The organism is Bacillus sp. JZ105, assembly GCF_053903125.1.
The window spans coordinates 2819281-3049966 of record NZ_CP096387.1; the positions used below are offsets into that span (position 1 = coordinate 2819281).

At 41.6% G+C, this 230686-nt stretch carries 240 protein-coding genes, 22 tRNA genes, 3 rRNA genes, 4 pseudogenes and 2 riboswitches (1 of these 271 cut by a window edge); of the genes and pseudogenes, 67 read left to right on the forward strand and 202 right to left on the reverse strand.

What is annotated here, in order from left to right; genetic code table 11:
• Positions 1-354: 354 nt before the first annotated feature.
• The 3 genes from M1D81_RS14460 to M1D81_RS14470 all read left to right on the forward strand — a co-directional run bounded on the left by M1D81_RS14460 (position 355) and on the right by M1D81_RS14470 (position 2709).
• Complete coding sequence (locus tag M1D81_RS14460; protein ID WP_456266535.1) at positions 355-1293, forward strand: 1,4-dihydroxy-2-naphthoate polyprenyltransferase; 939 nt, start codon at positions 355-357, stop codon at positions 1291-1293.
• A 118-nt stretch (positions 1294-1411) separates the two neighbouring features.
• Complete coding sequence (locus M1D81_RS14465; RefSeq protein ID WP_456266534.1) at positions 1412-2146, forward strand: TraR/DksA C4-type zinc finger protein; 735 nt, start codon at positions 1412-1414, stop codon at positions 2144-2146.
• An 86-nt stretch (positions 2147-2232) separates the two neighbouring features.
• Entirely contained in the window at positions 2233-2709 is a 477-nt protein-coding gene (locus tag M1D81_RS14470) for a TspO/MBR family protein (RefSeq protein ID WP_456266533.1), read from the forward strand.
• 76 nt (positions 2710-2785) lie between these two features.
• Here the strand turns inward: M1D81_RS14470 and M1D81_RS14475 are convergent.
• The 24 genes from M1D81_RS14475 to M1D81_RS14590 form a co-directional block, all read right to left on the reverse strand.
• Positions 2786-2857, reverse strand: a tRNA-Glu gene (locus M1D81_RS14475).
• A gap of 7 nt (positions 2858-2864) precedes the next feature.
• Positions 2865-2955, reverse strand: a tRNA-Ser gene (locus tag M1D81_RS14480).
• Positions 2956-2958: 3 nt separating this feature from the next.
• Positions 2959-3033: transfer RNA gene (locus M1D81_RS14485), tRNA-Asn, on the reverse strand.
• 6 nt (positions 3034-3039) lie between these two features.
• Positions 3040-3116: transfer RNA gene (locus tag M1D81_RS14490), tRNA-Ile, on the reverse strand.
• A gap of 17 nt (positions 3117-3133) precedes the next feature.
• Positions 3134-3207 (reverse strand) — tRNA-Gly (locus M1D81_RS14495).
• Between the two features lie 11 nt (positions 3208-3218).
• Positions 3219-3294: transfer RNA gene (locus M1D81_RS14500), tRNA-His, on the reverse strand.
• A 25-nt stretch (positions 3295-3319) separates the two neighbouring features.
• Positions 3320-3392, reverse strand: a tRNA-Phe gene (locus M1D81_RS14505).
• Positions 3393-3410: 18 nt separating this feature from the next.
• Positions 3411-3487: transfer RNA gene (locus tag M1D81_RS14510), tRNA-Asp, on the reverse strand.
• 4 nt (positions 3488-3491) lie between these two features.
• Positions 3492-3568 (reverse strand) — tRNA-Met (locus M1D81_RS14515).
• Positions 3569-3591: 23 nt separating this feature from the next.
• Positions 3592-3684, reverse strand: a tRNA-Ser gene (locus tag M1D81_RS14520).
• Between the two features lie 7 nt (positions 3685-3691).
• Positions 3692-3768, reverse strand: a tRNA-Ile gene (locus M1D81_RS14525).
• Positions 3769-3772: 4 nt separating this feature from the next.
• A tRNA-Met gene (locus M1D81_RS14530) sits at positions 3773-3846 on the reverse strand.
• A 22-nt stretch (positions 3847-3868) separates the two neighbouring features.
• A tRNA-Ala gene (locus M1D81_RS14535) sits at positions 3869-3941 on the reverse strand.
• 8 nt (positions 3942-3949) lie between these two features.
• Positions 3950-4026, reverse strand: a tRNA-Pro gene (locus M1D81_RS14540).
• Between the two features lie 7 nt (positions 4027-4033).
• A tRNA-Arg gene (locus tag M1D81_RS14545) sits at positions 4034-4110 on the reverse strand.
• An 11-nt stretch (positions 4111-4121) separates the two neighbouring features.
• A tRNA-Leu gene (locus M1D81_RS14550) sits at positions 4122-4207 on the reverse strand.
• A 12-nt stretch (positions 4208-4219) separates the two neighbouring features.
• A tRNA-Gly gene (locus M1D81_RS14555) sits at positions 4220-4291 on the reverse strand.
• Between the two features lie 30 nt (positions 4292-4321).
• Positions 4322-4404: transfer RNA gene (locus M1D81_RS14560), tRNA-Leu, on the reverse strand.
• 8 nt (positions 4405-4412) lie between these two features.
• Positions 4413-4488, reverse strand: a tRNA-Lys gene (locus M1D81_RS14565).
• A 37-nt stretch (positions 4489-4525) separates the two neighbouring features.
• Positions 4526-4601: transfer RNA gene (locus tag M1D81_RS14570), tRNA-Thr, on the reverse strand.
• 33 nt (positions 4602-4634) lie between these two features.
• Positions 4635-4710, reverse strand: a tRNA-Val gene (locus M1D81_RS14575).
• Between the two features lie 859 nt (positions 4711-5569).
• A 5S ribosomal RNA gene (gene rrf, locus M1D81_RS14580) occupies positions 5570-5685 on the reverse strand.
• Between the two features lie 61 nt (positions 5686-5746).
• A 23S ribosomal RNA gene (locus M1D81_RS14585) occupies positions 5747-8677 on the reverse strand.
• Positions 8678-8859: 182 nt separating this feature from the next.
• A 16S ribosomal RNA gene (locus M1D81_RS14590) occupies positions 8860-10408 on the reverse strand.
• Together the 16S, 23S and 5S rRNA genes form the textbook arrangement of a ribosomal RNA operon.
• A gap of 434 nt (positions 10409-10842) precedes the next feature.
• A riboswitch (TPP riboswitch) is annotated at positions 10843-10944 on the forward strand.
• A gap of 98 nt (positions 10945-11042) precedes the next feature.
• On the opposite strand from M1D81_RS14590, the gene thiT reads away from it, so the two are divergent.
• The gene (gene thiT / locus M1D81_RS14595; protein ID WP_056765981.1) at positions 11043-11618 is read left to right on the forward strand and encodes an energy-coupled thiamine transporter ThiT; all 576 of its coding nucleotides are present in this window, start codon (positions 11043-11045) and stop codon (positions 11616-11618) included.
• 240 nt (positions 11619-11858) lie between these two features.
• On the opposite strand, the gene M1D81_RS14600 is transcribed toward thiT, so the two are convergent.
• Positions 11859-12413 carry an N-acetyltransferase family protein gene (locus tag M1D81_RS14600; RefSeq protein ID WP_456266532.1) on the reverse strand — a complete coding sequence of 185 codons (555 nt, stop codon included), beginning with the start codon at positions 12411-12413 and terminating at the stop codon, positions 11859-11861.
• 171 nt (positions 12414-12584) lie between these two features.
• On the opposite strand from M1D81_RS14600, the gene M1D81_RS14605 reads away from it, so the two are divergent.
• From M1D81_RS14605 to ftsW, 3 genes are read left to right on the forward strand one after another with little or no spacing between them, the layout of a single operon-like run.
• The gene (locus M1D81_RS14605; protein WP_456266531.1) at positions 12585-13223 is read left to right on the forward strand and encodes a DUF1232 domain-containing protein; all 639 of its coding nucleotides are present in this window, start codon (positions 12585-12587) and stop codon (positions 13221-13223) included.
• Positions 13224-13237: 14 nt separating this feature from the next.
• The gene (rodA, locus tag M1D81_RS14610; protein ID WP_456266530.1) at positions 13238-14392 is read left to right on the forward strand and encodes a rod shape-determining protein RodA; all 1155 of its coding nucleotides are present in this window, start codon (positions 13238-13240) and stop codon (positions 14390-14392) included.
• Between the two features lie 5 nt (positions 14393-14397).
• Positions 14398-15531, forward strand: a complete 1134-nt coding sequence (ftsW, locus tag M1D81_RS14615) for a putative lipid II flippase FtsW (protein WP_456267107.1) — start codon at positions 14398-14400, stop codon at positions 15529-15531.
• A 30-nt stretch (positions 15532-15561) separates the two neighbouring features.
• Here the strand turns inward: ftsW and M1D81_RS14620 are convergent, their stop codons facing one another.
• On the reverse strand, positions 15562-17109 hold the full coding sequence (locus M1D81_RS14620; protein WP_456266529.1) for an SPFH domain-containing protein: 1548 nt from the start codon (positions 17107-17109) through the stop codon (positions 15562-15564).
• 11 nt (positions 17110-17120) lie between these two features.
• The gene (locus M1D81_RS14625) at positions 17121-17651 is read right to left on the reverse strand and encodes a hypothetical protein (protein WP_456266528.1); all 531 of its coding nucleotides are present in this window, start codon (positions 17649-17651) and stop codon (positions 17121-17123) included.
• A 207-nt stretch (positions 17652-17858) separates the two neighbouring features.
• Between M1D81_RS14625 and M1D81_RS14630 the strand changes: the two genes are divergently transcribed.
• A complete protein-coding gene (locus tag M1D81_RS14630; protein ID WP_024423236.1) occupies positions 17859-18338 on the forward strand; it encodes a DinB family protein in 480 nt (159 codons plus the stop codon).
• Positions 18339-18573: 235 nt separating this feature from the next.
• Here M1D81_RS14630 and M1D81_RS14635 read toward each other — a convergent pair whose 3' ends face one another.
• Together M1D81_RS14635 and betB are read right to left on the reverse strand one after the other, a co-directional pair.
• Positions 18574-19782, reverse strand: coding sequence for an iron-containing alcohol dehydrogenase (locus tag M1D81_RS14635; protein WP_456266527.1), 1209 nt, complete (start codon positions 19780-19782; stop codon positions 18574-18576).
• 27 nt (positions 19783-19809) lie between these two features.
• Positions 19810-21279 (reverse strand): betaine-aldehyde dehydrogenase, encoded by a 1470-nt coding sequence (gene betB / locus M1D81_RS14640; RefSeq protein WP_456266526.1) that lies wholly within the window; start codon positions 21277-21279, stop codon positions 19810-19812.
• 206 nt (positions 21280-21485) lie between these two features.
• Between betB and cudC the strand changes: the two genes are divergently transcribed.
• Together cudC and M1D81_RS14650 are read left to right on the forward strand one after the other, a co-directional pair.
• A complete protein-coding gene (gene cudC, locus M1D81_RS14645; RefSeq protein ID WP_456266525.1) occupies positions 21486-22043 on the forward strand; it encodes a choline uptake/conversion transcriptional regulator CudC in 558 nt (185 codons plus the stop codon).
• 72 nt (positions 22044-22115) lie between these two features.
• Positions 22116-22188 (forward strand) — tRNA-Ala (locus M1D81_RS14650).
• A 346-nt stretch (positions 22189-22534) separates the two neighbouring features.
• Here M1D81_RS14650 and M1D81_RS14655 read toward each other — a convergent pair.
• From M1D81_RS14655 to M1D81_RS14745, 19 genes are all read right to left on the reverse strand, one after another.
• Entirely contained in the window at positions 22535-23338 is an 804-nt protein-coding gene (locus M1D81_RS14655) for a peptidoglycan recognition protein family protein (RefSeq protein ID WP_087978564.1), read from the reverse strand.
• 19 nt (positions 23339-23357) lie between these two features.
• Positions 23358-23621: a phage holin gene (locus M1D81_RS14660; RefSeq protein ID WP_034624525.1), complete on the reverse strand. Its 264-nt coding sequence runs from the start codon at positions 23619-23621 to the stop codon at positions 23358-23360.
• 11 nt (positions 23622-23632) lie between these two features.
• On the reverse strand, positions 23633-23845 hold the full coding sequence (locus M1D81_RS14665) for a BhlA/UviB family holin-like peptide (protein WP_008344062.1): 213 nt from the start codon (positions 23843-23845) through the stop codon (positions 23633-23635).
• A gap of 58 nt (positions 23846-23903) precedes the next feature.
• Positions 23904-24050 carry an XkdX family protein gene (locus M1D81_RS14670; RefSeq protein WP_075621941.1) on the reverse strand — a complete coding sequence of 49 codons (147 nt, stop codon included), beginning with the start codon at positions 24048-24050 and terminating at the stop codon, positions 23904-23906.
• Positions 24034-24393 carry a hypothetical protein gene (locus tag M1D81_RS14675; protein WP_456266524.1) on the reverse strand — a complete coding sequence of 120 codons (360 nt, stop codon included), beginning with the start codon at positions 24391-24393 and terminating at the stop codon, positions 24034-24036. The genes M1D81_RS14670 and M1D81_RS14675 overlap by 17 nt, the downstream gene beginning before the upstream one ends.
• Before the next feature lie 2 nt (positions 24394-24395).
• Complete coding sequence (locus M1D81_RS14680) at positions 24396-25808, reverse strand: pyocin knob domain-containing protein (RefSeq protein WP_456266523.1); 1413 nt, start codon at positions 25806-25808, stop codon at positions 24396-24398.
• A gap of 123 nt (positions 25809-25931) precedes the next feature.
• The gene (locus M1D81_RS14685) at positions 25932-26075 is read right to left on the reverse strand and encodes an XkdX family protein (RefSeq protein WP_034624530.1); all 144 of its coding nucleotides are present in this window, start codon (positions 26073-26075) and stop codon (positions 25932-25934) included.
• Positions 26072-26371: a hypothetical protein gene (locus M1D81_RS14690; protein ID WP_456266522.1), complete on the reverse strand. Its 300-nt coding sequence runs from the start codon at positions 26369-26371 to the stop codon at positions 26072-26074. The genes M1D81_RS14685 and M1D81_RS14690 overlap by 4 nt, the downstream gene beginning before the upstream one ends.
• Before the next feature lie 17 nt (positions 26372-26388).
• Complete coding sequence (locus M1D81_RS14695) at positions 26389-27531, reverse strand: hypothetical protein (protein ID WP_087978560.1); 1143 nt, start codon at positions 27529-27531, stop codon at positions 26389-26391.
• Positions 27532-27544: 13 nt separating this feature from the next.
• Positions 27545-27928, reverse strand: coding sequence for a phage tail-collar fiber domain-containing protein (locus M1D81_RS14700; RefSeq protein ID WP_024423249.1), 384 nt, complete (start codon positions 27926-27928; stop codon positions 27545-27547).
• A gap of 11 nt (positions 27929-27939) precedes the next feature.
• Positions 27940-28863: a YmfQ family protein gene (locus M1D81_RS14705; RefSeq protein WP_456266521.1), complete on the reverse strand. Its 924-nt coding sequence runs from the start codon at positions 28861-28863 to the stop codon at positions 27940-27942.
• Positions 28847-29896: a baseplate J/gp47 family protein gene (locus M1D81_RS14710; protein WP_025094224.1), complete on the reverse strand. Its 1050-nt coding sequence runs from the start codon at positions 29894-29896 to the stop codon at positions 28847-28849. The genes M1D81_RS14705 and M1D81_RS14710 overlap by 17 nt, the downstream gene beginning before the upstream one ends.
• Positions 29889-30311 (reverse strand): DUF2634 domain-containing protein, encoded by a 423-nt coding sequence (locus M1D81_RS14715; protein WP_456266520.1) that lies wholly within the window; start codon positions 30309-30311, stop codon positions 29889-29891. Before M1D81_RS14715 ends, M1D81_RS14710 begins: the two co-directional genes overlap by 8 nt.
• A 14-nt stretch (positions 30312-30325) precedes the next feature.
• Positions 30326-30592, reverse strand: coding sequence for a DUF2577 family protein (locus M1D81_RS14720; protein WP_456266519.1), 267 nt, complete (start codon positions 30590-30592; stop codon positions 30326-30328).
• Positions 30589-31599 (reverse strand): XkdQ/YqbQ family protein, encoded by a 1011-nt coding sequence (locus M1D81_RS14725; RefSeq protein ID WP_456266518.1) that lies wholly within the window; start codon positions 31597-31599, stop codon positions 30589-30591. Before M1D81_RS14725 ends, M1D81_RS14720 begins: the two co-directional genes overlap by 4 nt.
• Positions 31600-31610: 11 nt before the next feature.
• On the reverse strand, positions 31611-32279 hold the full coding sequence (locus M1D81_RS14730) for a LysM peptidoglycan-binding domain-containing protein (protein ID WP_034282467.1): 669 nt from the start codon (positions 32277-32279) through the stop codon (positions 31611-31613).
• Positions 32272-36363: a transglycosylase SLT domain-containing protein gene (locus M1D81_RS14735; protein ID WP_456266517.1), complete on the reverse strand. Its 4092-nt coding sequence runs from the start codon at positions 36361-36363 to the stop codon at positions 32272-32274. Before M1D81_RS14735 ends, M1D81_RS14730 begins: the two co-directional genes overlap by 8 nt.
• Entirely contained in the window at positions 36364-36501 is a 138-nt protein-coding gene (locus M1D81_RS14740) for a hypothetical protein (protein ID WP_456267106.1), read from the reverse strand.
• Between the two features lie 41 nt (positions 36502-36542).
• Positions 36543-36983: a phage tail assembly chaperone gene (locus M1D81_RS14745; RefSeq protein ID WP_012011040.1), complete on the reverse strand. Its 441-nt coding sequence runs from the start codon at positions 36981-36983 to the stop codon at positions 36543-36545.
• 184 nt (positions 36984-37167) lie between these two features.
• Between M1D81_RS14745 and M1D81_RS14750 the strand changes: the two genes are divergently transcribed.
• Positions 37168-37224, forward strand: a complete 57-nt coding sequence (locus M1D81_RS14750) for a putative holin-like toxin (RefSeq protein WP_350223447.1) — start codon at positions 37168-37170, stop codon at positions 37222-37224.
• A 282-nt stretch (positions 37225-37506) separates the two neighbouring features.
• On the opposite strand, the gene M1D81_RS14755 is transcribed toward M1D81_RS14750, so the two are convergent.
• The 18 genes from M1D81_RS14755 to M1D81_RS14840 form a co-directional block, all read right to left on the reverse strand.
• Positions 37507-37950: a phage tail tube protein gene (locus M1D81_RS14755; RefSeq protein ID WP_024423257.1), complete on the reverse strand. Its 444-nt coding sequence runs from the start codon at positions 37948-37950 to the stop codon at positions 37507-37509.
• A gap of 1 nt (position 37951) precedes the next feature.
• Positions 37952-39298 (reverse strand): phage tail sheath family protein, encoded by a 1347-nt coding sequence (locus M1D81_RS14760; RefSeq protein WP_044332541.1) that lies wholly within the window; start codon positions 39296-39298, stop codon positions 37952-37954.
• A 3-nt stretch (positions 39299-39301) separates the two neighbouring features.
• Complete coding sequence (locus M1D81_RS14765) at positions 39302-39514, reverse strand: hypothetical protein (RefSeq protein WP_456266515.1); 213 nt, start codon at positions 39512-39514, stop codon at positions 39302-39304.
• On the reverse strand, positions 39501-39956 hold the full coding sequence (locus M1D81_RS14770; RefSeq protein WP_456266514.1) for a phage tail terminator family protein: 456 nt from the start codon (positions 39954-39956) through the stop codon (positions 39501-39503). Before M1D81_RS14770 ends, M1D81_RS14765 begins: the two co-directional genes overlap by 14 nt.
• Positions 39957-39960: 4 nt before the next feature.
• Positions 39961-40458, reverse strand: coding sequence for an HK97 gp10 family phage protein (locus tag M1D81_RS14775; protein WP_456266513.1), 498 nt, complete (start codon positions 40456-40458; stop codon positions 39961-39963).
• Entirely contained in the window at positions 40455-40811 is a 357-nt protein-coding gene (locus M1D81_RS14780; protein WP_456266512.1) for a YqbH/XkdH family protein, read from the reverse strand. Before M1D81_RS14780 ends, M1D81_RS14775 begins: the two co-directional genes overlap by 4 nt.
• Positions 40808-41191: a protein YqbG gene (gene yqbG, locus M1D81_RS14785; protein ID WP_456266511.1), complete on the reverse strand. Its 384-nt coding sequence runs from the start codon at positions 41189-41191 to the stop codon at positions 40808-40810. Before yqbG ends, M1D81_RS14780 begins: the two co-directional genes overlap by 4 nt.
• A gap of 13 nt (positions 41192-41204) precedes the next feature.
• The gene (locus tag M1D81_RS14790) at positions 41205-42128 is read right to left on the reverse strand and encodes a phage major capsid protein (protein WP_024425904.1); all 924 of its coding nucleotides are present in this window, start codon (positions 42126-42128) and stop codon (positions 41205-41207) included.
• A gap of 22 nt (positions 42129-42150) precedes the next feature.
• Positions 42151-43239 (reverse strand): XkdF-like putative serine protease domain-containing protein, encoded by a 1089-nt coding sequence (locus M1D81_RS14795; protein WP_024423263.1) that lies wholly within the window; start codon positions 43237-43239, stop codon positions 42151-42153.
• A 38-nt stretch (positions 43240-43277) separates the two neighbouring features.
• Positions 43278-44735, reverse strand: coding sequence for a phage portal protein (locus M1D81_RS14800; RefSeq protein WP_456266510.1), 1458 nt, complete (start codon positions 44733-44735; stop codon positions 43278-43280).
• Positions 44732-46033 carry a PBSX family phage terminase large subunit gene (locus M1D81_RS14805; protein WP_162253746.1) on the reverse strand — a complete coding sequence of 434 codons (1302 nt, stop codon included), beginning with the start codon at positions 46031-46033 and terminating at the stop codon, positions 44732-44734. Before M1D81_RS14805 ends, M1D81_RS14800 begins: the two co-directional genes overlap by 4 nt.
• 8 nt (positions 46034-46041) lie before the next feature.
• Positions 46042-46686, reverse strand: coding sequence for a phage terminase small subunit (terS, locus tag M1D81_RS14810; protein ID WP_456266509.1), 645 nt, complete (start codon positions 46684-46686; stop codon positions 46042-46044).
• A gap of 152 nt (positions 46687-46838) precedes the next feature.
• On the reverse strand, positions 46839-47357 hold the full coding sequence (locus M1D81_RS14815) for a sigma-70 family RNA polymerase sigma factor (protein WP_456266508.1): 519 nt from the start codon (positions 47355-47357) through the stop codon (positions 46839-46841).
• Between the two features lie 127 nt (positions 47358-47484).
• The gene (locus M1D81_RS14820; RefSeq protein ID WP_024423268.1) at positions 47485-47691 is read right to left on the reverse strand and encodes an XtrA/YqaO family protein; all 207 of its coding nucleotides are present in this window, start codon (positions 47689-47691) and stop codon (positions 47485-47487) included.
• Positions 47688-48089: a holliday junction resolvase gene (locus M1D81_RS14825; RefSeq protein ID WP_456266507.1), complete on the reverse strand. Its 402-nt coding sequence runs from the start codon at positions 48087-48089 to the stop codon at positions 47688-47690. The genes M1D81_RS14820 and M1D81_RS14825 overlap by 4 nt, the downstream gene beginning before the upstream one ends.
• A 50-nt stretch (positions 48090-48139) precedes the next feature.
• Positions 48140-48382: a hypothetical protein gene (locus M1D81_RS14830; RefSeq protein ID WP_456266506.1), complete on the reverse strand. Its 243-nt coding sequence runs from the start codon at positions 48380-48382 to the stop codon at positions 48140-48142.
• Positions 48360-48512 (reverse strand): hypothetical protein, encoded by a 153-nt coding sequence (locus M1D81_RS14835; protein ID WP_162860191.1) that lies wholly within the window; start codon positions 48510-48512, stop codon positions 48360-48362. The genes M1D81_RS14830 and M1D81_RS14835 overlap by 23 nt, the downstream gene beginning before the upstream one ends.
• Positions 48509-48772, reverse strand: a complete 264-nt coding sequence (locus M1D81_RS14840) for a helix-turn-helix transcriptional regulator (RefSeq protein ID WP_456266505.1) — start codon at positions 48770-48772, stop codon at positions 48509-48511. The genes M1D81_RS14835 and M1D81_RS14840 overlap by 4 nt, the downstream gene beginning before the upstream one ends.
• A 159-nt stretch (positions 48773-48931) precedes the next feature.
• Here M1D81_RS14840 and M1D81_RS14845 point away from each other — a divergent pair, with 159 nt between their 5' ends.
• The 3 genes from M1D81_RS14845 (at position 48932) to bioB (ending at position 51031) form a co-directional block, all read left to right on the forward strand.
• Positions 48932-49309, forward strand: coding sequence for a helix-turn-helix domain-containing protein (locus tag M1D81_RS14845; RefSeq protein WP_024425910.1), 378 nt, complete (start codon positions 48932-48934; stop codon positions 49307-49309).
• Between the two features lie 215 nt (positions 49310-49524).
• Positions 49525-49878 (forward strand): hypothetical protein, encoded by a 354-nt coding sequence (locus tag M1D81_RS14850; protein WP_456266504.1) that lies wholly within the window; start codon positions 49525-49527, stop codon positions 49876-49878.
• 157 nt (positions 49879-50035) lie between these two features.
• Positions 50036-51031, forward strand: a complete 996-nt coding sequence (bioB, locus tag M1D81_RS14855; protein ID WP_456266503.1) for a biotin synthase BioB — start codon at positions 50036-50038, stop codon at positions 51029-51031.
• A 35-nt stretch (positions 51032-51066) separates the two neighbouring features.
• Here the strand turns inward: bioB and M1D81_RS14860 are convergent, their stop codons facing one another.
• The 4 genes from M1D81_RS14860 to M1D81_RS14875 form a co-directional block, all read right to left on the reverse strand.
• Positions 51067-51540, reverse strand: coding sequence for a stress protein (locus tag M1D81_RS14860; RefSeq protein WP_456266502.1), 474 nt, complete (start codon positions 51538-51540; stop codon positions 51067-51069).
• Between the two features lie 373 nt (positions 51541-51913).
• Positions 51914-52747, reverse strand: a complete 834-nt coding sequence (locus tag M1D81_RS14865) for an undecaprenyl-diphosphate phosphatase (RefSeq protein ID WP_025094210.1) — start codon at positions 52745-52747, stop codon at positions 51914-51916.
• Positions 52748-52874: 127 nt separating this feature from the next.
• A complete protein-coding gene (locus M1D81_RS14870) occupies positions 52875-54017 on the reverse strand; it encodes an AI-2E family transporter (RefSeq protein ID WP_456266501.1) in 1143 nt (380 codons plus the stop codon).
• Positions 54018-54154: 137 nt separating this feature from the next.
• Positions 54155-54472 carry a MauE/DoxX family redox-associated membrane protein gene (locus tag M1D81_RS14875; RefSeq protein ID WP_456266500.1) on the reverse strand — a complete coding sequence of 106 codons (318 nt, stop codon included), beginning with the start codon at positions 54470-54472 and terminating at the stop codon, positions 54155-54157.
• Positions 54473-54669: 197 nt separating this feature from the next.
• Between M1D81_RS14875 and M1D81_RS14880 the strand changes: the two genes are divergently transcribed.
• Entirely contained in the window at positions 54670-55662 is a 993-nt protein-coding gene (locus tag M1D81_RS14880) for a Gfo/Idh/MocA family protein (RefSeq protein ID WP_456266499.1), read from the forward strand.
• Positions 55663-55736: 74 nt separating this feature from the next.
• On the opposite strand, the gene M1D81_RS14885 is transcribed toward M1D81_RS14880, so the two are convergent.
• The 8 genes and pseudogenes from M1D81_RS14885 to M1D81_RS14920 all read right to left on the reverse strand — a co-directional run.
• Complete coding sequence (locus tag M1D81_RS14885; RefSeq protein WP_024423278.1) at positions 55737-56261, reverse strand: type 1 glutamine amidotransferase domain-containing protein; 525 nt, start codon at positions 56259-56261, stop codon at positions 55737-55739.
• A 90-nt stretch (positions 56262-56351) separates the two neighbouring features.
• Positions 56352-58343: a methyl-accepting chemotaxis protein TlpB gene (tlpB, locus tag M1D81_RS14890; RefSeq protein WP_456266498.1), complete on the reverse strand. Its 1992-nt coding sequence runs from the start codon at positions 58341-58343 to the stop codon at positions 56352-56354.
• Between the two features lie 164 nt (positions 58344-58507).
• Positions 58508-59455 (reverse strand): methyl-accepting chemotaxis protein, encoded by a 948-nt coding sequence (locus M1D81_RS14895; protein WP_456270904.1) that lies wholly within the window; start codon positions 59453-59455, stop codon positions 58508-58510.
• Positions 59447-60484: pseudogene (locus M1D81_RS14900) on the reverse strand (HAMP domain-containing protein); the annotation flags it as partial. The pseudogene M1D81_RS14900 and the gene M1D81_RS14895, both read right to left, overlap by 9 nt.
• A gap of 173 nt (positions 60485-60657) precedes the next feature.
• Positions 60658-61608 carry a methyl-accepting chemotaxis protein gene (locus M1D81_RS14905; protein ID WP_390892037.1) on the reverse strand — a complete coding sequence of 317 codons (951 nt, stop codon included), beginning with the start codon at positions 61606-61608 and terminating at the stop codon, positions 60658-60660.
• Positions 61603-62649 (reverse strand): annotated as a pseudogene (locus M1D81_RS14910) (HAMP domain-containing protein); the annotation flags it as partial. The gene M1D81_RS14905 and the pseudogene M1D81_RS14910, both read right to left, overlap by 6 nt.
• Before the next feature lie 125 nt (positions 62650-62774).
• Entirely contained in the window at positions 62775-63725 is a 951-nt protein-coding gene (locus M1D81_RS14915; protein WP_456270905.1) for a methyl-accepting chemotaxis protein, read from the reverse strand.
• Positions 63717-64766: pseudogene (locus tag M1D81_RS14920) on the reverse strand (cache domain-containing protein); the annotation flags it as partial. The pseudogene M1D81_RS14920 and the gene M1D81_RS14915, both read right to left, overlap by 9 nt.
• 156 nt (positions 64767-64922) lie before the next feature.
• Between M1D81_RS14920 and M1D81_RS14925 the strand changes: the two are divergent.
• The gene (locus tag M1D81_RS14925) at positions 64923-65663 is read left to right on the forward strand and encodes a protein-glutamine gamma-glutamyltransferase (protein ID WP_456266496.1); all 741 of its coding nucleotides are present in this window, start codon (positions 64923-64925) and stop codon (positions 65661-65663) included.
• Between the two features lie 21 nt (positions 65664-65684).
• Here the strand turns inward: M1D81_RS14925 and M1D81_RS14930 are convergent, their stop codons facing one another.
• The 6 genes from M1D81_RS14930 to M1D81_RS14955 all read right to left on the reverse strand — a co-directional run bounded on the left by M1D81_RS14930 (position 65685) and on the right by M1D81_RS14955 (position 69836).
• Complete coding sequence (locus tag M1D81_RS14930; RefSeq protein WP_044332487.1) at positions 65685-65933, reverse strand: hypothetical protein; 249 nt, start codon at positions 65931-65933, stop codon at positions 65685-65687.
• A gap of 23 nt (positions 65934-65956) precedes the next feature.
• Positions 65957-66985 carry an NAD(P)H-dependent flavin oxidoreductase gene (locus M1D81_RS14935; RefSeq protein WP_456266495.1) on the reverse strand — a complete coding sequence of 343 codons (1029 nt, stop codon included), beginning with the start codon at positions 66983-66985 and terminating at the stop codon, positions 65957-65959.
• Between the two features lie 16 nt (positions 66986-67001).
• Complete coding sequence (locus M1D81_RS14940) at positions 67002-67403, reverse strand: secondary thiamine-phosphate synthase enzyme YjbQ (protein ID WP_456266494.1); 402 nt, start codon at positions 67401-67403, stop codon at positions 67002-67004.
• Positions 67404-67515: 112 nt separating this feature from the next.
• Positions 67516-68808 (reverse strand): hemolysin family protein, encoded by a 1293-nt coding sequence (locus M1D81_RS14945; protein ID WP_456266493.1) that lies wholly within the window; start codon positions 68806-68808, stop codon positions 67516-67518.
• Between the two features lie 48 nt (positions 68809-68856).
• Entirely contained in the window at positions 68857-69531 is a 675-nt protein-coding gene (locus M1D81_RS14950) for a zinc metallopeptidase (RefSeq protein ID WP_251216286.1), read from the reverse strand.
• Between the two features lie 80 nt (positions 69532-69611).
• Positions 69612-69836, reverse strand: coding sequence for a hypothetical protein (locus tag M1D81_RS14955; protein ID WP_456266492.1), 225 nt, complete (start codon positions 69834-69836; stop codon positions 69612-69614).
• Positions 69837-69962: 126 nt separating this feature from the next.
• Here M1D81_RS14955 and M1D81_RS14960 point away from each other — a divergent pair, with 126 nt between their 5' ends.
• On the forward strand, positions 69963-70949 hold the full coding sequence (locus M1D81_RS14960) for a potassium channel family protein (protein WP_456266491.1): 987 nt from the start codon (positions 69963-69965) through the stop codon (positions 70947-70949).
• Here M1D81_RS14960 and M1D81_RS14965 read toward each other — a convergent pair.
• From M1D81_RS14965 to M1D81_RS14985, 5 genes are all read right to left on the reverse strand, one after another.
• A complete protein-coding gene (locus M1D81_RS14965) occupies positions 70946-71347 on the reverse strand; it encodes a YugN-like family protein (protein ID WP_024423291.1) in 402 nt (133 codons plus the stop codon). The genes M1D81_RS14960 and M1D81_RS14965 overlap by 4 nt on opposite strands.
• Before the next feature lie 43 nt (positions 71348-71390).
• Complete coding sequence (locus M1D81_RS14970; protein WP_456266490.1) at positions 71391-71597, reverse strand: spore germination protein; 207 nt, start codon at positions 71595-71597, stop codon at positions 71391-71393.
• 312 nt (positions 71598-71909) lie between these two features.
• Positions 71910-73265, reverse strand: coding sequence for a glucose-6-phosphate isomerase (locus M1D81_RS14975; protein WP_024423293.1), 1356 nt, complete (start codon positions 73263-73265; stop codon positions 71910-71912).
• Between the two features lie 126 nt (positions 73266-73391).
• A complete protein-coding gene (locus M1D81_RS14980) occupies positions 73392-74564 on the reverse strand; it encodes an iron-containing alcohol dehydrogenase (protein ID WP_456266489.1) in 1173 nt (390 codons plus the stop codon).
• Positions 74565-74684: 120 nt separating this feature from the next.
• Entirely contained in the window at positions 74685-75848 is a 1164-nt protein-coding gene (locus M1D81_RS14985) for an iron-containing alcohol dehydrogenase (RefSeq protein WP_456266488.1), read from the reverse strand.
• A gap of 144 nt (positions 75849-75992) precedes the next feature.
• Between M1D81_RS14985 and M1D81_RS14990 the strand changes: the two genes are divergently transcribed.
• The gene (locus M1D81_RS14990) at positions 75993-76229 is read left to right on the forward strand and encodes a DUF378 domain-containing protein (protein WP_003212952.1); all 237 of its coding nucleotides are present in this window, start codon (positions 75993-75995) and stop codon (positions 76227-76229) included.
• A 243-nt stretch (positions 76230-76472) separates the two neighbouring features.
• On the opposite strand, the gene yugI is transcribed toward M1D81_RS14990, so the two are convergent.
• The 3 genes from yugI to M1D81_RS15005 all read right to left on the reverse strand — a co-directional run bounded on the left by yugI (position 76473) and on the right by M1D81_RS15005 (position 78758).
• Positions 76473-76865, reverse strand: coding sequence for a S1 domain-containing post-transcriptional regulator GSP13 (gene yugI, locus M1D81_RS14995; protein WP_008345795.1), 393 nt, complete (start codon positions 76863-76865; stop codon positions 76473-76475).
• A 198-nt stretch (positions 76866-77063) separates the two neighbouring features.
• Positions 77064-78257 (reverse strand): aminotransferase, encoded by a 1194-nt coding sequence (locus M1D81_RS15000; protein ID WP_456266487.1) that lies wholly within the window; start codon positions 78255-78257, stop codon positions 77064-77066.
• Positions 78258-78758: an Lrp/AsnC family transcriptional regulator gene (locus M1D81_RS15005; RefSeq protein WP_099727112.1), complete on the reverse strand. Its 501-nt coding sequence runs from the start codon at positions 78756-78758 to the stop codon at positions 78258-78260.
• Between the two features lie 175 nt (positions 78759-78933).
• On the opposite strand from M1D81_RS15005, the gene M1D81_RS15010 reads away from it, so the two are divergent.
• On the forward strand, positions 78934-79758 hold the full coding sequence (locus M1D81_RS15010) for an alpha/beta fold hydrolase (RefSeq protein ID WP_456266486.1): 825 nt from the start codon (positions 78934-78936) through the stop codon (positions 79756-79758).
• Here M1D81_RS15010 and M1D81_RS15015 read toward each other — a convergent pair.
• Positions 79755-80015 carry a YugE family protein gene (locus tag M1D81_RS15015; RefSeq protein ID WP_456266485.1) on the reverse strand — a complete coding sequence of 87 codons (261 nt, stop codon included), beginning with the start codon at positions 80013-80015 and terminating at the stop codon, positions 79755-79757. The two genes, M1D81_RS15010 and M1D81_RS15015, sit on opposite strands and share 4 nt — an antisense overlap.
• 83 nt (positions 80016-80098) lie before the next feature.
• Between M1D81_RS15015 and M1D81_RS15020 the strand changes: the two genes are divergently transcribed.
• Positions 80099-81274: a MalY/PatB family protein gene (locus M1D81_RS15020; protein ID WP_456266484.1), complete on the forward strand. Its 1176-nt coding sequence runs from the start codon at positions 80099-80101 to the stop codon at positions 81272-81274.
• Positions 81275-81604: 330 nt separating this feature from the next.
• Complete coding sequence (locus M1D81_RS15025; protein WP_456266483.1) at positions 81605-82897, forward strand: ATP-binding protein; 1293 nt, start codon at positions 81605-81607, stop codon at positions 82895-82897.
• On the opposite strand, the gene M1D81_RS15030 is transcribed toward M1D81_RS15025, so the two are convergent.
• Positions 82898-83074: a hypothetical protein gene (locus M1D81_RS15030; RefSeq protein WP_456266482.1), complete on the reverse strand. Its 177-nt coding sequence runs from the start codon at positions 83072-83074 to the stop codon at positions 82898-82900.
• A gap of 91 nt (positions 83075-83165) precedes the next feature.
• On the opposite strand from M1D81_RS15030, the gene M1D81_RS15035 reads away from it, so the two are divergent.
• Complete coding sequence (locus M1D81_RS15035) at positions 83166-83558, forward strand: kinase-associated lipoprotein B (RefSeq protein ID WP_456266481.1); 393 nt, start codon at positions 83166-83168, stop codon at positions 83556-83558.
• Here the strand turns inward: M1D81_RS15035 and kapD are convergent.
• The gene (gene kapD, locus M1D81_RS15040; protein WP_087978529.1) at positions 83555-84172 is read right to left on the reverse strand and encodes a 3'-5' exonuclease KapD; all 618 of its coding nucleotides are present in this window, start codon (positions 84170-84172) and stop codon (positions 83555-83557) included. The two genes, M1D81_RS15035 and kapD, sit on opposite strands and share 4 nt — an antisense overlap.
• 218 nt (positions 84173-84390) lie before the next feature.
• On the opposite strand from kapD, the gene M1D81_RS15045 reads away from it, so the two are divergent.
• From M1D81_RS15045 to M1D81_RS15055, 3 genes are all read left to right on the forward strand, one after another.
• The gene (locus M1D81_RS15045) at positions 84391-85569 is read left to right on the forward strand and encodes an MFS transporter (protein ID WP_456267104.1); all 1179 of its coding nucleotides are present in this window, start codon (positions 84391-84393) and stop codon (positions 85567-85569) included.
• A 107-nt stretch (positions 85570-85676) separates the two neighbouring features.
• Entirely contained in the window at positions 85677-87578 is a 1902-nt protein-coding gene (locus M1D81_RS15050; protein WP_456266480.1) for a transglycosylase domain-containing protein, read from the forward strand.
• A gap of 18 nt (positions 87579-87596) precedes the next feature.
• Positions 87597-88007: a thiol-disulfide oxidoreductase DCC family protein gene (locus M1D81_RS15055; RefSeq protein WP_024425932.1), complete on the forward strand. Its 411-nt coding sequence runs from the start codon at positions 87597-87599 to the stop codon at positions 88005-88007.
• Positions 88008-88049: 42 nt separating this feature from the next.
• Here M1D81_RS15055 and M1D81_RS15060 read toward each other — a convergent pair whose 3' ends face one another.
• Positions 88050-88607, reverse strand: a complete 558-nt coding sequence (locus M1D81_RS15060) for a YufK family protein (RefSeq protein ID WP_456266479.1) — start codon at positions 88605-88607, stop codon at positions 88050-88052.
• A 184-nt stretch (positions 88608-88791) separates the two neighbouring features.
• On the opposite strand from M1D81_RS15060, the gene malK reads away from it, so the two are divergent.
• The 7 genes from malK (at position 88792) to M1D81_RS15095 (ending at position 97772) form a co-directional block, all read left to right on the forward strand.
• Positions 88792-90390: a malate sensor histidine kinase MalK gene (malK, locus tag M1D81_RS15065; protein ID WP_286098710.1), complete on the forward strand. Its 1599-nt coding sequence runs from the start codon at positions 88792-88794 to the stop codon at positions 90388-90390.
• Positions 90383-91090 carry a response regulator gene (locus M1D81_RS15070; protein ID WP_456266478.1) on the forward strand — a complete coding sequence of 236 codons (708 nt, stop codon included), beginning with the start codon at positions 90383-90385 and terminating at the stop codon, positions 91088-91090. The genes malK and M1D81_RS15070 overlap by 8 nt, the downstream gene beginning before the upstream one ends.
• Before the next feature lie 394 nt (positions 91091-91484).
• Positions 91485-92567 carry a BMP family lipoprotein gene (locus tag M1D81_RS15075; RefSeq protein ID WP_234107340.1) on the forward strand — a complete coding sequence of 361 codons (1083 nt, stop codon included), beginning with the start codon at positions 91485-91487 and terminating at the stop codon, positions 92565-92567.
• A 159-nt stretch (positions 92568-92726) separates the two neighbouring features.
• Positions 92727-94262: an ABC transporter ATP-binding protein gene (locus M1D81_RS15080; RefSeq protein WP_456266477.1), complete on the forward strand. Its 1536-nt coding sequence runs from the start codon at positions 92727-92729 to the stop codon at positions 94260-94262.
• The gene (locus tag M1D81_RS15085; RefSeq protein WP_456266476.1) at positions 94255-95301 is read left to right on the forward strand and encodes an ABC transporter permease; all 1047 of its coding nucleotides are present in this window, start codon (positions 94255-94257) and stop codon (positions 95299-95301) included. Before M1D81_RS15080 ends, M1D81_RS15085 begins: the two co-directional genes overlap by 8 nt.
• Complete coding sequence (locus M1D81_RS15090) at positions 95302-96261, forward strand: ABC transporter permease (RefSeq protein ID WP_456266475.1); 960 nt, start codon at positions 95302-95304, stop codon at positions 96259-96261.
• 173 nt (positions 96262-96434) lie between these two features.
• The gene (locus M1D81_RS15095; protein ID WP_456266474.1) at positions 96435-97772 is read left to right on the forward strand and encodes a 2-hydroxycarboxylate transporter family protein; all 1338 of its coding nucleotides are present in this window, start codon (positions 96435-96437) and stop codon (positions 97770-97772) included.
• Positions 97773-97846: 74 nt separating this feature from the next.
• Here the strand turns inward: M1D81_RS15095 and M1D81_RS15100 are convergent, their stop codons facing one another.
• A complete protein-coding gene (locus tag M1D81_RS15100) occupies positions 97847-98056 on the reverse strand; it encodes a hypothetical protein (protein WP_024423313.1) in 210 nt (69 codons plus the stop codon).
• 219 nt (positions 98057-98275) lie between these two features.
• Here M1D81_RS15100 and M1D81_RS15105 point away from each other — a divergent pair, with 219 nt between their 5' ends.
• From M1D81_RS15105 to mnhG, 7 genes are read left to right on the forward strand one after another with little or no spacing between them, the layout of a single operon-like run.
• The gene (locus M1D81_RS15105) at positions 98276-100681 is read left to right on the forward strand and encodes a Na+/H+ antiporter subunit A (protein ID WP_456266473.1); all 2406 of its coding nucleotides are present in this window, start codon (positions 98276-98278) and stop codon (positions 100679-100681) included.
• Complete coding sequence (locus M1D81_RS15110; protein ID WP_024423315.1) at positions 100678-101109, forward strand: Na(+)/H(+) antiporter subunit B; 432 nt, start codon at positions 100678-100680, stop codon at positions 101107-101109. Before M1D81_RS15105 ends, M1D81_RS15110 begins: the two co-directional genes overlap by 4 nt.
• A complete protein-coding gene (locus M1D81_RS15115; protein ID WP_024423316.1) occupies positions 101109-101450 on the forward strand; it encodes a Na(+)/H(+) antiporter subunit C in 342 nt (113 codons plus the stop codon). The genes M1D81_RS15110 and M1D81_RS15115 overlap by 1 nt, the downstream gene beginning before the upstream one ends.
• Positions 101443-102921, forward strand: a complete 1479-nt coding sequence (locus tag M1D81_RS15120; RefSeq protein WP_456266472.1) for a Na+/H+ antiporter subunit D — start codon at positions 101443-101445, stop codon at positions 102919-102921. The genes M1D81_RS15115 and M1D81_RS15120 overlap by 8 nt, the downstream gene beginning before the upstream one ends.
• Before the next feature lie 6 nt (positions 102922-102927).
• Complete coding sequence (locus tag M1D81_RS15125; protein ID WP_024425941.1) at positions 102928-103407, forward strand: Na+/H+ antiporter subunit E; 480 nt, start codon at positions 102928-102930, stop codon at positions 103405-103407.
• The gene (locus M1D81_RS15130) at positions 103407-103688 is read left to right on the forward strand and encodes a Na(+)/H(+) antiporter subunit F1 (RefSeq protein ID WP_024425942.1); all 282 of its coding nucleotides are present in this window, start codon (positions 103407-103409) and stop codon (positions 103686-103688) included. Before M1D81_RS15125 ends, M1D81_RS15130 begins: the two co-directional genes overlap by 1 nt.
• Positions 103672-104046: a monovalent cation/H(+) antiporter subunit G gene (gene mnhG, locus M1D81_RS15135; RefSeq protein WP_024423320.1), complete on the forward strand. Its 375-nt coding sequence runs from the start codon at positions 103672-103674 to the stop codon at positions 104044-104046. The genes M1D81_RS15130 and mnhG overlap by 17 nt, the downstream gene beginning before the upstream one ends.
• Positions 104047-104131: 85 nt before the next feature.
• On the opposite strand, the gene M1D81_RS15140 is transcribed toward mnhG, so the two are convergent.
• The 6 genes from M1D81_RS15140 to degQ form a co-directional block, all read right to left on the reverse strand.
• Entirely contained in the window at positions 104132-104521 is a 390-nt protein-coding gene (locus M1D81_RS15140; RefSeq protein ID WP_095409463.1) for a hotdog fold thioesterase, read from the reverse strand.
• Positions 104522-104544: 23 nt separating this feature from the next.
• Positions 104545-105186, reverse strand: coding sequence for a response regulator transcription factor (locus tag M1D81_RS15145; RefSeq protein WP_456266471.1), 642 nt, complete (start codon positions 105184-105186; stop codon positions 104545-104547).
• Positions 105187-105266: 80 nt separating this feature from the next.
• Positions 105267-107558: an ATP-binding protein gene (locus M1D81_RS15150; RefSeq protein WP_456266470.1), complete on the reverse strand. Its 2292-nt coding sequence runs from the start codon at positions 107556-107558 to the stop codon at positions 105267-105269.
• Positions 107559-107571: 13 nt separating this feature from the next.
• Positions 107572-107745, reverse strand: a complete 174-nt coding sequence (gene comX, locus M1D81_RS15155) for a competence pheromone ComX (RefSeq protein ID WP_060698182.1) — start codon at positions 107743-107745, stop codon at positions 107572-107574.
• On the reverse strand, positions 107723-108646 hold the full coding sequence (locus tag M1D81_RS15160) for a polyprenyl synthetase family protein (RefSeq protein WP_456266469.1): 924 nt from the start codon (positions 108644-108646) through the stop codon (positions 107723-107725). The genes comX and M1D81_RS15160 overlap by 23 nt, the downstream gene beginning before the upstream one ends.
• Before the next feature lie 151 nt (positions 108647-108797).
• On the reverse strand, positions 108798-108938 hold the full coding sequence (degQ, locus tag M1D81_RS15165) for a degradation enzyme regulation protein DegQ (RefSeq protein ID WP_003213123.1): 141 nt from the start codon (positions 108936-108938) through the stop codon (positions 108798-108800).
• Between the two features lie 504 nt (positions 108939-109442).
• Here degQ and M1D81_RS15170 point away from each other — a divergent pair.
• A complete protein-coding gene (locus M1D81_RS15170) occupies positions 109443-109799 on the forward strand; it encodes a hypothetical protein (RefSeq protein WP_041115816.1) in 357 nt (118 codons plus the stop codon).
• A gap of 35 nt (positions 109800-109834) precedes the next feature.
• On the opposite strand, the gene M1D81_RS15175 is transcribed toward M1D81_RS15170, so the two are convergent.
• The 9 genes from M1D81_RS15175 to M1D81_RS15215 form a co-directional block, all read right to left on the reverse strand.
• Positions 109835-111061, reverse strand: coding sequence for an EAL and HDOD domain-containing protein (locus M1D81_RS15175; RefSeq protein WP_456267103.1), 1227 nt, complete (start codon positions 111059-111061; stop codon positions 109835-109837).
• 137 nt (positions 111062-111198) lie between these two features.
• A complete protein-coding gene (locus M1D81_RS15180) occupies positions 111199-112671 on the reverse strand; it encodes a nicotinate phosphoribosyltransferase (protein WP_024423327.1) in 1473 nt (490 codons plus the stop codon).
• A gap of 17 nt (positions 112672-112688) precedes the next feature.
• Positions 112689-113240 (reverse strand): cysteine hydrolase family protein, encoded by a 552-nt coding sequence (locus tag M1D81_RS15185; RefSeq protein ID WP_456266468.1) that lies wholly within the window; start codon positions 113238-113240, stop codon positions 112689-112691.
• Between the two features lie 60 nt (positions 113241-113300).
• Positions 113301-113708 carry a YueI family protein gene (locus M1D81_RS15190; RefSeq protein ID WP_024423329.1) on the reverse strand — a complete coding sequence of 136 codons (408 nt, stop codon included), beginning with the start codon at positions 113706-113708 and terminating at the stop codon, positions 113301-113303.
• A gap of 27 nt (positions 113709-113735) precedes the next feature.
• Complete coding sequence (locus M1D81_RS15195) at positions 113736-113984, reverse strand: YueH family protein (protein WP_024423330.1); 249 nt, start codon at positions 113982-113984, stop codon at positions 113736-113738.
• A 97-nt stretch (positions 113985-114081) separates the two neighbouring features.
• Positions 114082-114303, reverse strand: a complete 222-nt coding sequence (locus M1D81_RS15200; RefSeq protein ID WP_024425952.1) for a spore germination protein — start codon at positions 114301-114303, stop codon at positions 114082-114084.
• 98 nt (positions 114304-114401) lie between these two features.
• Complete coding sequence (locus M1D81_RS15205) at positions 114402-114623, reverse strand: spore germination protein (protein ID WP_003213446.1); 222 nt, start codon at positions 114621-114623, stop codon at positions 114402-114404.
• Positions 114624-114689: 66 nt separating this feature from the next.
• Positions 114690-115793 (reverse strand): AI-2E family transporter, encoded by a 1104-nt coding sequence (locus M1D81_RS15210; protein WP_456266467.1) that lies wholly within the window; start codon positions 115791-115793, stop codon positions 114690-114692.
• Between the two features lie 183 nt (positions 115794-115976).
• The gene (locus M1D81_RS15215; RefSeq protein WP_024423334.1) at positions 115977-116213 is read right to left on the reverse strand and encodes a YuzF family protein; all 237 of its coding nucleotides are present in this window, start codon (positions 116211-116213) and stop codon (positions 115977-115979) included.
• Positions 116214-116389: 176 nt separating this feature from the next.
• On the opposite strand from M1D81_RS15215, the gene M1D81_RS15220 reads away from it, so the two are divergent.
• Positions 116390-117877, forward strand: coding sequence for an esterase/lipase family protein (locus tag M1D81_RS15220; protein WP_456266466.1), 1488 nt, complete (start codon positions 116390-116392; stop codon positions 117875-117877).
• On the opposite strand, the gene M1D81_RS15225 is transcribed toward M1D81_RS15220, so the two are convergent.
• From M1D81_RS15225 to M1D81_RS15260, 8 genes are all read right to left on the reverse strand, one after another.
• On the reverse strand, positions 117874-118407 hold the full coding sequence (locus M1D81_RS15225; RefSeq protein ID WP_024423336.1) for an HD domain-containing protein: 534 nt from the start codon (positions 118405-118407) through the stop codon (positions 117874-117876). The genes M1D81_RS15220 and M1D81_RS15225 overlap by 4 nt on opposite strands.
• A 299-nt stretch (positions 118408-118706) precedes the next feature.
• A complete protein-coding gene (locus tag M1D81_RS15230; protein ID WP_456267102.1) occupies positions 118707-119450 on the reverse strand; it encodes a (S)-benzoin forming benzil reductase in 744 nt (247 codons plus the stop codon).
• A 99-nt stretch (positions 119451-119549) separates the two neighbouring features.
• A complete protein-coding gene (essA, locus tag M1D81_RS15235; protein ID WP_456266465.1) occupies positions 119550-120035 on the reverse strand; it encodes a type VII secretion protein EssA in 486 nt (161 codons plus the stop codon).
• On the reverse strand, positions 120025-122919 hold the full coding sequence (esaA, locus tag M1D81_RS15240) for a type VII secretion protein EsaA (RefSeq protein ID WP_456266464.1): 2895 nt from the start codon (positions 122917-122919) through the stop codon (positions 120025-120027). Before esaA ends, essA begins: the two co-directional genes overlap by 11 nt.
• Positions 122916-127391, reverse strand: a complete 4476-nt coding sequence (gene essC / locus M1D81_RS15245) for a type VII secretion protein EssC (protein ID WP_456266463.1) — start codon at positions 127389-127391, stop codon at positions 122916-122918. Before essC ends, esaA begins: the two co-directional genes overlap by 4 nt.
• A 51-nt stretch (positions 127392-127442) precedes the next feature.
• Positions 127443-128756, reverse strand: a complete 1314-nt coding sequence (gene essB, locus M1D81_RS15250) for a type VII secretion protein EssB (protein ID WP_326149127.1) — start codon at positions 128754-128756, stop codon at positions 127443-127445.
• Between the two features lie 14 nt (positions 128757-128770).
• On the reverse strand, positions 128771-129010 hold the full coding sequence (locus tag M1D81_RS15255; RefSeq protein WP_003213579.1) for an EsaB/YukD family protein: 240 nt from the start codon (positions 129008-129010) through the stop codon (positions 128771-128773).
• Positions 129011-129105: 95 nt separating this feature from the next.
• Positions 129106-129399, reverse strand: a complete 294-nt coding sequence (locus M1D81_RS15260) for a WXG100 family type VII secretion target (RefSeq protein WP_003213769.1) — start codon at positions 129397-129399, stop codon at positions 129106-129108.
• Between the two features lie 406 nt (positions 129400-129805).
• On the opposite strand from M1D81_RS15260, the gene M1D81_RS15265 reads away from it, so the two are divergent.
• The 3 genes from M1D81_RS15265 (at position 129806) to M1D81_RS15275 (ending at position 132995) form a co-directional block, all read left to right on the forward strand.
• On the forward strand, positions 129806-131035 hold the full coding sequence (locus tag M1D81_RS15265) for a PucR family transcriptional regulator (RefSeq protein WP_024423341.1): 1230 nt from the start codon (positions 129806-129808) through the stop codon (positions 131033-131035).
• A 110-nt stretch (positions 131036-131145) separates the two neighbouring features.
• Positions 131146-132282 (forward strand): alanine dehydrogenase, encoded by a 1137-nt coding sequence (gene ald / locus M1D81_RS15270; protein WP_025094176.1) that lies wholly within the window; start codon positions 131146-131148, stop codon positions 132280-132282.
• Between the two features lie 116 nt (positions 132283-132398).
• Positions 132399-132995, forward strand: coding sequence for a biotin transporter BioY (locus tag M1D81_RS15275; RefSeq protein ID WP_456266462.1), 597 nt, complete (start codon positions 132399-132401; stop codon positions 132993-132995).
• Positions 132996-133034: 39 nt separating this feature from the next.
• Here the strand turns inward: M1D81_RS15275 and M1D81_RS15280 are convergent, their stop codons facing one another.
• The 3 genes from M1D81_RS15280 to M1D81_RS15290 form a co-directional block, all read right to left on the reverse strand.
• Positions 133035-133811, reverse strand: coding sequence for a sporulation protein (locus M1D81_RS15280; protein ID WP_456266461.1), 777 nt, complete (start codon positions 133809-133811; stop codon positions 133035-133037).
• Positions 133812-133970: 159 nt separating this feature from the next.
• Positions 133971-135299 (reverse strand): Na+/H+ antiporter family protein, encoded by a 1329-nt coding sequence (locus M1D81_RS15285; RefSeq protein WP_456266460.1) that lies wholly within the window; start codon positions 135297-135299, stop codon positions 133971-133973.
• Positions 135300-135439: 140 nt separating this feature from the next.
• On the reverse strand, positions 135440-136930 hold the full coding sequence (locus M1D81_RS15290; protein ID WP_456266459.1) for a leucyl aminopeptidase: 1491 nt from the start codon (positions 136928-136930) through the stop codon (positions 135440-135442).
• 323 nt (positions 136931-137253) lie between these two features.
• Here M1D81_RS15290 and M1D81_RS15295 point away from each other — a divergent pair, with 323 nt between their 5' ends.
• Complete coding sequence (locus tag M1D81_RS15295; protein WP_024423347.1) at positions 137254-137730, forward strand: divergent PAP2 family protein; 477 nt, start codon at positions 137254-137256, stop codon at positions 137728-137730.
• A gap of 40 nt (positions 137731-137770) precedes the next feature.
• On the opposite strand, the gene M1D81_RS15300 is transcribed toward M1D81_RS15295, so the two are convergent.
• The 4 genes from M1D81_RS15300 to M1D81_RS15315 all read right to left on the reverse strand — a co-directional run bounded on the left by M1D81_RS15300 (position 137771) and on the right by M1D81_RS15315 (position 140394).
• Positions 137771-138415 (reverse strand): 3D domain-containing protein, encoded by a 645-nt coding sequence (locus M1D81_RS15300; protein ID WP_456266458.1) that lies wholly within the window; start codon positions 138413-138415, stop codon positions 137771-137773.
• A 99-nt stretch (positions 138416-138514) separates the two neighbouring features.
• Positions 138515-138835, reverse strand: a complete 321-nt coding sequence (locus M1D81_RS15305; protein ID WP_024423349.1) for a YuiB family protein — start codon at positions 138833-138835, stop codon at positions 138515-138517.
• A gap of 81 nt (positions 138836-138916) precedes the next feature.
• Positions 138917-139042 (reverse strand): YuiA family protein, encoded by a 126-nt coding sequence (locus M1D81_RS15310; RefSeq protein WP_157834354.1) that lies wholly within the window; start codon positions 139040-139042, stop codon positions 138917-138919.
• A gap of 134 nt (positions 139043-139176) precedes the next feature.
• Entirely contained in the window at positions 139177-140394 is a 1218-nt protein-coding gene (locus M1D81_RS15315) for an NAD(P)/FAD-dependent oxidoreductase (RefSeq protein ID WP_024423350.1), read from the reverse strand.
• 391 nt (positions 140395-140785) lie between these two features.
• Here M1D81_RS15315 and yumC point away from each other — a divergent pair, with 391 nt between their 5' ends.
• Positions 140786-141784, forward strand: a complete 999-nt coding sequence (gene yumC / locus M1D81_RS15320; RefSeq protein ID WP_456266457.1) for a ferredoxin--NADP reductase 2 — start codon at positions 140786-140788, stop codon at positions 141782-141784.
• Positions 141785-141830: 46 nt separating this feature from the next.
• Here the strand turns inward: yumC and M1D81_RS15325 are convergent, their stop codons facing one another.
• The 6 genes from M1D81_RS15325 to M1D81_RS15350 form a co-directional block, all read right to left on the reverse strand.
• Positions 141831-142037 carry a hypothetical protein gene (locus M1D81_RS15325; RefSeq protein WP_024423352.1) on the reverse strand — a complete coding sequence of 69 codons (207 nt, stop codon included), beginning with the start codon at positions 142035-142037 and terminating at the stop codon, positions 141831-141833.
• 177 nt (positions 142038-142214) lie between these two features.
• Positions 142215-143585 carry a reverse transcriptase domain-containing protein gene (locus tag M1D81_RS15330; RefSeq protein WP_456266456.1) on the reverse strand — a complete coding sequence of 457 codons (1371 nt, stop codon included), beginning with the start codon at positions 143583-143585 and terminating at the stop codon, positions 142215-142217.
• Positions 143586-143597: 12 nt separating this feature from the next.
• Entirely contained in the window at positions 143598-144206 is a 609-nt protein-coding gene (locus M1D81_RS15335) for an SLATT domain-containing protein (protein WP_456266455.1), read from the reverse strand.
• Between the two features lie 305 nt (positions 144207-144511).
• Positions 144512-144874 carry a HesB/IscA family protein gene (locus M1D81_RS15340; RefSeq protein ID WP_024423354.1) on the reverse strand — a complete coding sequence of 121 codons (363 nt, stop codon included), beginning with the start codon at positions 144872-144874 and terminating at the stop codon, positions 144512-144514.
• 73 nt (positions 144875-144947) lie between these two features.
• Positions 144948-145802 (reverse strand): diaminopimelate epimerase, encoded by an 855-nt coding sequence (gene dapF / locus M1D81_RS15345; RefSeq protein ID WP_456266454.1) that lies wholly within the window; start codon positions 145800-145802, stop codon positions 144948-144950.
• Positions 145803-146072: 270 nt separating this feature from the next.
• A complete protein-coding gene (locus M1D81_RS15350; RefSeq protein WP_008346813.1) occupies positions 146073-146309 on the reverse strand; it encodes a YuzB family protein in 237 nt (78 codons plus the stop codon).
• 255 nt (positions 146310-146564) lie between these two features.
• Between M1D81_RS15350 and M1D81_RS15355 the strand changes: the two genes are divergently transcribed.
• Entirely contained in the window at positions 146565-147632 is a 1068-nt protein-coding gene (locus M1D81_RS15355) for an NAD(P)/FAD-dependent oxidoreductase (protein WP_024423356.1), read from the forward strand.
• Positions 147633-147682: 50 nt separating this feature from the next.
• On the opposite strand, the gene M1D81_RS15360 is transcribed toward M1D81_RS15355, so the two are convergent.
• The gene (locus M1D81_RS15360; protein WP_025094166.1) at positions 147683-147913 is read right to left on the reverse strand and encodes a WYL domain-containing protein; all 231 of its coding nucleotides are present in this window, start codon (positions 147911-147913) and stop codon (positions 147683-147685) included.
• A 101-nt stretch (positions 147914-148014) separates the two neighbouring features.
• Complete coding sequence (locus M1D81_RS15365; RefSeq protein ID WP_024423358.1) at positions 148015-148344, reverse strand: YuzD family protein; 330 nt, start codon at positions 148342-148344, stop codon at positions 148015-148017.
• Between the two features lie 121 nt (positions 148345-148465).
• Between M1D81_RS15365 and M1D81_RS15370 the strand changes: the two are divergent.
• Positions 148466-148765, forward strand: a pseudogene (locus M1D81_RS15370) (NifU family protein).
• Between the two features lie 216 nt (positions 148766-148981).
• Here the strand turns inward: M1D81_RS15370 and M1D81_RS15375 are convergent.
• From M1D81_RS15375 to yutH, 6 genes are all read right to left on the reverse strand, one after another.
• Positions 148982-150952 (reverse strand): prolyl oligopeptidase family serine peptidase, encoded by a 1971-nt coding sequence (locus M1D81_RS15375; protein WP_456266453.1) that lies wholly within the window; start codon positions 150950-150952, stop codon positions 148982-148984.
• A 102-nt stretch (positions 150953-151054) separates the two neighbouring features.
• Positions 151055-151987, reverse strand: coding sequence for a homoserine kinase (gene thrB / locus M1D81_RS15380; protein ID WP_456266452.1), 933 nt, complete (start codon positions 151985-151987; stop codon positions 151055-151057).
• Positions 151984-153045 (reverse strand): threonine synthase, encoded by a 1062-nt coding sequence (gene thrC, locus M1D81_RS15385; RefSeq protein ID WP_024423361.1) that lies wholly within the window; start codon positions 153043-153045, stop codon positions 151984-151986. The genes thrB and thrC overlap by 4 nt, the downstream gene beginning before the upstream one ends.
• Complete coding sequence (locus tag M1D81_RS15390) at positions 153045-154346, reverse strand: homoserine dehydrogenase (RefSeq protein ID WP_041107666.1); 1302 nt, start codon at positions 154344-154346, stop codon at positions 153045-153047. Before M1D81_RS15390 ends, thrC begins: the two co-directional genes overlap by 1 nt.
• A 223-nt stretch (positions 154347-154569) precedes the next feature.
• Complete coding sequence (locus M1D81_RS15395) at positions 154570-155538, reverse strand: 2-hydroxyacid dehydrogenase (protein ID WP_456266451.1); 969 nt, start codon at positions 155536-155538, stop codon at positions 154570-154572.
• A 74-nt stretch (positions 155539-155612) separates the two neighbouring features.
• Entirely contained in the window at positions 155613-156635 is a 1023-nt protein-coding gene (gene yutH, locus M1D81_RS15400; RefSeq protein WP_456266450.1) for a spore coat putative kinase YutH, read from the reverse strand.
• Between the two features lie 132 nt (positions 156636-156767).
• Between yutH and M1D81_RS15405 the strand changes: the two genes are divergently transcribed.
• Positions 156768-157268 carry a phosphatidylglycerophosphatase A family protein gene (locus M1D81_RS15405; RefSeq protein ID WP_456266449.1) on the forward strand — a complete coding sequence of 167 codons (501 nt, stop codon included), beginning with the start codon at positions 156768-156770 and terminating at the stop codon, positions 157266-157268.
• A 39-nt stretch (positions 157269-157307) separates the two neighbouring features.
• Here the strand turns inward: M1D81_RS15405 and M1D81_RS15410 are convergent, their stop codons facing one another.
• Genes M1D81_RS15410 through M1D81_RS15420 form a run of 3 tightly spaced genes read right to left on the reverse strand, consistent with a single transcriptional unit; the run spans position 157308 to position 158829 of the window.
• Positions 157308-158081, reverse strand: coding sequence for a TIGR01457 family HAD-type hydrolase (locus tag M1D81_RS15410; protein ID WP_099663641.1), 774 nt, complete (start codon positions 158079-158081; stop codon positions 157308-157310).
• Positions 158082-158099: 18 nt separating this feature from the next.
• The gene (locus tag M1D81_RS15415) at positions 158100-158534 is read right to left on the reverse strand and encodes a DUF86 domain-containing protein (RefSeq protein WP_456266448.1); all 435 of its coding nucleotides are present in this window, start codon (positions 158532-158534) and stop codon (positions 158100-158102) included.
• A gap of 19 nt (positions 158535-158553) precedes the next feature.
• Positions 158554-158829, reverse strand: a complete 276-nt coding sequence (locus M1D81_RS15420; protein ID WP_087978078.1) for a YutD family protein — start codon at positions 158827-158829, stop codon at positions 158554-158556.
• Between the two features lie 120 nt (positions 158830-158949).
• Here M1D81_RS15420 and M1D81_RS15425 point away from each other — a divergent pair, with 120 nt between their 5' ends.
• A complete protein-coding gene (locus M1D81_RS15425; protein WP_456266447.1) occupies positions 158950-159585 on the forward strand; it encodes a YhcN/YlaJ family sporulation lipoprotein in 636 nt (211 codons plus the stop codon).
• 39 nt (positions 159586-159624) lie between these two features.
• Here the strand turns inward: M1D81_RS15425 and lipA are convergent, their stop codons facing one another.
• Entirely contained in the window at positions 159625-160521 is an 897-nt protein-coding gene (gene lipA / locus M1D81_RS15430; protein ID WP_008360456.1) for a lipoyl synthase, read from the reverse strand.
• 325 nt (positions 160522-160846) lie between these two features.
• Here lipA and M1D81_RS15435 point away from each other — a divergent pair, with 325 nt between their 5' ends.
• Positions 160847-161791: a M23 family metallopeptidase gene (locus M1D81_RS15435; RefSeq protein WP_229137106.1), complete on the forward strand. Its 945-nt coding sequence runs from the start codon at positions 160847-160849 to the stop codon at positions 161789-161791.
• 26 nt (positions 161792-161817) lie between these two features.
• On the opposite strand, the gene yunB is transcribed toward M1D81_RS15435, so the two are convergent.
• From yunB to M1D81_RS15455, 4 genes are all read right to left on the reverse strand, one after another.
• Positions 161818-162582, reverse strand: coding sequence for a sporulation protein YunB (gene yunB / locus M1D81_RS15440; protein WP_456267101.1), 765 nt, complete (start codon positions 162580-162582; stop codon positions 161818-161820).
• A 75-nt stretch (positions 162583-162657) separates the two neighbouring features.
• On the reverse strand, positions 162658-162963 hold the full coding sequence (locus M1D81_RS15445) for a YunC family protein (protein WP_456266446.1): 306 nt from the start codon (positions 162961-162963) through the stop codon (positions 162658-162660).
• Positions 162964-163030: 67 nt separating this feature from the next.
• The gene (locus M1D81_RS15450; RefSeq protein WP_456266445.1) at positions 163031-164404 is read right to left on the reverse strand and encodes a bifunctional metallophosphatase/5'-nucleotidase; all 1374 of its coding nucleotides are present in this window, start codon (positions 164402-164404) and stop codon (positions 163031-163033) included.
• A gap of 66 nt (positions 164405-164470) precedes the next feature.
• On the reverse strand, positions 164471-165322 hold the full coding sequence (locus tag M1D81_RS15455) for a DUF72 domain-containing protein (RefSeq protein WP_024423374.1): 852 nt from the start codon (positions 165320-165322) through the stop codon (positions 164471-164473).
• 305 nt (positions 165323-165627) lie between these two features.
• Here M1D81_RS15455 and M1D81_RS15460 point away from each other — a divergent pair, with 305 nt between their 5' ends.
• Entirely contained in the window at positions 165628-166797 is a 1170-nt protein-coding gene (locus M1D81_RS15460) for a PucR family transcriptional regulator (protein WP_456266444.1), read from the forward strand.
• A gap of 64 nt (positions 166798-166861) precedes the next feature.
• Positions 166862-168019 carry an oxalate decarboxylase family bicupin gene (locus M1D81_RS15465; RefSeq protein WP_024425983.1) on the forward strand — a complete coding sequence of 386 codons (1158 nt, stop codon included), beginning with the start codon at positions 166862-166864 and terminating at the stop codon, positions 168017-168019.
• 54 nt (positions 168020-168073) lie between these two features.
• Here M1D81_RS15465 and M1D81_RS15470 read toward each other — a convergent pair whose 3' ends face one another.
• The gene (locus M1D81_RS15470) at positions 168074-169264 is read right to left on the reverse strand and encodes an MFS transporter (RefSeq protein WP_456266443.1); all 1191 of its coding nucleotides are present in this window, start codon (positions 169262-169264) and stop codon (positions 168074-168076) included.
• A 158-nt stretch (positions 169265-169422) separates the two neighbouring features.
• Positions 169423-170658, reverse strand: a complete 1236-nt coding sequence (locus M1D81_RS15475; protein WP_456266442.1) for a pyridoxal-phosphate-dependent aminotransferase family protein — start codon at positions 170656-170658, stop codon at positions 169423-169425.
• 171 nt (positions 170659-170829) lie between these two features.
• On the opposite strand from M1D81_RS15475, the gene M1D81_RS15480 reads away from it, so the two are divergent.
• Positions 170830-171708: an endonuclease I family protein gene (locus M1D81_RS15480; RefSeq protein ID WP_456266441.1), complete on the forward strand. Its 879-nt coding sequence runs from the start codon at positions 170830-170832 to the stop codon at positions 171706-171708.
• A gap of 13 nt (positions 171709-171721) precedes the next feature.
• Here M1D81_RS15480 and M1D81_RS15485 read toward each other — a convergent pair whose 3' ends face one another.
• From M1D81_RS15485 to M1D81_RS15525, 9 genes are all read right to left on the reverse strand, one after another.
• Positions 171722-172465, reverse strand: coding sequence for an IucA/IucC family C-terminal-domain containing protein (locus tag M1D81_RS15485; RefSeq protein WP_456266440.1), 744 nt, complete (start codon positions 172463-172465; stop codon positions 171722-171724).
• Between the two features lie 21 nt (positions 172466-172486).
• A complete protein-coding gene (locus M1D81_RS15490) occupies positions 172487-173524 on the reverse strand; it encodes a FecCD family ABC transporter permease (protein ID WP_024425988.1) in 1038 nt (345 codons plus the stop codon).
• On the reverse strand, positions 173517-174533 hold the full coding sequence (locus M1D81_RS15495) for a FecCD family ABC transporter permease (protein ID WP_024425989.1): 1017 nt from the start codon (positions 174531-174533) through the stop codon (positions 173517-173519). The genes M1D81_RS15490 and M1D81_RS15495 overlap by 8 nt, the downstream gene beginning before the upstream one ends.
• 73 nt (positions 174534-174606) lie before the next feature.
• Positions 174607-175560 (reverse strand): ABC transporter substrate-binding protein, encoded by a 954-nt coding sequence (locus tag M1D81_RS15500; RefSeq protein WP_024423382.1) that lies wholly within the window; start codon positions 175558-175560, stop codon positions 174607-174609.
• Positions 175561-175699: 139 nt separating this feature from the next.
• Positions 175700-176608 carry an alpha/beta hydrolase gene (locus tag M1D81_RS15505; protein ID WP_456266439.1) on the reverse strand — a complete coding sequence of 303 codons (909 nt, stop codon included), beginning with the start codon at positions 176606-176608 and terminating at the stop codon, positions 175700-175702.
• A gap of 460 nt (positions 176609-177068) precedes the next feature.
• Positions 177069-178952: a DUF5776 domain-containing protein gene (locus tag M1D81_RS15510; RefSeq protein ID WP_456266438.1), complete on the reverse strand. Its 1884-nt coding sequence runs from the start codon at positions 178950-178952 to the stop codon at positions 177069-177071.
• 259 nt (positions 178953-179211) lie between these two features.
• Complete coding sequence (psiE, locus tag M1D81_RS15515) at positions 179212-179640, reverse strand: phosphate-starvation-inducible protein PsiE (RefSeq protein ID WP_456266437.1); 429 nt, start codon at positions 179638-179640, stop codon at positions 179212-179214.
• Positions 179641-179677: 37 nt separating this feature from the next.
• A complete protein-coding gene (locus tag M1D81_RS15520; RefSeq protein WP_456266436.1) occupies positions 179678-180985 on the reverse strand; it encodes a HAMP domain-containing sensor histidine kinase in 1308 nt (435 codons plus the stop codon).
• Entirely contained in the window at positions 180972-181667 is a 696-nt protein-coding gene (locus M1D81_RS15525; RefSeq protein ID WP_339208224.1) for a response regulator transcription factor, read from the reverse strand. The genes M1D81_RS15520 and M1D81_RS15525 overlap by 14 nt, the downstream gene beginning before the upstream one ends.
• A 249-nt stretch (positions 181668-181916) precedes the next feature.
• On the opposite strand from M1D81_RS15525, the gene M1D81_RS15530 reads away from it, so the two are divergent.
• Positions 181917-183122 (forward strand): DUF418 domain-containing protein, encoded by a 1206-nt coding sequence (locus M1D81_RS15530; RefSeq protein WP_456266435.1) that lies wholly within the window; start codon positions 181917-181919, stop codon positions 183120-183122.
• Between the two features lie 137 nt (positions 183123-183259).
• On the opposite strand, the gene M1D81_RS15535 is transcribed toward M1D81_RS15530, so the two are convergent.
• The 25 genes from M1D81_RS15535 to M1D81_RS15655 all read right to left on the reverse strand — a co-directional run bounded on the left by M1D81_RS15535 (position 183260) and on the right by M1D81_RS15655 (position 206161).
• Positions 183260-185128 (reverse strand): alpha/beta fold hydrolase, encoded by a 1869-nt coding sequence (locus M1D81_RS15535; protein WP_456266434.1) that lies wholly within the window; start codon positions 185126-185128, stop codon positions 183260-183262.
• A 57-nt stretch (positions 185129-185185) separates the two neighbouring features.
• Positions 185186-185752, reverse strand: a complete 567-nt coding sequence (locus M1D81_RS15540) for a TetR/AcrR family transcriptional regulator (protein WP_202738631.1) — start codon at positions 185750-185752, stop codon at positions 185186-185188.
• Between the two features lie 315 nt (positions 185753-186067).
• Positions 186068-186199 (reverse strand): hypothetical protein, encoded by a 132-nt coding sequence (locus M1D81_RS15545; RefSeq protein ID WP_260861132.1) that lies wholly within the window; start codon positions 186197-186199, stop codon positions 186068-186070.
• The gene (locus M1D81_RS15550; RefSeq protein WP_456266433.1) at positions 186189-187322 is read right to left on the reverse strand and encodes a response regulator aspartate phosphatase; all 1134 of its coding nucleotides are present in this window, start codon (positions 187320-187322) and stop codon (positions 186189-186191) included. The genes M1D81_RS15545 and M1D81_RS15550 overlap by 11 nt, the downstream gene beginning before the upstream one ends.
• A 325-nt stretch (positions 187323-187647) precedes the next feature.
• The gene (locus M1D81_RS15555) at positions 187648-188370 is read right to left on the reverse strand and encodes a hypothetical protein (protein WP_377971024.1); all 723 of its coding nucleotides are present in this window, start codon (positions 188368-188370) and stop codon (positions 187648-187650) included.
• 512 nt (positions 188371-188882) lie between these two features.
• Positions 188883-189044: a hypothetical protein gene (locus tag M1D81_RS15560; protein WP_456266432.1), complete on the reverse strand. Its 162-nt coding sequence runs from the start codon at positions 189042-189044 to the stop codon at positions 188883-188885.
• Between the two features lie 180 nt (positions 189045-189224).
• Complete coding sequence (sufB, locus tag M1D81_RS15565; RefSeq protein ID WP_007500362.1) at positions 189225-190622, reverse strand: Fe-S cluster assembly protein SufB; 1398 nt, start codon at positions 190620-190622, stop codon at positions 189225-189227.
• Positions 190623-190639: 17 nt separating this feature from the next.
• Positions 190640-191086 (reverse strand): Fe-S cluster assembly sulfur transfer protein SufU, encoded by a 447-nt coding sequence (sufU, locus tag M1D81_RS15570; RefSeq protein WP_456266431.1) that lies wholly within the window; start codon positions 191084-191086, stop codon positions 190640-190642.
• Complete coding sequence (locus M1D81_RS15575) at positions 191076-192296, reverse strand: cysteine desulfurase (protein WP_251215869.1); 1221 nt, start codon at positions 192294-192296, stop codon at positions 191076-191078. Before M1D81_RS15575 ends, sufU begins: the two co-directional genes overlap by 11 nt.
• Positions 192296-193609 carry a Fe-S cluster assembly protein SufD gene (sufD, locus tag M1D81_RS15580; RefSeq protein ID WP_456266430.1) on the reverse strand — a complete coding sequence of 438 codons (1314 nt, stop codon included), beginning with the start codon at positions 193607-193609 and terminating at the stop codon, positions 192296-192298. Before sufD ends, M1D81_RS15575 begins: the two co-directional genes overlap by 1 nt.
• 18 nt (positions 193610-193627) lie before the next feature.
• On the reverse strand, positions 193628-194413 hold the full coding sequence (sufC, locus tag M1D81_RS15585) for a Fe-S cluster assembly ATPase SufC (protein WP_007500355.1): 786 nt from the start codon (positions 194411-194413) through the stop codon (positions 193628-193630).
• A gap of 213 nt (positions 194414-194626) precedes the next feature.
• The gene (locus M1D81_RS15590) at positions 194627-194761 is read right to left on the reverse strand and encodes a hypothetical protein (protein ID WP_254965641.1); all 135 of its coding nucleotides are present in this window, start codon (positions 194759-194761) and stop codon (positions 194627-194629) included.
• A 216-nt stretch (positions 194762-194977) separates the two neighbouring features.
• The gene (locus M1D81_RS15595; protein WP_342487471.1) at positions 194978-195346 is read right to left on the reverse strand and encodes a carboxymuconolactone decarboxylase family protein; all 369 of its coding nucleotides are present in this window, start codon (positions 195344-195346) and stop codon (positions 194978-194980) included.
• 103 nt (positions 195347-195449) lie between these two features.
• A complete protein-coding gene (metQ, locus tag M1D81_RS15600; RefSeq protein ID WP_024423400.1) occupies positions 195450-196271 on the reverse strand; it encodes a methionine ABC transporter substrate-binding lipoprotein MetQ in 822 nt (273 codons plus the stop codon).
• Positions 196272-196285: 14 nt separating this feature from the next.
• Positions 196286-196954, reverse strand: coding sequence for a methionine ABC transporter permease (locus M1D81_RS15605; RefSeq protein WP_024423401.1), 669 nt, complete (start codon positions 196952-196954; stop codon positions 196286-196288).
• A complete protein-coding gene (locus M1D81_RS15610; protein ID WP_024423402.1) occupies positions 196947-197972 on the reverse strand; it encodes a methionine ABC transporter ATP-binding protein in 1026 nt (341 codons plus the stop codon). Before M1D81_RS15610 ends, M1D81_RS15605 begins: the two co-directional genes overlap by 8 nt.
• A gap of 154 nt (positions 197973-198126) precedes the next feature.
• Positions 198127-198235: riboswitch (SAM riboswitch) on the reverse strand.
• A 102-nt stretch (positions 198236-198337) separates the two neighbouring features.
• Entirely contained in the window at positions 198338-198679 is a 342-nt protein-coding gene (locus tag M1D81_RS15615) for an SCP2 sterol-binding domain-containing protein (protein WP_024423403.1), read from the reverse strand.
• A 120-nt stretch (positions 198680-198799) separates the two neighbouring features.
• A complete protein-coding gene (locus tag M1D81_RS15620) occupies positions 198800-199102 on the reverse strand; it encodes a thioredoxin family protein (RefSeq protein ID WP_024426005.1) in 303 nt (100 codons plus the stop codon).
• A gap of 12 nt (positions 199103-199114) precedes the next feature.
• Positions 199115-199459, reverse strand: coding sequence for a toprim domain-containing protein (locus M1D81_RS15625; protein ID WP_024423404.1), 345 nt, complete (start codon positions 199457-199459; stop codon positions 199115-199117).
• Between the two features lie 131 nt (positions 199460-199590).
• Positions 199591-199827, reverse strand: a complete 237-nt coding sequence (locus M1D81_RS15630; protein ID WP_024423405.1) for a YusG family protein — start codon at positions 199825-199827, stop codon at positions 199591-199593.
• Between the two features lie 44 nt (positions 199828-199871).
• Complete coding sequence (gene gcvH / locus M1D81_RS15635; protein ID WP_008347039.1) at positions 199872-200255, reverse strand: glycine cleavage system protein GcvH; 384 nt, start codon at positions 200253-200255, stop codon at positions 199872-199874.
• A 66-nt stretch (positions 200256-200321) separates the two neighbouring features.
• Positions 200322-200678 (reverse strand): arsenate reductase family protein, encoded by a 357-nt coding sequence (locus M1D81_RS15640; protein ID WP_034623889.1) that lies wholly within the window; start codon positions 200676-200678, stop codon positions 200322-200324.
• Between the two features lie 111 nt (positions 200679-200789).
• A complete protein-coding gene (locus tag M1D81_RS15645) occupies positions 200790-202571 on the reverse strand; it encodes an acyl-CoA dehydrogenase family protein (protein WP_224426615.1) in 1782 nt (593 codons plus the stop codon).
• Positions 202572-202585: 14 nt separating this feature from the next.
• A complete protein-coding gene (locus M1D81_RS15650; protein ID WP_024426007.1) occupies positions 202586-203761 on the reverse strand; it encodes an acetyl-CoA C-acetyltransferase in 1176 nt (391 codons plus the stop codon).
• A gap of 12 nt (positions 203762-203773) precedes the next feature.
• Entirely contained in the window at positions 203774-206161 is a 2388-nt protein-coding gene (locus tag M1D81_RS15655) for a 3-hydroxyacyl-CoA dehydrogenase NAD-binding domain-containing protein (protein WP_456266429.1), read from the reverse strand.
• A gap of 199 nt (positions 206162-206360) precedes the next feature.
• Between M1D81_RS15655 and M1D81_RS15660 the strand changes: the two genes are divergently transcribed.
• Genes M1D81_RS15660 through M1D81_RS15670 form a run of 3 tightly spaced genes read left to right on the forward strand, consistent with a single transcriptional unit; the run spans position 206361 to position 207134 of the window.
• Entirely contained in the window at positions 206361-206498 is a 138-nt protein-coding gene (locus M1D81_RS15660; protein ID WP_212051145.1) for a YuzL family protein, read from the forward strand.
• A gap of 43 nt (positions 206499-206541) precedes the next feature.
• Complete coding sequence (locus M1D81_RS15665) at positions 206542-206775, forward strand: hypothetical protein (RefSeq protein WP_224426662.1); 234 nt, start codon at positions 206542-206544, stop codon at positions 206773-206775.
• Positions 206776-206786: 11 nt separating this feature from the next.
• The gene (locus M1D81_RS15670) at positions 206787-207134 is read left to right on the forward strand and encodes a spore coat protein (protein ID WP_024423410.1); all 348 of its coding nucleotides are present in this window, start codon (positions 206787-206789) and stop codon (positions 207132-207134) included.
• A 215-nt stretch (positions 207135-207349) separates the two neighbouring features.
• On the opposite strand, the gene M1D81_RS15675 is transcribed toward M1D81_RS15670, so the two are convergent.
• The 3 genes from M1D81_RS15675 to M1D81_RS15685 all read right to left on the reverse strand — a co-directional run bounded on the left by M1D81_RS15675 (position 207350) and on the right by M1D81_RS15685 (position 209096).
• On the reverse strand, positions 207350-207601 hold the full coding sequence (locus M1D81_RS15675; RefSeq protein ID WP_024423411.1) for a YusU family protein: 252 nt from the start codon (positions 207599-207601) through the stop codon (positions 207350-207352).
• 71 nt (positions 207602-207672) lie between these two features.
• The gene (locus M1D81_RS15680) at positions 207673-208503 is read right to left on the reverse strand and encodes an ABC transporter ATP-binding protein (protein ID WP_008347057.1); all 831 of its coding nucleotides are present in this window, start codon (positions 208501-208503) and stop codon (positions 207673-207675) included.
• Between the two features lie 146 nt (positions 208504-208649).
• Positions 208650-209096: a YusW family protein gene (locus tag M1D81_RS15685; protein ID WP_025094132.1), complete on the reverse strand. Its 447-nt coding sequence runs from the start codon at positions 209094-209096 to the stop codon at positions 208650-208652.
• Positions 209097-209209: 113 nt separating this feature from the next.
• Here M1D81_RS15685 and M1D81_RS15690 point away from each other — a divergent pair, with 113 nt between their 5' ends.
• Positions 209210-210049, forward strand: coding sequence for an oxidoreductase (locus M1D81_RS15690; protein WP_216100526.1), 840 nt, complete (start codon positions 209210-209212; stop codon positions 210047-210049).
• A 47-nt stretch (positions 210050-210096) separates the two neighbouring features.
• On the opposite strand, the gene M1D81_RS15695 is transcribed toward M1D81_RS15690, so the two are convergent.
• Complete coding sequence (locus M1D81_RS15695; protein ID WP_456266428.1) at positions 210097-211497, reverse strand: S1C family serine protease; 1401 nt, start codon at positions 211495-211497, stop codon at positions 210097-210099.
• A 326-nt stretch (positions 211498-211823) separates the two neighbouring features.
• On the opposite strand from M1D81_RS15695, the gene M1D81_RS15700 reads away from it, so the two are divergent.
• Positions 211824-212501 carry a response regulator transcription factor gene (locus M1D81_RS15700; RefSeq protein WP_024423415.1) on the forward strand — a complete coding sequence of 226 codons (678 nt, stop codon included), beginning with the start codon at positions 211824-211826 and terminating at the stop codon, positions 212499-212501.
• On the forward strand, positions 212498-213829 hold the full coding sequence (locus M1D81_RS15705; protein ID WP_268479126.1) for a HAMP domain-containing sensor histidine kinase: 1332 nt from the start codon (positions 212498-212500) through the stop codon (positions 213827-213829). Before M1D81_RS15700 ends, M1D81_RS15705 begins: the two co-directional genes overlap by 4 nt.
• A gap of 20 nt (positions 213830-213849) precedes the next feature.
• Here the strand turns inward: M1D81_RS15705 and spxO are convergent, their stop codons facing one another.
• A complete protein-coding gene (spxO, locus tag M1D81_RS15710) occupies positions 213850-214014 on the reverse strand; it encodes an anti-adapter protein SpxO (RefSeq protein WP_003212782.1) in 165 nt (54 codons plus the stop codon).
• Positions 214015-214206: 192 nt separating this feature from the next.
• On the opposite strand from spxO, the gene M1D81_RS15715 reads away from it, so the two are divergent.
• Entirely contained in the window at positions 214207-215085 is an 879-nt protein-coding gene (locus M1D81_RS15715; RefSeq protein ID WP_456266427.1) for a TetR/AcrR family transcriptional regulator, read from the forward strand.
• A 49-nt stretch (positions 215086-215134) separates the two neighbouring features.
• Here M1D81_RS15715 and fumC read toward each other — a convergent pair whose 3' ends face one another.
• Both fumC and M1D81_RS15725 read right to left on the reverse strand, forming a co-directional pair.
• Positions 215135-216529: a class II fumarate hydratase gene (gene fumC / locus M1D81_RS15720; RefSeq protein WP_024423418.1), complete on the reverse strand. Its 1395-nt coding sequence runs from the start codon at positions 216527-216529 to the stop codon at positions 215135-215137.
• Positions 216530-216618: 89 nt separating this feature from the next.
• A complete protein-coding gene (locus M1D81_RS15725; protein WP_003213147.1) occupies positions 216619-216786 on the reverse strand; it encodes a YvzF family protein in 168 nt (55 codons plus the stop codon).
• Between the two features lie 112 nt (positions 216787-216898).
• On the opposite strand from M1D81_RS15725, the gene M1D81_RS15730 reads away from it, so the two are divergent.
• From M1D81_RS15730 to M1D81_RS15745, 4 genes are read left to right on the forward strand one after another with little or no spacing between them, the layout of a single operon-like run.
• Positions 216899-218323, forward strand: a complete 1425-nt coding sequence (locus M1D81_RS15730; protein ID WP_456266426.1) for a spore germination protein — start codon at positions 216899-216901, stop codon at positions 218321-218323.
• Positions 218310-219404: a GerAB/ArcD/ProY family transporter gene (locus tag M1D81_RS15735; protein WP_456266425.1), complete on the forward strand. Its 1095-nt coding sequence runs from the start codon at positions 218310-218312 to the stop codon at positions 219402-219404. The genes M1D81_RS15730 and M1D81_RS15735 overlap by 14 nt, the downstream gene beginning before the upstream one ends.
• Positions 219401-220522, forward strand: a complete 1122-nt coding sequence (locus M1D81_RS15740; RefSeq protein WP_456266424.1) for a Ger(x)C family spore germination protein — start codon at positions 219401-219403, stop codon at positions 220520-220522. Before M1D81_RS15735 ends, M1D81_RS15740 begins: the two co-directional genes overlap by 4 nt.
• 37 nt (positions 220523-220559) lie before the next feature.
• Complete coding sequence (locus M1D81_RS15745; protein WP_041107739.1) at positions 220560-220928, forward strand: hypothetical protein; 369 nt, start codon at positions 220560-220562, stop codon at positions 220926-220928.
• 43 nt (positions 220929-220971) lie between these two features.
• Here M1D81_RS15745 and M1D81_RS15750 read toward each other — a convergent pair whose 3' ends face one another.
• The 7 genes from M1D81_RS15750 to M1D81_RS15780 form a co-directional block, all read right to left on the reverse strand.
• Entirely contained in the window at positions 220972-221607 is a 636-nt protein-coding gene (locus tag M1D81_RS15750) for a response regulator (protein ID WP_024426015.1), read from the reverse strand.
• The gene (gene liaS / locus M1D81_RS15755) at positions 221604-222668 is read right to left on the reverse strand and encodes a two-component system sensor histidine kinase LiaS (RefSeq protein ID WP_456266423.1); all 1065 of its coding nucleotides are present in this window, start codon (positions 222666-222668) and stop codon (positions 221604-221606) included. The genes M1D81_RS15750 and liaS overlap by 4 nt, the downstream gene beginning before the upstream one ends.
• Entirely contained in the window at positions 222665-223456 is a 792-nt protein-coding gene (gene liaF, locus M1D81_RS15760; protein WP_456266422.1) for a cell wall-active antibiotics response protein LiaF, read from the reverse strand. Before liaF ends, liaS begins: the two co-directional genes overlap by 4 nt.
• A 3-nt stretch (positions 223457-223459) precedes the next feature.
• Entirely contained in the window at positions 223460-224329 is an 870-nt protein-coding gene (gene liaG, locus M1D81_RS15765) for a LiaG family protein (RefSeq protein WP_456266421.1), read from the reverse strand.
• A gap of 104 nt (positions 224330-224433) precedes the next feature.
• Positions 224434-225102, reverse strand: a complete 669-nt coding sequence (liaH, locus tag M1D81_RS15770; RefSeq protein ID WP_024423427.1) for a stress responsive protein LiaH — start codon at positions 225100-225102, stop codon at positions 224434-224436.
• A gap of 15 nt (positions 225103-225117) precedes the next feature.
• A complete protein-coding gene (locus M1D81_RS15775; RefSeq protein WP_456266420.1) occupies positions 225118-225510 on the reverse strand; it encodes a hypothetical protein in 393 nt (130 codons plus the stop codon).
• Between the two features lie 164 nt (positions 225511-225674).
• Positions 225675-226244, reverse strand: a complete 570-nt coding sequence (locus tag M1D81_RS15780; protein WP_456266419.1) for a cob(I)yrinic acid a,c-diamide adenosyltransferase — start codon at positions 226242-226244, stop codon at positions 225675-225677.
• 188 nt (positions 226245-226432) lie between these two features.
• Here M1D81_RS15780 and M1D81_RS15785 point away from each other — a divergent pair, with 188 nt between their 5' ends.
• Positions 226433-227179, forward strand: coding sequence for an SDR family NAD(P)-dependent oxidoreductase (locus tag M1D81_RS15785; RefSeq protein WP_456266418.1), 747 nt, complete (start codon positions 226433-226435; stop codon positions 227177-227179).
• Positions 227180-227195: 16 nt separating this feature from the next.
• Here the strand turns inward: M1D81_RS15785 and pdxA are convergent, their stop codons facing one another.
• The 3 genes in view from pdxA to M1D81_RS15800 are tightly spaced (at most 25 nt apart) and all read right to left on the reverse strand, a layout consistent with a single transcriptional unit that may run on beyond the window.
• Complete coding sequence (pdxA, locus tag M1D81_RS15790) at positions 227196-228221, reverse strand: 4-hydroxythreonine-4-phosphate dehydrogenase PdxA (RefSeq protein ID WP_456266417.1); 1026 nt, start codon at positions 228219-228221, stop codon at positions 227196-227198.
• A complete protein-coding gene (locus M1D81_RS15795) occupies positions 228197-229540 on the reverse strand; it encodes a four-carbon acid sugar kinase family protein (RefSeq protein ID WP_456266416.1) in 1344 nt (447 codons plus the stop codon). Before M1D81_RS15795 ends, pdxA begins: the two co-directional genes overlap by 25 nt.
• A 25-nt stretch (positions 229541-229565) precedes the next feature.
• Positions 229566-230686: the 3' portion of a PrpR N-terminal domain-containing protein gene (locus M1D81_RS15800; protein WP_456266415.1), read on the reverse strand. The gene runs 661 nt beyond the window's last position; 1121 of the gene's 1782 nt are visible here — the last part of the coding sequence; the start codon falls outside the window, past its right edge — the gene reads right to left on this strand; the stop codon is at positions 229566-229568.

A 230686-nucleotide genomic window follows, 5' to 3' on the forward strand; every position in this document is an offset into this window, starting at 1 on the left:
ACATAAAAAATAAAACCATAACAAAAAAAATACATGAACATTCGAATATGTCGAATGACCTGCTTTTCTATTATAAACCTTAACAGATGAACTTAGTAAAGAAAACAGCTTTTAAAACCTCGAATCCTTATTATATCACGCTTTCAAGATTTTTTCGCTCCTGCTTATTGAAACGAGAGCATCAAAGGTAAAATGGCAGGACCTGTTTCTAAAGTCAAGCTTCCCTTCGATATGGAAACGATTAGCAAACATCTTTTTCCCAATTCATCGCATCAATATATTGACACCTTTTTGAACTTTGCTAAACTGGAATTTGGACGTGTACGTATTTTTTTATTTAAAGGAGTATATTTTATGCAGCATCAATCGATATCAGATCAGCTTTCACCAATAAAGCCTGATAAAAACTGGCGGATTTGGTGGAATTTACTACGACCGCATACACTAACAGCGGCATTTATTCCCGTTACTTTAGGAACTGTTTTAGCACTTCCAAGTGGTCAAATACATGTTGGGCTATTTTTAGCCATGCTGTTTGCATCTATGTTTATCCAAATCGCAACAAACATGTTTAATGAGTACTTTGATTATGTGCGCGGGCTGGACAACGAAAAATCTGTCGGCATCGGCGGCGCCATTGTAAGAAACGGTGTAAAACCAAAGACAGTCCTCAGCCTCGCTTATGCACTATTTGCGCTTTCTTTATTACTTGGGGTATATATTTGCATGTTGTCTAGCTGGTGGATTGCACTAATAGGACTTATTTGTATGGCAGCAGGCTATTTCTATACTGGAGGCCCTGTACCAATTGCATATACACCGTTTGGAGAACTTGTTTCAGGTGCTTTTATGGGATTAGGAATCATCCTGATTAGTTTCTATATCCAAACAGGCACACTGACGTCAAAAGCTGTTCTCATCTCACTACCAATTTCTATTTTAGTTGGTGCCATCTTACTGTCGAACAATATCCGTGATTTAGACGGGGATAAGGAGAATGGACGAAGAACACTTGCCATTCTTGCTGGACGTAAAGCTGCAGTGAACATTTTACTTTCCATGTTTTTGGTATCATATGTACTCATTTTTGTTTATATCTTCACAGATATCGTTGGTCTTTGGAGTCTTCTTGTTTTACTCAGTGTGCCAAAAGCCTACACAGCCATTAAAGAGTTTAAACAAAAAGAAAAACCGATTGAATTAATGAATGCCATGAAATCTACAGCTCAAACCAATACATTTTTTGGTTTTCTGCTGACGATCGCTTTGATCTTACAATACTATACCGCGTAACAAAGAACGCCTGCAGCCGCAGGCGTTTTTTTAATAAGGAATTGCTTCAAATTGGAACTAGTCTTACATACAAAATTGCTCATACTAACAATATGTTTGATATGAAAGGATGATCGCTTTGTTGTCTAAAGACGAATTACATCATTTGAAGCAGCGCCTTCTCGATGAAAAGAAAGAACTTGAAGCCAAAAGCCATGACGATGAACAGAAAGTATCCTTTCCTTACGATTCGATCGGTGAATTGTCTGCCTATGATAACCACCCGGGTGATCAAGGAACAGAGCTGTTCGAGCGTGGGAAAGATATTGCTTTAAACAGCTTGGAACATGAACATATGTTAGACATCAATGAAGCACTTCAAGCCATTGCAGACGGCTCTTATGGTCTGTGCAAGGTCTGTAAAGCCCCTATTCCAAAGGAACGCTTAGAAGCCTTGCCTACTGCCGTCACATGCACAGAGCATGCAAAAGAACAGACCGTTTCACAAAACCGCCCGATTGAAGAGGATTTATTAAGTCCGCCAGCGGGACAATTTGAAAATGAAGAAAGTGCTGCGTACGATGGAGAAGATGCCTACCAAGACGTAGAACGCTACGGAAACTCTGAGACCCCGTCTGATATGGAATTCCCTCCTCTGACATACGATGATGTGTATACACAATCAGAAGATGAAGATTATGTGGAGGACTACGAAGGATTCGCAGCTGCTGATATTGAAGGTAAAGCCAGCAAGGTGTATCCGAACAAAGCCCACGAAGCTTATGAAAAAGCTTTAGATGAAGAAGGTGTCATGACGGTATTTGGAGACTTGAAACCGTACGAGGAAGAACCTTATACAGAAGAAAATCATTAGTCCCCTCATATTGGGGGCTTTATGTTTATATCATGTAATTATTGGGAAATCACTTTAAGAGTGAATTTGATTGGAGGAGATTCTTGATGGCTAAAAAAAGTATCATTTGGGCGATTGTCGTCTTCTTTATTACATACGCACTATTCTCTATTGCTGGATTCTTGTTCCCCATCGACAGAGAATGGTATGACGCATTGAATAAACCAGAATGGACGCCTGGCGGCGGTGTGATTGGTGCTGTGTGGGCTGTCTTATTTGCACTCATCTCATTGTCCGCTGCGATCATTTATGGAAAATATGGATTTCAAAAAATTACTTTACCATTTTGGATTCTTTTCCTTTTAAATTATGTTTTCAATCAAGCCTTTAGCTTTTTTCAATTTACACAAAAGGATTTATTTGTAGCTACAATCGACTGCCTGCTCGTCGCACTGACAGCACTTGCAATTGTCATCGTCTCACGTAAACTAAGCACAGTCGTTCCAATTTTACTGATCCCTTATGTCTTATGGGGCTTCTTTGCGACATATTTGTCTTATACGATCTATTCCATGAATATGTAAAAAAAGACCGCCATGTTGCGGTCTTTCGTTTTGGAGAAAATAAAAAAGAGATCTTTGACAAGATCTCTTTTAAAAATGACCCGTACGGGATTCGAACCCGTGTTACCGCCGTGAAAGGGCGGTGTCTTAACCGCTTGACCAACGGGCCAGATCAATGGCGGAGAAGGAGGGATTTGAACCCTCGCGCCGCTTACGCGACCTACACCCTTAGCAGGGGCGCCTCTTCAGCCACTTGAGTACTTCTCCATTTGGCTCCGCAGGTAGGATTCGAACCTACGACCGATCGGTTAACAGCCGATAGCTCTACCACTGAGCTACTGCGGAAGATCATGGTGGGCCTGAGTGGACTCGAACCACCGACCTCACGCTTATCAGGCGTGCGCTCTAACCAGCTGAGCTACAGGCCCATGAACAGATATACAAATGGAGCGGGTGATGGGAATCGAACCCACGACATCAGCTTGGAAGGCTGAGGTTTTACCACTAAACTACACCCGCAAAAATATGTATGGGGCGATTGATGGGAATCGAACCCACGAGTGCCAGAGCCACAATCTGGTGCGTTAACCACTTCGCCACAACCGCCATACTATGAATATTTTTATAAAAGTGGCTCGGGACGGAATCGAACCGCCGACACACGGATTTTCAGTCCGTTGCTCTACCAACTGAGCTACCGAGCCAAGTATTCTTTTGAAAAATGGCGGTCCGGACGGGACTCGAACCCGCGACCTCCTGCGTGACAGGCAGGCATTCTAACCAACTGAACTACCGGACCGTTTTGGTTGCGGGGGCAGGATTTGAACCTGCGACCTTCGGGTTATGAGCCCGACGAGCTACCGAACTGCTCCACCCCGCGATGATATGGGTTTTAAAAAAATATGGCGGAGGAAGAGGGATTCGAACCCCCGCGGGCTTTGACACCCCTGTCGGTTTTCAAGACCGATCCCTTCAGCCGGACTTGGGTATTCCTCCGTATAGATGGTGGACCTTGTAGGACTCGAACCTACGACCGGACGGTTATGAGCCGTCTGCTCTAACCAACTGAGCTAAAGGTCCTTTATAGCGGCGGAGGGGATCGAACCCCCGACCTCACGGGTATGAACCGTACGCTCTAGCCAGCTGAGCTACACCGCCATGATCAACATTTTTTAAAAAGTGGAGCCTAGCGGGATCGAACCGCTGACCTCCTGCGTGCAAGGCAGGCGCTCTCCCAGCTGAGCTAAGGCCCCATAAAAGATGGTCGGGAAGACAGGATTCGAACCTGCGACCCCTTGGTCCCAAACCAAGTGCTCTACCAAGCTGAGCTACTTCCCGATCTTAATGGCGCGCCCGAGAGGAGTCGAACCCCTAACCTTTTGATCCGTAGTCAAACGCTCTATCCAATTGAGCTACGGGCGCTTATTTGATAATGCCGAGGGCCGGACTTGAACCGGCACGGTAGTCACCTACCGCAGGATTTTAAGTCCTGTGTGTCTGCCAATTCCACCACCCCGGCGTGGATGGTATAAGCGGAAGACGGGATTCGAACCCGCGACCCCCACCTTGGCAAGGTGGTGTTCTACCACTGAACTACTTCCGCATTACAGGATTTCTTTATTTTATTTGGCAATGCGGGTGAAGGGACTTGAACCCCCACGTCATAAAGACACTAGATCCTAAGTCTAGCGCGTCTGCCAATTCCGCCACACCCGCATGAAACATGGTGAGCCATGAAGGACTCGAACCTTCGACCCTCTGATTAAAAGTCAGATGCTCTACCAACTGAGCTAATGGCTCGCTTTAAAAGCGACTTGTCTATCTTACCATATGAAAGTGGTGCCGGCAAGAGGACTTGAACCCCCAACCTACTGATTACAAGTCAGTTGCTCTACCAGTTGAGCTACACCGGCTTTATCTATCCTAACATTATGTAAGAATAAATATGGTGGAGGATGACGGGCTCGAACCGCCGACCCTCTGCTTGTAAGGCAGATGCTCTCCCAGCTGAGCTAATCCTCCACTATGTAGGAATCTCTCGATCCGACAAAGATTATTATATACAGGTTTTAATCATTTGTAAAGGCTATATTAAAAAAATTTTATTTCAATTTTCATTGCGTATTTCTTTTAACAAATGATTGTCATTTCACCTATTCAAACAGCTGCTGTTCCACGTTCAGCAGCTGAACTTCTCTCTTCTATATTCTCTTTTAAAACGTTCGATTCCTTCAGAAATATTAGCAGTCCCTCATTTTTATACTTTAATGATATATGTAATCTCTTTAGCCATAAGTATTTATAAAAATCATTAGGTACTCTTACTGTTAAGACTGTAGGAAATAAAAATGGAAAAAGAACTTATACAAATTATTGGAAAGAATAGTTATAATAAGATTAAATTTGATTAGAGGTGATTCTGATGGCTTTAACAAAAGGTTGGAAAGTAACTATTTATTCTATTTTGGGGTTATTTGCTTTAGGGATGATTATAGGTTTTGCTTCATTTTTAAATATTTAAAGTATTATTCTTTGATCAAAAAGCAGGCTCCTCATGGGAAAAATGCTTGGGTGACCTCGGATAATAAGGCAGCTGTAACTGGTAACTTTTATTATAATATTGGACCTTTAAAGGATTTGTCTGTTGGTTTATAGGCTTACACATCTTTAATTTCCCTATATAAGCTGATACTCTGTCTCTCTATTGTTTTTTTATAGATATGTTTTATGCGATAGGCTCATTTTCTCTTTATATCCAAGTATTTTACACGCTGCTTGTGAACATAAAATGAAGCCACGATCTTTTATCAAACAAGTGCATAAATGTACCCTCAACTTGCACAAAAAAGATCAGTTCCAACTGGAACTGATCCTTATAGAAGCTTGGCGGCGTCCTACTCTCACAGGGGGAAACCCCCAACTACCATCGGCGCTGAAGAGCTTAACTTCCGTGTTCGGTATGGGAACGGGTGTGACCTCTTCGCTATCGCCACCAAACCTGATGGAGAGAATGTTCTCTCAAAACTAGATAACAATGTTCATGCTTCACAATAGAATATAGGTTAAGTCCTCGATCTATTAGTATCTGTCAGCTCCACGTGTCACCACGCTTCCACCTCAGACCTATCAACCTGATCATCTTTCAGGGATCTTACTTCCTTACGGAATGGGAAATCTCATCTTGAGGGGGGCTTCATGCTTAGATGCTTTCAGCACTTATCCCGTCCGCACATAGCTACCCAGCGATGCCCTTGGCAGAACAACTGGTACACCAGCGGTGCGTCCATCCCGGTCCTCTCGTACTAAGGACAGCTCCTCTCAAATTTCCTGCGCCCGCGACGGATAGGGACCGAACTGTCTCACGACGTTCTGAACCCAGCTCGCGTACCGCTTTAATGGGCGAACAGCCCAACCCTTGGGACCGACTACAGCCCCAGGATGCGATGAGCCGACATCGAGGTGCCAAACCTCCCCGTCGATGTGGACTCTTGGGGGAGATAAGCCTGTTATCCCCGGGGTAGCTTTTATCCGTTGAGCGATGGCCCTTCCATGCGGAACCACCGGATCACTAAGCCCGACTTTCGTCCCTGCTCGACTTGTAGGTCTCGCAGTCAAGCTCCCTTGTGCCTTTACACTCTGCGAATGATTTCCAACCATTCTGAGGGAACCTTTGGGCGCCTCCGTTACATTTTAGGAGGCGACCGCCCCAGTCAAACTGCCCACCTGACACTGTCTCCCTGCCCGATAAGGGCAGCGGGTTAGAAGGTCAATACAGCCAGGGTAGTATCCCACCGATGCCTCCACCGAAGCTAGCGCTCCGGTTTCCAAGGCTCCTACCTATCCTGTACAAGCTGTACCAACATTCAATATCAGGCTGCAGTAAAGCTCCACGGGGTCTTTCCGTCCTGTCGCGGGTAACCTGCATCTTCACAGGTACTATAATTTCACCGAGTCTCTCGTTGAGACAGTGCCCAGATCGTTGCGCCTTTCGTGCGGGTCGGAACTTACCCGACAAGGAATTTCGCTACCTTAGGACCGTTATAGTTACGGCCGCCGTTTACTGGGGCTTCAATTCGCACCTTCGCTTACGCTAAGCGCTCCTCTTAACCTTCCAGCACCGGGCAGGCGTCAGCCCCTATACTTCGCCTTACGGCTTCGCAGAGACCTGTGTTTTTGCTAAACAGTCGCCTGGGCCTATTCACTGCGGCTTCTCGGGGCTTTAACACCCTAAGAAGCACCCCTTCTCCCGAAGTTACGGGGTCATTTTGCCGAGTTCCTTAACGAGAGTTCTCTCGATCACCTTAGGATTCTCTCCTCGCCTACCTGTGTCGGTTTGCGGTACGGGCACCTCTCACCTCGCTAGAGGCTTTTCTTGGCAGTGTGGAATCAGGAACTTCGCTACTAAATTTCGCTCGCCATCACAGCTCAGCCTTTACGGGAAACGGATTTGCCTATTTCCCAGCCTAACTGCTTGGACGCGGATATCCAATACCGCGCTTACCCTATCCTCCTGCGTCCCCCCATTGCTCAAATGGTGAGGAGGTGGTACAGGAATATCAACCTGTTGTCCATCGCCTACGCCTTTCGGCCTCGGCTTAGGTCCCGACTAACCCTGAGCGGACGAGCCTTCCTCAGGAAACCTTAGGCATTCGGTGGACGGGATTCTCACCCGTCTTTCGCTACTCATACCGGCATTCTCACTTCTAAGCGCTCCACCAGTCCTTCCGGTCTGGCTTCACAGCCCTTAGAACGCTCTCCTACCACTGTTCGTAAGAACAGTCCGCAGCTTCGGTGATACGTTTAGCCCCGGTACATTTTCGGCGCAGAGTCACTCGACCAGTGAGCTATTACGCACTCTTTAAATGGTGGCTGCTTCTAAGCCAACATCCTGGTTGTCTAAGCAACTCCACATCCTTTTCCACTTAACGTATACTTTGGGACCTTAGCTGGCGGTCTGGGCTGTTTCCCTTTCGACTACGGATCTTATCACTCGCAGTCTGACTCCCAAGGATAAGTCATCGGCATTCGGAGTTTGACTGAATTCGGTAACCCGGTAGGGGCCCCTAGTCCAATCAGTGCTCTACCTCCGAGACTCTTACCTTGAGGCTAGCCCTAAAGCTATTTCGGAGAGAACCAGCTATCTCCAGGTTCGATTGGCATTTCACCCCTACCCACACCTCATCCCCGCACTTTTCAACGTGCGTGGGTTCGGGCCTCCATTCAGTGTTACCTGAACTTCACCCTGGACATGGGTAGATCACCTGGTTTCGGGTCTACGACCACGTACTCATGCGCCCTATTCAGACTCGCTTTCGCTGCGGCTCCGCATCTTCTGCTTAACCTTGCACGGGATCGTAACTCGCCGGTTCATTCTACAAAAGGCACGCCATCACCCGTTAACGGGCTCTGACTACTTGTAGGCACACGGTTTCAGGATCTATTTCACTCCCCTTCCGGGGTGCTTTTCACCTTTCCCTCACGGTACTGGTTCACTATCGGTCACTAGGGAGTATTTAGCCTTGGGAGATGGTCCTCCCGGATTCCGACGGAATTTCACGTGTTCCGCCGTACTCAGGATCCACTCTGGAGAGAACGACATTTCAGTTACAGGGCTGTTACCTTCTTTGGCGGGCCTTTCCAGACCTCTTCGCTTATATCATTCCTTTGTAACTCCGTATAGAGTGTCCTACAACCCCAAGAGGCAAGCCTCTTGGTTTGGGCTGTTCCCGTTTCGCTCGCCGCTACTCAGGGAATCGCATTTGCTTTCTCTTCCTCCGGGTACTTAGATGTTTCAGTTCCCCGGGTATGCCTTCTCATACTCTATGTATTCAAGTATGGATACTACTCCATTACGAGCAGTGGGTTTCCCCATTCGGAAATCTCCGGATCAAAGCTTGCTTACAGCTCCCCGAAGCATATCGGTGTTCGTCCCGTCCTTCATCGGCTCCTAGTGCCAAGGCATCCACCGTGCGCCCTTTCTAACTTAACCATTTCTTACTTTAGAAAGAATCACTATGTGTGATGAACTTTGCATTGCATTCAATGTGAATGTATTACTTATTGTTATCTAGTTTTCAAAGAACAATCCTGTCTCGCTAGAGACATGTTTTGAAGGAATGATCCTTCAAAACTAAACAAGACGAAAACGTACGCTGCTCCATATATCCTTAGAAAGGAGGTGATCCAGCCGCACCTTCCGATACGGCTACCTTGTTACGACTTCACCCCAATCATCTGCCCCACCTTCGGCGGCTGGCTCCATAAAGGTTACCTCACCGACTTCGGGTGTTGCAAACTCTCGTGGTGTGACGGGCGGTGTGTACAAGGCCCGGGAACGTATTCACCGCGGCATGCTGATCCGCGATTACTAGCGATTCCAGCTTCACGCAGTCGAGTTGCAGACTGCGATCCGAACTGAGAACAGATTTATGGGATTGGCTAAACCTTGCGGTCTTGCAGCCCTTTGTTCTGTCCATTGTAGCACGTGTGTAGCCCAGGTCATAAGGGGCATGATGATTTGACGTCATCCCCACCTTCCTCCGGTTTGTCACCGGCAGTCACCTTAGAGTGCCCAACTAAATGCTGGCAACTAAGATCAAGGGTTGCGCTCGTTGCGGGACTTAACCCAACATCTCACGACACGAGCTGACGACAACCATGCACCACCTGTCACTCTGTCCCCGAAGGGAAAGCCCTATCTCTAGGGTTGTCAGAGGATGTCAAGACCTGGTAAGGTTCTTCGCGTTGCTTCGAATTAAACCACATGCTCCACCGCTTGTGCGGGCCCCCGTCAATTCCTTTGAGTTTCAGTCTTGCGACCGTACTCCCCAGGCGGAGTGCTTAATGCGTTAGCTGCAGCACTAAGGGGCGGAAACCCCCTAACACTTAGCACTCATCGTTTACGGCGTGGACTACCAGGGTATCTAATCCTGTTCGCTCCCCACGCTTTCGCTCCTCAGCGTCAGTTACAGACCAGAGAGTCGCCTTCGCCACTGGTGTTCCTCCACATCTCTACGCATTTCACCGCTACACGTGGAATTCCACTCTCCTCTTCTGCACTCAAGTTTCCCAGTTTCCAATGACCCTCCCCGGTTGAGCCGGGGGCTTTCACATCAGACTTAAGAAACCGCCTGCGAGCCCTTTACGCCCAATAATTCCGGACAACGCTTGCCACCTACGTATTACCGCGGCTGCTGGCACGTAGTTAGCCGTGGCTTTCTGGTTAGGTACCGTCAAGGTGCGAGCAGTTACTCTCGCACTTGTTCTTCCCTAACAACAGAGCTTTACGATCCGAAAACCTTCATCACTCACGCGGCGTTGCTCCGTCAGACTTTCGTCCATTGCGGAAGATTCCCTACTGCTGCCTCCCGTAGGAGTCTGGGCCGTGTCTCAGTCCCAGTGTGGCCGATCACCCTCTCAGGTCGGCTACGCATCGTTGCCTTGGTGGGCCATTACCCCACCAACTAGCTAATGCGCCGCGGGTCCATCTGTAAGTGACAGCCGAAACCGCCTTTCATCCTTGAACCATGCGGTTCAAGGAACTATCCGGTATTAGCTCCGGTTTCCCGGAGTTATCCCAGTCTTACAGGCAGGTTACCCACGTGTTACTCACCCGTCCGCCGCTAACATCCGGGAGCAAGCTCCCTTCTGTCCGCTCGACTTGCATGTATTAGGCACGCCGCCAGCGTTCGTCCTGAGCCAGGATCAAACTCTCCGAGGTATGCAGGATGCATATCACACATGCGTTGCTACACGATGCAGTGAACTTAGCATGTGATCATTTCCTGCCTCGCCAGTTTGACTGACTACCTATAAAATATCATAGGATTTTTTATAAAAACTCGAATTAACAGGTACGTTTTGTCTTGTTTAGTTTTCAAAGATCATCTTCGCCGTCTCTCAGAGGCGACTTTATTAATATAACATTCTACCAAGATAAAGTCAACAACTTTTTTCTTAATGTTATTTATCAACCGCGCTGTTTCAGCGGCGAATACAAATATAACACCTTTTGAAAGAAGAAACAAGTATTTTTTCTAAATAATTTATTTTTCCTTATCTCTTCCTATATATTGATACAAATGCTGCTTATCTCGGGAATTGTCTATTGTTGATCCTGCAGGTCTTTAGTATATTTATAATAGAATGAAACTAAATAACCGCAGGGGGAGCTTTGTGCTGAGAGTGAACATTCGTTGTTCTGACCCTTTGAACCTGTCAGTTAATACTGAAGTAGGAATGTGGAATCACTTGAATACATATGGCGTATTCAAATCGATATGTTTTTCTATGGATAACATACTCATCCTTACATGGTCTCTCCTTGCTCAATTCATGAAAAAGGAGATTTTTTTATGCAGCAATCAAACCAATTGGTACGACTGATGGAAATCGCGATTATGACTTCACTTGCACTTGTATTAGATTACTTATCAGGTCTCTTTTTAAGAATGCCCAATGGCGGTTCTCTTGCGCTGATTATGATTCCCGTCATTCTCATGTCTATTAGATGGGGAATATCTACCGGATTTATCATCGGTGTGTTAATCGCAGGTCTTCAGCTGATGAATAGCCCGATCATCGCTACACCTGTTCAAGGATTCCTCGATTACTTCGTTGCATCTGTTGTCATTTCTTTAAGCGGTCTGTTTTCTGGACTGATCAAAAAAGCCATTCAGGATCAAAAGCGAAAACAGCAATTCTTCTATATTACCTTAGCTGTTTTTATTGCTAGTTTCTTCAGGCTGCTGACGTTCTTTATTTCTGGCGTCGTTTTCTTTTCTCAATATGCACCGAAAGGAACACCAGGATGGGTCTACTCTTTAATTTATAACAGCACATATATGGTTCCTTCATTTATTATTTGCAGTATCGTTCTTTGCATACTCATCCCAAGTGCATCTCGTTTGGTTTTTCCTCATCAAAAATAACCGGCTGATTTCAGCTGGTTATTTTTTTATGCATAATTTGCTGCTCCATGGAATCTATTAATAGTAGAAGATTTCATGCTGGAGGTACGACAATGAGCCCTTACTCCATTATGCTGTGCTGTTATATTCTCAGTCTTGCTTATTTTTTGGCAGGCTTCTATGAAGCTTTAAAAATAGCAGGCGTGAAAGGAAAAGTAGAAGCTTCACCGTTTATTTCTTACATGTTGCTTGCTGTACTCTTCACTTTTTTCTCTCATTATTACTGGAAGCTGACGATTTAATTCGCTGTACATGGTTATTCAATATAGACAGCTCCCATCCATACCCTATTTCATTATGGTTCTCGCCAGCCAGCTCGAACTGGCTGGTAACGACAAAACTAGGTTGAAGTTTTTGATAAAATTGTTTTGCCGAATTTTGTTCAAACACCCATAGCATCAACTTCTGATACCCTTTTTCTATTAAATAATCGACACCTTTAGCAATTAAGGCAATACCCGCACCTGATTTCTGTTTCTGTTGTAATAAATAGATGGCATATAGCTCTCCATCATATGTAGAATAACGTTCGTCACGTTGTTTTCCGAAAGAAGCAAAACCAAATACGCCATCCGCATCTTCTGCGACAAACGTGCCTTCAAGCGATCTTTTTCTCCAGCTCTCTTCCCGATCTTCAATGTTTAAACCATCTAAATACTCCTGCGAAATAATTCCTTGATAAGTCGTCTGCCAGCTTTTCACATGAATCTCAGCGATATTTGGAATATCCTGATGCACCGCATGTCTCACCTTCACCCGCGCCACTCCTATTCACTGTTTTTATCCTATTTAGATTATGATAAACTCTTATTTTTTAAAATTCAATCTATAAAGGATATCCGTTGACATTTTGTCAACACACCTTTATATTGGGTACGACTTCTTCTATAGAAGAGTTGATACATAATGAAAAGGATGGCGTAGGAGATGGATATGAAGACAACTGAGCTTGGGCAGATTTTAAGGGAAAAATTGCAGCAACGCTCTTTATCTTTAAGAGAGCTCAGCTCATACACAGGAATTGATAAAGCGACACTGTCCAGAATCATGAATGGAAAAAGAAAACCCACTTTGAATCATCTGCAGCGGCTTTCAGATTCTCTGAACATATCATTAGATCAACTATTGACTGCTTCAGGGTATCCAATTAAAAACAAAAAAGCGCACGATGATACGTTCATTCAAGCGGTAGAAGAGATTGAAAAAACACTGAAAGATCAAGAGGTCTACGACGGTACGTTTAGTCAGACCAAATTGGAACAAAAGTTAAACGAATACGAAGCATACAGCCAAACAGCTGAAGGTAAAGAAACGATTACGGCAAAGTTTGAAAAAAAGATGAAGACGCTAAGCGGCGTCGGACCATTTCTTGAGCAGTTGAAAAACATGTACAGTTTATTCATAAATGAACGGGGGACTCCTCGAGAATTGATGCTGATGGGGGGCGCACTCCTTTATTTCATTATGCCTGTTGATTTAATACCAGATTATATTTTTCCGATCGGCTATATTGATGACGCTGCCGCCGTGCAAGTCGTATTAAACCAACTGACAAATAGGGCATAGCAGGAAAAGAAGCCATGAAAAAACAGTACAGCATTGACTTCGCACTTTTACTCACTGTTATTTGTTTATTTGTCATCAGCCTGCTGGCTGTTTATAGCGGATCGGGACAGTATGAAACGCAAGATATGTTTTATTTCGTCAAAAGGCAAATTTTCTGGTATATCGTTGGTTTCGGTCTCATGGCAGCAGTTGCCTACTTTGATTATGAGCTGCTTGAGCGTTTATCTTTTCGGTTATTTGCAGGTGGTATTTTTCTCATTATTCTTGTGCATTTTTTCGGAACGAGTCAAAATGGTTCCCAAAGGTGGATCAGCTTCGCTTCAATCAAAATTCAGCCATCAGAGTTCATGAAAATTTTTGTGATCCTGCTGCTTGCGGCTGTCTTGAACCAATACAAGCACCAGCGATTTTCTTTTCAAGAAAGCATCATTCCTACAACTAAAGTCATTTGCTGGACTATCGTCCCTTTTTTTCTCATCCTAATTCAGCCTGATTTAGGAACAGCGCTCGTGATCTTATCCATTGCCTTTACACTGATGCTTGTATCAGGGATTTCGAGCAAGATGATGGCTGCATTAATGGCTGCTTTTCTTGCACTTCTTGCCTTTTTGATCTATCTGCACAATCATCATTTTGATCATTTTACGAAAATCATTAAGCCTCATCAGCTTGATCGCATTTATGGGTGGCTCTCTCCTGATGAATTTGATTCAACATATGGGTATCAGCTGAAACAATCGATACTCGGCATTGGATCAGGTCAATTATCAGGAAACGGTTTTACAAAGGGGCATCAAGTACAAGGTGGCAATATCCCTGAAGCTCATACGGATTTTATATTTGCCGTCATTGGTGAGGAATTTGGTTTTATTGGCGCCTCTCTTTTGATGTGTCTGTACTTAATGATGATTTACCGAATCATTCACGTGGCTATGCACGCTAATACACTCTATGGATTATACATATGTGCAGGTGTCGTTGGGCTGATCATGTTTCAAGTTTTCCAAAACGTAGGGATGACAATCGGTTTAATGCCTGTGACGGGACTTGCACTTCCTTTTATCAGCTATGGAGGCAGTGCACTTTTGACCAACATGATCGCCATTGGTCTCGTGTTTAGTGTCAATCTTAGATCATCATCCTATATGTTTGGTCGCAATTGGGGTTGAAGATGATGACATTCCTTTTTTCTCACCTCAAAAGAATCGACCGCATTCTTGTTGGTACGATTGTGTTTCTCTGCTTATTTGGTTTACTGATGGTCTACAGTGCAAGTTATCCTTTAGGAGAAGTGAAGTATGAACAGGGCAGCTATTTCTTTATCAAACAATGGCAATGGCTCTTGATGGGGGGATTCTTTTTCTTCATTGCCGCTCTTGTCCCTTATCAGATTTATCTCAAATGGATGAAGTGGCTTGTCTTGCTGTCATTGTTATGTCTCATCCTAGTCCTGCTTCCTGGAATTGGTGTTGTCAAAAATAATTCACAGCGGTGGATTCATCTAGGGTCTCTCATGCTCCAGCCTTCTGAAGCTGTGAAACTAGTGATGGTGATCTATTTTGCCTATGTGTATGCGAAAAAACAAGCGTACATTACATCTTTTAAAAAAGGTGTAATGCCGCCACTCATTCTTTTAGGGATTGTTTTTTTATTGATCTTAAAGCAGCCGGATTTAGGCACAGCTGTGTCTATTTTATTAAGCTGCGGCATTATTTTATTATGCGCTGGACTGAAAACGCGCCACCTTATTTTGCTGGGATCGACTGCCGCAGCGGGAATCACTTTTTTTGCTGTGACAGCTCCTTACCGTTTAAAACGGCTGACTTCTTTTCGTAATCCTTTTCAGTATGAAAATGGGGATGGATATCAGCTGATTCATTCGTATTACGCGATGAATTCAGGCGGGCTGACGGGAAATGGCTTAGGCGGAAGCATTCAAAAACTGGGCTTTCTTCCTGAAGCTCATACAGATTTTATCATGGCCATCATCAGCGAAGAACTGGGAATCATGGGGATTTTGCTTGTGATTGCTGCATATCTCCTCATCATGTATCGAGCCATGCGAATTGTACAAGCTTTACACGACCCATTTGGAAAACTGTTAACGATCGGGCTTACGTTTCAAATCATGCTCCAAGCAGTCTTTAATTTAGGCGCTGTCTTTGGTCTTCTTCCGATCACAGGCATTCCGCTTCCCTTTATAAGCTATGGCGGCTCCTCCTTAGTGTTTATGATGATATCGGCTGGTATTCTCGTGAATCTTTCTTCATATGTAAAAAGGAATCCATATCGGGCGCATGCCAAATAGACACCTTCTGATGGAAGGTGTCTATTGATGTTATTCTTCTTTTTGAGTATCAGCGATCTCTTTTGTTCTTGGTTGTTTGATCTCGTTTGTCAGCTCTTGAATGCTTTGCTTCACATTGCCTTTACCGGAAAAGTTCTCAATAATTTCTTTCACATCTATTCCAGAGGATGCTTTCAGGCTTTCTTGCAGACTGGACATGAGGTTTGTGGCATAGCCAGTGACTTTATTAGCACCGCTGCCTTCTCCGTTACCGCCCGTATCCACAACAGTAATTTTATCAATGTTAGAAAGTGGTGCAGATACTTGCTTCGCATATTCAGGTAGCATTTTCACAATCATATCAAGAATGGCTGCCTGACCATACTGTTCGAACGCTTCCGCAATTTTCTCTTTCGCTTCCGCTTCCGCAAGTCCTTTTAGTCTAATGACTTCTGCTTCTGTTTCCCCTTTTGCACGATCCGCTTCCGCTTTGGCAAGCCCATCAATTCGGACTTTCTCAGCTTCTGCTTTGGCCATTGCTTCAATGCTGTATTTCTTGGCATCTGCTTCTGCAAGGCGTTTTGCTTTTTCCGCCGCAGCTGACTGCTCAACCGCATAACGGTCCGCATCTGCTTTCTTTTTCACTTCAGAATCGTATTGACGTTCACGACGCTGAATCTCTTTTTCTTCTAATTCAATTTGTTTCTGACGCTCAATGATTTTGACTTGCATTTCTTGTTCAGTTACGTGCTGTCGGTTACGAGCTGTTTCTAGATCGTACGCTTGGTCAGCACTTGCTTTTGCCGTATCCTGTTCACGTCTGAATTCTGCTCTTTTCAGCTCATTAATCTTTTCTGCTTCAGCGATTTCAGTAGCACGCTCAAGCTCAGATTTCTTCGCATCTTTATCTGCTTCGGCACGTTTGATACGTGTTTCTTTATCTGCTTCAGCTGTTGCAATATCTGCATCACGTTTTACTTGGGCAATTCTTGGTTTACCTAGAGATTCTAAATAGCCATTTTTATCACGAACATCTTTAATCGTAAACGATACAATGACAAGACCCATTTTCGCTAAATCTTGAGAAGCGACACGTTGTACTTCTTGAGAAAATTTCTCTCTGTTTTTATAAATCTCTTCAACTGTCATTGATCCTAAGATGGAACGAAGGTGGCCTTCTAATACTTCTCTCGCTTCGTTTTCGCGGTCTTCTTTTGTTTTCCCTAAAAACTGCTCTGCAGCAGTCGCGATTTCTTCAATCGATCCGCCAATTTTAATGATGGCTGTTCCATCCGCCATGACCGGTACACCTTGTTCGGTATAGACTTCAGGTGTTGAAACATCTAGCTTGCTAGATAGTAAGCTGAGCGGCTCCGCTTGTTGAAAGACTGGAAGTACAAAGGTACCGCCGCCTCTCACAATCTTAATCTTGTTTCCACCTTCATCCACGTGGACATTTTTACTTCCTAGGTAACTTCCTGTGACGATTAATGCTTCATCTGGACCTGCTGTCCGGTATTTAGAAACAAATACACCAATAAGTGCAATAAGAATCACAAGCACAATTCCAATGATCACTAAAATCGTTGTTCCTGGCATAGCATTCCCTCCTAGATTTCTTCATTTGGTATAACAGATAAGACGCCTTTGTTCACTTCGACAACTAGCACACGGGTTCCATATGGAATCTCCTCTTGGTCGAAACTGACAGCTGGCTTTGAGATTTTCCCGCTATTACTGATTAACAGCACTTCTCCAAATCCGTCTTTTGGAACAGATACAATGATCTCCCCAGTTCTTCCTTTTAATTCGGCTTCCGTATAAGAGAGAGATTCTTCAGCAGAGGAAAGCGGGACTAATACAAATACATTCAAACAGGTCACAAGGATCACTGCGAGGATGGCAGATAATACTGCGCCAAGTCCACTTCCTACAATTGCTGTTTTTTCAGAGATAAACCCTCCAGCCGAGAAAAAGGTAAGAAATGCGAGGATCAATGTTGGTTGAAGGAATGGAACAGGGATCGCTTCAAATAATCCATCAAATACATCGCCGAAAAAGACGAAAACAAGTGTCAGGATTCCTGATATCATTAATATGTATAAATACAGCGTCTGAAGAGGCAGCCCGAACACATCCATCTTCCTCATCCTTTCTTCATGAAATGAACATCTTTTGTTTCATTTAGACCACACCCACCTCCAATGTATTCCTTCTAACAGGTAATACGAACCACTTTTGTAAAGGTTTCATATTTCATCACAATTCTTCAAAGGGATTTTCGGATAGCTCAAGAATGATTGTCATGTACCATTATGTTAAAATTTGATCTTGAGGTGATGAAAAAAATGAGTTTATTACATGAAGCGAGACAAGAATTGTGGCACGAGCTGCAAGGGTTGAGCGAAGAACAATTGAACCAAAAATTATCTGATGATACTTGGAGTATTCAAGAGGTAGCAGATCATTTAAAGAAAATGGACCTAGTTGCAGCAAAACATCTAGCTGCTGAGGGTAAAAAAGCACCGATTAAAGAATATGAACCAAAGCCGGTAGAAATGGCAGAGGACCGTTCGAAAAAAGCCACTGCGCCTAGTATTGTTGAGCCTGAGCGCAAGCATGTCACACCTACACATTTAAAGGATGAGCTCGATACTGCACGTGAGCAGCTTAATCAAATTCTATCAACATTTACTGAGGAAGATTTCAAACGCGTCATTGCACACCCTGTGTTTAAAGAGCTATCCCTTAAGCAATACCTTGATTTTATCGGCGCACACGAAAAACGCCATATTCATCAAATCAAAGAAATTAAAGAACAACTATAAAACATAAAAAAGACTCCCTTTAGGGAGCCTCAGATTGTTGACAAAGGGCTAAAATGATTTTGATTTTAGCCCTTTGTCTTCTTTTCAGCGTGATAGAAAACCTTTGCAGTCTAGGAAGGACGAGCACCGAAGCGGAGCGAATTTGACATTCGTGAGCATCGGCGCACAGGACTGACACCGAATGCGAGGGTTTGTCTACATGCTGGGACTCCCTTTAGGGAGCCTTTTTTCATGGTTACACCGTTTTAGGTGTTAACTCAAAGCAGCGAGCATAAATCCATTTGTACGCTTTTTCGTTTAAATCTCTTGGATTGCCAACTGTTTGCGGATCTTTCATCGCTTCTTTAGATAAACGATCAATCATATCTTTTGATACACCTTGTTCTTCTAATGAAGGAACTTCTAAATCCTCCACTAAATCATACATCCAGTTCACAGCTGCTTTGGCTGCTTCCTCTGTTGTCATTCTGCTTGTATCAATCCCAAACGCTTGCGCAATTCGAGCGAATTTTTCCGGATACCCTTTCCAGTTATACTCCATCACTGGTCCCATCATCGCTGCAACACACTGACCGTGCGCTACAGGAATAATACCTCCGAGTGTTTGACTCATCGCATGTGCAGCTCCAGCTGATTCACTTCCATAAGAAAGCCCGGCAAGCATCGCAGCTTGTGCCATTCCATATCTGGCTTCTAAGTCCTCGCCATCAGCAAAGGCACGGCGAATATAATGAGCAGCATATTCAATTGCCATGAGCGCTACCGCATCTGTAATCGGCTGAGCAAATTTCATCGTATAGCATTCAATCGCGTGAGCAAGCGCGTCAATTCCAGTCATTGCTGTCACATGAGGCGGCATGGATACATGAAGCTCTGGGTCAATGACTGTTAGATGAGCTGCAATGAGAGGACCGCCAGTATTGAATTTAAATTCTCGTTCTTCATCAGTAATGACCGCCCACTGCGTTACCTCTGAACCTGTACCAGCTGTTGTCGGAATAGTGGTTAAAGGCGGGATTCTGTTTTCTAGCGGTTTTTTTCCCTCTGCCGCTTCGTAATCAAGGACTGAGCCTTCATGAGTCGCCTCTACTCCGATTGCCTTTGCTGTATCCATTGAACTCCCGCCGCCTACTGCGACTAATCCATTACAGCCTTCTTTTTCATATAAAGCAGATCCTTCGTTCACTAGGCGGACTGGCGGATTTGGCTCTACTTTATCAAATAGAACGACATCGATTTGTGCTTCTTTTAATGAAGCAACTACTGGGTCCACCACGCCGGCTTGATAAATACCAGGGTCTGTTACAAGCAATACCTTTGAAACGCCGTACGCTTTCACTTCTTCCCCAATATGTTTCACTGCACCAATGCCGTGTTTGATAACAGTCGGAATTTCAAATGTGTGGAATTTCTGCATGCTTTCAATTTTCATATTTAGTGTCATAAAGAATCTCCTCCAAATGCTTAATTTTTATTTAAACCAATGAACCGCTTCAGGTTTTGTATTTCGATATAAATGCTTCAGCTCCGTATATTCTTCAAGTCCCGTGCGTCCTAATTCGCGCCCAATGCCTGATTGCTTGTAGCCACCCCAAGGGGCTTGAGCGAAATAAGGATGGAAGTCATTGATCCAAACCGTGCCCAATCTTAATTGTCGAGCCACTCTTTCGGCCTTGCTGATATCAGAAGACCACACAGCTCCCGCTAATCCGTAAATCGTATCATTTGCCAGCTTGATGACTTCTTCCTCTGTACGGAAGGTTTCGACTGTCAGGACAGGTCCAAAGACTTCTTCCTGCACAATCCGCATATCTGACGTGCAGCCTGAGAATATGGTCGGCAAGTAGAAGAACCCATTTTGCAACTCCTCTGCGTCAGGTCTTTTTCCGCCTGTCTCTAACTTAGCGCCTTCTTCTAAACCAATGCTGACGTATTTTTCTACTTTTTCTCGATGCTCAGCTGAGATGAGCGGCCCGCTCTGGGTGTCTTCATCAAAGCCGCTGCCTAGCTTGATTTTTTTCGTACGCTTCACCAGTTCTTCTAAAAATTCATCATGAATGGATTCTTCCACCAGCAAACGTGAACCTGCTGAACACACTTGCCCTGCATGGAAAAACACAGCATTCATTGCCTGGTCAACCGCTACGTCTAAATCAGCATCTTGAAACACAATATTCGGATTCTTTCCGCCAAGCTCAAGGGCTATTTTTTTCACATTCCCGCTGGCTCCCTGCATAATTTTCTTCCCTGTTTCAATACCGCCTGTAAATGAAATCAGATCTACTTGATCATTTACAGCAAGCTCATCCCCAACGGTTGCTCCAGGTCCAAGCACTAGGTTTGCAACGCCTGCTGGAACGCCCGCTTCTTCCATGAGTTTAAATATTTTTATTGTGGTGAGTGGTGTGATTTCACTTGGCTTTAGAACGATTGTATTTCCCGCCGCAAGTGCAGGAGCGATTTTCCAGCTTGCTTGAAGCAATGGATAGTTCCAAGGAGTGATTTGTCCGCATACACCGACAGGCTCTCTGACTAATTCACTTTTCGAGTCTGGAATTGGTGATGCAATGATTTCCCCGCCCTCTTTATCAGCCAGACCTGCGTAATATTGGAATACGTTCGCAATATCGTCCATATCTGCCTTGCTTTCCTCTAATGTTTTGCCTGTATCAAGAGATTCCAATTTGGCTAGTTCATCAAGATCACGTCTAATCAAACCAGCTATCTTAAACACAATATTTCCTCTTTCAAGTCCAGGCAGGTTTGCCCAGTCCCCTTGATCGAAGGCTTTTCTCGCTGCTTTAATGGCTAGCTGCGCGTCATTTCTAGATCCTTCGCTGACTGTCGCGATCACTTCTTGATTGAACGGATTGATGATATCCCTTGTTTCGCTACTTTTAGCGCCAACCCATTGCCCGTCTATAAATAGTGTTTGACTCATAGAAGGAACCTCCTCTGATTCTCTTTGGTAAGTTTGTTAAATAAAAATTTAACGTTTTGAACACAATTAACTTATCATGTTCAAATTTTTCTGTCAAAAGGAGATATGCTTCAATTATTTTGACATTTTGTATTCTTTCGTTAACATATAGTCCATAAAGATTTTTTTGAACGGATTGAATTTTCTTAATAGAAAGCAGGGACAAAATGAAAAAGCAGGAAAAACCGCAAGCAGAAGATCGTATTTTAGCTGCTAAAGATCTAGTCATTGATTCCATAGCTGAAACGATGGATCTCTATGGCATTACAAGAAGTGCAGGTATTCTATATGGAACGATGTATTTAAATGAGGAAATGACACTGGATGAAATGCGTGAAGAGCTGCAAATGAGTAAGCCGAGTATGAGCACGGGTGTGAAAAAGCTGCAAGACATGAATATTGTCAAAAAGACGTTTCACCGTGGCCGAAGAAAACACAGCTTTGTTGCGGAAAAAGACTTTTTTAAGTTTTTCACGAGCTTCTTTCCGCAAAAATGGGAACGTGAGGTCGAGGTCAATTTAGCGGCAATTGAAGAAGCGCAAGAGCAGCTTCAAGAGGTGGCGTGTGATGATCAGCTGGAGGAACATGTAAGAGAAGAAGCGCAGCAGCTCATTGAGCAGCTTGAAAGCTCAAAAGCCTATTATGACTGGCTGAGACGATTAGCCCATTCTGTTCATTCTGGTGAAATTTTTGACTATATTCCGATTGAACAGAAAGAAAAATAGACGATGTGTTTACGTTTTACAGCTTGAATTTCAGAGGAGGATTGATTATAATAAATTATGTCTTCATACCTCGGGGCATTAGCTCAGCTGGGAGAGCGCTACGCTGGCAGCGTAGAGGTCAGCGGTTCGATCCCGCTATGCTCCATACACAAAACCATTCTTGTAAAATCAAGGATGGTTTTTTTATGTACATATCTCTTACAGTTCTGTTTGTTCTTTGTTTTTTCTTAATACCTTTATGATGCGGTATGTGATCACAGAAAGATAAGTTAGGATGAGAATGATTGTGTACGACACAGGGAAATCGCTCGTCATTCCGTGATAAATGAAATAGATGAGCAGCACTGACAGCATGATGATCTGGAACAGTTCTTTTTTCTCTCCTCTCATAATAGTGATTTGGCCGATTATATCACAAATGAAGTCAATTTTAGTTAGCTATCAGCAAGGAAGCATTTCCTCACTTGCTGATAGCTCTTTTTACCAAATCATTACTTCTTCAGCAATTGTTCGATTTTGTTCTTCGTCTTCGGTCCGTAAATTCCGTCATCAGCTAAGCCGTTCATGAGCTGGAACCGCTTGACCGCATTTGCCGTTTTCGGTCCATAATAGCCGTCAACCCCGTTGTTTTTTGCCCCTTTGTCTGGGTAAAAATAGAGGGATGATAAGGCTTTTTGCACGGCAGTGACTTGAGAGCCTTTTGTTAAGGGCTTGGTGACTTTTAAAATGCCAGATGGCAGATTTGACGATTTCTGTTTGGAAACGGGTGTTTTGTGGCTCAAACTTTCTGCTTGAACTGGTTTTCTTGTACTTTTGCTGCCGGTATGCGTTGTGGCTATTCCAGCTTTAAACTGATCCCACCGTCCGAGAAGTTTCCTTGGACATTCTTTCCCGCTCCAATGTTTATGAGGCACTACATTTGATAAAGGAATTCCGAAATCTCCCATCAGCTTTCGAATGAGCCATTGAGCATTTTCGACTGCTTGTTCAAAATTGCCGTCTGCATTTTCACAAATTTCAATTCCAATTGATTTCATATTGCCGGTGCCTCTGCCATCCCCTGCGTGCCAGCCGTTTTCGTTTAACGGTAAATGCTGATAAATCACCTGATCATCAACGGTGTAATGCCAGCTCACCCCGGTACTTGAACGTGCAACAAATGCTGCATGACTGGCCGCATTAGCGCCTTTTGCACTGTTAGACGTATTATGCACTGTAATATAGAGCGGCTTCATCGTGTTTCCTGGTCTGTTGCGATGTTGTTTTGGAATCAATGCTTGAATGATTTTTACCATGTCGTTTCTCCTTCAAGTATTATTTTGTTAGCCCTCTTTGTTTCAGAGCATCTTTTTGTAATTGGCCTTTGTAGGTCACATAATTGTTTTTAAACCAAGCTATTACCGCTGTGACCATAGTGAAAATTGTAGAACCTGCCACATATAGTGCCTCACCTGCGGTTTGTACTTGCTCCTCACTAATCGGAAGCACCGTCTGTCCAAACATGATAAGCGTTTGATTGATCAGAGCAATAAAAAGAAGCACTGTGCGAATCACCGTGCCTTTGTCGAATGTTTTCATGAGTTTTCCTCCTATTTTAAATTTCGTTCTATTTTGTCGAGTTTGTCGATCACGACGTCATACTTTTCACTAAACTTGGCTAGCACATCATTTTGCGCCTCGATTTGCTCATTGAGTTTGTTTTCTCGTTCCTTTGTTGTGTTTAATACGTAAAACAGCACCCAACAAAACAACACCGCAAACGGTCCTTGTGTCATTAAATATTGAGTCAAATCCATTTCCACTGCACTCACCTACTCTCCCTCACTTTGCGCATCCTTAAAGGAGGCAAAATAAAAACGCCTATTCAGCGTTTGTTGGATATTCTTCTTTTGTTATTTCTTTGTATTGTTTTGGCGTAATCTTCTCGAACCGAACAAATTTTGCTACGTCTTCATTTTCATAACACTTCCATTGATAGAACAATGAAATACTACGGAACCAATCCAATTAAATGACCCCCTTTTGATTCAGCAACATGATAAGTTCTGATATTGTTTTTGATTGTTCTTCTACTCTCTTTTCTGACTCTGCCAGCTGCTGAAGCTGCATTTTGCTGTTTTAATAGATCAATTTCTGATGGTGGCAGCGGTTTTGGCTGTAAACTATCAATGTATTCTTGTGTTGCCGACTCATACCATGCCCTTTTCGCTACATTGTATTTACCTTTGTACAAACCATCTTGAGGTCTTACATCTGTATATCCTTTTGGGATGTCTGCGTCCTCTTCAATTTCTATTTCTTCTCCTGGAAGGTAATTGAATTTTTCGTCGTATTTATATATCCATTTCACTTTCATCCCTCCTGTGCAGCCATGAATTTAAAGCCGAAAGTGATAAATTCATTTGGGTTTGTTGAATTGGAGACACTTTGTATATACACATTACCATCAGTATCAATATGTGTTCTGTGTGTTTGTGGTGTTGAACCAGCACCGATACTAGATGCTACCCCTATAAAATGCATACCCTGTATAGGGCGATAACCACTTGGTAATGTAAAAGCAGGTACCTCAAAACCGATAGTACCCCCTGTAATTGAACCAATTAACTCTACCTCTCCAAATGCATTCTTATAAAATTGCACTTTTTGAGTCCCGTATTCTTTCCATCCGTTTATTATTTTTTTCGGGGACTTCCATTCTATTTGCTCTACGCTGGTTAACAAACGTTCCCATTTTGACCATACACCATTCGCTATTGTCTTACGCCACGTACGGTTTAAGTTGTCAAAGCCAATTGCCTGCCCGTACGTACTTGTGCTATTACAAGTCCAGATCCCCCTTAACGCAGTACCAGGTCCATTGACCGGTGCATTTGCAGACACAAAATGAACTAAACCTCGATACTTTGGTAATATTTCATGGAAATCGTCCGTATTACTGATATAAACCTTCCCCTGTCCATTATTATCAGTAATAGGGAATGTTTGAATAGCATTTAAATCTGTAGATGTGAGCTGCCTTTCCCATTCAGTCCATGTATAGTCAGTCTTCCTAATTCTATAAAAAGAGTTCAGACCATTGACTGCATCATATATAGCTTGCAGCAGAGTATTCCCATAACTGATCACGATCATAAATGCCCTTTTGATTTCTTTTGGACCATTAAGACCAGCATTATAAACGAGATACATTCCTGTTTCTGTCATTTCGTTATAGTCGGTGGTTTCACTTACCCCTTTATAAATAGGCCTACCATTGTTTTGAGTCAATTTATACAGCTGCCCATTGTTCCATTTATCTTTTTCAGCTGCTGTCGGAATCTGAGTCCAAGTGATAGATAAATGGCTAGAATTATAGTAGAAGTAATATGCATTGCCTGATGTATCTATCGCAAAACCTGTTCCAATGTTATTTTGTCCCACTGTCTGTATCCCTCTAATGGCAAATTGTGAAGGGCTATCCTCTATTCCACTGGGCGCATAAAATGTACATGTCCCTTTGTCTTTAATTGAGTCATAAATTTTTGAATCGACCGGAATATTTATAAGATGTACTCCGTCATCACCTGTAATTTTATACAGCTGCGACTCATTCCATTTCTTTTTTTCTACTTCTGAAGAGTGCTGTCTCGAATCATCGATATGATTAGTTAATTGTTCTGATATACCAGTGTCGTTATGAATCAGTATTTTCAACATATCGTTGAATAGATCAGCATGAGCTTTATCACTCGTTTCAAAAGAACGAGGAGTTTTTATATCCAATGTGTTCTCTCCTTTCTACAACTCCATAAATTGTTTCAATGAGATTGAGGATAATTTATGACTTAATGGTTGATTAACCTAAGCCGCCGTAATCACCTTTTTACGGTAAAAAAAATAAAGCCATTAGGCTTCGTATTTGTCTCCTGTTATGTCTTGATAGTCATCTGCCGAGATCCAGCCGATGCTTACATAAAATGCAATGTCCTCTGGGCCGTAACATTGCCAGTCCCAAAATTGTTTGATATCTGCTACAGTTGGAAACATCATTCTAAAGTCCCCCCTGTCTGCATAGCCAATAGCTGCGTTAATTGTTTAGATAATAAAGCATTTTGTTTCTTTAGTAATTCCAAATCATTTGGTGCAGGTTTCGTTTTTAAGCTATCAATATAACTTTGTGAAGCCGTCTCCTTCCACTTACGAGAACGAGGGTCATATTTTGCTATATATGATTCTACTGGCGGTGGTATCTCCGTATAATTTTCAGGAATTACATCATTCTCGTTCACGTTCAGCTCTTCACCTGGCATATAGATAAATTGATCATCATATTTATAAATCCACATATTATTACTATTACCTCCTATAACGTACTAAATTTTATTAAAAACGCAATGAATTCTGTTGGATTTGCTGTGTTAGAAGATAATTGCACACACACTCGTCCATCAGTTGTGATCAATGTTCTATGATATTGCGGTGTTCCAGAAGTTCCAAGGCTAGAGGCCACTCCAACGTAATAAACAGGTTGCTTTGGACGGTATCCTTCAGGTAAAACAAAAACAGGAATCTCCCCTAATGGACCATCTCTAACAGCTCCATTGATTTCAACTTCTCCTAAAGCGTTTTTACTAAACCGAATCGGTAAAGAACTTGTACTATATAGTTTCCATCCATTTATTATTCTAGGTGTGGTCCAAGATACTTCTTGGTCAGCTTCAGTAAGACTACGCCTCCAACCTTGCCAACCTAGATTTAAGTCAAGATAATTTGTAAACATGTTATTTTTATAGTCTATTGCAATAACCCATCCAAACGTACCTCTGTTGTTACTATCAGATGAAGTAAAATGATAAAAACCGCGAGATGCCAGTGCTGAAGGATTGTCTTGTACACCAGCTGGTGAATAGAATGTACCAAATGTTTTTCCTGTTTCAGTTAATTTATCTAATAAATTTTCTGACGCTCCCACAGATACACGTACTCCCCCAGTATCATTTGTGATTTTAATCAGCTGGCTTCCATTCCATTTGTTTAAATCCGATATATTTGGTAGAGGTGTCCACGTAATCGTAGTGTGACCAGAATTGTAGTAAAAACTATAAGCATTCCCTGCTATGTCTACTGCAAAGCCTGCCCCTATGTTATTTTGGCCTACTATTTGCATGCCTCTCAGTGATATATTTGACGATGATGGAGAATCTTCTACTCCAGAAGCTGCGTAAAATGTACATGTTCCTTTATCCTTAATTGCATCAAATATTTTTGAATCTGCTGAGACATTGATAAGCTGCATACCATTATCTGCAGTTATTTTATAGATTTGCGAGTCATTCCATTTTTTCTTTTCTTCTTCAGATGCATGTAAGTTCATATCTTGAGTGTGACTCGTAAGCTGTTCTAACAGTCCATTGTCGTTTTCAAGCAAGGTTTGGACCATTTCATTGAATAAATCAGCATGAGCTTTGTCACTAGTTTCAAATGTTTTCGGTGAATTTATTTCCATTAAAATCCCTCCATTAATAAATATCATCAATCTCAAAAACAAATTCGATGTCGCCGTCTTTTTGTTTGTCTGTCATGGTGCGGATGGCGGTGAATTTGCCGTCTTCGTCGACAAGTGCTAGTTCGTTGATCACTTCTCCTGCCAGTTCTCCCTCAGCGATCGTGCAGGTGTAGCGGATTTTTGCTGGTTCCATGAAAGTAAACGAATCAATATTTTTTTGAACTAGTTCTTTTTTGAGTTTTTGTTCAGTGCCGTCTAGTGAGATCGGTTTTCCATCCTTCGTTCCCCCATTTCCAAAGGCCATTTTGACGACTTTTGTGAGTTTTGTTCCTTCGGCTCTTGCCTTTGCCATTTGTTGACGTGCATACAGTGTTGTTACGGTTAATTGATCAGCCATTGTGATCCTCCTTATAACTCTATTTTTTTAGAAGTTGCTGCTAGCATTTTTGATCCGTCCAGTGGAACAGATCCATCGAGAATCCAGTAATGATCCTTGATCAGTAAGCTTCCACCCTGCTCAGTTTGGACATGTACTGGCAGACGGAACGTCATCTTCTTCTTTGTTTGATGCTGGAGCTGATTTTTTGTGCGTAAAGTCAGTGCCTCTTTTTGCTTCGTTTCATGTACCGCTCCAGTCATGACATAGTTCATGCGATATGCTGTGTCTGACTGATGTTGAAGAGGCATTCTCATATTTAATGAATGGCGAAAACGAACAGGTACATCCCCTCTACCTCGTGTTCCGCTGAGATAAAACGTACCATTTAAGACAAATTCACCATTGAGTAAAATGGGGATATGATCGAAAAAACCCACTCTGCTTCGCAGTGTGAGCCTCCCGTGATGATCATTTTTTTCATGTACATCAGTATGATGAAAAGCCGTAAACGTATAAGCCAAGTGTGCAGGTTTTAACGTTTCAAGTATTTCTACAATATATCTCGTGTTTTGCAGGTCATCCAGGTTCACACGTAAGGTGAAATGATAGCGATTGGTTGTGAGACGGATGACAGCACTTGGATTCTTGAGAAATCGATTCACTGATTTCTCTAATGAAAGGTACGTGATTGGGGGAATATTTGACATCATATTGAGTAAGCGTGCCCTGCGCAGTTCAATTGAATCATCTGATTCCCGCTGCACCTTCAGCATTCTTTCCCATCTATTCAATCCCCATGTCGCTGTTAAAGGAAAGAACTGATCCGTTAAGTCGAAAATAGATTCGTCCAATCCCTCAAATTCCGGTGCCTCTGTCTTGAGCAGGTGATCAACTTCATAAATCTCTGTAAAATATGGCGGCAGGTAGTTTTTCATTTCATCCTGTTTGCTCAATAACCTTCACCTGCCTAAGACGCGGAATCTCAATGTCCTGTAATACTAAGTTTTTCGACTCCCCATTCAATAACACATCTGCATAATCTGACACACTTTCTGAATGGTACAGAATATCATTTAAGGCGGACATTCGAATGGTACTCTTTTCAAATGCAATTGATTTCAACAGCGTCTTGACCTTTTCTTCTATTTCTTTCTGAGCGCCTTCAAGGGTCCAGTCCATTTGAAGTTCGACAGCCACTTCTATGTCGATATCCAGCCATTTGGCGCTTTCAACGGTTGCTTTCGAGCCTATAGGCGCTTGTCCTTCTCCTTCACCTGGCACTGGGTCGATATATTCCTGTACCCTTTTGACAAGAAGGTCTGATGCAACATCTAGATTGCCATCTGTGATGACAATTTTGACTGTCCCTTCTCCGTTCCAAAGCGGGAACACTTTCGCTCTGCCAACACCGGGCACTTCCTCAGCCCATTTTTTATAATGCGCCCTGTTGGCACTGACAGCCTCCCGCCTCGCACGTATTAAATATCGATCATATAGAGAAGCGTCATCTTCCTCCTCTTGACCTGGTATCACCAGTTCTTTCATCTTAATCGATTCAAGTCCTGGAATTGTATCAAGTGACAGCAGCGGCTGATCTGTTAATTGAACATTGCCGGCTTTACCAGGTGTCTCGCATTCTAGCGTACCATCCTTCGAATACTGGAAATAAACGTCTTCAATAAAAAAACGTGAGCCAGCTGGAATGTTGATATTGTTTGGCTGAATGACCGCTGACCAAACCGCTTTAGTGGCTGGTTTTCTTTCGATCCCTACTTCAGCAGCCCGCCGATCTAGAAACTCTCCTTGTGCTGTGTCTGCAAAGACCAGCTCAAACACTTGGTCAAGCCAAATATAAGACTGGGCCAGTTCAGCGGCAGCAGGTGCCAAGGCATTCCAAATGACGCTGTTTTCTCTTTTATCTATATCATCTGGCAGTCTGTCCAGCATTCTTTCCATTAATGCTTCGTACGTCTGTTCCTCAAACATCGCCCTCCATCACCTCCTCTATTTCTAATGTGCCCTCATCTGTGACAATCGCTAGTTTGACATGAAACGAGTCATTTTGTTTTGTGACCTCTAACTCTTCAATATGATCAATCCGTTCGTCAACGAGCAGTGCTTCCTCTAGCAGCCTTGGAATCTCCATTTCTTTGTATTCATCTGTAGCTTCTGTATCCGTCAACAGCTCCTGAATTTCAGTGCCAATGTCGTGGCTGTAGATAGGATGTGCATACCTCTCTGTCCTAAGTGTCATATAAATAAATTGCCGGATTGCCTCAATACCTGAAATGGTTTCGCCTGTCAGTCTGCCACTTTCAAAATCTATTCGATACGTCGTCGAGGTTTCGACCTCTTCGTCTTCTTCTATTTCCTCGATTTCTTCTTCTGGTGAAAGTGCCACGTTCATCACCTCCCTTACAATTTGTCGATGATGTAAAAGGACTGCCCTCCTGCCATTGCAAGCACCATAATACTATCTCCCCTTTTCAGCTCATCATCCTCACCCTTATTTAAGCGCTTCGGCCAAATCAGTAATTCTTCTGGAATGATCAGCTTATGATTTTCATTTAATCGGATGCCGAGAGGCGAAACTGCCGTGACTTCTCCGATGACAAGATCAATTGGCGCTTCTGCGTCTACTGCATTCACTGCTAATCGTTTAATCGCTTCACTTAATCTCACGCTTGATCACCCTTTGGCATGGAATTTTTCTCAACAACATCAATGGTCATGGTGTGTTTCACCCCACTGAATTCATGTTTGTCTTGATCGATCCAGTAAGTTTTTTTTACGTTGATTTCAGGAATTTTTAAATAGATTGGGAGACCGCTTTGCAGCTCAGGAATTCCTAGGGCTTGTATACTTTTGACTTCTTGTTTGACGCCTTTTTTCTCTGCCAGCCGTACTTTGGCTCTTTTTTGCAATTGCGGCTTGTTAATTTGCCCAGTGACTGTCTCAACATGCTGTAAAATACCGTATTTATTCTGACCGGCTTTATCCTGTTCAATCACCACAATCTCGGATTTACTGCCTTTTTTCTTATTCTTCCCCTGTTCATCAGCAGACGTACGCATTTTGACACGAGTGGCTGTCTCTTCGATCGAGGTGCTGTATTGATAGCTGATGAGATTGACGCCTGATTCAATGACCCAGACGTCCTCTGGATCAGGCCAGGCTCTCAGCCCCATCTTGCCTTTAGCAGAATAAATTTGATAGTTTCTTCCTGTTTGCCGCTTCGTTTCTTTCAAAGCTTTCAATATCATGTCATACAGGCTCGTATCATTTTTAAACACTAGTGATTTTATGACATGTCCTGTATTGGCGATGGAGGTCATTGGAATTTGAAAGTCAGCTCCAATCCGCCTTAAGATTTGATCTGCTCTTTGATTTGAAAAAACATAGACATCTTGGTTTTTCACCAAATATTGAAGCATATCGTATGCGGTAAAGGTCAGCTTTCCTTCAACCGGCGTCCGGGAAAAAACGATACCCCTGAACAGCTCTTTCCCTCTCCATTTAAAAAGAACCGTGTCCCCTTCTGAGACACGGTAATATGTTTGACTGCCTTGCTTTGTGATAATATTTGCCTGAATAGAGCGAGGGGCTTGATACCTTTGCCCCTGAAGTGTCACACTCTCTGTGACAAGCTCATACATGGTGCCGCTTCTGATGGCAAAAAGCTCAATCAATGCCAGCCCCCCTATTGTGGTATTTTTAACCTTTGTCCTGGGAAAATCCAATGCCCCGGCTGCTTAATATTGCGTCTGCTACGTTTAATCATCGCTAATTTATTAGCATTCCAAATACGCCGCCATTTTGTACTGTCGCCATAAAACCTGCCAGAAATGGCCCATAGTGTATCCCCTTTTTTGACGGTGTACATTTTTGGTGGTGTTTTTGAAGGCCGTTTCTTTTTCGTTTGTTTTGCTTTTTTCTTACGTTTGATTTTCCTAGGGGATGCGGTTTTATATTCCTTTAACTCGATCGTAAATTCACGATCCCCAATATCATATGATCCTTCCTTGTGTGTGAAGCTTTCAATGCTGCACGTCATATTGATTTTTGTTCCAGTTACAATTAACCGCACGGATTTCTTTGAACGCATCATTCGTTCAATTTTCGCAATCGCATTCTCTGGTGATGGAATGCTTTTATATTCAGCAATCGGCGAATATTTCTTAGGAAATAATGAGGTGAAAGATACTTGTTTCGCCGATGGTACGTCAATAAAAGTCAGTTCACCAAAAGATGCGACCTTTACTGTTTCATTTTGTACGTTGTTTGTGATTTCGAGTTCAGATGGAAGGACAGGGAATCGCAACTTGTCCTTTCCTTGGGAAATCCACAATTGATACACTGATTTACCCATCAATTACGACCCCCTTCGTTCCTGTATGAAGCTCTACTTCTAGTTCATCTACAAGCATTTGTTTAATTTTTTCGACTAGCGATTGCTGATCTTGTCCATTATGGAAGTGCTGATCTCCATTAAATTGAATCGTGATTTGTTTATTACCTGGCGATGTTGTACTGCCATTAGACTGAGCTGAGGTAACTTGCTGCATCTGTGCTTCTGGTAAAGGAGCAGATGCATTTGATGGATCATATACTTGCATCCCAAGTGCCTTGGCTGCCTGCGTCAATAAATACCTTCCGCGAATACCTCTTTCTTCAGGAATAATCCATTCGCGCTTGTTTCCTTCACCGACTCTAGCCACTTGCTCTTGAGTAATCAATCCGCCATTTGCGTAGCCTTTATAAGGGCCGCCTCTTCTCATACTTCGTAAACCCGGCGTATTGAAGACTGTTCCATATCTTCCCTTAATGTAGTTAATGGCTGCTACGGCATTATGAATTGGGTTCCAAATGTCATTCATGCCCTTTCCTTTATTGGAATTAAAAGTCGGTCCAATGGTTTGCATTAAGCCTTTAGAAGGTGTTCCCTTTTTGGCGTTGGAATCCCATAAGTTGATTGCTCTCGGATTTCCATTTGATTCATGCTGTGCGATGGTCATCAGACCTGGAAGCCAGTTCATAGATGTGCCAGTTGCCATCAGAGCTGCCATCAGCCATTGCTTAACACTAAGACCTGAAGCCCCCATCCCGCTGAAGGCACCAATTAATGAACCAGCCTGATTTTCAGCAAATTTTTTCACATCAACTGAGTCAAGCCCTTTGACGACACCGATCGATGCAAACTTCCCAAGACTCATCATGACGCGTGAAGGTGAATGAATGTCTAATTCCTCTCTAAACGCCTGCTCTACTTTCTTTGCCATTTCTTTGGCCGCTTGCGTCACTTCGCTTCCTTTGGAACGCATGCCGCTGTTAAAGGCGTCAATCATTCCTGAGCCCCAGCCTGGTGATTCTTGTTTCGCTTGCAGGAATGGTTGTTTGATGTGCTGGTCTACGTATTGGCTCGTGCCAATTGATGTGGCATTTTGGCCTGCTGCAAAACCACTCACCGTTCCAGAACCCCAAGTTGGTGATGCTGTCATCACTTGTTGGTATGGTGCTTTTACACGACTTTGCAAGAAGCTGGCTGTTCCTGTTGGTGTCATCTGCTGACCGTTTGCAAAGGAAGAAACCGTTTGCTGACCATACTTTCCTGAGTCTGATGTCAATTGACCAAAAGGCTGCTGAATATTCTTTTGTTTCCATTGATCAAGAGAGATGACTTTACGGTTTAATCCTTGTTCAAAATCCTCATTAAATCGCTCGCCGATGCCAGAGGCTTGAATGTTCGCATTCAATGAGACAGATCCGCCTCCGCTCATTGAACCTACAGAAGATGATGGAGTTGTAGGTGCTGGGGAGCTTGACACTGGATTTCCTGCCGCTCCGCTCGGTACAACAGACATTCCAAGTTGAGAAGCAGCCTGTGCAAGAAGCATCTTTCCGCGCCCTCGGTTATTTTGAGTTGGAATGACAAATTCGTTACCTGCTTCACCGACCCATGATAAGGTTGGCTGGGTGATATAGCCGCCTGTGGCTTTTTTATCAGGGGTTCCAAAGACATGTTTCAATACAAAATCAACTCCACCGCCAGCCTTATCAAAAATCTTTTTGACCCAGCCAAACGCTTTAGAAAACCCATCACCAATAGCTTCTGCTACTTTTACAATTGGCTTTTGAATGTTTTCCTCAAACCATTTGGATAATCCATCCCATATATCTGTCACAACTTTATACGCTTCTTCAAACTTTTTACCGAAACTGTCTTTAATGGTTCCTACCGTATCTACAAGTGGATTCCACACATTTTCCATAAACCATGTCGATACAACTCCAAAGATTGATTGTATCTTTTTCCATGCATTTGATAATGCTGTCCAAATTCCTGTAGCGACTGTAACAACTGTGCTGCTTAGCGGCGTCCAGACGTTCTCGATAAACCAGCCTGCTACTGCACTGAATGTTTCTTGGATCCACGTCCAGGCATTGACTAGACTTGACCAGATGGTCGTGGCTACCGTAACGACTGTACCGCTTAACGGTGTCCAGACGTTTTCGATAAACCACCCTGCTACTGTACTGAATGTTTCTTGAATCCATGTCCACGCATTGACTAGGCTTGACCAGATGGTCGTGGCTACCGTAACGACTGTACCGCTTAACGGTGTCCAGACGTTTTCGATAAACCACCCTGCTACTGTACTGAATGTTTCTTGAATCCATGTCCACGCATTGACTAGATTTGACCAGATGGATGATGCTACTGTGACAACCTTACTGCTTAATGGTGTCCAGACATTTTCTGTGAACCAAGTCGCAACTGTTGACCAAACTTCAACAATTTGGTCTTTGATTTCAATGGCTTTTTGGCCAATCTTTTCAAATCCGCCGCCATCAAACCATTTTCCGATCGTTTCACCGATAGATTCGCCGCCCATACTTCCAGCAATGCCGCCTACTAGACCACCGATGGCTGTACCTACTCCTGGCACTACGCTTCCCATAGCTGCACCTGCTGCTGCACCTGCCATCCCGCCAGCAATACCGCCTCCAGTCGTACCGATCTTTTCACCAGCATTCTCTTTTTTCATACCGATTAAATTTGTTGCGCTAAGTAAACCACCTAGAATAGGTACTTTCTTTAATAATTTACCACTCCCTTTACCGATATTTTTCACCGCATCTCCTAGTCCACTTAACCCCTTGCCACCTTTCATTAGACCCGTAAGTCCGCCAATTGAAGCTGCGATACCCGCACCTTTCTTTAGACCACTAGGGATTTTTCCAAATAATTTACCTGCATTTGATTTCAGTTTCCCTAATTTACTTGGAGGCCTTCTATTCATTTCGGTTCTTGATGTGGCATTTGGATTTGATCGTCTCGGTGAACGGCCATTTTTCGCTTTAATAGATCCTCGGCTGCTTATACCTCTTGCACAACAAGGGCAACAACTACTGCGAAACAAACCTTTTCCACCTCGCGGCTTAGGCTGCGTTTTAGGAGCCGAATTAGATGGTGTTGATGTTGGTGATGTTGTCGGTGATGCCGGAGTGGTATTGTTATTTTCACTTGATTGATCACTTGTACCAAAGAGACGATCTAATCCAGTCTTCACCAATTGATCTAGTTTTTTTTCAGGATTAAATTTAATCTTCTCTTTAATTCTTCCGATCACATCTTGTTTGTACTCTTCCATTTTATTTTCAACCCAAGGAAGTGCTTTTTCATCCCAAAACTTTCTAGGACTCAATTTTTCCTTTACTTTGTCTGCAACGTCACCTGCATATTTTTGAATTTCATTTAATCCTTTATTGGCAAAGTTTTGGAGCCAACTCTGTTTAGGTTCATCCGTTTTAACTGATGGACTAGCAGCCTCAGGCTCTTTTTTTATGGTTTTTTCTTTCACAACAGACTCTGCCTGATCTCGTTTTTTCAATTTACTTTTTGCATTGTCTTGCACAGACACTCTGATTTCGTGTTTGGACATCGTCAAGCTTTTGAGTGTCTTTTTGATTCGTTGAATTGCAGCGGTGGCTTGGTCAACCATGTTTAATCTCATATAGTACGTTCTGTTGATGAGCTGAAGGATTGATTTTTTGATCGAAGACATTTTCCCTGACAATTGATCGTTCAGTTTAAACGTCAGCATAATGGGACTTGTCCCCATTCGTTTCAAACGATCTATGCTGAATTTAATGACATCCAGTCCCTTCGTTTGAAATGATATGACCAGATGATTTGGAATCATATTTAACTGATTGTTCAATGCTTTTAGATCCCGATAGATTCCTTGATCCAGCCTCATAGAAAATACTGAAACTTTCCGCAATGATAAAGTGAGGTTTCTTAATTTCTTTTCATCCATTTCCAGACTTATTTTCACTGGTTTTCTAAATGGTTTGAGCTGCTTCTCAAACGTTTGAAATCGTTTTTGAATGCGTAATAACTTCTTCGACACCCGGTCTTCTAATTCAAATCGTGCTGTAAGTTTCGCCAATTATTGACCTCCTTTCTTTGCTTCTTTTTCTAGCATGTCTAGCTTGTAGCTGATGAGTCCGAAAAGGAATGCTTTGAACGGTCTTGGTGATTCGTATAATTCCAGGAGTTCAGATGGGGAGTAGTGAAGCTCGTGCATTGCGTAATATAAAAACACCGTTTCTTTATCCCCATCTTTTATTAGTTTTTTGCTGCTTCTTCTAAATCTTCAATTTCATCTTCGAATCCGTTGATTTCGATCGCTTTGTTTAACCAGTTCGCATATTCACCGCCGACAGACAGGACACGTTTTGCTACTTCAACTGGATCTTGTGTGCTGTAGGCTTCTCTTAATTCCTTTGAGCGGAAATCTGGATAAATCGTCGATTCAATCGCAATACGTGCGTAGAAGCGCTGGCTGTCTAAGTCTTTCACACGTCCTCTGCCTTTGACATTTTTGAAGGTTGTGTTTTCTTTTTCCAATTCATCAATACGTTCAGTTGTAATAGCTTTAAAGACAAAAGGAATGACATTTCCTTTTTTATCAACAAAACGCTTAGAAATCGGTACTTTGACTTCTTCCGCTTCTACTGTTTGTCCTGGCATAAAAAATGAAAGATCAAATGTTTGTTTTTCACTCATGTTTAAAAACTCCCTTTGTTATGTTTTTTTGAATGCAAAAAAGCACATCCATTTTTGAATGTGCTTTCCAATCTTTTCATGTATCATTTAAATTGTACAATTGAACGGCTTGCTCAAGGGCGTCTGGCTCATCCCCGATAGGAAGGGGGTGATGCATATGTCAACATTTGAAGCGATTTCCTTTATGCTTTTATTCGGGATGTTTATCTTTACTTTGTTGACGTATATAGACAAAAAATAGACTCCCCCTTGAGCTGTGGAAGGTTAAAGGGAAGTCTACCTAAAGAACTATTCGTTAAGCCAGCCCCTTGAAGGGCCTCATTGTACATTGCCGGGATGTTAGAGCATCCTGGCTTCTTTTTATTTTATGCAAATTGCTTTGCATGTAAACATATTTTAATGAATCGAATACAAGACGTTACCAGACGAAATGAAGACGGCTTCAAGACGGCTGTATTACAACTGCATTATAGCATATTCAGTTTTTATTTTGCTAATTAATAGCTGATTTTCTCCACTTTTCTTAGAAAGTATTCTTTAACTTCTCAGGAAGATCAAAGTCTTCAAACGTGAAAGGAACTTCTTCTTCAAGCGCCTCTGAATCAACATCTAATCCAGCGATTTTAGCAGAATCAAAGTTGACATCAAATAACGTCACACGCTCTGTGCCACGGCCTGATGATTTATCGTCAATGACAGCTTGAAGAGTGAAATATGGATCTTCTCCTTTTTTCACGTAATTGAGCATCAATTGAACGAAACGCGACGTCACTTTATAGAAGGTTGCTGTTCCTGTTCCGTTTGCTCCCGTTGTTTTATGGCCAGTCATTCGGCGGCCCATGACGTTCACTTCTGACTTGTTTTTCTCCACGTTTGCTTCGAAGGTTTTGATAAATGCAAGCTCCTCACCTTCTAAGAAAAGACGACCTTCTTTACCTGAAATTGTATTTTGTGCTTTAAAAGCCATCTTACTTCACCTCCACATTGAAATAGAATTTTTCTGCTGCATCTACTGGTTGAACCGCTAAATCGATGATAAATCCATCACGATCTTCATTGAGCCCGATTACGATATCTGTTTCTGAATTAAAGCCTGTAATACCGCTGCCATCTTGAAGCTGTGTGAGATACTGAGTAATCAGTGTTTTCACAAGCTGCACTCCATCATCTGATGCTGGAATGTCATTGCCATTGGCTTTGCGTAATTTAATCAGATTTTTTAATTCGAATGTTAAATCATTGTTGATCGCATCAAGCACACGAATGATTTTGTTTTTCGCCATTTGCTGGTTCTTTTCAGCTGTGAAGCTTGTCAAGGAGTTAATATCTTTTTCAACACTCACCGTGCGATCTCGCGCATCAAAGGTGAAAAGGAACTCCCCTTGTGATAATCGGTATTCTACTTGATCATTGTCAAGGCGTTCTAATGTATCGACCGCTCCTTCGTATTCAACAAAAGTCAGTGACTGATTGAAATTTGCTCCGGCACTTGCACCTGCGACCCATGCTGTTGTTTGTGCAGGTGTTAGTTCGGTTCCATCTTCGAGTACAACACCGCTTGTCACATTGATGATTCCTTCTTGGTCAGCTGCATAATTCGCCACAACCCCTTGCACCTTACGTCCTTGCTTATCACGTAAACGCTCGATAAATGAAGCGAAGGTTGCTTTTAATTGCTCACTATTATCGACTGGAAGGGCAATAACATCGAAGTATTCTGTTTCTGCTGCTTCTAGGAATGCTGTATAATCTGCAACACTTGCCACGCCGTTTTTCCCGCCGCTTAGTGCCACACCAGCTGTGATGACAGCTTCACCTTCACCAGAAAATTGAACATATTTGTTTTTCACAAGGTCTTTGACATCAGTGACAACCTGTTTATCCACAATGTCTGTTCCAAGATAAGTGATCACATCGCGTTTTGCGCTATCAAGTACATTTTCTGCGACTTGTACTGTAATTTCATTTCCTTTTTGGCCGCCATAATTTGCTGTGACGACAAAATTTTCAGCAATTTCGGCTTTGGCCGGCTCTCCTTCATTGAGGCGGTAAAGCAAGACCGTTTGCGCTTTTTTCTTTGCTTCACGGAAAAGAAGAAGTGACTTATCATCAATGTTGAGTCCAACCTTTTTATTTAAATCTTCCATATTTGAAACGGAAATAAAGGTTTTTGGTTCTCCCCAGCTCATCACAAGAGGAAGTGCCACCGTACCACGATCGCCTAAAGTAATTCGCTGCTCTGCTGTTGTTTTAAAATTAAAGTAAATGCCAGGACGCTTTTTCTCTGTACCTGGTGTAAAAGTGCCTCCGTTCATCCTTTAAACCTCCTTGGACAAAAAAGCATCAATGTGCTTTTTCGCTTCTGTTTTTGTAATTGGTTGATGTTTGATATAAAAAAGAGCACCTTCAAGGATTTCTGGTTTGACCCCAAAAAGATCCTTACTATGCTCCTTTAAGGCTTCAAATGAAAAGCCAAATTCTTTTTCTTCGCCGGCTGTTTGAGCGGGCTGTGCAAGTTTAGTCTTGCTCACGTTTGATCACCCCATCTGAAAAGTTGATATCTTCAAGGCTTGCCTGTTTGTCACGGTTGTACCAATAGCTGCTATCCCACGTCAGGACAATCGCTGCTACGCCTTGATCTATCATTCTTGTTTCCACTCTCTTTATGCGGACATAATCATCAAGCACCTCTCCGTCTTTACTCATCATCTGAATGATTTGACGATCAGCAAGCAATGCATCAACGATTGTTTCTGCCGCATCATGTGCTTTTTCTGTATCAATATGAAAGACTTTCACTTGCAGCGAATAAGATTTCATAAAGGTAGAGACCGTATCTGGACCACTGATTACTGTCACAGGCGGCACATAAACGGATGGCACTTGAAAGCGTTCTGGCAAAAGACGATCATACATTGTCACAGGAAAGTGTGTGTAGATATAATGCATGATTGCCCCGACTTCTTGATTCATTCCATCACCTCCCAAAGTGTCGATCGAACCAGCTTTGCAGCTTTCGACCCAGCGGCTGTTCGAACATTTGCTCATAAAGCATGACAGCATGATCCCAGTAGCCATTGCCATCAATCCATTGAGAGGCAAGCATCATTCCTGTACTTGCATTCGGATCATATTCAAAGCGGCTGCCAGTCCATCTGCCAGGCACCCATCTTCGCTCTCCACTTGAAGAAGTGGCATGTCCGTCATTGACATAGGAGGCATATTCAAGCTGCGTTCCCACTTCAAGTGTGAGACCGCCTTTTGAAATGAGAAAATGATTCTCCTTGCCGCCTTGTGTAAAAGATCGAAGAAGCCGGCCTGTATCAACAGCATTCTCCTTGATTATTTCATCCTGAATGATGTCTAAAAACTGCAGGCCCATGTCCTCCAGCCAATCTTGATATTCTGCCTTTAAGCCGCCATCACCCGCTGTCTGCAGCTGTGAAATCAGCCGGTCAAGCCCATCAATTTTCATAGATTTTCCTTCCTGACTGCTATCACTTCGATGTGATGATTTTTCACTTTTTTAGGCTGCTGTAATTTGAGTGACACGCCATTCCACACCATTTTGTCATGCAAGCGAATATCACTTGCTAAAGGAAAATGGACAAGATAGGATTGATAAATGACTGTATTCGGCTCTTCTTGCACAAGTGACTGGTTCTTTTCTATGACATAACAAGCTAGATCGGTCAGGCTGGGAACATCGGGATAGGAAAGTGTCATTTGTAAATCATCAGCTGGAATTCCAAATTTCCCGCGGGCGGAATCCTGCTGTTCAAGGTGAAAAAGATCACAGCGGTCTGTTAATAGAGATTGATAGCTCATAATGATCTCACCTTTAGGTTGGCACTGCCGCCAGTCAATGTTGGTTCAATGTAATCTACAAGCAGGGCATATACATAGGGTCTGCCTTTGACTTGATCAGCTGCCTTCGCATATGAATAATCGCCCATTTTCTCTGACGTAAAGCCTTTCATCATAGATTCATCATCATTCAGCATGGCAAAATATTGAGCCATTTTTAATAATGCGATTCTTGCTTTTTCAGGGAGGGGCTGATATTTTTCGCTTGAGAAATCGTGACCTACGATCTGAAATACCGCAGCTTCTGCTTCGATAATATCTGCTGTCAGTCTTTCTACAGATCGATTTTTCACACGATCAAAGACAGAATAGGCTTGCAGTTCTTCAGCAGAAATGATCATGGCCTGCCGTCACCTACTCTTTCACTTTCATCACTTTTGCTACAGCATCCTCTTCCTCAAATTTGCTGTCTAGCTTCGCTGTGAGGACAATAATAAATTTACGGCTGCGAATATCTTTTTCTACTTCAATTCGAATATTACGAGAGAAACCTACGATAATATTTTTAGGGTGTGTCAGCAAAATATCTGATACGTCTGTTCCCGCTTCGTCATATGGCTGCATATTGGCAAGACCTTTGACCGGCACACCAAATGCAGAAGAAAGTCCGCCTTGAATGGCCGCATCTCCAAGGCCTGTCTGACGGTTTGCTACTTGATCCTTCCATTCAACTTCTAAGCTTGGGGATGTGTAGAAACGGAAATCCTGAGGTACACGTAAATATTTTGATGGCATCGCTTTATAAGCCTGCTTAAACATTTGGCGGCTGATTTCCGCTCCATTAGCATCTACGATATGAGAGACCGCTTGTTTTCTCACGCCATCCATTTGAGCTAAAAATGGATCTGCTGAAGTTGTATCACCATTGACGATGAGCTCTTCAATGTCAACGGCTGCTCGTTCAGCGAGCATTTGCATAATTGTCTGCTGAATTCCGTCTTTCTCAATATTATTTTCAATACTGTCATAGGTCATATGGATCTCTGCGATGACCTCTTTCGCATTTAGCTGGACAGTGCTTGTCGCTGGGACAACACGGTCTTTCGCATCAAGCGCTTTGCCTTCTTCTGCTGGGCGCAAAATACGCTGGCCAAAGCCGATTTTTTCGATTTTTTGTGAATCACTTTCCATTGGAATGATACGTGCATCATTTAAAACGGTGGGTGTATTTTGCATCATTCTAATGAATGTGTTGGATTGGGTTGCGTTCATGAGACCGCCGGTTTTTAAGCTGGCAAGTGTCATTTCGGCCTTGCGAATCAACTCTTGATTTCTCACACTGTTTCCTCCTTATTTAGGCTTATAGTAAGCCATCCCATATGGGCTTTGTACTGTCGTTTTGTGTATCGTGGATTGTTTGTTTTGACATGCCGCGCGCTTTTTCAAGCATGTGAATCCGCTCTGAAATAGGCAAAAGCTGCTGCTGAAGCACTTGTTCAAGCGCTGCTTTTTCTCTGCTGGCTGATTTCTCTAAGGAAGAAAGCTGATGACGAATTGGTGCAACGACTTGCTCAAGCACCTTTTGGACAGGTTCTTCCTCTGTTTGATCTGTTTCCTGCTGTTCTGCCTGCTGTAAGACGTGTTCAATGGCCATTTTTGCTTTTTCAAGCTCTTGTACTTGCTCCGTCGTCAAAGCGGCATCTTGTTTTTGTACGGAGGCTGGCCTTTCACCAATCGTTTGAAGCACATCTTCTGTCTTCAAAATGTCCTGCACGATTGGCAGCAATTGCTCAAGCGCTGATCTTACACCCGCCTCATCACCATCATTTGACTGTAAGGCTTCCAGCAGATGGTCTATAACGCTCCAAAATTGTTGTGACATGTTTGCACCTTCCTCTTTCAAAAAGAAATTTTTCAGCAAAGAAAAAAGCCCTCTCTCATTTGTGCTTTGAGATAGGAGCTGATCTTGTTCTTCTATTGCTACGATGTCCGCCGTTCCAGCCATTGAATAGCCTGTAATGTGGCCTTTCTGAATTTGATCCCAAATCTCTTGGGAAGCCTTTGTTACAAGTACCCAAGATCCTTTTCGAATCAGCTCACCGCCTACCTCAAAATCAGCGGGGGCAATGTACGATTCAACAACCTCGCCCACACCATGTTGAAAATCATGCTGCTTGTCAATGTGGCGGGCATCCTTCATAAAACCATGTGCCGCTCTTTCAATTTCTTTTGCAGACATAAAGTCTTGGTGTGCATCAGGTGTATTCGGTTCATACACGACACCATACACAAGACGATGAGCATCTTCTGCCTTTGTCAGCACACTAACCTCCTTTTGAAAGTCAGGCTGGCTTTTCTTTGCCTTCATCAAAAAGAATTTCTTTTTGTTTGCGGCTCTGTCCACATAGGAAACATGCGTAATTTTTGCGTTTTTTAATTCTCTTGGCATATGTTCACCCCCTTTCAAAAAAGCGCATGCGCTTCGGTTTATTTCTTCAGCTGATTGGCCTCTCGTTGAGGCTCTTGTTCGGCTGATGTCATGCGGCTTTCTAAAGGTCTGTGATAGAGATCCTCCGGCCATTCTTCTAACGTTTTCCCAAGGATACGTCCTGCTAGATCTCGCAAATCGTTTGGTGACACTGCCCCAGCCTGAATAAACGGTGTCAGAACCTTGGCAATCTCTAATGGATCTCTAAAGTCAGGACCATTTAATAGGAAACGAACATGCCAAATATCAAGATCCGGCAGGAAAAGTGTATTGAGTTTTCCTGTGATGAGATGCCGTTCAGGCTGAAATACCTGTTCTTCTGTTGTTTTTCGCGCCGTATCGGCTGTCGCTTTGTTATAGTCTTGAGACTCACCTGTGTAAATAGGCGGCAGGCGAAAAGCAGAGCGGATTTTGTTTCTTGTTTTTTCATCGTATTCTAAAAAGAGTGCATCTTCTTGCAAGATCTCTGCTAGGGATTTGAAGTTCACTTTGACATTTGAGACATCTTCTTCTCCAGTTAATCCTTTTTCCGTCGGGAGACCTTCGACTTCAAGCAATAGAAACTTATGTGCATGATCAGAGCCTTCAATATCGTCCATATAATCCTGAAGCTGCTGATAGGAAGACTCAGACAGCATTCCATTTTCGACAATGATGGCTCCAGGTACATGCCGCCCTTGTTTAAAATAAAGGTAGTTCAGCTCTTCTGCCTTGCGTGCCCCATACATATTGACAATGTTACCAATCCAGCGGGGAACTCCATACGTTCCACTGCCGATTTTAAAATGAATCACTTCTGTTGCGCGCAGCGGCTCTGGGGTGGTGTCATCGTATTTGCCTGTTTCACAATGTAAAATGCGCGGATCACCATATTCCTTGAAGAAGACTTTCTTTTCATTGATCACCTGCACATATTTACGGAATCGTTTCTTTCGATTCATTGTTTTCAATTCGCCGTTTTCTGTATACCGGAATTCAACGTCAACTGGCTCACTAAGCTTGCAAATACGGATATGGAGCGCATCTAAATACTCGATTCCTGCCGGCTTTCCCTGACCATCTCGGAGAACCTCTAAAAAACCATTCCCCGTTTTCTCCCGGTCTTCGATGACATAGCCAAGCACCACATCAGCAGACTCATCATAGTTCATGTATTTCGTAAACTCTTCAAGTCTTGTCCATTCCTTCTCTGTTGCTTTCTTTTTTGCCGGTTTCACACCTTCTGCATTAAAGTCAAAGGCATATTCTACACCAAAACCAAAGCCTAAAATATTGGTCTTATACGCATCAATACATTGCTGAAGAATGGTTGAATATTCTGCCATGCTTTTTAATTCATTGATATTGTAAGGCGGGGGAACAATGTCATCCTTTTCGTAGGAAAATTCATCTGCATACATTTGTTTTGTATGATCAGACATGTTTGCCTTCATAATGGTTGCTTTCAATTGTTTCATTGTATGGACCTCCTCTCTCTGTTTGGACGGACACGCTCTGAGGCGGTCTGCTTCAAATCTGTCACTTCATAATCATCCAGCGCATACCAGATGGCTGATAAAGTGTGCGGATCGATTTGAAATTCATCTTCCTCTAGACGTCCATCCTTATCTGCCTTATAGGTTAGTGATTGAAGTTCATAGATGGTATATGGACAAGCATCAGAACAAATAATTTTCTTAAACCGTTTGATTTTTTTTGTATACTGCAAACGTGAGCCTTGGAACTTATGTGCCGCTACCATTTGAAAGCCGCGCTGCCGAAAATAGTGAATGGTTTTAGGTTCGGCGGCGTCGGCTTTAATCAGTTCCTTTGATTCAATGAACTCTTTCAAGTCAAGAGCTGTTTCATCATCTGTTTTCCCGCGGTCGTAATATTCCCAATAAATATATAAGTACTTTTTTTCATGATCGACAGCTAACCGAATGAGCGCATTGTATGATTCAACAAATCCAAAATCCATGCCTGCTCGTTTCAGCGGTCTGTCAATCTGCTGAATGGCTTCTAATACATCAGAATGGCTTCTCACCTCAAATTGAGGAAAAACCTTTGTGCCATTAATGCCGAAATACCCCTTCCTCGCAATACGATAGAGATCTGGGTCATACTCTTTCAGCTCATCCAGCTGCTTCACGTAGCTTTTAGGAAGGAATAGGTTATCTTCCGCCGTGGAGTGATGGTAATACGTATCCTTGATAACAACGGTTCGCTTTTTGTATAAGGTTTCGTCATCTAAAACAAATCGCTTGAGCTGTTCATCTCGAAAAAAATGTCTGTACGTCCAATTATCCTGACCAACGGGATTCGTCGATAACATCATATAAAGCGGTAAGGATGGATGCCTCAGCCTTCCAAGCAGCTCTTTAAAGCCTTCATAAGAAACCTCTGAACATTCCTCAATCCAAATGATCGAGATGTTGTTGATCGATTTCAATTTTTCAGGCTTGTCCAGTCCTTTAAATAAGATGCTGCTGCCGTTTCGAAACGTTAGTGCAAGCGGCGAACTTCGGCACTTTACCACGTGGTCGATACCGAGGTCGCTGACGATTTCTTGTAATAAAGAAAAGGTTGATTCGCGGTGCGTATCATACACTTCTCGAATGACAAGTGCTGTCCGTTTTTCTTCCAGCAGCTTTAAGACGAGCTTTAAAGCAATGTGATAGCTTTTGGAGGAGCCATAGCCTCCTACTAAAAATTGAAACTTTTGATTCCAATCGAATAGAAAGTGTTCAAAGTGAGGATTGACTTCTTTTTCAATCAATGGCGTCATGAGTCGTCCTCTTTTCGCTTGATCATGATTTGAAGATCTTCCTCTTTTTCTTCACGCACTGCTTTTTTCGTTTTTTCGATCGTCAGTTCAATTTGCTTCAGCCTTAATCTTCGTTCATCCTTCGCATGTGCGAGCTCTTCAAACTGTTTTATTAGACGCCTGAGTTCACCCATTGCACGGGATTGTGCATTTAAAAACGTCGCATGCCGATCCCATGAAAATTGAAACGAATATTCTTCTGAGGTGATGTCTAGTTCTGGCTGACTGCCTTCGCCTGTTTCTTCTAATGAAGAAGGCATGTATGCCGCCTTTTTCAGCTCTTTAATCATGTCCTCTTGATCTGCTACATACATGATTCGCTGCGCCCGAATAATGGCTGCATATTGAATTTGAATTTGGTCCCAGATTAAATCAAGCGATGTGCGTCCATCCATTTTCTCCATGATTTCAATCGTTTCATCTGAAAGGAATTGATTGAAAATCGAGTGTGCTTGCTTTGACGAAGTTTTTTGTCTTTGCCATCCGTATCGCCTTTTCCACGATTTGACGGTATGGATCGAGACATTGTAATGATCAGCAATTTGCTGGTACGTCATCCCCTTCATATAATCCTGCTTGGCCTCTATCCGTTTATCTTTCATTTACATTCACCTGCCGCCTCCTTTTAATTCGAATGATTCCCACCGAAGGAATCATTTGTGTAGGGCTAGCAAACATTCGTTTGGTCTTTCTAACTATAGGTGGCAACTGTAAGACAAGCTTTAACTGATTTATTTTTGAATAGAAAAAACACCTATTCAGCAGCTCTGAATAGGTGTACTTGTACTTTTTTGGACATCTTCGTCCGCGCTCTTTCCATATGTTTTTGGACAGTTCCTTTTTTGACACCCAGCATAACCGCAATCTCGCTAAACGATAACCCTTGTGTTGTGTGCATAAAGAATACGTCCTTTTCTCGATCTGTTAAAACAGACAAAGCGTCATCAATTCGTTTTTTGTCTCTCTCACTGACTTCTCTTTCTTTCTCTTGAATAAGAGTATATTCATGTGATAAAGCCTCTAACACTTCTGGATTTGCGAGAATGGTACGCTGATAGACTGAACGTCTGTCTAATCCTCTGCGCGCACCTGGCTCTCTTCCAATTTGAAGCCATTCTACTACATATTCCAGATCGCTTACCATACTGGCGATCATTTTTTTATCATGCTTGTCTTGAACGGACAGCTGATGTTCTTCTTTTTCTTTAAATGGTTCATATTGTTTTCTAGCATTCTTTAAAGCTCTTTTATATTCAATGAGTAAATCTTGCATATTGGCTCTCTCCCTTTTTTAAGCAAATAAAAAACGGACACCAATCAGGTCCCCTTTTAGCAGGGCCTTGATCAGTGTCCGCAGGCTTTCCGTCTTGGACATATTGTGCTTTGATGTGTTCGGTCAGTTAACTGATTTTAAAACCAATCTCGTGATCCACTCTTGCAAAATGACCTTTTGCCGTTTGAATAATGGTTTTTCCATGTTCAGGTACATCCATTTTATAAGCCGTTCCTACATTTCCATCTAATACGATGACTTGAATTTTTCCTTTTTCCATCTCACCGACAAATGTTTGGTTTTCTTGAATGAATAGTTGTTTTGGCTCGTTCATATGCTTGTCTCCTTTTTTGGTGTTGACCTCGTGCCACCACCTACCGTATTGATAATGATTTCAACTCTTGGACTCATACTATAAAACTGGGAAACTCTTAAATCGACCATCTGCAAAGGGACTTCATCGGCTATAGAATGAAGTGCTTCTTGAATATGCTGTAGACTTGGCTGAAAGATGCTGACGTGTACCGGGCGTATCAACCCTTTTTCTGCGTATGTACGCTTTTTTGGGCATTCAGCTATGTCAAACGGCATGTGATCAAATAAACGAATCTCAAGTGATAGTGCGCCTTTTAATTTTTGCGGGCATCGCCCTTTTAAAGCTGATCGTATTCTTTTCATCAATGTCTCTTTTGTTAACAAATGCTCATGTTCAATAATTAAATGGATGACCATGTTATGATCTCCCGTCATCCTTTGACCACTGGCGGATGTCTTGTTCGTTTTTACTCGCTTTGAGCAAGCATTTCAAAAATGTCATGATTTGCTTCCATCGTTTCACGCTGCCCTGATTCCTCCTTTTTTGTATTATCGACCTTAGCTTCCATGAGGGTCATATATGTTTCTTTCTCTTCTGCTGTGGCAAAAACAAACATCGGTTTCTGATGATGAAAGGCGATCCAGCCGCCAGCTTGGTCTAAACAAAGCTGCGCTTCTTTTCTAGCATCAAACGTCAGCTGATGTCTCATCTTCTTCAGCTCCCTCCAAACTGTCCTCAATTTCTGTTTGGTATCCATACCGTTTCATGTCATATAACCAATAGCTTTTTGGATAACCAAAGTCACTCATCTGAGTCACCATTGGATGTTCAATATTCATTCTGCTCGTCTCCCCTTTTCTAAGAACTGATCTTCTTCTAGAGAATTACTCTTTTCGTGTAACTTTTGACCAAAAAAAAGCTCTTGAACCCCGGTATTCAGCAGATCTGCAATATGCTTTGCTACTTCTAAGCTAGGCTTTGTTCTGCCCATTTCGATATTCGCATAGCCGCTTGTGTACTTATATCCCAATTTTTTCGCCATATAGGTTTGTGTTTTTCCTTGCAATATGCGCTCTTCTCGTAAATTTTCAAGTTTCATCTTTCCACCTCTTACTCAATATGTGTAAGTTATATTCATTATGATAATATACACAAAACGAGTAAGTCAACCGTATTTTTATTCTTTTTGTGTATTTATTTATCTTTTCCGTGTAATTCATGATAAAATTTACTCATAACATGAAAAAAGGTGTTTCTGATGGATAATTTGACTGGGAAGATTCTAACTGAATTAAGAGAAAAGCATGGATGGAGCAAGTCAACAGTTGCTAAAAAACTCGGATTAAAGGCGATGTCCACTTATGCAAACTGGGAATATGGCTTGAGAAAGCCCGACGGTGAAATGATTGTGAAAATTGCCGAGTTATATGGGGTCTCAACCGATTATCTTCTCACAGGTAAGGACAAAGGCAGGCCCGATGACGATCTTGCAGACGATCCTGATTTGCAAATTGCGTTTAAAGCAGCCTCAGATTTTTCCGAAGAAGCACGAAGACAAACCATCGATTTTATTAACTACATTAGAGAGAAAGAGAAGCAGAAAGGTCGTCAGCCAAAAAAGCGAGACGACAATTAATCATCTCTTTTCATCTGCTTTACGCTGGGACAAACCCAGCTTTTTTTATACCTCTTTTTCCCTTAAAAAAGAAATAGCTTATGAATAAAAAATCATGTCTTTTCCAACAAATATGTGACAATTTTCTCCACAATTACTCTTTTTTCATATATTTAATTGACAAATAATTCTATTATTATTAATATATGTATATACTAGAAAAAGGAGTATTACCGATGAAAAAATTCATGAAAATCTGTACATTGTCTTTAGCTGCTGTAGGTGCTCTTACGTTCTCTCAAACTGAAGGGGCTCATGCAGCTGCACAGCCAAAAGAACCAGTCGTAGCAAAAGCTCCTATTATGAATAAAGTCATTACAATCGACCGTAAAGTTAAGGTAGGATGGTCTGATGCTTTTTCAATTCCAATCAGTAAAATAAATTTGTCCGGTAGTACTGATGCTGTTGAACTGAAACAAACTGCTCCAAATTTCACTTGGATTTACTTTTTAAAACCTGGCTTTGTTAAAGTATCTTATCTAAATTCAAATGGTGAACTTGTGATTAACAACTATACAATTACCTACTAAAACTCTTTTAAATTTATTAAGCTTAAGGCGATGACATCATCATCGCCTTTCATAATGTGACAATTCTCTAAAACCAGCTAGACATTCAATTCTTGCTATAGACCAACCAATATGTTAACTTTTATTTATAATAAGTTTACATATTAAGGGGCTGATGATGATAAAACACATATCTTTGTCTTGGGAAGCAATAGCGGAGAAGTCAATGAAAAATGAACCAATCACAGCGCAAGAGGGTTTAGACATTCTTGAAGCTGACGATAGAGAATTGTTACCTATTATGCATGCAGCCTATCAAGTGCGATTTCATTTTTTTCAAAAAAAGGTGAAATTAAATATGATTTTTAACGCAAAAAGTGGATATTGCCCTGAGAACTGTGGATATTGTTCACAGTCGATGATTTCAAAAGCACCAGTTGAAAGATATACAATGCTTGATCAAAAGACCATTGTAGCTGGTGCGCGTGAAGCTCTCAAAAGAAAAGCCGGGACTTATTGTATTGTGGCAAGCGGGAGAGCGCCTTCTCATAGGGAATTAGATGAAGTGACAGCAGCAGTCAAGGAGATCACTGAAACGATGCCTTTGAAGGTGTGTGCCTGTCTTGGGTTATTAAATGAAGACAAAGCGAAGCGGCTGAAGGAAGCGGGTGTTCATCGATATAACCACAATATCAATACGCATCACGATCATCATGATCACATTACGACAACTCATACATACAATGACCGCGTGTCGACCATTGATCAGGTCAAACAGTCTGGCATGTCACCTTGCTCAGGGGTCATTATTGGAATGGGTGAAACCAATCAGCAAATCGTTGAAATGGCTTTTGCGCTCAGAGCGCTTGATGCGGATTCAATTCCAGTCAACTTTCTTCATGCCATCGAGGGAACACCGCTTGAACATCAAAAACGGACACACCCCATCAAAGCATTGAAAGTGCTGGCAATGATGAGATTTGTCAATCCAACAAAGGAAATTCGAGTATCCGGAGGCAGAGAGTTTAATTTACGGACTCTCCAGCCGCTCGCACTTTATGCAGCAAATTCCATTTTTGTTGGTGATTATTTAACAACAAAAGGCCAGCAAGTCCAAACGGATCATCACATCATTGAAGATTTAGGGTTTGAAATAGAAGATTGTGCGTTATAAAAAAAGTCTGCCGATTCACCGGCAGACTTTTAAGATTAGAATCTTTTATGAAAGTCGACAGTTCCGCTTCCATCTTCTCGGTCAAAGCTGCCAACAAACGTCCAGTTAATATACCCACCGTCACCATTGTTGACAAACGTACCATCTTCAAATACCCAAATACCAAACGTAATACCGTCATATTCAACACTATCATAGTAGACAACATTGTTCAGACCGCTAAAGTCGTGGTCTTGGCTTAAGTTTTGGACAACTACGTTGTAGTTTTGACCTGCTTCATAGAACGCACTGTATGCGGCATTTTTTACGAATCCATCACGATTTTGAGATGACTTTACTGCTTGTTCAATTTTATCGGCAATGGCTACTGGATCAATTGAGACACTTCCATCAACACCTGTTGTTGTAGCAGCTTCAGCCGTTTGACCAAAAGTCGTAAGAGATAGAGGGGCAGCAATCATTGACGTAGCAATGACAGAACCAATAAACATTTTGCTTGTTTTCCTCATTATTTCTAACTCCTCCTTTAATTGGTATGTTTATGTACTACCCCCTTTATCTGTCTCTTAAACACTAATTTATGAAAAAAATTCTTATTCTACCAATTAAGAGGGTGTTTTTACTGTTTAATTAGGCGAAATAACAAAAAAACTACTCTTATAAAAGAGTAGTTTCAGATTGTTGACAAAGGGCTAAAATGATCTTGATTTTAGCCCTTTGCCTTCTTTTCAGCGTGATAGAAAACCTTTGCAGTCTAGGAAGGACGAGCACCGGAGCGGAGCGAATTCGACATTCGTGAGCACTGGAGCGCAGACCTGACACCGAATGCGAGGGTTTGTCTACACGCTGAAATTACTCTTTATAAAAGAGTAGTTTACAGTATTACATGAACAGGATAAATAAAATCACACCTAGGATAATTCGGTATATCGCAAAAGGCACCAGTTTGATTTTATTGATCAGTTTTAGGAAGAATCGAACAACAAAGAGAGCCACAACGAACGCACTCACAAAGCCGACGATAAAGAATGGCAGCATGTCCGGTGTTAAATATTCGGCATTTTTCACAAGGGTTAACAAGCTGGCTCCCGCCATAATCGGCATCGCCATGATAAATGTAAAGTCTGCCGCAGCACGGTGATTCAAACCAAGAATAACCCCGCCTGCGATCGTCGAACCTGAGCGCGAGAAGCCTGGCCATAATGCCAAACATTGAAACAGTCCAATATAAAGCGCTTGTCTGTACGTCATGTTATCGACAGAGCTTGTTTCTGTTTTTCGTTTATTGATCCAGTCAGCGACAAGCATCAGCACTGCCCCTAAAATCAAACCGACCGCGACCGTTCTGACGTCAAATAAGTATTTATCAATATAATCTTCAAATAAGAATCCTAAAATGACGGCTGGAACAAGTCCAACAGCAATTTGGGCGATGGTCAGTTTATGCCCGCTGCGCTTTTGTTCTTCGGTGATATTTTTCTTTAAGCCTAATAAGTTTAAAATACGATCTTTAAACACGATCATGACAGCTAAAATTGAGCCTAACTGAATCACAACTTTAAATGTGTTAGCCGCTTCTGGCGTAATAATTTCCTTGGATTTTAACCAAAGATCATCGACAATGATCATGTGACCTGTAGATGAAACAGGTGCGTACTCTGTTAATCCTTCGACAATTCCTAAAACCAGTGCCACGAATAAATCCCATAGATTCATGATTTTCTTTCCTTTCAATTCTGATCTTTTGAACACGCCAAACATCTATGTCCACATAAAGACAAGCTTCCTTCATCGAAAGCTCGTCTTTATGATACTATATTTTTTTCAAAAAAAGATTATGACATCAAACCTTTTCTTCTTTATATAAATTGGACCGCATTTTAAACCAATCAAATAAGTGAGTCGTAATGACCTTCAGCACGGCATAAGTCGGAATAGCAACAATGATGCCGACCACATTGAACAATTTACCAGCTGTTAATATGACAAAAATAATCGTAATGGGATGAATATGAAGATTTTTCCCCATCACCTGAGGAGAAATGAATTTCCCTTCAACGAGCTGAACCACTGTCCAGACTATAATGAGTTTTAACAGCATTATTGGTGACGTCACAAGTGCAATCACAATCGCTGGTGTAATCGCAATTGTTGGACCAAGGTAAGGCACGATGCTTGTACATGCAGCAATGATAGCGAGCAGCAGCGCATAGTCAAGTCCAATGATCTTATAACCGATAAAAAGAAGAATACCGATACAGAAGCTGACAATGATCTGTCCGCGAATATACGAGCTCAGACGGTGGTTCATTTCGTGAAGCATGATATGTGTATGTTCCCTCATTTTATTTGGGAAAAATTTCAATAGATAGTCGGGCAGCTTTTTGCCGTCTTTTAATAGATAAAACAGAATGAATGGCACAGTCACGATCGAGATGATGACTTCTGTGAGCGCCCCTAAGAATGTTCCTACACCTGTAAAGGTGCTTTCCAAAATCTTCGTCGCTTGACTGGATGCTTTACTTACCAATTCAGACACGTTAAAGTTCATCGAGTTTTGCACTTGATTAATAAAGTTACTTCCCGTTAATTGTCTAATTTGCTCTTCTACCGTATCGACGTATTTCGGTAGATTATGAAATAGACTCATGGTTTGAGCTTGTAAAAAAGGAATAATAGACACGACGGTCACTGTAATAATCCCAATAATGACAATATATAAAAGCAAAATGGAATAGATCCGCTTGATTCTTGCTTTCTCTAATAAGTTGACAATTGGATTTAATAAGTAATACACGACCCCCGTTAAAATAATCGGTAAGGCAATGGTTTTGACGATTACAATGAGCGGTGTGAAAATAAATGATGTTTTCATGAAAACAAGGATATTCAATCCAATTAATAACAGGACGAGTAAAAAGAGAACAAACTTGTTATCAAGAAAAAATTTTCTAAATCGACTGCTCCACATTTGCATAGAGTTCATATCGTTCCTCCAAACACGGGCTATTTTATGAGTAAATTGTACACTACTTGGTCATGATATGGTGATCATTGTTTGAGCTTTTTTCCCATTTACAATAGACATCACCCATACAATGAGAATCGGCTGTCCAATAAGCCTTATCCACAGCAAGGCTTGTTCTGTATGTGCTTGACCTGGAAATGGTATTCCCTCACGAGCAGCAAATCAGTTTGCAGGGAAAATGAGTACAAATAAACAGCAATGGATTTTGCCGCTGCAATCCTGACATTTGGCAAAAGCAGCAGCACGGCCAGCAGCCATTCAAGACATGCCGTTGCATAGACCATTACATATGGAAAGGGCCAGCCTGGCATCATGCGGGCAAAGCCGCTTGGCTCTATTACATGAAAAATACCAGCCGCTATGAATAAAAGCGCAAAGATGTATGTACTTCCTATATGCAGGACGCGCTTCATGTTTCCTCCTCTCCCTTCTATCCTGAGTATTACCCGAAGAAGGAAGAAACTACCCACTTTTCGTACATTTATATCCTTTGTGTAAGACGTATCAGCCTATATAAAGGTTTCATCCGCTTTTCAATAAAAAGAATATTCTTTCATACAAACGCTTTCAAAGCATGTATAATCAGAGAAAAGCAGAAGGAGGGAATCACATGATTCGATTTGCTGTCATCGGAACGAACTGGATTACAGATCGGTTCTTACAAGCTGGTGAAGAACTAGCGGATTTTACATGTACAGCCGTCTATTCACGGTCCGCTGAAAAAGGACAGGCCTTTGCCGAAAAATATGGGATTGATACGGTTTTTACGAACTTACAACAAATGGCGGAAAGTGATACGTTTGATGCCGTGTATATTGCGAGTCCGAATGCCCTTCACAAAGAGCAAGCCATGTTGATGATGGAGCATCAAAAGCATGTTTTATGCGAAAAACCATTCGCCTCTCATCGAAAAGAAGTGGAAGAAATGATTGCCGCAGCGAAAAAACATCACGTTTGTTTGATGGAAGCGATGAAAACGACATTTCTGCCTAATTTCCTTCAAATCAAACAGCATCTTGATCAGCTTGGACCTATCAGACAAGTGGTCGCGCATTACTGTAAATATTCCTCAAGATACGATGCCTATCGAAGCGGCGAGCTTCCAAATGCCTTTAAGCCTGAGCTATCCAATGGTTCTTTAATGGATATCGGAGTGTACCTCATTTACCCAGTCATATACTTATTTGGCCTGCCGAACCAAATCACCGCAAGAGGCTATAAGCTTTCTTCTGGTGTGGATGGGAACGGTTCAGTCCTTTTACAGTATGACGGGCATCAAGCACTTCTTTTTCATTCTAAAATGTCAACGTCTCATTTATCGGCTGAAATTCAAGGTGAGGATGCCACCATGGTGATTGATCAATTCCACCGTCCTTCACAAATTACGATTCATGACCGTGACGGACATCAAACTGACATCTCTCTCAAAGATGATCAGCCAGCTATGTCTTATGAAATCAATCATTTTATTGAGTGTATTCAGCAAGGAATGGGGCAGTCTCCCGTCAATACATTTGCTCTATCTGTTCAAACTATGTCCGTCATGGACGAAGCGAGAAGACAAATGGGTGTGATGTATCCTGCGGACAGACAAAATGTATAGGACATGAAATGATGAACAAAGGGCAAATGATTGATTTGTTCGCCCTTTGTTTTTTTACGTTTCGTATCAGTCACTTATTTTGCCGCTAACACATCCGCAAATGCTTTCACATACGGCGGAAGGTCCGGCGGACGTCTGCTGGAGATGAGGTGGCCATCTGTGACGACTGCCTCATCGAACCAGTCCGCACCAGCATTTGTCATATCGTCTTTAATACCAGGTGTACTTGTCACTTGTCTGCCTTTCAGGATTCCTGCTGAAATCAGCACCCAGCCGGCATGACAAATCTGCCCGATTGGTTTTGCCTTCGCATCAAATGTACGGACGATGTCTAATACTTCTGGATAACGGCGCAGTTTATCAGGCGCCCATCCCCCAGGGACAAGCACAGCATCATAATCATCAGCTTGAATGGAATAAAAATCTGCATCGGATACCGCCGGCACACCATACTTCCCGATGTACTCATGATTTGCTTTTTCACCTACAAGATGGACTGTTGCTCCTTCTTCTCTTAAACGCAGAACCGGATACCACAGCTCTAAATCTTCAAAATCATCGCTGACAAACGCAATGACCTTCTTATCTGATAAACGCATACTATCTCTCCTCTTCTTTCGATTTCCTCTATTGTACGAGATGTCCTCTTAAAAAGAAAAGCGGTTCCCCTTGAGGAGAACCACTTAACCTTATTTGCTGATCTTGAATTTTTTAATTAAATCACGTAATTCTTCCGCCATTTGGGAAAGAGTTGTGGATGAAGAACTAATCTCTTCCATAGAAGCAAGCTGCTCTTCAGCAGATGCTGCGATATCTTGGATGCTTGCTGAACTCTCTCTTGATACATCTGCAATTTCATTCACTGCTTTAGAAATTTGCTCAGAGCCTTTCGAGAGCTCGCGCACCGTTGTATTCATTTCATTCATTCTTGCTGCGATTTCCGCTGTTTGTTCATTTATTTGTGAGAAGCTTTCTTTCGTTTGATCTGTAATTGTAAGACCATTCTTCACTTCTTCATTCACTGCTTTGAACATATTTTGAGATGTTTCAATTTCAGTGACGATTTCATTTACCAGCTTTTCAATCTCTTTTGCTGAATCCGATGATTGAACCGCTAGTTTACGCACTTCTTCGGCCACAACAGAGAAGCCTCTGCCTGACTCGCCTGCACGTGCTGCTTCAATGGCGGCATTTAGTGCAAGTAAATTCGTTTGATCCGCAATGCCGTTAATCACGCCTAGGATGTTTGTGATATCTTTTGATTTATGCTCTAGCCCGTTAATCACGCCTTCAGCTTCTTTCACTGAATGGTCAATCGTCTTCATTTGGCCAACGGTCTGTTCCACAAGCTGTCCGCCTGTTTCCGCGACGGTTTTTGATTGAACAGATGACGCTGTGATGACATCAGACGTTTCGGCAACTTCGTTCAGACCCTCATTCATTTGTTTTAAATGAGCCGCGCTTTGCTCCACCATTTCGCTTTGATTTTCGTTGCCGTTTGAGAATGTTTCAATAGATGATGTAATATGTTCGGTTGCTTTTGTTGTTTGATCTGCGCTTGCCGTCAGTTCTTCAGATGATGAAGCAACATTCTCAACAGATGTTTGTACTGCTTGAATGACATCTCTTAGGGACTCACTCATTTCATTAAAGCTTGTGCCAAGCTGTCCAATTTCATCTTTTGAGCGGACATCAATTTTTTCTGTTAAATCTCCCTGACTGATCTTCTTCGAAGAAGAGACAAGAGTGGAAAGTGGTTTTGTAATGGAACGGATGATAAAGAAGATTAGAATCCCGCCAATGATAAGCGCGCCTGTTAAAATAATAGCGGCCATGTTAAAGACTGGCTGTGCAGCTTCTTCTACTTCACTGACAAACATCGTACCGACAATCTTCCAGCCAGTCGCCTTGTTTGTGGTGAACTCCATTTGCTTTTCTTTTCCTTCAAACATATAGCTCATAGCTCCGCTATCTTGTGAATACAGTTTTTCTAACCACTCACCACCAGATATTTTTGTTCCCGCCTTTTTCTTTGGATGTGCCACATATGTGCGATCTGGACTTCCAATAAAGGCAAAGCCTTGTTTCCCAATGTTAATGCTATTGGACTCTTTTACTAGATTTGCAATGTCTAGGTTCATTGCGATGACGCCTGATCCATCCTCTAATTTTTTAGAGATGGTCACCACAAGCGTACCGGTTGAAGCCGTTGCGTATGGTGCTGAAACAGACAGCTCACCGTTTTTCGCCCAGCCGTCTTTATACCAATCCCGCTCTGTTGCGACATAGTCAGCAGGCATTTTTTTATTTGGATATCTTGAAAACACTTTGCCGTCACTTGAAGCGACAAAAATGCCTTCTGTGTCCTCATTCATACTCATAAACTGCTCAAAGCGTCCTTGAATATCAGTCGTTCCTTTTTGCTTGAGTTTTTTCTCCGTGATCCATTTGCTAAAGAAATCGGCTGCGTCTGTTTTCACTTTTACAACTTTCGTAATATTTTTATCTAGCTGCTCTACGTTTTCTTTTGCACTTTGCATAATTTGATCATTTAAAGAGGTGCTTGCCGTATGGTATGAAGAGAATGCCAATACGATGATTGGGCATAAAAGAATAAATAAGAAAGAGAATACGAGCTTTTTTGAAATAGATGGCTTTCTGAAATACTGTATGAATTTCATAAAAAAGAAAACTCCTTTTAGTAAGATAGTATATATATCGGAAGTACTACTAGGTTCTTCACTTTTTTAACTTATTAAAGTCTAAATAAGTCCAATTTACCCAGTTTATATGCATCGAATGGAAAAACACCTGACGTTTTGGCGTCAGGTGTTTCGCTACTCTCTTACATTTTAAATTGTTTAATGAGTTCCCTTAGTTCTTCTGCCATCTGAGATAAAGTGGCAGAGGATGAACTGATCTCTTCCATAGATGCAAGCTGTTCTTCTGCTGAAGCTGCGATATCTTGGAAGCCTGCTGAGCTTTCTCTTGAGAGCTCTTTGATTTGATTCACCGCATGAGAAATATCATTTGAGCCATGCGATAGCTCTTTGGCTGATCCGTTCATTTGTTTCATTTGTTCTGTCATTTCTGATGTTTTATCAGTGATTTTCTCAAAACTCACTTTTGTTTCATCTGTAATGTTTAATCCAGCTTGTACTTCACCTGCTACTTGTTTAAACATTTTCTGCGATTTTTCTATTTCTTCCACAATTTCGTTGGTCAGACTTTCAATTTCTTTTGAAGAGCTTCCTGACTGCTCTGCCAGCTTGCGGACTTCTTCTGCGACAACAGAGAAGCCTCTGCCTGCTTCACCTGCTCGTGCGGCTTCGATCGCAGCATTTAAAGCAAGGAGATTCGTTTGATCCGCAATACCGTTGATGACCCCAAGAATGTTTGTAATATCCTTTGATTTCTGCTCCAATCCTGCAATGACAAGCTCTGCTTCTTTTACTGCCTGCTCAATCGTTTGCATTTGACCTGCTGTTTTTTGAACGAGTTCTCCTCCAGCCTGAGCGGTTTTGCTCGATTCGATCGACGATTCCATCATATGAGAGGTTGTGTCGACCATATGTGATAAGCTCCGATCCATTTCGTTTAACTGGACTGAGCTTTTTTCGATCATATCATTTTGATGTTCAGTGCTGTTTGAGAACTGTTCAATAGATGATGTGATATGCTCGGTCGCTTGAGCTGTCTGTCCTGCATTTGCCGTTAACTCTTCAGACGAAGCAGCCACATTTTCAATGGAATTTTGGACGGCTTGAATGACTTGCTTCAACTTAGCTGACATGTCGTTAAAGCTTTGCGCAAGTTTACCGATTTCATCGTGCGTACGGACTTCAATATGCTGGGTCAAATCACCTTGACTGATTTTTTCAGCCGATTCAGAGAGCTCTATCAGTGGCTTTCGAATCGATTTAATAATAAAATAAATCGCGATTCCGCCAATGGCAATCGTAGCCGCAAGGATGATCATGGTTAAGTCGAACACTGGCTGTGCGGCTTCTTTTACTTCATTCACATACATCGTTCCAGCAAGCTTCCAGCCTGTTGCTTCATTTGTGTCAAAAAACATTTGCTTCGGCTGGCCATTATATTCATATTCAAAGCTGCCTGCTTTTTTATCATATAGTTTTGAGATGAAGTCACCAGTCAGCTTTGTCCCAGCCTTATCGGTTTTATGAGCCACATAACGATGATCTGATGTGGCGATAAACGCATAGCCTTCCTGCCCAATTTTGATGCTGTTTGTATCTTTTACAACCGTATTTAATCGTACATTCACCCCAATCACACCAGATCCATCCGCTAACTGTTCTGATATTGTGATGAGCAGGTCATCTGATGACTTATCAGCAAAAGGATCTGAAATGATGAGTTTCTTCTCTCCCATCGATTGCTGAAACCATGGTTCATTTTTTGCGCTCTTTGCATTACCTTTGTGAATCTCGGAATATTCGGTTAGTTTACCATTTTGATCTGCAACAAATACTTCTACTACATCGTCATCTGTTTCCGATAATTGCTCTAATTTCAGTTTGAGTAAATCTTTGTTTTTAGCAGTCAATTCACTCTTTTTGACCGATTTGGATAAGTATGAAACAATGTCAATTTTAGGCTGTATATCTTTATTAATGAGTTCATTTAATTGTTGAACACCATTTGCAGCACTAGACATAATCTCATCATTAAGAGACTTTGATGCTACTTCATAAGAAAATGCAGCCAATACGAGAATTGGCACTAGGAGAATCGCTAAGAATGCTGTAATTAATTTCTTCGACATCGTAAAGTGCTTAAAAAAGTTGATTTTTTTCATGACTCTACTCCTTTTGATTTATGATTTGTGGTCTTTCTCTTCTATTCTTAGGTAATATGAATTATTTTTCAAGGAATAATGTTCAAAAAATCCAAAAAATAAGTATAATTACCCACTTCTTTGGGTTTATCTAATAAAAAAGAGCCTCTAGCTGGAGGCTCTTTTCTTCCTGTCTATTCCACCTTAAATTTGCTAATTAAATCGCGTAATTCTTCTGCCATCGAAGAGAGTGTGGCAGAGGACGAGCTGATTTCTTCCATTGATGCCAGCTGTTCTTCTGCTGAAGCAGCAATGTCTTGAATATTTGCCGAGCTTTCACGTGATACATCTGCAATCTCACGTACAGCCTCTGACACATGTGCAGAGCCTTTTGAAAGCTGGACAACGGTTTGATTCATTGTTTGAAGCTGGTCAGAAATTTCTTTTGTCATTTCGAAAATATTGTGGAAGCTTACTTTCGTTTGTTCAGTGAAGCTTAGGCCTGATTGAACTTCTCGATTCACCGCAGTGAATACTTCCTGTGATACATCGATGTCTTGCACGATTTCTTTGATCAAATTCTCAATTTCTTTTGCCGAATTGGCAGATTGAACCGCCAGTTTTCTTACTTCTTCTGCTACAACGGAGAAACCTCTCCCAGATTCACCAGCTCTTGCTGCCTCAATTGCTGCATTTAGTGCAAGTAAATTCGTTTGATCAGCAATTCCATTGATGACACCGAGAATTTGGGTAATGTCTTTAGATTTACTTTCAAGTGCACTGATGACATTCTCTGCTTTTTTCACGGACTGATCAATGACATTCATTTGAGAAGCGGTTTTTTCAACAAGCTGTCCGCCTTCCCCTGCAATATCTGTTGATTTAATCGATGAAGCAGTAATAGATTCAGCCGATTCATTCATATGTTGAAGACCGCGGTTCATTTCCTCTAACTCAACTGAGCTCAATTCGACTTTATCATTTTGGCTTTCATTTCCGCTGGAGAATTGTTCAATAGCTAGTGTAATATGCTCTGTTGCTTTACTTGTCTGTCCTGCGCTGGCAGTCAGTTCTTCTGATGAAGATGCGACATTTTCAACTGAAGTTTGAACGGCTCCAATGAGGGATCTCAATGAATCAATCATCGTATTAAAGCCTTTACCAACTTGTCCAATTTCGTCATCTGACTGCGTCTGAAGCTTATCGCGTAAATCACCTTCGCTGACTTTTTTCGAGAATCGGGCAAGATTGGATAATCTTTTTGATATAGAGCGGACGATAAAGAAAATGAGGGTTCCTGCTACAATGAGTGTGACACTGAATACGATAATGGCAGTATTGAAAACGGGCTTTGCCGCTTCTTCTACTTCAGATACGAGCATCGTTCCACCAATTTTCCAGCCGGTTAATTCATTGGTGACATATGCAACCTTTTTATCTGTTCCTTTGAGGGTATAGCTGCCGCTTCCTTCTTTGTTTTTATAGATAATACTGGCTAGATTTTCATTGACCTGACTTCCTGACTTTTGGGTTGGATCTGCTAAAACCGTTTTATCATTTTCCATGATAAAAGCATAGCCTTTTTGCCCAATTTTGATTTCTTTTAGTTTTTGGAGCAGGCTGTCAATTTCCATATCAAGACCAATGACACCAGAACCATCTTTCGTTTTTTGGGCAATTGTGATAACCATTTTGCCTGTAGATGCTGCTACATATGGTTTTGTGATGACTTGTTTGCCGTTTTCTGCTTTCAATGCCTCTTGATACCATGGACGTTCTCTTGGATCGTAGCCATCTGGCATCTTTTGAACTGGATATTGCATAAACAATCCCTTTTCAGAGCCTGCATAGATCGCGGATACATCTTTTTCATTAATTTTTCCAAATTGCTGTAATTCTTTAATGGTCGCATTTCTATTTTTTTCTTGAAGATTAGACGCTTTGAACGAGTCTGAAAACAGTGTCACAGCATCTGATTTGTTGCCAATATTCTCATTGATTAACGTATCAAATGCATTGACCTGACTCATCGCACTGCCCATAATCTGTTTGTCCAGCTCTGTCTTTGATGTAGAAAATGCACTAATTGTCAGTGCCACAGTCGGCAGGATAAGAACTACCAAGAAGGCAATGATTAATTTCTTTGAAATGGATGGTTTTTTGAACCATTGGATCATTTTTCCCATTTTAACTTTCCCCCTTTACCTCTCTAAAGTTATTATCGGATGAAAGGTGTATTTTTAGAGGCTGGAAGGATGGTTTAAAAATAAAAAAAATACCCAGACAATTCTGGATACTTTTTCATCATTATTTAATTAATTTTAAATTGACTTGTAAGCTCTTTTAATTCCTCTGCCATGTTGGCAAGTGTCACAGAAGAAGATGTGATTTCTTCCATAGATGCTAGCTGCTCTTCTGCAGAAGCCGCAATGTCCTGAATGTTTGCTGCGCTTTCTCTCGAGACTTGGCGCATCTCCTGCATCGCTTGTGAAACAAGCTTTGAACCGCTCGATAGGTCAATGGCTGTATCGTTTAATTGCGACAGTTTTTTCGACATGCCTTCTGCCGCCTCATAAATGTGCCGGAAGCTTTCTTTTGCTTCTTCTGTCATACTGAGTCCTGCGTTTACTTCTCGATTGACTGTTTTGAACATATCTTGAGATTTAGCAATTTCTAACACAATTTCTTGGATGAGCTTCTCAATTTCTTTCGCTGAATCTGCGGATTGGACAGCTAATTTTCTCACTTCTTCTGCAACGACGGAGAAGCCGCGTCCTGATTCACCTGCCCTTGCTGCTTCAATTGCTGCATTAAGCGCAAGTAGATTTGTTTGATCCGCTATGCCATTAATGACATTTAAAATACTCGTAATATCTTTAGACTTGTATTCTAATTCTTTCATGACCTGTTCTGCTTCTTGTACAGATGTATCAATATGTTTCATTTGGCTCGCTGTGCTTTCAACAATCCGCCCGCCTTGACCAGCCGCCTCTGTTGATTGAAGTGAGACAGCAGCCACTTCAGATGAGGTTTGTGACATATCTTGTAATCCTTCGTTCATTGCCACAAGCTGATTCGTACTGGATTCGACTTTCTCGTTTTGTGCTTCATTTCCATTTGAAAATTGTTCAATCGACATCGTGATATGCTCTGTTGCTTGACTCGTTTGGCTGGCACTTGCCGTCAGCTCCTCTGAAGCCGAAGCCACATTGTCGACAGATTGCTGTACAGCGCGAATGACGTCACGAAGAGATTCACTCATCTTGCTGAAGCTTCTTGTGAGATCTCCTATTTCATCCTTCGATTTGGTTTCGAGGGTTTCTGTTAAATCGCCTTCACTCACCTTTTCTGAGAAATCAACAAGCCTTCTCAGTCCAATCGTGATCGAGCGAACGATGAAGAAGATAGCGACACCGCCAAGGATAAATGAAGAAATTAAAAGAATAATGGCAGAATCCCAAACTGGCTGTGCTGCTTCTTCTGTTTCTGATACAAACATCGTTCCAGCAATTTTCCAACCTGTTAAATCATTTGTGACAAAAACGATACGTTTTTGTTCTCCTTTATTCTCATAAGTTGATGTTCCTTCTTTGCCGCTGTAAAGGATTGATGAAATATTTCCTGTGACCTCAGATCCTGATTTTTCTTCTGGATGGGCTACAATTTGTTTGTTTTTATTCGCAATAATTGGATATCCTTCTCGTCCAATTTTTATTTCTTTGATTTTATCAACAATGTCTTGCACATCTATATCGATTCCGATCGCTCCCGACCCGTCCTTCAGGCGCTGGGCAATCGTGACCACCATACCGTTTGTCGTGGCAGAAATGTATGGATTGGTGACAACTGGCTCACCTTTTTCATCCTGCATCGCTTGCTGATACCAATCGCGTGTTGTTGGGTCATAGCCTTTTGGCATGTCTACTTTAGGAAACTGAATGAAATCACGATTTTTACTTGCTGCATAAAATCCAACCACATCATCTTCGTTGATTTTGCTGTATATTTCAAAATGCTCATACAGTTCGTCTTGGTTTTTCTTTTTAAAGTCTGCAGCAGTAGTTGTTTGAGTAAAAAGTTTCACTGCGTTTTCTTTATTCAAAAGCTTTTGCTCGATCATGTCATTCAGATCATTGACTCTTGCTTTTGCTCCGTACATGATTTCATGATCTAATTCTTCTTTGGCAATCTGATATGAAATCGTACTGAGTGTAATGATTGGCAAGACGAGAACGAGTATGAATGAAATAATCAGTCTTTTGGAAATCGATGGTTTTTTCAACCATTTTATTGCACTTTTCATGTTTTTCCTCCTTTTAAACGATATGTTTTATATCGGACATCTTCATAGTATTTTCATGTTTTTCAAATAAAAAGGATGCTATTTTGTTTATTTTCACAAATTGATTCCTTGCCCAAGCACCCTGCATACGCTAATACAAAAGGGGGCGCTTTTCATATGATTATCCTTTCAGGACAGCCAGTGACAAATGAGCAGCTGGCATCGTTTCAGCTAGAGGGACAAAAGCGGATCATTTTGATGCAGTTACAGACCTCGAATGATACGTTCCGCTATAGGCAAGCATCTGATTTGCTATTTGAGGTCACTTTAAGATCGAACATTATGAATGCTGCAAGAGATTTGCATAAAAGCGGTGCCTCATTTGCCATCTTCCAAAGATCGCGGGCAAATGATGCGTATTGGCGTGTATCGGAAGCAGGAGCACTAGAGCTGCGCTATCAAGTGGAACCATCTAGAGGCATTAAAGACATTTTTGAAAATGGTTCAAAATATGCGTTTGAATGTGCTACGGCCATTGTCATTGTGTTTTATATGGGGGTTTTGCAAACAGTAGGAGAGGAGAAGTTTAATCGAAGACTTCGGAGTTTAACATTGTATGACTGGCACTATGATACTTTGTCGATTTATACAGAGCGCGGGAATGATTTTATCTATGGGGATTGTTTATATTTCGAAAATCCAGAGTTTAGCTATCAGCAGTCGCAATGGCGCGGGGAAAATGTGATTTACTTAGGAGAAGATCAATATTACGGTCATGGGCTTGGGATTTTAACAGCGGCAGAAATTATCGACAAACTGAATAAGAGAAGACGGCCAGGTGCGGTTCAATCCGCTTACTTATTACCGCAGACTACCCGGATGGATGTGATTTATCTCAGGCAAATGTTTGGCAGCTAAAAAAAGCCTCTTGTCTCTTGGTTATGACAAGGGGCTTTTGTATGCCTTGCGTTTACGATAATTTTGGAGTGTGCCAAGCATCGTGTTCGCAAGGACCTCCATTTCTTCTAAATCTTTTCTTGTAACCGGCGAGTCGTGCCGGCTCCATTTCACGTAGCGAACAAAATAGTAATGACGAATGGGCGTAAGGACAGCAGGAGAATGAGGGAAATCATCAAACCAAAATTCAATCTGGCCTTTTTTTCGGTAGGAATATTTTAAGATGTCCATCTGTCACACCACCGGTCATGATTTTATGTCTGCGTCAGTTCGTGCATGATGTCTTCAACGCTTAAAATCGAGTGAATACGTCCAACCCCCTGTCCTGCCCACAGAGCCATTTGATCAGGGTTACCGCCGGCAGCTGCTGCTTTTCGCATCGGTGTTGTGCATACATGCTGAACTGGATAAGGAAGAACCCGATCTTCATGCAGGCTTTCATCCTCCATCCACTGATTCACAATACCTCTCGCTCTTTTCCCAGAAAAAAGCCTTGTCACCCTTGTTTCACTGCCTTCTGCCTGTAAAATAGCCTTCTTGTATACCTCTGCTGCAGCACTTTCCTGACTGGCTAAAAACCGTGTACCGATTTGAACCGCATCCGCTCCAAGTGCTAGCGCTGCTTTCACACCTGATCGGTCTGTGATGCCTCCTGCGGCAATCAAAGGCACGCGGCAGAGCGGTTTGACATCAGAGATCAGGCTGATGAGTCCCAGCAGAGCGTCTCCTTTTGTATGTAAAAATGTGCCGCGGTGCCCTCCCGCTTCACTTCCTTGCAGAACAATGGCATCCAGCCCCTTTTCCTCTAAAAGCAGTGCTTCCTCTTTTGTTGTGGCCGTTCCGATTAAAAAGATCCCCTTTTGTTTTAGGCGGTGAATTGTTTGTTCTTTTGGACAGGCGAATGTAAAGGAAACAATCGGAACGTCTTCTTCCAGAAGAATGTTGATTTTCTGTTCAAAATCATCCCACAATTCTTCTTCGCTTGGCATCCTTTGAGCTTCGGGCCATACAGGCAGTTTCCTCTCCCAAAATGCCATATCCTCTTTTTTCACATCAGGAATTGGCTCTGGTACAAACACATTGACCTGAAACAGGTGAGATGTCAGCTGTTTGACCTGTCTTATCTGCTGTCTCAAATGGTCAGGCTGCACATATCCACTCGCCAGGCTGCCAAGCCCTCCGTAATTTGAAACTGCGGCTGCCAGCTGCGGTGTCACAGCTCCTCCTGCCATTGGCGCTTGGATGATTCCATGTTCGATTTGCAACTTTTTGATATCCCCCATTTATTTCCCCCATCTCTTACTCGTTTGACGACACTTGTACATAAAAATGACGATGCCTCGGCCCGTCAAACTCACAGAAATAGATTCCCTGCCACGTGCCAAGCACAAGATCTCCATCATGAATAAGAACATACTGAGACGCCCCCATATAACTGGCTTTCATATGTGCTGCCGTATTTCCTTCCATATGGCGGTCCTTTGGATGTTCCCACGGAAAGACTTCATCAAGCCGGCGAAGCATATCCCGTTTCACATCTGGATCCGCATTTTCATTAATGGTGATCCCTGCTGTCGTATGTGGACAATAGACGATGACAGTTCCGTTTTGTATGCCTGTTTCCCTGACATATTGGATAACCTCGTGTGTGACATCGATCATGTCATCGCGTCTGTCTGTTTGTACATTGATTTTTTTCATATGAGCTGCTCCTTTTTCACGTTTCTATAAAAACCATACCCTTTTTATATGAAACAAATCTTCTTAGCTAAAGTTTACCAAGCAAAAAAACCTCGTCAAGCAATACGAGGTTTTAAGAAAAGTGAACCTTTTTGACTTCAATGGTTCGAATATGGTGGTCTTCAGCATCAATGATTGTAAATTCACAGCCTTCTGCTTCAATCGTATCTCCAATGTCAAAATCAATTTTATGCGTCATCATCCAGCCTGCAATTGTATCAACATCATCATTCTCAATAGCTAAATCCAATAAATCATTTACTTCATCAATTAATGCTTTCCCATCCATCACATAATGGAAATCACCTTTTTTAACGATGTGCGGTGTTTCATCCTGATCATATTCATCTCGAATCTCTCCGACAATTTCCTCTAATATGTCCTCTACTGTGACAAGTCCCGCTGTTCCTCCGTATTCGTCTACGAGCACTGACATATGAATCCGTTCCTTTTGCATCAAAATGAGCAATTCTTGAACAGGGGTGCTTTCAATGACTCGGATCACCGGACGCATTAAGTCTTCAATAGATACATCTTGATTTAGGAAGCTGGCCTTAAAAACATCTTTGCTATTAATAACACCAATCACATGATCTTTGTCTTCTTTAATAACAGGGTAGCGGGTGTACCTTTCGTTCAGCATATAATGGGTCACGTCTTCTAAGGTCTGTTCCATCTCTATGGCTGAAATTTCTGTACGCGGGATCATAATCTCTCTCGCCACTCGGTTATCAAATTCAAAGATTTTATTCACATATTTGTACTCAGATTGGTTAATCTCACCCTTCTCATAGCTTTCAGATAAAATGAGTCGCAATTCTTCCTCACTGATCGCCACTTCATGTTCTTTGACAGAATGAAAACCAAATAATTTCACAATGCCTCTTGCAGCCCCATTTAATGCTTTAATAAACGGGTACATGACTTTATAGAAAAAGATGAGTGGTTTTGCTGTCACGAGGCTGACCGCCTCTGCCTTTTGAATAGCAATTGTTTTAGGTGCGAGTTCTCCCACAACGACATGTAAAAATGTAATGATCACAAACGCGATGATAAACGAAAGGATGTCAGTCAATGCGGAATGAAGCCCGATTTTTTCAAACAGCGGATGCAGAAAATGCTCCACTGTCGGCTCACCCAGCCACCCTAGACCTAAAGCCGTGATGGTAATGCCAAGTTGGCACGCGGATAAATATTCGTCAAGATTTGATATCAGCTTTTGAACATGGATGGCTCTCTTATCACCGCTTTCGATCAGCTGATTGATTTTAGAGCCTCTAATTTTCACAATCGCAAATTCAGTGACAACAAAAAATGCTGTCGCAGCAATGAGTAATATGACTAAAAATACGTTTAAAATATACAAAAAAACCCTTACCTAACACTGGTAAGGGCTCACCTCCTCTGGCATCAATTAATCATTACGGCCATTTAGGAAGATCATTACAAAACGGAGCAATTCAAACAGGGAGACAAGGGCCGCTGCTACATACGTCAGAGCTGCAGCATTTAACACCTTGTTCACGCCTCTTTCTTCACTGCTTCTAATGATTCCTTCTGAAACAATGATATCTTTTGCACGAGAGCTTGCATTAAACTCAACAGGCAATGTCACAAGCTGAAAGAATACAGCTGCTGAGAACAAAATGATCCCAAGCCCGATTAAGTTAAGGTTGCTAAGCAAAATTCCACCAAGGAAAAGAAGCGGAGCAACACCAGATGCAAAGTTCACGACAGGAAAGATTTTATGTCTCAAAACAAGCGCACCATAGGATTCCTGATGCTGCAAGGCATGTCCAACCTCGTGTGATGCGACTGAAATGGCCGAAATGGAGTGGCCGTAGTACACAGGTTCAGATAAACGAACCACACGCTGCGTCGGGTCGTAATGATCAGTCAAAGTTCCTCTTACCGGTTCAACAGGCACGTCGTATAACCCGTTGCGATCTAAAATATATCGAGCGGTTTCAGCTCCTGTTTTCATACTGGATGCTTCCACCTTTGAATACTTTTCAAAATTATTCTTCACTTTAAATTGTGCCCAAAATGATAATCCCAATGCGGCAAATGTTAAAAAATAAAAAAACAGCATGCTCATCAGCTTCCTTTTATTTTATATATTTATTTACAATTTTAATGACTTTTATGTATCATGTACAGCAAAAAGCACTAGGTCTTTTTCAGGGGGATAAGCGCACCAATGAAAAAGAAGAACACCCCTAAGCAAGCTGTATAAAAAGTCACTGTACCATAAAGGTCTTGAAAAAAGTGCAGCCATGAAAAATCATTCATAAAATGATTCACAGCATTTAAATCAAACACGAGTAAGATGACAGCTGATGATAAAAAGTGCGCGCCAATAAAAAGAAGTACGGTCTTTTGAACAAACGACATTCGAATTCCCTCCTTCTTCTCCCTTATTTTAAGATATGGGTTCTATTTCAATACATGACAAAGATGAAAAAATGTGTTCCCAATCGGGCATACTGACATTAGCAGTCTCCTGAAAGGAAGAGTTCGATGAAATCAAACCGTATCTTTATTGCTTGGCTAAGGTGGCCGCTTTATCTTCGAATTGCCATCATCATCTGTTTCTTGCTTCTCTTTTTTGGACAATTAATCGTTTTACTTGAACCGAAGCAGTATCATACGATCTTTGATGGGATCTGGTGGGCGCTCATTACAGTCTCTACGGTTGGTTACGGTGATTTTGTGCCGCAAACCATGCCAGGACAGGTGGCAGGTATAGCGCTCATTTTTATCGGAGCCAGCTTTGTCACCGCTTATTTCGCCACACTTGCCGCCGCTGTGTTCAGCAAGCAGCACCATTATGTTGAGGGCAAGGTAGCCTTTAAGGGAAAAGGACACCTCGTGATCGTCGGCTGGAATGAGAAAACGAACAAACTGCTTCAGTCGTTTCAAACGATTGATCCAGCCATGCCGATTGTGCTGATTGATGACTCCTTGAAAGAGGGGCCTCTATTAGAGAATGTTCATTTTATTAAAGGACACGGGACCGAAGACGTCACACTTCGCAAAGCCAATATTACTGGTGCAGATGCACTGATGATTACCGCAGATCAGCATGAAAATGAAGTGACAGCCGATATGCAGAGTGTTTTAACCTTACTTGCAGCAAAAGGATTAAACCCTTCGCTATATTGTTTAATTGAAATCTTAACAGATCGTTACGTGAAAAATGCCGAACGTGCTGGTGCCAACCAAGTCATTCATACTTCTGATGCTGTCAATCATTTAATGGTTGAACATTTTCTGATAAAGGAACAGCTTACGACGTTTAAGAAAAAACGACATATGACGCTGCATAAACACGTCACCATCATACCTGTACCGGCTTCATTGGCTGGAGAAACATTCTTAACAGCGCTCCATCATTTTTTAGAGCATCATGTGATCATCGTCGGCGTACAAAAAAAAGAAGGACCCATGATGAATCCTCCCTTTGGCTATGAACTTCATCCAGAGGATGAACTGATCAGCCTTTAAAGCAGTGCGTCTTCTAATTCCTTGACGAGCGAAAAGCCAATCTCAGCATATGCCTTTGATACATCCCCATCTTTCTCTTTTGGTTCTTGGAATTGGTTAAAGGATGCGCCCACATTTCCAACCATCGCATGATCATCTAACTTGTCTTGATAGACATGCTTTAAGAGAAATGGATGTCCCATTTTCACCACAACACCTGGCTGATCCAGCTGGCCTTTCTCGGCTGTAAAAGGAACTCTGAGAAAGGTATAGCCATCACGGTTATCAATTTTATAATCAAAATACCCATGATCATAATCCCAGTTCCCATTAATGACATAACCGAGCGGCTTCATTGTTTCTTCTAAATGGTAAAGTGAAAAGCTTTCACCAGGCAGCCTGGATGGTACATGAATCATACGAAACCCTCCTTTTTGTATAGGGTTCGTTAAAGAGAGGAATTCATACATTTCCTCTCGCGATTTGGACATTGTTTGAAAACGCGGCATCAAATAAGCTTTGATTGGTTGATTGATTCGTCTCGTTATCACTGCCGGAACCTGCTGTTTCCTTCGTAGCACTCATAGAACAAATGCGTCCAACAACATTGCCAAAGTTCACGATTGCCTGACCAGAAATATCATGAATATAAATATGATTCGTCTTCATTTTTCACTCTCCTCCATTCATTATTCTATGTACAGAACATAGGAAAGCTTGCACAGGAACCTGAAGAAAACAAAAAAGGCACACCTTTATGGGAAGGTGTGCTCAGCGTGTAGACAAACCCTCGCATTCGTTGTCAGCTCTGCGCGCTGGTGCTCACGAATGTCAAATTCGCTCCGCTCCAGTGCTCGAGCTTCCTAGACTTCAAAGGTTTTCTTTCACGCTGAAAAGAAGACAAAGGGCTAAAATAAAGATCATTTTAGCCCTTTGTCAACAATCTGTACACACCTTTATGGGAAGGTGTGCTTTTTGTTCTTATGATTGTTTTAAACGGCTTTCAAGCTCTGCTTTTTTCTCTTCGAAGCCCGGTTTTCCTAGTAAAGCAAACATATTCACTTTATAAGCTTCTACTCCAGGCTGATCAAACGGATTGACACCTAGTAAATATCCAGACATCGCACATGCTTTCTCAAAGAAGTACACGAGGTATCCGAATGTATAAGCATCCATCTCAGGAATTGTCACGATAAGGTTCGGTACTTTTCCATCTGTATGGGCAAGCATCGTTCCTTCAAATGCTTTTTTATTGACGAAATCAACCGTTTTTCCTGCCAGATAGTTCAAGCCATCAAGGTCTTGTTCTTCTGCTTCAATCACAAGCTCATGTCGAGGCTTGTCTACATTGACGATTGTTTCGAACAAGTCTCTTCTTCCTTCTTGAACATATTGACCAAGTGAATGAAGATCTGTTGAGAAGTTAGCAGATGAAGGATAGATTCCTTTTTCATCTTTCCCTTCACTTTCACCGAATAATTGCTTCCACCATTCTGCGAAATATTGCAGGCCTGGCTCATAGTTAATCAGCATTTCAATTGTTCTGCCTTTATTGTAAAGGACATTGCGGACAACAGCATATTGGTAAGCCGCATTTTCAGAAAGCTCAGATGAAGCAAAGTCTTCGCTTGCTTTTGCCGCACCTTCCATCATCTGATCAATGTCTGCACCGCTCACAGCGATTGGCAAAAGACCGACTGCTGTTAATACAGAATAGCGTCCACCAACATCATCAGGGATGATAAATGATTCATAGCCTTCTTCAGTTGCTAATGTTTTCAGCGCACCGCGTGCCTTGTCAGTTGTCGCATAAATACGTTTTTTCGCTTCTTCAGCACCGTATTTTTCAATGAGGAGCTTTTTAAAGATGCGGAACGCAATGGCTGGCTCTGTTGTTGTACCAGATTTTGAAATCACGTTAATGGAGAAATCTGCATCTTCTAATAGATCCATTACATCTGTTAAATAAGAAGAACTGATGTTATTTCCAATAAAAATGATTTGCGGTGTCTTGCGCTTGCCTTTTGGCAAAGTGTTATAGAAAGAATGGTTCAAAAATTCAATCGCCGCACGTGCACCTAGATATGAACCGCCGATGCCGACAACGAGCAGGACGTCAGAGTCAGACTTAATTTTATCTGCACTTTTTTTAATGCGGGCAAATTCTTCGCGGTCATATTGCTTCGGCAAGTCCACCCAGCCTAAATAATCACTGCCTGCACCCGTTTGTTCATGAATATTATGATGGGCAACCTTCACAAAATCTTTTAAATATGTAAGCTCATGTTCTTGAAAGAAAGGTAACGCTTTCGAGTAGTCAAATTGAATATGTGTCATCGCTTGTAAGCCCTCCATTACGTTAGTTCTGTCCCTTTCACTTTAGCGGAACTAGCTATTGAAATCAAGTGATCGTCACTGGCATAGCAAAAAGCCGCTTTTCTGGATGAAAAGCGGCAATCTGGATTATAAAGAAGCTTTCAAAATCGCTAGAATATCATCACGGTTAAGTTTCATAAAGTTTCCAAAACCACCGTATTCCATTTCTTTTGCTGCAATGTCGGCAATTTTGTCCAGCTGATCCTCACCAATGTTATAATCAGCTAAACGGCTTGGTGCACCAAGGCTTGACCAGAACGCTGACAGTTTGTCGATTCCTTCTAATGCGATGTCACGATCTGACTTTCCTTCTGTTTCGATGTCAAACATGTTCAGCATCAGGTTTTTAAAGCGTTCTACATTATGATCAAGCGTGTGGCGCATCCAGTTTGGGAAGAGGATAGCAAGCCCGCCTGCATGCGGAATGTCATAGACAGCCGATACAGCATGCTCAATCGTATGGGACGCCCAGTCGCCAAAGTAACCCATTTGCAGCGTGCCATTTAAAGCAATCGTTCCTGCATAGAGAATGGTTTCACGATGCTCATAGTTTTGTAAGTCCTCCAGCAGTTTTGGTGCTGTCTCGATGACTGTTTGAAGAACAGCAAAACACATCCGGTCCTGTAAAGGCGTGTTTTTCACATTATGGAAGTATTGCTCAAAAACGTGGCTCATCATATCGACCATACCATACACTGTCTGGTTTTCTGGCACAGAATACGTATGCTCAGGGTCTAGAATTGAAAAAGCAGGGTGAGTGACTGAGCTGCCCCACACATATTTTTCATTCGTTTCCCAGTTTGTGATGACAGAGTCCGGGTTCATTTCTGAACCTGTTGCTGCAAGTGTCAGCACTGTGCCAAACGGCAGTGCTTTTTGAGCGGTTGTTTTCTTTGAAATAATATCCCACACATCACCGTCATACTCTGCTCCGGCTGCAATTGCTTTTGTACAGTCGATCACACTTCCGCCGCCAACGGCTAATAAGAAATCAATGTTCTCCTTTTGGCAGATATCGATTCCCTTTTTCACTGTTGTGAGGCGCGGGTTTGGTTCAACGCCAGACAGCTCAAATACTTCAGCGTCTGCTTCTTTTAACGCACTGATGACTTTGTCATAAAGACCATTTTTCTTAATGCTGCCTCCGCCATATACAAGTAACACTCGTTTTCCATAACGAGCGAGTTCGCTTTTGAGTCCTTCTAGCTGTCCTTTTCCAAACATCAATTTTGTTGGATTATAGTAAATAAAATTCTCCATCTGTTGAAACATCTCCTTACAACGAATATATCCAAAAACATGAAAGACTACTGTAACATATGTACACGATGAACTCAAAAAAGATAACTGCCCGCAAGCAGCTATCTTTTTGTTGTTCAATTATAAAGAAGCGTTCAAAATGGCTAAAACATCTTCTTTGTTCAGCTTTTTAAATTGACCAAATTCACCGCGTGCCATTGCACGGTCTGCAATTAAATCAATTTTCTCATCGTTGATGTCATAATCCGCTAAACGGCTTGGTGCACCAAGACTTGTCCAGAACGCTGACAGCTTGTCGATTCCTTCTAAGCCAACTTCTTCGTCTGTTTTGCCCGCAGGGTCTACATCGAATACACGCACCGCTAATTGTTTAAAACGGCCTGGGTTTTCTTGAATCACATGTTTCATCCAGTTCGGGAACAAGATCGCAAGTCCGCCTGCATGAGGAATATCATAGACAGCAGATACTGCATGCTCAATATTATGAGATGCCCAGTCACCACGTGCCCCCATTGAAAGCATGCCATTAAGTGCAATTGTGCCAGTGAATAAAATCGTTTCACGCAGCTCGTAGTTCTCTAGATCGTTGATCAACTTCGGTGCCGTTTCAATGACAGTACGAAGAAGTCCTTCACACATACGGTCTTGATAAGATGTATTTTCTGTGTGATGGAAATATTGTTCGAACACATGAGACATCATGTCAACCATGCCATAAATCGTGTGATTTTTAGGCACAGTGAATGTGTTGACTGGATCAAGAATAGAGAATTTCGGGAAAACGGCTGGACTTCCCCAGCCATACTTCTCATTTGTTTCCCAGTTTGTGATAACTGATCCAGAGTTCATTTCAGAGCCTGTTGCGGCAAGTGTTAACACAGTACCGAACGGAATAGCTTCCATTGGGACGTGTTTGCGTGTCACGATATCCCAAGCATCTCCATCGTACTTCGCACCAGCTGCGATTGCTTTCGTCGCATCAATAACACTGCCTCCGCCAACTGCCAAAATAAAATCAATGCCGTTCTCTTTGCAAAGCTCGATCCCTTTTCTTACTGTTGTTAAGCGCGGGTTAGGCTCTACACCAGCAAGTTCAGTGATTGCAGTTCCTGATTCTTTTAGGATGCTGACAACTTGGTCATAAAGGCCGTTTCGTTTAATACTGCCTCCACCATATACAAGTAATACGTTTTTTCCGTAGTGTTTGAGTTCATCTGAAAGGGCTGATACTTCTCCCTTTCCAAAAATTAATTTCGTTGGGTTCCAATAAGTAAATCGATCCATGTGATCTCCTCCTCGCGCTACATTATGCGCCTCATTCATTCCAAAAGTAAAGTAATTTGCTTTCATCCATTTTCTTACGCATAGTTTGGCTAAAAATCTGCAAAATATAAATGTATTGATGCTGTAGCGAAAGGAGGAATCACGATGAGTGCTATTCAACGTATTGCCCTCGTGCTCACGATTATCGGTGCTATTAACTGGGGACTAATCGGCTTTTTTCAATTTGACTTAGTAGCAGCGATCTTTGGCGGACAAGGTTCTGCATTATCACGTATTATTTATGGTCTTGTTGGAATTGCAGGTCTTGTCAACCTTGGTCTGTTGTTCAAACCAAGCGAAGAAGCTGTTCGCCGTGACGAGCCGAATCCAGAAGTTCGTTAAATAAAAGGACATAAAAAAGGCTGCCTACATGAGGCAGCCTCAGCGTGTAGACAAACCCTCGCATCCTTTGTCAGGTCTGCGCGCTGGTGCTCACGAATTCTAAATTCGCTCCGCAAGAGTAGCCGCCCTTCCTAGACTTCAAAGGTTTTCTATCACGCTGAAAAAAAGACAAAGGGCTAAAATAAAGATCATTTCAGCCCTTTGTCCACAATCTAAGGCACCGTTTGAAGCGGTGCTTTTTTATTATTTCTTGATAAGGTCTTTACGGTTTGATTGCTCAATCCACTCTTCAAGTTTATCTTTAAGCGTATTGAAACCTTGTGGTGCAGCAGCTTCTTCTTTCACTTGCTGTGGTCTTTGTTTCTTTGGTTTGCTTTCTTTTCTTTCCGGTGCTTCTTGTGTCGCACGGATAGAAAGGCTGATTTTACCTGCATTTTCATCAACAGAAAGAACTTTTACTTGTACTTCATCACCAATTGAAAGGTGCTCGTTGATGTCTTTTACAAAGCCATGTGTTACTTCAGAAATATGCACAAGTCCTTGAGTTTCTTCATCTAATGCAACAAACGCACCATACGCTTGTAATCCTGTTACTTTACCAGTGTAAACACTGCCTACTTCAAACTTTGTCGCCATGATAACAACTCCTAAATAAATGTTTTAATATTCGTTTATACGCAATTAAAAACTATATCACAGAACGGGCAGTTACGCAAAATATTTTTTAAATGGGTTTAGATGAGAACAAAAGGGGGAATACCTGAAAACAAGAATGCTTTCTAGTATTCCCCCCTAATTTGTGAGGCATGAGTCCGTTTGGATTGATGCCTTTTTTTATTTTAAGATGGCTGATGCTTCTTCCTTCACTTGTCGAGCCTGCAAAAAGCGCTGAATTCTTGAAAGTGATTCCTGAAGATGATCAAGTGACGAAGCATATGAACAGCGGATATGACCCTCACCGCTCGGTCCGAATACATTCCCAGGCACAACAGCGACTTTTTCACTTAGGAGCAGCTCCTCAGCAAATTGTTCTGAAGTCATGCCTGTGCTTTTAATCGATGGGAACGCGTAAAACGCTCCGTTTGGCTGATGGCATGTAAGTCCTAGTTCGTTTAAAGAGCCGACAAACAAATTACGGCGTCTTCTATAGCTTTTCTTCATTTTCTCTACATCTTCAAGCCCATTTTTTAATGCTTCTTCTGCCGCATATTGTGCCATCGCCGGTGCGCACATCATAGAATATTGATGTATTTTCAGCATGGCATCCCGCAGTACAGGTGGTGCTGCCACATATCCTAAACGCCAGCCCGTCATGGCAAACCCTTTAGAAAAGCCTGAAATCAAGATCGTTCTTTCCTTCATATCTTGAATAGCCGCGACGCTTGTAAAAGCTTCATCGTATGTCAGCTCTGCATAAATCTCATCCGTAATAATGAGCAGGTCATGCTCTTTCGCAAATTGAGCAATATCTTCAAGCTCTTCCTTTGAATAAACAGACCCAGTCGGATTTGATGGCGAGCAAAGCAGAATGGCTTTTGTTTTCGGCGTCAGCTTTGTGCGAAGATCTTCAGAATCCGCTTTGAAATCTTTTTCAGCGGATGTACTTAAATAGACAGGCACTCCGCCTGCAAGTGTCGTAAGAGCCCCATATGCTACGAAACAAGGCTCTGGAATGATCACTTCATCCCCGCTGTTTAAAATCGCACGAAAGGCCAAATCAAGTGCCTGGCTTCCGCCAACTGTGATAATGAGTTCTTCTTCTGGACTGTAGTCAATGTGAAACCGTTTATATAAATAGTGGCTTAGTTCTTTTCGCAAAGAAATTAAACCGGCATTCGCCGTATAAGAGGTCAGCCCTTGTTCTAATGACATAATACTTGCTTCTCTGACATTCCAAGCTGTCACGAAATCCGGCTCGCCGACACCAAGGGAGATAACCCCTTCCATTGTAGCAGCCAAATCAAAGAATTTCCGAATACCTGACGGCTGAATGCTTTGTACCGTTTCAGATAAATAAGACTTTTTCATTTAAGGAGACACCACGATTCTTTTGTCATCGTCTCCTGTTTCAAACACTTTCCCATCATGTTTATATCTTTTCAAAATAAAGTGGGTAGTTGTTGAAACAACGGAATCAAGTGTCGATAATTTTTCAGATACGAAGCGGGCAATATCAGACATAGATCTTCCGCGAATCACTACCGAAAGATCGTAAACACCTGACATGAGATAGACAGACTCCACTTCCTGAAACCGATAAATCCGTTCAGCAATTTCATCAAATCCGACGCCTCTTTTTGGTGTCACTTTTACATCAATCATTGCTGTAACGCCTTCATGACCATCCACTTTTCGCCAGTCAATCATGGTTGAATAATCAATAATGACTTTTTGATCTTCAAGTTTTTGAATGATGGCTTCGGCTTCTTCTGCTGTCACGCCTGCCATTTTTGCAATTGTATTTAAATCGGCGCGGCTGTTTTCATCTAAAATCTCTAATATTTCAGTTTCTTTTTCTGTTAGTTTCATTTGATTTCACACCTCAGATTATAAAAGCTGGTTTTAAAAAATCTTCTGAACATTATAGCACGTTTTTCCCATTATGCTAAGCAGGGAAAAGATTCTAATGATAGCTTAAAATCCACTTTTTAGGGTACAATACAGTCACCTAACAGAGAGAGTATCTAGTATCGGAGTGAAGAATGTGGACATTGTTCAGCCAGCTTATATGAAAAGTACATTCGGTTTAGATATCTATTACGAGTACTATCCAAATGAGGGCAAGAAGACATTAATCTTAATTCACGGTCTCTTCTCTTCTACCTTCAGCTATCGAAAGCTCATCCCGCTTCTGAAACAGGACTTCAATTTAATTGCGATTGATCTGCCGCCATTTGGACAGTCAGAGAAGTCGAGTACGTTTATTTACAGCTATCGCAACATGGGAAAAATTATTATAGAGCTAGCTGGTTACTTACAGATTCAGCATGCGATTCTAGTGGGTCATTCCATGGGTGGACAGATCGCCTTATACGCTGCATCTGAACGGCCGGACCTATTTGAAAAGGCGGTTCTATTGTGCAGCTCAGGATATTTGAATAAGTCAAAAAGATCACTTGTTTACAGCACATATATTCCTTATTTTTATCTGTATCTAAAAAGAAAGCTTTTAAAACAGGGCATTATGAAAAATTTAACAGCCGTTGTGCATGATCATTCCATCATTGATCAAGAGATGGTGGACGGCTATTTAAAGCCATTTTCAGATGATCAAATCTTTCGGGGGATATTTCGTTTGATTCGGCACCGGGAAGGAGATTTAACTTCGGACGTTTTAAAGAAAATGGAAACACCTGTGCTGCTCATTTGGGGCGAGGAAGATCGAATCGTTCCCATTCAAATAGGCGAAAGACTGCACAAAGATCTGCCAAATTCGACCTTGCATGCATTAAAAAAAACCGGGCACCTCATTCCTGAGGAAAATCCGGTCTTTGTGTCTGATCAAATTGGACATTTCAGCCTGTCTTAGCGTGAACAGGAGCTGCTGTCTCGTATGACAAAAAGCTGATTCGCTATATGCTGACAGCTCTCTATCGGAAGAAGCTGTTCAAATGAGTGATGGTAGATGGCTTGAATCTCGTTTGCTAAAAATAACGGGTCTTCTGCGTCGTATAATGCACTGATGACGTCAGCAGGCTCCGTTTCATAAAAATCCTCTCCATAATGAAAAGGATCCCATGCCTTAATGATTTGAATCATCTCTTCTACAGCTTGACTATCTTTCATCGGTATCACCGCTTATAATAAATTTTGTGATGTTTATTTTAGCACAACCAAGAATGGTTGAAAAACAGCTAGAGGTGGGTTTCATGAATTTCGACGAACAGATCATACGTAAAGGTTCAAAATCAGTGAAATGGGATCAAGCAGAGTCTTTGTTCCTGACAACAGATGCCCTCCCGATGTGGGTGGCTGATATGGATTTTAAAGCGCCGCAGATCGTCCTTGATGCATTGAAAGAGCGATTAGATCACGGTGTATTTGGCTATGCATTTCAAGATCAGGATACGCAGCAGGCAGTCGCTGGATGGCTCAAAAGGAGACATGGATGGACAATTCAGACAGATGCCGTCACCTTCACACCAGGAATCGTAACGGCACTTAGTTTTGCTGTTCAAGCCTTTACAGCACCGCACGACGAAGTAGTTATACAGTCACCAGTGTATACACCTTTTTATCAAATGATTGAACGAAATGGACGTACAGTCTCAACCAATCCTTTAAAAATAGAAAACGACCGCTATATGATGGATTTTGATGATTTAGAGAAAAAACTGAGCAGACCACAAGCAAAGCTCATGTTCCTATGCCATCCGCATAATCCGTCCGGAAGAGCATGGTCAAAAGAGGAATTAAAGCGAGTCGGAGACCTATGTGTAAAGCATGGAGTCACAGTCGTTTCAGATGAGATTCACTCGGATTTGATGCTTTACGGGAAGCAGCACGTGCCCTTCGCCAGCCTTTCTGACGACATTGCACATATCACGGTAACGTGTATTGCGCCGAGTAAAACCTTTAATCTAGCGGGGCTTCAGGCATCTGCTATTATCATTTCAGATGAAGAAAAAAGAACCCTTTTCACCAATGAAGTGCAAAGAAACGGACTGTCCAAACTGAATGCCTTTGCGATTCCAGCAATGGAAGCAGCATACCGCCACGGAGATGAGTGGCTCGATGCCCTTGTTCTTTATCTCGAAGGCAATATGAAGACAGCGATGGACTATATCGACGAAAATCTTCCAAATATGCGTTATATGAAACCAGATGCTTCTTATTTATTGTGGCTGGACATTCGGGATTATCAATTCAGTCAAGCGGAATTGAAACGGAATCTGTTAAAAAAGGGGAAATTGATCCTAGAGCTTGGCCACGTGTACGGACAAGAAGGAGACGGCTTTATTCGGATGAATCTCGGCTGTCCTGCTTCAACAGTGAAAGAAGGGCTGAAACGTCTTCATCAAGCGTTCACGCTATCATCTGAATAAGACCTATACGATAGAAAGAACATCCTAACGGGTGTTCTCAGCGTGTAGACAAACCCTCGCATTCTTTGTCGGTCCTGCGTGCTGGTGCTCACGAATGTCAAATTCGCTCCGCGCCAGTACTCGTCCTTCCTAGACTTCAAAGGTTTTCTATCACGCTGAAAAGAAGACAAAGGGCTAAAATCAAGATCATTTTAGCCCTTTGTCAACAATCTGAGAACATCCTAACGGGTGTTCTTTTTAAAGAAAAAAACCCTCCTTTTATCATATCTACTTTGTACATGAAATGATATAATGAGAGGAATTACAATTATTTACGAGGAGAGCATTTAAATGGAAATGTTCAAGGATTTTCTGCTCCATGTATCTTTTATTCTATTTCCAATCTTTTTATATCATGCGCTATGGTTAAGCCGGACCCCTGCTCATTTCCCAAAAACGAATAAACTGCTCATCACAGTATTCGCATCTATCTCTTCAGCACTATGTATTATGTATCCAGTTGGTTCGATTTTAGATTTGCAGACTGGGCTTCAATCCATTCCCCTTGTACTTGCTATTTTATACGGAGGATACATGGCGGGGATCGTTGCCATCTTGATAAGCATCATTGTCAAATTTGTGATGTACGGCTCTTTCTTATGGATCGGTCTCATCGTTGTCCCAATTTACTTTTTCATCCCATTCCTGTTCTACCGAAAATGGCATCAATATTCGAAGCCAAATAAGCTGTTTTACGGAGTGCTTATCGGTTTATCCAAAGGATTCTTTATTTATATTGGACTGCTTGCGGTCAGCTTAATGGCATACAGCCCAGCTTTTATTATGCAGCAAAAGCTCCTTGAGTTATTTTTCTCAACTCTTTACTACATATTCTTTCTTGTGCTCAGTATCTATTCCATTGAATTCGTTAAAGAAAATGCGGAAATGAGATCACAGCTTGTCCAGTCAGAAAAACTGACCATTGTAAGTGAACTTGCTGCAAGTGTTGCCCATGAAGTACGCAATCCGCTGACAGTTGTGAGAGGCTTTATTCAATTGCTCTTTTCGAGTGATAATACGAAAGAGCCATCTGCCAATAAAGATTATAAAAATCTCGTTCTGTCCGAGTTAGACCGGGCGCAGGACATTATCACGAGTTATCTTGACATTGCAAAACAAAACTATTATCAAATTGAATCTCTTAATCTATCTAAATTACTTGAAGAATGTGCATCACTGATGACATCCTATGCGAATTTCAAATCGGTCACGATTCATCAATCCATTGAGCCTGACCTATACATTCAAGGTGACGTAACGAAGATCAAGCAGGTCATGATTAATTTAATCAAAAATGCGATAGAAGCGGCTCCTGAACATGAAGGAAAAATTGAACTTTTTGCTTCAAAAGAAAATCATAAGATCTGCCTTTATTTCGTTGATAACGGTGTAGGTATGACAGAAAGCCAAATGAAAAAGCTTGGCGAACCCTATTACACTTTGAAAAATAAAGGGACTGGACTTGGGCTGACAGTGACTTTTTCTATTATTGAAAATCACCATGGAACGATTCGTTTCAAAAGCTCGCTGCAGTCTGGAACAACCGTCACCGTGAAATTTCCTGAAGATACAAGAAGAAAATGATTAATCGATTTTTTTTGTTCTTTTTTCATCTATGCGCTCCTGCTTCTTAGACGCTCGAACGATGAGACGAAAGCAAATAAACGCAGCTATAAAGAAAATCACCGTGGTGATAGCCGCTGGGATGTACTCCCTTTTATCTTCAGGAAAATACAGTAGAAAAAGTACGATGAATGACATCTCGCCATTCCCCCTTTTGCTCGTTTACTTCACTATATTGGCTAAAAGAAATGAAATACCTTCCTATGAGAAGGAAATGGAGGAATTTCACATGACAGACATTCAAATTGGACAAGTTGTGAAAGGTTTTTATAAAACAGGTGTATACGTTGGGGAAGTGACAGCAGTGAAACCATCGACCTATCTCGTTCAAGTAAAAGCCGTTCTGACACATCCCACTCAAGGCGACCTGCATCATCCGAAAGAAGCAGACGTGCCTTTTTTCCAAGAGAGGCGGGCTTTGGCCTATAGAGAACAGACAAATATCCCTCATCATATGGTGAAGCCTTATGATGGCGATATCCCTGATTATGAAGAGTCACTGAAAGAAGCTGTAGATAAATTGAAACAAGCACTCCGTGCGGATGATTCTAAATGGGTTGAAAAATCAAGAGCGTGCCTATCTTCTCTTGAGAAAGATTATTTTCCAGAAGACGTCCGCTAATCAGCCGAATCAAAAAAATGTGAGAAATCGATCAGCTCACCAATTTTGGTTGTTTGCGGATTTTCCACATAGGCTCTGTCTTTTTCAAAAAGGGTTAACAGCTGATAAGTCGTCATGGCATCATCGAGTGCTTTATGATGCTTACCAGCTCCTTCACTGCCGTATTCCTTTGCCGCTTTTCGAAGCCCTGTCAGTGTGCGGTCACCAAAAAAGGTTTTATATTCAAAAGCCAGGTCCCTCAGCTTCCCCTTAAAAGGAAAGGCAATGTGATTGAGCATACAATTTTGCTTCAATACCTTCATGTCCATGTTGCCCCACGTAATAATTTCACAATTCTCTCCCCCATCAAGTGACACGAGCTTCTCGATAAATTCCTCAAATGAAATTCCGCTCTCTACATCCTCCTGCGTAATTCCGAGGAAAGATTTACAGCGCTTCGTCAGCTTCGGGAACTTTTTCGGTTTGACGTAGCTAGAGAATGTGTCTATGATCGTTTCATCTGCTGCTTTCACTGCCCCAGCTTCAATAATTTCAGGAAAAAAGTTTTGCGGATGATATTTTCCATCAGGCATCGTAAATTCAAAATCGACCACAAGCACCGTCTTCTGTTCCACCAGTTTCACCTCACTTTTTCGTCAGCTTTTCATTCTCATACCATTATATTAAGACGGACCTTGAAATCACTTCATTTTCGTGAAAATAATGCAGATTCACTATGCCCAACCTATTCATCTGATGAAAGATCGTTTATTTTCCTTTATAATTATTAAGGAACACGAAATAAATAAAGAAGGTGGTCTCTATCACAAACAGGAAGAAAAACTTGTACATCATGTGGTTTGTGAACTTTTTTGTATCTGCGAGCATTACAATGATCGTCCCTTTTTTATCACTTTACATAGAATCTCTTGATAGCAGCTATTCAAATGAATTTGTTCAAAGATGGAGCGGCTATGTCTTTGGGGTCACGTTTTTAACAGCCTTCTTGATTTCTCCGATTTGGGGGCGGATTGGCGACCGGCATGGCTATAAAAAGATTTTATTAATTAACGGAATTGGCATCGCCACAAGTATTCTATTAATGGGGCTTGTGCACACCGTGTATCAGCTATTCGCACTAAGGCTCTTCATGGGGCTTGTCACAGGCTTTATCTCGACTTCAATGGCACTGATTTCTGCACAGACCGAAAAAGCAACTGCCGGTAAAACCCTTGGAACGATGCAGATGAGTAATGTCGCCGGAGGATTGTTTGGACCATTAATGGGCGGATTCATGGCAGACAGTGTCGGATTTATTTATACGTTTTTCCTGACAGCGGCTGTCATTTATGTGTCAGCTATTGTGATTATCTTCGGAGTGAAGGAACAGCCGATCCGATCAAAAGAAGCAAAGCGTGTTTCTTACTCACGGAAGGATGTACTCTTTCACATTTTCAAACAGCCTTTGCTTGTGGTCACGATGCTTTTAACGTTTATTACACAAGTAGGGAACTTTAGCATTCAGCCGCTTTTGGCTTTATACATTCATGATTTACATGGTCCTGTCAATCTCGCTTTTTATGCGGGGCTTGCATTTTCTGCAACTGGACTTGGCAATTTGCTGTTTACGCGAAAATGGGGAGATCTCGGAGATCGAATTGGTCACGACAAGGTGCTGCTTGCCCTTCTCATCCTCTCCTCTATTTTATTTATCCCGCAAGCGATGGCGGATTCTTACGTCATGTTAGTCATTTTCCGTTTCCTATACGGGATGGCACTTGGCGGGATTATTCCGTGTACGACAGCGTATATCCGGATCAAAGCACCTGCTTCTATGCAAGGGGAAGTGCTCGGATACAATGTCAGCTTCCGTTTTCTTGGGAATGTCGTCGGTCCGGTAATCGGCGGCATTGTGGCGAGTCATTACGGAATTCCAGCTGTCTTTTATGTCACTGCCGCCATTTTTCTGTTTGGCGCATTATTTTTATGGGCAGTCCGCTCGCATGCGAAAACAAAGGAAAGGAGTGTCTGATCATCTTCAGATACTCTTTTTTCTTGCGGAAAAGCCTTATTCACTAGACTTCACGCTCATTCTTTTCTAAAAATAACCTTCTCGTATCCGCAAAAGAATGGTACGATATGGCTAGAAAATTGAAGAAAGTGAGTGACCTCATGTTTCGTGCAATCATTGGTTGGTTATTACTTGCTGCCCTCATCCCATTATTTGCTCTGACTTTTTATCTATCAAAGGAAGAAGCTGCAAGTGTAAAGCCTGTTAACGAAGTGCTTGATCAAAAAATCAAGCTGGAAAAGATAGATTTTTCCCAAAACAGTTATATGTATGACCGGGATGGTTCTCTTATCTCAGAGATCGTCTCAAATGATGAGAACCGAGTGTTCGTGAAATACGATAACATTCCTGAACCTGTGAAGGAACTGTTCCTTCGTTCAGAGGACCGCAACTTTTATGACCATAAGGGAATTGACTTTATGGGGGTTGTTCGTGCCCTTGCTGCAAATGTCAAAAACCATGGCATCAGCCAAGGAGCGAGTACGATCACACAGCAGCTGTCCCGCAACTTATATTTAAGCCATGAACGTTCGTTCAGCCGAAAGTTTACAGAGCTGCTCTATTCCTATGAACTTGAGCGGAAATTCTCGAAAGATGAAATTCTCGAAAGCTATTTAAATACAATTTATTTCAGTAATGGTGTTTACGGTGTCGGTTCAGCGGCTAATTACTATTTTGATAAGCCGCTTAGTTCTTTAACACTTGCACAAATGGCATTTATCTCTGCTATTCCAAACAACCCAACACTGTATGACCCATTAAAAAAGTTCAAGCACACAAAGAAACGCCAAGAACGACTGCTTGGTATTCTGAAGAAAGATGGTGTCATCACCAAAAAGCAATACAAAAAAGCCGTTAAAGAAAAAATCAGCCTTTCTTTAAGTGAAAAGAAAAACCTATACCCTGACTATGTGACATATGCCAATGAAGAGTTTACCGATCTTGTGTCTGATCAGGAGGGCTTTACAAAACGATTGAAGAAAGCCAAAACGGCTGAAGCAAAAAAGGCGATTCAAAAAGAATTATCTGAAAAGGTCAGTGCCCTGCTCCAGGATGGTGTGAAAATTTATACGGCGCTTGACCCTTCCTTACAGCAAAGAGCCGTCTATCAGCTCAATGCTCAATTGCCTTACCAAGGTGTGGAAGGCGGATCAGCCGTCATTAATCATGAAACGCACCAAATTGTTGCACTTGCTGGCGGGAAAAACTATAAGAAATTTGATTTTAACTACGCTTATCAAGCGCAAAGACAGCCAGGTTCTGCGATTAAACCGCTTTTAGACTATGCGCCTTATATTGATCAAACCGGCGCAACGGCTTCAAGCACCATCAGTGCCGGCAAGTTTTGCAGCAGCGGATACTGTCCGCAGAACTATAATCATAAAACATATGGAACAGTCACGCTTGAAACAGCCTTTAAAAATTCTTACAATACTCCTGCGATCCGAATGCTGGATACAGTAGGTGTCAAAAAAGGCTTCAGCTATTTAGAAAAGTTCTCATTCGAGCATCTCGTAGCGGAAGATTACCGTCTTCCTTCTGCACTTGGCGGATTTACGAAAGGCTTCTCACCGCTAGAAATAACAGATGCATATACCGTCTTTGGCAACCAAGGAGCCTACACACAAAGTCATTCGATCACAAAAGTGACAGACTTAAACGGTAAGACCCTTTACAAGTGGAAAGAGTCGCCAAAACAAGTATATTCTCAGCGTACAAATGAAACGATGCGTAAGCTGCTTACCTCTGTTGTGAAAAGCGGGACAGGGAAAAAAGCGAATTTCAATGCTCCTTACATCGGTGGTAAAACAGGGACATCTAATGACTACAAAGATATCTGGTTTGTGGGACTGACAGATCAATATACAATGGGTGTCTGGGTCGGAAGAGATAGAGGAACGGTGGAATCGATTTATCATTCAAGCCCGCACTTACGTATTTGGAAAAATACGATGCAATACGCCAGATAAACAGGAGGTTTGATTGCGATGCATTCAACACATCCACCCCATTTAATTTTATTTGACGGTGTCTGCAACGTGTGCAGCGGCGCTGTTCAGTTTGTGATTAAGCGCGATCCGAATGAACGGATGATGTTCGCTTCCTTACAATCAGATACAGGACAGCGTATTTTAAAGGAAAATGGTTTGCCTTTAGATGAGTTCAATTCATTCATTTATATTGAAAAAGGGACCCTTTATACGAAATCAACAGGCATTTTAAAAGCTGCGCGGCATTTAAAAGGAATCTACAGATGGAGCTTTTTACTCCTTGCCATACCTCGCCCAATCCGTGATTGGTTTTATCAGCTGATGGCAAAAAATCGCTACAAATGGTTTGGTCAAAAAACATCTTGTATGATGCCTACACCCGATATTCAAAAGCGGTTTCTTTCATAAAAAAAGCATCCTCAATCATTGGAGGATGCTTTCTTTGTCTGCTTACGAAGGCAGACTTGCCATCACACTGTTATAAAGCTTAATAAATAAGTACAAAATACCGATCAAAAACGTCGCCCAAAACAGCAGAATAAACATCATAAACCCAATCAAATTCAGCATAGAAAGCGATTGATAAATGCGAACCACAACCCAGATAAAATAGACAAGACTTGCTAATGCAAAAAGTCCGACAAGCAGAATGAGCTGCTGCGTCAACAGAAATGCTAGCAGGCTGGCAAATAAATAAACAACGGATGCAATCCGAATTTTCTTTAAGTTCTCCCCTTCAGGGTCCTTAGCGAAAAAGAGCAGCGCCAGCTCTAATATCGTATCTGCAATCAGTTTTAAGGCAGATAAGATCATAAAATAAACAAGTGCAAATGCGGCAAAGAGAGCAAGACGAATGCCCTGTTCAGAGAAAAATTCCAGCATTCCTTTTAAAATACCTGCTTGAGTCAAGAAATCAGTCGTGATACCTACTGTGTAAATCGAAAAAGCAGAGCTGAATAGTAAAATTGAAATCAGCGGAAAATATCCAGTCAAATATGTATTTTTCATAAATAGATCCTTTCTCATAAGCTCACATTTATTATGGCTCACTTAAAACGGATTGACAAGATGCTTTCAAAGTAAACTGACAGCAAAATCAAATTTATGTTTTGCACGTACATTCCTTCACAAACTTACATTTTCCCGTTAAAGTATTACTGTTACGAAAAAATCGTACGTTAGGGGTATACTCGTGAAAAAAACTTTAAGACTGCAAACTCGGCTGACGATCTTTGTGTGCATCGTTGTCCTGATCTCCCTTTGTATCACATTCTTTACGATATGGTCGGAAACAGCCAAGAACATTCATCAGCAGGAACGTGACATTGCTCTCTCTACTGCCAAAATGGTCGCAGAGGCACCGATCACCGCACAATCATTAGAAGATCATTCATATTCCGCATTACGAAAATATACAACAAGTGTTCAGCAAATCACCAAAACCGAATTCGTTGTCGTCATGGATATGAACGGTATCCGTAAAACACACCCAAATCCGCAGAAGATTGGAAAGCGGTTTGCCGGCGGTGATGAAAAAGCAGCATTACAGGGAAAAGAACATATTAGTACGGCTTCTGGAACACTCGGCAGATCCATGCGTGCTTTTGTTCCTGTTTATGATCAAAACGGAAAACAGCTCGGGGCTGTGGCCGTAGGGATTACGTTAAAGGAAATTGACTTGATTATTCATCAAAGTTTACTTCCGCTCTACTTCGTCACATCACTCAGCCTTCTATCTGGCATCATCGGAGCACTCATTGTGGCAAGAAAAGTGAAGAAGATTATGTTTGGACTTGAGCCGGATGAGATCGCCACATTGTTAAAAGAACGAAGTGCCATGCTAGAATCAACAAAAGAAGGGATTCTTGCCGTCGATCAGCACGGTAAAATCAAACTGGCCAATGCAGAAGCCAAACGGCTCTTTCATAATATGGGCATTATGGTTGATCCTAGAGAACAAGATGTGCAAACTCTCCTCCCTTCAAGCGGTTTAAAACAGGTCATTGAAACACGCAAGCCGCTGCTTGATCGTGACGTGAGAATGAATGGACTGGAGCTCGTCTTTAACGAAGTGCCAATTACGGTAAAAGGGGAAATTGTCGGAGCCATCGCCACCTTCCGTGACAAAACAGAAGTGAAACATCTGGCTGAACAGCTTAGCGGGGTCAAAATGTATGCGAATGCGCTCCGTGCCCAGTCACATGAATTTATGAACAAGCTGCATGTCATTTTAGGATTGGTTCAGCTCAAAAACTACGATGACCTTGGCACCTATATCAAAGATATTGCGATCTATCAGCAAACGGAAACAAATGAAATCATCAACCATGTGAAAAACTCCGTTTTAGCAGGATTTTTACTAGGAAAACAAAGCTATATCAGGGAACAAGGCGCTGCCTTGGAGGTTATTTGCAGCACACAAGTGCCAAATACGGAGGACCCGGCAGTGACGCATGATCTCATTACCGTGATTGGCAACTTATTAAATAATGCACTCGATGCTGTTTCACATACTGAAACGAAAAACATCTCGATCTCCTTCAGATACGTCCATGAGCAGCTTCACATTGAAATCACGGACACAGGTGTTGGTCTCACGAAAGAAGAACAAGACATCATGTTTGATCAAGGCTTTTCAACTAAAGGAGAAGACCGAGGATTTGGACTTTACTTCGTTGACCAAAGCATCAAGAAATTGAACGGACATATGATTGTCACGAGTGAAAAAGGAGAAGGAACGACCTTTAGTCTCCGCATTCCGTATAAACAAAAGGAGGATTCACATGATTAATGTGTTAATAGTAGAAGATGATCCAATGGTTGGGGAGCTGAACAAACGCTACCTGACCCAAATCGACGGCTTTGAGTTAAAGGGGATAGCCACCTCGTTTCAGCAGGCACTTGAAGTGTTAAAAACAGAAGTCATTCACCTCGTACTGCTCGATATTTATATGCCTGGACAAAATGGACTGGCATTACTAACAGAAATTCGCCAGCAAAATCATGCCGTTGATGTCATTGTCATTTCGGCTGCAAATGAAGTCGATGTTGTACAGCAAACGATGCGAAACGGAGCAGTTGATTATTTAATTAAGCCGTTTGAGTTCGAACGATTCCAATCAGCACTGGCAGAGTATAAACGGAAACACACCCTGTATCAATCCATGAACAGCATTTCGCAAAATGATTTAGATGCGAAGCTTTTTCATAAAAAAGCAGAGGCGGAAAAAGTCCTCCTGCCAAAAGGACTGACCAAAAGCACACTGAAACTCATCTGGACAAGCATTCAATCATTTGGCCAGCAGGCTTTCACAACCGAAGACCTAGCCAATCATACAGAAATCTCTCAAGTCTCCATTAGAAAATACTTGAAATTCCTTGAGGATATCGAAGTGGTGGATGTTGAAATGGCATATGGGACAATAGGACGTCCTGTTTTCCAATATAAACTGAACACGAGCAATATGAATTTGATTCAGCAATATCTTTAAAATACGACATCTGACCTTTCACAAAGGCCAGATGTTTTTTTATGGCATACGATGTAACAAACCCCTTGATATCAGTGGTTCTGCTGTAGTGGAGCACATCACAAAAGCGGCATTATATCATATTTCAGCAGATAAAAAGACATCAAATAAAGCCATTTAACATTTTTTTTAAAATAAAACAAATTTCTATTTATTTATTCGATCGGAAATGATAAATTATGATTGATTAGTTCAACGAGATATAAGTCTGATGTCTTACATCTTCTCTCCTGCCCTCCATAAGCTTCATGAAAAAGCAGGATAAAATACCCTCTTCAGAAGGGTGAGAAGAGATAGATCGGTCTTTTTTCGCGAGACTTTTCTGAAACTTTTAAATTTTATAGGGGGTTATGTTTTGAAGAAGCGCAAAATTGGACTAGCATTGTCCTTAGTCGTAGCAGCAGGAACCATCCTTGGAGCATGCGGCAACTCTGGCTCAAACAGCGGTGAAAGCAAAAAAGATAAAGATCAATTCACTGTTGCAATGGTAACTGATGTCGGTGGTGTCGATGACAAATCGTTTAACCAATCAGCTTGGGAAGGTTTACAAGCATTTGGGAAAGACAACAATCTAAAAAAAGGTAAAAACGGCTTTGATTACTTACAATCTAAATCAGATGCTGACTATACAACAAACTTAAACACACTTGCTCGTGAGAAATTCGACCTGATTTACGGAATTGGTTTCTTAATGGAAGATGCTATTTCTGAAATTGCGGATCAACGTAAGAAAAACCACTTTGCGATCGTTGATGCAGTCGTGAAAAAAGACAACGTAGCCAGCATTGTGTTTAACGAAAACGAAGGATCATTCCTTGTGGGTGTTGCGGCTGCTCTTTCTACAAAATCAAACAAAATTGGATTCGTCGGCGGCGTTGATTCTGAATTAGTCAGAAAATTCGAAGTTGGCTTCCGCGCAGGTGTTGAAGCAGCGAACCCGAAAGCAAAAGTTGAAGTGAAATATGCCGGTGCATTCGATAAGGCTGACATCGGGAAAGCAACAGCTGAAAGCATGTACAAATCTGGCGTCGACATCATCTATCATGCTGCTGGCGGCACTGGAACTGGTGTCTTCACAGAAGCGAAAAACCTGAAAAAAGCAGATCCTAACCGTAAAGTTTGGGTTATCGGTGTAGATAAAGACCAGTATGACGAAGGAAAAGTACCTGGAACAAAACAAAGTGTCACCCTTACTTCTATGGTTAAGAAAGTAGACACAGCGGTACAAGACTTAACAACGAAAGCAAAAGAAGGCAAGTTCCCTGGCGGCGAAGTGATCACATACGGTCTGAAAGAAGGCGCTCTTGACATCTCTCCATCTAAGGAAAACCTTGATAAAGATGTATTAAAGAAAGTGGAAGAATGGAAACAAAAAATCATCAAGGGTGAAATTAAAATCCCTGCAACACGTGATGAATTAAAAGATTTTAAAGCTTAATTTGAGCATCGGGATAAGCGCGCCTTATCCCCTTGCCTCTCCTTTACCTCCTCTTTATTCGTAAAAGGTGGTAAAAGAAAAGCTGCAGCCTCGTTTTGCAGCTTTTCTTTTGCTAGTTTTTATCTTCATCAGCACCCTAAAAAAGGAGCGGTTAAACCTGTGGATTATGTCATTGAAATGTTGAATATACGCAAAGAATTCCCTGGCATTGTAGCAAACGACAACATTACGCTGCAGCTAAAAAAGGGCGAAATTCATGCGCTGCTTGGTGAAAACGGCGCTGGAAAATCGACGCTCATGAACGTGCTTTTCGGCCTGTACCAGCCTGAAAAAGGTGAAATCAAGGTACACGGAAAACCTGTGACCATCTCTAGTCCAAATGATGCTAGTGATTTAGGCATCGGAATGGTGCATCAGCACTTTATGCTTGTCGATACCTTCACTGTCGCTGAAAACATCATTTTAGGTAAAGAGCCAAAGAAGTTTGGAAAGATTGACAAAGAACAAGCCATACAGCAAGTACAAGAACTTTCTGACCGCTATGGGTTGAAAATAGATCCTGCCGCCAAAGTATCTGACATCTCTGTCGGCATGCAGCAGCGTGCAGAAATCTTAAAAACACTTTACCGCGGCGCTGACATTTTGATCTTCGACGAACCAACGGCCGTTTTAACACCTCAAGAAATCAAAGAACTCATACAAATTATGAAAAACTTAATCAATGAAGGCAAATCCATTATTTTAATCACCCATAAGCTGAAAGAAATTATGGATGCCTGTCATCGCGTGACCATTATCCGAAAAGGCCATGGCATTCGTACACTTGATGTGGAAAGCACAAATAAAGACGAACTTGCAAGCCTCATGGTTGGCCGTGAAGTGTCATTTAAAACAGATAAAAAAGCGGCTTCTCCTGGTGAGGAAGTTCTTCAAATTCAAGACCTCACAGTAAAAGACGCCAGAGGAATTGAAGCGGTCAAACAGTTGAACCTCTCAGTGAAGGCTGGCGAAATTGTCGGAATTGCTGGGGTAGACGGCAATGGTCAGTCTGAATTAATTGAAGCCATTACCGGTTTAAAAAAATCAGAATCTGGCACGATCATGCTAAACGGGAAAGCCATTCAAAATCTCCCGCCTCGTAAAGTGACCGAATCTGGGATTGGACATATTCCTCAGGATCGTCATAAACATGGACTTGTACTCGATTTCTCAATTGGAGAAAACATTTCCTTACAAACGTATTATCAGCGTCCTTATTCAAAATTCGGCTTATTGAATATGAAAAATATTTATCAAAAAGCAAAACGAATCATTGCGGAATATGACGTCAGAACACCGAGTGAATATACAGAAGCGCGCGCGCTGTCAGGCGGTAACCAGCAAAAAGCCATTATCGGCCGTGAAGTTGACCGCAATCCTGATTTGTTAATTGCCGCTCAGCCGACACGAGGACTTGATGTTGGTGCGATTGAATTTGTTCATAAACGCCTAATCGAGCAAAGAGATGCAGGCAAAGCTGTTTTGCTCATCTCCTTTGAGCTTGATGAAATTATCAATGTCAGTGATAAGATCGCTGTTATTTTCGAAGGCAGCATTGTCGCCATTGTTGATCCAAAAGAAACAACAGAGCAAGAGCTTGGTCTATTAATGGCTGGAAGTACGCAACAGGAAGTGGGGAAAGAAGCAAATGTCTAATCGCTTAACAAATCTGCTGATTCCGCTTATAGCCATTGTACTTGGTCTTTTGGTTGGGGCCATTATTATGATGGCAAGCGGTTATAGTGTCATCGAAGGCTATAGCGCCCTTTGGAATGGCGTTTTCGGTGAAACCTATTATATGGGAGAAACCATCAGGCAAGTGACACCTTATATTTTATCAGGTCTTGCTGTTGCCTTTGCATTTCGGACAGGCCTGTTTAATATCGGTGTAGAAGGTCAAATGCTTGTTGGCTGGATAGCTGCTGTATGGATTGGAACAACTGTCCATGCACCTATGTATATTCATCTGCCGCTTGCAATCATCACCGCAGCTGCTGCAGGTGCTTTATGGGGCTTTATTCCCGGTTTTCTAAAAGCTCGTTTTTATGTGCATGAGGTCATCGTTACTATCATGATGAACTACATTGCCCTTCATGTCACAAACTATTTAATCTCAAATGTCTTAACAGATCATAAAGATAAAACAGATAAAATCGATGCCACTGCGTCGCTCCGCTCTGGATTTTTTGAGCAGATCACTGATTTTTCCCGAATGCATAACGGTATTTTTATTGCCGTTATTGCTGCGGTTGTGATGTGGATCATTATTCAAAAAACGTCTAAAGGGTTTGAATTACGAGCAGTTGGGATGAACCAGCAGGCATCACATTATGCTGGTATGAACGTTCGCCGCAATATCATTTATGCGATGCTCATTTCAGGTGCTTTTGCAGGTCTTGCAGGCGCTATGGAAGGCCTTGGTACATTTGAATATGCCTCTATTAAAGGCTCGTTTACAGGCGTAGGTTTTGATGGAATTGCCGTCGCTTTATTAGGTGGAAATACGGCTGTTGGTGTTGTCCTTGCTGCATTATTGCTTGGTGGATTGAAGGTCGGTGCCTTAAATATGCCGCTTGAATCTGGCGTACCGACTGAGGTTGTTGATATTGTCATTGCGATCATCATTCTTTTCGTCGCCTCAAGCTATATTATCCGTCTTGTGATTCAACAAATGAAGAAAAAGGGGGGAAAATAAGTGGGATTTCTGCAAATACTTGAAATCATCGTCCCAGCTACACTTGTTTATGCTGCACCACTTATTTTAACCGCTCTTGGAGGCGTCTTTTCAGAAAGATCAGGTGTTGTTAATATCGGTCTTGAAGGGTTGATGGTCGTCGGAGCATTTTCCAGTATTATCTTTAACTTATTTTTTGCTGATACGTTTGGAGCCTTGACCCCGTGGCTTGGACTTCTCGTCGGAATGGCCGTTGGCGGATTGTTCTCACTGATTCATGCGGCAGCAACCATTACCTTCCGAGCTGATCAAACGGTCAGTGGTGTGGCGATTAATATGCTTGCACTTGGCGCTACTTTGTTTGTCGTCAAACTGATTTATGGAAAAGCACAAACTGATAAAATTACAGAGCCTTTCTATAAAGGAGATATCCCCCTTTTAAGTGACATTCCGATCATTGGTGATATTTTCTTTAAAGATGTTTATTATACGTCTATACTCGCCTTAGCTCTTGCAGTTGTTGCTTGGTTTGTTTTATTTAAAATGCCGTTTGGCCTTCGTCTTCGTGCAGTCGGAGAGCATCCAATGGCAGCTGATACAATGGGAATCAAAGTGTACCGGATGCGTTATATCGCTGTTTTCATTAGCGGACTGTTTGGCGGTCTTGGCGGAGCTGTTTATGCCTCAACGATCGCGCTTGATTTCTCACATGCCACCATTACTGGACAAGGCTTCATCGCACTAGCTGCGCTTGTATTCGGTAAATGGCATCCATTTGGCGCAATGGGCGCTGCTTTATTCTTTGGATTTGCTCAAAGTTTAAGCATCATTGGCTCTCTTCTGCCGCTGTTCCAAGATATACCGAATGTGTATATGCTCATAGCACCATATGTGCTCACCATTTTAGCACTTACTGGCTTCATCGGACGTGCCGATGCACCGAAAGCACTTGGTACGCCTTATCTAAAAGGAAAACGATAAATACGTATGATCAATCCCCTGAAGGACAAACTACCTTCAGGGGATTTTTGTATGATAAAAAACTTAAAAACCCCTGTTTATTTTACTTTTATTACACTTATTTTAGTTTAATAAATAGAAGAGTGTCATTGAATCTTCTACAATTGAGACAAATAGCATGTGGGGGTGTTTATGTGGCTAATGCACAACAATTGAAATCGATTACAGACGATTCTGACAATAATAAAAGCGTTTTCCGTAAGATCATGTCTTGGAAAATTGGTGTTATTGATCTACCTGTGTATTTAGTACTTGCAGCGATTATTTTAACTGCCGCTTATTTCAATAAAATTCCAGCAAATATGCTTGGTGGTTTCGCTGTTATTATGATTTTGGGGATTTTCCTTGGAGATGTAGGACAACGTATTCCAATCTTAAAAGATATTGGTGGACCGGCGATTCTTTCTTTATTCGTACCATCGTTCCTGGTCTTTTTTAATGTTCTAAATCCGAACTCATTGGAAGCGGTTACGTCTCTTATGAAAACGTCGAACTTCCTTTACTTCTATATTTCTGCTCTTGTAGTAGGTAGTATTCTTGGGATGCAGAGAACTGTTTTAGTACAAGGCCTTATTCGTATGTTTGTTCCTCTCGTTGCAGGGACAATTGCAGCTGTGAGTGCTGGTATCCTGGTTGGCCTTTTAGTTGGTTACACACCGCATCATTCATTCTTCTTTATTATTGTACCGATTATTGCCGGTGGTGTTGGAGAAGGGATTTTGCCATTATCTATTGCTTATTCACAAATTCTTGATGTATCAGCAGAGTCATTAATTTCTCAATTAATTCCTGCGGCTGTCATTGGGAACGTCATTGCCATTATCTGTGCTGGCGCATTGAAGAAGCTTGGTGAGAAACGTCCTGAACTGAACGGGAATGGCCGTCTTGTGAAATCTAAAGAAGCAAACGAAATTTTCGAGCAGCCAGATTTGGATGCAAAAATTGATTTCGGGTTAATGGGTGCTGGTGTACTCGTTGCTTGTACAACCTTCATCTTTGGCGGTTTGTTAGAAAGCTTTGTTCATATTCCAGGTCCAATCTTAATGATTGTTCTTGCCGCTTTAATCAAATACTTAAACGTGATGCCTCAGCATCTACAAAACGGCTCACAGCAGTTCTACAAGTTTGTCTCTAAAAGCTTTACATGGCCGCTGATGGTCGGTCTTGGTATTCTATACATTCCACTTGATGATGTAGCAACTGTCATCTCCATTCCATTCGTATGCGTATGTATCGCTGTTGTACTCGCAATGGTTGGTTCTGGTTACTTCGTTGGAAAACTAATGAACATGTATCCAGTAGAATCTGCTATTGTCACTGGCTGTCACAGCGGACTTGGCGGTACTGGTGACGTTGCCATTCTTTCAGCTTCTGGAAGAATGGGTCTTATGCCTTTCGCACAAGTATCTACACGACTTGGCGGAGCAGCAACAGTCATCTGTGCAACGATCTTACTCAGAATGTTTAGTTAAACATTCACACATAAAAAGCATGGGCTCTCACATGGACCCATGCTTTTTTTATATTTCTTTTCTCCTATAGGATTTTATTCATCAGCTAATACAATTCGTAAATATTCCCTGGGCTGAAAAGGATACAGCTTGGTTTCTTGATAGCTCATGTGAAGAAGATGCTCAGAAAACAGCGGCCATTCACTCCCGGCCTGCCACCTTTTTTGATCATTTCGGTCAATCAAGAATGCTCCTCCTAAAATCGTGCAGAATAGGCTTAAGCTGATGGCGATCTTTCGTTTCATTTGATCAGCTCCTTTAAGAAAAGCATGTACGAAAAACAAAACAATATACAATGAGTATCATTTTTGATAAAATTATTTTTGTGGTCAAAAGAACCTAAAACAAATACAGTTTACTTGAAATCGTTTCAAACCAATGCACTATGGCTGTATTTACGCTATAATTTTAATTACCAGTTCTTTAGAACGTGAATTTATATTGATCAAAGGAGGTTCATTTTCTTGCAGCTTATTCACTTCGCCATCCTATCACCTTTTTTACTCGCTTTTGTTGTACCTTTCCTTTACAAATATGTGAGGCGTATACATACAGGATGGTTTGTTCTCATCTTGCCGATTCTTTTATTTACCTATTTCATCCAAATGTTACACATCACTTCGAATGGACGAACGCTGTTCTCACAGGCTGAATGGATTCCATCTTTAGGGATGAATTTCACTGTGTATGTCGATGGTCTCAGCCTGTTATTTGCTTTATTAATTACAGGTATCGGCTCACTAGTGGTGCTGTACAGTATTTTCTACTTATCAAAGGAAAAAGAACAGCTTGGCTCTTTCTACACGTATTTGCTCATGTTTATGACCGCGATGCTGGGTGTCGTTCTTTCTGACAACATGGTGGTTTTATACTTGTTTTGGGAGTTAACGAGTATCTCTTCCTTCCTCTTAATTGGGTATTGGTATAAGCGGGAGCGCTCTAGGTATGGAGCAACGAAATCACTGCTTATTACTGTTTTTGGCGGATTAGCTATGCTTGGTGGCTTCATCCTCATTTACCTGATTACTGATTCATTCAGTATTCGTGAAGCAGTCAATCAGCTTCAGCTCATTATGGCATCACCTTACTTTATCCCTGCCATGATCCTAATCTTACTAGGTGCCTTTACGAAATCAGCGCAGTTTCCATTCTATATCTGGCTGCCTGATGCAATGGAAGCACCGACCCCTGTGAGCAGTTATCTGCATTCCGCTACGATGGTGAAAGCCGGTATTTATCTTGTTGCCCGCTTCAGCCCAATCTTTGCTATATCAGAGGTATGGTTCTGGACCATTTCCATCGTGGGACTTGTCACATTATTCTGGGGATCATTCCATGCCGTCCGGCAAAACGATTTGAAAGCCATTCTGGCCTATTCGACAGTGAGTCAGCTCGGCATGATTATGCTCATGCTTGGCGTCGGCGCAGCGGCGATTCATGAAAACAATCCTGCCTTTTTTGGCGCAGCCGTTCTTGCAGCTATTTTTCACCTCATTAACCATGCTACGTTTAAAGGCAGTCTCTTTATGGCAGCTGGTATTATCGATCATGAAACAGGAACTCGTGACATTCGGAAATTAGGCGGATTAATGACGATCATGCCGATTACCTTCACAATCACGTTAATCGGAACATTTTCAATGGCCGGATTACCGCCATTTAACGGTTTCTTAAGTAAAGAGCTATTTTTCACAAGTATGATACGGATTTCTGACATCAGCTTTACGGACGTTTCAACATGGGATGCAATCTTCCCAGCACTCGCTTGGCTCGCTAGTGTCTTTACGTTCATTTATAGTATGATGCTCCTCTTTAAAACTTTTAGAGGCCGTCTGAATATAGACCAATTGGAGAAAAAACCGCATGAAGCACCGATCGGCATGCTCATTCCGCCCATCATTCTAGCTGCACTTGTGGTCACCTTCTTCTTTTTCCCTAATATTCTTGCCTATTCTGTCATTGAACCCGCAATTGCGGCGATCATTCCTGAAGCGATTGAAACAGGAAGCCGTTTTTCTGTGAAAATTGAAGCATGGCATGGCTTCCAGCCAGAACTCTATATGACAATAGGTGTTGTTGTACTCGGCACAATCGGCTACTTGACGCTTTCAAAATGGCGTCCAATGTACAACATCTTTAAGGAAAAGTGGTCATTTAACGCTTTATACGACCGCTCTCTTATCGGTTTGGAAAAAGGTTCATACCGCCTGACAAATAGTTATATGACTGGTTTTCTTCGTGACTATCTTGTCTATGTGTTTGGGTTCATGATTATTGTCATTGGCGGCGTGATGTTTTATCAGCAGGCCTTTTCATTTCAAACAGATCAGGCTGCCTCAATTGGCACGTATGAGGTGATTCTTTCACTTGTGATGGTGGCGGCGACGATTGCCACAGTATTCGCAAGTTCACGATTAACAGCTATTATTGCACTAGGTGTCATGGGCTACACGCTGTCATTATTCTTCGTGATTTTCAGAGCACCTGACCTTGCGCTGACGCAGCTGATTATTGAAACGATTTCTGTCGCCCTGTTTTTGCTTTGCTTCTATCATTTGCCGAAGCTGAGCTTAAAGCAAAAAACAAGAAGATTCAAAATGACCAATTTCATCATTTCATTAGGCGTTGGGGTTGTTGTCACTTGTCTAGCTTTCGCTTCCACAAGTCAGCAGTCACTTGACACCATCTCAACTTACTTTATTGAAAACAGCTACAAACTTGCTGGCGGTGACAATATTGTCAATGTCATTCTTGTAGATTTCAGGGGCTTTGATACCCTTTTTGAAATCACCGTGCTCGCCATTGCGGCACTTGGTATTTATGGGTTATTAAAAACACAAGCAAAACGGAAGAGAGGTGTACGGCGATGAGAAAGATTGATACGAATGATATGCTTTTGCAAGTCACAACAAAAATCACAGCATTCATCATCTTGCTTTTCTCCCTTCACCTATTTCTTGCGGGACATAACAATCCTGGCGGCGGATTCATAGGCGGCCTAATGAGTGCTGCAGCTGTCGTTCTTCTGCTTTTAGCCTATGATCTGAAGACAGTAAGACGCATCTTGCCATTTGACTTTATTTATGTAACTGGAGCCGGTTTGCTCGTTGCGATCCTGACAGGTATGGGATCCTTTCTATTCGGTGCACCTTTTCTATCCCATGCATTTGATTATTTCCAATTACCGTTTTTAGGGAAAACAGAGCTGGCGACAGCCGTCCTGTTTGATATCGGTGTATATTTGGTTGTTGTCGGTGTCACCATGACCATTATTCAAATGATTGGAGAGAAGGAATAATGGAATTTCTAATGTCTATTATCGTCGGAATTATTTTTATGGCGGCGACCTATTTGATGCTGTCAAAAAGCCTTCTGCGGGTTATCGTCGGTACTGCTGTTTTGAGTCACGGCGTCCACTTGCTTCTTTTAACAATGGGCGGCTTAAAAAAGGGAGCGCCTCCAGTTTTAAAAGAGGGGCTCACCTCCTATGTGGATCCATTGCCACAAGCATTAATTTTAACAGCCATTGTCATTGCTTTTGGTGTGACATCCTTATTACTTGTCATGGCCTTCCGTGCCTTCCAAGAGCTGCGAACAGATGACATGGATCAAATGAGAGGAAATGATCAGCATGAATAATCTCGTGATCCTGCCTATTTTAATTCCATTACTAGCTGCTACACTATTGATCTTTATGAATAAAAACATCATGCTGTCAAGAGTCTTTAGTGTCTTGGCATCTCTTTCAGCCATTATATGTAATGCATATTTGGTTCAAACGATTTTCACAAAAGGGATACAAACCCTTTATTTGGGCGGCTGGAAAGCACCATTTGGGATTGCCCTTGTGGCCGATCAATTTGCTGCACTCCTTGTGCTGACCGCTTCTGTTGTCGGGCTTGTGACAGTCCTCTTCTCCTTTCAAACGATTGGGAAAGAAAGAGAGCGGCTCTTCTATTATTCTGGCGTACAGTTTTTGTTAGCTGGTGTGAGCGGAGCCTTTTTAACGGGAGATATTTTCAACCTGTTTGTATTCTTTGAATTACTGCTGATGGCTTCTTATATGCTCATTGTATTAGGCGGATCAAAGCCTCAGCTTCGTGAATCACTCAAATATATTGTGTTTAATATCATCTCGTCGGCATTATTTATCGTCGGAGTCGCCTGTTTATATGCAGTGACGGGTACGCTTAATATGGCTGATTTAAGTGTGAAAATAGCTGAATCAGGGCAAACAGGGTTAATCACTGTTATTTCCATCCTGTTCCTCATTGTATTCGGCTTAAAAGCTGGGATCTTCCCGCTTTATTTCTGGCTGCCAGGATCGTATCACGCGCCGCCAGCAGCGATTTCAGCTCTATTTGGGGCTTTGCTGACAAAGGTTGGCTTATATGCGATTGCCAGAGTCTTTACATTAATTTTTATACACGATACAGGCTTCACCCATACACTCATGGCGTGGCTTGCCGCACTGACGGTGATATTCGGTGTGATAGGCTCGATCGCCTATTCTGATGTGCAGAAGATCGTGATTTATAACATTGTCACAGCTGTTGGGGTCATTTTGTTTGGATTTGCAGCCAACACACCTGCATCACTCCAAGGTGCCATTTATTATCTCATTCACGATATGGTGATCAAAGGGGCTTTATTTATGCTGGCAGGTGCCCTCTTTGTGTATGCTGGTACAAATCAACTGAAAAAAATGGGCGGACTGATTCAATCCCAGCCTCTATTAGGATGGATGTTTTTCATATCGGCTTTATCACTTGCAGGAATTCCGCCGCTGAGTGGCTTTGTTGGAAAACTAAAAATTGTGGAAGGTGGATTTTCTGCTGGATACATGACGTTTTCTATCCTGGTCTTACTGTCCAGTCTTCTTGTCCTCTACTCTATTATGAAGATTTTTATGTCCGCATTTTGGGGCGAGGAACAGGATATGCGAAGAAGAAAACCGTCGATTAAAGGAATGGTGTACCCTGGTGTACTGCTTGTCGTCTTATCGCTTGCCATTGGGTTAGGAACAGAGTTCATTGCCCCTTATATCAATCAAGCAGCGGAAATGCTCTCTACACCAGAAAAATATATTCAAGCTGTGCTGAAGGAGTAGATGAACATGGCCTTTCAAATATTACTAAACGCTCTCCTCGCCTTTACATGGATGTTTATGAATGATACATACAGAGCCGCAGACTTTGTATCAGGTTTTGCATTAGGGATGATCGCCATTTTTATGCTGCGGCGATTTTTCCCGCAGCGTTTTTACGGTTATGCCCTTTATGCGATTTTCAAGTTGATCATCATTTTTATTCGCGAACTGCTTCTTGCCAATTTAAGTGTATTAAAGACCGTATTATCTCCAAAGCTCACGATTAAGCCCGGTATTTTCGCCTTTCGTACGGACTTGAAAACAGATTGGGAAATCACCATACTGGCAAATATGATTACATTGACACCAGGTACACTAGTGATTGATATTTCCGATGATCGGTCCATTTTATACATTCATGCGATGGATATTGAAGATGCTGAAAAAGCCATTCACGATATCCGGGTTTCATTTGAAAAAGCGATTCAGGAGGTGAGCGGTAAGTAATGGAACTCATTTTGCAAATGTCACTTGGCATTCTTGCGCTGTCTACTTTGCTTTTTGTGATACGAGTGATCAAAGGTCCCTCTATTCCTGATCGTGTAAGTGCACTTGATGCGATAGGAATCAATTTAATTGGGATGACAGCCATCGTTTCAATTTTACTGAAAACCACTGCATTCTTTGAGATTATTTTACTGCTCGGCATCCTTGCCTTTATCGGTACTGTCGCTTTTTCCAAATTCCTTGAGAAAGGGGAAGTGATTGAAAATGATCGTCATCGCTAAAGCCATCGTGATTTTCTTTATCCTGCTAGGCGCTATCCTCTGTTTGATTTCAGCCATTGGTGTCCTTCGCCTGCCGGATGTTTACACACGTATGCATGCTGCATCAAAAGCATCGACCCTTGGCGTTGTTCTGATTTTAGTAGGTGTGTTTTTTCACGAATGGTTTCTTGCAGGCGTTATTTCTGCAAAAATCCTTCTCGGCATCGTATTCATCTTCCTGACAGCACCAGTCGGCGCACACTTAATCGGAAGAGCCGCCTACAATACTGGTGTCAAGCTCGACAAACGCAGTGTCCAAGATGATTATGGCGGTTTCCGTAACTTTGTGATTAAGCGAAAAGAAGATTCTTATTTATAAAAAAAGAATGGCCTGCCATGTTGGGCCATTCTTTTTTACCTCTCAACAGCATACAAAAAAAGCTTCCGCTGCACCGGGAGCTCTTTTATATGCGATCAATGACAGCAAGTGTGCATCTTGACGTACAGATGTGCCGGTCTCGATCATCTTTTATATCGATTTGAAATACCATTGTACGCCGGCCTACATGTACAGGAACAGCTGTCGCTGTCACAACTCCATCGCGTACAGATTTTAAATGATTGGCATTGATTTCAATACCTGAGCAAACTTGCTGCGTTAAGTCTAAATGAGCCGCAGCCCCCATGCTCGCCACTGTTTCTGCTAGAGCAGCAGATGCTCCTCCGTGAAGCAGTCCAAATGGCTGTTTTGTTCTGTGATCGACTGGCATTGTTGCCACGCATCGTGACTCATTGCACTCTACAATTTCAATGCCTAGTGCCTCAAGCAGTGTATTTGATCCGCTCACATCCATTAAGGCCCTCTCCCTTCACACGTTTACAGCACACTTTCAGACTTGGCAATTAACACCGCTTCTGTACGAGATCCAACATTCAGCTTATTAAAGATGGATGTCAAACTGTACTCAATTGACCGCTTGCTCAAATGAAGCACATCAGCAATCTCCTGGTTCGTGTATCCTTTTTCCACTTCTCTAAGGATTAAACACTCCCGTTCGGTTAAGAGATCGTGATCAGTCTGCTGCGCCTGTTCTGGCTTTTCTTGCTGCTGTGAAATTAATTTCTTTAAATAGGACAGCTGAATGACAACTTCCCCTTGCAATGTGCGGTGTATGTATTCAATAATTTTGTCTTTCGTCTCTGTTTTGCTAATTGCACCGTGTAATCCAGCCCGAATAGCCTCTTCAAAATAATCATCTACTTCATACCCTGTATAAATGATAATTTTCACGTGATGGTTGGTTTCTAAAATTTGTTTCGCAATGTCCATTCCATTGATATCTCCGAGATTTAAATCCATTAAAATCACATCATAGATGGAAAAGTCATGCGTCTTTAAAAAGGCGGCTTCTGCATCAGGACTTAAACAATCGACTGATAGCTGCTGGTCTGATTCTAATATGCTTTTTGTCCCTTCCATGACAGCCGGATGATCATCAATGACCAATATCTTCTTCATGTCTTCCTCCCTTTAAATCACTCACTTCCATTTTATATAAAAGACTTGGCTGATGCCAAGTCTTAATCCTTAATAAATCGTTACAATTCCATTTCAATTTTCACCTTGAGCCCTTTTTCCGGGGCTGTGTGAATTTGAAGCTTTCCATTTAACGCTTTCACTCGTTCTCTAATTCCCGATAGCCCCATGCTCATTGTATGCTGATCAAGATGACTGGCATCAAAACCGACTCCATCATCCTCATAGTGAAGAACAACCTGATCTTTAATACAAATCAGCATCACTAACACTTGAGTGGCTTTCGAATGCTTCAGGGCATTGGATAACAGCTCCTGAACAATTCGGTAAATATTCAGCTGTGAATCAATATCAATGTCCAATTCTTTATCAAAGCGTGTCGTATTCAGCCTAATATGAAACGGCGCTTCCTCCTGAATTTGAGAAGTCAGCTTCGATATCGCCTTTACTAAACCTAAATCATACAGCAGCTGCGGGCGAAGCTCATGACACGTTTCTCTCGTCGTTTGAATGACTTTGGACATTTGATCATTCCATGAGATAAGCGAATTTTCAATAGATGTCGGGCATTGGTTGTTTTGGAAATTCGTTAAAAACATCTCCGACTGCCTTTTTAGTGATATCAAGTCCTGTAGCACGGAATCATGAAGATCTCTCGCTAAATCTGAACGCTGCTTCTCTTCCATAGCAAACATGATTTTCTTCAGCCAGGCAGGATTGGCCTCACGCTGTTTCAAATCGTCAAGATGCTCCATCAACTCTTCAATTTTGACGACATTTTCTAAACTGACACTTGTATAAAAGGCCAATGTTTTCAGCCAAGAAATCTCATCGCGCGACAATTTCGGTGTCCGTAAATTAGATAAACAGCAAATCACAAAAGAGTGACCGCCCCGCTCACCAATTTTCATCATGAATCCTTTATCAAGCGCAATGATTTTTCCAACTTCACCTAATAATTCTTGGAATTGGTCTACATACTTTTTCCATAGCTTACTGTCCTCTGTCGATTCATCAATCTCTTCAACCTGTCCATCTGCCTTCACTTCAAGCACAAAGGCTTTGTTCACAACAAGTACTTCTAAAATGGTGTATTTTAAATGATAGAACACTTGGTGAAGTGATGACGCCTCACGAATGAGCTGCGTGAATTTAAACACGCTATCTTGATAATTATGCTTCTCCGAAAAACGCTTCAATCGAAAACGGAAGTCGATGATTTCTTTAAAATAGAAGACAGTGAGCATAAGAATATACGTGATAATCGTAAATTTCATTGTATAAAAGTTAGCACTTGGCTTCTGAATGAAATCAAATATAACGACTACCGCTATAGTAGGTGTGATGGCTAAAAGACTATAATATTTGATTCTCCCCAAAAAGAAATCAACATTATATAATTTATTTGTCATAAATTGATAGACTAAGAAAAACGGAATCAATAAAGCGAACGATGCTAGGATATAAGGTGAAATAAAATATTTATGAAATAAATAAGGAATAATAAAAAATAGCATAAATGGACTGAATGATGAGATCAAGATAAGTGCAAAGGCACTAAGGACATTTCCGATTTCAGTCCCTTTCAACTTTTTAGCAGCCCTTAATGTGATAATAATCGTAATAAATGCAAGTGCAAAGAATGAAAGTAAGTTAAAAGCAGCTAAAACCATATCTTTAAACAGAATTTCTAATACAATATTTATAAAAGGGACGGCATACAAACAAAGAAGTACACGCCAACTGATAATTTCCGTTCCTAATTCCTTTAAATATTGATACATAAAATGCATATACAACGGGGGTACACAAGTCATCGTAGAAATGACGATAAAACCGCTAATATATTCCCCTTTACCAGAGCCGCCAGAGCTTACATAGGCTACAGCAACAGCTAGCAAAAAGAGAGCAAGAATATATGCAGACTCTTTTTTCCTAGCTCTATTGATTTTTAAAATCATAAATATACAGAATAGACTGATCGAATAAAAAATGATAGGTATTAAATAAATAAACAAATTTTCTTGACTTAATAAGCTTACATTCTCTATTTCTATTTCATCACCATGTCTATCAACAACTAAGCTCTTGACATTCGCTAAATAACCTCGTCTTACTTCTTTGGTTGGTTCTTTGTTACCGTTCACTTCAAGGATGATATCGCCTTTTCTCACACCAGCATAATAGCTGTCTGTAAAATCTACAACATCCTCTATTTCAAGTTGTCCGTCACTATTCACCGAAACGACTGCCCCTACAAAAATATTAAACACATTGATGTAGGAAATATAAATCACATAAATGAAGCTAAGGATCAGTAAAATAACAGTTAATTTCGAGTAAAATTTTTGCATAGAACCTCTATACTCACCCAGCATCTCTCCATTTTTTTGATCTAATGGTATCTTCTTTTTGAAAACCTTCAACAATAATGCTTGCAGTCACTTGATCAACGTGAAGTAACGATGCATTTCCATTTGCAACTTGCTTTAATGCCGAGGGATTCTCCACTAGATAACTAACTAGTTTCTGAATGTTCATCTTCTCCATCTCCAATTAAAAAAAGTATCAGCTTTTCCTTTTTAGAAGCCTCTAAATGTAGTATTTCGAATGCTTCTTTAAACTTATTTCTGAGAAGGTTTCTCATAATAAATACATATTGTTGAACGCCAGATTCTTTTAATTTATCCTTTAATTCTTCAGAGCCAATGCTCTTATCCTCTGATTGATAATAACTGAGCAAGTCAGAACTGGATGGATTAAATTCATTTTTTAAATATACTAGCGGTAATGTTTGCATTCTTTTAAAATCAATATTCTTTTTATTAAAAAGAGCCACATAGTCATTTTCAAGCTGCTCTGCCATGCCTAGATAATAAGCATATTCTTCTACATTTTTTTCAAATGAACCTGTTGCCAAGATAACCCCTAACATACAGGGTAACACAAACAGTGATCCTGCCTTTAACTTCATGATATTTAAACAATCCTGCTCATTCTCCGGCTCCAGTGTCATATCCAAATGCTGTCCTTGCATTGACTGAATGGAATAGGAGTATACACTGTTTAAAAGCTCCGTTGCATGATCAAGCTTTGAAAAGACTTCAAAGCTCAATACAAAAAGAACATTTGCTGCATTCATTGCAATTCCGCTCTGACACTTCATCCAAGGATACGAATCTTTGTCCTGATCTTCAATATCATCTAATATATCGGCTGATAAGATGAGAAGTTCAATCCCCGCTGCCAGTTTTGTAATCGCTTGCTTGTCTTGACCGCCAAATGCCTCATAATGCTGGTAAGCCAATTGTCCAAAAGGGAATTCATTCTTTATATCTGTAAATTTCAGAAGCAGCTTTTGTAAATCATTCTGCCTGACTGCATATTGAATAAAATCAGACATATTCTGCTTGATTTTTGTATTCTCTAGATAGTTTAGCATACTCGATCTTGTACCTCACCCTTTCGTCTTTTATTTTACTAAAAAGACAAGAGCAATTGTCCACTGACATCGCTATTTAACAATTATATAATAATATATCCTTTTTTTGTATGTATTTGGATAAAAAAAAGACTTGATGATTATCAAGTCTTTAAGAAATTTTCACATATTCATATTTGTCGTATTGATCAATGCTTTTGTTAATGTTATGAAGAGAAGCCGTTGTTTCTCTGATTTCGTTTTCAAGTTTCCATAATAATTGTTTAAGTTCTTCGATTTCATACTTTTCCATCGATTCCACTCTCCTTTTTTGGAAGATCAATGTATTTGTGTATGGTGATTGGGTCATAAGTATTTGATCTGTTACTAACAGTGTAAATGTAATTGAGTATTTTTTCACCGAAAAGTATGCACAAAACGTGTGCGTGATACCGCAAAATTCAATAGGTCTTTTTTCATCATTTTCTGACTTTTCAAATCATACTTTTATCTCTATTTCAAAGGAATTGCGTCATTTTTGCGACAGGAATAGGCATCATTCGTCACACATCTCTCCCGATAGAACGTACGATCCCCTCTGTATCTTCGGTTTTGCGTGTCATAGGTCAGACGACAGACGCTATTGTGGACACCGCAATTTTTTGGCGACATTCACCGAAATTGACCGCAAAAGTACCTATTTTTATGCTGGAATTACAAAGATAGAAAGATCATTTTGATTCTTTATTCTGATTTTCTACATACATTTAGAACAGATATCCGTCCAATTTCACGTCATGAGAGAAGAGGTGACCATGTGTTTTACTATGTTCCTTATCCTGCTTTGCAGGTTCCCGCAATGAGCCGCGCATACCCGCCGCGCACGCCCATGACTTTTCCTCCAGTAGATGCTCACTCATTTCAACGAGCTGCAAAAGAATCAGCCCGCCTCGTTGCTGATGCTTCACTCATCACGCAGCAAATTTCCAGCTCCCTTCCGTTTGCGCAGCGCATCATGGAGGCTGCTGAGCGCTCTGATTCGACAAGTGTGATCCGAATGCTGAAGCAAATCGGTGTGAAAAGCGGCATTGATATCCGCTTTAGTCCAGAAGGGATTCGCATCTACTTGTCTCTTGCCTCCAGCAGACTTTTTCTTCTTTTAAAGTGGGCATGACAAAGAAAAAGCCGCTCTCACGCGAGCGGCTTTTCTTAAGATTCAAACATTTTATGGCACCATTCAATGGCTTCTATATAACACCCATAGGCTTCCTGTTTCGGGAGATTTCCATCTAACATTTCATCATCCCATTCATTTCGTTCAATACGTTTGGCCACACCTAGCACAAAAGAATAATCATTTTCATAGCCAAGCAGTGCCTCGCCAACTTCATCAGAAAGCGGCAGTTCCTTCACAAGTTCTGTGATATCTGCCCTGACAAGCGTATCAATGAGAGAAAACATACCTGTCAGCATATAAGAGGCGGGGTGCTCTCGTTCAGTACGAGAAGCAATCAATTCACACGTTTTGGCACGAATGAATGACATTTTGATAATTTCTTTTTGGCTTGAGTTAGCTTGGACATTCAGTTCTTTAAATGAAAGGATAAAGATCCAGCGCCGAATTTCATTAAATCCAAGCAGGATAATTGCCTGCCGGATACTTTTAATTTGATATAGACGTCTCATGCCGCCTGAATTCAGCATTTTTAATAATTGATATGATAGCGAAAGGTCACTTTCAATAAAATGGGTCACGGTCTGAATATTCGGCTGGTCCTTGCTTAACTCATTTAAAAGCTGATGGTACGCATGGAAGCTGGTCGATAATGCTCGTCCCGATATCACATGCGGCTCACTAAAGAAATACCCTTGAAACAAGTGGAAACCCGCTTCTAGCGCCTCTTCATATTCTCTTCTCGTTTCTACCTTTTCTGCTAGGAAGCGAAGGCGATACTTTTTATACGAATTCAGAATATCTCTTCGTTCTTGCGTTGTGGTTTTCAGAAAGTCAATTTTTAAAATATCTATGCAGTAGAGGAGGTCCTCAAGCAGCTTGTCACTATAATGTGTTCCGTTTAGGAAGAAATCATCGAGTGCAATCGTATATCCCCATTTTTTTAACTGCTTACATCTCATAATAAGTGCCGGGGTAATTGGTACATTTTCTAATATCTCGATCACAAGCTGATGCGGATCAAAATAGGTGAGCAGATCAGATGAAAGCAAGCTTTCGGTGAAATTAATATAGCATCGTTTTCCTTCTGTCAGTGTTTCAATGCCGATATTTAGAAAACTGTTAATAATGAGGTCCGTTGTCGCTTGATCACCATCTTCAGCGCTATATGTATTGGTTTCACTATCTCTATAAAGCAGCTCATATGATACGACTTGTTCTTTTCTGTTAAAAATAGGCTGTCTCGCAACAAACACCCTCAACTGCTCCAATCCTCCTTTATGCCATGACAAACAAGATGTGCTTACAGTATACCAAATGATTGCGCGATTAGTTCACTTTCAATCGGTCAAAATAAAAAAAAGAGACCACCTGGCTTGATGATCTCTCTTTCTTCAAATCATTCGCTTTCATAAAGCTCTTTTTTGATTTTATTTTTCACATCATGGATAAACTGCATTTTATTATCCCAGCATTTTTGACTCAAATCGACTGGATATTCTTCTGGTTTGCTGATTCGTTTGTATTCCTCCCAGAAGAGTCCAAGACTGTCCTGCACGTAGGCTTGAATCGTTTGAATATCTGGATTGTCATAGACAAGTTTTCCTTGTTCAAAAATCGGGACGTGAAGATCTTTCGCCACAAAGTTTGTCACGAATTTACTAATAAATGTATGCACAGGATGGAACATTTTTAGTTTATCCTCACTATGAACATCTTCCTCTTCAAGCGCAATGTAGTCACCCTCAGAATGATGATTCAATTGATTGATAATGCGGTACACACGTTTACGGCCTGGTGTTGTCACTTTCTCTGGGTTGGATGAAATTTTGATGGTATCATTCATTTTGCCGTTTTCTTCAATGGACACCAGTTTATACACTGCACCGAGGGCTGGCTGATCGAATGCTGTGATCAGTTTTGTTCCAACACCCCACACATCAATTTTGGCGCCCTGTGCCTTTAAGTTCATAATGGTGTGTTCATCAAGATCGCTTGATGCAATGACTTTGGCATCATGGAATCCTGCTTCATCTAGCATTGTTCTAGCTTTTTTAGACAAGTATGCAAGGTCTCCGCTATCAAGTCTGACACCAATGAAGTTGATTTTGTCTCCAAATTCTTTCGCTACCTTAATCGCATTCGGAATACCTGATCTGACAGTATCATACGTATCGACTAAAAAGACACAGTCTGTATGTGTTTCAGCATATTTTTTAAATGCTGTATATTCATCGCGGTATGCTTGTACAAGTGCGTGGGCATGTGTTCCTGATACTGGAATGTTGAAGCGTTTCCCAGCACGAACATTACTTGTCGCCTGAAAGCCACCGATGAGTGCCGCTCTTGCTCCCCACATCGCCGCATCCATTTCATGCGCACGTCTTGTTCCAAATTCTAATGCTGTCTCATCTTCAATGATTCCTTTAATCCGAGCCGCTTTTGTTGCAATCAGCGTCTGGAAATTCACGATATTGAGCAATGCCGTTTCAATTAACTGAGCTTCAACAAGCGTTGCCTCGATGCGCATAATCGGTTCATTCGCAAAGACAATTTCCCCTTCTCGCATTGAATGAAGTGTACCTGTAAAGGACAATCCGCTTAAATAGTCAATGAAATCGCTTTTATAACCGAGTTCATCTTTTAAATACGCCAGATCGCTTTCGGTGAAGGAAAAGTCCGATAAATATTCAATCGCTTTCTCTAAGCCAGCAAATACAGCGAAGCCATTGTCAAATGGAAGCTTTCTAAAGAAGAGTTCAAAGACTGCCTTCTTCTCATGAATGCCGTCTCTCCAATACGTTTCTGCCATGTTAATTTGATAAAGATCTGTATGTAGTGATAAACTGTCGTCATTAAACCGATGCTCCAACTTCCATTCTCCTTCCCTTACTTAACCACTTTCGCACCAAGCGACTGCTCAAAGTGAGAAAGTGCCCACTCGTGCCCCGCTTCATTAAAACTCGCCACAGCATTTTGGTGAATCACAAGTTCAAAGCCTTTATGGTACGCATCAACAGCTGTATGAAGTACACAAATATCGGTACATACGCCGGCTAAGTGAAGTTCCGTGATGCCGCGCTCGCGCAGTTTCATTTCTAATTGAGTGCCTGCAAAAGCAGAGTATCTTGTTTTTTCCATATAGTAGACATGTTTTAAATGTTTTGACGTGTGAAATAGTGAACTTAGTTGTCCATAAAGTTCAATACCCTCTGTTCCGCGAATATTATGGGGCGGAAATAACTTTGTCTCTGGATGATAAGGGTCCTCTTCTTCATGATGATCGACAGCAAAGACGACAAAGTGGCCTTCATCAATAAATGAAGAAGTGATCTCTGTGATCTTAGACTCAATCGCCTGTCCAGGCTTTCCGCATGTCAGTTTTCCATCGTCTGCAACAAAATCAACTGTATAATCAATACAAATCAACGCTTTGCCCATCCGCATCTCTCCCATATGCTCTTTTGAATCATTATAGCTTATCCATTTCACTAGGGAAACCTATTCAACAGATTCATGAGAAAAAGCTTTTTGAAACAGCTCATCTTCTATATAGATATGCTCCTGATTGACCGCACCAGGCATCTCTATGACAAGACCAAAAGGAGAGTGTGCTTCGTGATGATTCACCACTTTAAAGGAACATCCAGCGGCATTTGCCATTTTCACATATTGAGAATAAGAAGCATAAGACAGTTCACCATTTAAAAGAAGGGAGGCCTGTCGATTGGCCTTCAATACTTGTTCCACCTCTTGATACGGTTTATTTCTTGATACCTGTCCCTTTGTCAGGGCGAGAAGCGCTCGTTCCCTTAATGAACCAAGAAACATCCTTCGTTCATCAGGTTTTGTTTCAGCATGTCCAAATATCCCTTGCTGCAAATAAAAGTCTACGGATTCTTCTTTCATCGCTGTTTTCACTCCTGGTTTCTAAATTTACATTTCTGTGACCCAGTGCACAATTTTGAGTGCGAGGTCACGGGCTTCGTCTGTTTCTACTCTTTCCATTAAGGATTGTTCAAGCGTATGGATGAGCTGCTCCTTTTCGTCCTCATAGGCAATGGAAATACTCCATTCAATGTCAGGTACGGCTACAAGCGTTTTATATTCTTTTTTATTTTCATGTAAATATACATTGTAGGTCTTTGGTTGTCCGCTTGTGATGTGTGCTTTTCTAATTTTCATTTGACTCAGTTCACACCTCTTTTTTTCTTCTTACATCCATATCCATTGTACCATAAAAAAAGACAGCTTCTGAAAAGGAATTCCCTTTCAAAGCTGGCTATGCATTAAAGCTCTTTTGCTGGCTGATCAGGTCTATATCCCACATAAACGTAACGTTTGGACTGCTAAAAAATTGGACAAAGTCCCCTGCATTATAGGTACCTGATCCACCGGCGGAGTGATCGACACTTTTAGGCGAAATGGCAAAAACATCACCGAAATGTGCAGAACCATTTCCAATCACACGGTCAATATGAATAGGTCCAACAATCGCTGGCATCTTTCCACCACCTTTTCTCCCCACATCATATGCCCAGCTCAAAAATACGTGTATGAAAAATAAAAAAGACAGCTGATCTGTGATCATCAGCTGTCTTTCTATGCGTTAAATGATTGAGGCTGGCCAAACAATGTAAAGTCCCAAAGCATCGTCGCATTCGGATCACTTGTAAGTGACATATAATCACCTGAATTAAAGGCTCCCGCACCGCCAGTAGAGTGGTCTACAGCCAAAGGGGCAATGGCCAGGACATCACCGAAAGTAGCTGCACCGTTTCCTCCTAACGACTCGATATGAATAGGGCCAACGATTGCAGGCATCAGAATCTCCCCCTATCTGCTTATCTCAATCATCTTATGCAAGAAGGGAAAAGGTGTGCATCTGTCCTACACGTTTAAATGCTGTTCTTTGCGAGACCGCTGACGCAGCTGCACCAATCTGACAATATTCAAGGTGATGGCTTTGAGCAGTGCATAGACAGGGACCGCAAAGATCATGCCAAGGATTCCGCCAAAGCTTCCTGCCCCAATTAATAGCAGGATAATGGTCAAAGGATGTGTGTTGAGGCGTTTCCCAATGATCAATGGAGAAATGACATTTCCGTCAATTTGCTGAACGACAAGAATGACAATAACTGTCACCACCGCTTTTCCAGGCGAATCAAGAAACGCAATAAGCACAGCTGGTGCCGCGCCAAGATATGGCCCAAGGTACGGAATCACATTTGTGACCGCAATGATAATGCCGAGAATGAGCGCATATTTCACACCGATTAATAAGTATCCGATAAAACAAGCCGCTCCAACAAATAAACAGACAACAATCTGCCCTTGTATGTAAGCCGCAAGCGTATCGTTTAATTCTTTAAAGATTTTCAATCCTTCCTTACGGTAAGGCATTGGCAAAAATTGAACAAGCTTGTCCGGAAACTTATGTCCGTCTTTCAACATATAAAACAAAATAAATGGAACTGTGATCACAGCTAAAGCAATATTGGCAATCACGCCAAACACCGCAGACATGCTTGAAGCAATATTTTCCGGCAAATCTTTTAATGTCGAAACAATTGTCTCTTCAAACTTCGAAACGGAGACATAATCTTGGTTCATCATCCAAGTAAATGTTTTAGAATGCGAGAAGTCGTTGATAAATTTCTGCATATCCGTCACATAACCAGGGAAGCTTTTGACAAGTCCACCGACCTGCGTGACAATAACCGGTCCCGCAGCATTCACAATGAACGTGATGAGTCCGATAAACAACAGATAAATGATCAGGATAGCAAGTGTCCTAGGAATTTTCTTGGACAACAATCGAACAATTGGATTAAAGATGAAAAAGAGAATTCCAGCCAGCAAGATGGGAACAAACAAGGTAGATGCAAATAAAATAATCGGCTGAAATAAAAACGAAACCTTTGTTGATACATAAACAATGAGTAAAACAAGTAATATTTGGAATGTCCAAAAATGAACTTTAGATTTTAACAAAGATGCTCCTCCTGTTACGTATTGATCTTATTAAAAAACTACTATTCAACCCACCTTCTGTCAACTGCTTCTTGTTTTAGAACCTCATTTTTTGTAAAAAAAAGAACAATTGGTATATCATGCACTTTTTCCAGATATACATTCTATAAGTATGAAAAAAGCAGACACCTTTGCGTCTGCTTGTTACACTCTTTCACTGTGATCAGGCATCACCGATACAATTTGCTGGATCCGCACATAAAAAACTGATTTTGCCCCCGCCTCAATGACAATATGATCCGGCATGACTTCCTTCAATTTTCCGCGCACTGTATCTTTCACTGTTTGAACAATTAATCTCATACCGATCACTTTCTGCAATGTTTGATAAACATATGGATCAACTAATGAAACAAGCTGCGGACTTCCTTGTTGTGCCATCCTACCTGCCCCTTTACTTGTGTATTTACCCACAGCTTATGCAATGACCCATGTGAATGTCACTCAGGGCAAACTCACAACCCAAATACCATATTTTAACATTTTATGTAATTTTACATCTTTTAGAAGTATAATAGATTGGTGCTGCCAACAACTTAAATCATTTGAAGAGGTGAATGATCTTGAAAAAACTCATCTGTCTCGCTGCTGTCATGCTCTTTTTTTCCTATGCAAGTTATGCGTATGCAGGATCCATTGGAGATGAACCTGGGACGCCTGGGAAGTGGTTTAAAGGAGAAGAGCCAGCTCAAAAAGACGAGTCAAAACCGCCACTTGTTTTTGTTCACGGCATTAACAGCTCCTCCTCCACATGGTTCGACCGAAACGACATGGCAAAGCAAGCTGTTCTGAACGGATACGAAAGCGCATTCATAGATTTGTATCCAGATCAGGATACGAAAAAGAATGGCAAACTATTAGCAGAAAAGCTAAAAGAAATCTATGATGTGTTCGGTCGAAAACTCATTGTGATTGGTCATAGTAAAGGCGGGGTGGATACACAGTCCGCACTCGTGTATCACAATGCCCATCCATATGTAGAGAAGGTCATCACACTCGGCTCCCCACATTACGGAACGCCGCTGGCAGATTTAGCGTATAGCAAGGGCGGAAGCTGGCTCGCGGAAATTCTTGGACAAAAAAGCGACGCGCTCTATTCTTTGCAAACGGGGCTCATGGCGGCTTTTCGAAGTGAAACCGACAAGCTGGAGAAGTTTCCTCATAAATACATCACGTATTCGGGATCGGAATGGGGAACATTTGGCGGGGTGCTGTACTTAGGCGGCATGTATTTAAAGAGCTTTGGTGCAAACGATGGCGCCGTCACGGTAAGCAGCACAAGACTATCATATGCAAACAATATTTTAACAGGGAAATGGGATCACAACTCAATTAAAAACGGCACAAGCATGTTCCCAGTGTTTCAGCATCAGCTGCTGGCAAATGCCGCAAGCGCTGAAAAAGAAAAGATAGAGAGCCCGAACTCTACTGAGCTGAATACAGATGTTTATGTGAAAGGCGGTGAAAGTGAAAAGGATAAAACAGAAGCGTTCTATGTAGAGGAAGGAACGAATGGCTTATCGATTCAGTGGTTAAATGAAAGGCATGAGGCGCGGCCGGAAATCATCGCCCCAAATGGAGACGTCTTAACAAATCTGAAGACATCGGAAGCATCTTTCCCATATGAAGGCGCATTTTCGCACCATGTGCAAATCAATAAACCCGTTCCTGGAAAATGGACGATGCGGTCAAATTCAGGAAAAAAGGCTCCTTATTTGCTGCTCGTATCCTTTGATTCACCATTAAATGACGAAATCAAAGCAGAGGCAGCGAAATCAGGGGATGATGCATCGACCCATTCAAGCGGTCTGATTAAACGATTAAGCAAGAAAGTAGAAACCTTTTACTTTAAGGATGCCCAAAAAGATCATCCTCTCAAAACAACTGCTTCATCAGCTGTTCAATTGAAAAAAGAAGGTGCTTATTCTGTCACGGTTCATTACACCGGACTCACTGCATCAGGTACATCTGCATTTAACCGTACCGTTATTCGCACATTGTATGTCGATCAGGATGGAAATATTCATGGAGACATTCCATACTAAACAGAACGTTTCATGGGCTGAAGTGCCTGCTGCACTTTCTGATCCAATTCCGTGATTTTTTTCATTGCAAGTGACTCGTCTATTTGTCTGTAATGGTGATGTCCGCCAGGCTCTTCATCCATTTCATCTGCTTTCTTGACGATTTGCTGAAGTGTGTCCTTATGAAGGTCGCCCTCTGGCAAATATGAATCAGTATGAAGCAGAATCGCAAGCGCAATATCTTTGGCTGCCTTTGGTTCCTCACCGAGGCGTATGAGCAGTTTGTGAGCCCGCTCTGCGCCTTTAATGGCATGAATATCATTCCGTCTATATGTCTCGTAATCCCATTCTCCGCCAGCTGTATACCATTCATAGTGGCCGATGTCGTGCAAGAGGGCTGCTTTCACAGCGAGATCTGGATTAATCCCAGCCTGCACCGCCAGTTTGAATGCGTGATAAGCACAAGCAATCGCATGGGCTTTTCCTGAACGATTTAAATATTTTTGAGCGACTGGATGGGTGTAAACATCCATTAATGTAACCTTTCTCATGGAAACCCCTCCTTATCTATATTTTTAGCATCCTAACATATTCTGAAAAGAAACTCAAATGTTCTGTTATATTTTCTATGAGTCTCAAGAATAGCTTATGTCAAATGAGCTGTTTTTGCTTGTACAATACGAAAAAAGCAGTCACTATGACTGCTTTTTTTCTCCTTTTCAGCGTGATATGAGAACCCTTGAAGTCTAGGAAAGCCGAGTACTGGCGCGGAGCGAATTTGAGATTCGTGAGCACCGGCACGCAGGCCTGACACCGAATGCGAGGGTTTGTCTTCACGCCGCAGCAGTCGTTATGACTGCTTTTTCACATACTCACGTGCATCGTAGACACATCCGCCAGCTGGTTCATCAGTTAAAAGATCAAGCAAAATACCTGCTACTTCATCTGGACTCTTCAGTGTGCCTGTTTCATATAATTGCTGAAAACGGTCTATTTGTTCAAAGTCTTGTTTTGATGACTTCCGAATTTCCCCCTGCATATCTGTATCGATCGTGCCGGGTGAAAAGGAAAACGTGTTGATCGGATGCGCCTCGTCCTGCTGTTCCTCATGGAAAGTTCTCATAAACATATCAAGTCCTGCCTTTGAACTGCAATACGCACTCCAGCCTTTGTATGGGTTTTTCGCCGCTCCAGAAGAGAGATGAACGATCGTTTTCTTTCCGTTAAATGATTGAGTCTGCTTGGCAAACACATGGCTCAGTAAAACAGGAATGACAAGATTCAATGTATAATGCTGATGAAGCGTATCCTGTCCGCCTTGTCCAACGCGCTTGATAGGTGTGACCATTCCTGCATTGTTGACAAGCAAGATGTCATCAGCATCTGCCAAAGTGTGCGGCGTGAGACTATGTTGAAGCCATTTGGCCGCTGCTTCTTCATCGGTCAGATCAACCTGGGTATGTGTAAGCTTCGGATGGGATATCGGCGATGCACTTCTTGCTGCCGTGTACACATGATCCCCGCGTGAAAGCAGCCTGTTTACAAGTGCTAGGCCAAAACCTTTTGATCCGCCTGTAACGATTGAAATTCGAATGACAATCTCCTCCCTTGATATCACTATTTTACGTAGTGAAACGGTATGACAGCAAGCAATCTGCATAAAGAAAAGCCTGCCTCTTTTAAAAGAGACAGACTATTTCTTTTCAGCCTTCACATTCACCTTTGGAATCAGGATGATCATCACGACGAGACCAAGGACTATCAAGAAACCAAAGATCATCGGAAGCAGTGCCGATGTCTGCTTCTCATGATCATCCTCAGAAGGTGCTGATACAGCCGAATCACTAAAAGAGATATTCATCTCTTTCATCATACGAGCTGGTGTTTTGGGCGGGTTCTCCTTTAGATCACTAAATAGCTGGGGAGAAAGAGATCCCCCCCGGGCTTTAGGCGGTTTAGCAAAATGAATGTCTGTTTTGATTTTTGAAGTCGTTTTGCTTTGTTCGTATTTCGTTTGATCCCTCAATATACTTGAGTTAATATTGAGTTCCTTTTCTTGATATTCATTCGGCTTGACATTCGTATCCGTATCTTCATCAGCAGCGAAAGCAGCAGGGATGAGGAGAAAAAGGGAAACGGCAGCGAGTGCCGCCCCTTTCACGAATAGATTAAGCTTCATGAGTCACATCACGTTCCTCTGTTTTATCTTTCCATAGCTTTTTCACAAGCGGTACGACCATGAAAAGAACAGTTAAAATCACTAACCCTGTGACGCCCATTCCAAAGGTGTCTCCATTTCCATATTGAATCGACAGGTACACGTCTGTCACTGGATTGGTAAAGTGGAAATTCGGCATCACCAAATCAATTAACGGTGCGACAAAGAAGAAAATCAGCGCTGTTGCTGCCATCCACCCGGCAATAGAACCGAATAGGAAGGCCGTGCGAATAAAGGCAGAGCACGCCACTAATAACAAAATGGTGAAGATCGACCATTGAATGGCTTGATCATCTGCAAGTTTGTAAATGTTCAGTCCAAACAAGCTGATCATGAGTCCGACTAATAGATTCAAGATGCCAAACAGTGCACCTTTGACCAGCATCGGAGCTGACGCATAATACGAGCTGAAAAAGCCAATTAACAAACTGCTGATCATCACAATGACCAAAATGACGACCGGCGGTACAGTCTGCGTTTTTTCTTCCGGCACATCGCCGCTGATTTTCAGCGGATTGGCTAAATGGTTATACACATAGTTGCTGTTGCCTTGATCACTTAATGTATTTCCTAAAATACCCTTTAAATCTTGCTGAACAAGCTTTGTAGAGTCGACATTCTTGCTCCAGTTTTCATTCAGCGTATCTGCTTTTTCTTGAACTGTTGTGACACTCTCTTCAATGTTATTCGTATAATCCGCCACCCCTTTTTGGCGGTCGGTTAACGAACTCATATTTTCAGAAAGACGAAGCACTTCCTGACCAATTGAATCCTGTGCACTGACAACAATTGAACTGCCTGCAAGGTCTGCTGTATACACCGCATCTCCTTGATCAGCCATTTGCTCAGCTACATTGTCCGCACTTTCAGAAATTGTCTGTAATTCCTGTTCCATGCTTGCCTGCTGAGTCGTAATGTACTCCGCATAACCATCTGAAAACTTCTGCATCTCATCAATAAAAGTAGACACATCATCGTTTGATGTCAGCATCTGGTTTTTGAGTTTGTCCCAGTTTTCTGTTTCTTCTTTTTTGATGGAGAGGATGGATTGGATATTCTCTTCTTTTGCGTCATATAAAGAAGAATTATTAGATGGTTGATAGACATTTGCGATCATCAGCTCTAGCTGAGAGAGTTGATTTGAATAGTCCATTAATTTCTTAGTTCTTGTTGATTTTGTTTCGAACTTTTTCTCAAAAAGATGATCGCTAAAGGCATTACTAATCGGTGAGTTCCTGCGCTTCAGCTCTTTTACTTTGCTTAAAATAGAGGATTCCTGATTTTTGATTTCATTCTGAATCACATCATATCGATCTTGTAACCGTAGAATGGTCTTTTCAAGCTTTTCTACTTTTTTTGTGAGTTTCTCAAGCTCTTTACTCATCTTAGTCACTTTGTCTTTTAATTCGTCATTATGGGCGTTCGCTTTTTCTTGAATTTTCTTTTTCACTTCATCTAGACGAGTAGCGAGTGCTTTTAGATCATCCTTCGATGTATTCGTGCTGCCGGTATCTGGCTGAGCAGGATCATCACCGGTTTTATCATCATTGTCATCTCCAATAGGCGGCGTCTCCTGATCTGCTAATTGATCCGCAAGGTCGTTCATTTCTATTGAAATCTGTGAGAGCTCATTTATTTCTTCCTCTAGGTTAATCCCAATTTCTTCTGGGTTTTCATTATCTTGATCTGATGGCCCGTCTTCATCAGAGTCAGCTGGCGGTTCAGGCTCGTCCATTAACTCTTGCCTTTTTGCCAATAGCTTTGTCTGCAAGTCTGATATTTTATTTCGATAATCTTCTAAGTAACGATCTTCATAGTTTTTAATCAGTTCCTTCTGAGACGCTATCACAAGTTCCGTTAACCCCGTGGATTGCTTAGGAATAACGTCTTCTCTCGACTTTTGAACAGATTGGATGGCGCTGTCCGTTGTTTTCAGCTGACTTTGTACCCCGTTGATGTCTGTTTTGAGTCCGCCCATTTGATCACTAAAGCTGCGGGCATTTTGGTTTTGAATGTCAGCGAGTTGTTTGAGCCCTTGCTGGATTTGCTTTTGGCTTGCTGATTGCGCTTTGATCAAGAGATCCTTTTGTTTATCTTGATACTGCTGGTATTGATCGACTACTTTCACAAAGTCCTTTAACTGGTTCTTTGCTTCTTCAGTTGTACTCAAGCCGTCTTTATACTGTTTCTGTGAATCGGCCATCGCATTTTTTAATTCTTCTATTTGTTTCTTCTGCTGCTGGACGGCATCTGATAGTTTGTTTGAGTTCGGCTTATAGAAGTTGTACATCGTGTTTTGGAATTCGACTTCTTTGCCGACAATATGCTCAAATTCTTCTCTCACATTGCCAATTTCCTGTGATACAAAACTCCAGTATAGTGTCGACATCTGTTCATTCATTTTCTTTTGCGCATTTTCCAGCTCTCTCTGCACTTTCTCTTTATTGACTGCATTGAGCTGATCTTGAATTGAAAATTGAATGGATGCCTTTTCAGGATGGTCTTTATCATAGCTCAGCACATTTTTAGAGAAATCAGACGGTATATAGAGGACAGCGTCATATTTTCTGTTTTTCAGTCCATTTTCCGCCGCACTGCGATTCACTACAGTCCATGTATAATCAGGACGCTCTGACAATGCTGCCACAACATCCTGTCCGAAACGAGCCGTGTTTTCACTTTCGCTCGCTCCCATATCCTCATTGACCACCGCAATATTTCGTGTGGCATTCTTCTTCTGTTTTGCCGGATCATCTCCAATCAGGTGGAAAAATAAAACCGGCAGCACAAGAATCAATATCATGGTGGATACGATTTTGATGGAGCTTTTTTGCTGCTCTGTCATTGAACACTCTTCCTTTCTACCGCACATAAAGGAACCTGAATTTTCTTCTCTTTTCCGTTTTCAACCAAATACCCGAAGCCTGGCTGAATCTCTGGTTCTTGTCTTGCATACGGAAGCGGTATGATGGTTTGCTCTGATTTTTTCATGAGTAACATAGCATGACGAACTTGTTTGATTTCGTTTGTGAGTGCATCATAGCCCTTACTGAACTCGGTATGATTTCCTGATGCAATCAGGCTGAAGCCTAAGTGTGCATATGACTTCATGAAATCAGCCAATTGATCTTGAAGACGCGGATCGATCGTCTGCTGAAAGCGCGTAATGCCATCAATCACAAGCACAATTTGAGGAAATGACAACTGATCGGTCTCCCCTCGGCGTACAGCTTCGACGTACATCTCTTCCCGCACCTTGAATAAGCGTTCTATTTCTTCTGCCCATTCGGTGATATCATCCTTTGTTTCAAGGTAATCAATGTTCTCTTCTTTTGCATAATGGGATAGACCCCGATCAATTGAATCAAAGACAGCCAGCTTTTCAGGCTTTGCCACTAAAAGCTGATCAAGCATCAGTTTTGTCACATTTGTTTTCCCGCGCTGCGTTTGACCGATAATGAGGCAATGTTTATTCTTTTTCAAGTCAAAATAAACAGGTGCCACAGATTCCTCATCTAATCCGACTGGAATGTCATAAGGCAGTTTTTGTTCATCTAAACGACTCTCAAGCTCCCAAACTGTCAGCTTATCAGGAAGCATTGGCACAGGCTTTGGTTTTTCGGATGCTTCAAAGCGGTCATGAAGAAGCTGTATCTCCTGTTTCAAATGCTCAAACAATTCGAGATCGTTCTCTCCTTCAACTGGCAGGAACATTTGCGCAAAATAAAGCTCTTCTTTGTTAATAATGACTCGGCCTGGGATCGGCTCTAAGCTGAATTTCGGTCTGCCAATAATCGAGTACGCCTCTCCTTGATCCATTAAGTAATGGACAATCTTTGTTTTCAGATTGTTCATCAGCGATTGACGCACTGCATTTACCCGGGTTGCTGTAATCAAGAAGTATATACCTAGTGATTGTCCATCACGGCTCAGCTGAATAAATTCAGATTCGAGCTCATGCATTTCGTCTTTGACAATGTCAAAGTTGTCAATCACGATAAAAATGAATGGAAGCTTTTTCTCATTTAAGGCATTGTACATTTTGATATGACTCATTTCTTGCTGTCTGAATAACCGCTTGCGATATTCAACCTCTTCTCGGAGACGCTTCATTGATTTTTGAATCTTTCTCATCTGATCCATTAAGAAATAATCCGCCGTATGCGGCAGTTTAGCTAACGGAAGCAATGTTCCGTTTCCGAAATCATAAATATATGCGTGCCATTCTTCAGGTGAATACCTCTCCGCAAAGCTCATCAGCAGTGTTGTGGCAGCAAGTGATTTGCCGTAGCCGGAGGAACCGAAGATGCCAATGTTCCCATCTTCCATCATTTGATAAGAAAGTGGATGCTGGCTTTGCTGATCTGGTTCATCGACAAGCGCAAAATGGAAGACATGCTCTTCACTCGACGTATAACGTGTTTTTGGAATACGTTCCTCAAGCGGTGGAAGCCATGGACTTGGCAGCTTCTCGATTCCAAGTTCTTGCTGCATACGTTCAATTTCATCCACAACAGCGGAAATCTCCGTCACTGTCTCTTTTTTCACTGCTGGCTCTGTGCTTACCCCTGATAACGGAATAAGACCAGTATCTGTCACAATGGCAATGTCATCTTCTGAGCCGTAGCCATCTTCCATATATGGTGCACCGCTCCAAGCCGATTGGAACAATTCATAAATTTCATTGTTGCCCACTTGTAAATAACCGCGTCCTGTGACGGTAATGGACGCTGCATCACTATTTTTCAAAATTTCCTTACTGTCTGACGCATCTTGTACTTTTAGTGCGACCTTAAAACGGGAGTTACTCCAAATCTGATCATCAATGACCCCGCCTGGCTTTTGGGTAGCCAAAATGAGATGGACCCCGAGGCTTCGGCCGATACGTGCGGCGCTGACAAGCTCCCTAATAAAGTCTGGCTCTTCACTTTTTAATTCAGCAAACTCATCAGAGATTAAGAACAAGTGAGGCATTGCCTGCTCAGCCTTTTTCTCCTTGTAGAGCTTCGTATAATCATTGATGTGATTCACATGATACTGATCAAACAGCCGCTGTCTTTTCTTCAATTCACTTTTAATTGAGGCAAGTGCTCTTTCACTAAAGTTCTTGCTGCCTTCAATATTGGTGATCGTTCCAAGTAAATGAGGAATATTTCGAAACGGCTGCGCCATTCCGCCGCCTTTATAGTCAATCAACAGAAAAGCAACTTCATGCGGATGAAAATGTACAGCGAGCGATAAAATATACGTCTGTAAAAATTCACTTTTCCCTGATCCCGTTGTTCCCGCCAACAGTCCGTGCGGGCCATGTGCTTTTTCATGCAGGTTCAGATCGACAATGTCGTTTTTCCCTTTATAACCAATTGGCACTGATAATGATTTGGCCGTTTCTGAAGTCAGCCATTTTTCACGAATGCCAATGTCATCTACCTGTTTGGCATGAAAAAGATCAAGGAATGAGACCGTCTCAGGAATCGAATTGGTCATACCGACTTGATGATCTAATGTTCTCAGTGTTCTGGCAAACAGTTCATTGTCCCCGCGCTGATGTGTATCAAGCTGAAACGGAATTCGTACTGCCTTCTTGTGCTGAATGAGAATATCTCCTTCTTCTTCGTTAATATAACGGACAAGCGTCGAAATATTTTCAGCCAAGCTTTCCTTAGTTTCTGCAGCAAAGATAATGGAAATACCAAGATCTGTCCGGCTGCCTTCTAAGTATTCTAAGATCACATGCTCGGCAATGAGCTCATGATTTGTCACGATGAACACAAAATGAGGCGTAAAGATTTTCTTCTCTTTTTCTTCTTCTAAATCACGCTCGCGTAAAATTTCATAAATAGAGGACAACAGCTGATCGCGTGTTTGTTCGTTGTAAATAAACCCTTTGCCATATGTATGAGGCAGCTGGAAGTGCGGAAGCCATTTCATCCATTCCCAATTCTCATACTCCTGCTCATGAAAGATAAAGACAAATCTCAAATCGTGATAGCTGTGCGAGAAAGCAAGCTGTCCGACAAGCTGATGAAGCTCATTTTTCACAATCGCAGGCTTCCCTATTAATCCTGTTGGACCATCCGCAAGACCGAATGTAATCGGGACATTCTTCACTTCACGATATACTTTTTGCATGTGCTGCGTTTGTTCCATTAAGTCATCAACATCCCGGTTGGCCATATCGCCGCCGCTCATCGATAATTCATAGCTTGATGGGACTGCGCCTGTTCCAAGACGCAGGTGCAGGAAGTCGTCACTCACAAGCGTCTTTTCCCAAATGCGGCCGCTGATTTCTGATGTTAAATACTTCATTTGTTCAAATGACGGATAATGATATGTCAAAATATATTGCTGACGGTCATACAGCTCCTGCAGCTCTTTCCGTTTATTTTCTAAATAAAGAGAATAGACACGCTGCCGCTTCTCTTCTCGTCTTTTGCGCTGTGATTTTTCTTTAAAGTATTGAACGGACGATGTAATTAACGTCATGATAAACATCGCCATCGACACGATAATAAAGATTCCACGCGGCTGGATAAGGGCAACAATCCCCATCACAATGAGCATCACAAGCGGCGGAAGGACAACAAGCCAAAGCCCTCTGCTGTTATTTTCACTCTCCTGCGAAGGAAAGCTAAAGGATACCCGGTCATCTGGCAAATCATAAATCAAACGCGGTGTACGTCTGTATGATGGGTATTTTTGTTTTGTTTCTGTACTTGGCGGTCTTGTTTTTTCCAAACGTGTATGAAAGGGTTCGTAAGCTGTCACCTGTAATAAATCATCATCTTTAAATGTCACCGTCAGAAAGTTCCAGAACAGCTCATCTCCTGCATAAATCTTCTCTGGACCATGGATTTTCTTTCCGTTCACGTAAATCATCTCGTCCTGAGGCATGACATACCATGTTCCTTCGATCTTCTCTAAAGTGAACTGGCTGGCATCTTGAAACATGGAATGAGCTTGTTCTTTCCACACATCAATCTCATCTTTCTCTTCACGTGAAAAAGACAGCTCCACTCTATTTCCTAGGTAATAAATATGTTGATCATGATGTGCATCCATTAAAATAAGTGTGAGTGAACCAAGCTGATATGGTTCATGTGGAAGTAATTTGCCTTTCTTCTCATCTCCCTGATAAATAGTAAAACCATCATTCGGTTCATCAGGAGATAAACGAATGACCCCTTCATCAAACGAAAGTGAAGGGATTGTCACTGTATGCTCTATTTCAGGTCCAATCAGAGCTTCTCGATTGAACTGCTCATCTAAACGGACAGTTTGATAATCCTCCTCATAAAAAACCCAAAGAAGACTCAAACGCTCCACCTCCTCATGGGACAGCACCAACTGTCAGTTGTATCGAAAGAATTATTTTTTCTCATCTTTTTTTGTCTGAGAGGTTTTCTTTTTCGCTTCAGATTCTTTCTCTTTTTTCTCTTGATCGGCTTTTGACTGCTCTTTTTGTTCAGCTGTTTCATCTGTTTGGCTTGCGTCTGAGGAGTCACTTGTGCTTGTCTCGGTTGTTTCTTTTTCTTCATATTTCGCCATTTCCTTAATGATCGGATCTAGCTGTTTTTGTTTTTCTTCAGCAGAAAGGCTGTCATCGTTTTGAATTTCATTGCGGTAGGCGACGAGTGCCGTAAATATGTACCTGTCGTCTCCAAGCACCCGTGCAATATCAAGTGCTTCCTTGCTATTGCCTTGTCCAATATGAATCCAAAAAAGGAAGTATTGCGGATCTGTCTGCAATGTGTACGTTTCTGTGATTTCTTTTTTATGCTGATCAAGCAACAGACTGCCTTGGTTCGTTTGTACATACGAAATGGCCAGTTCATATTGAAGAGAGACTGGCATTTGATTGGCTGGATATTTCTCTAACGTATCCACCACTTGACTGTACTGCTTGTTGAGATAATATTTGTTTGCCTCGACGTATGCTTCTTGTTTTGGCATGGCAAAAAAGAAGGTATAAATGGTGTACACCAATGCAGGGATTAACAGAACAAGCAGACCTAATCCGATGTATCGCTCGATCTTCCATTTCTTTTTAGGAATGGTTAAGAGCGTTTTTTCTTTCGCATCGATTGCTTTGATCTTTTGCTCAATCAAAGCTGACAATTCTTCCAGCGACTTCGTTTCACTAATTTCTTTTGCCAGCTCCGATAATTTCAACGTTTCATTGTAAGCCACATATTCTTGAAATTGATATTCATGGTCAACCACTCGAAGAACGACAGCCTTGACCTCTTTTAACAGGCGATGCTCATCGGTTTCATATGGCGGGATGCTTTCTTTGACTCCATAATGCAAAAATGCAGGAGCTAAGCCTTGATGAAAAACAATGTTTTCAGGAGAAACAATAGGATGCAGCCGCTTCACGTCGTGTTTAAGAACTGCATCGACAAGCTGGTATGAAAAAATCCATTTGCTTTTTTCATCCTTTGCATGGATGAAACGAAATTCCTGATAGGCAGGAGGCGGTTGTATAGAAATGATGACCTCATCTTCAGTTAATTGGATCTCTTTCTGAAATGAAGGATTGATGTCTTTGATCGGTGCCGCTTCTAAACCGTCTAAGAGTTTAATCGTCTCTTTTTGAAAAATAAAGGTATAGGTGCCTCCCTCTTTTTTCATGACTGCTTCTAATTGTTCTTCTAAATAGGAACTCTTTTTATCTGCCATTTACAAAAGTCCTTTCATAGTATTTCCAGCCTGTCTCCTGTGGTAATTCCACAGTCTGACAGCTTATATTCGCCTGAAAACACAGCTTTCTTATTGACTACCCGCACCCATCCGCCTTCTCGCTTTGGAAGTGAGATTTGTTTTGCCTGCCAGGCGATATGGATGACTTGTTTAATATGTAAATAATTTGATAGTCTCAAATCAAACACACTGCCATCATAATTTTTTAAGTCGATGGTAATATCGATATACACAAATTTCCACCTCACAAAATAGAAAGAGCGCCGGCATCCATTGACAGACTCGGCGCTGTTTCTGCTTTTCACACTTAGAAAGGAAATCCCTTTGATTAGCCGCGGATTTGGCTTGCGATGTCTTGGTCAGTGCTTTCAAGTGTATTTGCCGTTTGATCAAGCTGATTGCTGACATCTGTTAATAGATCAGACATTTTGATAAATGAAGGCTTAAGCTGTTCGTATTGATCAGCAAATGCTTCACTAGAAGCACCTTCCCACATTCCTTTTAAATCAGAGATCATTCTATTTAGACGATCAACTTGGTTTAACACTTCTTGACTTTCAACACCATATTGCTTAGCGGTCGCTCTTAGTTCTTCTGGGGTTACGCGAATAATTCCTGACATATTCCTCATTACCTCCCGTGCATAGCCGCCATATAATGGGCTAATCCACTTATTTTTTGACGTTATTATTATAAAAACAGAAATGATACACAGTCAAACAAATCTGTTTTTATTTTACAAAATGAGTCTATAGAATTACTGTTTTTTCGCTTTTTATCTAGTATTTAACAGTTTTTTGGTCATATATTCATAATAAGTATCCACCTGCTTCGGTGGATCTTTCCGCCTATTGATTTTTTACTACGTTATTATTGTACTATTTCTTTTTCAGCGTGCTTCAACATCCATTTACTTGCTTCTCACACTTTTTGTTTTTTTAAGTTTATGGCAGTTTTTTGTTGATTTACGTACCTCATTCTCTTCATAATGTAAGTACGTGAAATATTCGAAAAAGCAGGGGTTTTTTATGACAAAAAAGACAGATCCGTTTAAGTATAGCCTTGATCGTTTAGAGGATGTGGCAGACCAAATTAGTGATGTGCTCAATTGCCCTATTACTATAGAAGATACTCATCATCGATTATTGGCATATAGCACACACAATGATTTTACTGATCCCGCCAGAACTTCAACCATTATCTCCCGCCGGGTACCGGAAAAAGTCATTAATCGGCTTTGGAAAGACGGCATCATTCCTACACTCCTTAAAACAGACGAACCGCTTCGTGTCCCTCAAATTGCAGAGGTGGGTTTATCTAGCAGGGTCGCCATTTCGATCTGGAAGGACAAAGAAGTGCTCGGATTTATTTGGGCGATTGAATCCGCACAGCCTTTTTCAGAAGAAGAAATGGACCTTCTCAAAATGGCAGCGCATGCCGTGAAAAACAAATTACTCAACTTACAAATTCGAAAAACGAAAACAGAAGAACGTAATCAGGAGCTTTTCTGGAAGATGCTCACAGGTCATATTCATGAAAAGGATGAGATGCTTGACCTATTTTTAAGGCTTGGCATCAGATGTCCAGACACATATGCCATCATCATCTTCCGTCTTCGTGACGAACTCACAGAGGAGACAGAAAAAAAGCTGTCCTATCTGCTTGAAACAACACAGCAAGTACAGGTACTGTTAACGACTGTTGATTTTCACGAATTCATTATTCTTGTCTCACCAAAAACAGAACATCCGCTTCAAGATATTAAGCAATTCACAAGCGGTATGCTGCAGCAGCTTGCGGACCGGTATCATATTCAGCATGTTCAGGCAGCAATTGGAGGAATTTACGATAACATCTCTCAAATTCAGCCTTCCTATAAAGAAGCTCTGGCTGTATTAAAGACGAAAGAACGCTTTCCAGTTGAAACAGAACGTTTAAACAGCTTTTCTGAACTAGGCATTTATCAATATCTTGATGTGCTTGCTGAGAAGCGAAAGGGCTCTTCTTACTCCAGCTACTCTTTATCGAAGCTTGAGGATTACGACCTGAGGCATCATTCCAACCTTGTCGAAACCCTTGAGCGGTTTATTGACTGTGACAGCAATGCCAATATTGCCGCAAAGCAATTAAACATCCACATCAATACCTTAAATTATCGATTAAAACGGATTACAGACATCGCAGAAATTGATTTAAAAAACATGAATGAGAAAATGACCATATACCTTGATATGAAGCTAAAAAACGTCCATTTGTGAAATTTCACAAAGAGGCGTTTTTTTATTTTTTATTTCAACCGAAGAATTTTCTAAACTTTCCGGATACACTAGACATACAATATCAATAGATAAGCATAGGAGGAATAAACATGATCATCGGCATTCCGAAAGAAATTAAGAACAATGAAAACCGAGTGGCTTTAACACCAGGAGCAGCTTCTCAATTACTTTCAGCTGGACATCAGATTTTAATTGAAACAAACGCTGGTTTTGGAAGCGGATTCACTGATGACGATTATGTATCTGTTGGTGCAGAGATTCTTGATCAGGCGAAAGATGTATGGGCATCTTCTGATATGATCATGAAAGTAAAAGAACCATTACCTGAGGAATATCCTTATTTCAGAGAAGGACTCATCTTATTTACGTACCTGCATCTAGCCGCAGAGCCCTCCTTGGCTGAAGCATTAAAACAAAAAGGCGTTACAGCCATTGCTTACGAAACAGTAACGGACGGAAAAACACTCCCTCTTCTCACACCAATGTCTGAAGTAGCAGGCAGAATGGCCGCTCAAATTGGGGCTCAATTTTTAGAAAAGCCAAAAGGCGGAAAGGGTATTTTACTTGCAGGTGTACCAGGGGTTTCAAGAGGAAAGGTCACCATTATTGGCGGCGGTGTTGTTGGAACAAACGCGGCGAAAATGGCGATCGGACTTGGCGCAGATGTCACCCTGATTGATGTAAACGCCGAACGCCTGCGCCAGCTGGACGACCAATTTGGCCATCAAATGAAAACGTTAATGTCCAATCCTGTCAACATTGCAGATTCAGTCAGTGAGGCAGACCTTCTCATTTGTGCGGTGCTGATTCCTGGTGCCAAAGCACCAACGCTTGTGACAGAAGAAATGGTGAAACAAATGAAGCCTGGTTCTGTCATTGTGGATGTAGCGATTGATCAAGGGGGCATTGTCGAAACCATTGATCATATCACAACCCATGATCAGCCTACTTATGAAAAACACGGCATATTACATTATGCTGTCGCCAACATGCCAGGCGCCGTTCCGCGGACATCAACTGTTGCGTTAACGAATGTCACTGTTCCATATGCACTGCAAATTGCGAATAAAGGCGCTGCAAAAGCCATTAGAGAAAACAATGCCATCGCAGAAGGTGTCAATGTCATGAATGGACATATCACGTACGAAGCGGTCGCTCGTGATCTCGGCTATGATTACGTACCTGTCAGCAAAGCCATCGATGCCTCTTTTATGACCGAAGCTTAATCAGCTACCCGCCCTATTGATGGGCGGGTTTTATTGTTAACCTAAAATAAAAACAAGTTGACAAAAACCTCTATTCCCCTTAATCTATTTGTACAGATAAGACAGGGGGAAACATCATGCAAAAGAAGACAAGAACAGCTGACTTTGTGCTAGTCGGAATGTTTGCTGCACTCATGGCTATCGGAGCCAATATCACATCTATTGTGCCGTTTTTACAGGTCGGCGGAATTCCACTTACGATGCAGCCGTTTTTTTGTGTGCTTGCTGGTCTCTTACTCGGCAGACGGCTCGGGGCATTAGCTATGATTGTCTATGCCTTGGTTGGTATTGCTGGTGCACCTGTATTCGCCCAGTTCTCTGCGGGCTTTGGGGTCATTTTAGGTAAAAGCGGCGGCTTTGTATTATCGTACATCCCTGCTGCCTGGCTTGCTGGATTCATTCTAGAGAAAAGAAAAAACCCTGGCTTTGGCCGCTTTCTGCTTGCAGCCATTGCTGGTACGACCGTGATGTATGTGATCGGAACCACCTATACATACATCGCATTAAATGTATGGCTCAATGCACCGATTTCTTATCAAACCACGTGGTTCTTTATGATCTGGTTTATGGTAAAAGACTACGCTTTGACCATATTACTTGCGATGCTGGCTCCTAAAATTTATCGCTCTGTTTCTAAGGCCACATCCTTTCGAAAACAAGAAGCTGTATCATAGAAAAAAGAGCCTTTCTTCATTCAGGCTCTTTTTTCATCATTACTCAGCGTATTGATCTATGATTTCCTCTAGCATTCCTTCAAGCACTTCTACATCTTCAAGATCTGATGGACTGAAGCGGTAGCGTACAAGCTGTTCCCCATCATTATACATCTCCTCAAGCCAGCCTCTTAGGCCTCTTGCTCTGCGGTCGACTTCGAAAACAATGTCTAATCCGCCTTCATCTATCAGAAAAATCAGCTCTAACTCATCAAGCATATAGCGATAGTAGTCTGCTGTCGGAATGAACTCGAATTCTTGGACGAATGGCAGGCGCCGCTGGAAGTAAGGTGCTTGCTCACAGTCTGCTTCGTTCAGGTGGAAGCCTAGATTTCTAGTGGCCTCCAGCACATTTTTCACCCAAGGATGTGCTTCAACGAAAATGCGGTCATAGTCAGATTTATCGATTCCGCCTTGGATATCAAGGTCTGTCTCCACTGCAATTTCAACTTTTCCGATCGTCATCGGGGTATCGATAGGAAGAATAAAAGAAAACGGAAATTCATGCTTTTCTCCAGGCTGGATGGTAAAAGAATCCGCCACCCGTACAGAATGGATGTTTGCATATTTTCTACGCTCTTCATCATCTTTTACAATCACATACTGTGTTTCAATTTTAACATTGATATGGCGGATTTCCTGAGCAATTTTTCCGCCCTTTACATGGACAGTTCCCGTTACTTCTTGTCCTGGATAATAAGCGTTTTTCTCTAAAATGGTATCTACTTTTGCCGCACCAATTCCTGCACTTGCCGCTAGCTTTTTAAAAAATGACATGTCCCATCTTCCCCTTTTCATTTTTATCAGCATATATACGTAAGATAGAGAAAGAAAGATTCATTTAATTCATACTTTTGTCCTAATTATTTTTTCATCTGCGAACAATAAAAAAGCTTATAGAAAAAACATCATCGTTTTCTCTACAAGCTTTTCATTTTACAAAATAATCGCCGCAAGCCAGCCGAACAGAACAAGCGGAATATTATAATAGATAAAAGTCGGGACACAAGTTCCCCAAATGTGGTGATGCTGTCCATCCATATTCAATCCAGATGTTGGTCCAAGCGTACTGTCACTTGCAGGTGAACCTGCATCTCCAACAGCCGCAGCAGAGCCAATAATGGCAATGGTAGCCATTGGACTAAAACCTAAGTGTAAACAAAGTGGAACAAAGATGGTTGTAATAATTGGAATCGTTGCAAATGATGATCCGATCCCCATTGTCACAAGCAGACCAACAAGCAGCATTAAAATCGCCGCAAGACTCTGGCTGTTTCCGATAAATTGGGAAGATGCTTTGACAAGGGATTCAATGTCTCCTGTTTTTGTTAAAACGTTGGCAAATCCAGCGGCAACAAGCATGACAAAACCGATAAATGCCATCATATTCATTCCAGATGTAATCAGTTCATCTGCTTCACCGCGTTTCATCATTCCAGTTACAAACAAGACAAGCAGTCCTGAGAGGGCACCGAAGATCATTCCTTCCACACCAAGGCTTTGCGATAAATAAAGCTGGACAATCAACGAAACGAGAATAGCAAGACCGGCAAAGAATAAGCTTTTTTTCGTATAAGCCGATTTCTCTACGTCTGTAATTTCACGATCCTCATATACCTTCGGCTTTCGATACACAAAAATGGAAACGATCAGTCCAAGAACCATACCCGCAACAGGAATCAGCATTGCATACGGAATATCTGCAAGGTCTACAGTCAGACCCGCTTCCTTCATATTGTCACGAAGCATTCCGTGGAAAATCTGTCCAAATCCGACTGGAAGTAATATATATGGTGCAGTGAGTCCGAAGGTCATGACACACGCTAGCAGTCTGCGGTCAATCTGAAGCTCGTTAAACACCTTTAATAACGGCGGAATTAAGACTGGGATAAAGGCAATATGAACAGGAACGACGTTCTGTGAAAAACAAGACACGATCAAAATGACAAGAATGATGAGCACTTTTGATAGTGTTTTCCGTCTTGAATCGCCTTCTTTTCCTAGAAGCTTCACTGCTCCTTCAACCATGGCATCTGGAAGACCTGTTTTCGTCAGTGCCGCAGCAAATGCTCCTAATAACGCATAACTAATCGCCACTGTTGCATTTCCTCCGAGTCCGTCCGTAAAGGCGTCCACTGTTCCTCCCAAGCCTAATCCACCTGCAAGTCCGCCAGCTAAAGCGCCTATTGCCAGCGCAATCACGACATTGACCCGCAACAAGCTTAATATCAACATTAAAACAACCGCTAAAACAACTGCATTCATGGTGAAACCCCCGAAATCCTTTAGTTTACTAATGTAGTAGATAATTAAAGTACCAACGTATGTTACCATAGAAAAAAAACTTCGTCAAATGGCGTATGTCCTACATAAAAAAGCTCTGCCATCCGGCAGAGCCTTATCCTTTATTTTGTTCCTTCAAATCGTTCCACAAATGTTGCGAGTGATCTCACCATCACACCTGTTGCCCCTGTTGGTCCAAAGCATGAAGGTTTTTCTGTTGTTGCAGTTCCTGCAATATCTAAATGAACCCAAGGCGTATCCTCTGCGAATTCGCCAATGAAAGCACCTGCCATGATCGCATGACCATCACGTCCTGGTGAGTTATTGAGATCCGCCATTTTGCTGTTTCGTACTCGTTTTTTATCTTTTTCCGTGATGGGCAGCTGCCAGATCATTTCACCACATTCTTCTGCTGCTTCTTTAAACTGAGCGTACAGCTCATCGTTATTGGTCATCGCGCCTGTTGTCTCATTTCCAAGCGCCACAATGACACCGCCTGTTAATGTGGCCACATCTACAAGGACAGAGGCACCATGCTGCTTCGCATATGTCACCCCATCTGCTAAAACAAGACGGCCTTCTGCATCCGTATTGAGCACTTCGATTGTTTTACCGCTTAGTGACACAATCACGTCGTCCGGCTTCATAGCGTCTGCCGAGATCATATTATCGGTTGAGGCGATGACCGCAATGACATTTTGCTCTGGGCGAAGTTCGCCGATGATTTCCATTGCGCCTAAAACAGAGGCTGAGCCGCCCATATCTGTTTTCATGCCAACCATACTCGCTCTTGGCTTTAAAGAATAGCCCCCGGTATCATACGTGATGCCTTTACCGACAAGGCCGATGACGTCTGTCCATTCTTCCTTGCCTTGATATTTCAATACGATGAGTTTTGGCGGTTCTGTTGAGCCTCTATTGACGGCTAAAATACCGCCCATTCCGAGCTCTTCCATTTGTTCTTTATCTAAAATTTCAATCTCAAATTCATATTTATATGCAAGCTCTGCCGCATACGAAGCCAGATCAGAGGATGTGAGCATGTTTGGCGGCATATTCACAAGGGTACGGGCCGAATTGACTGACTGTCCGTACACTTCGCCGACTTTCAAACTCGCCTGAATTTCAGCTTGATCATGCTCTGTCGTTGCATAAACAAACTCGATAAAACGATCCGGTTCATTTGTTTTATGTTTAAAATCCTGTAATTCATATGTAGCTAAAAGGCAGCTTTCAGAAAGGGCATGGGCTGCATCTTGAGCAGGCAGATCCTTTCCAATAAACGTATCCAGCAAGACAGAAACCGCTTGCTTTTTATCTTGATGAAGCTTTTTAAATAAATGGGCAAACACTTCTTTTGCCTCTTCAAACGTGTAATCTGATTCCTTCCCAAGCCCGACAAAATAAATGCGTTTGATGCCTGTTTCAGGGGATGGGAAAAACTTCGAAAGCTGATTTCGTTTGGATGAAATGTCGCCTTCTTTTAATAATTCAGTGATTCTTCCTTCAAGTAATTCATCCATTTCTTTTGCTTTTCCTGATAATTGGCTCTTTTGAAAAAGTCCGATCGCCAGTGTATCTTTATGCTGCAATTCATTTGTCGAGAAAAACATATTTATCACACGCTCCTTAATGAACTCCATTTTTCACATTGGAACTTCTATTATATCAAAATTTGCGTGCCTATACGATCATTGCCAGTCTGTCTTTACTTGATGAACATTTATATTTTCACACGCGGAAGGGCATCATGAAAAAGCGGCGAAAACTGAGCAGCCTGTCCGTGTCCTCTCCGTTCCACATCTACTTTCTTTAATGTTATAATGAACATGGACTTGGCAGCTTTTTTTACTGCTATCATTTTTTCATCATACTAGGATTTTTAGTCCATCATTTCGCACGATATTTTTTCTTAAAGAGAGGATGTTTCTTGTTCATGAGCGTACTGACGAATTTTCCGCTGCTTGCCAGCCTAGCAGCCATCTTTTTTGCACAATTTGTAAAAGTACCGATTCAATTTATCATTTCTAGACGACTAGATTGGTCGCTCATTACAAGCACAGGCGGAATGCCAAGTTCACACTCCGCAGCAGTAACAGCACTCTCCACAGCAGTTGCTTTAGAGCACGGGCTAGATACATCTATCTTTGCCATTTCCGCCATCTTTGCCATTATTACCATGTTTGATGCGACAGGCGTTCGCAGACAGGCAGGAGAACAGGCGACTGTTCTCAACAAGCTCGTAACAGATTTTAACCGATTTGTTTCCGAGGCAAAGAATTTCCCAAATGCGGAAGAAAAAGAAAAGCAAAAGAAATTAAAAGAGCTTCTTGGTCATAAGCCGATTGAAGTCTTCTTCGGCGGCTTAACAGGGATCTTGCTGACACTCATCTTAGATTATTACTTCATGTAGAAGCGAAAAAGCTTTGGACCTTAAACGGCCCAGAGCTTTTTTATTCTTTATTGGCTTGAAACTGCTGACGGAATACTTGCATCGATTCTGCTTCATTGAGCTGATTTAAGTCTTTTTCCGTTAACGTCCCTTCACCCTTTTTGATGATATACACATCGAGCACTTTTTTACCCCATTCTCTATACACATCATCAACGGTTTCATAGTATAAATCAAGCTTATGACCTTTAATGGCTTTGCCGGTATCTGCAACTACACCGTAGCCATAGTTTGGGATAAACAGCACCGTTCCAATCGGAAAAACAGATGGGTCGGCTGCCACTGTTGAGTATAAATCACGTTTTACTTTAACGCCTGAATATGTAATGCCATATGCATGATGTTCCTTCGTTTTGCCTGTTGATTCCACACCTGCTGTATAGCCGGTTGCAACAACCTTCTGCTTCGGGTAATCGTTCCAATTAAACGCTTCTTCGAGAGAAACAGCCCGCGAATCTTCACTTTTGAGTGCGATCGTTTCCCTTTTTGGCTGCTGAAAAAAAGAAGATACTTGCTTGCCCGCATCGGTCTCTTTCACCCATGCAGCTAAATCACTTGGTTCGACTCCAGATATGCCCGTAAAGCTTGTCAAAAGTGCAAGCATGAATAGGGCGGTCATGAACAATCGTTTCATCCATGTTTTCATCTCTATTTGTCACTCCTCTACCCATCTATTTGTTTCCAAACAAAATGGAAACTATGCAAAGGAGAAACAAAAAAACCCACTTGCGAGTCCGCAAGTGAGTTAAAACATTTGATACCCTCTTTTTCGAAGTGCATTAATGACAAAACCTGATGTGATTGCACCGATCAGGCCGCTTAATAAGATGATGATATCAGCCGCAGCGAGTGAGACGATCCGGTCTCCTATTCCTGAAAAAGCAGTGCCAGGCTCTCTTACATAAGCAATCATCTTTTGATTGTTGATAATGAAAAGGCATACAATTGGATATAAAATAGCCATAATCCATGACATTCTCAGCAGCATATTGAGCAAAAACCCAATGCCGAAGAATAACACGAAAAATAAAATAACTGAAATGATAACGACTGGTAAACTGATCACTTCATCTCCACCCCCAAATATCCCATCATTAGTTTAACTTGGAAATAGAGATGAAGTCAATCAATGGAAAAAGCAAATCCATTAACGCTTCTTTCCTGTCCCTTTACATTCCTCACACGTTTCAGATCCGCCGAGCAATAGCTGAAAATACCCTTTTCCTGAACAATATTGACAGATTGATGTTTTTTCCTTTGTTTGTGCATTCATATTGCTCACTCCTTAATCTAAATTTTCTGATAATTCATCATAACATATTTTGCCGTCAATAACCAAGTGAGAAAATATACCACAACTTATAAAAAAACGTGTATCACGAGGATACACGTTTTTGTCTATGATGTTTAGAAGAACTTGAATTTTCCTTTTTTCAGAACAAGTCCTGGTCCGCCAACCATGAATAAAGAACGGTTGTCGATGATTTTCTTCATTGCAGAAGCTTTTGTTCCTTGAAGTTTTTTACCAAATGCAACACCTACAGCGTCGTGTTCACCAAGAGAAGCAACTGTTCCTTTGATGTCTGGCTTAAAGCTTTCAAGAGAACCGCCTTTTACTAGTGCTGCAAGGTTTTTCGCTACTGTCTCACCTTGTTGCATAGCGATTTGTGCAGTTGGTGGGTATGGACGGTTGATTTCTTCATTGATAATCAATGAACAGTCACCAATGATGAAGACATCATCATTTTCTGGTACACGAAGGTCTGGAGAAACTTTTACGCGGCCGCGCATGTTTTCAAAACCAGCTTCTTCAACGATTGGGTTACCGCGTACACCTGCTGCCCAAACAACAGTCGCAGCTTTGATTTCTTCTGTATCATCGTCTTTTCCAACAATGATCCCCTCAGGCGTACATTCTTTGATCGCTGTACCGATTTTGAACTCAACACCTTTACCTTGAAGGTAGTTCATCGCATAGTCGATCAATTCTGGATCGAATCCAGGAAGAGCTGTTGGCGCAGCTTCTACACAGATGATACGCACGTCTTTTTGATCAATGTCATACTCTTTGCAAAGCTCAGGCACACGGTTTCCAAGCTCACCAAGGAACTCAATACCTGTGAATCCTGCGCCGCCGACAACGATTGTCAAACGCTCTGGACGTTTTTCAGCATCCGTATTATACGTCGCAAATTGAAGCTCAATGTGCTCACGAAGCTGACGAGCAGAGTTGATGTTAGAGATTGAGAATGCGTATTCTTTCAGTCCTGCAATACCAAATGTTTCAGGAACAGCACCAAGTGCAACAACAAGGTAGTCATAAGAAAGTTCGCCATCTGATGTCACAACTTTCTTCGCTTCCTTATCAATGCTTTCAACTGTTGCTTGTACAAAGTTGACACGGGAACTGTTAATCACATCTTTGATTTGATAACGACAGCGGTCATGATGAAGAGTACCTGCACTTGCTTCATGAAGCCATGTTGTTTCGTAATGATAATTATGCTTGTTCACAAGAGTAATGTCCGCATCATTTGTGCCAAGCTGTTTTGTTAATCTTGTTACAGTCATTAATCCGCCATAACCTGCACCTAATACAACGATTTTCGGTTTATTCACTGGAATCACATCCACCTTTTTTAAATTTGCTGTAAAACGGATAAAGAATTACATATCGTTATTCTCAACCGCTTTGCGGCATTTTATGAAATTTAAACAAAAAAATAAGTATGTGAAAATCTGAACTTTCACCTACATAAAACGAAAGCATTTGACCGTATCCGACAAAAATTCATAAAAAATTAATATTTAGTTCCCTTAACAATAATAGCGAGTTCTGCTCCAATTTTCAAGGCTTTAAACTGAAAATCCTTATGATAAACGGTCTTTCTCACTTTTTCCTCCTTTTCAAAGCTTCGGCATCAAAAAACGACAAGTTTTTCAAAACAAGTCAAACGACGATATGTGGTATGATATGATATAGTGATAACAATTTTCATTTGGGAGGATTAAAGGAATGCAAGAAGATTCTAAGGTATATGACATTACCGTTATCGGGGGCGGCCCAGTTGGATTGTTTACTGCGTTTTACGGAGGCATGAGACAGGCAAGTGTGAAAATCATTGAAAGCCTTCCTCAGCTCGGCGGTCAACTATCCGCTCTTTACCCTGAAAAATATATTTATGATGTGGCTGGATTTCCAAAAATCCGCGCACAAGAATTAGTTGATAACTTAAAGGAACAAATGGATAAATTTGATCAAACCATTTGCTTAGAGCAGGCAGTTGAAACGGTTGAAAAGCAGGCAGATGGGATCTTTAAACTTGTGACAAATCAAGAGATTCATTATTCTAAAACAATTATCATCACAGCTGGTAACGGTGCATTCCAACCGAGAAAGCTTGAACTTGATTCAGCAGAATCATTTGAAGGAAGCAACCTTCATTACTTCATTAATGACTTGAACCAATTTGCCGGCAGACGTGTTGCCGTTCTTGGGGGCGGAGACTCTGCGGTGGACTGGGCACTTATGCTTGAACCAATCGCAAAAGAAGTATCCATTATTCACCGCCGCGATAAATTCCGCGCACATGAGCACAGTGTAGAAAACCTGCACAACTCGAAAGTCAATGTACTAACACCATATGTACCAACTGAGCTCATTGGTGAAGACCGCATTGAACAAATCGTACTCGAAGAAGTCAAAGGCGACAAAAAACAAGTGCTTGATGTGGACGACGTGATCGTCAACTTCGGTTTTGTTTCCTCCCTTGGACCAATCAAACAATGGGGCCTTGAAATCGAAAAGAACTCCATCGTGGTGAAATCTACAATGGAAACAAACATTGAAGGCTTCTATGCGGCAGGAGACATCTGTACGTATGAAGGAAAAGTCAAATTGATTGCAAGCGGATTTGGTGAAGCACCAACTGCTGTCAACAATGCGAAAGCTTACATGGACCCGAAAGCCCGTGTACAGCCCCTCCATTCCACAAGCTTATTTGAAAAGAAATAAGATCGGATCAAAAAAGGAGTTCCCACTTGCGGAACTCCTTTTTCGTTTATTTAAAAACCCCAATATAGGCATTTGCCATTCCAAGTACCATTGCAGCAAGCAGCACCACAACAATCCCTGCCACAACCAAAATCACCCGATCCTTCACACGTTCCTTTTTCGGAAGCGGCTTCTCAATCCCGCAAGATGGACACGTTTTGGAACGATAAGGAATCAGTTCATGACAGTTCCTGCAATTGATTTGTTCACTCAAACCTCAGCAACCTCTTTTCTCACTACAGTTTATGTTTGGTTCTCATGATACTCTTTTCGAGTGGAAATAGCCAGTTGTTCGGGCCAGCTGTAACAAAATTGAGCGATTTTGAAATCTAAAAATTCATTTCCTTTAAATTTATTATAAAAGCTAAGTAAGATGGGATCCAATAAGGTTCTAGGAAATAATACTAGAAATATCTTTTTCATATTCTAAAATAGGTTTATAAACCAATTTACTATAAATTTTTTCTATGTTGCGTTCGCTATTTAAATCTTTATTGGGTATCTTAAAGATACTCTCCAACAGTGCTTTTTTTTCTTGAACATTCAAATCATCAGGTCTATGTATATAAGTACTCTCTTTAAAATTATATTTTATTTCATTAAAGGCTTTTGAAAACTTTTTTATCTTCTTTTTATCTATATGATCCAATTGAAATTTATCCAACAAATTTCTGACAAACCAGTCTAAATGATATAAAAATTCTGTATCCTCCATTTGAGAAAAATAAAATAACCAACCATATCTGAATTCTTTAGTTTTATCACCGTTTACCTTACTGCTAATAGAGCCTGTTATCTTATTATTAATTGTAAAGATAAATTGTTCAGGTGACATTCTCTTAGAATGTTTATATTTCGCGAATATTTTAACTATTGAATTCTCAAATCGTTTACTATTTGATTCTTTAACAGTTAATTTTGGTGTACCATTGGACGAATTTTTTAAAGCATAGCCTAAAAAATTAAAACCGTTCTCTTTAATATCACCTTTTTCTTCTTTATCAATATTTAATTGAAGGTTATAAATTCCTTCCAATTCATACTTAATTTCTTTATAAACTTTTTTAAAATTTTCCTCTGTGCACATAATTATAATGTCATCAACATATCTAATATATTTTAGGTCTTCTCTTTCTTGAAAATCTAAATCTAAATTATGCAAATATATGTTTGCCAAAATATTTGATATTGACAATCCTTGGGGTACCCCCTGGGTGATTATCTCCTGAGTTTTTCCACCATCACCTAAATATGTCGGTGTTGTTATTGCTTCTTTAATTAAAGATAGGATTTCTTCTTTCTTAATCTTTTTCTTTAATTTATCAATCAGTATTCCATGTCTTATATTTCCGTAAAAATCGGAAATATCCAATTTAATAAATTTATTGAATTTATCCTTGCAATTTTTTATATCTTGAATACATTCTTGTGGTAATGGCTGTTTTATTTCACTAAATGTATTAGATAAAACCAAGTGTAGCGATTTCAAAACAAGTTTGTCTCTAAGAGTAGGTATTGAAATAAGCCTCGGGTATGAATTTCTAGATTTTAATATTAGTTTTTCTTTATAAGCAGTAAATCTATATGTACCCAAAGTGACTTTCCTATTTATAATTTCAAATATTTGTTTTTGATTTTCCACAAAATTATTATAAGTCATCTTATCTATACCTAGTGCACTATCATGTTTAATATAAAGTTTAAATACCTCTTCTAGCTTATAAATAGAATAATATTTTTTAAACTCACTACTCGCTGACAATTAATTCTCTCCTTATAAATTCATGATTAAATAAATTATTGAAAGAACAAATGGAATAATTAATAACAATATTATAAAAGTATAATAAACAACCTTGTTAAAATAATAATATGCAATCGGCCCAAAAGTAATATTTGACTGATGTTTTAAACGCACTTTAATATAGTCAACATCTTTATGATTATCTATCTTATTCAAAATATTATTATATTGCATCTCATATTCTTTAAGTTTTTTAATAAGTTCATAAATTTCGAGTGAATCAGAAATTCTCAGTAAATTGTTTAGTTCAAATTCCAGTTCATTTAAATTTGAATAAGAGTCTTTGAACTGAAGCGCTTTTTCCCTAAAGCCGGCTGAACTCACGAAGATAGATACTCCAAAAAGCCCTACTGAAGCAATGACTGTTAATAGAGACATTACCTTATCTTGTGAAACTAGAGTCCAAATGGAAAAAGCCAAAACAACAAAGGTATAGTAATTAACTAAGAGTTGTGCAAAAAGATTATTTCGATTCAATCTTGCTTCAGCTTCCATTCTTGCTTTTTTTGTAATCCATATTCTATTGTCTTTTAAAGATTTAATGTCTTCTTTAATGTCTTCTTTAATATCGTCTATCATAATTTTTATTTCTCCAAATTTATTAAGACACAGAGCTTTAAAAAGTTGAATAGTTAATATTCTTTTAAAGAATCAATGTTCCAAAGAAATTAGCTTACCTTTAAAACTTCAAGGTCCAGAAGAAAGTCTCTGTGTCTATTTATAGATTCGCACAATCTTCATCATTAGTCAATAACTGTAAAAATAAATATAGTAATATTGTATGAAAAAAAGTGTGTTTTTCCATGTGTTATTTCAAATATACATTATTAACAACAAACAACCTCCTCTAATTGAGAAGGTTGTTTGTTATTAATGTTATGAATTTAACACTCTTCCGGCGTACCGGTATTCGTTGCTGTTCTGAAAGAAGAACCACACCCGCATGATGCAATGGCGTTTGGATTGTCGATCGTGAAACCGCCGCCCATGAGTGATTGTTTGAAATCTATGATGGTTCCGTTCATGATATCAAGGCTTTCAGAATCGACAAGGACATTGATGCCGTGCTGCTCGAACTGCGTGTCTTTCTCTGAGACTTCATGGTCAAAGCCCATGCCGTATGAGAGACCGCTGCAGCCGCCGCCTTTTACGCCCACTCGAAGGAACGCATTTTCTTCTTCATGTTCTTTCATCATATCTTTAATCTGCAGTGCAGCAGCTTCTGTAATGGTTACTGGTGTACTCATGATCATCCCTCCTTTTGACTGGATGTTTCTTTTCAATTATAAACGTGATGATGCCTTTTCTCAAATAAATGGTTTAGAGATAAAATGTGCCGTCACAAATCGTTTCAGCAGGTCCTGTCATGAGCACGTGGTCATTGTCTTTCCAACGAATGATGAGGTCTCCGCCTGCTAAATGAACGGTCATGTCTGTTTCTTTTTTTGCCTGACCATTCATAATTGTGGATACAGCCGCAGCACAGGCCCCAGTTCCGCAGGCCTGGGTAATCCCTGAACCTCTTTCCCAAACGCGAAAATGAAGTTCTGTTTCACTGACAACTTCAACAAATTCTACATTGACGCCTTCAGGGAACATGTCGTGTTTTTCGATGATCGGCCCAAGTGTATGAAGCGGCGCTTTTTCAATGTCCTCTAAATAAAAAACGATGTGCGGGTTTCCCATTGAAACGGCCGTTCCATTTAATTTCGTAGTGCCAAAATCAAGTGCCTCATTAATCGTTGTGCTAGCCGGTTCTCCAAGCATTGGCATCGCTTTTTTTTCAAAACGTGGTTTTCCCATATCTACTGTAACTAACTGAACTTGACCATCCTGAGCGTGAACAGTCGCTTCAACAAGTCCTGACAATGTCTCAATCTGGAACGTTGTGTCCGTCACAATTTGATGCTCATACACATACTTTGCAACGCAGCGCAGCCCATTACCGCAGTTTTTGCCCTCTGATCCATCATTGTTGAAAATGCGCATCTTCACAGGTGCAACATCTGATGGGCAAATCAGGATCATCCCGTCAGAACCGATTCCTGTATAAACAGAAGAAACGCGGATCGCTATCTCTGATAGCTGCTCTTCTGGAAGCTGTTCCTTCATCTGATTGACGTAAATATAATTATTTCCTAATCCGTGCATTTTCGTGAATTGAAATGATGTCATGAGCTTCCTCCAAAAATGTTGTTTCTTTATAGTATAAAAGGAGTCGATTCAGGAGACAATCTTATCATCCCCCGTTTTTCATACATAGAAGCTCTTTGCTGCCATGGCAAAGGGCTTTTATTATGCATATGCCTCTTTTTCTCTCGTGTGATATTTCATATTGATGATATTTTATTAGCATAACATATTGGATGCGCTTTCTATTGATTCTCCTTAAAAATGGAAGCCGAAAATGTGAAAAAAATGCACCTCATGACCCATGTGGTGCATTTAAAACATGTCGTTTTCCTCTATAAAAGCATAAATACGCTCGACTAGCTGCTCTGCATTTTCTCCTGAAACAAATTCTCCATTCACAAGTGCAAATGGGGAGTCCATACATTTGCCGCAATAGCTTAAACAGCCGTATTCCATTACGTCTAGGTTTGGGTCTTTTTCAAGCTTCTCTTTTGCTTCTTGAGACCCTTGTGCAAGATTACTTACACAAAATTCGATCAGTGGAAACACTGTGCTTCACCTCACATTGCCTTACCATCCTACCGAAATTCCTTGTATTAGTCAAAATATGAGCTTCGCCTGTATCGTTACGCCTATTCCTCTTAAAATGTTTTACTATTTAGGACTAACTGATGAATATGTAGGTTATTTTGAAACAATTATTGTGGTTTCACAGTAAATTCGATATAATTTTATTTGGTATTTTAACTTAAAGTTTTTTAGTATAAGTGTTTTTCAATGTCTACGGGGAAAAGGAGAATCGTCATGAAAAATTTAGTCTTGATCGGCGGAGGTTACGGGAATATGCGGGTTCTCCACCGCTTATTGCCAAATCAATTACCTGATGATGTCACTATCACATTAATTGATCGAAATCCTTACCACTGTTTAAAAACAGAATATTATGCACTTGCTGCTGGAACGATCTCTGATCATCACATTCGAGTATCTTTTCCAGAGCATCCGAAGCTGGATATTCAATACGGGGAAGTTGAAAAAATTGATATTGAAAACAAACAGATCTTATTCAGCGACCGTGAACCGATTCCGTATGATGATACGGTGATTGGACTCGGCTGTGAGGACAAGTATCATAATGTCCCTGGTGCGAAAGAACATACATACAGCATTCAAACCATTGATCAGTCAAGACATGCGTATAACAAATTAAACAATTTGAGCGCAGGTGCAACGGTTGGCATCGTCGGTGCTGGACTTAGCGGGGTAGAGCTGGCCAGTGAATTAAGAGAAAGCCGTGCTGATTTAAACATTATTCTTTTTGACCGCGGAGAGCTGATTCTATCAAGCTTCCCAAAAAGATTAAGTTTGTATGTGCAAAAATGGTTTGAAGAAAATGACGTAAAGATTATTAACTGTGCCAATATTACAAAGGTTGAAGAAGGTCTTGTTTATAACCATGATGACGCGATTGAAGCTGATGTAATCGTGTGGACAGCAGGAATACAGCCAAGCAAAGTGGTACGAGAGATGGATGTTGAAAAAGACGCACAAGGCCGTGTCGTATTAACTCCTCATCACAATCTCCCAGGGGATGAGCATGTATATGTCGTAGGTGACTGCGCAAGTCTGCCGCATGCCCCAAGTGCACAGCTTGCTGAGGCGCAGGCAGAACAAATTGTCCAATCTCTGCAAAAACGATGGAAAAATGAGCCGCTTCCTGAGGCTTATCCACAGTTTAAGCTAAAAGGTGTTTTAGGTTCATTAGGGAAAAAAGCCGGATTTGGCTTAGTGGCAGATCGTCCACTTGTTGGCAGGGTGCCAAGACTTCTGAAATCTGGACTGCTTTGGATGTATAAGCATCACAACGGCTAAAATTATGTGAATTTTTTCTCAAAGCTCCTTCGTGACGAGGGAGCTTTTTTCTATGAAACGGCATGTGCCGATGAGTTGGTCCATTTGATCGGAGCAAGGGCAAGAATGCAGTCTTTACGAAAGGTTCTCATCGTTTTCTTCGATAAACAATACGCTTGGATAAACTGATCCGTCTCACGGTGGACAATGATTTTTCTCTTCGTGCACTCTCCATTTTTCTTCATATAAATCATCTCAATCGGTATTTGCTGATGAAGAGATTGTTTCAGTAAATAATTCATGATGCTCACGCTCCTTTCATTTCATTATAAACGAACAAACGTTCTTTTTCAACCTGAAATAGGAACACTCGTTCGTTTATATTTCTCAAAAAAAGAACAGCTTATTCACTGCTCTCCCTGTACCCGTATTTCTCCATTTCTTGATAAATGTCTTTTAATTTCGGATTGCCCTCTCCAACGATTTGATCCTCTACTAAGACAAGCGGATAAAAGAATTCATCATCAAGAATTCGTTCAGACAATTCCTTTTGCTGTTCATTTTCTGGCGGGTGCTCAATATCAATATATGTGATGCGAAAAGGCTGATTCGGATATTTTCGTTTTAATGCTGCATCTAACCATTCAAACGTATCTTTTGAAGAAGGCAGATTCACGCAGCTAGCGCACAAGACATCTCTTCCATATACATAAAGATCGACGGTTTTGTTCATTTGACAAGCCCCCTATTCTTTCTTCATTTTAGCTGAATTTTCTGGATGAAAAAAGTCAAAATCACTTTTTGTTTCAAGATGAGATTGTGCTATAATGAGAAGGAAACTTTGAAACCAATCAATAGATTTTTATCGTCCAGATGAATATAATGGTGATATGTTGTGAAAGGAGCGATTATATCTAATGACTGAAGTCGAAATGAAAGACCAAGTACAGGAAGTACTGGACAAACTTCGTCCATTTCTATTACGTGATGGTGGAGACTGTGAGCTTGTAGACATTGAAGATGGCATTGTGAAATTACGTCTTCTTGGTGCATGCGGCAGCTGCCCAAGTTCAACCATTACATTGAAAGCCGGTATTGAGCGCGCATTATTAGAAGAAGTGCCTGGCGTTGTAGAAGTTGAACAGGTTTTCTAATTCATATATGACATGAAAACGACCCAATCAGGGTCGTTTTTTTCATGATTGACAAAGGCTTTAGCCCTTTGTCTTCTTTTCAGCGTGATATGAAAACCCTTGAAGTCTAGGAAGGACGAGTACTGGCGCGGAGCGAATTTTCTATTCGTGAGCACCAGCACGCAGGACTGACACCGAATGCGAGGGTTTGTCAGCACGCTGAAGGGTCGTTTTTTATTAAGCTAGCTTTTCTCTAAACCATTCCTTTATAAAAGTCAGTCTTTGAATACGCTGCCCCGGGTGGCCGCTTCTGGATAAATCATGAGATGCCTTCGGGAATTTGACCAATCTTGTGTCTTTCCCAAGCTCCTTCAAGGCCACAAAAAGCTGCTCTGCTTGATCAACTGGGCAGCGATAATCTTCATCACTGTGCAAGATGAGCAGCGGCGTGTTCACCTGCTTCACATATTTTAGCGGCGAACGATCCCATAGCTTATCGACAGAATCATAAATATCCCCATCAATCTGCCACCTTGTAAAGAAATAACCGATATCACTGATGCCATAAAAGCTAATCCAGTTTGAAATGGAACGCTGTGTGACAGCTGCACGGAAGCGGTCGGTTTGACCAACAATCCAGTTGGTCATAAAACCGCCATAGCTGCCGCCTGTCACGCCAAGCCTTGTTTCATCAAGGAAATCATAGGCTTTAAGCACATGATCAACAGCCTGCATGACATCGTCATAATCAACGTCACCATAGTTTCCTCTCACACGGTCAGTAAACATCTGTCCATACCCATGACTGCCATGCGGGTTGATATACACGATGGCGTAGCCTTCAGAAGCGAGCATTTGAAATTCATGAAAATACGTATAACCATACATGGCATGCGGTCCGCCATGAACCTCTAGAATGAGCGGATATTTCTTTCCCTCTTCCATCTTGGAAGGCTTCATAAACCAGCCATGCACCTCGTCTCCATCTTTTGACTGAAAAGAAAATGGTTCAGGTTCGGATACGATATGCTCCTTTAGAAAATCATCATGCTCGAACGTGATTTGCTTTAGTTCTGTTTCCTCTAATGTTATCTCATACAGCTCACTTGGTGAAACAGGTGTAAGCCGGCTGAGCAGCAGTTTGGATTCATCTGGATGAAGGCTGAAATTGGTGATATGTTCCGCCTCTAGTCGAACAGGATAGGCTAAACCTTCAATAGAGAAATAATAAATCCCTGTACTGCCTTGATCAGAAACAAGCGCATAAAACCCTTGGCTGTCTTTTGTCCACTGCGGAAGCTGATAGACCTCTCCCATCACGCTATCTCCTGCCATACAGTTCCCAACATACATATCGAGCATTTCTGACAGTTGAACCGTCTTTTCTTCCTTCAGATCATACAGCCATATTGATGGGAAGGTGGCATTTTGAAATTCGCGCTCATGTCCAATATACAAAAGACTCTCTCCATTTGGAGAAAAAGATACGGTGGAATAAGCGCCGTTTGCTTGTGTGATCTTTTTGGTCTGACCATCTTCTAATGACAGAAGACACACGTCACTTATGTAAGGTATCTGTGGATTTAATTGAATAAAGGCTAGCCATTTGCCGCAAGGAGAAACCGTATGATTCATATGATGAACCTGCTCGCTCGTGACAGGCACTACCTCTCCTGAACCGATATCCACCTTCACGATCTGCGTGACACGCCCATCTAAAAAACCTCTTCCATCTGCTTTATAGGTTAAATCATCATATACCGCTGGAGCAAAGTCATCTTGCTCTTCCTTTTTTTCATCATGAACAGATTCTGATTGTTTCAATGACACACCTGCATAAAGAAAAGCACCATCTGGGGAAAAAACAGGATGAGATACTCCGTAAGGAATCGTCGTTAAGGTTCGCACGCCGCCTCCTTCGCTCTTCATGAGCGCCAGCTGAGGGACTTCTTTTGGCTTTTGTAAAATAAAAGCAAGCTGCCTGCCGTCTTTTGACCAAACTGGCTGATGATGCTTTCCATCCTCAAATGTCCATTGTGCCAGTTCCTCTGTCTCTTCATCTCGAACCAATAAATGGATGTTGTAATCGTCTTTTTTCTCATTCACAGAGACTTTTGTAAAGACTGCCTTTTTTCCATCTGGTGAATAAACCGGATGGGAAACAGAAACAATCTTCGTTAAATCTTCTGCCTTCATCAATTTCTTCATGAACGTATCTCCCCCTTTTATGCTTAAAAAATAGTTCGATCCTCTAAATAATAATCCCTGCTTCTTCCCATAAAAACAAGCATAAAAAAAGAACGTGCAGATTCACAGCACGTTCTTTACTTGATTAACAGGATGATGCTGCACGACAACACCTTCTACTGGCACCGTCAGCAAATCGACTTCGCAATGCGGGAAATTTTGGGCAAGCTGCTCTTTCAGCGCTTCTCCCTTCCCTTTTTCCACTAAGGTGAGGATCGTCGGTCCAGCACCGCTCAAAGCCGTTCCATACGCTCCTTTAAGCGAAGCGACATGCTCCACCTTCGACAGCTCTGGCACAAGCATTGTGCGGTAAGGCTGATGAAATAAATCCTTATTCATCATTTCTCCAACAAGCGGCCAGTTCTGCGTCATTAAGGCGGCAACAAGGACGTTGCTCACAGCACTCGCACTGACGGCATGTTTATAGGAGAAATCTTCTGGCAGGACATCACGGGCATCCTTTGTGAGCACTTCATAAAAAGGAATCACCACGACGACATCTACATCCACTTGCTGCACTTTAACGGCATGTGTTTTGTCTTCTTCATGGAGACCGATCAGTAAACCACCAAATAAAGAGGCACCCGCATTATCTGGATGACCTTCCACCTCACTTGCATAAAAGAGCTTCTGATCATCTGTCATGTTTAATTCAAGAAGCTGATTGGCGAGTTCAATGGCGGCCACGATGGCAGCAGCACTGCTGCCAAGCCCCCGTGCCAATGGAATATCACTCCACACTTTGACATGAACAGGCGGGAGTGTTTTTCCAAAGTCATCTGCGACCTTTTTGGCTGTTTGATAAATCAGGTTGTCGGTGCCTGATGGAATCCCAGACACGACATCTGTTTCTGCTTCAAACAGCCAGCTATCATGGTCATAGACCGATAGCTTTAAATAGCGGCTGAGCGCCATTCCAACTGAATCAAAGCCTGGTCCTAAATTGGCAGTGCTTCCCGGTACTGTGATTGAAAAAAGCATGGAGGCTTCACTCATACGCGTGCGGCCTTTTCTAAATGTTCAAGAATTTGATCTTCATCTGCATCAAGTGTGACCGGCTTGATTTGTGAAATATCGATAGCCGTATTTGGATCTTTCAATCCGTTGCCTGTTAGTACCGCAACAACTTTACTGCCTGGCTTGATTTCTCCAGATTTCACCTGCTTTAACACGCCTGCAATCGACGCACATGAACCCGGCTCTGCAAACACACCTTCTTCACGTGCAATCAATTGATACGCATGAAGAATTTCTTCATCAGTCACTTCATCAATCTTACCGTTTGATTCATCTGCGGCTGCCACAGCTTGTTTCCAGCTCGCTGGATTTCCGATACGGATAGCCGTTGCCACTGTTTCTGGCTGCTCAATCACTTCATTTCGAACGATTGCCGCTGCACCTTCTGCTTCAAAACCACGCATGACAGGGAGTCCAGTTCCTTTTTTCTCATGATATTCCTTGAAGCCTTTCCAGTAGGCCGTGATGTTCCCGGCATTTCCAACAGGAATCGCCAGTACGTCCGGGGCAGAGCCTAGCTGCTCACAGATTTCAAATGCTGCTGTCTTTTGTCCTTCAATTCGATAAGGATTGACCGAGTTAACAAGGGCAATCGGTGCTTTTTCACAGATGCTGCGGACGATTTTTAGTGCATCATCAAAGTTGCCGTCAATGGCAATGATCTCTGCTCCGTACATGACGGCCTGTGCAAGCTTACCGAAGGCAATTTTCCCGTCTGGAATGATGACAATACATTTCATATCCGCACGGGCTGCATAAGCCGCTGCTGCTGCAGAGGTATTCCCTGTTGAAGCGCACATGATGGTATCGTTGCCTTCTTCTTTAGCCTTTGCAACGGCCATCACCATTCCTCGATCCTTGAAAGAACCTGTTGGATTGACGCCTTCTGTTTTCACATGAAGCTCGATTCCCAGCTTTTCTGAAAGCTTGGCGAGATGGATCAGCGGTGTATTCCCTTCATTTAATGTTAGTTTAGGTGTAGATTCGTTTACTGGTAAGAATTCTTGAAATTCTTCAATAAGTCCATTCCATTTCATCAGCTTAAACCGTTCCCTTCTACTCGGTACGTGCTCTTCACTTGAACCACCACGTCGAGGTCGTTTAATTTTTGCAGGATATTTGAGAAATCTTCTTCTGAAGTCTGATGTGTAATAATCACAATTTCAGCCAGCTCATCATGTCCTTTCACAGGAAGCTGAAGGATCTTTTCAAAACTGATCCCTCTTTCAGAAAAAATAGATGTAATGCGGGAGAATGCCCCGACTTGATCTCTAACATGAATTCTTAAAAATTGCTGAGCAAATATTTCTGATGAGGATTTGATCTTCTTCTCAAACTGCGGTGCGATAAATCCGCTTCCGTTCACGCCAAGGCGCATGTTTTTCATCACTGCGACTAAGTCTGATACAACAGCTGTTGCCGTTGGCAGACTTCCTGCTCCAGGTCCGTAAAACATCGTTTCTCCTACAGCACTTCCGTAGACATACACCGCATTAAATTCATTGTTGACGGATGATAATGGATGATGATCAGGAAGTAAGGTTGGCTGGACGCTGACCTCTACTTTCTCTCCGTCCCTCTGAGCAATGCCGATCAGCTTCATTGTATAGCCAAACCGCTTACTAAAATTAATATCCTCATCAGAAATATCAGAAATACCTTTCACCTTTACATCCTCTAAATCCACATTCATGGAAAAACCGAGTCTTGCAAGAATCGCCATTTTCCTTGCTGCATCTAGTCCTTCTACATCAGCTGTCGGGTCTGCTTCTGCAAAGCCTAGATCTTGTGCTTCTTTTAAGACATCCTCATATGCGCTTTTATCGACATTCATTTTCGTTAAAATAAAATTCGTTGTACCGTTCACAATCCCCATCATCTTAGTGATTCGGTCAGAGGCCAGCCCTTCCTCCAGCGTGCGAAGAATCGGAATTCCTCCGGCGACACTTGCTTCATAATAAAGATCACAGCCATTTTCTTTCGCTACATGTAAAAGCTCCGTACCGTAAAGCGCCATTAAATCTTTATTGGCTGTAATGACATGCTTCTTCTCATTTAACGCATCTATTAAATATTGTTTTGTCTCTTCAATGCCGCCCATCACTTCAATGATGACGTCGACCTCTGGATCTCTAATCACATCGTATACTTCAGTTGTGAAGACCTCTCTTGCGACATCCACATCTCTTTTTTTATCGGGATTGCTCACAAGCACTTTTTGTATTAATACCGGACAGCCGATTTGGTGCATTAATTTATCCTGATGGTCTTGGATAATTTTTACGACACCGCTTCCCACTGTTCCTAATCCTAACAGCCCAACTCGAATTGCCTTCACCTGAAATTCCACCTTTCTCCGTAAATGTCCTCTCTAAAAAGACATTTGTTAACCTTACACAGACATTCAATGTACACACATTATAAAGGGGTATCCTCATTTTGACAAGGTAATAAAATAAGAGATTGTCAGAATGAAACCGCTTAACAGCTATTTATATCAAGATTCTATATTTTCAAAATATTTTTGTCAGAAAAGCTCCCGAAAGCCGGGAAGCCTTATATTATGAACGAACCGGCGTTTTGGCTGGCTCGTCTTGTAAGACAAGCGCAATATTTTCAGCACATAAACGCATCATCGTTTTTCTCGTTTCGACACTAGCACTTCCAATATGAGGAAGGACTGTGACGTTAGGTAATGTCGTTAACGGATGAGACGGGCTGACAGGTTCCTCTCTAAATACATCCAGACCAGCGCCGGCAATTTTTCCTGTTGTGACAGCCTCGTATAAAGCATCCTCATCCACAGTCTGTCCTCTTGATACGTTAATGAAATAAGCAGAGTTCTTCATCAGATCAAATGCTTTTTCATTAAACATGTCTTTTGTTTCCGGGGTTAACGGCGTCAGACAGACGATGAAATCAGACTGCTTGAGCAGTTCCTCAAAAGCCGCATAGGTCACACCGAGCTGCGCTTCTGCTTCGGGTTTTCTGGAACGATTATGATAAAGGACATTCATATTAAAGCCTTTGGCCCGCTTGGCAAGTGCTGTTCCAATGCTGCCCATTCCGACAATCCCGAGCGTTTTGTGATGAACATCAGCACCGGCAAGAAGAAGCGGCCCCCAGCCTGTCCAGTTTCCATCCTTAATCCAATCACTCGCCTCGACAATGCGTCTAGCTGACGCCATCAGAAGAGCAAAGGCTAAATCCGCCGTCGATTCTGTTAAGACATCTGGTGTATGACATACGGTGATTCCGCGCTTTTTGGCTGCTTCAAGATCTATATTGTCATAACCAACAGCAAGGTTTGCAACTACCTTGACGTTTGGGGCCTTTGATAAAAGGGCCTCATCTATTTGATCTGACAGCATGGTGAGAAGCGCATCCGCTTTAGCAGCTTGTGTTTCTAACTCTTCTCTTGGACACGGCTCATCCTCGCTTGGCCACATCTCAACATGAGCGGCTTCTTTTAATGGTGTAAGTGATGCTTCATCCAGTTTTCTTGTGATATAGACGTAAGGTTTCGTCAAGAAGAACACTCCTTTTATCGATTTCTTTAAGCATAACGAAAAACGCCTCAAGAGAAAAGAGACGTTTCGTCTGTTCACTGAAACTTCAAATCAGCTGCAGGCTGAATCCAGCCAACAGCCGGAATGGGGCTCCCGCCGCTTCGCATGGCACTCATTTCTTGAAAGACCTTCAGAAAGTATTCATAACGATTGGCATCATTTAAGACGTAATCTAACCGCTCTTCATAATATGCTTTTTCATTTTCTCCCGACATGTAGTAGCCTTCCACAATTTCAAAATAATGAAGTGGGAACAGCAGGCGGCTGTATAACAAACGCTTTGAAAAGGAGGAAAGAGGTGTCACCTGTTCATATTGCTGTAGAAAGGAAAAGCCCTCTTCAATTAAATCCTCCTTATGCTGTACAAAGGTCTCTCTTAAATATTCGGCAAGATCACGGGTTGGATGATCAAAGACCCAATCCACAGGTAAACGCAGCGGCTGCTCATGCGGCCATGTCATACGTGAAAAGCGCTGATGACAGACAGTGCCTGAGTCACCTTCTTTCGGTTCATCATCAAGTTCAGTATCGACTAAATATTGAATGGCATTCTCCGTTAATCCAAGATAATACGGAAACGATTCAATGAATTTTTGTTCAAACCGTTCCAGCGGTTTTTGATGCATTTGCTGCATCCAAAAGCCTTCGAGCTGATCTAATCGTTTTGCCCATAATTCCTTCCAGGCACCGACACGTTTTGTTTCGGATACTTCATATGGGAATCCTCTTCCCCTGACATGGAAGGATGCCAGCTCTGACGCTTGCTGAAACGAGCGGCTTGAGAGCGGAGGCGCTGCTTTTAATAAAGCATACTGCTCCTTCCCATGAGTATAGGTGGGTTTCTCTTCATTTGTTAATTCAAACACAGCGACGTATGGGTCTCCAGCATTCAGTAAATACTGACTGATATGATACAACTCCGAGAGTTCTTCTTCTCGCAAATGAGACACAGGAACAATGAGGAAGAGAGCCTCCGCCGTTTGAAAGCTTTGATAACTGCCATATGGCGTAAATTGACGAACATCAATACCAAATGTGTGATAAATGGTTTCTTTCATGTTTTCACCTGCGTTCCTATGATCAATCTCTTATCATATCGTAGTCGCAGGTTGAGGGATTTATGAATACTATTTACTATCCGAAGCTTTTTACACGTCGTGGACAAATTACGAGGATTGGGTGAGGAATACATGCCGCATCATCATGAGATGAACGAAGTAGAAAAAACAGCAAGACGCCATTTACAAGAACGAGGCGTAACCATTCAAGATATAGCAGACCTTGTCTACTTTTTACAGGAAAAATATCATCCTGGCTTAGACATGACAGAGTGCATCCACAATGTGGAGCGTGTCATCGCAAAACGTGAAGTCCAAAATGCGATATTAACGGGTGTCGAACTAGACGTACTCGCCGAGCAAAAAAAACTGACTGAGCCGCTTCAATCAATACTTGAAACGGACGAGAGCCTGTATGGCGTTGATGAAATTTTATCCTTTGCTATCGTCAATATTTATGGTTCGATCGGCTTTACGAATTACGGATATATCGATAAAGAAAAACCAGGAATTCTGGGGAAACTCAACGATAAATCCACAGGCGAATGCCACACCTTTTTAGATGACATAGTCGGCGCTATTGCCGCCGCCGCATCAAGCAGGCTGGCACATAGTGCGAGAAATGCGGAATAAAGAAAAAGAGGACGCGCGCGTAACGCTTGTCCTCTTTTTCTATGATAATCGCTCAATCCACTCGGATAATGAATCAATGACATAGGTTGGCTGCTTTTCGTACTGCTGAAGCAGCTCTTTTGTTGTCACACCTGTGTGGACGAGTAATGTGTCCATTCCTGCATTCATTCCTGCCATAATATCCGTATCATAGTTATCCCCCACCATGAGCGTCTCAGACACATCTGTCCCAAGTACACGCATCGCTTGTTCCATAATAATGGATTCCGGCTTGCCGATAAATGTCGGCTGAACCGTTGTCGTCACGGTCAGTACAGATGTTAACGAGCCGTTCCCTGGCAAAAGCCCTCTTTCTGTTGGAATGGCAATATCCCCATTTGTTGAGACAAATTGTGCGCCTTGACGGATGGCAATCGCACCTACTGCTAATTTTTCATATGTAATGCCCCGATCAATTCCAACAACAACGAAATCTGCGTCTTCCTGACCAAACGTCAGCCCTTTTTCTTCAATGGCCTGCTTGATTCCTTCTTCACCGATCACGTAAACTGACGCATCTTTCTTTTGCTCAGCAATATAATTGGCCGTCGCCATACTTGTTGTAAAAACTTGTTCTTCTGTTGCTGGGATATCAAATGAAACGAGTTTTTCCGCTACCTGCTTTGGCGTACGTGATGAGTTATTCGTGACAAACAAATAAGGGATGTTCAACTCATTTAACTTTTGAACAAATTGACCTGCTTCTTCGATCTTTTCTGTTCCTTTATACATTGTCCCGTCTAAATCAATTAAATAGCCTTTGTATTTCATGATGCTCACAACTCCAATGGTTTATTTAAACGCTGATACTGGGCCAAGCTCCTGTTCCAAGTAGGTACGGATGCGGCTTGGAAAGACCTCTAGCGCCTGCTCTACTTCGCTGATCACCTGCAATAAGTCATGATGATTTACTTCCTGATATTGGTGCACAAGTGTTTTGCGGGATGAGACAAGCTTTTTCAGCTGACTTCCTTCTCCTTCTGGTACAACCTTTTCATCAACAAGTATATCCATGATGTCATCATAGCTTCCTGGATCACGCATAATAAAGCCATCAATCATGTCATTTCCGGTATCAAGAATACATTCGACGAGCAAATGAACAATTCGTTCCAGCGCTTTTTTTTCTAGAGGACTTGTCCATGTTTGATGACTCTGCATCAACTCATATTGCTCCTCGAAAAAACGTAATGTCTCTTCAATCTTTTTTCTGTCTACGAAATACATTATGACGCTCCCCTTTGCGTTATTTTCTGATTCGTTTTAAGACAAAATAGGCACAGCCAAAATTACAGTATTCATAAATGTATTCATCGAGTGTGCTGATTTTAGTATCAAATGTGGCCTTTTGGTTTTGGTCATCAAAGAACCCTTTCAGCCTGAGCTGATTATAGCCCCAGTCCCCCACAATATAATCATACTTATTTAAAATATCTGAGTACCTTGCTTTAAACGCTTCTTCATTAAAGCCGTCTTTGATCTCTCTTACAAGATCAAAGGTAGCATTCTGAACGACGATCATCTTCTCACCTCTTTTTAAACGATCCATCTTTAATGATAATTCATTGGAAGAACTCCATCAATTGCTAAAGCATGTTTTTTCCGATTTAGCCGAAGCTAAAGGAAAAAGGAGGTCACATTTATGAAGAAACAACTGACTGCCGCGATTCTCCTCAGCATGCTTTTAGGCGGGTGCGGCTTTCAATCAGGGATGAACCGGCAAATGGATGAAGATTCTTCAAGTAAAACCATCCGTCTGTCGGATCGTCATGAAGGAAATAATTCCAATATGCCAGAAGCAGATACAAACAGAGCAGGATATGTTCGTTATCAGCGCCAGCAAGTAACGGATCAGAAAGAAAGAACCCCTGCTTTAAATCGTGAGCATCTTGCCCACGTGATTACAAGTCTAACGGTGCAGCTGCCAAACATCAAAGATGCAGCCACACTTGTGACAGATGAGGATGCACTCATCGTGTATCGAACAGGAAACAAAAACCGTGATGAATCTGCCGATCAAGTAAAGAAAACGGCGGTTTCTGTTCTCCCTCGTTATTATCATGTATACGTCTCTGATAATCCAGAGCACTTTCAATCCATTGCCAATTTTTCACGTCTTCAAACCAATTCACGTGATTTTGACCAAATTTTAACCAAAACGATTCAGCAAATGAAGTATTCCCCTCAAGGCGGGAACATATCGAATCAAGAAGATGCAAATGGGATGACGAATTCAGACCGTACAATGAGAAGAAACGCCCCTTACGGCCAAAATTAATACGAGAAAAAACGCCAGAGAGCTCTGGCGTTTTCTTTGTTACGCTTGCGCCTGACGCTTTTTAGACGCTTCGTTTACTTGTTCATCTGCATGGTAGGAAGAGCGCACAAGCGGCCCAGCTTCACAGTGACTAAAGCCTTTTGACATCGCAATTTCCTTCAGCTCTGCAAACTCATCCGGATGGTAGTATTTTTGAACTTTCAAATGCTTTTTCGAAGGCTGTAAGTACTGGCCAATCGCCATAATATCCACGTTATTGGCAAGAAGATCATCCATGACTTCAATGATTTCTTCCTTCGTTTCACCAAGTCCAATCATAATGCTTGATTTTGTTGGAATATCGGGCTGCATTTCTTTTGCACGACGCAAGAATTCTAATGAACGATCATATGTAGCACGCGCACGAACTCTTGGCGTTAATCTGCGAACTGTTTCAATGTTGTGATTTAAAATGTCAGGACGAGTGTCCATTAACGTCTTCAAGTTATCATAATTACCGCCCATGTCTGAAGGGAGAACTTCAATGGTCGTGAATGGGCTTTTTCTTCTAATCGCACGAACGGTTTCAGCGAACACACCTGCGCCGCCATCCTTTTGGTCATCCCTTGCAACCGCTGTTATAACAGCGTGCTTTAAGTTCATTAAGGCTACTGAATCTGCCACGCGTTCTGGCTCTTGCAGGTCAAGCTCAGTTGGAAGTCCAGTTTTCACCGCACAGAAACGGCATGCGCGCGTACAAACAGATCCAAGGATCATAAATGTAGCGGTTCTTCTCACTGCCCAGCATTCATGAATATTCGGACATTTTGCTTCCTCACAAACGGTATGCAGGTTGTTTTCCCGCATCATTTTCTTCAAACCGGTATAGTTTTCATTCGTATTCAGCTTAATTTTAAGCCAGTCCGGTTTTCTTACGTGCTCTTCCTTCTTTGCCAATTCCATCATCTCCATATGAATTCGTTAAAGGTGCATCTAAAAAATCTTCCTGCTATATACGATGGATGCAGCCAAGAAGCTGCAAAAAATTGAATCTTCGGCCAAAAGCCTTTTCTTTAGACACTTTAACATAGTACAGATTGAACAACAAGGGAATGAGCTGCAAAAATACCCAAAAGCCTCCTAAAAAAACAGAAGAAAATTACTAACATTTTCTTCTTATGAAATAGAGTGTTCTAACCACACTAAACGGTAGAAGATGATGCTCGATGAAAGGAGATGGACGTTTGTGAAAGTGGTTTTAGCCATCATGATTGCTCTTTCAATGCTCCCTTTACCTGTTCATGCAAAAGGGACGGGCAAGCAGCCAGATGAATTGAAGCAAAGAATGGCCCTATATGAAAAAGTCTCCATCACAACTCAGGTTCCATGGTATGTACTTGCTGCAGTTGATCAGTATGAACACAATATTCGAAAAAGCAGAAGAGATTTACCGAAACAAAAAGGCGTCATTGGCATCTACATTCCCCGGGAAATGTGGATTGGACCAGAAAACCCGAATAAACAGGATACTTCTCCTTTAAGCATTAAAGTGTTTGATGGAATTGGTCTTGATGGGAATGGGGATGGCAAAGCAAGCAGCGATGACGATGAGGATGTATTATTCACTTTTGCACAATACTTGCTTCACTACGGCAGCAGCATTGATCAATTAAAAATTGGCTTATGGGACTATTATGGACGTGATCAAACCGTTGGAATCATTTCATCTTTTATGAAGCTATATAAGCACTACGGCCATCTTGATCTTGGAAAGCATGCTTTTCCTCTTCCGGTTGGAGCTGACTACAGCTACCGAAGTACATGGGGAGATGCAAGAGGGTTTGGAGGAAGGAGAATTCATGAGGGAACCGATTTATTTGCCCATTATGGACTTCCCGTTCGTGCGACATCGTATGGCGTGATTGAAATGAAAGGCTGGAACCGCTTTGGCGGCTGGCGGATAGGCATTCGAGATATTCATAATCATTATCATTACTTTGCTCACTTAAATGGCTTTGCGAAAGGACTCAAGACAGGTCAAATTGTTGAACCTGGCCAGGTAATTGGATCTGTCGGAAGCTCCGGTTACGGTCCTCCAGGCACTGCTGGAAAGTTTCCGCCGCATCTTCACTATGGCATGTACAAAGACAACGGCAGAACGGAATGGTCATTTGATCCATATCCTCATTTGAGGGCGTGGGAAAGAGCTGAACGGAAACGAAAGTAAATAACAGCCCAATCATTGTTGGGCTGTTATTCCTTTTTCTCCTTTTTCTCTGGGAGAACAATTGATGGAGCACCTGAGTTTGTTCCGCTGCCATTATAATAATCTGGTACGTCTCCTTGAACGGCTTGTATGGAGACAGGAACAGAGTTTTTCACTACGATTGTTTCAGAAGCAAATGGGATAATGACTCTTACCTTGACCTCGATCAGAACACTAATATCAATCAAGGCATTGTTGATGCCATAAGGCTTAATATTTTTTTCAACGTCCGTATGCGGATCACCAATCACACTAAAGCGTACAGGCACTTTGGGTCCGAGGTTGGCAATGAGTGCATTTCCGAATGCTTGCCCAAGCGGAATGTTATATATAATGCCGTCATGTCCATCTGTTTGATCCTTTAATGCTTCTTTTGCCTCTTTTTGAAAGTTCCCCTTTTCAATGTCCTCTAAATTTTTTTGAAGATGACGCGAGAGGTCAGCCATTGCTTTCGATGTTGCTTGCGCATTAAAATCGATGGTCGTCACTTTTCCGTTCTCACTTGTATTCATGACCACCATATCCTTCATATTCTCCTGATCGTCTGCAAAGTCTTGAACTGAATATTGTATGAGGTGATTGGCGATGCGCTCTGTTTCTAGTTCAGCAATGTGAATAAGGGTTGGTTTAATGGATCGGTTGATAAAAAATAAACTAATGACGGTTGAGAGCACAAAGAATAAGATCGCAAGCAGCATAACATAACGAAATGGCAAAGGGCCCTTCTTGTAGGGGCGATAACGGCGGTTCATTCTCAATAAAAAATCCCCCCTTCTCCATTACATGTGTATGCAGACAGGCGGGGGGATAGGAATCATCTCTCTATTTTATTTCACCATTTTTAATAATGCATCTCTTCCAATTGTTCCAGCTGAGATGCCCAGCGCTTCTGCGGCGTATGTCACAGATTCTAAAGGAGCAGCGAGCAATTGCTCAATGGTTCTTACACCCACTGCTCTTCCTGCAATAATTCCTCTATCTGCAAGCTTTTCATTCAAGAGCCCGACATCCAGTGCACCGCACATGATATACCCATGTTCATTTGTTACTGCCATGAAATTTGTCTTCGGCAGCTTGACGGTGACCGCTGTAAAGGAATGGCCATCAATTGTAATAGGTGTTAAATTCACCAAATCCCTTCACTCCTCTCATCACAATCTATGTGAAAAGAGGGCGCGTGTTGTTAGGCTGAAGCGGATTTCATGTTGCTTCCTTCAAGCGCCATGTCAGAACATCACGTAAAAATTCAGGCATAAAATATTCAATGTGTTCGTGATCACGGATATGAGGAAAAAGAGAGCCTAATGTATACATATCGACTGTGCCAACAGTATAGGAGGCGTCTTTTTTGATCAATTGACCATGTACAAAGACATCCTTCACCCGTTTTGCCTCGCCTTCTTCTAATGTATAGCTGAGGCCGCTATATAGCATTTTCCCCATCAGCTCACCTCTAAAGCCGAAGCCCTTGATGCGCAGCTGTTCCATTTTTTCTTCACAGCCCCGCTGAACTGTTTCGATGAGCTGTTGACCGGTAAGCGTCACCCGAATGGGATTAATGGGATGCGGACATATCCGGTGGATTTCTTCTCTTGTGACGATCCCTGCCTCTAATGAATCAAGCACCATACCTGCATTCATCATGCCAATATCTGCTCCGCACCAATCTTTAATGGCATCTGTTAAAAGCTGTGGAAGCGGAGAATCATCGAACCACTTCGTTTCTAGCTTCGACTCAATCGTTGTCACTTTTTCCTGCATGAGTGCTTTCGCTCTTCTTTCTGCCTGCTGCAAGGTGGTGATGGCTTCATCTGATTCACTGATGAGCTGATCCACTGACTGTACTGTCGCTTTTTTCTCTATCAGCTCTTTGCGCGCTGTATCGATCGTCAGCTCAACGCATCCGATATAATGCCCATACTTTTCAGCGCATGCAAGCAGCACACCATTGTCCATTTCACCTTGTTCTAACAGATGATGCGTGTGTGAACCTAGGATGATGTCGATTTCAGGGAAATCACGGGCGACCTCTCGATCATGGATGATACCGAGATGGGATAAAAGCACAATGACATCTGCCTGTCCTTTCACTTCCTGCAGCATGTCCCGTATGCTGTCAAACGGATCAGTAATGTTCCAGCCCAGCTTTTCATATACAGGTGTATACGCAATGGTCACGCCTAAGAGACAGAGCTTCAGTCCGTTTTCCATTGTGATCATATGATAAGGCTTTGCCCATGATGGCCTTTTGCCTTTCTCAAATAAATTAGACAGGACCACTGGAAATTGTGCATTCTCATACAAGTGATCCAGCTGATCATGGGGCAGCGTAATGCCTTCATTATTCCCGATTGTGACTCCATCATAGCCAAGCTGATTGAGGAGCGTGACGTTTACCTTTCCATAATCCGCTTCGGATACGAGGTTCACTCGATCCATATGGTCGCCAATATCAAACAAGAGCATCTGATCGTGAACTTGACGCTTTTCTTCAATATAAGCTGCAATTTTTGGCCAGTTCTCAAAGTGGCTGTGCAAGTCGTTTGTATGATATAACCATAGCTTCTGCAGCATGTTGATCTCTCCCTCAAGTTGTCACTGACCGTCTCATTCAGGTTGAAAGCTTCAGTCAGCTCTCGGTTAACTAAATAAATCTAACTGCTTCGGAGACAGGTTTGAATAGGTGATATCCAGCAAATCAATCATCTGCTGGCCATTTGCCGCTGCATCTCCGCCGGAGTTATTATTAAACACGACATAGACATCTTTCGATTGCTGATGCAGGATGTCGAGATTCTTTTTCCACTCTTTTAATTCAGCTTCATTATATAAATATAAGTATCTCACTTCACGCCAATTCTCATGGTCTGCCGGGTGAAGCCAGCCCTGTTTATTCCTCCCGTGAAATCGGACCAATGTTTTATCACGGTGTGTAGCTTGTATGACCGGCGGAATGGAGCCTTCTCCGACTTGCGGTTCATCACAGACGGAATGAATCCATCCTTCCTTTTCCATAAAGGACAAAGTCTGCTCATAAAATTCATCTGAAAACCATGTACGGTTTCGGAATTCGAGGGCACATGGAATGTCCCCCATCTTCTCCTTACACCATCTTAAATAGTGGACGTGCTCTTTTTTGCAATCAAACCAAGGTGGAAATTGAAAGAGCACCATGGCTAGTTTCCCTTCACGAATAAGCGGAGTCAGCGAAAGAATAAATGCATCAAACATTTCTTCCTTTGAAGCAAACGGAATCTCGCCCCTTTGATGTCCAGTCATTCCTTGATATGCTTTCACAACAAATTGAAAGTCATCTGGCGTATCCTTTATCCACTTTTCATGATTACGCTCAGGCTGAACCGCATAAAAGCTGGCATCCAGTTCCACAATCGGAAACGTTGACGCGTAGTGAAACAGCTTTTGCGCGCTGCCGATTCTCGGCGGATAAAGACTGTCATGATCTCCCCAGCCAGTTAATCCGATATAAATCATGTTTCTCACCTCTTGCCACTCTCATGTATAGACGGCTTCCTCATTCGAAGCCTTTGTTTCTTGTGATACCCATATTTTCTGAAAGAAATTCTTCTGTCTACAACATATCATATTTGCTCGTAATTCTGAATGAAGATGACTGGCGGCACGTGATTTTGTCCTGACGCTCTGTTTGTTTGTTATATTAATTGACAACTTTCTATCTAAAATGATTTTAGCTGATAACATAAAATGCATATCAGAGATGTTGACAGTGATTGTCCATTTTTTTATTCATCTTCACCAATAAAGGAGATTGAGTGGATATGAACATAGACGATAACCAGTTTGAAATTTTACAAAAAATGGCCAAAAAGATTCACAAGCCCATCTATTTGTTTAACCAGCATGGACGTATTCTCTATACCTCGCACCCCATGATCACAAGCTCAGAATGGATGCACATTCTCCCCTTTTTTCAAAGCAGGACAACTCATTCTTTTTCGATGATACATGCAAAACAAACCTTTTCCGTCTTTCCAATTGATCTAAACGAACAAACATGTGATTATCTGGTCATCCTTGCTTTCATTCAACCGCAGAATAAAACTTTGCATGGGATCATTGCAAAAGCAGTAAACGAAATGTTGATTGCACGCATGAGACAATATGCCGCCCTGCAAACGGCCAAGCGTGCTAGAAATGAGGGCTTTCGCAAATGGATAGAGAGGGCATCATCTTCCCAGCAAGATTCCTTACATTTCGCTCAGGCGTTTGGATTAAACGCCGAATGCCGCTATCTATGTATGATCTGTCAGCTTGACGAGCGCAGTGATACCACATGTTTTATGAAGCAGCAAATGGTTTTGGATCAAGTGGCTGATCTGCTCGAAAGTGCACTTCCAAGCTGCCCATTCCCTGCCTTTCTGTTTTTAAAAGGTGATATGGGTGTTGTATTGATGGAGGAGACTGGCAGTTGGCCGGAGGTCAGCGGCAGGCTCCACTCTTTTTTAAAACAGTTGCAGATGCTTGTTAAACTGCAAATGAATCATACTATTTCTTTTGGGGTGAGCTTGACAGGCTGCTTAATCCCCCATCTGTCTGAAGGCTACAATGAAGCATTAGAGGCTCTTCAAACAGGACATCTCTCATCGCGGACTGAATATATTCAATTTTATCAAGCAAAAGATGTGCCAGATTTACTAAGGCTCATTCCAAGAAAGGATATGATCACGTTTCACCAGCTGCACCTTCACCCGTTATCTGAACCATCACAAGTCGATCAAAGCCTTCTTCACACCTTATCTGTCTATTTAGAAACCCATTGCCACATTTCAGAAACAGCCAAACGCTTGTCCATTCATCGCAACACGGTCATTTATCGCCTCGAGAAGTGTGAAGAATTGCTTCGAATCAGCTTAAAAGATTCTGACGCAACATTGCGGCTGCGCTTAGCCTTCCGTATTCAAATGTATCTCTCATCCCATCCTGATTGAATTTTTTCTTCTCAAACATCATATAGTTTGGAGGAGAAAAATGAGACTTGAGGAGGGATGATAAATGGATGATGAGCTCCGTCACATCCCGCAGCCCATTCGAAAGGATGGCGCGGGTGCCACCGACTTAGGCCCGCGCGATGTCCTTCGAGATATAGAGAACCCAGATATGCTCGTTCCCCCTAAAACCGATGCCGGAACAATCCCAAATTTAAAATTTTCATTTTCTGATACACACATGCATTTGAATCACGGCGGCTGGTCAAGGGAAATTACAAAGCGGGAGCTGCCTGTTTCAACAACGATTGCAGGTGTCAACATGCGGCTCACACGCGGAGGTGTTCGTGAGCTTCATTGGCATAAGCAGGCGGAATGGGCGTATATGATTTTAGGCAAAGCCCGCATCACATCTGTAGATGCAGAAGGGCGAAATATGATCGCTGATCTAGAAGAAGGCGATTTGTGGTATTTTCCACCTGGTATCCCGCACTCCATTCAAGGACTTGAGGATGGTTGTGAGTTCCTTCTTGTATTTGATGATGGCGATTTTTCTGAATTTGATACTTTCACGATCACAGACTGGTTTGCCCATACACCGAAAGAGATTCTCTCCGCCAATTTTGGAGTTCCGAGGAAATTGTTTGACCATATTCCGAATAAGCAGCGCTATATGTTTCAAGGCTCGCCGCCGTCATCCTTAGAAAGCCAAACGGTATCTGATCCATACGGGAGCATTAAGCCGCCATTTACGCACCAGCTCCTTCGTCAAAACCCGATAACGACCTCTGGCGGAACCGTCCGAATTGTCGATTCACGGAATTTCCCGATTTCAAAAACGATTGCGGCTGCACTTGTTGAAGTAAAACCTGGCGGCATGAGAGAAATGCACTGGCACCCTAATAATGATGAGTGGCAATACTATTTAACAGGTACAGCTAAAATGACGGTCTTTGGAGCAGGAGGTACTGCCCGCACCTTTAATTACAGAGCAGGTGATGTTGGATATGTTCCTTTTGGCATGGGGCATTACATCCAAAATATCGGCCAAACGAGCCTTTGGTTTTTAGAGATTTTTAAAAGTGACCGGTTTGCAGATATTTCGTTGAATCAGTGGATGGCTTTAACCCCGCCTCAATTAGTGAAAGAGCATTTACACGTAGATGAAGCGATGATTCGTGCGCTTCATAAAGAAAAATCACCTGTCGTGAAATATGAGAGATGATACCCTTCAAAAAAAACCGATCAATCCATCCTGATCGGTTTTTATCAGCAAATTTTAAGAAGCTGCCGAAACATGCTGCACTTTTTTCCCCCACACGATGGATGCAGCGAAGCTTACGCAAAGCACCAGTGTTCCAAACATAAAAGGAAACTCAATATTCACATCAAATAATATACCCGCAAGACTCGGTCCGACGATATTGGCAAGGCTCATAAAGGATGTATTGAGACCGCCTGCTACCCCTTGCTGATTGCCTGCCATCTTGGACAGCAATGTATTGAGGGCTGGACGGACAAATGACGTAGCCGATAAAAATAAAATCGAACCCGTAAAAATCAACCAAAAGGACGGTGCAAAACGGCAGACGATCAGCATGAAAGCCGCACCTAACAGCGCATAACGGACGACTCTCATCTCCCCAAATCGTTTCACACAGGCATTCACTAACGCTCCCTGGACAAGCACTCCGGCAAGTCCTGCCACCGTAATCACAAACGCAATATCCTTCGGTGAAAATCCGTGTTTTTGATCTACATATAAACCAAAAATCGATTCAAAATGAATGATTCCGAAATTGAGGACAAAGGCCAATATAAACAAAAAACCGTACGATGTCCTTAGACCCTCGATCATTTGCACAAAAGGATTAAAATGAATATGCTTGTTGAGCCGCGCCTCTTCCTGTTTTTCCTTTGTTAATGTTTCAGGTAAAAAGAGGATGGATAACAAAGTAGAAAGAGCGGCAAAGGAACCGGCAATGAGAAAAGGAAATGCGATCCCATACTCAACCAAATAGCCGCCTACGCCCGGCCCAATGACAAAACCTAGTGTCATCGCTGCACTAAATAGACCCATACCTTTCCCTCGGTCCTTTTCACTTGTAATATCAGCAATGTATGCAAACATGGCCGGCATGAGCAAAGCCCCGGCAGCACCACCTAAAAACCGAGACACAAACAGCATCCAAAGCTGATCAGCAAAAGCAAAAATAAACTGAGCAATCGTAAAGCCGGCAATCCCGGCAATGATCAATTTCCTTCGTCCAAATCGATCGGTCAGTGCCCCGGCAACCGGCGATAACGCAAATTGTGTAAAACCTGTTGCAGCGACAAGAAAACCGAGTGTTTTTCCTGTTGCACCAAAGGCTTCGATGTAACTCGGCATAACAGGTACAATGAGGCCAAAGCCAAGCATGGCAATAAAAATATTGAGCATCAAAATGTATAATCTGCCCATCTTCTTCATACAAAAAACCTCTTTCTGCAAATAAATGAAAATGATTACAAAAATATCGAGAACTTCTCCAGTATAGCGATAACCTTATCTATAAGTCTAGTTTTTCAAAAAATAGTGTTCTTTTCCAAATAAAAAATACCCACCAATGGCGAGTATGTTGGATCTCGTTATTCAGCTTGTTCATAGATAGTAAGAGCCGCCTGAAGCCCTGCTCCGCAATGGATAGACGCCCCGTGTTTGATGAGAATCGCTTCCAGCCCTGCTAGCACAAACAGCACATTTTCCTTTCGGCAGCTGTAGCCCATTGTCCCAATTCTCCATATACGGCCGGCAAGCGGTCCAAAGGAGCTTGCAATCTCAATCCCAAAATGATGAAGCAGGTCGGCACGGACCGCTTCTCCGTCAATACCACTTGGAATGACAATACAGGTCACAACCGGCATTTTACAATCTGGATCACCAAACAATTCAAGCCCCATTGCTTCAAGACCTTTCATCAAGGCTTTCTCATGATACGTGTGCCTTTGAAAACGTTCAGACAGCCCTTCTTCCAGCACAAGACGAACCCCTTCTCGCAGTGCATAGAGCATCGTTGTCGCTTCTGTATGATGATTTAATCGTCTTGGGCTCCAATAATCCTGAAGCTGGCTTAAATCAAAATAATTGCTTTTGATTGGAGAAATGTCGATTTGTTTTTGTAATTCATCCTGTGTCGCAATGCCTTTTTCTACTTTCTTTCTTGATTCAACGACAGCTGCGACTCGGTCATTATACGTAATAGGTGACATGCCTGATGGAACAGATAAACATTTCTGCGTGCCGCCAATCGCCGCATCAATTTTCCATTCATCCACTTTTACCTCGACACCGCCAATGGTCGCCACAGCGTCTACAATGAACAGCATATCAAGAGCCCGGCATGCTTCACCGATTTGCTTGAGCGGCTGCAATCGTCCGGTGGATGTTTCACCATGAACCATGGCAACGATTTTAGGCTTGACCCGCTTTATTTCTTTGATGATGTCGTCAGGATCAAAAACCGCCCCCCATTCACATTCCATTGTATGTACCTCAGCACCGTAGCGCTGCCCTATTTCAATGAGCAGGTGACCGAAGCGGCCAAAGACAGGTACAAGCATTGAATCTCCCGGCTCAATCACACTGGCGAGCACAGCTTCAAGCCCTGAACGGGACGTACCGTCAATTGGATAAGCCCATCTGTTTTCTGTTTGAAAAAGTGACCGCAATAAAGTCATTGTTTCATTCATCATGTGTGTAAATGCTGGATCAAATTGACCGAGAATTGGCGTGCTCATCACACGGAGCACTCTCGGATCTACTTCAACGGGTCCCGGTGTCATAATCGTTCTTGAAGGTGTTTGCAGTTCTTTCACGTGATCCATCCTCTCCCTTGCTGTCCATCCTTATAAGCCCACTTATACAGGAATACGCCTAAAATAGCAATCTCTTTTCCTATGAACTTATTACATAACATTTACGAGAAATCCATTTATTTCTTCAAGGCAATATGATAGAAATAAAGAGAATACATTCCCTATCAAGGAGGAAATCGAATGAAAAGAACTTTATTTGGAACTGTGGCCGCCGGAATCATGATATTCGGCACATTCGCCGCCCCGCTGCCTCCAGCTGCAAATGCTCAAGGTTTCAATCTGAGTGAACCTAGTCAAACGATCACCTTTTCCCCGTTACAGCTTCAAAACGAAACATCTGCACAACAAACGCAAACTGCCGCCACAAGTCAAATCGATTCCTATTACCAATCTGCTGCTGGCAAATCAGGACCCGCTCTTAAGAAGGCTTTACACGATATCATCGATGATCATACGCAGCTATCCTACAGCCAGGTGTGGGAGGCCTTAAAGAAAACAGATGAAGACCCCAATAACCCAAACAATGTGCTGCTGCTTTATAGTGGTGTCTCCCGTTCAAAGCAGTCGAATGGCGGAAATGTGGGTCAGTGGAACCGGGAGCATGTCTGGGCCAAGTCTCACGGCAATTTCGGGACAAGCCAAGGACCTGGGACAGATCTCCACCACCTTCGTGCGGCAGATGTGCAAACGAACAGCACACGCGGAAATTTAGATTTTGACACGGGTGGTAATGAATACAAAGGTGCACCGGGCAATTTCTACGACAGCGACTCATTCGAACCTCACAGCCGGGTCAAAGGAGATGTTGCGAGAATGCTCTTTTATATGGCGGCTCGCTACGAGGGTGATGACCGCTTTCCAGATTTAGAATTGAACGACAAAGTAAATAATGGAAGCTCTCCTCTTCACGGCAAAATGTCTGTACTTCTCAAATGGCACAAGCAGGACCCAGTCGATCAAATCGAACGGAACCGCAATGAGATCATATATCAAACGTATCAGCACAATCGCAACCCTTTTATTGATCACCCTGAATGGGCAAGTGAGATTTGGGAATAAAAAAAGGGCACTGCTACGAGCAAGCAGTGCCTTTCTTTTTTTCAAGCGGACAAACAAGACAATAATCGAGACTCTCCGATTTTTTCTCTAGCTGATAATACATACAGCAGGTCTTCCGGTTGGATGTTTCAAGTAAACTGTCGTCTAGGTTTAGGCTGTGCTGAAATGGATTTTGCTGAGCTCCAAAAACATCTCCAGCCGCCTGCTTCAGATACAGATAATCCTCCCGCACGCGCTGCTTCACCGCAGGCTCTTCCGCTTCCCGCATCATGCTTCGATAAAGAGAGTTGATTCGAACCGCTACATTTTCCCATAAAATACGATAAGAGAGTTTTGTGGTGCGGTTCAGCACGTCTAAAAGAGGCGTGACACACTCCGTAAACAATTCACGCACGACCTTCTCTCTCCATTCATGCCGCTCTCCTTCTAGTGGAACAAACGAACACGACGCCTCATCTATTTCAATTTTTCGATCCTCTCTAAATGCACATGCTGCTGGTGGAAACTGATAGACACCGTCATACAGCGTCATTAAGTATAAAGAGGAACTGACAGCTAAGTAGGCGTAGCGCTTTGAAAACATAGAGGCTGCTACCGCAAGATTCGGTGCATACATCGCTTCCTTTTCAGCTTCTAATAAACGTATGACGGCTGCTTCTGAAAAAAGCGCAGCAAGTGTGCGATCAGATGTCATAGGTCCATTTGTGATGTGTACCCCAAAATCAAGTAATTCTCTCTCAACCCACTCTGGCCTCATATCAAAACCCCCATCTTCTGTTTATCGATTACGCTGTTGATATAACAAATAAATAAAGAACGGTGCACCAATAGCTGCCGTAAATACACCTGCTGGAACATCTAACGGTAGAAATGCGGTTCTAGCCACAAGATCAGCCAGCATCACGAGAATACTTCCAACTAGCGCAGATGCTGGAACAAGCGCTATGAATGAACGTCCAATGATCATCCGTGCAACGTGCGGCGCCATGAGTCCAACAAATTCAATGCCGCCTGCAAATGCGACTGCAACACCAGCCAATGTCACACTCATCAGGAGAAAGAATAATCGTTTCGCCTGCACTTTTACCCCGAGACCTGTTGCAAGATCATCGCCAAGTTCTTTTACATTCATCGTTCTTGCTAAAACCATGACAATCGGTAAAATGATCATCACCCAAGGAAGCATCGCAGTGACGTCTTTCATCGTAGAACCATATAAGCTCCCCGTCAGCCAGATGTAAGACTTGGTCGTTGTCATCGTATCACTAAGAACAAGCGTAAACGTCACACATGCCTTCATAATGGCAGAAATCCCAATTCCCATTAGAACAAGTGTGATCGGCTTGACCCCTTTTTTCCATGAAAGCAAATAGATCAGACTCGATACCGCAAAAGCACCTGCAATCGCCCATAAGGATTGATAAGCAATAGGCACAGTGCCCATCCAAAAGACGATGAACATAATCGCACCAAACGAAGCACCACTTGTAATTCCAATGATATCAGGTGATGCCAGCGGGTTGCGGATCAACCCTTGCAAAATAAGCCCTGATACCGCAAGTGCGGATCCAACTAAGACAGCCAGCAGCGTTCGTGGAATCCTCAGTGTATTTAACACAAAGGAATTCCCCTCTCCCTGACCGATTAAATGAAGCAGCACATCGACCGGCTGAATGAACCGGCTTCCCATACTGAGACTGAGAATAAATAAGCCAAAGGCAATGGCCGTCAATAAAAGTAAAATCAAAAACGTCCGCTTTGAAAATTGAAATGAAATGCGCCCGCCTTTAGAACGCACTGTATATGTTTTAGCCACCTGTCTTCAACCCCTTGCGCACGAGATAAACAAATAGAGGCGCTCCTGCTACCGCCGTCATGACACCAATCGGCACTTCCTGCGGCATGATCAGAAAACGAGCCGCCAAATCCGCGGCAAGTAAAAGAGACGCCCCCACAACGGCACAATACGGCAGTACCCAGCGGTGGTCAGGCCCGACGAGCTTTTTCACAATATGCGGCACAAGAAAACCAACAAAACCAATTGAACCAGCAACAGCGACGGAACCACCTGCTAAAAAGACAACGAGTACACCCATCGTGATTTTCAGCAGCAGTGTACGCTGGCCAAGTCCTTTGGCAATATCATCTCCCGACAAAAGAACATTAATAGAACGTCCTAGAAGCAGCGCCACAATAGTCGCACCTAAAATATAAGGCAAAACAGGGATTAACATATCAATGCTTCTTCCAGACACTGACCCAGCCATCCAGAACAAAATGCTTTGAATCGACTGTTCATTCACGATTAAAAGACCTTGTGTAAAAGACGCAAACAGTGCAGATATCGCCGCACCTGCAAGGACTATTTTAACCGGTGTCAATCCATCTCTTCCAATAGAACCCAATAGAAAAACGAGCATCCCTGCAATCGCTGCGCCTAGAAAGGCTGTCCACATATAGCTTGTTAACGACTCTGTTGAAAAGAAAACAATCGAAATCACGATAAAAAATAGTCCACCTGCATTAATTCCTAATAAATCAGGCGCCGCAAGCGGATTTCTTGTCAATGCCTGCATGAGTGCACCTGAAATCGCCAGGCTTGAGCCAACGACCGTTGCAATTAAAGCTCTTGATAATCTGGATGTCATGACAATGACACTGTTTGGATCCGATTCATCAAATTGAAGAAAAGCATGGATGGTGGCTTTGAGGGAAATTGAGGTTTGCCCAAGGGAAATACTGAGCATAAAAAAGACCAACATCAACACAATGAATCCAGCAAAAAGCAGTGCCTTGCTTGAATCCTTTTTTATTAAACTTCTCATCTGATTCCCGCTTTCAATCTGTTATGGAAAAAAGGAGAAAATGGTATATTCACATTTTCTCCTCTGTTACGACTTATTTATCAATTCCTAAACGATCGTAAATATCATCAAGCATCATGTTTGCAGCGATAATACCGCCGCCCATGTTCCAAGTGATTTCATCTACTTTATGCACTTGTTTCGCTTTCACTGCGTCAAGCTGCTTCCATAAGGGATGACTCGTCCACTCTTTATATGCTTTTTCAACCGCTTTATCCTTTTCATCCATAAAGTAATAGATCACATCTGCATCCATTTGCGGAATGCTCTCTTTGTCTGTCAGTGTAATGATGTCTTGCTTTTTATCTTTGACATTCTTAGGTCCTTCAAAGCCTAGCTCTGTTAAAATGGATCCTGCGAAACCAGTTTGATAGATTCTAGCATGATCTGCACGGAAGTTCACCACAGATACACTCATCGGCCAGTTTTTGATGTCTTTTTTCGCTTTTTCTTTGAAATCAGCGACGCGGTCATCCCACTTTGTCAGCAATTCTTTTGATTTGTCTTCCTGGTTTAACGCTTCACCCATCAACTTCACTGTATCTTTAAATGTGAACACAGTTTCAGTTGCAACAGTTGGAGCGATTTCTTTCAGCTGATCAAAAATTTGCTCGTGGCGGATTTTCGATGCAATGATCAAATCAGGCTTGAGCTTTTCAATTTCCTCTAAGTTTGGCTGTGTTTCCTGCCCAACAATTTTAACATCCTTTAAGTCATTTCTTAAATATTTATACGTAGGTGCTTCAAGCCATGATTCAACAACACCTACTGGTTTAATGCCCATAGCGACTGCTGCATCCGTTGCTCCTTGGTACAGTGTCACCACACGTTTAGGCGATCCTTTAATTTCAGTTGAACCGATAGCGCTTTCAACGGTTCTTGTTTTCTCTTTACTATCTGACTTGCCGTTACTGCTATTGCTGCCGCAAGCTGCAAGTAAAACGATGGAGAGCACAACTAATAGCGACCAAAAAGATTTCTTGAACATGTACCTCACCTATCCATTCTATATGTAGTCATATCGTTTGATAACGATTCTCATTATCACACTATGATTTTATCATAGAAAAGGATGGTGTCAATGTAAATTTTTAAGAAAATGGGAGAGTATTGACTAGTTATTCATACTAAATAGAAGGATTCCACATCTGGATGGTCCTGCCAATCTGTTTTCCTGCTTCTAGTAAAACTGACAAATGGGTATGTCCTTCAAGCACTTGATAGACTGATTGTTTTTTGATCGGTTCCTTTGGCAGTTCATGATAAGGGAGAAATGTCTCGACGTCATACAGCTCATCCTTGCTGCCTACAAACATGCCATACGGCCGATCCATCTTCGCAAATTGGTTTTTAGGTGCAGATGGGGTTAAGGCAAGAGATAGAGTGACAGTGATGGTCGTCAATAGAAGTGGATCCTGCTCGACCACCCATGCAGGATAGTGAAAACGTACGGCTTCAGAATGACTCATCAGCACCCCTTTTGTCATCGCAGACAGAACGAACTTCCATACTTGAACAGTGGCAAAAGGGATTTGATCAGCCCTTGCAGTGCCTGACTTATAGCCAAATTCAGGTGCAATAAAAAAGTAACCATCTACTTCTCTTTTTTTTGGCCAAGACAAGTAGTTAAGCAGCAGGCCCGCTCCCGAAGAATGACCACAAAGGTAGATGGCACCTTTCTGATCCTGTTTAATGGCATCCACAACCTGCGAGACATCCTTCCATACATCCGTGACACGAGGTGTATCACCCTTTTTTCCTTGAGAATGGCCATGGCCTCTTAGATTAAGTAAAAATACATTTACGTGAAAATCATGTTGCAGTGTGTAAGCGATATGCTCATAACCAGCCAAACTATGAGCACCACCGCCATGAATCAAGATCACATTGGCCTGGGTCTTCTTTTCTGATAAAAATGGATAATACGCAAGGCTTGTACCATCATGTGATGAAATGAATTGTCTTTCTGGAATATGTACAGGGGCTGCCTGCTGCATACTTGTAAACGAGAATGGTTCGTTCTTGGCATGTGTCAATTGATATCGCTCCTTCAGCCAGAAATGAGAAAGACTGAGCCGAGTAAGTTATCTTATTTCCTGTATCCTATTCATTCGTATCCTTCAGAAGGACGGACTTACTTTTAATAATCCCGACGATTTGTTTTTTCGTCCTAACGATTTGAGCTCTCTATCTGGCATTTGAATTTAGCTTATATTTTGTTAGAACGAGCAGCCGTTCAGCTAAAAAACTTTGAATACTTCGCATACCATCGACCCTGTTGTTAGAATAGTTATGCCAGTGAGCAAGCTCTTATCACAGCTGATCATCTGAACTTGGAGAAGATTGCTACACAACTAGCGAATCTAGGCTAGGTGTGTGAAAGGTGTTTTCCAATAGGTTCATTTTTTATATTTACGTTAAAAATAAAAAGATTGTAGAAAAACTTGAGTTCTCTACAATCTAATAGTATGAGTTTTTTTCTAATATTCTTGGCTTTTAATCAGTAACTTGATTTACAAATTCTTTATTTGCTGTTAGATATAAACCTTCCGGTGTTTTTAGTCTCGGAATTAAATTCTTTGTAAATTCTATAGAGTGCACTTCAATTAAATCGCCTTTTTTCAAAATAGCAACAGGATCTTTTTTGAAATTCTTGGTTTTATATAATTTGCACTTCTTTAAAATTTGCACTTTTTCAGGAATTTCAACAATATAATTCACTAACTCATCTAATCCAATTTCTTGTATAAACTTTTTGTTAGCAGTGATAAATTGATTAGTATTTAAAATTAATCTAGGAGTACCATTTTTACTATAAGTAACATCTTTAATTTTTAAAAGTTGTCCTTTTTCAATTTCTTGACCTATAAATTGCTTGAAATCACGATCACCATAAACTTTAATCTTTGAAGTCGTAACAACTGATACAGGTGCTTTGTTCAGATAATGGTCAAGATTTATTTTTTTATCATTATGCTTTTGCATAAACTCAATTTTAAAATTTTGCCTATTCAATTGATGTAATGAATTCGCACTAGGATATGTTGCATTGACTATGACAGGATTATAATGATCATATATTATGACAATATTATAGTTAAAATCGATTTCATCTAGGTCGCTCAATTTAATATACACTATATTGTCTTTTAAAACGATTGGTATTTCTTTTTCATTTAAATCGTTACCTATCTCAACTATTAACACTTTAGATACAAGTCTCTGTTCATCAGAATAAATACGGATGGTTTCATACAATTCCCCATCCAATTTTTTAGTTCCATCGTATACTGCAAAAAAAGGTTCATTTATTTGTTTATCATATGAGATGGAAGACGGCATAATATAATAAACTTTATTATCTTCTATATATTTATTAGCTGCTCCTTCATTTGTCAAAATACGAAGGTAATCCAACAATTGTTTTTCTTCTTGATTTGAAATAAGCTGATACAAAAGAAAAAGTTTACTACATTGAATAAAGTCCTCAATATTCAATCCATTTTTTCTCATCAATTTAACTAAACGGAAAAAGAGTTTGTAATAATTCTTTTTTTCTTCACTTATAATAAATCGTTTTCGCTTAAAAAGCCTAATTAAAAAGTCAAGCTCAATAATTCTATTAATTGCATAATAAGATGCTTGTTTTGGAATATCTAATTTCAAGACCTCTTCAAGTACTTTTAGATTATATTCTGTTTTTTCAAATATACTCGTCTCTCCAACAAGAGACTGATTCGATTTATATCGATTGATATGGTAAACAGGGAATGTATTCATAGAAGCTGTTTGGCATTTAGAAATGAGTTCAATAAAGAATAATTTATCTTCACCATATTTCATATGTTTGAACTCAATTTGATGATCGTCAACAATCCGTTTTTTAAATATTTTTGCCGGTGGACCTACCGACCTAAAAATTTTGTCTATTTCATATGGAATTAACCCATTCTTTTCTTCGTATGAAGTAAATCTAGCTCCCTTTTTGATTGCATGATCTGTATGTTTTACTAAAAGACCAAAGGCAATATCTGAATCGTTTTTTTCTGCTTGAAGCAATAATTTCGGAAAACCTTCTCTATCTAACCAATCATCTGCATCAAGAAGTGTTATATATTTCCCATTGGCTCGTGAAATGCCTACATTTCGAGGTAACGAAGGGCTTCCTGAGTTCTTACTTAATTGAATTAATTTAATAAATGAATGTTGTTTTTGATATTCTTTCAAAATATCAACAGACAAATCTGTTGAGCAATCATCTACAAAAATGGCTTCCACTTTCTCTTTATCAATCTTAATATTGATAATAGAATCTACACAATTCTTCAAGAATTTTTCTTTATTGTATACTGGAATGATTATAGATATTAACTTTTCCATATTAGACCTCTACTTTCAATCTTCTTTCTTCCACATCATCTTCTAAAGTTTAGATACCTATATTAAATTATAAGCAAAACTTTATAATTGAAATAAAAATTTCTCTAAAATTTTAAACATAGCTTTTCAGAGTATATTTTACCATAGAAAATGATGGTTAAGAAAGTGTGCGCCAAAGTTTTACATCAAATAAAATATTTTAAAAGATTTATTGTTTACCTATTTTAAAGGAAAGGCCTCTATCGTTCGTCTTCTTTCCTCATTTCACTTCCTCATGCTCTTGAGCAGCATCTCTTTTGCTCGCGATAAAGAGTGCACAGGTCATGGCAAGAATGGCCAGCGCCCACCAGAACGTCGATACTGCCTCTTCATGATCAATGATAATCAAACGGATGACAGCTGTGATCCCAATATATATAAAGTATCGAAGCGGAAAATGAAAGTTGGATTTAAAGTATTTAATAATTAAGGCAATAAACTCAAAGTACATAAAGAAGATCAGCAGTTCCCCAAGCATTCCATAATAGCTTTCTCCTTTGTTGAACAGTGTCTTATAAACAAATTGAACAATGTACCATGTTTCACTGATTAACAGAACGCTTAAAGCGATAGCCAAAAAGAACAGACAGATATTGAGAAGACCTTGCAAGAGATCAGGTATCTTTTGGAAATTACTGAATCGTTTCATTGGGTTGTCTCTCCATTCCAGTATATTCATTTGTTGATTACATTTTGATGTTCCAAAATCGCAGCACGATGTAGTAAACATCGTTCCTTTCTATACTTTCAAACTGCCCGTGCATGCGGGTCATCATTCGTTTGATGCTTCGTTCACCAAGTCCATTGCTTTCCGGCGTGACCTTTGTCTCTTTTATCGCATTGCTGACATGGATCTCAAAGATTTCTTGATCGGATAAAAACGTGAGATTGATATCCTTTTTGGGATCTGCGTATTTCCGTAAATTGGACATCACATTATCAAATACTCGGCCAAGCAGCTCGATATTCACATTGATATAGCTGTCAGGCAGCTCTCCTAAAAGATGAACCTTGAAGTTCTCTTGATGCAGGATGGCCACCTGATCTGACAGGAGATCGTAAATCACCTCTTTGACTGCAACGGTCTCAAGCTCAGATTCATGTTCTTTATCAAGTAGAAAATAGGCAAACAGATTGTCAGACAGATTTTTTAATTGCAGTGCTTTCCCATAGGCACTCGCTATATATTGATCCTTACGGGTATCCGCTCCAGTCGCCTCTTTTTTCGCAAACTCCAAATTCATCATCAGCGACGTCAGCGGTGTCCTCATATCATGGGACATTTCGGTGACCAAGCTGCGGCTCTCTTCTTGCAGATCATCAATGGCTTGAAGCTTGTCTAAAAAGGCTTTTCGCAGATCCTCAATACTTTTGGCAATCATCGCTAATTCGTCATGCCCTTTTACCGTCATCTCATAGTCCAGCTCTCCGCCTTCCAGAATATGAATCTCTTGATGAATCGTTTGCAGGTAGCGCAGACTTTTGCGAATGCCGAGAAGAACAATGAGGAGAAAGATAAGCGTCGCCCCGAGCAGCTCGAGTGTAAAAGCAAGATCGTGGTAGCGAGATGAATAGAACCCGTCCACCATGACGCGGCCTTTACCGTCGCTAAACTGAACCGGATACGAATGGTGCTCAGCGTACTGGGTCATCCTTTCTTTTCCGTACGCCGATTCATCGGCAGCGGAATAAATAGAGTCATATTGCAGCACTTGATCCTTGAAGATGGTCAAATTAATGTAATTCTCTTTTTTCACCCACTCGCCAAACGCTTTTCGATCCGTTGAAAACAGCTCATTCTCAGACACATAGCGGCTGAATTTTTGAATATACTTGGCTGACTCCTGGTCGTAATACTCGTCCGAACTCAAATATCCATCAATTAAATCATTGGTGATCTTTTGCAGCGTCAAAAAGACAATACCACTTACGATTGCAGCTGCCAAAATCAACAGAGCCAGCTTTTTGGCCAATGTATATTTACGTTGTGCCAAATCGATATCCTCTTCCCCATTCAGTTTTGATATATACAGGACGAGCAGGATCATCTTCAATTTTGGCACGCAGCTTTCGAATATGCACCATCACCGTATTGTTGGAACAATAGAAATAGGGCTGTCCCCACACGCTTTCATAAATATTTTGGGCTGAAAAGATTTTGTTTCGCCTGCTCATAAGCAATTTTAGCATCCGATATTCTAGATCAGACAGCTTAATTTGCTGGTTTTCTTTCCATACTTCATTAAATTCTTCACTTACCCTCAGTTTGCCACCAACAAGAAAGGTCTCTTCCTGCTCCTTCTTTTCCTGATAGACGGTATACCTGCGTAATTGTGCAATGACTCTAGCATGAAGCTCCTCTTCTGAGAAGGGCTTTGTCATATAATCATCCCCGCCGGCAAGTAATCCTTCAGTTTTATCGAATGTGCTCGATTTGGCTGTCAGAAATAGAATAGGGACGTTAGATGAGGCTCTTATGTGCTGGCACGTTTCGATGCCTGAGAGCCCTGGCATCATCACATCTAAAATCACCAAATCGAGCGAATCATCCACAAGCTTCAATGCTTGCTCGCCATTCATCGCTCTTAGCACCTCATATCCTGCACGTGTAAGGGATTCCTGCAGTAGGTCACCAATATCCTGATCATCTTCTACGACTAATATTCGATGGGTCATGTCTCTCACCTCATGTAATGTGTTGCTCTTTCTTTTATGTCTTTACTATATATCATCTAGCTATGTGAAAAGATACAGCATAAACCTTAACAGTTTATGAATTTGATCATACGCCATCAATTTGTCACATTTATTTTCAAAAAATTGGATCTTCATAAATTGTTAAGAATTGAGCCGTATATTGATTCATTGTAAGGATCGATGAATTGATTCGAATCACATTATCATAACAAGAAAAGGAGCATGGATATGAATGCAAACAAAGTAGCACACGGACAACCGATGAGTCTGCGGGAACGGGTTCATTTCTTGGACATTGTACGAGGGTTCGCCTTAATGGGGATTATTCTAGTCAATTACTTTTTGATCGTGGATTCGGCCAAGGGGTTTGATATGCAGTCAAATGATGTCTTTCACCATGTGGTGAATTGGTTCGCCTCGGGGAAATTCATTACACTGTTTTCCTTTCTATTCGGGGTTGGTTTTATGATTTTTATGGATCGAGCTGCTCAGAAGGTGGACAGTCCGAACAAGCTGTTTGCCCGCAGATTAACCATTCTCTTAGGATTTGGCCTTCTGCATTTGACCTTTGTTTGGATTGGTGACATTTTGGCCTATTATGCAGCCGCTGGCTTTTTATTGCTTTTCTTTTACAAACGCACAGCCAAAACCATCCTATTCTGGCTCATCACACTTTTTGTGATTCAATTGCTCACACCTATTTTCACGATGCTGCTCAATACCGTCAGTTCAGGATCATCAGGCAAGCCGGACTTTGCTGATTTTGAATTAATCAGCCACAACAGTATGACTTATTTAGCATCTATTAGTGATCGGTGGACAGATATGGTGACAATGGCTTCCGGTTCTTTTTCTACTGTCTATTCTATGTTTTTCATGTTTTTACTCGGTGTGTATTTTGTGAAAATGGAGTTTTTCAAAAACATGGAGGCGAAAAAAGCGATTTGGAATCGCATTTGGGTCATTTTCACAATCGCATTTCTGATTACACAGAGCAGCACGATCATAGCAGCAGTCAATCCTTTTGAAAATACACTGTGGATGAACATAGCCTCTGCCCTTGAACAAAACGGCGGATTAACAGGCAGTATGTTCTATATGAGTACACTTGCGATGCTGTTTCTTCACGTCCCTCAGCTGCGAGGTGCTTTGATGGTCTTTACCAAAGTCGGACGCATGTCACTGACCTGCTATTTGCTTCACTCCATCATTGGCACAACACTATTTCTGAAATACGGAGCCGGACTTGCCGATCATCTTCAGCCTGCTGGCACGTTTATGATTGGACTCGGGGTTTATGTCTTCCTCGTGCTTTTCAGTACGTTTTGGTTAAAGCGGTTTAAGTATGGACCGATGGAATTTATCTGGCGGCAGCTGACGTATGGGAAGGTTGATGACAAGCCGAAAACAAACACGATGAATGTGGCGAAGTGACTGATATAAAGCATAAGAAAAAGGCGAACTGTCGGGTTCGCCTTTTTGTATGAAAGAAAACAAAACACCATATATATTTGTTATTGTGTCATATAACGTCATAAGTTTGAAGGCTAAGAAAATACAACTCTTTTTATTTATCCCACAATCTCATCTGCTAGTATACTATTTTTTATAACCAATGCTGCCGTTTCACTCGGATGGCTAAGAGGGAAATGATGGCCGTATGGAACAACATCAACTTTACCAAGATGCAATGGAGCAGAATAGCCTTTGTCATACTCCCCCCAAATCATGTGAAGATTATGCTTTGTTGCTTTATTGAAATCACCGTGATCGGTGTTCAGTAGTAAATGATTAAGCTGAACCGTCGTATTTAAAATTCTAGGGGACGTAAAACTGTTTCTGATTTTTTCAATATAATGTTCAGGTATGCTCTCCGTCCCTTCAAACAAACCATTACTTAATAAATAACGCTCTATCATTTTAGGAGTTGCTAATTTTAATGACCATTTGTTCATCCATTGTGGAACATTTAGCGATTTAGCATTTTTTTTAGCAACTGGCGGCGAAAGTAAAGTGATTGAATACTTCTTATCTATGTACCCTTGTCCCAATGCTTCCAGTAGAATAAACGCACCGAATGAATGGCCGATTAGATGTGCACCATTAGCCGCTTTCTCCAATACCTTTTTCACTACATTCAAATAGATATCTAGAAGATGTTTCTCTCGCTTAAATGGGGAACGCCCCAAACCTGGAAGATCCAAGATCCATACAGGCTGACCCGTTTTTTCATGAAGCTCTTGTGCTAAAGGGAATAAATCCTCTCCATCACTCAATAAACCATGTAATAAAATAAACGGTTTCCCTTCTCCTTGTAATTGGTAAAGGGTGTTGTTATCGCATAATGTTCGCTCAAATACATGATAATGCTCCCCATGTTGATCCATCATGCGATAATCCAGATCAGCTACTACGGCAGGGAAAAAGTTCGTGACACTCGTCTTCTTAAACCAATCCCCTCCCATTATGTTTTTCACTGAAGCATTTGAAAATGTTCGTTTTGTCATAAAATTGAGTCCATCAGAAGGAATGTTTGTTATTTTACTTACTCCACTTTTCATTATTGCTTTCATAAACGGCATTGGGACAGAGATTTTTGGTGCCCTCATATTCATACTTTCCGACATCACACTTAATAATTCAGCAATGTCCTGATCATGCTCTTTGTCTTCAACAAGTGTATATGTTTGAATAGCCGGCTGCTCCATCCTGAAAACCTGTACAATAAACTTCGCAAACTCATCGTTTGAAATCAGTGGCAGCCTATATCCTTTACCTCCAGGAATCACTGGCATAAGCCCTCTTCGCATACTTGTCACAAGCAATCCTAATCCTGCTAACTGCTCTGTACTCCCTGTTTTACTACTGCCGACCACAGTTGGCGGATTAATGACAGACAGCGGATAACCGACAGCTGACGCTTGTTGACGGATATAAAGATCTGCTAAAAATTTTGTTCTCTCATATGGATTTTTTATTTTCAAATAATCGTTTCCTTCTTTAAACACATCAATTGCAATCTGGCTATTTTCATCATCAAAGGGGCTCATATAACCGACAACATGAATAAAATGCTGCAAGCCCTTCAATTGATGAATATTTTTAGCTAATTCACCAATATATTTGGCGCCATTTAAAAAGACGGAAGCTGCCTCTTTACTTGTCGCTTGAATATCCATAGGGCCTCCTGCGTGAATCAGCACATCCGTCTTCAATATCCTCTCTTTATCTTCAGGACTTAGACCTAAATCTATTTTCGTCAAATCACCTTCAACAAAGTGCATCACTGACTCTTTTAAAATGCCTCTTTCTTGAAAAATACGTGCTGCTTTACTTTTCGACCTCACTAAAAGAAGAATGTTCACATCCTCTTTGGCTAATTCTTTCACTAATTGCTTTCCAATAAAGCCTGTTCCACCTGTTAAAAATACTGTTTTCATATGAAATCTCCTTTTTAGTACTAAACAGTACTAATTTGATGTAAAAAAAATGCTTCTTTATCGAAGCAAGTTAAATAAATGATCTGCTGTTTTTGTGATGACAGTGGCATCCTTCAATGTTTCTGAAATAAATAACGCTCCTTCAAGATTTGTAATAAAAAGTGATGCCACCTCATCAATCTGAATCGTATTTCTGAATTCCCCGTTCTCTACACCTTGTTTCAGTAATAGAGAAACTTTCTTTTGTAATCCTGTAAAAAAAAGACCTATTTTTTCTTTTATTTGCGTGGCCTGTACAGGACTTTGAATATAAAGAGTAATAAATGGACAGCCTCCCTGATACTCTCTCGACTGAACGCCTTGTGATAATTGCTTTAAAAACATTTGGATACGATCTTCAACTGAAAATTGGGTCTGAGAAATTACGTCATCAATTGCAGATTGATACATGTCAATCCAATAATCAACGACCCCTTCTAATAATTCCTCCTTATTAGAAAAGTGATAATACACATTAGATTTTGATACTTTGCTTACACGTACCAATTCATCCATACTTGTATAAGCAAACCCTTTTTCTAAAAACAATGTTGCAGCTACTTCAAGTACACGTTTTTGATTCATTAATTTTGCCTTTGTCATAATTAGAACTATACAGTACTAATTTGAATGTGGCAAGTATTTATGTTTGTTTAGAGAAAAGTTTGATTAAAGAATTCTCTCTCGATACGGTCAAACGCAAATGAGGGAACACAAAATAATAGGAATGCATGCTCTCAAATGAAAAATGAGTCCAAAGAAAAAAATGATGGCTTTCATGATAATTATGATGTTTTTGGAGAGATGGCCTGGCTTCTCGAATTAAATTTTTTCTGTAATTAACACTTTATAATTCTCCCCATTTGCTAAAAACACAACGCCATCATGAAGGTACGTAAATTAAGCAAAATAACCAATACTTGTTGTATGTCCCCGCTGGGCTTCATTATGGATATCGTTTGATGAAACATAACTAAAAGCACCTAACACACTGACAACTATTAATACGGCTGTAACTGACTTAAATTTCATAAAGACAGTCCCCTCTCTTAATTTGGTGTTGGAAATAAAGAATCTTCTCATAAAATTCGTTTGCGTGCTCTTTATCTCCTGCTTTATTATAATGCTTCGCCGCATCTTTCGATAAATCTTCAAGATTCGCATAAAAAGATTTTGATCCCAAATAAGCCATTGCTTCTTTTATACGAGTAACATTGTTTTCTAAATACAATGATCTCAATAAAGTGAATGTATTTAGAAATATGTCGTCTTTTAATTTTTCAGCTAATTCCATCCCGTTTTTTAAGGCGTATAACCCTAAATCATTTTGATCAGTTTTAAAGTATGATTTTGTCAACATAACCAACGGATCAAGAATTTTATTTAAATGCTCATATCCTTGTTCTTTAAAAGAGTGAATAGATTCATTGAAGTATTTAATAGCCATTAATAGTTCATCGTTGTGGAAATAACCCAACCCTATATTATAAAGCGCCGATCCTTTTAATCTTTTTGTTGAGTTGTCAGTAGCTTTTTCTAGTGCGAATTCAAAATGAGGCTTTGCTTTTTCGGGGCAACCCATATCAATATAATTTAATCCGATGACAAAGGAACATTGTATCTGTCTAACAGTATAAGTATTTTTTTCTTTGTAACAATCTATCGCCTGTGCGATATGGTGCATAGACATGTGATTTTGTTTCATGTGGTAATAGATTTCAGCCATCTTGAAATTAAACTCGGCACGTTCAATATCATCACTTACAAGAGATAGCTTTTTTTCTGCTCGTTTGTAGAAGGTAATAGCATTGAGGTATTCATAGTTTTCAAATTCATACATACCGTAGAAAAAATTAAAATAATAATCAAGTAAGCCTGTTAATTTCTCTTGATCCCTTTTAATCTTCATTGCTAATTCTCTAAAGTTGGCACGCTCTTTCCCATTCTCCAATGGATTCAAATAATCCAACATTAATTTATGTCGGAATTCCATAAGAGAGAAATATAATAATAAATCCTGGTTTTCCTCCATATTATCGAGCAAAGATTTTATTTCTTCTTTATATGCTTCGGCGTCCGGTACGTTAAATCTTTGAATATGGTAATACCATTCATTGATTTTCAACCCGACATGAGAAGAAAGCACTTTCTCCATAAGATCCTACCCCTTCCTTACTATTCCCTATAATGACATATATTATCATTTTAAGAATCTTTCGACACCGAAAAGAAACCGCAAAATTTAGGGTTTTTGATATAGTAAAGCCTTATTCGGGAGCAATTTTGACTAGCTAATATAAAAAAAGAGCCGAATTAATATGAACGGCTCTTTTTAAAGTCATCAACTATTAGATGTTTTGGTGTTCTTTCTCTTAATAAAGTAAACGACTGCTGTGATAATGACTACAGGTATCACAACAAATAGACCGGCAGTGATAATTGTATTCCAAGGCATATTTACTATCTCCTCTCATTAAGGATTAATGCCATCTAGTCCAAGTTTTAGAAGCTACATCATAGGCATTTCCTGACTTTGTTTTCACAGCTGCCTTTGTCCACATAGTGGTGTAGACAGGCAAAACGGAATTGTAACGATGTGTTTTATCCATTGCATATGTTTTGGCATTGGCAACTTTTTTATTACTGACTTTTCCACCATATACTTTACCAACAGATGGCCACCCTCCGTTCCATCCTACGACACCGAATGAATCATGGTAAGTAAGTAGGGTGATTTGCTTGAGCTTCCCACTGTTTCGTGTTGCTTTAATATTTCCTCGAAACGATGATGTTCCTGCAACGAACGCAATATTCTGATACATTGTGCCTTTTAAAGTTACTTTTGTTCCGTATTTCTTTCTTGAGGTACTAAAACTTCTTGATGATTTACCAGCTAGAGTTGAAAGCTCTCCGTTTTGATCTTGACGTTCAACAATTGATTCAGTAAGTAAAAATAAGGTATCTTCTTTTGATAAAACATCACCTTCAGCATACCCCTCACTAATCGCTGTCTTTCGATCAATGATCTCTTCTTCACTTAAAGCCTTGTAGTTTTCTATGTCTTTATTTGTTACAATATCCGATGCTTTTTCAAACGTTAAATCCTGATCGTTAGTTTCTTCTGCGGTTGCTACAATGGGTGTGATCGCAAACAATAATAAGACAGCAACAAAGACTTTCAAACTTGTTATAAATCTCTTCATTTTGTTTCCCCTTTGAATTGTATTATTAAAAAATTACGACCCGGACTCGTAATTTAATAATCAACACTTTAACGATCTTATAGCCCTCCATTATACAATTATAGAATATTATGGTATAAAAGAGAACATATTCAATAGTCCTAATTAATCAAAAGGGATTCAAACAAATGGACTTTCGACTTTTTCCGACAAGCATACAGCTCCTATCACTATTCATTTTATTTCATTATCGTAGGCGAAGAGAACATTTTATATATTTTTGTTAAAAACAAGTTATTTTATTAACACATTGCATATTAACCCTTATTTTAACAATAAAGATCATGAATATATATAGGAATATGTATGTTTTTTATTGATGAAAATGCTTTAGTGATTTAACAACATTTTAGAAAATTTACTTGATCAATGTTACTAATCAACAAACAAAAAAATCACCCATCCTAAAAAGAACAGGGGTTTTACTTATTTCAATGCTTTTTCCAGAGCAGCTTTTATTGTCTTAGGTCCGTTTATGCCATCAGCAGCAAGACCATTTGGCAAGCCATATGACTTTTTAACAGGTTTGAAGCTGCTGTTTTGGATGCTTCTGCTTCTGTTGATTTAACAGGTGGCTTTTTATTTCTGTAAGCAACGGCGATACCACCTTTGAAGCTGTCCCAGCGATCAAGCAACCTACGGGGACATTCTAGCATAAAAAACAACCGCAGACACGTATCTCCATGCCACCCAAAAATGAGGGACCAAAGGAATTGTATCTGCGGTATGTTCAATAATTAAATTTTGTGGGTGTTTTGTGGGTGTTTAATATAAATGTAACGCCTAAACACCTTTAAACCCCTGTATATCAATGGTTAACCAATAGAACCTTCCATCTCAAACTTAATCAAACGGTTCATTTCAACGGCGTATTCCATTGGTAGTTCTTTTGTGAATGGCTCGATGAAGCCCATGACGATCATTTCTGTTGCTTCTTCTTCAGAAATTCCGCGGCTCATCAAGTAGAATAGCTGTTCTTCTGATACTTTTGATACTTTCGCTTCGTGCTCTAATGAAATGTTATCGTTTAAGATTTCATTGTAAGGGATTGTATCAGATGTTGATTTGTTATCCATGATGAGTGTGTCACACTCGATGTTTGAGCGTGCACCCTCTGCTTTGCGTCCGAAGTGAACGATTCCGCGGTATGTGACTTTACCGCCTTGTTTGGAAATCGATTTCGATACGATTGTTGAAGATGTGTTTGGTGCAAGGTGAATCATTTTCGCACCTGCATCTTGGTGCTGACCTTTACCTGCAAGGGCAATACTTAATGTCATACCACGAGCGCCTTCACCTTTTAGGATGACCGCTGGGTATTTCATTGTCAGCTTAGAACCGATGTTTCCATCAATCCATTCCATTGTTGCATTCTCTTCACATACTGTACGTTTTGTCACAAGATTGAAGACGTTGTTTGCCCAGTTTTGAATCGTTGTATAACGGCAGTAGCCGCCTTTTTTAACGATGATTTCAACTACCGCACTGTGAAGTGAGTTTGTTGTGTAAACTGGAGCTGTACAGCCTTCTACGTAATGCACATGTGCGCCTTCGTCAACGATGATCAGTGTACGTTCGAACTGACCCATGTTTTCAGAGTTGATACGGAAGTATGCTTGAAGTGGAGTATCTACTTTTACGCCTTTTGGTACGTAGATAAATGAACCACCAGACCATACAGCCGAGTTAAGCGCAGCAAATTTGTTGTCAGTCGGAGGAATGACTTTTGCCCAGTGCTCACGAAAGATGTCTTCGTTCTCTTTTAATGCGCTGTCTGTATCTTTAAACACAATTCCTAGATCTTCAAGGTCTTGCTTCATGTTGTGATACACAACTTCAGATTCATACTGAGCAGATACACCAGCTAAATATTTTTGCTCTGCTTCTGGAATACCAAGCTTATCAAAGGTTTGTTTGATTTCTTCTGGTACTTCATCCCAAGAACGCTCAGAGCGCTCTGATGGCTTTACGTAGTACGTAATTTCATCAAAATTTAATGCATTTAAATCTCCGCCCCATTGTGGCATCGGCATGTTGTAAAAGTGCTCAAGAGATTTCAAACGGAAGTCGAGCATCCACTGAGGCTCTTCTTTCATACGAGAAATTTCTTCAACGATCTCTTTTGTCAGTCCGCGCTCTGAACGGAAAATGGAAACGTCTTTATCAGAAAAGCCGTATTTATATTCACCAACATCTGGCATTTTTTTAGCCATCCATTTTCACTCCAATCTTATGATTTGCCGTTATCTTCGGCAGTTGCGCCTTTTTCAAGCGCCTTCCAAGATAATGTTGCACATTTGATGCGGGCTGGGAATTTTGCTACTCCCTGCAGCGCCTCAATGTCACCAAGATCAATGGAATCGTCGTATTCTTTTCCTTGCATCATATCGGAGAAAATCCGAGACATTTTCAAAGCTGTTTCAATATCTTTCCCTTTAATGGCCTGCGTCATCATGGAGGCAGATGCCATCGAAATCGAGCATCCTTCTCCTTCAAATTTCGCATCCGTGACTTTTTCGTCTTCGATTTTCATCGTAAGACGAATGCGGTCACCACACGTTGGGTTGTTCATATCGACGACAATGCTGTCGTTTAACACACCTTTGTTTCTCGGATTTTTATAATGATCCATAATCACTTGTCTGTACAGTGTGTCTAAGTTTACATTAAAAGACATTCGTAAAATACTCCTTTGTCTTACGGAGCGCTGCAATCAGTTTGTCAATCTCTTCTTCTGTATTATACAGATAGAAGCTTGCTCTTGCAGTCGCTGATACACCAAGCCATTTCATGAGCGGCTGTGCACAGTGGTGTCCAGCACGAATGGCGACACCTTCCGTATCCAGAACAGTTGACGCATCATGCGGATGGACGTCGTCTAAGTTAAACGTCACAAGCCCAGCTCGGTGCTGCGGTCCATAAACAGTCGCACCGTCAAGCTCTTTAAAGCGCTCAAGCGCGTAAGTCGCAAGCTGATGCTCGTAACGGCTGACTTCCTCCATACCAATGTCATTTAAGAAGTCAATTGCTTTTCCTAGTCCAACTGCTCCAGCAATAATCGGTGTTCCCGCTTCAAATTTCCACGGCAGCTCTTTCCATGTAGAATCATATAGATCCACAAAGTCGATCATTTCACCGCCAAACTCAGCAGGCTCCATATTATTCAAAAGGTCCTTCTTCCCGTAAAGCACACCGATGCCAGTCGGTCCACACATTTTATGCCCAGAGAATGCGAAAAAGTCACAATCTAGATCCTGAACATCAATTTGCATGTGCGGAGTGCTTTGCGCACCGTCGACGACAATGATTGCCCCATGATCGTGGGCGATTTTGGCGATTTCTTTAATCGGGTTGATGGTTCCTAATACGTTTGAGACATGTGTGACTGCGACAATTTTCGTTTGATGTGTGATCGTTTGCTTCACATCTTCAAGCGATAGCGTGCCGTCTTCCTGTAACGGAATGTATTTCAATGTGGCGCCAGTTGCTTTCGCTGCTTGCTGCCAAGGGATGATATTCGCATGATGCTCCATATGCGTAATGACAATCTCATCGCCTTCTTTGAGGTTGGCTCTAGCATAGCTGATCGCCACTGTGTTTAGTGCAGTTGTTGTACCTCTAGTAAAAATAATCTCCTGGACAGATGAAGCACGGATGAATGCACGAACTTTCTCTCTCGCACCCTCGTATGCGTCCGTTGCTCTTGTGCCAAGGGTATGAACACCCCGGTGGACGTTCGAGTTGTAAGACCGGTAATACTCATTCATTGCATCAATGACCACTCTTGGTTTTTGAGAAGTCGCTGCACTGTCCAAATACACCAAATCATGTCCGTTCACTTGCTGATGAAGGATTGGAAATTGCTCACGAACGTCTTTGATATTCATTATTTTACTTTCCTTTCAATCACAGAAATCAGCTGCTTTTTAACTCCTTCAATCGGCAGTTCTTTCACAACTGGATTTAAGAAGCCATAAATCACAAGTCTTTCTGCATCTTCTTTGGAAATCCCGCGGCTCATGAGGTAGTACAATTGAATTGGATCAACACGTCCAACAGAAGCGGCGTGCCCTGCTGTCACATCATCTTCATCAATTAAAAGAATTGGGTTTGCGTCACCGCGTGCTTTCTCACTCAGCATGAGGACACGTGATTCCTGCTCTGCATTTGACTTTGTTGCGCCATGCTCGATTTTGCCAATTCCGTTAAAGATAGAAGATGCTTGATCCTTCATCACACCATGCTTCAAGATATACCCTTCAGAGTTTTTACCGAAGTGGATGATGCTTGTTGTGAAGTTTTCTGTTTGGTTTCCTCGGCCGACAACAACTGATTTCGTATCACCGAATGTACCGTCACCCATCAGTTTTGTGATGTTCTCAGATACGACGTCTCCATCATTCATCAAGCCAAGCGCCCATTCGATTTTACTGTCACGGCCATTTGCCATACCGCGTCTGTTTACATATACTGTGACTCCTTCTGCAAGGTTATCTACAGCACCGTATGTGACGCGGGCGTTAGCGCCTGTGAACACTTCAGAAACGATATTGAAGATCGCTTCTTTCGGTTTTGCTGAACTGATGTAGTTTTCTACATATGTCACAGCACTATGATCGTCTGCTACGACGATGACATGGTTGAACAAAGTCGTTTCGTCATTTTCATGAAGATAAACAGCTTGAATTGGTGCTTCAAGCTCTACGTTTTTCGGTACATAGAGGAAAGCTCCGCCATTCACTAAAGCAGCATGTAAAGCTGTTAGTTTATGCTCATCCACTTTCACTGCATCTGTCATGAAGTATTGTTTCACTAAATCTCCATGCTCACGAATCGCTGTATGAAGATCAGTGAAGATCACACCTTTGTCTTTTGCTTCAGCTGAAAGAGACAAATAGGCCGGCGTTTGATCACGTTGAATGTAAACTGTCTTATTTGTGTCCTCTAAATCAATCAGAGATTTCACTTCTTCTGGAAGCTCTTCTAATGATCCAAATGGCGCACTTTCGACTGTATGCTGTTTGAAATTCGTTAAATTCCATTTTGAAATATTCGTTTTGTCAGGCTTTGGCATTGGGAGGTCTTCTGCTTTTTCAAGAGCCTGTAAGCGAAGGGAGCTCATCCATGCCGGTTCCTGATGCTTCTCGGAGAAGCTTTTGACATAATCTTGATCTACTGATAATTTCGTTTCTAATGTCATCAATAATCCTCCTAACGCTTACGCTTCTTGACCAACAGTTTCGTCTTCAATTCCTAACTCTTTTTTAATCCAATCATAGCCTTCTGCTTCTAGACGCTGCGCGAGTTCTGGTCCGCCAGATTTCACGATACGGCCTTGCATCATGACATGAACGTGATCTGGTGTGATGTAGTTCAGCAGACGCTGATAGTGAGTGATCATTAAGCAGCCGAAGCTTTCGCCGCGCATTTTGTTAATTCCTTTAGAAACAACTTTCAAGGCATCGATATCAAGACCAGAATCGATTTCGTCAAGGATGGCGATCTTTGGTTCAATCATCATTAATTGAAGAATTTCGTTGCGTTTTTTCTCCCCGCCTGAGAAACCTTCATTTAAGTAGCGCTGTGCCATATCTGGGTCCATTTCAAGGAACTCCATGTTTTCGTCCATTTTGCGGATGAATTTCATAAGAGAGATTTCATCGCCTTCTTCTCTGCGTGCGTTAATTGCAGAACGAAGGAAGTCAGCATTTGTAACACCACTGATTTCAGATGGGTATTGCATCGCAAGGAAAAGACCAGCTTGAGCGCGCTCATCTACTTCCATTTCAAGGACATCTTCGCCATCAAGCAAGATGCTGCCTTTTGTTACTTCATATTTAGGGTGGCCCATAATGGCAGCAGATAAAGTAGATTTACCTGTTCCGTTTGGTCCCATTACTGCGTGGAATTCTCCACCTTTTATCTCGAGGTTTACACCCTTTAAGATTTCTTTCCCTTCAATCTCAACGTGCAAGTCCTTAATTGTTAATGTCGAAGCAGTCATATATCGATACCTCCAAAATAATCATTATTCTCAATTTATTCTCATTCTAATTTTATAACAAATTAAAACTGAATACAACACATTCACAATAAGCGTGAGAGGATGCTCTCAAAATTCTAACAAAAAAAGCAGATAGATAAAAGGATTTATGTCGAAAAGACTGTTTTCATAAAGAAAGGGCGGGAAACTATTCTCCCCGCCCCTCAGCTATTATTAGCCTCGTATATTCATTTTTGCGAGCTGTCTTTTCTCATCTCGATAGGACTGCTCTCGTTTATATTCCACTTTCATCCTTAAGTCATGGTCTCTTTCGTACTCTGCATAGCTCATGCCATGAGCTTGATGCATGGCCTTTTCCATCTCGGCGGTATAGTCCAATCCCAGTGTACTATGGTCCGAACAAATAATAAACCATTCCCTTCCTTCGAGTGTAGCTTTATTGTAGCAAACGTATGCGTCTTCACTCAAAAGGGATATGACACCTTATGCTGGCATATTTTCTCACACAATCGGATGAGAAGCGCTCAACTCCCTGAGATGGAAAAATACCGTGTTTTGCTTCCCTTAATGCGTCTGTCCTCCAAATTCATCAATACATTGCTGAACGACAGTGATTCCTTGGCTTAGTGCTGCCCCGCCGCCAAAAGCTGCCGCCACGCTGACAACCTCCAGCAAATTCTCTTCTGTCGCCCCTTGATCGAGCGCTCCTTTTGTATGATAAATCATGCAGTATTCATCCTGCGCATGAATACTGATACCGAGGGCAATTATTTGTTTTTCCTTTTGCGTTAATGAATCGCTTTGGAAGCACTGCTCCGTAAATTCATTGAATTTCTTTCCAAACACCGGCATTTTCTTCTGAAATTCACCCATTGCGGTTTTATAATCAGTCAGTGATTGCTGCATGGATCCGCTCATATGCTGTTCATTCATCTTGATTCCATCCCTTCAGGTCATTTGTACGTTTTTATTATGAGCGAGATTTGAAAAAATACACAAAAAACCTCGCTTTGGTAGAAGCGAGGTTGAAATGTTGTTACTCAGATACAGGCAATACTGCACCGTCATATTTTTTGTCGATGAATTCTTTGATTTTATCAGAGTGAAGAACTTCCATTAATGCCTTGATCTTATCTGATTTTTCGTCACCTTTGCGAACCGCAACGATGTTTGCATATGGGTTGTTCTTTGTTTGCTCAAGTTCGATTGAATCTTTTTTCGGATTCAATTTATTTTGGATCGCATAGTTGACGTTGATAAATACAGCATCGCCTTCACTGTTTTCATAAGCTTTCGCAGTTAATTCAGGCGCGATTTTTTTGAATTTTAGGTTCTTTGGGTTTTCTTTAATGTTCTTTACTGTTGCGTTGATTGTATCAACCTTCGGATCAAGCTTGATGACACCAGCATTTTGCAGCAGGGCAAGCATACGGCCTTGTTCAGCTACGTTGTTTGTCATGATGATTGTGCCGCCGTTTGGAATATCTTTTACGGATTTGTATTTCTTAGAGTAGATACCGAAAGGCTCAAGGTGAACCGCACCAGCACTCACTAGGTTATAATCTTTGTTTGATTTATTTTCTTCGTTTAAGTAAGGGATATGTTGGAAAAAGTTCGCATCCACTTCTTTTTCAGCTAACGCTTTGTTGTACATTTTATAATCGCTAAGCACTTTCACTTTTAAATCGTAGCCTTTTTCTTTTAGAAGTGGTTTTGCTTCTTCAAGAATTTCGGCATGCGGCGTTTTTGAAGCGGCAACCGTAATGGTTTTGCTTTCACTTGCGTTATTAGATGAACCGCACGCAGCTAAAATACCTGCAAATGCTAGAAATAGTGCACTTAAAATCAATTTCTTCATGAATAAATCCTCCCTTAACGTTTATCAATTTTATTTGTAATCAAATCACCGATTATTTGAATAATAAAGACGATGATGAGAATAAACACAGTAGCTACAAGTGTGACATCTGTATTACCAGATTGGTACCCTTCCACATAGGCGAGGTCACCAAGTCCGCCTGCTCCAATTGCACCTGCAATCGCAGTAGAGCCAATCAGAGCAATTGCTGTTACGGTAATACCTGAAATAAGGGCTGGCAATGATTCTGGCAGCAATACTTTGAAAATGATTGTTGACGTTTTTGCTCCCATTGATCGTGCTGCTTCAATGACTCCTTTATCTACCTCACGCAGTGCAATTTCGACAAGACGTGCATAGAATGGAGCTGACCCTATGACAAGGGCAGGGAGTGCTGCATTTGGGCCAAGAATCGTATGCATTAAGAATTTCGTAAACCCTAGTAATAAAATAATTAAAATGATAAAAGGAATCGATCTGAAAATATTGACGACAGCGCCGATGACAGCATTTATCGGTTTATTTTCCCAAAGACCGCCTTTTCCTGTAAGGAAGAGCAGGAGCCCTAAGATAATCCCGATTGCAAAGGCAAATGCCAATGAAATCAGTGTCATATACACCGTTTCACCTGTTGCACTCCAGATGACGTCTAAATCAACGTTCGGAAACCATTTCTCAAACATGTGTCATCACCTCGATTTCAACCTGTTTGCTTTGGATATAGGCGATGGCTTTTTCTACCTCGGTCTCTTCTCCATTAATGTGGATAAAGAGTGTTCCAAACGCGCCTTCCTGCGTTTGAGAAATCTTCCCTTGAAGGATATTCACATCGACATTGAAGGATCGAATGATTTCAGTGATCAGCGGCTGCTCGGCAGAGTCTCCAATAAAGGACAACCGTACGACCTGACCTTCTTTTACTCGTTCTAAGACGTGCTCGATTGTTTCTTTCGCTTCCTCTGGTTCTGCAAGCTGTTTCACAAATCGTTTCGTCATTTCTTCCTTCGGTTGTCTGAAGACGCGTAATACTTCGCCTTCTTCGACAATGCGTCCATTTTCCATGACCGCGACGCGATGACAAATTTTGCGAATGACGTGCATTTCATGTGTAATGAGCACAATCGTGAGCCCTAACCTTTTATTGATATCCGCCAAAAGTTCAAGGATCGAATCGGTCGTTTGCGGATCTAGCGCAGATGTCGCTTCGTCACATAGAAGAACCTTTGGATCATTCGCTAATGCTCTCGCAATGCCGACACGCTGTTTTTGCCCGCCGCTTAGCTGAGACGGGTATGCATTTTCTTTTCCTTCTAAACCGACCAATTTAATCAGTTCATTCGCACGCTCTCTCCGTTTCGATGTCGGTACACCTGCGATCTCAAGCGGGAACATAATGTTTTGTCTCACCGTTCTTGACCAAAGCAAGTTAAAGTGCTGGAAGATCATGCTGATTTCTTGTCTGGCTTTCCGAAGTTTCGCATTTGATACTTCATTGATCCGGTTGCCTGCCACTTCAACAATTCCTTCTGTTGGCAGCTCCAGACCGTTTAATAGGCGAATAAGCGAGCTTTTCCCTGCACCGCTATACCCGATAATTCCGAATATTTCACCTTTATCAATATCCAAGTTGACGTCTTTCACGGCATCAACATTTCCGCTTTTTGAATGGTACGTTTTTGATACATTCTGTAAATGGATCACAGTCTGATCACCTGCTTTCTTGCTGAATCTATAGGTTTCCATCACATACGTTATTTATTCTTCTTTGTGTCATGACTCTAGCCTGGCGCCAGGTCAGTAAAAAAGACCTAACTGCAACGCAAGCAGAAAGGCCTTTTATGTCAATTACGCCTTTCTCTCATCTTTCAAAGCGCTGCGGCTTTGAGTGAATTGGCACCAATTTCAGCTATGCTGACGGTTGCCGGGTTTCATAGGGCACGTCCCTCCACCTCTCTTAATAAGAGAAAATATGTTGTTTTATGTGATGTTCATGTTTTTACTAACGTAGAATATCATGCTACCCGAGATATGTCAACGCTGTAAATCGCTAATTTCCAAGTAAACAACTACGTTATCATTTTTCGAAAAAAACCGTTCGTCAGCCAAAGCACTGCCTCTAGTCTCAGGAGCGCACGGAATGACCCTTTCACTTTGACTTGTCCCCTGCTGATTAACTGCTGTAAGGACATATCTCCATCTAATAATTGTAGAATCTCTTTCCTCTCACCATAAAAGATGAGATCCGATAACTCAATTGCAGGTAGTTTCTTCACTTCACCACGTTCATCCACAATCAATGTACAAGAGTCAGTTTCCGCCTCAAATGTAATCTTCAAGGATGATGATGAGAGCAGCGGCTTTAATAATAAACGCTGCCCTGTGTTACCATGGGCTTTCACATTTTCCACATGTATAACCTCCCTGTCATTTGGTTATACATAACATTTCTCTACAAACATCGGCTTGTCCTTTATAAATAACTCGACAAATTTTCAAATGAATTTCTTGAAATATGACAAAAAACCGCTTTATTTAGCGGTTTCAATCATTTCATGAAGATATGGAACTGAGTGAAAGGCATAGCCTTTTTGCACCAATTCACCTTTTTTAAACAGGAGAAAGCAAGGAACACTCTCAATTTCAAATGCTTTCGCAAAGCCTGGTGAATAGTTTAAATTGTTTTCGTAAAATGGTACATCCGGCTGCATGGCGTCTACAACTGCCAGCATTTTCTTTGCCAGCTGGCATGTTCCGCAAAACGGTGTATATAAGTATAAAAGAAATAAATCGTCCTCTATCTCCTTGAATTCGTGTTCTTCAATCTCTTTCATATACGTCCACCCTCATAAATATTTCGAATGAACATCAATGTTTGCAGCTAATAGGATAGATGCAATGTGGGCTGACGGTGAAGCGGCCACTTCGCGGTACGTTCTGTCGACAAAAAGATGAAGTGCTTCAGGGAATTCTTTTCGAAATTGCTTCCGCAGTTTGTCGCCTGCATCGTCACTGTCAGCTAATATGTAAACGTCTTTCCCCACTAAATCGTCCACAAGCTGATCCAACTTCGATGTACTGATCGTGCCATTGGTGCAAATGATGGTAACAGGTTCACTTATGACTTCTTTTAGCTTTTGTTTGTCTGTTTTACCTTCTACAATGATGACCTTTTCTATCTCGACATTCATCACGATCACCCGGCCCTTTTGACGTTGATTCACTTCTTCCTTAGATTACAATCTTTCATTCAGGTTGTAAAGATTGAGCGCCTCGTCATCAAAAAGACTGCAGCTTCTGTTCACTGCAGTCTCATCTGTGATTAGCACCAGCCATTTTCATCGTCACAGTCAACATATTTTTCTGTCCCATCGGTTAATGTATCCGTTAAACGATAAAAACGATTTTGATCATAGGAATATCCCGATTTCAGCTCATATTGGTTTTCACTAATCATCGTGCCAATCTCTTCATTTTGATGATAAAGCACCATGCCGCTTTCTTTGAATCGTCCAGTGACATGCTCTGTTATATCCACGTGTTCTTTTTGAAAAGACAAATTGGACACCCCCCATAAAGGTAGAGTGTCCAATTTCTCATGAATTAGTCTTCTTTTGTCATTTCTTCGTATTGCTCAGCCGTCATTAAGTTCTCAATTTCAGAAGCATCAGCTGGTTCTACCACGATCATCCATGCTTTTTCGTATGGAGAGTCGTTGACGAATTCTGGGCTGTCATCCAGCTCATCGTTCACTTCAACGATTGTGCCATTGATCGGTGCATAAAGTTCAGAAACGGTTTTCACTGATTCTACACTTCCGAAAGGCTCGTCCGCTGTGATTTTGTCTCCTACTTCAGGAAGCTCAACGAACACGATATCGCCCAGCTCAGATTGAGCAAAATGCGTAATACCGATACGCACCTTATCTCCTTCTACTTTGACCCATTCATGTTCTTCTGAATAACGTAAATCTTTTGGTGTGCTCATTCAATACCCCTCCAGTCTTTTCTTACAATCTATATTGAAGATACCACAATCTGAATGAAAGTTACATCATTTCCAGACGCTTTTAAATGTATCTTCATTAAATCCTACCGTGACTCGTTTTCCGTCTGTTGTAATCGGACGCTTAATCAGCATTCCGTTAGACGCGAGTAATTCTAGCTGCTCGTCCTCTGACATTGCAGGAAGTTGATCTTTCAGCTGCAGCTCCCGGTATTTTTGTCCGCTTGTATTAAAGAATTTCTTCAGCTCTAAACCGCTTTTTTCGTAAAGGGCTTTTATTGTTTCTTTATCAGGCGTCTCTTCGACGATATGTATGCTGTTGATGTCTTTATTGTGTGCTTCCAGCCACTTTTTTGCTTTTCGGCATGTACCGCAAGATGGGTATTCGTAAAAATCTAAAGCCACCATTTTCACCTCCTGCAAATTGTGACAACATTTTATCACAAAATATTTTAAAAACCTAAATGTATGCTTACAAAAAGGTGCGGAGTAATATCCGCACCTTTTAAGCCGTCCTTATACGATATATTTCTCTGCTTCAAAGATTCGTTTTGCCACTTCGCGCTTTTTGGCGATGACATTGATCGGCGTAAATCTTGTCAGCTTGCGAAGGGCTGACAGGCTCATGCGGAGTGAATCTCCTTCCTCCATCGCAATCAAGGATTCTTTTGCATGGGCTTCAATCTTTAAGAAAGCCTCCTGCGTGAAAATTTGTGTGTAAGCAAGCTTTTGTTCATTCTTTTCTGCCCCTGTTGCAGCGATTGCCTTTTCTGTACGCAGAATCGCTGATTCAGCAGCAAAAATTTCATTGACGATATCGGCTATGTTCACAAGAATTTCTTGTTCTTTGTCTAAGGCTTTCCCGTATTTCATCGCTGCCATACCAGCCACCATTAAGGCGATCTTTTTCGCATGGGCGAGCAAATATTTTTCTTGATCGAGCGGCTGATCGCCTGGCTCTTCCGGCATCATCATCATTAGCTCTTCCTGTAAGGTTTGCGCTTTTTGAAGCAGCGGAAGCTCTCCTTTCATCGCTTTCTTCAAGAATGTACCTGGTACAAGCAAACGGTTGATTTCGTTTGTCCCTTCAAAAATCCGGTTAATTCGTGAGTCGCGATAGGCTCTTTCGACCTCGTATTCTTGCATGAATCCATATCCGCCGTGAATCTGCACGCCTTCATCCACAATATAATCTAACGTTTCAGAGCCAAGCACTTTACAGAGAGAACATTCAATCGCATATTCCGCAATGGATTGGGCAATTTGTTTGCCGTCTTTTTGCTCTTCATCACTTAAGAGGCCCATCCGCTGTTCAAATAATCCAACCGTACGGTAAACAGCACTTTCCATCGCATAGAGCTTTGCTGACATATTGGCTGCTTTTTCACCAATTAAGCTGAATCGAGAAATTGGTGTTTTGAACTGCTTACGCTGGTTCGCATATTCTGCCGACAATTGAATGACGCGCTTTGATGCACCGATTGTGCCGACTGCCAGCTTATAGCGCCCAATATTCAAAATGTTAAACGCAATCACATGACCTCTGCCAGCTTCACCGAGCAAATTCTCCTTCGGTACTTGGGCATCTTCAAGAATCAATGTTCTTGTCGATGATCCTTTAATACCCATCTTTTTCTCTTCAGGCCCCGTTTTGACACCTGGAAAATCCTTTTCGACGATAAAAGCAGAGAAGTGTTCACCATCAATCTTCGCATACACAACAAAGACATCGGCAAATGCGGAGTTTGTGATCCACTGCTTTTCTCCATTGAGGACATAATGGGTACCTGCTTCATTCAGAACTGCCGTTGTTTTTGCTCCAAGAGCGTCAGAGCCTGATCCAGGCTCAGTGAGTGCGTACGCCGCAATGGTTTCACCAGTGGCGAGTCCAGGCAGGTACGCTTCCTTTTGCGCTTGATTCCCGAAGAGCACGATCGGCAGAGAACCAATACCGACATGAGCACCATAGGAAAGTGAGAAGCTTCCTGCTCGAGCGAATTTTTCAGTAATGATAGCTGAACTGATTTTATCTAATCCAAGCCCGCCGAATTCCTCAGGCACATCAGCTCCAAGCAGCCCAAGTTCACCAGCCTTTTTGAGAAGCCTGACCGAATGCTCGAACTCATGGTTTTCAATTTGATCAATATGCGGAACCACATCTTGTAAAATATAATCCTCTGTTGTTTTTCCAATCATTTGATGTTCATCAGAGAAATCCTCCGGTGTAAAAATATGCTCATAATTCGTCTCATCAATTAAAAAGCTTCCACCCTTTTTTACATCTTCCAATGCTTTCATCCTGATTTCCCCCTTTAGATCAATTCAAAAATGCCTGCTGCTCCCATGCCCCCGCCGATACACATTGTGACAATGCCAAATTGCTCGTTTCGCCGTTTCATTTCATGAATCAGTGACAGCGTTAGTTTCGTTCCTGTACAGCCGAGCGGATGTCCGAGCGCAATTGCCCCGCCATTGACATTCACCTTTTCCTCATCAATTCCTAAATGACGAATGACTTGAATTGCCTGAGAAGCAAACGCTTCATTCAATTCAAACAGGCCAATATCCTTCAGCTCAAGTCCAGCGATTTTCAGCGCACGCGGAATGGCTTCAACCGGACCGATACCCATCACTTCAGGCGGTACACCGCCAACAGCAAATGCTCTGAATTTAGCGAGCGGCTGAAGAGAAAGTGAGGATGCTTTCTCACGGTCCATCATCATCACACACGCAGCCCCGTCACTTGTTTGAGACGAATTCCCTGCGGTCACCGTGCCTTTTGTTGAGAAGGCTGGACGCAATGTGGAAAGAATCTCCTCCGTTGTGCCTGCTCTCACACCTTCATCCTGTGAGAACGTGAATTGATGCTCTTCTAATTGATATTGCTCTCCTACTCGTCGCTCTGTTACATCAACAGGCACAATTTCATCTGAAAATTTCCCTTCTTGAAGTGCCTTTGCTGCCTTTTGATGACTCCTCACCGCAAAGGCGTCCTGATCTTGACGTGTGACCTGATACTTTTGCGCCACTTGCTCTGCCGTGTGCCCCATGCTCATATAGTATTCAGGTGCTTGCTCTGCCAAGAGAGCATTTGGACGAATGGAATGCCCCATCATCGGCACCTGCGACATCGATTCGACTCCTCCGGCTAAAATCGTGTCTGCCTGCCCGAGCATAATACGTTCACCCGCATAAGCGATAGATTGAAGACCAGACGAGCAGTAACGGTTTATGGTGATGGCAGGTACCGTATAAGGCAGTCCCGCTAATGCCCCAATATTCCGGGCCACATTTAACCCCTGCTCTGCTTCTGGCGTTGCACAGCCAATGATCAAATCATCTATTTGACCGTCGTATTCACCGGCACGCTTTAACGTTTCTTTTACACATAATGCGCCCATATCATCAGGCCGGACATGTTTTAACGATCCTTTTTTCGCCTTCCCTACTGGTGTTCTTGCGCCAGCGACAATGACTGCTTCTCTCATTTTGACTCCCCCTTAGTTACGTAAAGGTTTTCCTTTGACGAGCATGTGCTGCATACGTGCCTGTGATTTCACTTCTCCTACAAGACTTAAAAAGGCTTCTCTTTCAAGCTCTAATAAGTATTGCTCCTCTACCTCTGTTCCAAATGGCAGTTTCCCGCCGGAAATGACATGAGCTAATTTTTTTACAATGGTCATGTCATGTTCTGAAATGTATCCTGACAGTCTCATATTTTCAGCAGCCAAAATCATCGCTGCATATCCTGTTTCTCCCATGACCGGCACCTTTTGCTTGAGCGGCGCACGATAACCGGCTTCATCAAGAGAGAGCACCAGTTGTTTTGCATCATAGATCAGGTGATCGCCGTTCATACTGAAACGGTCACTCACGCGGAGCATGTTCATATCCCGCGCATCCTCAGCTGAAGTCGATACTTTTGCCATTGCAATTGTTTCAAATGTTTTCAGCGTGGCATCCTGTATAGCCGTCTGCGACGGCTTCGCTGATCCTTGCAGGTGACGAAGATATAACTCTTTGTTTCCGCCGCCTCCTGGAATCAGTCCAACTCCCGCTTCCACAAGTCCCATGTAAGTTTCGCTGGACGCCTGAATAGCTGCTGCCGGCAGACAAACTTCTGTTCCGCCTCCTAATGTCATCCCAAATGGTGCGGCTACGACTGGGCGATTGCTATATTTCACCTTCATCATTGCCTGCTGGAAGCGTCTGATCACAAAGTCAATTTCAAAGAAATTGTCATCCTGTGCCTCCATTAAAATCAGGGCAAGGTTTGCGCCAACACAGAAGTTCTTCCCTTGGTTTCCGATGACAAGCCCTTTATAATTCTTTTCCGTCTCATCAACAGCGCGATTGATCATATCAATGACATCTAGTCCAATGGCATTGCTTTTAGAATGAAATTCGAGCAAGGCGACATCATCACCAATATCGATCAGGCTCGCACCAGAATTTTTGAAGATGACGTCGTGTTTCTTTTTCAATCTAGCTAAAGATATATGTTTGTCGTTTCCTTTTTCCTGTTCATAAGCCCCGTTATGATAAAACGCACGCTCTCCATTAGCATTCTCTTGATAGAATGTCTCGTGTCCTTTTGACAGCATGTCTTGCACCCATGCTGGAATACTATGGCCTTCTGCTTCCATGCGTTCGGCAGCTTTTTTGACACCTATTGCATCCCACAGCTCAAATGGACCGTGCTGCCAGCCGAATCCCCATTTCATGGCGTTATCGATAGACTGAATATCATCCGCAATTTCACCTTTTAGATGAGCTGAATAAAGAAGTACGGGCGCTGTCATATTCCAAAGTAGTTGCCCTGCACGGCCATCCTGATAAATAAGCGCTTTCAACTTTGCTTTTGCACCCTTTTGCTGTTTCGCCATTTCAATGCCTGGATCTTTTAGCTTTGTGCGTTCTCCATATGTGAGCGTCACTGGGTCAAGCTCTAAAATGACCTTCCCATTTTTTTGATAAAAACCTTGGCCTGCCTTGCTGCCAATCCATCCTTTTTCGAGCATTCTTTCAATAAACTCAGGCAGCTGAAAAATCTCTTTTTCCTTTCCTTCTACCTGTTCATATACGTTTCGTGCCACATGAGAAAACGTGTCGAGTCCCACTACATCCAGTGTACGGAAGGTCGCACTTTTCGGTCTTCCAATGAGAGGTCCTGTGACAGAATCCACTTCTCCGATGGTGTATTTGTTCTCAAGCATTTCACGCACTGTGACAAGAAGTCCATAAGTGCCAATGCGGTTTGCAATAAAGTTCGGTGTGTCCTTTGCTTCAACCACACCTTTGCCGAGTACATCCTCGCCAAATGTTTTCATAAATGACAGTACTTCTGGATCGGTTTCTTGAATAGGAATGATTTCTAAGAGCTTTAAATAACGAGCTGGGTTAAAAAAATGTGTGCCTAAAAAATGGCGTTTAAAATCATCTGATCGGCCTTCTGCCATTTTTTCAACTGAAATACCGGATGTATTGCTTGATACGATGCTTCCTTCTTTGCGGTGTTCGTCGATGAGAGAGAATACGTGCTTTTTGATGCTGAGCTTTTCAGTGACGACTTCAATGATCCAGTCAGCATCGTGTAATAAGGAAAGGTGGTCTGTGAGATTTCCCGGTGTGATGTATGATAGGTTTTTTGCTGAAGTAAGAGGTGCTGGCTTTTGCTTTAACAATTTTTTCATCGCTTCTTGACTTAATCGATTCCGAACACTAGGGTGATCAAGCGTCCGCTTTTTCGCCGTTTCTTCCTTTGTCAGTTCATTTGGCACAATATCTAGCAGTGTAACTGGTATCCCAATATTGGCTAAATGTGCAGCAATGCCTGAGCCCATGACACCTGAACCAATGACAGCCGCCTTGCGAATATGTTTGCCCATAAATATCCCCCTAAACATTTTGAATGAACAGTCATTCATTTTTTGTCCAAAAAAAAGCAATGCCTCTTTCTTTATCTTAAAAGATTTTCCGAAACAGTTCAATAGCAGATTTCAAAAATTTACACATTCTCGTGTGCCTTATTTTGCGGCGTATGAATTAAAGATGAGAGGGAATTGTAAGAATGGAGGTGATGTCCACATGTCTCGTTTGAAGAAAAACCCAACGAAAGCAGGCGTTAGTGCTGCAAGTGTAAAAGGAAACGCAGGTCCATCACAGGAAGCAGACCTAGGCGGGAAAAAAACCAGTCAAAATCAGCAATATAAAAAGAATCAGTAAGGAAAAAATTCGTAAGGAGGAACACAAGTTGAACAATCAGCAAATGAATATGCCCCCAGAAGTCATATCAGTGAAGGATTCCTTGTACTTAGAGGATATGCTCAACTGGAACTTGATCGCCATGAAAAAGGCTCATTTTATGGCCGAGCATTGCCAGGACCAAACATTGAAACAAGAATTAAATCAAGTTGGGCAAATGCATCATCAGCATTACACACAAATTCTTCAGCATTTAGGCAGCTCAGGGCAAGGCCAGTCTACTGGCTTTATGCAATAGGAGGAAAAAACATGGAACAGCAAAACCAACAAAAAATCGGGAATCCACAAACTCCGGTTCCCACAACAACCAACATGAACGATCGTGATTTTGTCACAGATCTCTTGTCGACTGAAAAATATATGACAAGTGGATACAACACAGCGCTCAATGAATTCAGTCATGAATCTCTTTATCAGGATATTCAGCGAATTGCACTGGAAACACAGAAAACACAAAGACATTTATATGATGTCATGTTCCGATATGGCTGGTATTCTGTTGAAGCCGCTGATCAGCAAAAGCTCCAGCAGGCACACCAGAAGTTCCAGCAAACACTGACAGATCAATCTCCGTACGGTTCATCACAAATGTCATAAGAAAAAAACTGCCAGTCTAGAGCTGGCAGTCAATTGTTGATAAAGGGCTAAAATGATTTTTATTTTAGCCCTTTGTCTTCTTTTCAGCGTGATAGAAAACCTTTGCAGTCTAGGAAGAACGGCTACTTTTGCGGAGCGAATTGAACATTCGTGAGCACCAGCGCACAGGACTGACAAAGAATGCGAGGGTTTGTCTACACGCTGCTGGCAGTTTTTTAACGGTCTTTATTGGCACGGTGAGCTTCGTTCAACTGTTTGATTCGTTGAATCGTGTGTTTGATTTCTTCTTTTGCTTCTGGATACGTTTCATTGAAATGCTTTGCTAGCGGCGGCATGCTTTTTGCGATATGGGAGTAGATCACCCATTGTTTCACATCTTGTTTCAGCTCGTCTGTTGATTCACCGAGCAGCAGCTCTGTATATTTATCAAGCAAGCCTTCCAGCTTTTCATCTAATTCATTTCCCATTGATATTCCGCTCCTTTTTCAGAAAAAAGCCTGACTCTGTGAGACACAGATGTCAGGCTTTTGACATACGATTATCTTGCAGCAAGAAACGTTTCAGCTTGCGCTTGCTGCACAATACAGCGTCCTCTACCGTGCGGAATACATAATGGTGTTCCAAATAAAGGATCTGTTGTCACTTGGCAATTCATATCAAAGACATTTTTCACGAGATCACAATTAATCACTGTTTCTGGTCTGCCTTCTGCATAGATTGACTTGTCTTTAATCGCGACAAGATGATGAGCATATCTGCATGCAAGATTGAGATCATGAAGAACCATCACAATCGTGCGCTGCTCTTTCTCATTTAAATCAAACAGAAGGTCCAAAATTTCGATTTGATGCGTCATGTCTAAATATGTCGTCGGCTCATCTAACAAAATAATATCGGTCTCTTGGGCCAGCGTCATCGCAATCCATGCACGCTGCCTTTGTCCACCTGATAATGAATCAACGGTCCGATCAGCAAGATCTTCCATCTTTGTTGACTTCAATGCGCGGTTCACAGCTTCTTCATCTTGCTTCGACCACTGCTTCAGCCAATTTTGATAAGGATATCTGCCTTGCTTCACTAACTGATGCACGGTTAATCCTTCTGGCGCTTCTGGTCCTTGTGGAAGAATGGCGAGCTGTTTCGCTACTTCTTTTGTTGGTAATTTTGCAATGGAATGACCTTCAAGCAGGACAGAACCACCCATTGGCTTCATGAGACGGGCCAAAGAGCGCAGTAGCGTGGATTTACCACATCCATTACTGCCAATAAATACTGTGATTTCACCCTTAGGGATTGATACATTTAGTTCATCGATGATCATTGTTTCTCCGTAGCCTAAGCTTAAACCTTCAGTAGAAATGGCACTCATTCCGCTCAAACGCTCCTTTTCTCATCCAAATTTTTATATGAAATATCGTCTATGTACAGACGTAAAAGATCACTTATCTCAATTTAGTGTATCAGATTTAAGTGATCTTGAAAATCATTTTCAATTAAAAAATGAGAAAGTCTCGTTTATTTCTTCCTTTGGAATGTACGTTTGGTCCCATCCTCGAGCTTTAAATCGATCTGAATCCGCTGATAATCATCATCTAAATTAAAAGCAGTTAATAGTTCATTTACATACGCTTCATTGATCTTTGCACTAGGAATCGACATATCATTCAGCTTCATCTTCATCTCGCGCAAAGCTTCTTCTCCTTCATAGCGGGCTCCATTCATATGATCACGAATGATTGCTTCCTCTTTGCCTCTTGCCTGACGGTAGGTTGCTTCGTATAATTCGTTTTTCTGTCCATATTGGACAAGCAGATGCACATGCTGAAATGGCAGTTCCTTCATTTGAACAGCTGACAGACTTTCTGCTTCTGCTTCATGTGTTTGTTGTAACGGTTCAACTGATTGACAGCCGGACAGCATAAAGAGCAGCACTCCTATTCGTCCCGCCTTCTTCCAACACATCATGTGTTTCCTCCTATTTCACAGCATCGCTTTTTATTCTTCTCCAGGCTCCTTTTTGTTATTCAATAAAACAGCCCACTATGATAAATTGAAACAAAAAGGAGAACCGGATGATGAAAAGAACAGCCATTGTAACTGGTGCCAATAGCGGCTTTGGCAAGCTCATCACGATGCGTCTCGCAAAGCGGGGCTATACAGTGATTGCCGGCGTCAGACAGGAAAACAATGCAAAAAAGCTCGCTGAAGAAATCGAGCAAGCCTCTTTATCAGGCATGATACATATTGAAGCGTTAGATGTGACTGATACGCAGTCGATCCAAGCATTTCAGAAGAAACTTCATGCCTACGCACCCATTACCCTGCTTGTGAACAATGCGGGAACAGCCTTTGCTGGTTTTGCGGAGGAGGTTCCTGTTGACACGTACCGCCAGCAATTTGAAGTGAATGTCTTCGGTGTGATGGAAATGACCCAAGCCGTGCTGCCGTTTATGACGAGTGGTGCAAAGATTTTCAATATGAGCAGTATCAGCGGATTAATGGGAATGCCTGCACTTTCTCCCTATGTATCATCTAAGTTTGCGTTGGAAGGCTATACAGAAAGCTTGCGGATTGAACTGGCTTCGTTCGGTATACAGGCGGCCTTGATCGAGCCAGGCTCTTTCCAGACGAATATTTGGAACACTTCCATGAACGAACAAATGATTCAGCCAGCAGAAGGATCGAAATATACAAAACTCTATCAAAAGATGATGGCCCATATTGATGCCCAGAAATCCAACTATGGAGATCCTCGTGAAGTAGCAGAGCTTGTTGTACGTTTAGCAGAAAAGAGACGGCTGAAACGGCTGAGATATCTTGTTGGAAAAGGTGTACGACTTTCATTCACAGCAAAGCAGCTTCTGCCGTGGAACATGTGGGAACAGATCATACTACGTACACTTTCAAAAAAATAAGCACAAAAAAAACAGGTGGACATGTTGACATCCACCTGTTTTTTCATTTATTCGCTATCTGACTGTCCAAGGGTAATATCTAGATTTTTATTCTTTCCTTCACGGATGACAGTCATTGTGGTTTTATCGCCGACTTTTGTTTCTTTGTAAAGAATTTCTTTCAGCTGAGAGCTGTTCACTACGTCTTTTCCTTTGAACTTAATGATGACATCTCCAGATTTCAAGCCTGCTTTTTGAGCAGGTGAACCTTTTGAAACATCCTTTACGTAAATGCCTTTGCCGATTTGTTTATCAAATAAGCCGAGCGTATTTTCCTGATACGTCTCAGGCACTTGCTCAAGGTCAATCATTTGTACGCCAAGGTATGGACGTTCGACTTTTCCATTTTTCAACAGCTCATCTACAATCGGTTTGACATCGTTACTTGGGATCGCAAATCCGAGTGATTCCACACCGCTTTCGCTGATTTTCAAGCTGTTAATGCCAATGACTTGACCATCTGTATTGATCAGTGGCCCCCCGCTGTTTCCTGGGTTAATCGCTGCATCTGTTTGCAGTACATTCATCTCCACCGTACCAGATGACGTATTTGCTTCTACGGTACGATCAAGACCACTAATGATTCCTTCTGTCACAGTACCTGAGAACTGTGCACCGAGCGGATTCCCAATGGCAATGACTTTATCTCCAGCACGAAGCTTAGAAGAATCACCAAAGCTTGCCACTTTATCAATGCCGTCTGCGTTCATTTCAACAACGGCTAAGTCGGTCATGACATCACTGCCGACAAGCTTTGCGTCTTTTGTTTTTCCATCATAAAGGGTGACCTTGATTTTATTGGCCCCTTCGACAACGTGGTTATTTGTAATAATGTACGCTTTTTTGCCATCTTTTTTGAAGATGACACCAGAGCCTGTTCCAGCTTCAGCTTCTGTTTGATCACCGCTCAAGCCAAACGAATTTTGTGTAGATTGATAGTTTGAGACCCCTACAATAGTGGGCTCTAAATCTTCTACCATATCAGCCACATTTGTGGCATTGGTAATTTGTTTTGTCGAGAAATTATCTGAGGCTGCCGGCTCGCTTGATGCGGTCTGCGTTTGCGTGTTGGCAGCTGTATCCTGTGACTGCGGCAAAAGCGGTGTAATGCCAAGTACAAGACCCCCGCCAATAATTCCTCCAAGAATTGGGCTGAGCCATGCCGCCTTCCGTTTTTTCTCTTTTTTCGACGCACGGTCATCCCCCATTTGAGGAGAATGCTTTGTCACACTCTCCTGCGAGGCAGATGCTTCATTTTCATGCTGGTGAAAAACGAGTTCCTTCTCTTTTTCTGGTGCGTCTATTTGTTTCTCATTCTCTTGTTGGGTATCTTTTTGATGATTCATTTCATTGTCTTGATTTTCTGGATGATTCATCTTATTCTCTTCATCTTCTCTTCGGAAATCCATCGCTTGCACTCCTTTACATCATGTTTCATTCATATGTCTAGATAGGACTCAGGTCCTCTTAATGGAAAGATCATTGAAAAATACTTTATGGCAATATGTCAAATTATATAATACTTATTCATAGAAAAAAAGCAAGGTGCGCACATTGATGAAAAGCACCTATTCATCCGCCTTTTGTCTATGCCCTTTTTTCCCTTGACCTTATCATAATCAAACATTATGGGATAATGATGAGAAGAATATGTGAAATTGTGAAAAAAGCGTGTGATTGTTGACATGCCGCATTCGTCTCCCGTTATAATGACGTTGAGAGGATGTGGAAGACTTTGTCGTACACCATTTATTTAGTTGAAGATGAACAAAATTTAAATGAACTGTTAACCAAATATTTAGAGAGTGAAGATTGGAATGTCTCCTCTTTTTTAACCGGAGAAGCGGCACGCGAGGCCATAAACAAGCCGCCACATCTATGGATTTTAGATATCATGCTGCCTGATACAGACGGCTATACCCTCATAAAAGAAATTAAAGCCGCATCACCTGACGTACCGGTCATTTTCATTTCAGCACGTGATGCAGATATCGATCGTGTCCTCGGTTTAGAGCTGGGAAGCAGTGATTATATTGCGAAGCCGTTTCTTCCTCGTGAGCTGATCATTCGGGTTCAAAAGCTGCTGGAGCTTGTGTATAAAAACAGCGATACCCCGCAGCAGCAAAGCGTCACTTCAGTTTCTTCTTATGTCATTCATGAGGATGTAAGAGAGGTCTATGAAGAGGGGCAGCTCATTAACTTAACTTCTAAGGAATTTGACTTGCTGCTTTTATTTACACATCACCAGGGACATGCTTTTTCTCGTGAAGATATCCTCGTCAAGATTTGGGGGCACGATTACTTCGGGACAGATCGTGTGGTTGATGACCTTGTCAGACGGCTGCGCAAAAAAATGCCCGACTTAAAGGTCGAGACCATCTATGGATTTGGCTATAGGATGCTTAAAGGATGAAGAACAAACCGCTCGCTTTTCAAATTTGGGCTGTGATCTCTGGCATTTTGCTCACCATTTCCATTGTCCTGATTATTCTATTTTCCAATACATTACGTGACTTCTTCACAAATGAAATTTATAAAAATATCGAAAATGAACAGCAAGTGCTGACAGAATATCCATTGAACCGAGACGGCTCGCCAAAATCGACACCGGAAAACCGCTCCGTGCAGCACATTTTGATCCCATCAGATGAATTAGATCAAATGGCGCAGTTTTTCCCGCATGCCTTTATTGAGAAAATCCAATCGTTTGTGAAAAAACAAAAAACCGCAACGAAACGGTATTCTGAAGAGGTGAACGGCCAGCATATCTTTTTTGTCATCAAAAAAGTATCATCAGGCAATACACCGTATATTCTTCTGTCCTATGCACCAGATTCTTATCGAGACGACCTGTCCTTTACGCTGTTTAAACAGCTGATCTTTATCTTAGGCACTGTTATTTTACTAAGCTGGATTCCATCGATTTGGCTTGCCCGCTATCTATCCCGACCAATCGTTGCGTTTGAAAAGCACGTCAAACGGATTGCACAAGAGGACTGGGACGATCCTGTCATCGTTGACCGGCAAGATGAAATTGGCAAACTTGGTCATACCATTGAAGAAATGAGAAAAAAACTCATTCAAAAAGATGAAACAGAACGGACACTTTTGCAGAATATTTCACATGACTTAAAAACACCTGTCATGGTCATCCGCGGCTACACGCAGTCCATTAAAGATGGTATTTTTCCTAAGGGAGATCTTGAACAAACGGTGGAAGTCATTGAAGGTGAAGCGGAAAAGCTTGAGAAGAAAATCAAGGATCTGCTGTACTTAACAAAGCTTGATTATTTATCTAAACAACATCCCGCACATTCTTCCTTCCTACTCAGTAATACGATGCTGGAAGTGGTCGACCGAATACGCTGGTCGAAAAATGAATTGCAGTGGAACGTGGACTTAGATGATGAGGCTGCTCTTGAAGGCGATCCAGAACAATGGAGCAAATTATTTGAGAATGTACTAGAAAATCAACTTCGCTACGCAAAAAGTAAGATTGATATTCAGATGAAACAGGAAGAGGATCAAATCCGCATTGTCATTCGTAATGACGGTCCTCCAATTGAAGAACATATGCTGTCCAACCTATACGAACCTTTTAGTAAGGGAAAAAAGGGCGAATTCGGTATTGGATTAAGCATTGTCAAAAGAATTCTTTCAATGCATCAGGCATCCATATCTATTGAAAATGATGATCTAGGTGTACGTTATACAATTATGGTTCCAAAGAAGAGACTGTAGGTTTTTGACCGCAGTCTTTTTTAAATGAATGAATACCCATTGAAATCACGGTATGTGGCTTTGATTTTTTTGCCAGCTTGATACATCCATTTCTTTTCAATGGTTGTCTCTTTCGGCATTTTGACTTTTTCTACTTGAATCCCTTTTGTTCGCAAACGTCTAATCATGTCATCGATTTCTCTCATGGAACATCATCCTTTCGCATATTTTGACCAGTTGGTCACCTTACTTTATAATATAAAGAATTACACTGTAAAAAACAAGTTACAATCTGATTAATTTTTGAAAACTTTCGTCATTTATGACCGATAAGTCACATCTCTTCGCGTACGTTTCCTAAGACATTTGTCTCTCGGTAAGAAAGGATGACATTCATATTGAAAAAGAAAGAAAAAATGATCATTGAGGCTGGCATGAAATTATTTGCCAGCAAAGGCTACAATACAACGTCTGTTCAGGAAATTGCGGATGAATGCCACATGTCAAAGGGTGCTTTTTACCTTTATTTTAAATCGAAGGAAGCACTGCTCATTTCGATCCTTCATTACTATTACGATAAGGTATTTACCCGGATTCATGAGGTTCAAACAGAGGGCGGCACACCAAAAGAAGCCTACCGCAAACAGCTCACTGTCTATTACGATAATATTTTGCAGCAAAAGGATTTTATTAAAATGCAGCTGAGCGATCGAGCGCTTCCTATGACTCAAGAAACGCAGCAGCTCGCAAAACAAATTAGACTTGCGACGATCCAGCTTCACATCGATAACCTTAAACAAGTATATGGAGACACTGCTATTCCTTATATGGCTGATTTATGTTTGATGATTGAGGGCATGAGCCACGTTTATTTCGAGCTGGCGATTTTATATGATTTTCAGCTGGAAGCAGAAGAGCTGGCCACAACCATGATTCACCGTATCGATGATTTGATGGGCGGTATGATGAAGCGAAATGACCTTCCACTCATTTCTGTAGATCAGGCGAGCGATTGGTTTGGTCCGATTTATGAACGGTCATTCGACCCGCTCACAGAATCTCTTTTAAAGGAATTAAGAGAGCTGGCTGAATCACACTATGAAGTGAAAGACGAGCCCGAGTTATTTGAAGCGCTTGGCATTTTGGAAAATGAATTAAACAAACAAAAACCAAGACAAGTCATCGTAAAAGGCATGCTGTACCAATTGAAATTATACGCGCCGCTTCAAACCAACTCTGAATCTCTTTTGCGCATTTTGAAAGAGGATCATTTGTAAACACACATATTTTTAATGAAAAAAACCAGGGGCAGCCGCCCCTGGTTTCTTATTTTGCTTTTGGTGTCACCATTTCTTCTGGTTTCACAAATTGCTCGAACTGCTCTTCTGTTAACAGCTCTAATTGAAGGGCTGCTTCTTTTAGTGTTAATCCTTCTTTGTGCGCAAGCTTCGCAATTTTCGCTGCATTTTCATATCCAATGTGCGGGTTTAGTGCCGTCACAAGCATCAATGAATTGTTCAAGTTTTTCTCAATCGTTTCAAGGTTTGGTTCGATTCCAACTGCACACTTGTCATGGAATGAGTTCATGCCGTCAGCAAGCAGTTCAACTGATTGCAGGAAGTTGTAAATAATGACTGGCTTAAATACGTTCAGCTCAAAGTTTCCTTGGCTTGCCGCAAAACCGATTGTGGCATCATTCCCCATGATTTGTGCTGCAATCATGGTTAAAGCTTCACTTTGGGTTGGGTTGACTTTTCCTGGCATAATGGAGCTTCCCGGCTCATTTTCAGGAATGATCAATTCACCAATTCCGCAGCGAGGACCACTTGCAAGCCATCTCACATCATTGGCAATTTTCATTAAATCAGCTGCAAGTGCTTTTAAGGCACCGTGTGCATACGTAATTTCATCATGGCTTGTCAGCGCATGGAATTTGTTCGGTGAAGAATTGAATGTTTGACCTGTCAGCTGGCTGATTTCCTCAGCAACATATTGACCGAACTCAGGATGTGCGTTAATGCCTGTACCAACAGCCGTTCCGCCAATGGCTAATTCTCTCATTTTTTCAGTTGATTCTAGAATCATTTCTTTTGAACGGTCCAGCATGTATACCCAGCCGCTGATCTCTTGGCCAACTGTCAGCGGTGTTGCATCCTGCAAGTGCGTACGGCCGATTTTCACAATTTCTTGATACGCTTTTGCTTTCTCATCAAGAGTTGTTCTTAACTGGTCAATTGCAGGCAGCAATTTTTTGTACACAGCTAAAACAGCTGCCACGTGCATAGCCGTTGGGAATGTATCATTTGAGCTTTGGCTGCGGTTAACGTCATCATTCGGGTGAATGCTGAACTCGCTATTTTTATCTTTCAAGTAAGCAGTTGCTCTATTAGCAACGACTTCGTTCATATTCATGTTACTTTGTGTTCCACTGCCTGTCTGCCAAACAACAAGCGGGAAATGCTCGTCATACTTTCCGCTGATGATGTCATCACATACAGCAGCAATAGCTTCTGCTTTTTCGCTTTCAAGGTTGCCAAGACGTTCGTTCGCAATCGCTGTGCTGCGTTTCAAAATTGCAAACGCATTCACAACTTCCTTTGGCATTTTCTCAGAACCGATTTTGAAATTTTCTTTGCTTCGTTGTGTTTGTGCACCCCAGAACTTGTCCTTCGGCACTTTGATTTCGCCCATTGTATCTTTTTCGATTCTAAATTCCGTCATTATGTATCCCTCCATAGCTTCTCATCACTCAACTCTATTCTATACAAAAAACGAAAATCCTTTAAGCGTTTTCAATTAAAATTTTATCTTTATTTTAATTTTAGTTCAATATAAACCCGAACATCCTTCGAATATTTGTATTTTGGGTTCGTTTTTCCGTAATCCTTTGATGTATACGTCACCTCATAATGCTTGTCAAACGACTGTAGAATACGGTCGATCTCCTCTTTTGTTCCTGCTAAACGAATCTGTGCCATCTTCTTTCCTCCAAAACCCTCATTCTTTCTTTTACCACAAAATAATGTAACACAGAATATTGTTTTTTCAAGCAGGTAATGCTAAGAAAAAGATTTGAGGCGGGTGATCCAAATGAATCAAACTCCATTAAAAGAACACTTATATGATAATCTCTCCGTCATCCTTCCACAATTAAAGGAAATGGACGATTTGGTCCATGAGAAAAAAACGCTGCCTCACGGACAGGTGGTTTACTGTTTATACATAAAAGAAATGAACGAAAAGATGGAGATTCAAACCTTTTTAAAGCTGCTTCTCCAAGATCATACGTCTCTCACAAAAGAGAAGCTGGAATCCAATTTATCGATGATGACCACCCGTTCGGTGAAGACCACCGAAGAATTGGTCGATGCGATTTTTGAAGGACATTGCGTCGTACTGATTAACGGATTTCTTCATGCGTATATTTTAGAAACGCACGGAACGAAGAAACGCAGTATAGGGGATGCGACCTCTGAAACAGTTGTGAGAGGGCCGAAAATTGGCTTTATTGAAGATTTAGATACGAACTTAGCTCTTGTAAGACAGCGCTTGAAAAATCCCGATCTTAAAACTGTCGACATGAAGATTGGTCAAAAAAAGTACACCCAAGTGACCATCATGTACATTGACGGTATAGTTCAATCGTCTGTTTTAAAAGAAGTGAAAAAACGGCTCAAGCAAGTCACTATTGATGATATACAAGATTCCGGTGTTCTTGAGGAACTGATTGAGGACAATGTGTACTCTCCTTTCCCGCAAATACAAAACACAGAACGGCCCGATAAAGTGGCATCTGCTTTAAATAATGGACGTGTCGCCATTTTTGTTGACCATTCACCTTTTGTGTTAATTGTACCTGCTTCTCTCGCGACGATTATGCAATCACCTGATGATTATTATGAAAGGTGGATCGCTGCCTCTCTCATTCGGATGCTGCGGTTTACCTCTATTTTCCTGACATTATTTTTATCAGCCATTTATATTGCGCTTGTGTCCTTCCATCAAGGGCTTTTACCAACACCTCTTGCTATTTCAATCTCAAGTACTAGAGAAAATGTCCCCTTTCCGCCTATTGTGGAGGCACTGATCATGGAGATAACGATTGAACTGCTGCGGGAAGCCGGTTTAAGGCTGCCAAATCCGCTCGGGCAAACGATTGGACTTGTAGGCGGAGTTGTCATCGGACAGGCGGCCGTTCAGGCTCATATTGTGAGCTCGATCATGGTGATTATCGTCAGTGTGATTGCCCTTGCATCATTCACTGTCCCGCAATATGGGATGGGCATGTCGTTCCGCGTGCTCCGGTTTGTGTCCATGTTTACAGCAGCTACCTTTGGTTTATATGGGATTGTGCTGTTCATGCTCGTTCTCCTTACTCATTTAACACGGCAAAAAAGTTTTGGGGCGCCTTATTTCTCACCAGATTTTGTGTTCAGCTATAAAAACGAAGACAATTCCATCATTCGATTGCCTTTAAAAAATCAAAAGAAAGGAGAACGATATGGTCAATCATAAAGAGTCGATCACCAGCTATCAGGCAAGTGCCATCATTGCCAATACAACATTAGGTGCAAGTATGATGATTCTGCCAAGAGCAATGGCACAGGCTGCAACTACACCTGACGGCTGGATTGCACTCTTACTCATGAGTGCCATTTACATTGTGTTTATTTTTGCGAATGTCCTTATGATGAAAAAAGTTCCCTTCTCCTCTTACTATGATTATACGAACGAAGGGCTTGGCAAATGGATCGGTGCTCTTGCTAACCTGCTCATTATTATTTATTTTCTTGGCGTTGCCAGCTATGAAGTGCGGGCTATGTCGGAAATGGTGAAGTTTTTTTTGCTGCAAAACACACCTGTAGCGGTGACAATGATCAGCTTTATTTTGGTCGGTCTTTATCTTGTCGTCGGCGGGATTGGTGATTTTGCCAGACTGTGCCCTTTTTTCCTCATTGTCACCCTGATTATCTTATTTATTGCTTACGGACTCAGTGTTCAAGAGTTTAAGTTAGATAACCTCCGGCCTGTTTTAGGCGAGGGCTTCACCCCTGTCTTCAAATCTTTTAATGCATCAGCTATTTCGTTTGTCGGCATTGAAATGATGCTGTTTATGCCTGTCTATATGAACACGCAAAAACACACCTTTGCTTATGGCGCAATCGGCTTTTTGATTCCTGCGATCATCTATATTTTCACCTATATTCTTGTCGTTGGTGCGTTCACTGTGAAAGAAACTGCGACGTTGACTTGGCCGACGATTGCTTTATTTCAATCGTTCGATATACAGGGGATTTTTATTGAACGAATTGAATCTTTTTTGCTCATCGTATGGCTTGTTCAGCTGTATACGAGCTTTGTAGGATATACGTTTTTTGCTGCAATGGGGATATCCAAACTAACAAAATTACCTAAAAAAGTCGTGCTCGCGTTGATGGGAATTGTCATCTACTTTGCCGCCGTTTTCCCAAAGGATGTTGATACAGTGCGTAATTATTTAACCTATGTGAACCATTTATTTTTCCTTTTATTCGGTATTCTCCCGTTTCTCTTATTTATCATCGTGTTTTTTAAAAGGAGGCGGAAAGCAGCATGAAAAAGAAGGCGGCCTTTGCATTCATGACCCTTGTTCTATTAAGTGGATGCTGGGATAGTACCAATATTGAGGAACTCAACATGGCGATTGGTTATGGCTTAGATAAAGGAGATGACGGTCATAAGCTTAAAATATCTATGCAAGTCCTTGTTCCTCAAAAAATTGAACAAGAATCCAGCGTAAAAGACCCAACAAAGATTATAGAAACTAGTGGTGATTCCGTACATCAAATATTCCGAACAACGACGCTCAAAAGTCACCGGATTTTCGCTCAGCAGCTGAGGGTGTATTTATTTTCTGAGGAACTCATCAATGAGAATAATTTCGACCTCGTCATTAATCAATTCATTCGCGACAATGAAACGAGGAGAGGAAGCCTCGTTTTTATGACCTCAGAAAAGCCTGGGGACTTGCTGAAAATCAATGACGCCGGGCAGCCAGCTTCTTCTACATTATATGATCTTTCTTCGAATACAAAATCGACCATACGTATGTTCAAGCCCGTTTCATTAGGAGATATTTCTTCTGCTATGCAAAACAACGTATCTTTTGCTGTTCCGAAAGTCGGTGTGGATCAAGGGAAATTAATACTCGATGGAGCCTCTATTATTAAGAATAGACGATTTCTCACCAGCATCTCTCCGTTAGCCGTGCAGTCATACAACCTGTTGACTGGGGAGGGAAAAGGCGGAGTGATTGAATTTAAATATGATCACAGCATCTATTCGTTTGAGATTTTTAAACTGAAACACAACATTGAAACGAATAAAACAGCGAGCGGAAAATATCAATTTAATGTGTCAGTGGCGCTTGAAGGAAGATTGTCTGAGGATTGGAATGAGCGGGAAAATGCATTTAATGAAAAGTATCTCCGAGAAATTGAAGGTGTCGTGGAGCGCCGATTAGAGAAAAACGTAAAAGATTTCATTGGGGAATTACAGCATGAGATCAAAGCAGATATTTGCGGTTTTTCTCAAAAAGCGAGTATTGCGTATCCAAAGGACTTTCGAAAAGAAGCGAAGCATTGGGATGAAATTTTTAGTGAATCAGACATTCGTTACAAGGCAAATGTGAAAATCCGTGACTTCGGGACTAAGGGCGCAACACAATCTTTATAGAGTATGTTAAAATGGTAAGAAAAAAAGGGTGTCAATCATGAAACGAGCTTTACTTTCGGCCGGCATTCTATTTTTGATTCTAGGGATACTTCTGTTAATCGTTGTATTCACGCAATCAAAAGAAGATTTCTTCATCGAAGCCGACAGCTTTTCAAGCACATTTTTGATCGTGGTTTATTATGGACAAACCCCTGCGCTCCTTCTGTTGGGAGGCGGATTATTCGTCGGACTTTCACAGATCATTGATTTGCAGGAAAAAAAAGCGGCAGCAGCAAAGGAGAGCGTAAAGCTTTTATCCGAAATGAAGAAAACCCTGGAAGAAAAATCGGCCAAGGAGCAGGAGGCTTTTCCAGTTCCTGAGCTCCATCAACTATCCGAACGTCCGATCACAGGGCAGAAGGACTAATTTTTACGCATGTTCTAGCAGCTTTCACTTGAAAGCTGTTTTTTTATTGAATCAGCTTATGACGGTGCGCATACACAGCCGCTTGCGTTCGATCTTCCACATCAAGTTTGGAAAGAATGTTGGTAATATGGGTCTTCACCGTTTTAATTGTAATAAATAATTCCTCGGCAATGACCTTATTCGATTTCCCATCCGCAATCAGCTTCAAGATCTCCATTTCTCTTGCTGTTAATGAATCGTGAAGGATGGACCCATTTGATGAATGACGGAGTTTATTCATGACTTTTCCAGCCACTTTCGATTCGAGTCTTGGTTCACCGATACTTGCAGATCTGATGGCATCAGCAATTTCTCCTGCCTTGGATGTTTTTAATAAATAGCTTAAAGCACCCGCCTCAATCACTGGATAGACTTTATCATCGTCAATAAAGCTCGTCAGAACGATAATCTTGGCATCTTCAATTTCCTGACAAATTCTTTTCGTTGCTTCGATGCCATCCATCCCTTCCATGACAAGATCCATTAAAATCACATCTGGCCTTAATTCAACGGCTAGCTCTACACCTTTTTGTCCATCTGACGCTTCACCAATGACTTCAATATCAGCCTGCGCCTCTAAAAAGGCCGCAAGACCCATTCTCACCATTTCGTGATCGTCGATTAAAAGCACTCGAATCATCGAACGTTCTCTCCTTTTCCTTCATCAAAAATGGGAACCTTCACATCAATTTGTGTGCCTTTTCCCTCAAATGACATAATCTCTGCGACACCGCCTACTTCACTTGTTCTCTCTCGAATCGATTCAAGTCCGTAAGAGGCTGTCTTCACATGGTCTGTTTGAAAGCCGATCCCATTATCAATAATCTTTAGCTGCACTTGCCGGTTTCTTATGAGAAGGCGCACAGTTACCTTTGTCGCCTTTGCATGCCTAAATACATTAGACAGGGCTTCTTGCACAATTCGGAAGAGGTGGTCCTCTACTCCTTTAGATAACGGAACATCATCTTCGATTTCCCAATCAATGTCAATCGGCTGCTTTGCTTGGAATTCATTTAGCAGCTCAATTAAGCCTTTTTTCAGGTCTTTTCCTTCTAGCGTGATCGGTCTTAGGTGAAGCAGAAGAGCACGCATCTCATTTTGTGCATCGCCAGCCATTCGTTCGACAAGCTGCATTTGCTTTAATATCTTTTCGTCCTTTTCCTTCATGCCTTCAAGAATAGCTGAAGTCATCATTGAAATCGCAAATAACTGCTGACTGACCGCATCATGGAGCTCTCGTGCAAGCCGCTGCCGCTCTTCTGAGACGACCGATTTCTTCATTTGAACCTGCCATTCAGCCCGTTCATTTGAAAGCTTTTGCAAAGAGGCTACTTGCCCTTCGACCCGCTTCGCCATTTCATTTAATTGATCGGCGGCTAAGCCAATTTCATCGTCGCCAAGAGACGGCAGTCTGTATGCAAAGTTTCCATTTTCAAATTTCAAAATCGACTCAACAAGCTGATCGAGGCGTTTCTTATGCTGATAGCCAAATACACTCCCGGCAGAAATCCCAATCGCAAGACTAACGATGAGTAAAATACAAAAAAACGGTATGCCAAACCAGCGGGTAGAAAGCAGGATCATCGGATCAAGCTGATAATAAAAAAACATCGGCAGTGTCGTCATCATCACAACACCGAGCGAAATACCGACGCCAAGACGAACAGATTGCCACTGGATACCTAAATGCAATTTCCTCATAAGTATCTCACATCCACATCTCCGATCAATAGAGAGATGGAGATTTTCACTTTTCGTTTGCTCTCATCGTAATCGTTGGTCATCACGTACACTTTACTGCCGAACCCGCTTCTTTTTTCATCTATGATTTTCATATCACCAATCGCGGCGGAAGCACTCACACATACTTCAATATCCTGCGGTACGTAAATATCCACATCTCCGATCAGCCCGCTAATCACGATCGTACTCTCTTCTTCTGCGATGATCGCCTTTGATAAATCGATTTTAACATCGCCAATAAAACCTGAAATCGTCAAATCACTTAATTGAAACGGCTTTTTCATCAGCCTGACTTCACCGATAAAAAAGTCGTGCTCTTTGCGCGGCTTTGTCTGGCTTTTTGTTTTCTTCTGATCGCCCTTTTTTTCAAGATTGACTTTCAGTGAAGGCTTCCCGTCGTCTGATGTTTCCTTTTTATCGACATCAAAAACAGGTTTATTTTTCAATAAGCGATAGCCGGCATAAATCAAAAAGGCCGCAAATAGGTAACCTGTTAAACTAAATGTAATATTGAGCAGAAATTTTAAGAAGAGAAAGCCGGCAAAAATATAGGAAACTGAACCGAGCCAACGTTTGGATCGTGAGTGCAGCCAATAACCCGCCAGCGCAAAAAACACAGGCCAAAACAAATCTGCTCCGATCCCAATAATTTTGAGAAATAAATTAATACCAAAAATCACAACAATGATGCCTAAAATTTGATTTCTTGTAAAACGCAGTTGACTCGCCTCCTTCCTTTCTATCATTCATTACCGCAGCTTGAGGTTACCACTTGTCATTTCAATATCGACTAAATGTGTCCCTTTTCCCCGCGTACCTGTAAAGCCTCGACCTTCACTATCCACTTGATCAAAGTCATACGAGTGATCGACTCTTCCACTTGTTTTTTTCACCTGAACGTTGAAATCTCCGTCATCTGGCAAATTAAATTTCGCGCTCCCTGATGTCATATGAAAGGAGACAGGTGACTCAATTGTATCAAAACTTGCTGTCAATCGGCCGCTTGTCATGCCCAATTGCAGCTCGCCTTTGACATTATTAATATCGGCACGCCCTGAAGTTGCTCCAATATCACTATCCTTCGCATCGATGTGCGACACTGCCAGTCTGCCAGAGGTTGCTTTGATTTCTACATTTTTTGCTGAGAAATTCTCAGCTGTGAGGTTTCCGCTCGTTGATTTAAGTATCACATCTTGAAGGGACAGCTTTCCTTCTCCGTCAATCTCACTGACGCCGCTTCCACCCGTAATCTTCACATTTTTATGATAATCTGTTGGAATTTTAACTAAAAGCTCTCCTTTTTCAAATTGAGTGAAAAACAAGAAGCTTTTATTTTCAGCACGAATTTTGAACGTACCGCCTGTTTGCTCTGCATACATTTTCCCTTTTCCATTGACAGCAGTCACGGAAATATCGGAACGATTTTCAGGTTTTACCTTCACACGAAACCCAGAAAGAGAAATATCTAATTGATCAATCTCCTCTTTTTTCGCTGAAGCTGTTGTCACTGGTTTTTCACGGGAAAAACTTAAATGAAAGAGATTTTCATTTTTGAAAAGCATGCCAATCATTAAAAAGATACCTACAAGTATACAAATTAGACCGATTAATCGCTTCATTTATACCATCCCTTTATCTTCTGACCTTTTCATTATAAGGAAAAGCGAAACAGAAAGAAATCAAATATCGGAAGAAAAAGCCTGCTTTTCTTCCGATTTGACCTCTATACGTTTGCTTGCTGCTGTTCAGGCTTTTTCTCGAGCTTCAGCTTCTGCCATTCTTTTTCAACCTCATCGGCGTAGTCTAAATGAGCATATGCCCCTTGATCTGCAAATTGTGCATAGCTGCCTGCTTTTGTTTCCATTTCTTCAATACGGTTCTCCATTCGAAGAAACTCTTTATATGCACTTTCACTGTCTACTTTATTGATAGAATCATTCATATGCTGCTTTGCCTGTGCGGCATTGGCTCTTGCAATCAGCGCCTGCTTCTTGTCTTTTATATCACGCAGCTTCGTTTCTAAGTGCTGTAATTGCTCTTTCAGCTCTTTCAATTGTTTCACAGATTGCTGGTAGGCCTCCTGATATTCGTTGTGCTTTTCTTCAAAATACTTCATTTCTGTGAGCGCTTTTCGTGCAAGCTCCTCTTCTCCCGCATGATATGCCAGCTCGGCCTGCTTCTTTCGCTTTTCAGCAAATGCTTCCGTCTCTTCTGCTTTTCGCAGGAAGCCTTGCTGAATTGTTTGCTGTTTGATGATGGCATGTTTCGCTTTCGCAACATCATCCTCCATATCACGAACGTATTGATTCAGCATGACTCGCGGATTCTCCAATTTATCTAAACCTTCATTCACAGTTGCAACAAACATATCTCGTACTCTTCTTAATACCATTTGATGTTCCTCCCTTTATTTTTTCTTTAAAAAGTCTTCCCATTCTTGATCAAAAGACGAATGAATCGGTTCTTCCATATTAGGTGCTGTGTTTGGCTCCATATAGGTTCTGCTTGATGATTTTTCGGTAGATTCACCATTGATCATCGACCAGCCAAAATAAAGGAGTACCCCTGCAAACGCGATGCCGAGTATAAACGGCAGAAATTGCACGACGATCAGTACACCAATGACTGCTAGAATGATCCCTAAGGTTTTACTGCCTTTTTCATATTTTTTAACACCTACATAGATGAGCCCTGCCCCAATCAAAACCGGGATCAGTCCACCAAATGAACCACCAAAGAAGATGGATAAACCAACAAACAATAAAATTGAACCGATAATGGTTTTACTTGTTATTTTCATCTTCATGCCTCCTTTCTTGCTCCTTGCTTTAACTATAGTCAAAAAAGAAAGCCGGCAAAACGTGTCACAGATTGATCTTTGATTGCGACTAGAGTCGTAACAATGCTCAGACTAAGCGGCAGAACCTAATAAAAAAGCACTCTTCTATTTGAAGAGTGCTTTCCTTATTTAGAATGAAACACGTCGGCGCTTCGTTCATATTCAACATCCGCTTCACCAAGCCGATGATTCACGATTCTGGCGGCTGCAAATAAATAATCGGATAGACGGTTGACGTATGTGAGCGCAACAGCTGGTATCTCCTCCTGTTTTGCAAGCGTCACAATATGCCGCTCAGCTCTTCTGACGACTGTCCGCGCTACATGTAAGAGAGCAGCACTTTCCTGACCACCCGGTAAAATAAACTTGGTGAGCGGCGCGGCTTCTTCTACATAGACATCCACTCTTTCCTCAAGGGCTGTCACAGAGGCTTCTGTTAATTTGCCTTCTTTACGTGGTTTGACTGCTGCCAAATCACCACCGCAGTCAAACAGCTCATGCTGTATAACGATCAGCTCTGACAAAAGGTCCTGAAACAATTCGCCATGCTGCCGTAATTTTGCATGCGCGAGTCCAATAAAGCTATTCGCCTCATCTAACGTACCATATGCCTCTACTCTCACATCATCTTTATCAGCTCTTCCGCCAATCAAGCCTGTTTGTCCCTGATCCCCGGTTTTCGTATAAAGTTTCAACGGTTTTCCTCCTTTTCTACTGCTTTGTCCTTTTAGTATAACCTGAAGTTGGAAGGAATTATTTGTTTAATTATGAAACACTTTAACTAAAAACTTCCCTAACTCCCTTATTCATGTTGAATGATGAAACATCCCGTTTTATAATGAATGAAAGCGCTTTTTAATTATGATAGATGGGTGGGATGTACGTGACTTTACAAAATAAAGTAGCGATCATTACAGGTGCAAGCAGAGGAATTGGCCGCGCCATTGCGGAGGCACTTGCCTGCAAAGGAGCGCGCGTCGTTCTCAATGGAACAAACGACATGCTGCTGCAAGAGGTTTGCTCCTCACTGAATAAAAAAGAGAAACGAGCCGTTTATGTTGCTGGTGATGCTAGTTTACCAGAGACAGCATCTTCACTCGTGGAGCACGCGAAAACACATTTTGGACAGATTGATCTGCTCGTCAACAATGCTGGTATCAATTTACGAAAATCAACAGTCGAGACATCCCTTGATGAGTGGAAACGATTGATTGATATTAATTTGACCGGCACGTTTCTTATGTGCCAAGCGGTCATTCCTGACATGATCAAACAACAAGGCGGAAAGATTATCAATATGAGTTCTACAACTGGCAAAACCCCTCATCACAATGCGTCACCTGCATACGGTGCATCAAAGGCAGGCATCAATTATTTAACCATGCATCTTGCCAAAGAATTAGCAGAGCACCATATTCATGTGAATGCTGTCTGCCCTGGTCCAATTGAAACAGACATGAGCAAACAGTGGAGCGATGAATACCGGCGTTCGGTTTTAGATAGAATTCCTTTAAAAACGATTGGAACACCAGAACAAGTCGCAAATGTTGTGACATTTTTAGCTTCTGACCAGTCGGATTTTATCACAGGAGAAACCATCAATATGAATGGCGGAACGTATATGAACTAGAAAAAAAGAGCCTCTCTTAAAGGCTCTTTTTCTTTTCATATTGATTTTCTCTCGTACCAGAAAGCATGATGGCCTGTCTAATAGCTTCTTCCATGCTCGCAGAATCAGCTTTTCCTGTTCCTGCGATATCAAATGCTGTCCCATGATCGACACTTGTACGGATAATCGGCAGCCCAACTGTAATGTTTACACCCGATTCTAAGCCAAGCACCTTAATCGGTCCGTGCCCTTGATCATGGTACATCGCCACAACGATATCAAAGTCACCTCTTACTGCCCTAAAGAACAAGGTATCAGCAGGCAGCGGCCCAAATACTTGAATCCCTTCTTCCTGCGCTAGTTCAACCGCTGGGATGATCTTCTCCTCTTCTTCTCCGTTCCCAAACAACCCATTCTCACCAGCATGCGGGTTAATTCCGCATACAGCGATTTTAGGGGCAGAGATTCCAGAACGGACGAGTGTATCATGTGCCAGCTTAATCGTCGTGTGTACACGCTCAGGATTAATCTTTAAAATGGCATCCATCAATCCAATATGTGTGGTGACATGAACTACCTTTAAGTTAGGGGCCGCCAGCATCATCGCATAATCTTCTGTACCCGTCAGGTCAGCTAAAATTTCTGTATGTCCTGGATACATATGACCTGCCTTATGAAGCGCTTCTTTGTTTAGCGGCGCTGTGCAAATGCCGTCAATTCTGCGGTCATTTGCAAGACTTATGGCTTTTTCAAGATATCGGAAAGCGGCATTTCCTGCTTCTTTTGATATGTCCCCAATCGGAATCTCGTTCGTTAAGAGCTTAAGGTCTAAGCACGGAACTGCTCCGGCTTTCACCTGCTCCGCTTCCTCTGGTTCTTTGATACTTACAATCTCCGCATCTGTATTCACAAAGTCTTTCGCCCTATTTAATATACTGGTATCTCCAATCACAAATAGAACGGCTTCTTCATGTAAACGCGTTTGCTGAAAAGCTTTTAAAATAATTTCAGGCCCAACACCAGCCGCATCTCCCATCGTTACAGCAATGATTGGTTTTGACATTCGACTTCCCCCTCTATCTTTTTCAGCACTTCTACTGCGTGGAGTACTGAATTTTTTTGACCGTAAGCTCCTGCTTTCGTAACCGCATATAAATTCGTATCAACAAGCTGGCCGAGCGGGATGCCAGGTTCAATTTCTTTCAGCAGCCGAATACCTCCTGCGCCAAGCTCCTGGCAAATCGCCCGTGCTGTATCTCCGCCAGTTAGGAAAAGTCGTCTCATTCCTGATAATGTGACAATGTCTTTTGTGAGCATTCCAAGAAAGACGGACAAAGCACTTCCAACCTCTTGTCTTGACAGCCCTTTCTTTTCTCCGTAAACCAGCATCTTTTCAACCATCTCCGGCCGTGCATCTGTGTAAAGGAGAATATCTTCGTTCTGACGCTTACGCAATTGATCGAGAACTGATTTTCGTTCCCATGCTTCACGGCCGTTTAATACATTCAGCGGGTTCACTTTTATCTCAAAACAATCGTGAGTTTCTCTTAAATAAGCAAACTGCTCATTTGTTTTTTGTGAGGCACTTCCAGATACGATGAGGACAGGTCTCTGATTTTTAGGACGAGAAATATTTCTATTTTTAGCGACATATGCAGATAATGCACCAGCTAGTCCCGCTGAACCGACCCATAGTATTCTTTTATCCATCTTCATAAACACTTCCACAATCCGCCCTAAATCATCGCTTGTTTCTGCATCACACACAAACCATTGATGACCATGCTTCAATAAGGATGATACCTCATCACTCGTTCCTTTGAGCTCTTCGCCGATTGTCTGTTGAGAAAGGTTTTTTGGTCTGACGTTCGTCTGCTCCTCAATTAAATCTGATATGCTGGATGTCAAAACTGGTGTTTTCGGATCCTTTGCTGCCTCTGACAGATGAACAGGCACTCCTTCCACATAATGTATGCCATTATTGGTTGCTCTTTGTGCATCTGGGTAGGCAGGTGCGATAACCGCCGCATCAAATGGGCCAATATCCATTAGTGCTTGCAGTTCAATTCCTATATTGCCTCTCAATGTTGAATCTATTTTTTTTAAGAAAAGGTGCGATTCATCTTGGAGAAATGGCTGCACCATTTGGCTGACCTCATGGTAGGCGTTCTCTGAAGACATACTTCGTGAATCGGTATCCACAATCAGCACATCCTCTTTATACCTGTCAATGCCTTCAAATGACGGCTGAAACAGGACAGAGGCTGTTAAGCCCGCTTTGACAAATTGAACACCTGTATCGTTGGCCCCTGTTAAATCATCCGCCACAATGATTACCTTTTGCTCTAATTTCGCTCCTTTTTTTAAAAGATCGTTTGTCATTTAGACACCTCGGCCTCATTACATATTATTCCTTTAGCTTTCTCCATAGCGTCGTACGGTTGATATTCAACCGCTTTGCCGCCTTTGATTGATTCATATTTTCTTCTTCCAGCACCGTTTTGATAATCCGTCTTTCAATCTCCTCAAGCGTTCCATTCAAATAGATGGACAGCTGTTTTTCTTCATTTTCAAAAGCAAGCTGATCAATTGCTGCCTTTGCCTTATTCAACGTGATATATCCACTTTTTGTCGTCAGCACAAGCTCCTCAATGATCCGCTTGAACTGCCTGACATTTTCTCTGAATTTCTGGTGTTGAAAGGCTTCAATCACATCTGCTGAAAGCCCAACAACCTGCGTCCCGTAAAGAGAATTCAGTTCCGCAATAAACAACCTGCTCATGTCCTCAATATCTTCTGGCCGTTCAGACAACGGAGGGACATGAATCGTGAGCTCCTGTAAGCTCGTATATAATTCCTCACTAAACGCTCCAGATTGCATCAATTTGAACAAATCCACTTGAGACGCAGCCATCCAGCGAATATTCTGATGATGATGCAGCTGCTCAGCCATGAGCTGCTGTATATCCATTGGAACGCTCTCAATATCCTTTAGAAACATCGTCCCTTTTTGATGCAGAGGGATTGATTTTAAATCTTCCGGTTCTGTCAAACGTCTGCAATGTACCGTCGTAAAGCTCTCATCTTTCCTCTCGCTCATTTGATGGATGGCAAATGCAAGGCTTGATTTACCAGTTCCTTGTTCACCATAAAGGCAAATCGAGCGCTCCGTTTGACTAAACGCTTTGGCCCTTTTGATCACATCTTTCATTTTTGGGCTTTGTTCTGTAAAAAGAGCAAATGGATGTTCAGAATGAATAGGCGACGCAAGCGTCCAAATACGATGACCTTCTTGATTCATCACAGCCGAAGGCTTTTCAATCGTGACAAGCAACTCGCCTTTCGATAGCATACTTCCTTTGACATGCCATACTTGCTGCTGATGGGATATTTGCGAATAACCATTTTGTTTCCCTTCTCGAATCGCCTTTAGTGCTGGTTCAAGTGCTGGACACCATGCAATCACATCTGCATGAGAAGCAGGCGGTGCAAATAATCCTTTTTCTGTCCATTGTTTCATTTGTTGAT

What these genes read in the sequence shown, in the direction of transcription:
- M1D81_RS14460 (WP_456266535.1), top strand. Translation starts at nt 355, where the DNA reads ATGCAGCATCAATCGATATCAGATCAGCTTTCACCAATAAAGCCTGAT.
- M1D81_RS14470 (WP_456266533.1), top strand. Translation starts at nt 2,233, where the DNA reads ATGGCTAAAAAAAGTATCATTTGGGCGATTGTCGTCTTCTTTATTACA.
- thiT (WP_056765981.1), top strand. Translation starts at nt 11,043, where the DNA reads ATGCAGCAATCAAACCAATTGGTACGACTGATGGAAATCGCGATTATG.
- M1D81_RS14605 (WP_456266531.1), top strand. Translation starts at nt 12,585, where the DNA reads ATGGATATGAAGACAACTGAGCTTGGGCAGATTTTAAGGGAAAAATTG.
- rodA (WP_456266530.1), top strand. Translation starts at nt 13,238, where the DNA reads ATGAAAAAACAGTACAGCATTGACTTCGCACTTTTACTCACTGTTATT.
- ftsW (WP_456267107.1), top strand. Translation starts at nt 14,398, where the DNA reads ATGACATTCCTTTTTTCTCACCTCAAAAGAATCGACCGCATTCTTGTT.
- M1D81_RS14620 (WP_456266529.1), bottom strand. Translation starts at nt 17,109, where the DNA reads ATGCCAGGAACAACGATTTTAGTGATCATTGGAATTGTGCTTGTGATT.
- M1D81_RS14625 (WP_456266528.1), bottom strand. Translation starts at nt 17,651, where the DNA reads ATGGATGTGTTCGGGCTGCCTCTTCAGACGCTGTATTTATACATATTA.
- M1D81_RS14630 (WP_024423236.1), top strand. Translation starts at nt 17,859, where the DNA reads ATGAGTTTATTACATGAAGCGAGACAAGAATTGTGGCACGAGCTGCAA.
- M1D81_RS14635 (WP_456266527.1), bottom strand. Translation starts at nt 19,782, where the DNA reads ATGACACTAAATATGAAAATTGAAAGCATGCAGAAATTCCACACATTT.
- betB (WP_456266526.1), bottom strand. Translation starts at nt 21,279, where the DNA reads ATGAGTCAAACACTATTTATAGACGGGCAATGGGTTGGCGCTAAAAGT.
- cudC (WP_456266525.1), top strand. Translation starts at nt 21,486, where the DNA reads ATGAAAAAGCAGGAAAAACCGCAAGCAGAAGATCGTATTTTAGCTGCT.
- M1D81_RS14655 (WP_087978564.1), bottom strand. Translation starts at nt 23,338, where the DNA reads ATGGTAAAAATCATTCAAGCATTGATTCCAAAACAACATCGCAACAGA.
- M1D81_RS14660 (WP_034624525.1), bottom strand. Translation starts at nt 23,621, where the DNA reads ATGAAAACATTCGACAAAGGCACGGTGATTCGCACAGTGCTTCTTTTT.
- M1D81_RS14685 (WP_034624530.1), bottom strand. Translation starts at nt 26,075, where the DNA reads ATGATGTTTCCAACTGTAGCAGATATCAAACAATTTTGGGACTGGCAA.
- M1D81_RS14690 (WP_456266522.1), bottom strand. Translation starts at nt 26,371, where the DNA reads ATGTGGATTTATAAATATGATGATCAATTTATCTATATGCCAGGTGAA.
- M1D81_RS14695 (WP_087978560.1), bottom strand. Translation starts at nt 27,531, where the DNA reads ATGGAAATAAATTCACCGAAAACATTTGAAACTAGTGACAAAGCTCAT.
- M1D81_RS14700 (WP_024423249.1), bottom strand. Translation starts at nt 27,928, where the DNA reads ATGGCTGATCAATTAACCGTAACAACACTGTATGCACGTCAACAAATG.
- M1D81_RS14710 (WP_025094224.1), bottom strand. Translation starts at nt 29,896, where the DNA reads ATGTTTGAGGAACAGACGTACGAAGCATTAATGGAAAGAATGCTGGAC.
- M1D81_RS14730 (WP_034282467.1), bottom strand. Translation starts at nt 32,279, where the DNA reads ATGGGTAAATCAGTGTATCAATTGTGGATTTCCCAAGGAAAGGACAAG.
- M1D81_RS14740 (WP_456267106.1), bottom strand. Translation starts at nt 36,501, where the DNA reads ATGCACGAGCTTCACTACTCCCCATCTGAACTCCTGGAATTATACGAA.
- M1D81_RS14745 (WP_012011040.1), bottom strand. Translation starts at nt 36,983, where the DNA reads ATGAGTGAAAAACAAACATTTGATCTTTCATTTTTTATGCCAGGACAA.
- M1D81_RS14755 (WP_024423257.1), bottom strand. Translation starts at nt 37,950, where the DNA reads ATGGCTTTTAAAGCACAAAATACAATTTCAGGTAAAGAAGGTCGTCTT.
- M1D81_RS14760 (WP_044332541.1), bottom strand. Translation starts at nt 39,298, where the DNA reads ATGAACGGAGGCACTTTTACACCAGGTACAGAGAAAAAGCGTCCTGGC.
- M1D81_RS14770 (WP_456266514.1), bottom strand. Translation starts at nt 39,956, where the DNA reads ATGAATCAAGAAGTCGGGGCAATCATGCATTATATCTACACACACTTT.
- M1D81_RS14775 (WP_456266513.1), bottom strand. Translation starts at nt 40,458, where the DNA reads ATGAAAATTGATGGGCTTGACCGGCTGATTTCACAGCTGCAGACAGCG.
- M1D81_RS14780 (WP_456266512.1), bottom strand. Translation starts at nt 40,811, where the DNA reads ATGAGCTATCAATCTCTATTAACAGACCGCTGTGATCTTTTTCACCTT.
- yqbG (WP_456266511.1), bottom strand. Translation starts at nt 41,191, where the DNA reads ATGATCATTTCTGCTGAAGAACTGCAAGCCTATTCTGTCTTTGATCGT.
- M1D81_RS14795 (WP_024423263.1), bottom strand. Translation starts at nt 43,239, where the DNA reads ATGCCAAGAGAATTAAAAAACGCAAAAATTACGCATGTTTCCTATGTG.
- M1D81_RS14800 (WP_456266510.1), bottom strand. Translation starts at nt 44,735, where the DNA reads ATGAAACAATTGAAAGCAACCATTATGAAGGCAAACATGTCTGATCAT.
- terS (WP_456266509.1), bottom strand. Translation starts at nt 46,686, where the DNA reads ATGAAAGATAAACGGATAGAGGCCAAGCAGGATTATATGAAGGGGATG.
- M1D81_RS14815 (WP_456266508.1), bottom strand. Translation starts at nt 47,357, where the DNA reads ATGCAAGATTTACTCATTGAATATAAAAGAGCTTTAAAGAATGCTAGA.
- M1D81_RS14820 (WP_024423268.1), bottom strand. Translation starts at nt 47,691, where the DNA reads ATGAACGAGCCAAAACAACTATTCATTCAAGAAAACCAAACATTTGTC.
- M1D81_RS14825 (WP_456266507.1), bottom strand. Translation starts at nt 48,089, where the DNA reads ATGGTCATCCATTTAATTATTGAACATGAGCATTTGTTAACAAAAGAG.
- M1D81_RS14830 (WP_456266506.1), bottom strand. Translation starts at nt 48,382, where the DNA reads ATGAGACATCAGCTGACGTTTGATGCTAGAAAAGAAGCGCAGCTTTGT.
- M1D81_RS14835 (WP_162860191.1), bottom strand. Translation starts at nt 48,512, where the DNA reads ATGAATATTGAACATCCAATGGTGACTCAGATGAGTGACTTTGGTTAT.
- M1D81_RS14840 (WP_456266505.1), bottom strand. Translation starts at nt 48,772, where the DNA reads ATGAAACTTGAAAATTTACGAGAAGAGCGCATATTGCAAGGAAAAACA.
- M1D81_RS14845 (WP_024425910.1), top strand. Translation starts at nt 48,932, where the DNA reads ATGGATAATTTGACTGGGAAGATTCTAACTGAATTAAGAGAAAAGCAT.
- M1D81_RS14850 (WP_456266504.1), top strand. Translation starts at nt 49,525, where the DNA reads ATGAAAAAATTCATGAAAATCTGTACATTGTCTTTAGCTGCTGTAGGT.
- bioB (WP_456266503.1), top strand. Translation starts at nt 50,036, where the DNA reads ATGATAAAACACATATCTTTGTCTTGGGAAGCAATAGCGGAGAAGTCA.
- M1D81_RS14860 (WP_456266502.1), bottom strand. Translation starts at nt 51,540, where the DNA reads ATGAGGAAAACAAGCAAAATGTTTATTGGTTCTGTCATTGCTACGTCA.
- M1D81_RS14865 (WP_025094210.1), bottom strand. Translation starts at nt 52,747, where the DNA reads ATGAATCTATGGGATTTATTCGTGGCACTGGTTTTAGGAATTGTCGAA.
- M1D81_RS14870 (WP_456266501.1), bottom strand. Translation starts at nt 54,017, where the DNA reads ATGAACTCTATGCAAATGTGGAGCAGTCGATTTAGAAAATTTTTTCTT.
- M1D81_RS14875 (WP_456266500.1), bottom strand. Translation starts at nt 54,472, where the DNA reads ATGAAGCGCGTCCTGCATATAGGAAGTACATACATCTTTGCGCTTTTA.
- M1D81_RS14880 (WP_456266499.1), top strand. Translation starts at nt 54,670, where the DNA reads ATGATTCGATTTGCTGTCATCGGAACGAACTGGATTACAGATCGGTTC.
- M1D81_RS14885 (WP_024423278.1), bottom strand. Translation starts at nt 56,261, where the DNA reads ATGCGTTTATCAGATAAGAAGGTCATTGCGTTTGTCAGCGATGATTTT.
- tlpB (WP_456266498.1), bottom strand. Translation starts at nt 58,343, where the DNA reads ATGAAATTCATACAGTATTTCAGAAAGCCATCTATTTCAAAAAAGCTC.
- M1D81_RS14895 (WP_456270904.1), bottom strand. Translation starts at nt 59,455, where the DNA reads ATGTCAGCTAAGTTGAAGCAAGTCATTCAAGCCGTCCAAAATTCCATT.
- M1D81_RS14905 (WP_390892037.1), bottom strand. Translation starts at nt 61,608, where the DNA reads ATGATTGATTCATTGAGATCCCTCATTGGAGCCGTTCAAACTTCAGTT.
- M1D81_RS14915 (WP_456270905.1), bottom strand. Translation starts at nt 63,725, where the DNA reads ATGAGTGAATCTCTTCGTGACGTCATTCGCGCTGTACAGCAATCTGTC.
- M1D81_RS14925 (WP_456266496.1), top strand. Translation starts at nt 64,923, where the DNA reads ATGATTATCCTTTCAGGACAGCCAGTGACAAATGAGCAGCTGGCATCG.
- M1D81_RS14930 (WP_044332487.1), bottom strand. Translation starts at nt 65,933, where the DNA reads ATGGACATCTTAAAATATTCCTACCGAAAAAAAGGCCAGATTGAATTT.
- M1D81_RS14935 (WP_456266495.1), bottom strand. Translation starts at nt 66,985, where the DNA reads ATGGGGGATATCAAAAAGTTGCAAATCGAACATGGAATCATCCAAGCG.
- M1D81_RS14940 (WP_456266494.1), bottom strand. Translation starts at nt 67,403, where the DNA reads ATGAAAAAAATCAATGTACAAACAGACAGACGCGATGACATGATCGAT.
- M1D81_RS14955 (WP_456266492.1), bottom strand. Translation starts at nt 69,836, where the DNA reads ATGTCGTTTGTTCAAAAGACCGTACTTCTTTTTATTGGCGCGCACTTT.
- M1D81_RS14960 (WP_456266491.1), top strand. Translation starts at nt 69,963, where the DNA reads ATGAAATCAAACCGTATCTTTATTGCTTGGCTAAGGTGGCCGCTTTAT.
- M1D81_RS14965 (WP_024423291.1), bottom strand. Translation starts at nt 71,347, where the DNA reads ATGATTCATGTACCATCCAGGCTGCCTGGTGAAAGCTTTTCACTTTAC.
- M1D81_RS14970 (WP_456266490.1), bottom strand. Translation starts at nt 71,597, where the DNA reads ATGAAGACGAATCATATTTATATTCATGATATTTCTGGTCAGGCAATC.
- M1D81_RS14975 (WP_024423293.1), bottom strand. Translation starts at nt 73,265, where the DNA reads ATGACACATATTCAATTTGACTACTCGAAAGCGTTACCTTTCTTTCAA.
- M1D81_RS14980 (WP_456266489.1), bottom strand. Translation starts at nt 74,564, where the DNA reads ATGGAGAATTTTATTTACTATAATCCAACAAAATTGATGTTTGGAAAA.
- M1D81_RS14985 (WP_456266488.1), bottom strand. Translation starts at nt 75,848, where the DNA reads ATGGATCGATTTACTTATTGGAACCCAACGAAATTAATTTTTGGAAAG.
- M1D81_RS14990 (WP_003212952.1), top strand. Translation starts at nt 75,993, where the DNA reads ATGAGTGCTATTCAACGTATTGCCCTCGTGCTCACGATTATCGGTGCT.
- yugI (WP_008345795.1), bottom strand. Translation starts at nt 76,865, where the DNA reads ATGGCGACAAAGTTTGAAGTAGGCAGTGTTTACACTGGTAAAGTAACA.
- M1D81_RS15000 (WP_456266487.1), bottom strand. Translation starts at nt 78,257, where the DNA reads ATGAAAAAGTCTTATTTATCTGAAACGGTACAAAGCATTCAGCCGTCA.
- M1D81_RS15005 (WP_099727112.1), bottom strand. Translation starts at nt 78,758, where the DNA reads ATGAAACTAACAGAAAAAGAAACTGAAATATTAGAGATTTTAGATGAA.
- M1D81_RS15015 (WP_456266485.1), bottom strand. Translation starts at nt 80,015, where the DNA reads ATGAAAGATAGTCAAGCTGTAGAAGAGATGATTCAAATCATTAAGGCA.
- M1D81_RS15020 (WP_456266484.1), top strand. Translation starts at nt 80,099, where the DNA reads ATGAATTTCGACGAACAGATCATACGTAAAGGTTCAAAATCAGTGAAA.
- M1D81_RS15025 (WP_456266483.1), top strand. Translation starts at nt 81,605, where the DNA reads ATGGAAATGTTCAAGGATTTTCTGCTCCATGTATCTTTTATTCTATTT.
- M1D81_RS15030 (WP_456266482.1), bottom strand. Translation starts at nt 83,074, where the DNA reads ATGTCATTCATCGTACTTTTTCTACTGTATTTTCCTGAAGATAAAAGG.
- M1D81_RS15035 (WP_456266481.1), top strand. Translation starts at nt 83,166, where the DNA reads ATGACAGACATTCAAATTGGACAAGTTGTGAAAGGTTTTTATAAAACA.
- M1D81_RS15045 (WP_456267104.1), top strand. Translation starts at nt 84,391, where the DNA reads ATGTGGTTTGTGAACTTTTTTGTATCTGCGAGCATTACAATGATCGTC.
- M1D81_RS15050 (WP_456266480.1), top strand. Translation starts at nt 85,677, where the DNA reads ATGGCTAGAAAATTGAAGAAAGTGAGTGACCTCATGTTTCGTGCAATC.
- M1D81_RS15055 (WP_024425932.1), top strand. Translation starts at nt 87,597, where the DNA reads ATGCATTCAACACATCCACCCCATTTAATTTTATTTGACGGTGTCTGC.
- M1D81_RS15060 (WP_456266479.1), bottom strand. Translation starts at nt 88,607, where the DNA reads ATGAAAAATACATATTTGACTGGATATTTTCCGCTGATTTCAATTTTA.
- M1D81_RS15070 (WP_456266478.1), top strand. Translation starts at nt 90,383, where the DNA reads ATGATTAATGTGTTAATAGTAGAAGATGATCCAATGGTTGGGGAGCTG.
- M1D81_RS15085 (WP_456266476.1), top strand. Translation starts at nt 94,255, where the DNA reads ATGTCTAATCGCTTAACAAATCTGCTGATTCCGCTTATAGCCATTGTA.
- M1D81_RS15100 (WP_024423313.1), bottom strand. Translation starts at nt 98,056, where the DNA reads ATGAAACGAAAGATCGCCATCAGCTTAAGCCTATTCTGCACGATTTTA.
- M1D81_RS15110 (WP_024423315.1), top strand. Translation starts at nt 100,678, where the DNA reads ATGAGAAAGATTGATACGAATGATATGCTTTTGCAAGTCACAACAAAA.
- M1D81_RS15115 (WP_024423316.1), top strand. Translation starts at nt 101,109, where the DNA reads ATGGAATTTCTAATGTCTATTATCGTCGGAATTATTTTTATGGCGGCG.
- M1D81_RS15120 (WP_456266472.1), top strand. Translation starts at nt 101,443, where the DNA reads ATGAATAATCTCGTGATCCTGCCTATTTTAATTCCATTACTAGCTGCT.
- M1D81_RS15125 (WP_024425941.1), top strand. Translation starts at nt 102,928, where the DNA reads ATGGCCTTTCAAATATTACTAAACGCTCTCCTCGCCTTTACATGGATG.
- M1D81_RS15130 (WP_024425942.1), top strand. Translation starts at nt 103,407, where the DNA reads ATGGAACTCATTTTGCAAATGTCACTTGGCATTCTTGCGCTGTCTACT.
- mnhG (WP_024423320.1), top strand. Translation starts at nt 103,672, where the DNA reads ATGATCGTCATCGCTAAAGCCATCGTGATTTTCTTTATCCTGCTAGGC.
- M1D81_RS15140 (WP_095409463.1), bottom strand. Translation starts at nt 104,521, where the DNA reads ATGGATGTGAGCGGATCAAATACACTGCTTGAGGCACTAGGCATTGAA.
- M1D81_RS15145 (WP_456266471.1), bottom strand. Translation starts at nt 105,186, where the DNA reads ATGAAGAAGATATTGGTCATTGATGATCATCCGGCTGTCATGGAAGGG.
- M1D81_RS15150 (WP_456266470.1), bottom strand. Translation starts at nt 107,558, where the DNA reads ATGCAAAAATTTTACTCGAAATTAACTGTTATTTTACTGATCCTTAGC.
- comX (WP_060698182.1), bottom strand. Translation starts at nt 107,745, where the DNA reads ATGAACATTCAGAAACTAGTTAGTTATCTAGTGGAGAATCCCTCGGCA.
- M1D81_RS15160 (WP_456266469.1), bottom strand. Translation starts at nt 108,646, where the DNA reads ATGCTAAACTATCTAGAGAATACAAAAATCAAGCAGAATATGTCTGAT.
- degQ (WP_003213123.1), bottom strand. Translation starts at nt 108,938, where the DNA reads ATGGAAAAGTATGAAATCGAAGAACTTAAACAATTATTATGGAAACTT.
- M1D81_RS15185 (WP_456266468.1), bottom strand. Translation starts at nt 113,240, where the DNA reads ATGGGCAAAGCGTTGATTTGTATTGATTATACAGTTGATTTTGTTGCA.
- M1D81_RS15190 (WP_024423329.1), bottom strand. Translation starts at nt 113,708, where the DNA reads ATGAAAGAAGAATCCGTAGACTTTTATTTGCAGCAAGGGATATTTGGA.
- M1D81_RS15195 (WP_024423330.1), bottom strand. Translation starts at nt 113,984, where the DNA reads ATGAAAATTAGAAAAGCACACATCACAAGCGGACAACCAAAGACCTAC.
- M1D81_RS15200 (WP_024425952.1), bottom strand. Translation starts at nt 114,303, where the DNA reads ATGCCAGCGATTGTTGGACCTATTCATATTGACCGTGTGATTGGAAAT.
- M1D81_RS15205 (WP_003213446.1), bottom strand. Translation starts at nt 114,623, where the DNA reads ATGCCTGCAATCGTTGGCCCTATTCATATCGAGTCGTTAGGAGGAAAC.
- M1D81_RS15215 (WP_024423334.1), bottom strand. Translation starts at nt 116,213, where the DNA reads ATGGCACAACAAGGAAGTCCGCAGCTTGTTTCATTAGTTGATCCATAT.
- M1D81_RS15220 (WP_456266466.1), top strand. Translation starts at nt 116,390, where the DNA reads ATGATCTTGAAAAAACTCATCTGTCTCGCTGCTGTCATGCTCTTTTTT.
- M1D81_RS15225 (WP_024423336.1), bottom strand. Translation starts at nt 118,407, where the DNA reads ATGAGAAAGGTTACATTAATGGATGTTTACACCCATCCAGTCGCTCAA.
- essA (WP_456266465.1), bottom strand. Translation starts at nt 120,035, where the DNA reads ATGAAGCTTAATCTATTCGTGAAAGGGGCGGCACTCGCTGCCGTTTCC.
- esaA (WP_456266464.1), bottom strand. Translation starts at nt 122,919, where the DNA reads ATGACAGAGCAGCAAAAAAGCTCCATCAAAATCGTATCCACCATGATA.
- essB (WP_326149127.1), bottom strand. Translation starts at nt 128,756, where the DNA reads ATGGCAGATAAAAAGAGTTCCTATTTAGAAGAACAATTAGAAGCAGTC.
- M1D81_RS15260 (WP_003213769.1), bottom strand. Translation starts at nt 129,399, where the DNA reads ATGTCAGGAATTATTCGCGTAACCCCAGAAGAACTAAGAGCGACCGCT.
- M1D81_RS15265 (WP_024423341.1), top strand. Translation starts at nt 129,806, where the DNA reads ATGACAAAAAAGACAGATCCGTTTAAGTATAGCCTTGATCGTTTAGAG.
- ald (WP_025094176.1), top strand. Translation starts at nt 131,146, where the DNA reads ATGATCATCGGCATTCCGAAAGAAATTAAGAACAATGAAAACCGAGTG.
- M1D81_RS15275 (WP_456266462.1), top strand. Translation starts at nt 132,399, where the DNA reads ATGCAAAAGAAGACAAGAACAGCTGACTTTGTGCTAGTCGGAATGTTT.
- M1D81_RS15280 (WP_456266461.1), bottom strand. Translation starts at nt 133,811, where the DNA reads ATGTCATTTTTTAAAAAGCTAGCGGCAAGTGCAGGAATTGGTGCGGCA.
- M1D81_RS15285 (WP_456266460.1), bottom strand. Translation starts at nt 135,299, where the DNA reads ATGAATGCAGTTGTTTTAGCGGTTGTTTTAATGTTGATATTAAGCTTG.
- M1D81_RS15290 (WP_456266459.1), bottom strand. Translation starts at nt 136,930, where the DNA reads ATGTTTTTCTCGACAAATGAATTGCAGCATAAAGATACACTGGCGATC.
- M1D81_RS15295 (WP_024423347.1), top strand. Translation starts at nt 137,254, where the DNA reads ATGAGCGTACTGACGAATTTTCCGCTGCTTGCCAGCCTAGCAGCCATC.
- M1D81_RS15300 (WP_456266458.1), bottom strand. Translation starts at nt 138,415, where the DNA reads ATGAAAACATGGATGAAACGATTGTTCATGACCGCCCTATTCATGCTT.
- M1D81_RS15310 (WP_157834354.1), bottom strand. Translation starts at nt 139,042, where the DNA reads ATGAATGCACAAACAAAGGAAAAAACATCAATCTGTCAATATTGTTCA.
- yumC (WP_456266457.1), top strand. Translation starts at nt 140,786, where the DNA reads ATGCAAGAAGATTCTAAGGTATATGACATTACCGTTATCGGGGGCGGC.
- M1D81_RS15335 (WP_456266455.1), bottom strand. Translation starts at nt 144,206, where the DNA reads ATGATAGACGATATTAAAGAAGACATTAAAGAAGACATTAAATCTTTA.
- M1D81_RS15340 (WP_024423354.1), bottom strand. Translation starts at nt 144,874, where the DNA reads ATGAGTACACCAGTAACCATTACAGAAGCTGCTGCACTGCAGATTAAA.
- dapF (WP_456266454.1), bottom strand. Translation starts at nt 145,802, where the DNA reads ATGACATCATTTCAATTCACGAAAATGCACGGATTAGGAAATAATTAT.
- M1D81_RS15355 (WP_024423356.1), top strand. Translation starts at nt 146,565, where the DNA reads ATGAAAAATTTAGTCTTGATCGGCGGAGGTTACGGGAATATGCGGGTT.
- M1D81_RS15360 (WP_025094166.1), bottom strand. Translation starts at nt 147,913, where the DNA reads ATGAATTATTTACTGAAACAATCTCTTCATCAGCAAATACCGATTGAG.
- M1D81_RS15365 (WP_024423358.1), bottom strand. Translation starts at nt 148,344, where the DNA reads ATGAACAAAACCGTCGATCTTTATGTATATGGAAGAGATGTCTTGTGC.
- M1D81_RS15375 (WP_456266453.1), bottom strand. Translation starts at nt 150,952, where the DNA reads ATGAAGAAATTGATGAAGGCAGAAGATTTAACGAAGATTGTTTCTGTT.
- thrB (WP_456266452.1), bottom strand. Translation starts at nt 151,987, where the DNA reads ATGAGTGAAGCCTCCATGCTTTTTTCAATCACAGTACCGGGAAGCACT.
- thrC (WP_024423361.1), bottom strand. Translation starts at nt 153,045, where the DNA reads ATGAAATGGAATGGACTTATTGAAGAATTTCAAGAATTCTTACCAGTA.
- yutH (WP_456266450.1), bottom strand. Translation starts at nt 156,635, where the DNA reads ATGAAAGAAACCATTTATCACACATTTGGTATTGATGTTCGTCAATTT.
- M1D81_RS15405 (WP_456266449.1), top strand. Translation starts at nt 156,768, where the DNA reads ATGCCGCATCATCATGAGATGAACGAAGTAGAAAAAACAGCAAGACGC.
- M1D81_RS15415 (WP_456266448.1), bottom strand. Translation starts at nt 158,534, where the DNA reads ATGTATTTCGTAGACAGAAAAAAGATTGAAGAGACATTACGTTTTTTC.
- M1D81_RS15420 (WP_087978078.1), bottom strand. Translation starts at nt 158,829, where the DNA reads ATGATCGTCGTTCAGAATGCTACCTTTGATCTTGTAAGAGAGATCAAA.
- M1D81_RS15425 (WP_456266447.1), top strand. Translation starts at nt 158,950, where the DNA reads ATGAAGAAACAACTGACTGCCGCGATTCTCCTCAGCATGCTTTTAGGC.
- M1D81_RS15435 (WP_229137106.1), top strand. Translation starts at nt 160,847, where the DNA reads ATGCTCCCTTTACCTGTTCATGCAAAAGGGACGGGCAAGCAGCCAGAT.
- yunB (WP_456267101.1), bottom strand. Translation starts at nt 162,582, where the DNA reads ATGAACCGCCGTTATCGCCCCTACAAGAAGGGCCCTTTGCCATTTCGT.
- M1D81_RS15450 (WP_456266445.1), bottom strand. Translation starts at nt 164,404, where the DNA reads ATGCTGCAGAAGCTATGGTTATATCATACAAACGACTTGCACAGCCAC.
- M1D81_RS15455 (WP_024423374.1), bottom strand. Translation starts at nt 165,322, where the DNA reads ATGATTTATATCGGATTAACTGGCTGGGGAGATCATGACAGTCTTTAT.
- M1D81_RS15460 (WP_456266444.1), top strand. Translation starts at nt 165,628, where the DNA reads ATGAACATAGACGATAACCAGTTTGAAATTTTACAAAAAATGGCCAAA.
- M1D81_RS15465 (WP_024425983.1), top strand. Translation starts at nt 166,862, where the DNA reads ATGGATGATGAGCTCCGTCACATCCCGCAGCCCATTCGAAAGGATGGC.
- M1D81_RS15470 (WP_456266443.1), bottom strand. Translation starts at nt 169,264, where the DNA reads ATGAAGAAGATGGGCAGATTATACATTTTGATGCTCAATATTTTTATT.
- M1D81_RS15475 (WP_456266442.1), bottom strand. Translation starts at nt 170,658, where the DNA reads ATGGATCACGTGAAAGAACTGCAAACACCTTCAAGAACGATTATGACA.
- M1D81_RS15480 (WP_456266441.1), top strand. Translation starts at nt 170,830, where the DNA reads ATGAAAAGAACTTTATTTGGAACTGTGGCCGCCGGAATCATGATATTC.
- M1D81_RS15485 (WP_456266440.1), bottom strand. Translation starts at nt 172,465, where the DNA reads ATGAGGCCAGAGTGGGTTGAGAGAGAATTACTTGATTTTGGGGTACAC.
- M1D81_RS15495 (WP_024425989.1), bottom strand. Translation starts at nt 174,533, where the DNA reads ATGAGAAGTTTAATAAAAAAGGATTCAAGCAAGGCACTGCTTTTTGCT.
- M1D81_RS15500 (WP_024423382.1), bottom strand. Translation starts at nt 175,560, where the DNA reads ATGTTCAAGAAATCTTTTTGGTCGCTATTAGTTGTGCTCTCCATCGTT.
- M1D81_RS15510 (WP_456266438.1), bottom strand. Translation starts at nt 178,952, where the DNA reads ATGGAAAAGTTAATATCTATAATCATTCCAGTATACAATAAAGAAAAA.
- psiE (WP_456266437.1), bottom strand. Translation starts at nt 179,640, where the DNA reads ATGAAACGATTCAGTAATTTCCAAAAGATACCTGATCTCTTGCAAGGT.
- M1D81_RS15525 (WP_339208224.1), bottom strand. Translation starts at nt 181,667, where the DNA reads ATGACCCATCGAATATTAGTCGTAGAAGATGATCAGGATATTGGTGAC.
- M1D81_RS15530 (WP_456266435.1), top strand. Translation starts at nt 181,917, where the DNA reads ATGAATGCAAACAAAGTAGCACACGGACAACCGATGAGTCTGCGGGAA.
- M1D81_RS15535 (WP_456266434.1), bottom strand. Translation starts at nt 185,128, where the DNA reads ATGAAAACAGTATTTTTAACAGGTGGAACAGGCTTTATTGGAAAGCAA.
- M1D81_RS15540 (WP_202738631.1), bottom strand. Translation starts at nt 185,752, where the DNA reads ATGAATCAAAAACGTGTACTTGAAGTAGCTGCAACATTGTTTTTAGAA.
- M1D81_RS15545 (WP_260861132.1), bottom strand. Translation starts at nt 186,199, where the DNA reads ATGAAATTTAAGTCAGTTACAGCCGTATTAATAGTTGTCAGTGTGTTA.
- M1D81_RS15550 (WP_456266433.1), bottom strand. Translation starts at nt 187,322, where the DNA reads ATGGAGAAAGTGCTTTCTTCTCATGTCGGGTTGAAAATCAATGAATGG.
- M1D81_RS15555 (WP_377971024.1), bottom strand. Translation starts at nt 188,370, where the DNA reads ATGAAGAGATTTATAACAAGTTTGAAAGTCTTTGTTGCTGTCTTATTA.
- sufB (WP_007500362.1), bottom strand. Translation starts at nt 190,622, where the DNA reads ATGGCTAAAAAAATGCCAGATGTTGGTGAATATAAATACGGCTTTTCT.
- sufU (WP_456266431.1), bottom strand. Translation starts at nt 191,086, where the DNA reads ATGTCTTTTAATGTAAACTTAGACACACTGTACAGACAAGTGATTATG.
- M1D81_RS15575 (WP_251215869.1), bottom strand. Translation starts at nt 192,296, where the DNA reads ATGAATATCAAAGACGTTCGTGAGCAATTTCCAATCCTTCATCAGCAA.
- sufD (WP_456266430.1), bottom strand. Translation starts at nt 193,609, where the DNA reads ATGACATTAGAAACGAAATTATCAGTAGATCAAGATTATGTCAAAAGC.
- sufC (WP_007500355.1), bottom strand. Translation starts at nt 194,413, where the DNA reads ATGACTGCTTCGACATTAACAATTAAGGACTTGCACGTTGAGATTGAA.
- M1D81_RS15590 (WP_254965641.1), bottom strand. Translation starts at nt 194,761, where the DNA reads ATGCATCAAGCTCATGGCATGAGCTATGCAGAGTACGAAAGAGACCAT.
- M1D81_RS15595 (WP_342487471.1), bottom strand. Translation starts at nt 195,346, where the DNA reads ATGAATGAACAGCATATGAGCGGATCCATGCAGCAATCACTGACTGAT.
- metQ (WP_024423400.1), bottom strand. Translation starts at nt 196,271, where the DNA reads ATGAAGAAATTGATTTTAAGTGCACTATTTCTAGCATTTGCAGGTATT.
- M1D81_RS15605 (WP_024423401.1), bottom strand. Translation starts at nt 196,954, where the DNA reads ATGTTTGAGAAATGGTTTCCGAACGTTGATTTAGACGTCATCTGGAGT.
- M1D81_RS15620 (WP_024426005.1), bottom strand. Translation starts at nt 199,102, where the DNA reads ATGAAAGAGATTGAAGAACACGAATTCAAGGAGATAGAGGACGATTTA.
- M1D81_RS15625 (WP_024423404.1), bottom strand. Translation starts at nt 199,459, where the DNA reads ATGAATGTCGAGATAGAAAAGGTCATCATTGTAGAAGGTAAAACAGAC.
- gcvH (WP_008347039.1), bottom strand. Translation starts at nt 200,255, where the DNA reads ATGAGCACACCAAAAGATTTACGTTATTCAGAAGAACATGAATGGGTC.
- M1D81_RS15645 (WP_224426615.1), bottom strand. Translation starts at nt 202,571, where the DNA reads ATGAAAGCATTGGAAGATGTAAAAAAGGGTGGAAGCTTTTTAATTGAT.
- M1D81_RS15650 (WP_024426007.1), bottom strand. Translation starts at nt 203,761, where the DNA reads ATGAGAGAAGCAGTCATTGTCGCTGGCGCAAGAACACCAGTAGGGAAG.
- M1D81_RS15655 (WP_456266429.1), bottom strand. Translation starts at nt 206,161, where the DNA reads ATGGGCAAACATATTCGCAAGGCGGCTGTCATTGGTTCAGGTGTCATG.
- M1D81_RS15660 (WP_212051145.1), top strand. Translation starts at nt 206,361, where the DNA reads ATGTCTCGTTTGAAGAAAAACCCAACGAAAGCAGGCGTTAGTGCTGCA.
- M1D81_RS15665 (WP_224426662.1), top strand. Translation starts at nt 206,542, where the DNA reads ATGAATATGCCCCCAGAAGTCATATCAGTGAAGGATTCCTTGTACTTA.
- M1D81_RS15670 (WP_024423410.1), top strand. Translation starts at nt 206,787, where the DNA reads ATGGAACAGCAAAACCAACAAAAAATCGGGAATCCACAAACTCCGGTT.
- M1D81_RS15675 (WP_024423411.1), bottom strand. Translation starts at nt 207,601, where the DNA reads ATGGGAAATGAATTAGATGAAAAGCTGGAAGGCTTGCTTGATAAATAT.
- M1D81_RS15680 (WP_008347057.1), bottom strand. Translation starts at nt 208,503, where the DNA reads ATGAGTGCCATTTCTACTGAAGGTTTAAGCTTAGGCTACGGAGAAACA.
- M1D81_RS15685 (WP_025094132.1), bottom strand. Translation starts at nt 209,096, where the DNA reads ATGTGTTGGAAGAAGGCGGGACGAATAGGAGTGCTGCTCTTTATGCTG.
- M1D81_RS15690 (WP_216100526.1), top strand. Translation starts at nt 209,210, where the DNA reads ATGAAAAGAACAGCCATTGTAACTGGTGCCAATAGCGGCTTTGGCAAG.
- M1D81_RS15695 (WP_456266428.1), bottom strand. Translation starts at nt 211,497, where the DNA reads ATGGATTTCCGAAGAGAAGATGAAGAGAATAAGATGAATCATCCAGAA.
- M1D81_RS15705 (WP_268479126.1), top strand. Translation starts at nt 212,498, where the DNA reads ATGAAGAACAAACCGCTCGCTTTTCAAATTTGGGCTGTGATCTCTGGC.
- spxO (WP_003212782.1), bottom strand. Translation starts at nt 214,014, where the DNA reads ATGAGAGAAATCGATGACATGATTAGACGTTTGCGAACAAAAGGGATT.
- fumC (WP_024423418.1), bottom strand. Translation starts at nt 216,529, where the DNA reads ATGACGGAATTTAGAATCGAAAAAGATACAATGGGCGAAATCAAAGTG.
- M1D81_RS15725 (WP_003213147.1), bottom strand. Translation starts at nt 216,786, where the DNA reads ATGGCACAGATTCGTTTAGCAGGAACAAAAGAGGAGATCGACCGTATT.
- M1D81_RS15730 (WP_456266426.1), top strand. Translation starts at nt 216,899, where the DNA reads ATGAATCAAACTCCATTAAAAGAACACTTATATGATAATCTCTCCGTC.
- M1D81_RS15735 (WP_456266425.1), top strand. Translation starts at nt 218,310, where the DNA reads ATGGTCAATCATAAAGAGTCGATCACCAGCTATCAGGCAAGTGCCATC.
- M1D81_RS15740 (WP_456266424.1), top strand. Translation starts at nt 219,401, where the DNA reads ATGAAAAAGAAGGCGGCCTTTGCATTCATGACCCTTGTTCTATTAAGT.
- M1D81_RS15745 (WP_041107739.1), top strand. Translation starts at nt 220,560, where the DNA reads ATGAAACGAGCTTTACTTTCGGCCGGCATTCTATTTTTGATTCTAGGG.
- M1D81_RS15750 (WP_024426015.1), bottom strand. Translation starts at nt 221,607, where the DNA reads ATGATTCGAGTGCTTTTAATCGACGATCACGAAATGGTGAGAATGGGT.
- liaS (WP_456266423.1), bottom strand. Translation starts at nt 222,668, where the DNA reads ATGAGGAAATTGCATTTAGGTATCCAGTGGCAATCTGTTCGTCTTGGC.
- liaF (WP_456266422.1), bottom strand. Translation starts at nt 223,456, where the DNA reads ATGATAGAAAGGAAGGAGGCGAGTCAACTGCGTTTTACAAGAAATCAA.
- liaG (WP_456266421.1), bottom strand. Translation starts at nt 224,329, where the DNA reads ATGAAGCGATTAATCGGTCTAATTTGTATACTTGTAGGTATCTTTTTA.
- liaH (WP_024423427.1), bottom strand. Translation starts at nt 225,102, where the DNA reads ATGGTATTAAGAAGAGTACGAGATATGTTTGTTGCAACTGTGAATGAA.
- M1D81_RS15775 (WP_456266420.1), bottom strand. Translation starts at nt 225,510, where the DNA reads ATGAAAATAACAAGTAAAACCATTATCGGTTCAATTTTATTGTTTGTT.
- pdxA (WP_456266417.1), bottom strand. Translation starts at nt 228,221, where the DNA reads ATGTCAAAACCAATCATTGCTGTAACGATGGGAGATGCGGCTGGTGTT.
- M1D81_RS15795 (WP_456266416.1), bottom strand. Translation starts at nt 229,540, where the DNA reads ATGACAAACGATCTTTTAAAAAAAGGAGCGAAATTAGAGCAAAAGGTA.